General features: G+C 58.8%; 201 protein-coding genes, 1 tRNA gene and 5 pseudogenes (2 of these 207 running past the window's edge). 101 read left to right on the forward strand and 106 right to left on the reverse strand.

The genetic code is table 11. The annotated features are described in order from the left end of the window. On the reverse strand, positions 1-1,033 hold the 5' portion of the coding sequence (locus tag GSUB_RS12830) for a sigma-54-dependent transcriptional regulator (protein ID WP_040201129.1). The gene continues 359 nt to the left of window position 1, outside the view; 1,033 of the gene's 1,392 nt are visible here — the first part of the coding sequence; it begins with the start codon at positions 1,031-1,033; its stop codon lies beyond the left edge, outside the window. A 188-nt stretch (positions 1,034-1,221) separates the two neighbouring features. On the opposite strand from GSUB_RS12830, the gene yedF reads away from it, so the two are divergent. Further along, positions 1,222-1,809, forward strand: a complete 588-nt coding sequence (yedF, locus tag GSUB_RS12835; RefSeq protein WP_040201131.1) for a sulfurtransferase-like selenium metabolism protein YedF — start codon at positions 1,222-1,224, stop codon at positions 1,807-1,809. A gap of 46 nt (positions 1,810-1,855) precedes the next feature. Here yedF and GSUB_RS18135 read toward each other — a convergent pair whose 3' ends face one another. Next, a complete protein-coding gene (locus GSUB_RS18135) occupies positions 1,856-2,824 on the reverse strand; it encodes a peptidylprolyl isomerase (RefSeq protein ID WP_052464913.1) in 969 nt (322 codons plus the stop codon). A gap of 471 nt (positions 2,825-3,295) precedes the next feature. Then, positions 3,296-4,705, reverse strand: a complete 1,410-nt coding sequence (locus GSUB_RS12845; protein WP_040201132.1) for a sigma-54-dependent transcriptional regulator — start codon at positions 4,703-4,705, stop codon at positions 3,296-3,298. A 495-nt stretch (positions 4,706-5,200) separates the two neighbouring features. Between GSUB_RS12845 and GSUB_RS12850 the strand changes: the two genes are divergently transcribed. The 16 genes from GSUB_RS12850 (at position 5,201) to fdhD (ending at position 26,793) form a co-directional block, all read left to right on the forward strand. Beyond that, positions 5,201-5,446: a GSU3473 family protein gene (locus GSUB_RS12850; protein WP_040201133.1), complete on the forward strand. Its 246-nt coding sequence runs from the start codon at positions 5,201-5,203 to the stop codon at positions 5,444-5,446. Positions 5,447-5,563: 117 nt separating this feature from the next. After that, a tRNA-Sec gene (locus GSUB_RS12855) sits at positions 5,564-5,659 on the forward strand. A 211-nt stretch (positions 5,660-5,870) separates the two neighbouring features. After that, the gene (locus GSUB_RS12860) at positions 5,871-6,323 is read left to right on the forward strand and encodes a response regulator (protein WP_084212036.1); all 453 of its coding nucleotides are present in this window, start codon (positions 5,871-5,873) and stop codon (positions 6,321-6,323) included. Continuing rightward, positions 6,272-6,748, forward strand: coding sequence for an Hpt domain-containing protein (locus GSUB_RS12865; protein ID WP_084212215.1), 477 nt, complete (start codon positions 6,272-6,274; stop codon positions 6,746-6,748). The genes GSUB_RS12860 and GSUB_RS12865 overlap by 52 nt, the downstream gene beginning before the upstream one ends. A gap of 28 nt (positions 6,749-6,776) precedes the next feature. Next, positions 6,777-7,136, forward strand: coding sequence for a PilZ domain-containing protein (locus GSUB_RS12870; RefSeq protein WP_040201136.1), 360 nt, complete (start codon positions 6,777-6,779; stop codon positions 7,134-7,136). Between the two features lie 124 nt (positions 7,137-7,260). After that, entirely contained in the window at positions 7,261-7,437 is a 177-nt protein-coding gene (locus GSUB_RS19400) for a hypothetical protein (protein ID WP_158414083.1), read from the forward strand. A gap of 220 nt (positions 7,438-7,657) precedes the next feature. Next, positions 7,658-8,428: a PAS domain-containing protein gene (locus GSUB_RS12875; protein ID WP_158414084.1), complete on the forward strand. Its 771-nt coding sequence runs from the start codon at positions 7,658-7,660 to the stop codon at positions 8,426-8,428. Positions 8,429-8,570: 142 nt separating this feature from the next. Next, complete coding sequence (locus GSUB_RS12880) at positions 8,571-13,136, forward strand: CheR family methyltransferase (protein WP_040201138.1); 4,566 nt, start codon at positions 8,571-8,573, stop codon at positions 13,134-13,136. 113 nt (positions 13,137-13,249) lie between these two features. Next, the gene (selA, locus tag GSUB_RS12885; protein ID WP_040201140.1) at positions 13,250-14,674 is read left to right on the forward strand and encodes an L-seryl-tRNA(Sec) selenium transferase; all 1,425 of its coding nucleotides are present in this window, start codon (positions 13,250-13,252) and stop codon (positions 14,672-14,674) included. Beyond that, entirely contained in the window at positions 14,661-16,577 is a 1,917-nt protein-coding gene (gene selB, locus GSUB_RS12890; RefSeq protein ID WP_040201142.1) for a selenocysteine-specific translation elongation factor, read from the forward strand. Before selA ends, selB begins: the two co-directional genes overlap by 14 nt. A 136-nt stretch (positions 16,578-16,713) precedes the next feature. Then, positions 16,714-17,754 carry a selenide, water dikinase SelD gene (gene selD, locus GSUB_RS12895; protein WP_084212040.1) on the forward strand — a complete coding sequence of 347 codons (1,041 nt, stop codon included), beginning with the start codon at positions 16,714-16,716 and terminating at the stop codon, positions 17,752-17,754. Between the two features lie 299 nt (positions 17,755-18,053). After that, positions 18,054-21,062, forward strand: coding sequence for a formate dehydrogenase-N subunit alpha (fdnG, locus tag GSUB_RS12905; RefSeq protein ID WP_084212042.1), 3,009 nt, complete (start codon positions 18,054-18,056; stop codon positions 21,060-21,062). Then, positions 21,059-21,958, forward strand: coding sequence for a 4Fe-4S dicluster domain-containing protein (locus GSUB_RS12910; RefSeq protein ID WP_052464915.1), 900 nt, complete (start codon positions 21,059-21,061; stop codon positions 21,956-21,958). The genes fdnG and GSUB_RS12910 overlap by 4 nt, the downstream gene beginning before the upstream one ends. Then, a complete protein-coding gene (gene nrfD / locus GSUB_RS12915) occupies positions 21,955-23,175 on the forward strand; it encodes an NrfD/PsrC family molybdoenzyme membrane anchor subunit (protein ID WP_040201146.1) in 1,221 nt (406 codons plus the stop codon). Before GSUB_RS12910 ends, nrfD begins: the two co-directional genes overlap by 4 nt. 286 nt (positions 23,176-23,461) lie before the next feature. Continuing rightward, positions 23,462-25,153, forward strand: a complete 1,692-nt coding sequence (locus GSUB_RS12920) for a cation:proton antiporter domain-containing protein (RefSeq protein WP_158414085.1) — start codon at positions 23,462-23,464, stop codon at positions 25,151-25,153. A 188-nt stretch (positions 25,154-25,341) separates the two neighbouring features. Further along, a complete protein-coding gene (fdhD, locus tag GSUB_RS12925) occupies positions 25,342-26,793 on the forward strand; it encodes a formate dehydrogenase accessory sulfurtransferase FdhD (RefSeq protein WP_052464916.1) in 1,452 nt (483 codons plus the stop codon). Here fdhD and GSUB_RS12930 read toward each other — a convergent pair whose 3' ends face one another. The 4 genes from GSUB_RS12930 to GSUB_RS12945 form a co-directional block, all read right to left on the reverse strand. After that, positions 26,794-27,984, reverse strand: coding sequence for a DUF255 domain-containing protein (locus tag GSUB_RS12930; RefSeq protein ID WP_052464917.1), 1,191 nt, complete (start codon positions 27,982-27,984; stop codon positions 26,794-26,796). It abuts the gene before it with no gap. A 67-nt stretch (positions 27,985-28,051) separates the two neighbouring features. Next, a complete protein-coding gene (locus GSUB_RS12935; RefSeq protein WP_040201148.1) occupies positions 28,052-28,456 on the reverse strand; it encodes a hypothetical protein in 405 nt (134 codons plus the stop codon). 38 nt (positions 28,457-28,494) lie between these two features. After that, entirely contained in the window at positions 28,495-29,703 is a 1,209-nt protein-coding gene (locus GSUB_RS12940) for a vWA domain-containing protein (RefSeq protein ID WP_318025922.1), read from the reverse strand. Further along, positions 29,700-30,761, reverse strand: coding sequence for a hypothetical protein (locus GSUB_RS12945; protein WP_040201150.1), 1,062 nt, complete (start codon positions 30,759-30,761; stop codon positions 29,700-29,702). Before GSUB_RS12945 ends, GSUB_RS12940 begins: the two co-directional genes overlap by 4 nt. Positions 30,762-30,913: 152 nt before the next feature. On the opposite strand from GSUB_RS12945, the gene GSUB_RS12950 reads away from it, so the two are divergent. Continuing rightward, positions 30,914-31,108, forward strand: coding sequence for a Sec-independent protein translocase subunit TatA/TatB (locus tag GSUB_RS12950; protein WP_040201151.1), 195 nt, complete (start codon positions 30,914-30,916; stop codon positions 31,106-31,108). 75 nt (positions 31,109-31,183) lie between these two features. Here the strand turns inward: GSUB_RS12950 and tpx are convergent, their stop codons facing one another. The 18 genes from tpx to GSUB_RS13040 all read right to left on the reverse strand — a co-directional run bounded on the left by tpx (position 31,184) and on the right by GSUB_RS13040 (position 52,575). Next, positions 31,184-31,702: a thiol peroxidase gene (tpx, locus tag GSUB_RS12955; protein ID WP_040201152.1), complete on the reverse strand. Its 519-nt coding sequence runs from the start codon at positions 31,700-31,702 to the stop codon at positions 31,184-31,186. 95 nt (positions 31,703-31,797) lie between these two features. Continuing rightward, positions 31,798-33,549 (reverse strand): radical SAM protein, encoded by a 1,752-nt coding sequence (locus GSUB_RS12960; protein ID WP_040201154.1) that lies wholly within the window; start codon positions 33,547-33,549, stop codon positions 31,798-31,800. A gap of 244 nt (positions 33,550-33,793) precedes the next feature. Then, on the reverse strand, positions 33,794-34,954 hold the full coding sequence (ftsZ, locus tag GSUB_RS12965; protein ID WP_040201155.1) for a cell division protein FtsZ: 1,161 nt from the start codon (positions 34,952-34,954) through the stop codon (positions 33,794-33,796). Positions 34,955-35,014: 60 nt separating this feature from the next. Continuing rightward, entirely contained in the window at positions 35,015-36,244 is a 1,230-nt protein-coding gene (ftsA, locus tag GSUB_RS12970) for a cell division protein FtsA (protein WP_040202520.1), read from the reverse strand. Positions 36,245-36,365: 121 nt separating this feature from the next. Then, a complete protein-coding gene (locus tag GSUB_RS12975; RefSeq protein ID WP_040201156.1) occupies positions 36,366-37,223 on the reverse strand; it encodes a cell division protein FtsQ/DivIB in 858 nt (285 codons plus the stop codon). Between the two features lie 32 nt (positions 37,224-37,255). Continuing rightward, the gene (locus tag GSUB_RS12980; RefSeq protein ID WP_040201157.1) at positions 37,256-38,182 is read right to left on the reverse strand and encodes a D-alanine--D-alanine ligase; all 927 of its coding nucleotides are present in this window, start codon (positions 38,180-38,182) and stop codon (positions 37,256-37,258) included. 84 nt (positions 38,183-38,266) lie between these two features. Beyond that, entirely contained in the window at positions 38,267-39,646 is a 1,380-nt protein-coding gene (gene murC, locus GSUB_RS12985; protein ID WP_040201158.1) for a UDP-N-acetylmuramate--L-alanine ligase, read from the reverse strand. A gap of 90 nt (positions 39,647-39,736) precedes the next feature. After that, the gene (gene murG, locus GSUB_RS12990; protein ID WP_040201159.1) at positions 39,737-40,813 is read right to left on the reverse strand and encodes an undecaprenyldiphospho-muramoylpentapeptide beta-N-acetylglucosaminyltransferase; all 1,077 of its coding nucleotides are present in this window, start codon (positions 40,811-40,813) and stop codon (positions 39,737-39,739) included. Then, the gene (gene ftsW, locus GSUB_RS12995) at positions 40,810-41,916 is read right to left on the reverse strand and encodes a putative lipid II flippase FtsW (RefSeq protein WP_040201160.1); all 1,107 of its coding nucleotides are present in this window, start codon (positions 41,914-41,916) and stop codon (positions 40,810-40,812) included. The genes murG and ftsW overlap by 4 nt, the downstream gene beginning before the upstream one ends. After that, on the reverse strand, positions 41,916-43,283 hold the full coding sequence (murD, locus tag GSUB_RS13000) for a UDP-N-acetylmuramoyl-L-alanine--D-glutamate ligase (RefSeq protein WP_040201162.1): 1,368 nt from the start codon (positions 43,281-43,283) through the stop codon (positions 41,916-41,918). Before murD ends, ftsW begins: the two co-directional genes overlap by 1 nt. Positions 43,284-43,287: 4 nt before the next feature. Continuing rightward, positions 43,288-44,364 (reverse strand): phospho-N-acetylmuramoyl-pentapeptide-transferase, encoded by a 1,077-nt coding sequence (mraY, locus tag GSUB_RS13005; protein ID WP_040201164.1) that lies wholly within the window; start codon positions 44,362-44,364, stop codon positions 43,288-43,290. Positions 44,365-44,373: 9 nt separating this feature from the next. Beyond that, on the reverse strand, positions 44,374-45,771 hold the full coding sequence (locus GSUB_RS13010; protein ID WP_040201165.1) for a UDP-N-acetylmuramoyl-tripeptide--D-alanyl-D-alanine ligase: 1,398 nt from the start codon (positions 45,769-45,771) through the stop codon (positions 44,374-44,376). Next, entirely contained in the window at positions 45,768-47,285 is a 1,518-nt protein-coding gene (locus tag GSUB_RS13015) for a UDP-N-acetylmuramoyl-L-alanyl-D-glutamate--2,6-diaminopimelate ligase (protein ID WP_040202522.1), read from the reverse strand. The genes GSUB_RS13010 and GSUB_RS13015 overlap by 4 nt, the downstream gene beginning before the upstream one ends. 22 nt (positions 47,286-47,307) lie before the next feature. Next, positions 47,308-49,323 carry a penicillin-binding protein gene (locus GSUB_RS13020; RefSeq protein WP_235269837.1) on the reverse strand — a complete coding sequence of 672 codons (2,016 nt, stop codon included), beginning with the start codon at positions 49,321-49,323 and terminating at the stop codon, positions 47,308-47,310. Between the two features lie 33 nt (positions 49,324-49,356). Beyond that, positions 49,357-49,674 carry a cell division protein FtsL gene (gene ftsL / locus GSUB_RS13025; RefSeq protein WP_040201166.1) on the reverse strand — a complete coding sequence of 106 codons (318 nt, stop codon included), beginning with the start codon at positions 49,672-49,674 and terminating at the stop codon, positions 49,357-49,359. 30 nt (positions 49,675-49,704) lie between these two features. Next, on the reverse strand, positions 49,705-50,664 hold the full coding sequence (gene rsmH / locus GSUB_RS13030) for a 16S rRNA (cytosine(1402)-N(4))-methyltransferase RsmH (RefSeq protein WP_040201168.1): 960 nt from the start codon (positions 50,662-50,664) through the stop codon (positions 49,705-49,707). 3 nt (positions 50,665-50,667) lie between these two features. Next, positions 50,668-51,117, reverse strand: coding sequence for a division/cell wall cluster transcriptional repressor MraZ (gene mraZ / locus GSUB_RS13035; RefSeq protein WP_040201169.1), 450 nt, complete (start codon positions 51,115-51,117; stop codon positions 50,668-50,670). 204 nt (positions 51,118-51,321) lie between these two features. After that, positions 51,322-52,575 carry an HlyC/CorC family transporter gene (locus GSUB_RS13040; RefSeq protein ID WP_040201170.1) on the reverse strand — a complete coding sequence of 418 codons (1,254 nt, stop codon included), beginning with the start codon at positions 52,573-52,575 and terminating at the stop codon, positions 51,322-51,324. A gap of 255 nt (positions 52,576-52,830) precedes the next feature. Between GSUB_RS13040 and ligA the strand changes: the two genes are divergently transcribed. Both ligA and GSUB_RS13050 read left to right on the forward strand, forming a co-directional pair. Then, complete coding sequence (gene ligA / locus GSUB_RS13045) at positions 52,831-54,846, forward strand: NAD-dependent DNA ligase LigA (RefSeq protein ID WP_040201172.1); 2,016 nt, start codon at positions 52,831-52,833, stop codon at positions 54,844-54,846. After that, positions 54,843-55,127, forward strand: a complete 285-nt coding sequence (locus GSUB_RS13050; protein WP_040201174.1) for an acylphosphatase — start codon at positions 54,843-54,845, stop codon at positions 55,125-55,127. The genes ligA and GSUB_RS13050 overlap by 4 nt, the downstream gene beginning before the upstream one ends. A 13-nt stretch (positions 55,128-55,140) precedes the next feature. Here the strand turns inward: GSUB_RS13050 and GSUB_RS13055 are convergent, their stop codons facing one another. From GSUB_RS13055 to rnhB, 5 genes are all read right to left on the reverse strand, one after another. After that, complete coding sequence (locus GSUB_RS13055; protein WP_040201175.1) at positions 55,141-55,518, reverse strand: response regulator; 378 nt, start codon at positions 55,516-55,518, stop codon at positions 55,141-55,143. Then, the gene (rsmI, locus tag GSUB_RS13060; protein WP_040201176.1) at positions 55,515-56,360 is read right to left on the reverse strand and encodes a 16S rRNA (cytidine(1402)-2'-O)-methyltransferase; all 846 of its coding nucleotides are present in this window, start codon (positions 56,358-56,360) and stop codon (positions 55,515-55,517) included. Before rsmI ends, GSUB_RS13055 begins: the two co-directional genes overlap by 4 nt. A gap of 9 nt (positions 56,361-56,369) precedes the next feature. Next, positions 56,370-58,340: an NAD(+) synthase gene (locus GSUB_RS13065; RefSeq protein ID WP_040201177.1), complete on the reverse strand. Its 1,971-nt coding sequence runs from the start codon at positions 58,338-58,340 to the stop codon at positions 56,370-56,372. 69 nt (positions 58,341-58,409) lie between these two features. Next, entirely contained in the window at positions 58,410-58,772 is a 363-nt protein-coding gene (locus GSUB_RS13070) for a YraN family protein (RefSeq protein ID WP_040201178.1), read from the reverse strand. Then, on the reverse strand, positions 58,769-59,413 hold the full coding sequence (gene rnhB / locus GSUB_RS13075; RefSeq protein WP_040201179.1) for a ribonuclease HII: 645 nt from the start codon (positions 59,411-59,413) through the stop codon (positions 58,769-58,771). Before rnhB ends, GSUB_RS13070 begins: the two co-directional genes overlap by 4 nt. Before the next feature lie 171 nt (positions 59,414-59,584). On the opposite strand from rnhB, the gene GSUB_RS13080 reads away from it, so the two are divergent. Beyond that, a complete protein-coding gene (locus GSUB_RS13080; protein ID WP_040201180.1) occupies positions 59,585-59,776 on the forward strand; it encodes a hypothetical protein in 192 nt (63 codons plus the stop codon). 58 nt (positions 59,777-59,834) lie between these two features. Here the strand turns inward: GSUB_RS13080 and rplS are convergent, their stop codons facing one another. From rplS to GSUB_RS13120, 8 genes are all read right to left on the reverse strand, one after another. Then, complete coding sequence (rplS, locus tag GSUB_RS13085; protein WP_040201181.1) at positions 59,835-60,182, reverse strand: 50S ribosomal protein L19; 348 nt, start codon at positions 60,180-60,182, stop codon at positions 59,835-59,837. Positions 60,183-60,325: 143 nt separating this feature from the next. Beyond that, positions 60,326-60,889, reverse strand: coding sequence for an RNA methyltransferase (locus tag GSUB_RS13090; RefSeq protein ID WP_040201182.1), 564 nt, complete (start codon positions 60,887-60,889; stop codon positions 60,326-60,328). Next, a complete protein-coding gene (trmD, locus tag GSUB_RS13095) occupies positions 60,886-61,629 on the reverse strand; it encodes a tRNA (guanosine(37)-N1)-methyltransferase TrmD (protein ID WP_040201184.1) in 744 nt (247 codons plus the stop codon). The genes GSUB_RS13090 and trmD overlap by 4 nt, the downstream gene beginning before the upstream one ends. Beyond that, positions 61,626-62,174 (reverse strand): ribosome maturation factor RimM, encoded by a 549-nt coding sequence (rimM, locus tag GSUB_RS13100; protein ID WP_040201185.1) that lies wholly within the window; start codon positions 62,172-62,174, stop codon positions 61,626-61,628. Before rimM ends, trmD begins: the two co-directional genes overlap by 4 nt. Continuing rightward, positions 62,174-62,407 carry a KH domain-containing protein gene (locus GSUB_RS13105; RefSeq protein ID WP_040201188.1) on the reverse strand — a complete coding sequence of 78 codons (234 nt, stop codon included), beginning with the start codon at positions 62,405-62,407 and terminating at the stop codon, positions 62,174-62,176. The genes rimM and GSUB_RS13105 overlap by 1 nt, the downstream gene beginning before the upstream one ends. 68 nt (positions 62,408-62,475) lie before the next feature. After that, the gene (gene rpsP / locus GSUB_RS13110; RefSeq protein ID WP_040201189.1) at positions 62,476-62,739 is read right to left on the reverse strand and encodes a 30S ribosomal protein S16; all 264 of its coding nucleotides are present in this window, start codon (positions 62,737-62,739) and stop codon (positions 62,476-62,478) included. A gap of 96 nt (positions 62,740-62,835) precedes the next feature. After that, complete coding sequence (ffh, locus tag GSUB_RS13115) at positions 62,836-64,197, reverse strand: signal recognition particle protein (protein WP_040201191.1); 1,362 nt, start codon at positions 64,195-64,197, stop codon at positions 62,836-62,838. A gap of 113 nt (positions 64,198-64,310) precedes the next feature. After that, entirely contained in the window at positions 64,311-64,562 is a 252-nt protein-coding gene (locus GSUB_RS13120) for a putative Se/S carrier protein (RefSeq protein ID WP_040201192.1), read from the reverse strand. Between the two features lie 206 nt (positions 64,563-64,768). On the opposite strand from GSUB_RS13120, the gene GSUB_RS13125 reads away from it, so the two are divergent. Further along, on the forward strand, positions 64,769-65,029 hold the full coding sequence (locus GSUB_RS13125) for a hypothetical protein (protein ID WP_040201193.1): 261 nt from the start codon (positions 64,769-64,771) through the stop codon (positions 65,027-65,029). Beyond that, on the forward strand, positions 65,026-65,550 hold the full coding sequence (locus GSUB_RS18140) for a DciA family protein (RefSeq protein WP_052464918.1): 525 nt from the start codon (positions 65,026-65,028) through the stop codon (positions 65,548-65,550). Before GSUB_RS13125 ends, GSUB_RS18140 begins: the two co-directional genes overlap by 4 nt. On the opposite strand, the gene GSUB_RS19785 is transcribed toward GSUB_RS18140, so the two are convergent. The 20 genes and pseudogenes from GSUB_RS19785 to alr all read right to left on the reverse strand — a co-directional run bounded on the left by GSUB_RS19785 (position 65,523) and on the right by alr (position 88,078). Next, on the reverse strand, positions 65,523-66,344 hold the full coding sequence (locus GSUB_RS19785; RefSeq protein ID WP_158414086.1) for a tRNA1(Val) (adenine(37)-N6)-methyltransferase: 822 nt from the start codon (positions 66,342-66,344) through the stop codon (positions 65,523-65,525). The genes GSUB_RS18140 and GSUB_RS19785 overlap by 28 nt on opposite strands. A 43-nt stretch (positions 66,345-66,387) precedes the next feature. Next, positions 66,388-66,705: pseudogene (locus GSUB_RS20120) on the reverse strand (endonuclease domain-containing protein); the annotation flags it as partial. Between the two features lie 171 nt (positions 66,706-66,876). Then, positions 66,877-69,120, reverse strand: a complete 2,244-nt coding sequence (locus GSUB_RS13145) for a hypothetical protein (protein ID WP_040201196.1) — start codon at positions 69,118-69,120, stop codon at positions 66,877-66,879. Between the two features lie 110 nt (positions 69,121-69,230). Continuing rightward, positions 69,231-69,668 (reverse strand): IS200/IS605 family transposase, encoded by a 438-nt coding sequence (gene tnpA / locus GSUB_RS13150; RefSeq protein WP_040198735.1) that lies wholly within the window; start codon positions 69,666-69,668, stop codon positions 69,231-69,233. Positions 69,669-70,035: 367 nt separating this feature from the next. After that, positions 70,036-70,713 carry a cytochrome c3 family protein gene (locus tag GSUB_RS19125; RefSeq protein ID WP_144402016.1) on the reverse strand — a complete coding sequence of 226 codons (678 nt, stop codon included), beginning with the start codon at positions 70,711-70,713 and terminating at the stop codon, positions 70,036-70,038. Between the two features lie 217 nt (positions 70,714-70,930). Beyond that, positions 70,931-71,881, reverse strand: a complete 951-nt coding sequence (locus GSUB_RS13155; RefSeq protein WP_040201197.1) for a 6-bladed beta-propeller — start codon at positions 71,879-71,881, stop codon at positions 70,931-70,933. A gap of 145 nt (positions 71,882-72,026) precedes the next feature. After that, entirely contained in the window at positions 72,027-72,557 is a 531-nt protein-coding gene (locus GSUB_RS13160; protein ID WP_052464919.1) for a cytochrome c3 family protein, read from the reverse strand. A gap of 99 nt (positions 72,558-72,656) precedes the next feature. Continuing rightward, positions 72,657-72,902, reverse strand: coding sequence for a hypothetical protein (locus GSUB_RS13165; protein WP_040199854.1), 246 nt, complete (start codon positions 72,900-72,902; stop codon positions 72,657-72,659). 11 nt (positions 72,903-72,913) lie between these two features. After that, positions 72,914-73,699 (reverse strand): IS21-like element helper ATPase IstB, encoded by a 786-nt coding sequence (gene istB, locus GSUB_RS13170; RefSeq protein WP_040199855.1) that lies wholly within the window; start codon positions 73,697-73,699, stop codon positions 72,914-72,916. Beyond that, complete coding sequence (istA, locus tag GSUB_RS13175) at positions 73,689-75,140, reverse strand: IS21 family transposase (protein WP_084211813.1); 1,452 nt, start codon at positions 75,138-75,140, stop codon at positions 73,689-73,691. Before istA ends, istB begins: the two co-directional genes overlap by 11 nt. A gap of 122 nt (positions 75,141-75,262) precedes the next feature. Next, positions 75,263-75,772 carry a hypothetical protein gene (locus tag GSUB_RS13180; RefSeq protein WP_052464920.1) on the reverse strand — a complete coding sequence of 170 codons (510 nt, stop codon included), beginning with the start codon at positions 75,770-75,772 and terminating at the stop codon, positions 75,263-75,265. Positions 75,773-75,901: 129 nt separating this feature from the next. Then, positions 75,902-78,190, reverse strand: a complete 2,289-nt coding sequence (locus GSUB_RS18145; RefSeq protein WP_158414087.1) for an IS4 family transposase — start codon at positions 78,188-78,190, stop codon at positions 75,902-75,904. Between the two features lie 150 nt (positions 78,191-78,340). Further along, on the reverse strand, positions 78,341-79,453 hold the full coding sequence (locus tag GSUB_RS18150; RefSeq protein WP_084212048.1) for an SMP-30/gluconolactonase/LRE family protein: 1,113 nt from the start codon (positions 79,451-79,453) through the stop codon (positions 78,341-78,343). A gap of 5 nt (positions 79,454-79,458) precedes the next feature. After that, on the reverse strand, positions 79,459-80,991 hold the full coding sequence (locus tag GSUB_RS18155; protein ID WP_052464922.1) for a cytochrome c3 family protein: 1,533 nt from the start codon (positions 80,989-80,991) through the stop codon (positions 79,459-79,461). Positions 80,992-81,220: 229 nt separating this feature from the next. Beyond that, positions 81,221-81,583: a cytochrome c3 family protein gene (locus tag GSUB_RS19130; RefSeq protein ID WP_144402019.1), complete on the reverse strand. Its 363-nt coding sequence runs from the start codon at positions 81,581-81,583 to the stop codon at positions 81,221-81,223. A 121-nt stretch (positions 81,584-81,704) separates the two neighbouring features. Beyond that, positions 81,705-82,229, reverse strand: a complete 525-nt coding sequence (gene purE / locus GSUB_RS13210) for a 5-(carboxyamino)imidazole ribonucleotide mutase (protein WP_040201201.1) — start codon at positions 82,227-82,229, stop codon at positions 81,705-81,707. A gap of 138 nt (positions 82,230-82,367) precedes the next feature. After that, positions 82,368-83,639, reverse strand: a complete 1,272-nt coding sequence (purD, locus tag GSUB_RS13215; protein WP_040201202.1) for a phosphoribosylamine--glycine ligase — start codon at positions 83,637-83,639, stop codon at positions 82,368-82,370. Positions 83,640-83,893: 254 nt separating this feature from the next. Continuing rightward, positions 83,894-85,459: a bifunctional phosphoribosylaminoimidazolecarboxamide formyltransferase/IMP cyclohydrolase gene (purH, locus tag GSUB_RS13220; RefSeq protein WP_040201203.1), complete on the reverse strand. Its 1,566-nt coding sequence runs from the start codon at positions 85,457-85,459 to the stop codon at positions 83,894-83,896. A gap of 80 nt (positions 85,460-85,539) precedes the next feature. Continuing rightward, positions 85,540-86,775: an ASKHA domain-containing protein gene (locus GSUB_RS13225; RefSeq protein ID WP_040201204.1), complete on the reverse strand. Its 1,236-nt coding sequence runs from the start codon at positions 86,773-86,775 to the stop codon at positions 85,540-85,542. A 181-nt stretch (positions 86,776-86,956) separates the two neighbouring features. Beyond that, the gene (gene alr / locus GSUB_RS13230) at positions 86,957-88,078 is read right to left on the reverse strand and encodes an alanine racemase (protein ID WP_040201206.1); all 1,122 of its coding nucleotides are present in this window, start codon (positions 88,076-88,078) and stop codon (positions 86,957-86,959) included. 271 nt (positions 88,079-88,349) lie between these two features. Between alr and GSUB_RS13235 the strand changes: the two genes are divergently transcribed. The 5 genes from GSUB_RS13235 (at position 88,350) to GSUB_RS13255 (ending at position 93,792) form a co-directional block, all read left to right on the forward strand. Further along, entirely contained in the window at positions 88,350-88,538 is a 189-nt protein-coding gene (locus GSUB_RS13235; protein WP_040201207.1) for a CooT family nickel-binding protein, read from the forward strand. Between the two features lie 143 nt (positions 88,539-88,681). Next, positions 88,682-90,103: a bifunctional hydroxymethylpyrimidine kinase/phosphomethylpyrimidine kinase gene (gene thiD / locus GSUB_RS13240; protein ID WP_040201208.1), complete on the forward strand. Its 1,422-nt coding sequence runs from the start codon at positions 88,682-88,684 to the stop codon at positions 90,101-90,103. 164 nt (positions 90,104-90,267) lie between these two features. Next, complete coding sequence (thiC, locus tag GSUB_RS13245; RefSeq protein WP_040201209.1) at positions 90,268-91,572, forward strand: phosphomethylpyrimidine synthase ThiC; 1,305 nt, start codon at positions 90,268-90,270, stop codon at positions 91,570-91,572. A gap of 176 nt (positions 91,573-91,748) precedes the next feature. Then, on the forward strand, positions 91,749-92,546 hold the full coding sequence (speD, locus tag GSUB_RS13250; RefSeq protein ID WP_040201211.1) for an adenosylmethionine decarboxylase: 798 nt from the start codon (positions 91,749-91,751) through the stop codon (positions 92,544-92,546). Positions 92,547-92,574: 28 nt separating this feature from the next. Then, positions 92,575-93,792, forward strand: coding sequence for a ChaN family lipoprotein (locus tag GSUB_RS13255; protein WP_040201212.1), 1,218 nt, complete (start codon positions 92,575-92,577; stop codon positions 93,790-93,792). Positions 93,793-93,947: 155 nt separating this feature from the next. Here the strand turns inward: GSUB_RS13255 and GSUB_RS13260 are convergent, their stop codons facing one another. Next, positions 93,948-94,928, reverse strand: coding sequence for a class II fructose-bisphosphate aldolase (locus GSUB_RS13260; RefSeq protein ID WP_040201214.1), 981 nt, complete (start codon positions 94,926-94,928; stop codon positions 93,948-93,950). 421 nt (positions 94,929-95,349) lie between these two features. On the opposite strand from GSUB_RS13260, the gene GSUB_RS13265 reads away from it, so the two are divergent. Next, a complete protein-coding gene (locus GSUB_RS13265; protein WP_040201215.1) occupies positions 95,350-96,795 on the forward strand; it encodes a glyceraldehyde-3-phosphate dehydrogenase in 1,446 nt (481 codons plus the stop codon). Positions 96,796-96,900: 105 nt separating this feature from the next. Here the strand turns inward: GSUB_RS13265 and rpsU are convergent. Then, positions 96,901-97,101 (reverse strand): annotated as a pseudogene (gene rpsU, locus GSUB_RS13270) (30S ribosomal protein S21); the annotation flags it as partial. A 497-nt stretch (positions 97,102-97,598) separates the two neighbouring features. Between rpsU and GSUB_RS13275 the strand changes: the two are divergent. From GSUB_RS13275 to rdgC, 4 genes are all read left to right on the forward strand, one after another. Further along, the gene (locus tag GSUB_RS13275) at positions 97,599-98,516 is read left to right on the forward strand and encodes an ATP-binding protein (RefSeq protein WP_084212051.1); all 918 of its coding nucleotides are present in this window, start codon (positions 97,599-97,601) and stop codon (positions 98,514-98,516) included. Positions 98,517-98,660: 144 nt separating this feature from the next. After that, positions 98,661-99,206 carry a cytochrome c3 family protein gene (locus GSUB_RS13280; RefSeq protein WP_052464924.1) on the forward strand — a complete coding sequence of 182 codons (546 nt, stop codon included), beginning with the start codon at positions 98,661-98,663 and terminating at the stop codon, positions 99,204-99,206. Between the two features lie 204 nt (positions 99,207-99,410). Continuing rightward, complete coding sequence (locus GSUB_RS13285; RefSeq protein WP_040201216.1) at positions 99,411-100,181, forward strand: J domain-containing protein; 771 nt, start codon at positions 99,411-99,413, stop codon at positions 100,179-100,181. Between the two features lie 107 nt (positions 100,182-100,288). Further along, a complete protein-coding gene (rdgC, locus tag GSUB_RS13290) occupies positions 100,289-101,464 on the forward strand; it encodes a recombination-associated protein RdgC (protein WP_040201217.1) in 1,176 nt (391 codons plus the stop codon). Here rdgC and aat read toward each other — a convergent pair. The 3 genes from aat to clpS form a co-directional block, all read right to left on the reverse strand. After that, complete coding sequence (aat, locus tag GSUB_RS13295; protein ID WP_353740403.1) at positions 101,456-102,100, reverse strand: leucyl/phenylalanyl-tRNA--protein transferase; 645 nt, start codon at positions 102,098-102,100, stop codon at positions 101,456-101,458. The genes rdgC and aat overlap by 9 nt on opposite strands. A gap of 122 nt (positions 102,101-102,222) precedes the next feature. Then, complete coding sequence (gene clpA / locus GSUB_RS13300) at positions 102,223-104,466, reverse strand: ATP-dependent Clp protease ATP-binding subunit ClpA (protein WP_040201220.1); 2,244 nt, start codon at positions 104,464-104,466, stop codon at positions 102,223-102,225. A gap of 25 nt (positions 104,467-104,491) precedes the next feature. Continuing rightward, complete coding sequence (gene clpS / locus GSUB_RS13305; RefSeq protein ID WP_052464925.1) at positions 104,492-104,824, reverse strand: ATP-dependent Clp protease adapter ClpS; 333 nt, start codon at positions 104,822-104,824, stop codon at positions 104,492-104,494. Positions 104,825-104,909: 85 nt separating this feature from the next. Between clpS and GSUB_RS13310 the strand changes: the two genes are divergently transcribed. Continuing rightward, the gene (locus GSUB_RS13310; protein WP_040201221.1) at positions 104,910-105,170 is read left to right on the forward strand and encodes a PAS domain-containing protein; all 261 of its coding nucleotides are present in this window, start codon (positions 104,910-104,912) and stop codon (positions 105,168-105,170) included. 147 nt (positions 105,171-105,317) lie between these two features. Then, the gene (locus GSUB_RS13315) at positions 105,318-106,811 is read left to right on the forward strand and encodes an OmpA family protein (protein WP_040201222.1); all 1,494 of its coding nucleotides are present in this window, start codon (positions 105,318-105,320) and stop codon (positions 106,809-106,811) included. Positions 106,812-106,940: 129 nt separating this feature from the next. Here the strand turns inward: GSUB_RS13315 and GSUB_RS13320 are convergent, their stop codons facing one another. The 4 genes from GSUB_RS13320 to serB all read right to left on the reverse strand — a co-directional run bounded on the left by GSUB_RS13320 (position 106,941) and on the right by serB (position 110,880). Next, positions 106,941-107,612, reverse strand: a complete 672-nt coding sequence (locus GSUB_RS13320) for a YkgJ family cysteine cluster protein (protein WP_052464926.1) — start codon at positions 107,610-107,612, stop codon at positions 106,941-106,943. A 96-nt stretch (positions 107,613-107,708) separates the two neighbouring features. Then, positions 107,709-108,965 (reverse strand): tRNA(Met) cytidine acetate ligase, encoded by a 1,257-nt coding sequence (locus GSUB_RS13325; RefSeq protein ID WP_040201223.1) that lies wholly within the window; start codon positions 108,963-108,965, stop codon positions 107,709-107,711. Positions 108,966-108,991: 26 nt separating this feature from the next. Continuing rightward, complete coding sequence (gene sfsA / locus GSUB_RS13330) at positions 108,992-109,684, reverse strand: DNA/RNA nuclease SfsA (protein ID WP_040201225.1); 693 nt, start codon at positions 109,682-109,684, stop codon at positions 108,992-108,994. After that, positions 109,681-110,880 carry a phosphoserine phosphatase SerB gene (serB, locus tag GSUB_RS13335; protein ID WP_040201226.1) on the reverse strand — a complete coding sequence of 400 codons (1,200 nt, stop codon included), beginning with the start codon at positions 110,878-110,880 and terminating at the stop codon, positions 109,681-109,683. The genes sfsA and serB overlap by 4 nt, the downstream gene beginning before the upstream one ends. A gap of 162 nt (positions 110,881-111,042) precedes the next feature. On the opposite strand from serB, the gene GSUB_RS13340 reads away from it, so the two are divergent. The 6 genes from GSUB_RS13340 (at position 111,043) to GSUB_RS18720 (ending at position 118,406) form a co-directional block, all read left to right on the forward strand. Then, complete coding sequence (locus GSUB_RS13340) at positions 111,043-111,933, forward strand: branched-chain amino acid ABC transporter permease (protein ID WP_052464927.1); 891 nt, start codon at positions 111,043-111,045, stop codon at positions 111,931-111,933. A 247-nt stretch (positions 111,934-112,180) separates the two neighbouring features. Then, positions 112,181-114,010 (forward strand): thiamine pyrophosphate-dependent enzyme, encoded by a 1,830-nt coding sequence (locus GSUB_RS13345; protein ID WP_040201229.1) that lies wholly within the window; start codon positions 112,181-112,183, stop codon positions 114,008-114,010. Further along, positions 114,007-114,507 (forward strand): 2-oxoacid:acceptor oxidoreductase family protein, encoded by a 501-nt coding sequence (locus tag GSUB_RS13350; protein ID WP_040201230.1) that lies wholly within the window; start codon positions 114,007-114,009, stop codon positions 114,505-114,507. Before GSUB_RS13345 ends, GSUB_RS13350 begins: the two co-directional genes overlap by 4 nt. Before the next feature lie 12 nt (positions 114,508-114,519). Next, positions 114,520-115,530 (forward strand): branched-chain amino acid ABC transporter permease, encoded by a 1,011-nt coding sequence (locus tag GSUB_RS13355; RefSeq protein WP_040201231.1) that lies wholly within the window; start codon positions 114,520-114,522, stop codon positions 115,528-115,530. Continuing rightward, positions 115,505-116,269 carry an ABC transporter ATP-binding protein gene (locus GSUB_RS13360; RefSeq protein WP_040201232.1) on the forward strand — a complete coding sequence of 255 codons (765 nt, stop codon included), beginning with the start codon at positions 115,505-115,507 and terminating at the stop codon, positions 116,267-116,269. The genes GSUB_RS13355 and GSUB_RS13360 overlap by 26 nt, the downstream gene beginning before the upstream one ends. A 46-nt stretch (positions 116,270-116,315) precedes the next feature. Next, positions 116,316-118,406: an ATP-binding cassette domain-containing protein gene (locus tag GSUB_RS18720; RefSeq protein WP_084212055.1), complete on the forward strand. Its 2,091-nt coding sequence runs from the start codon at positions 116,316-116,318 to the stop codon at positions 118,404-118,406. 70 nt (positions 118,407-118,476) lie between these two features. Here the strand turns inward: GSUB_RS18720 and GSUB_RS19405 are convergent, their stop codons facing one another. After that, positions 118,477-118,623 carry a hypothetical protein gene (locus tag GSUB_RS19405; RefSeq protein ID WP_158414088.1) on the reverse strand — a complete coding sequence of 49 codons (147 nt, stop codon included), beginning with the start codon at positions 118,621-118,623 and terminating at the stop codon, positions 118,477-118,479. Between GSUB_RS19405 and GSUB_RS13370 the strand changes: the two genes are divergently transcribed. The 22 genes from GSUB_RS13370 to trhA all read left to right on the forward strand — a co-directional run bounded on the left by GSUB_RS13370 (position 118,622) and on the right by trhA (position 150,168). Then, the gene (locus GSUB_RS13370) at positions 118,622-120,061 is read left to right on the forward strand and encodes an NHL repeat-containing protein (protein ID WP_040201234.1); all 1,440 of its coding nucleotides are present in this window, start codon (positions 118,622-118,624) and stop codon (positions 120,059-120,061) included. The genes GSUB_RS19405 and GSUB_RS13370 overlap by 2 nt on opposite strands. A gap of 26 nt (positions 120,062-120,087) precedes the next feature. Next, positions 120,088-120,897, forward strand: a complete 810-nt coding sequence (locus GSUB_RS18160; protein ID WP_052464928.1) for a cytochrome c3 family protein — start codon at positions 120,088-120,090, stop codon at positions 120,895-120,897. A 77-nt stretch (positions 120,898-120,974) separates the two neighbouring features. After that, positions 120,975-123,077, forward strand: a complete 2,103-nt coding sequence (locus GSUB_RS13380; protein WP_040201235.1) for a TonB-dependent receptor — start codon at positions 120,975-120,977, stop codon at positions 123,075-123,077. 84 nt (positions 123,078-123,161) lie between these two features. After that, the gene (locus GSUB_RS13385) at positions 123,162-123,731 is read left to right on the forward strand and encodes an LpoB-related protein (protein WP_158414089.1); all 570 of its coding nucleotides are present in this window, start codon (positions 123,162-123,164) and stop codon (positions 123,729-123,731) included. Positions 123,732-123,744: 13 nt separating this feature from the next. Continuing rightward, positions 123,745-125,235 carry a hypothetical protein gene (locus tag GSUB_RS13390; RefSeq protein WP_040201239.1) on the forward strand — a complete coding sequence of 497 codons (1,491 nt, stop codon included), beginning with the start codon at positions 123,745-123,747 and terminating at the stop codon, positions 125,233-125,235. Between the two features lie 5 nt (positions 125,236-125,240). Next, positions 125,241-125,834: a hypothetical protein gene (locus tag GSUB_RS13395; protein WP_144402021.1), complete on the forward strand. Its 594-nt coding sequence runs from the start codon at positions 125,241-125,243 to the stop codon at positions 125,832-125,834. After that, positions 125,831-127,459, forward strand: coding sequence for a peptidylprolyl isomerase (locus GSUB_RS13400; RefSeq protein WP_040201241.1), 1,629 nt, complete (start codon positions 125,831-125,833; stop codon positions 127,457-127,459). Before GSUB_RS13395 ends, GSUB_RS13400 begins: the two co-directional genes overlap by 4 nt. Before the next feature lies 1 nt (position 127,460). Next, positions 127,461-129,428, forward strand: a complete 1,968-nt coding sequence (locus GSUB_RS13405; protein WP_040201242.1) for a cytochrome c3 family protein — start codon at positions 127,461-127,463, stop codon at positions 129,426-129,428. A gap of 3 nt (positions 129,429-129,431) precedes the next feature. Beyond that, complete coding sequence (locus tag GSUB_RS13410; RefSeq protein WP_040201243.1) at positions 129,432-130,613, forward strand: cytochrome c3 family protein; 1,182 nt, start codon at positions 129,432-129,434, stop codon at positions 130,611-130,613. Between the two features lie 29 nt (positions 130,614-130,642). Then, positions 130,643-131,530 carry an NHL repeat-containing protein gene (locus tag GSUB_RS13415; RefSeq protein WP_144402022.1) on the forward strand — a complete coding sequence of 296 codons (888 nt, stop codon included), beginning with the start codon at positions 130,643-130,645 and terminating at the stop codon, positions 131,528-131,530. A gap of 223 nt (positions 131,531-131,753) precedes the next feature. Then, on the forward strand, positions 131,754-132,677 hold the full coding sequence (locus GSUB_RS13420; RefSeq protein WP_158414090.1) for a cytochrome c3 family protein: 924 nt from the start codon (positions 131,754-131,756) through the stop codon (positions 132,675-132,677). A 34-nt stretch (positions 132,678-132,711) separates the two neighbouring features. Continuing rightward, positions 132,712-134,100 (forward strand): cytochrome c3 family protein, encoded by a 1,389-nt coding sequence (locus GSUB_RS13425; protein WP_040201247.1) that lies wholly within the window; start codon positions 132,712-132,714, stop codon positions 134,098-134,100. A gap of 9 nt (positions 134,101-134,109) precedes the next feature. Then, on the forward strand, positions 134,110-135,504 hold the full coding sequence (locus tag GSUB_RS13430) for a YncE family protein (RefSeq protein ID WP_144402023.1): 1,395 nt from the start codon (positions 134,110-134,112) through the stop codon (positions 135,502-135,504). Between the two features lie 407 nt (positions 135,505-135,911). Beyond that, positions 135,912-137,078: a cytochrome c3 family protein gene (locus GSUB_RS13435; RefSeq protein ID WP_040201249.1), complete on the forward strand. Its 1,167-nt coding sequence runs from the start codon at positions 135,912-135,914 to the stop codon at positions 137,076-137,078. A 517-nt stretch (positions 137,079-137,595) separates the two neighbouring features. Continuing rightward, positions 137,596-138,711, forward strand: coding sequence for a cytochrome c3 family protein (locus GSUB_RS13440; RefSeq protein WP_040201250.1), 1,116 nt, complete (start codon positions 137,596-137,598; stop codon positions 138,709-138,711). Positions 138,712-138,808: 97 nt separating this feature from the next. After that, complete coding sequence (locus GSUB_RS13445; protein WP_040201252.1) at positions 138,809-139,888, forward strand: cytochrome c3 family protein; 1,080 nt, start codon at positions 138,809-138,811, stop codon at positions 139,886-139,888. Positions 139,889-140,059: 171 nt separating this feature from the next. Beyond that, entirely contained in the window at positions 140,060-141,268 is a 1,209-nt protein-coding gene (locus GSUB_RS13450) for a cytochrome c3 family protein (RefSeq protein WP_158414091.1), read from the forward strand. 90 nt (positions 141,269-141,358) lie between these two features. Continuing rightward, the gene (locus tag GSUB_RS13455) at positions 141,359-141,922 is read left to right on the forward strand and encodes a methyl-accepting chemotaxis protein (protein WP_040201255.1); all 564 of its coding nucleotides are present in this window, start codon (positions 141,359-141,361) and stop codon (positions 141,920-141,922) included. A gap of 161 nt (positions 141,923-142,083) precedes the next feature. After that, positions 142,084-143,235, forward strand: a complete 1,152-nt coding sequence (locus GSUB_RS13460) for an ABC transporter substrate-binding protein (RefSeq protein WP_200890144.1) — start codon at positions 142,084-142,086, stop codon at positions 143,233-143,235. A gap of 176 nt (positions 143,236-143,411) precedes the next feature. Continuing rightward, positions 143,412-147,833 (forward strand): glutamate synthase large subunit, encoded by a 4,422-nt coding sequence (gltB, locus tag GSUB_RS13465; RefSeq protein WP_040201257.1) that lies wholly within the window; start codon positions 143,412-143,414, stop codon positions 147,831-147,833. Positions 147,834-148,054: 221 nt separating this feature from the next. After that, positions 148,055-149,449 (forward strand): glutamate synthase subunit beta, encoded by a 1,395-nt coding sequence (locus GSUB_RS13470; protein ID WP_040201258.1) that lies wholly within the window; start codon positions 148,055-148,057, stop codon positions 149,447-149,449. A 77-nt stretch (positions 149,450-149,526) separates the two neighbouring features. Further along, complete coding sequence (gene trhA, locus GSUB_RS13475) at positions 149,527-150,168, forward strand: PAQR family membrane homeostasis protein TrhA (RefSeq protein WP_144402024.1); 642 nt, start codon at positions 149,527-149,529, stop codon at positions 150,166-150,168. Here trhA and pgaD read toward each other — a convergent pair. From pgaD to pgaA, 4 genes are read right to left on the reverse strand one after another with little or no spacing between them, the layout of a single operon-like run. Further along, positions 150,165-150,620, reverse strand: coding sequence for a poly-beta-1,6-N-acetyl-D-glucosamine biosynthesis protein PgaD (gene pgaD / locus GSUB_RS13480; RefSeq protein ID WP_040201259.1), 456 nt, complete (start codon positions 150,618-150,620; stop codon positions 150,165-150,167). The genes trhA and pgaD overlap by 4 nt on opposite strands. Further along, the gene (gene pgaC / locus GSUB_RS13485; protein ID WP_040201261.1) at positions 150,617-151,900 is read right to left on the reverse strand and encodes a poly-beta-1,6-N-acetyl-D-glucosamine synthase; all 1,284 of its coding nucleotides are present in this window, start codon (positions 151,898-151,900) and stop codon (positions 150,617-150,619) included. The genes pgaD and pgaC overlap by 4 nt, the downstream gene beginning before the upstream one ends. Positions 151,901-151,902: 2 nt before the next feature. Beyond that, entirely contained in the window at positions 151,903-153,837 is a 1,935-nt protein-coding gene (gene pgaB, locus GSUB_RS13490; protein ID WP_040201262.1) for a poly-beta-1,6-N-acetyl-D-glucosamine N-deacetylase PgaB, read from the reverse strand. Between the two features lie 2 nt (positions 153,838-153,839). Continuing rightward, positions 153,840-156,623, reverse strand: coding sequence for a poly-beta-1,6 N-acetyl-D-glucosamine export porin PgaA (gene pgaA / locus GSUB_RS13495; protein ID WP_144402025.1), 2,784 nt, complete (start codon positions 156,621-156,623; stop codon positions 153,840-153,842). A 153-nt stretch (positions 156,624-156,776) separates the two neighbouring features. On the opposite strand from pgaA, the gene murB reads away from it, so the two are divergent. Beyond that, entirely contained in the window at positions 156,777-157,772 is a 996-nt protein-coding gene (murB, locus tag GSUB_RS13500) for a UDP-N-acetylmuramate dehydrogenase (RefSeq protein ID WP_040201265.1), read from the forward strand. 24 nt (positions 157,773-157,796) lie between these two features. On the opposite strand, the gene hflC is transcribed toward murB, so the two are convergent. Both hflC and hflK read right to left on the reverse strand, forming a co-directional pair. Further along, the gene (gene hflC, locus GSUB_RS13505) at positions 157,797-158,735 is read right to left on the reverse strand and encodes a protease modulator HflC (protein WP_040201266.1); all 939 of its coding nucleotides are present in this window, start codon (positions 158,733-158,735) and stop codon (positions 157,797-157,799) included. Further along, positions 158,732-159,760 carry an FtsH protease activity modulator HflK gene (gene hflK / locus GSUB_RS13510; RefSeq protein WP_052464929.1) on the reverse strand — a complete coding sequence of 343 codons (1,029 nt, stop codon included), beginning with the start codon at positions 159,758-159,760 and terminating at the stop codon, positions 158,732-158,734. The genes hflC and hflK overlap by 4 nt, the downstream gene beginning before the upstream one ends. A 458-nt stretch (positions 159,761-160,218) precedes the next feature. Between hflK and GSUB_RS13515 the strand changes: the two genes are divergently transcribed. The 6 genes from GSUB_RS13515 (at position 160,219) to GSUB_RS13540 (ending at position 163,184) form a co-directional block, all read left to right on the forward strand. After that, a complete protein-coding gene (locus GSUB_RS13515; RefSeq protein ID WP_040201267.1) occupies positions 160,219-160,440 on the forward strand; it encodes a hypothetical protein in 222 nt (73 codons plus the stop codon). A 97-nt stretch (positions 160,441-160,537) separates the two neighbouring features. Further along, the gene (locus GSUB_RS13520) at positions 160,538-160,768 is read left to right on the forward strand and encodes a hypothetical protein (protein WP_040201268.1); all 231 of its coding nucleotides are present in this window, start codon (positions 160,538-160,540) and stop codon (positions 160,766-160,768) included. A gap of 156 nt (positions 160,769-160,924) precedes the next feature. Next, positions 160,925-161,254 (forward strand): SMR family transporter, encoded by a 330-nt coding sequence (locus GSUB_RS13525; protein WP_040201270.1) that lies wholly within the window; start codon positions 160,925-160,927, stop codon positions 161,252-161,254. Between the two features lie 14 nt (positions 161,255-161,268). Next, positions 161,269-162,054 carry a glucosaminidase domain-containing protein gene (locus GSUB_RS13530; RefSeq protein ID WP_052464930.1) on the forward strand — a complete coding sequence of 262 codons (786 nt, stop codon included), beginning with the start codon at positions 161,269-161,271 and terminating at the stop codon, positions 162,052-162,054. Positions 162,055-162,165: 111 nt separating this feature from the next. Continuing rightward, positions 162,166-162,759, forward strand: a complete 594-nt coding sequence (locus GSUB_RS13535) for a hypothetical protein (RefSeq protein WP_040201271.1) — start codon at positions 162,166-162,168, stop codon at positions 162,757-162,759. A 29-nt stretch (positions 162,760-162,788) separates the two neighbouring features. Next, positions 162,789-163,184, forward strand: coding sequence for a response regulator (locus tag GSUB_RS13540; protein ID WP_040201273.1), 396 nt, complete (start codon positions 162,789-162,791; stop codon positions 163,182-163,184). 113 nt (positions 163,185-163,297) lie between these two features. Here GSUB_RS13540 and GSUB_RS13545 read toward each other — a convergent pair whose 3' ends face one another. Continuing rightward, positions 163,298-163,564, reverse strand: a complete 267-nt coding sequence (locus tag GSUB_RS13545; protein ID WP_200890145.1) for a membrane dipeptidase — start codon at positions 163,562-163,564, stop codon at positions 163,298-163,300. A gap of 168 nt (positions 163,565-163,732) precedes the next feature. On the opposite strand from GSUB_RS13545, the gene GSUB_RS13550 reads away from it, so the two are divergent. Further along, on the forward strand, positions 163,733-164,476 hold the full coding sequence (locus GSUB_RS13550; RefSeq protein WP_040201275.1) for a DUF1847 domain-containing protein: 744 nt from the start codon (positions 163,733-163,735) through the stop codon (positions 164,474-164,476). Between the two features lie 37 nt (positions 164,477-164,513). Here GSUB_RS13550 and GSUB_RS13555 read toward each other — a convergent pair whose 3' ends face one another. After that, a complete protein-coding gene (locus GSUB_RS13555) occupies positions 164,514-165,035 on the reverse strand; it encodes a flavin reductase family protein (RefSeq protein ID WP_040201276.1) in 522 nt (173 codons plus the stop codon). 141 nt (positions 165,036-165,176) lie between these two features. On the opposite strand from GSUB_RS13555, the gene GSUB_RS13560 reads away from it, so the two are divergent. From GSUB_RS13560 to GSUB_RS13580, 5 genes are all read left to right on the forward strand, one after another. Further along, the gene (locus GSUB_RS13560) at positions 165,177-165,644 is read left to right on the forward strand and encodes an RrF2 family transcriptional regulator (protein WP_040201277.1); all 468 of its coding nucleotides are present in this window, start codon (positions 165,177-165,179) and stop codon (positions 165,642-165,644) included. A gap of 68 nt (positions 165,645-165,712) precedes the next feature. Then, positions 165,713-166,633: a cysteine synthase A gene (gene cysK / locus GSUB_RS13565; RefSeq protein ID WP_040201278.1), complete on the forward strand. Its 921-nt coding sequence runs from the start codon at positions 165,713-165,715 to the stop codon at positions 166,631-166,633. 24 nt (positions 166,634-166,657) lie between these two features. After that, positions 166,658-167,467 (forward strand): ATP-dependent sacrificial sulfur transferase LarE, encoded by an 810-nt coding sequence (larE, locus tag GSUB_RS13570; RefSeq protein ID WP_040201280.1) that lies wholly within the window; start codon positions 166,658-166,660, stop codon positions 167,465-167,467. 82 nt (positions 167,468-167,549) lie between these two features. Further along, positions 167,550-167,921, forward strand: a complete 372-nt coding sequence (locus GSUB_RS13575) for a hypothetical protein (protein ID WP_144402027.1) — start codon at positions 167,550-167,552, stop codon at positions 167,919-167,921. Position 167,922: 1 nt separating this feature from the next. Continuing rightward, positions 167,923-168,489, forward strand: coding sequence for a thermonuclease family protein (locus tag GSUB_RS13580; protein ID WP_040201283.1), 567 nt, complete (start codon positions 167,923-167,925; stop codon positions 168,487-168,489). On the opposite strand, the gene GSUB_RS13585 is transcribed toward GSUB_RS13580, so the two are convergent. After that, positions 168,458-168,874 (reverse strand): Hsp20/alpha crystallin family protein, encoded by a 417-nt coding sequence (locus tag GSUB_RS13585; protein ID WP_040201285.1) that lies wholly within the window; start codon positions 168,872-168,874, stop codon positions 168,458-168,460. The genes GSUB_RS13580 and GSUB_RS13585 overlap by 32 nt on opposite strands. A gap of 237 nt (positions 168,875-169,111) precedes the next feature. On the opposite strand from GSUB_RS13585, the gene GSUB_RS13590 reads away from it, so the two are divergent. After that, on the forward strand, positions 169,112-170,296 hold the full coding sequence (locus GSUB_RS13590) for a diguanylate cyclase (protein ID WP_040201286.1): 1,185 nt from the start codon (positions 169,112-169,114) through the stop codon (positions 170,294-170,296). A 128-nt stretch (positions 170,297-170,424) separates the two neighbouring features. Further along, complete coding sequence (gene asd / locus GSUB_RS13595; RefSeq protein WP_040201287.1) at positions 170,425-171,525, forward strand: aspartate-semialdehyde dehydrogenase; 1,101 nt, start codon at positions 170,425-170,427, stop codon at positions 171,523-171,525. 76 nt (positions 171,526-171,601) lie between these two features. On the opposite strand, the gene GSUB_RS13600 is transcribed toward asd, so the two are convergent. Then, positions 171,602-171,985, reverse strand: coding sequence for a desulfoferrodoxin (locus GSUB_RS13600; RefSeq protein ID WP_040201288.1), 384 nt, complete (start codon positions 171,983-171,985; stop codon positions 171,602-171,604). A gap of 267 nt (positions 171,986-172,252) precedes the next feature. On the opposite strand from GSUB_RS13600, the gene GSUB_RS13605 reads away from it, so the two are divergent. The 5 genes from GSUB_RS13605 (at position 172,253) to GSUB_RS13620 (ending at position 175,100) form a co-directional block, all read left to right on the forward strand. Next, entirely contained in the window at positions 172,253-172,441 is a 189-nt protein-coding gene (locus tag GSUB_RS13605; protein ID WP_040201289.1) for a hypothetical protein, read from the forward strand. A gap of 287 nt (positions 172,442-172,728) precedes the next feature. Beyond that, complete coding sequence (locus tag GSUB_RS13610) at positions 172,729-173,391, forward strand: YceH family protein (protein WP_040201290.1); 663 nt, start codon at positions 172,729-172,731, stop codon at positions 173,389-173,391. Between the two features lie 88 nt (positions 173,392-173,479). Further along, a complete protein-coding gene (locus GSUB_RS13615) occupies positions 173,480-173,908 on the forward strand; it encodes an FKBP-type peptidyl-prolyl cis-trans isomerase (protein WP_040201291.1) in 429 nt (142 codons plus the stop codon). An 86-nt stretch (positions 173,909-173,994) separates the two neighbouring features. Continuing rightward, positions 173,995-174,165, forward strand: coding sequence for a hypothetical protein (locus GSUB_RS19410; RefSeq protein ID WP_158414092.1), 171 nt, complete (start codon positions 173,995-173,997; stop codon positions 174,163-174,165). 137 nt (positions 174,166-174,302) lie between these two features. Further along, positions 174,303-175,100, forward strand: a complete 798-nt coding sequence (locus tag GSUB_RS13620) for a methyl-accepting chemotaxis protein (protein WP_052464931.1) — start codon at positions 174,303-174,305, stop codon at positions 175,098-175,100. Between the two features lie 56 nt (positions 175,101-175,156). On the opposite strand, the gene GSUB_RS13625 is transcribed toward GSUB_RS13620, so the two are convergent. Together GSUB_RS13625 and GSUB_RS13630 are read right to left on the reverse strand one after the other, a co-directional pair. Next, positions 175,157-176,446: a uracil-xanthine permease family protein gene (locus GSUB_RS13625; RefSeq protein ID WP_040201292.1), complete on the reverse strand. Its 1,290-nt coding sequence runs from the start codon at positions 176,444-176,446 to the stop codon at positions 175,157-175,159. A 270-nt stretch (positions 176,447-176,716) separates the two neighbouring features. After that, positions 176,717-178,765 carry an ATP-dependent helicase gene (locus tag GSUB_RS13630; RefSeq protein ID WP_040201293.1) on the reverse strand — a complete coding sequence of 683 codons (2,049 nt, stop codon included), beginning with the start codon at positions 178,763-178,765 and terminating at the stop codon, positions 176,717-176,719. Positions 178,766-178,949: 184 nt separating this feature from the next. Here GSUB_RS13630 and GSUB_RS19415 point away from each other — a divergent pair, with 184 nt between their 5' ends. After that, complete coding sequence (locus tag GSUB_RS19415; protein ID WP_158414093.1) at positions 178,950-179,090, forward strand: hypothetical protein; 141 nt, start codon at positions 178,950-178,952, stop codon at positions 179,088-179,090. An 18-nt stretch (positions 179,091-179,108) separates the two neighbouring features. Here the strand turns inward: GSUB_RS19415 and mnmL are convergent, their stop codons facing one another. Next, complete coding sequence (gene mnmL / locus GSUB_RS13635; protein WP_040201294.1) at positions 179,109-180,029, reverse strand: tRNA modification radical SAM protein MnmL/YtqA; 921 nt, start codon at positions 180,027-180,029, stop codon at positions 179,109-179,111. Between the two features lie 183 nt (positions 180,030-180,212). Here mnmL and GSUB_RS13640 point away from each other — a divergent pair, with 183 nt between their 5' ends. The 4 genes from GSUB_RS13640 to GSUB_RS13655 all read left to right on the forward strand — a co-directional run bounded on the left by GSUB_RS13640 (position 180,213) and on the right by GSUB_RS13655 (position 188,311). Next, on the forward strand, positions 180,213-180,587 hold the full coding sequence (locus GSUB_RS13640; RefSeq protein WP_040201295.1) for a response regulator: 375 nt from the start codon (positions 180,213-180,215) through the stop codon (positions 180,585-180,587). Continuing rightward, positions 180,584-183,103 carry a mannose-1-phosphate guanyltransferase gene (locus GSUB_RS13645; RefSeq protein ID WP_040201296.1) on the forward strand — a complete coding sequence of 840 codons (2,520 nt, stop codon included), beginning with the start codon at positions 180,584-180,586 and terminating at the stop codon, positions 183,101-183,103. The genes GSUB_RS13640 and GSUB_RS13645 overlap by 4 nt, the downstream gene beginning before the upstream one ends. Before the next feature lie 155 nt (positions 183,104-183,258). Then, positions 183,259-186,807, forward strand: coding sequence for an alpha-amylase family glycosyl hydrolase (locus GSUB_RS13650; protein ID WP_052464932.1), 3,549 nt, complete (start codon positions 183,259-183,261; stop codon positions 186,805-186,807). Between the two features lie 52 nt (positions 186,808-186,859). Continuing rightward, positions 186,860-188,311, forward strand: coding sequence for a glycogen synthase (locus tag GSUB_RS13655; protein WP_040201297.1), 1,452 nt, complete (start codon positions 186,860-186,862; stop codon positions 188,309-188,311). A gap of 29 nt (positions 188,312-188,340) precedes the next feature. On the opposite strand, the gene GSUB_RS13660 is transcribed toward GSUB_RS13655, so the two are convergent. Beyond that, complete coding sequence (locus GSUB_RS13660) at positions 188,341-188,628, reverse strand: HNH endonuclease (protein WP_435051173.1); 288 nt, start codon at positions 188,626-188,628, stop codon at positions 188,341-188,343. Positions 188,629-188,809: 181 nt separating this feature from the next. Between GSUB_RS13660 and trkA the strand changes: the two genes are divergently transcribed. From trkA to GSUB_RS19135, 4 genes are all read left to right on the forward strand, one after another. Continuing rightward, positions 188,810-190,162, forward strand: a complete 1,353-nt coding sequence (trkA, locus tag GSUB_RS13665; protein ID WP_040201301.1) for a Trk system potassium transporter TrkA — start codon at positions 188,810-188,812, stop codon at positions 190,160-190,162. 9 nt (positions 190,163-190,171) lie between these two features. After that, positions 190,172-191,614: a TrkH family potassium uptake protein gene (locus GSUB_RS13670; protein WP_040201302.1), complete on the forward strand. Its 1,443-nt coding sequence runs from the start codon at positions 190,172-190,174 to the stop codon at positions 191,612-191,614. A 3-nt stretch (positions 191,615-191,617) separates the two neighbouring features. Continuing rightward, complete coding sequence (locus tag GSUB_RS13675) at positions 191,618-192,451, forward strand: alpha/beta hydrolase (protein WP_040201303.1); 834 nt, start codon at positions 191,618-191,620, stop codon at positions 192,449-192,451. 123 nt (positions 192,452-192,574) lie between these two features. Then, positions 192,575-193,201, forward strand: coding sequence for a cytochrome c3 family protein (locus GSUB_RS19135; protein WP_144402028.1), 627 nt, complete (start codon positions 192,575-192,577; stop codon positions 193,199-193,201). Between the two features lie 70 nt (positions 193,202-193,271). On the opposite strand, the gene GSUB_RS13685 is transcribed toward GSUB_RS19135, so the two are convergent. The 5 genes from GSUB_RS13685 to GSUB_RS19140 all read right to left on the reverse strand — a co-directional run bounded on the left by GSUB_RS13685 (position 193,272) and on the right by GSUB_RS19140 (position 196,295). Next, positions 193,272-194,135, reverse strand: a complete 864-nt coding sequence (locus GSUB_RS13685) for an NAD-dependent epimerase/dehydratase family protein (protein WP_040201304.1) — start codon at positions 194,133-194,135, stop codon at positions 193,272-193,274. Positions 194,136-194,166: 31 nt separating this feature from the next. After that, entirely contained in the window at positions 194,167-194,934 is a 768-nt protein-coding gene (locus tag GSUB_RS13690) for an RNA methyltransferase (protein WP_040201305.1), read from the reverse strand. Positions 194,935-194,938: 4 nt separating this feature from the next. Next, entirely contained in the window at positions 194,939-195,463 is a 525-nt protein-coding gene (locus GSUB_RS13695; protein WP_040201307.1) for a ferritin, read from the reverse strand. Between the two features lie 159 nt (positions 195,464-195,622). Beyond that, the gene (locus GSUB_RS13700) at positions 195,623-196,075 is read right to left on the reverse strand and encodes a hypothetical protein (RefSeq protein ID WP_040201309.1); all 453 of its coding nucleotides are present in this window, start codon (positions 196,073-196,075) and stop codon (positions 195,623-195,625) included. 1 nt (position 196,076) lies between these two features. Continuing rightward, on the reverse strand, positions 196,077-196,295 hold the full coding sequence (locus GSUB_RS19140) for a hypothetical protein (protein WP_144402029.1): 219 nt from the start codon (positions 196,293-196,295) through the stop codon (positions 196,077-196,079). Between the two features lie 303 nt (positions 196,296-196,598). Between GSUB_RS19140 and yihA the strand changes: the two genes are divergently transcribed. From yihA to cbiB, 3 genes are all read left to right on the forward strand, one after another. Then, on the forward strand, positions 196,599-197,198 hold the full coding sequence (yihA, locus tag GSUB_RS13705) for a ribosome biogenesis GTP-binding protein YihA/YsxC (protein ID WP_040201311.1): 600 nt from the start codon (positions 196,599-196,601) through the stop codon (positions 197,196-197,198). 178 nt (positions 197,199-197,376) lie between these two features. Further along, positions 197,377-198,591, forward strand: coding sequence for a bifunctional cobalt-precorrin-7 (C(5))-methyltransferase/cobalt-precorrin-6B (C(15))-methyltransferase (locus GSUB_RS13710; protein WP_040201312.1), 1,215 nt, complete (start codon positions 197,377-197,379; stop codon positions 198,589-198,591). A 165-nt stretch (positions 198,592-198,756) separates the two neighbouring features. Next, positions 198,757-199,698, forward strand: a complete 942-nt coding sequence (cbiB, locus tag GSUB_RS13715) for an adenosylcobinamide-phosphate synthase CbiB (protein ID WP_040201313.1) — start codon at positions 198,757-198,759, stop codon at positions 199,696-199,698. Between the two features lie 13 nt (positions 199,699-199,711). Here the strand turns inward: cbiB and GSUB_RS13720 are convergent, their stop codons facing one another. The 4 genes and pseudogenes from GSUB_RS13720 to GSUB_RS13735 all read right to left on the reverse strand — a co-directional run bounded on the left by GSUB_RS13720 (position 199,712) and on the right by GSUB_RS13735 (position 204,310). After that, positions 199,712-200,173, reverse strand: coding sequence for a hypothetical protein (locus tag GSUB_RS13720; RefSeq protein WP_144402030.1), 462 nt, complete (start codon positions 200,171-200,173; stop codon positions 199,712-199,714). A gap of 137 nt (positions 200,174-200,310) precedes the next feature. Next, a pseudogene (locus GSUB_RS13725) lies at positions 200,311-200,844 on the reverse strand (TIGR03915 family putative DNA repair protein); the annotation flags it as partial. 245 nt (positions 200,845-201,089) lie between these two features. After that, entirely contained in the window at positions 201,090-203,624 is a 2,535-nt protein-coding gene (locus GSUB_RS13730; RefSeq protein WP_040201315.1) for an ABC transporter permease, read from the reverse strand. After that, positions 203,621-204,310 carry an ABC transporter ATP-binding protein gene (locus GSUB_RS13735; protein ID WP_040201316.1) on the reverse strand — a complete coding sequence of 230 codons (690 nt, stop codon included), beginning with the start codon at positions 204,308-204,310 and terminating at the stop codon, positions 203,621-203,623. Before GSUB_RS13735 ends, GSUB_RS13730 begins: the two co-directional genes overlap by 4 nt. Between GSUB_RS13735 and GSUB_RS13740 the strand changes: the two genes are divergently transcribed. Next, on the forward strand, positions 204,309-204,986 hold the full coding sequence (locus GSUB_RS13740; RefSeq protein ID WP_235269838.1) for an arylesterase: 678 nt from the start codon (positions 204,309-204,311) through the stop codon (positions 204,984-204,986). The two genes, GSUB_RS13735 and GSUB_RS13740, sit on opposite strands and share 2 nt — an antisense overlap. Positions 204,987-205,049: 63 nt before the next feature. Here the strand turns inward: GSUB_RS13740 and GSUB_RS13745 are convergent, their stop codons facing one another. After that, positions 205,050-206,243 carry a PP2C family protein-serine/threonine phosphatase gene (locus tag GSUB_RS13745; RefSeq protein ID WP_052464935.1) on the reverse strand — a complete coding sequence of 398 codons (1,194 nt, stop codon included), beginning with the start codon at positions 206,241-206,243 and terminating at the stop codon, positions 205,050-205,052. 266 nt (positions 206,244-206,509) lie between these two features. Here GSUB_RS13745 and GSUB_RS20125 point away from each other — a divergent pair. From GSUB_RS20125 to GSUB_RS13760, 3 genes and pseudogenes are all read left to right on the forward strand, one after another. Continuing rightward, a pseudogene (locus GSUB_RS20125) lies at positions 206,510-207,019 on the forward strand (ABC transporter ATP-binding protein); the annotation flags it as partial. Between the two features lie 130 nt (positions 207,020-207,149). Beyond that, positions 207,150-207,371 (forward strand): annotated as a pseudogene (locus GSUB_RS20130) (hypothetical protein); the annotation flags it as partial. A gap of 3 nt (positions 207,372-207,374) precedes the next feature. Beyond that, on the forward strand, positions 207,375-208,529 hold the full coding sequence (locus tag GSUB_RS13760; RefSeq protein ID WP_040201321.1) for a lipocalin-like domain-containing protein: 1,155 nt from the start codon (positions 207,375-207,377) through the stop codon (positions 208,527-208,529). Between the two features lie 28 nt (positions 208,530-208,557). On the opposite strand, the gene GSUB_RS13765 is transcribed toward GSUB_RS13760, so the two are convergent. From GSUB_RS13765 to GSUB_RS13800, 8 genes are all read right to left on the reverse strand, one after another. Continuing rightward, positions 208,558-210,159 (reverse strand): aspartate:alanine exchanger family transporter, encoded by a 1,602-nt coding sequence (locus GSUB_RS13765; protein WP_040201322.1) that lies wholly within the window; start codon positions 210,157-210,159, stop codon positions 208,558-208,560. 19 nt (positions 210,160-210,178) lie between these two features. Then, on the reverse strand, positions 210,179-211,624 hold the full coding sequence (locus tag GSUB_RS13770; RefSeq protein WP_040201323.1) for a DUF4139 domain-containing protein: 1,446 nt from the start codon (positions 211,622-211,624) through the stop codon (positions 210,179-210,181). Between the two features lie 74 nt (positions 211,625-211,698). After that, on the reverse strand, positions 211,699-212,712 hold the full coding sequence (locus tag GSUB_RS13775) for an aldo/keto reductase (protein WP_200890146.1): 1,014 nt from the start codon (positions 212,710-212,712) through the stop codon (positions 211,699-211,701). 113 nt (positions 212,713-212,825) lie between these two features. Continuing rightward, positions 212,826-215,900 (reverse strand): response regulator, encoded by a 3,075-nt coding sequence (locus tag GSUB_RS18165; protein WP_052464936.1) that lies wholly within the window; start codon positions 215,898-215,900, stop codon positions 212,826-212,828. A 45-nt stretch (positions 215,901-215,945) separates the two neighbouring features. Beyond that, complete coding sequence (locus tag GSUB_RS13785) at positions 215,946-216,794, reverse strand: PhnD/SsuA/transferrin family substrate-binding protein (protein ID WP_158414094.1); 849 nt, start codon at positions 216,792-216,794, stop codon at positions 215,946-215,948. Between the two features lie 162 nt (positions 216,795-216,956). Further along, positions 216,957-219,194: an ATP-dependent helicase gene (locus tag GSUB_RS13790; RefSeq protein ID WP_040201325.1), complete on the reverse strand. Its 2,238-nt coding sequence runs from the start codon at positions 219,192-219,194 to the stop codon at positions 216,957-216,959. A 192-nt stretch (positions 219,195-219,386) separates the two neighbouring features. Beyond that, positions 219,387-221,192 (reverse strand): chloride channel protein, encoded by a 1,806-nt coding sequence (locus tag GSUB_RS13795; protein ID WP_052465085.1) that lies wholly within the window; start codon positions 221,190-221,192, stop codon positions 219,387-219,389. Between the two features lie 192 nt (positions 221,193-221,384). After that, the gene (locus tag GSUB_RS13800) at positions 221,385-223,301 is read right to left on the reverse strand and encodes a putative bifunctional diguanylate cyclase/phosphodiesterase (RefSeq protein ID WP_052464938.1); all 1,917 of its coding nucleotides are present in this window, start codon (positions 223,299-223,301) and stop codon (positions 221,385-221,387) included. A gap of 378 nt (positions 223,302-223,679) precedes the next feature. Here GSUB_RS13800 and GSUB_RS13805 point away from each other — a divergent pair, with 378 nt between their 5' ends. Then, positions 223,680-225,524 carry a YgiQ family radical SAM protein gene (locus tag GSUB_RS13805; RefSeq protein WP_040201327.1) on the forward strand — a complete coding sequence of 615 codons (1,845 nt, stop codon included), beginning with the start codon at positions 223,680-223,682 and terminating at the stop codon, positions 225,522-225,524. 7 nt (positions 225,525-225,531) lie between these two features. On the opposite strand, the gene GSUB_RS13810 is transcribed toward GSUB_RS13805, so the two are convergent. Beyond that, positions 225,532-226,311, reverse strand: a complete 780-nt coding sequence (locus GSUB_RS13810; protein ID WP_040201328.1) for a lysophospholipid acyltransferase family protein — start codon at positions 226,309-226,311, stop codon at positions 225,532-225,534. Positions 226,312-226,499: 188 nt separating this feature from the next. Between GSUB_RS13810 and GSUB_RS13815 the strand changes: the two genes are divergently transcribed. Beyond that, complete coding sequence (locus GSUB_RS13815; RefSeq protein WP_040201329.1) at positions 226,500-227,333, forward strand: formate/nitrite transporter family protein; 834 nt, start codon at positions 226,500-226,502, stop codon at positions 227,331-227,333. A gap of 30 nt (positions 227,334-227,363) precedes the next feature. Here the strand turns inward: GSUB_RS13815 and GSUB_RS13820 are convergent, their stop codons facing one another. From GSUB_RS13820 to GSUB_RS13840, 5 genes are all read right to left on the reverse strand, one after another. Next, entirely contained in the window at positions 227,364-227,702 is a 339-nt protein-coding gene (locus GSUB_RS13820) for a c-type cytochrome (RefSeq protein ID WP_158414095.1), read from the reverse strand. Positions 227,703-228,163: 461 nt separating this feature from the next. Next, positions 228,164-229,390, reverse strand: a complete 1,227-nt coding sequence (gene nqrF, locus GSUB_RS13825) for an NADH:ubiquinone reductase (Na(+)-transporting) subunit F (protein WP_040201331.1) — start codon at positions 229,388-229,390, stop codon at positions 228,164-228,166. A gap of 15 nt (positions 229,391-229,405) precedes the next feature. Beyond that, on the reverse strand, positions 229,406-230,017 hold the full coding sequence (nqrE, locus tag GSUB_RS13830; protein WP_235269839.1) for an NADH:ubiquinone reductase (Na(+)-transporting) subunit E: 612 nt from the start codon (positions 230,015-230,017) through the stop codon (positions 229,406-229,408). Beyond that, positions 230,014-230,646: an NADH:ubiquinone reductase (Na(+)-transporting) subunit D gene (locus GSUB_RS13835; protein WP_040201332.1), complete on the reverse strand. Its 633-nt coding sequence runs from the start codon at positions 230,644-230,646 to the stop codon at positions 230,014-230,016. The genes nqrE and GSUB_RS13835 overlap by 4 nt, the downstream gene beginning before the upstream one ends. Beyond that, on the reverse strand, positions 230,639-230,686 hold the 3' portion of the coding sequence (locus GSUB_RS13840; RefSeq protein ID WP_040201334.1) for a Na(+)-translocating NADH-quinone reductase subunit C. 732 nt of this gene lie beyond the right edge of the window; 48 of the gene's 780 nt are visible here — the last part of the coding sequence; the start codon falls outside the window, past its right edge; it ends in the stop codon at positions 230,639-230,641. Before GSUB_RS13840 ends, GSUB_RS13835 begins: the two co-directional genes overlap by 8 nt.

The raw sequence follows: 230,686 nt of genomic DNA on the forward strand, positions 1-230,686 counted from the left end.
GCACCGGTGAATTATTACGCGCGGTGACCTTTTTGAGAAAATGCCGCGCCAGAGAATCGATATCCTCAACGCGCTCGCGCAGCGGCGGCAGATGCAGACCGATCACATTGAGCCGGTAAAAAAGATCCTCGCGGAAACGCCCTTCGGCGACTTCTTTTTCCAGATCCTTGTTGGTGGCTGCGATGAAGCGGACATCGACATGGCGCGGCTTTGTGCCGCCTACCGGCAGAAATTCCCCTTCCTGTAGTACCCGCAGCAGCTTTGCCTGCAGCGAGGGGCTTACATCGCCGATCTCATCCAGAAAAAGGGTGCTGTCATTTGCTTCTTCCAGCAACCCTTTTTGAGCCTGGGAAGCACCCGTAAAAGCCCCCTTGACATGGCCGAACAACTGGCTTTCCAGCAGCGTTTCGGCCAACGCCGCACAGTTGATGGCCAGAAACCTGCGGTCCGCGCGGGCGCTGTTTCGATGAATATAGCGGGCCACAACCTCCTTGCCGGTGCCGCTTTCGCCCAGGATAAGCACGGAAGAGTCACTGTTTGCAACCCGTCGTGCCAGGTCGAGAACCTCGCGAAAGGCATCCCCTTCGGCAATGATCGGTCCGGGATCGTCCTGATTCCTGATTTCCCGGCGTAAAGTTCGGTTCTCCTCTAGCAGTTCCGAGCGCTCCAGGCAATGACGCACCACCGCAAAAAGTTTTTCCTGCGGGAAAGGTTTGGTGAGATAGTCGAAAGCCCCCAGTTTCATTGCCTCGACAGCGGAGTCGATCGTGCCATGCCCTGTCATCATGACGACGCACAGAGAGGGCTGCAAGGCGCGGACGCGGCGCAGAGTCTCGATCCCATCCATTTCAGTCATTTTCATATCCAGCAGCAGCAGGTCGGGAGTGTCCTCGGCCGATTCCTCAAGATTTCGCAGCAAAAGAAGGGGGCTTGAAAAAACTTCAACGGAAAAACCCTGCCCAGTGAGCATTTTACGTAGATAACGCAGCATTCCGTCTTCGTCGTCGCAGATATAAATCAGATGATCCAGCATCGAGTTGCAGCAATCCCTTGTCAAATTGTGGTATCGGCATTAAACTCTGTCGACACCACAGCGTTTCTCAATAGGTGGTATCGAAAATGTCGATATTGAAAGCACCCTGTTCAGTCTGTTCGCACTTTGAACTTCAAAAGGCGGCAGCGGAGCAGGTATAAGTCGGTTCCAAGAAAGAGAGAAACATCATGCAGATTCTCGATTGTCGCGGAAAAAAATGCCCCGCGCCCGTCATCGAAACCCGAAAGATTCTCCTGGCACAACAGGAGGAGACGGTTGAAGTTCTCGTCAGCGACGATGTCGCACGCGAAAATATCCGCCGCCTGGCCGAAAGCCTGGGCTACGGCATCGACATCAGCAATGTGCCCGACGGCCACCGGCTTCGCCTGACACCCGGCATCGAATCCATATCCTGCGACATCGATCCCCCGCCTGCCGAAGGCAAGACCGTAGTTTACATCGGTGCAGACATTATGGGAAGCGGCGACGAGGAACTGGGCAGGGTCCTGCTCAGCAATTTCCTTGTGACCCTGCTCGAACTTGACCGCCTACCTGACGCAATCTTTCTTGTCAATACGGGGGTCAAGCTGGCGTGCACGGGCCACAGTACGGTGGAAGCGCTGCAAAAGCTGTCGGAAAAAGGTGTCGATATCGCCGCCTGCGGCCTTTGCCTGGAATACTTCCATCTCAAAGAGAATATTGCCGTGGGGCGCATCTCCAACATGCACGACATTGCCACCCACCTCAATGAGGCTGGACGTATCATTCGGCCGTAAGAGAAACGCAGCCTGTTACCCCCCCCCCCGCAATCGGGAAGATCCATTAACGGGCTGCTTCTACAGACTCCTTCTTGAGCGGATATTTTTCCCTGAGTTCATTCGCCCAGGTTTCCAGCAGCGCATCGCGCTGCTTCTGTTCAAGGTCGGTCCGGATTTTATCTTCCATCTCGTCAAAGCGCATCTGGCGGGCTTCCTCGACAGCTGTAAGCATGATAATGTGGTAACCAAATCGGGTGCGAACGGGGTCGGAAATCTCTCCCGGCTGCATCTTAATCACCGCGTCTTCGAAGGCCTTGACCGTCTGCCCCTCATGAAAGGTCCCCAGATCTCCACCGACGAACCGCCGCTTGTCATCTGAGTTGAAATAGGCCAGATCGTAAAAATCCTCGCCCGCCCGGGCCCGCGCGGCCAATTCCTGCGCACGGGCATGCAGCTGTTCACGCTCCTGCTCATTGGCGGCAGGGTCAACCTTGATCAGGATATGGCTGGCCTGAAACTGACGCGGCCGGAAGAATCTCTCTTTGTTCTCTTCGTAGTAAGCTTCTACCTGCCTGTCACTGACATCGATCCTGCCTTGCAGGTAGGCCTGTTCAGCCTGCTGAGCCAGCAGACCGCGGTAAACCCAGGCTCGAAGACTAGCGTACACATCATCCCCCACAGCCGACTTCATCTCATCGACCGACGAATAACCACGCATGAACGGTTTCATGGCTTCCTCGATGCGGGCAGTCTCAACGGCAATCTCATGATCCCGGGCCCAGTTGACCCTGTAGGCCCGCTCAATCAGTTCATCCAGGTTTTTCTGCCTGATCTCCGCCATCCTGTCAGATGAAACTTTTCCATGGAAGCCCACCTGCATCGGCATGCTGCGCTGCATCTGCAGGCTGAGTTCAAAATCGGAGATTTCCACTTCACCGACCTGCGCAATGACCGGAGACTGTGCCGCTACGGCATAAGAAATCAGCAAAAAAAAGAAAAGAATGGAAAAAAGAATTTTCAGATGGAATGACATGCAGAAACTTTCCTTCGCAGTGAGTGTGAAAAACCGTGTCAGCCGTTGAAGAACTGCAGGCTATTTCTCGATCCATGGGACCAGAAACAGAGACCAACGGTTAATACTCTCACAGAAAATGGCGCGAAGAAAAGGCAAAAAAAGTCCCGGTCCCCTTGGGGGAGGGACCGGGCGATTGCAGACCTAGGGAGTTGGGGGGTGGTACGTTGCCACCCGATCGACGAAACAATTTCGCCTGGTCGGGTTGAGCGCTGAAGTCATCGCAAGTTGTTTGCAACGGGTATGCCTTCCAGTCGGCAAACCCTGAAAAAAGTCTAAAAGCTATTTGCAGAAGGGAGTTACAGCGCATCTGAGTCAAAAAGGGAGATGCGCCGAGGGCTCATGTCCGCCTGCACTGCGGGGCAAATAACCTATATTTCGGCCCACCATCGGGGCATATGCCCCACCCGTGAAATCATTTCGCGGCAAAAACTAATTGGAGGTTTCGTGCAGGCCGAATTTCTTCAACCGATAGCGCAGGGTATCGCGACTCATTTTGAGCAGGCGTGCTGCCCGGGTCTGGTTCCCCCCGGCACGCGCCATCGCCTGCTGCAACGCATGCTTTTCCATCTCTTCCAACGACATATCTTCCAGAAGCAGGTCAAAAGAGACTCCGCCCGGCCCGGCATCCTGTCCCGGGCGATCCGCTTTTTCCGCACTCTGCTCTGCACGTACGGCCGCAGGAAGGCTGGCAACAGACAGAACCCGCCCCTGCTCAAGCATCATGGCCCGCTCAATAGCGTTGCGCAGTTCACGCACATTACCGGGCCAGTCATAGCGCATGAGCAGTTGCAGCGCGTCGGGCGCAATCCCTTCCAGTCGCCGACCATACTCGTCGTTCAGACGGTCAATAAAATAGTCAACCAGCTTGGGGATATCGTCCCGACGGGAACGCAGCGCCGGCAGATGAATTGTCATAACATTGAGACGATAAAAAAGATCTGCTCGAAACTTTTCCTTCTCGACCAGCCTGGGAAGATCCTGATGGGTTGCTGCAATGATGCGAACATCGACATCAATATCCTCTTTACCGCCCAGACGGCGAAAGCGCTTGGATTCGATGACCTTGAGGATCTTAGCCTGCATGGGCAAGGGCATGTCGCCGATCTCATCTAGAAAAACAGTCCCGCCGTCGGCAAGCTCGAAGGTCCCCTTCTCCTCGCGATGGGCATCGGTGAAAGCCCCACGCTCATGACCGAACAGTTCATTTTCCAGCAGGTTCTCAGGGATGGCCGCACAGTTGACTTCAATGAAAGGCTCCTGCTTGCGGGCACTGTGATGGTGAATCGCCTGCGCCACCAGTTCCTTACCCGTGCCGCTCTCTCCCAGGATCAGAACGCTTTTGACATCGCTCTCGGCGCAGATGTTGATCATCCTGAACACTTCAATCATCTGCGACGAATTGCCCACCAGCTGATCGCGACCGAATTGCCGCCGCGCGCCGCGTGAGGAAGAATCAACCTGTGCCTCCAGGCGCTTTTTGTCAAAAGCCTGGCGGACCATCTGGTGGACGTCCTCCATGCGGAAAGGCTTCCCGATATAATCCAGCGCGCCGAGCTTGAAAGCGCTCACGGCAAAATCCGCCTGCGCGTTGGCGGTAATCATCAGCACCATCACTTCAGGGTCAGCCGCCTTGAAACGCTTTAGAAGCTCGATGCCGTCCATATCCGGCAGAAAGATATCAAGTAGAGCCAGGTGAGGGCGGAAGCTCTCAAACTTATCCAGCGCCTCGTTGCCGGACGCAGCCACTTCGACCTCGTAACCGGCGCCGGTAAGCATCTGCGCTAGAGACCACCCGATCAACTTTTCATCGTCCACGACCAGAACACGTTCGTGATTCATAAGTTGCAACCTCCACCTCCACGCTTGAACGAACCCATAGGCATCCTCCAATCTCGCAACGAAAATGCCCGTACATAAAAAACAAAAAAAATCTGCTCGTTATGAGATGAAGGATTGTGCAAGGGGCAGACCACGGATGAGCCATAAAGCGAAAGATGGAAGAAAATAAATTTTGTCAAAAGCAAAACTAATAGCTCAAGCACAAGATCATAAGAACACCCCCCCATTCTCTACCACCCCAATCAAGATAAAGCTTATTCAACCGGGAATTTTCCCCAAAGAGCCTTTGCAGACGTTAAAGGCGACTTAATATCATTTAAATCTCGACCAAAGTGCCTGCTTGGGTCCTCAGCGTTTTAGCGCAACCCCATACGCCAAATAACGAAACAACTTTGCAGAAAAAGGGTGAACCCTAAAAATTTCCTCGCAATCTTAATAACATATGGTAGCTTTTAGTATCGTTGGCAATACTCTTCTATCGCAAAGGAATCCGCCATGCTCATCAATGTTATGTACACTGACCATCGTTTCGACATGATCAAGGCCGATCGCCTGGAGGGATTTATCCGCAGAGGTGAGATCCTTAAATTCAAGCGCTCAACCGGCTGGGTCACCATCGGCATCGATCCCATACGTGAGAGCAGTCCTGCAAATCGTTCCCCTGTCCGAAAGGAACGCCGCCAGATTGTCCAGACGGTCTACCCTGCGCAAACTGCTGCACAGCCATCTCAACATCTGTAGCAGTGCGGAGCGTCAAAACCCCTTTGCCAGGGGCGCAAAGGCGATCCCGCAAGACAGCTATCATTTTTCCCTTGTCGCACAAAGCCCCTTCCGCTAGGATGTTGGCGTTTTCACTTCGGGAGTAGTTCGTAGTCTGGTGACGCGCCCGGTCTTCAAAACCGGTGGGGGGCGTATCCCGTCCCCGGTGGGTTCGATTCCCATCTGCTCCCGCCATAATTTCCACATGCACTTTTTCCTCTTTGCTCCTCTCAATCCTGTATCCGAAGCACCCCCCTTTACGCATTAAAGACGATTGCTTCCCCATATAACCGGCTCCAATCTTCCACTTAAACTGTGCTCCACGGATTTCCACTTGACCCATGCCAGGGCTACAGTTAAATTAATATAATTAACCTAAACATGCGTTAAGGACAGACCAATTCCGATGGAAGTCTTTGCTGACAATGACCAATGCACGCCTCGCCGGCCACCTGTCCTGATTGTAGAGGATAGCGGAAGCGTGTCCGAGGACATTGCCCAACGGCTGCGTCGTTCTGGCTATGCCGTGGAGTCGGTGGGGTGTGGCGGCGACGCTCTGCGTTGGAACGCGGCGCATCCGGAAGGCCTCCTGCTGCTGGATTTCTGGCTGCCGGACATGGACGCGCGGCAAATCATCGCGGAGATCAGGCGCCAGGGGCGCACTCCCGCCTTCATCATCATGACCGGCGCCGGCGATGAGAAAACTGCTGTTGACATGATGAAACTGGGGGCCCTTGACTACCTGGTCAAAGACGGCCGCTTTCTGGATCTGCTGCCGATGGTGGTCGCTCACGCCTCGCCACCGGGATGGATGACTACATCGCCAAACCGATTCACCCAGACCAACTTGCAGGACTGATCGCACAACACCTGCCGGCACAGGAAGAGCAGCGGAAAAAGGGGGCGCCCTCTGAGGCAAGGCAGGTTTTCGACCTAGCGCATTTGCACAACCGTCTGGATGAAGATCTTTCGTTCTACCAGGAGATGATCACTCTTTTCGAGCGCGATTTTCCCGCCAAGTTCGCTGGCATACAGGAGGCCCTCAGCGGTGAGGATCTCAGCAATGTTGGACATATCGCCCACGCCCTCAAAGGAGCGGCCGCCAACCTGGAAGCCGGCCGCATCCAGCGCACGACCCAAAGAATTGAACGGGCCGTAGCGGAAAGGGACGATAAAAGAATAAAGAATCTGCTGGATGAACTTTCTTTGGAATTTGAAAGATTTATCGCCGAGGCCCGGCGAAGTATGGAAGAGTCCGCGCCCCTTGATACCCCGTCAACATGACATCGAACCTATAAAGGAGTATTGCACTATGGAAGAAAAAAGGCGTTTCGGCCGCATTCCCTTTGGCCATGCCGTGACATTGAAGACCGAAGGCAAAAATCGGGTCGGCCGCCTGATCGATCTCTCACTCAAAGGAGCCAAAGTCCAAACCGATGCCCTACCGCCCCTGCAACTCGGCGCGCAATGTTGCTTGGTGCTGCCTCTTGGCGAAGAGGTTACATTGGAATTTCGTTGTGAAGCAGTCCACATCGCAGACGATCACCTGGGACTGAAGTTCATCGAAGCGGACCCCGAGAGCTTTTCCCACCTTCTTCGCCTGATGGAACTCAACACCGGCGATGCGGAAAAAATCGCCGAAGAGGTGCAACGCCTCGGAAAGGACACATGACCGTTGAATAAACAAAAGGAATCTCTAAACCTGGTTCGTTTTTTGCATCTGAATTCTCCAGCGACTGCCGCATCCACAAAGTCAGTGCAATTTCGTACAGTGTGGCACACAAGGAGCATTGCATATGCGTTTAAATCTCAACCTGGACCAGGTTCTCGGACGCAACCCTCGCGAAGTCAGCCAACTGTTCCGCAGCAAGGGAATTGACCCGAATCGCCCTTATCGGGCGCAGGTGACCTTGCAGCAGATCATAATCGAGCAGGATTCGGGCCAAGAGGAGCGTCCAGCCTCCCGAATCTGATTTTTCTCCACCGCGCCCTATCTGCTGCTACAAGCCCCCGTCCTTTCGGACGTTCATCCAACTCTCCATCCACAGGTAACGCTGCCCAGGGGTGGACGGACATCGTCTGTCCGCGCGGCGCCTCATTGCAACCTCCACCATTTCTGCTAACTTTTGAGGAGAAACAGAAGTTTGCACAGGCATTCCATGTCGGGTCCGAAAAAAGGTGAAGGCAATGATCATGAGAAACGAACGGACAGACATAAGAAATCAGGATATCAAGGGAATTTTCGGACTCAACCTGGCACTGGAACGCATCGAGGGAGGGGTTGTCGACCTGCGTGACCGCACCTCTCCCAAAAAGGTTCATGACGAACGTGAGCGCCTGTTGGCTGAACTCGATGCAACCATCAATGCCATTAACGACGCAGTCATTCTTTACAAACCCAGCGGAGACATCGTGCGGATGAATCCGGTGGCGCGCCGTCTTCTGAACTATGATGAGACCACAGAGCGCAAACCCCTGCAGGAAAGGCTTGAGAATCTAAGAGTGGAAAGGCCTGATGGCTCGCCACTTCCTTTGGCGCCGTATCTCACAAGGGTTTTAAAGGGCGAATCCTTTCACGGGATACTGGGCGTCCTGAAACGAGCTTGCGGGGAAGATACCTGGCTGCAACTGAGCGCGGCACCAGTCTTTTCAGCACAGGGGGAGATTATCGCTGCAATCGGAACCGCAACGGATATCACCGCACTGCACCGGGCGGACGAAGAGCGCATTCGCGGCTTGCTGATGCTGACCCATGATCTCCGCAACCCCCTGACGGTCATTCAAGGGCATACCCAGCTGTTTCGCTGCTTCGGGCGCCTGCCCAACAAAGTGCGCGATGACAGTCTCGGCATCGGACTTTACGTCGCCCGCCGCCTTGTGGAAGCTCAAGGGGGACGGATCTGGGTGGAAAGCGGCAAGGGACAGGGCGCCGCCTTCCATTTCACTCTCCCCATGCAGAAATGAAGCATCACCACAAAAAAACAGCACGACAGCATTGCCCCATTCACTCTGAGTTGCTATAAAGGGGTGAAATTCCTGCGATTCATCCCGCGGCTTCATTGGCAAAACGTTCGCTGAAAGCGACCCCGGACAAAAACGAGAAAACATGTCGCCACCCAAGCGCCCGCCACAGAGTTCACCGCCCAAGGCCCTGCCCCCCTGCCCCATCATCACCATCGGTGCTTCACTGCAGGGGCACCGGGACCTGGAACAGATCCTGTCCGCTCTGCCCCCCGACAATGAGATGACATTCGTCTTGATGCTGCAGCAAGACGAAAACGACAACAGGAGGCTGGCGGACAGGCTTGAACAAAAGACCTCTATGCCGGTCCACCTGGCCCAGGACGGCACGTCTCTGGCTGCCGGCAGCATCTTCATCCCCCCAGCCGGTCGTGAAATCCGCCTGCACGGAGATACGATCAGGCTGTGCGAATCTCGGCAGGCAGCACGCCCCAGTGCCCCTCTTGATACATTCCTGCGCTCGGTTGCCGAACAATGCGGAGAGCACGCGGTTGCGGTGATTCTGCCCCAGTTGGATCGCGACGGAGTTCTCGGCGTCCGTGCCATCAAAAACGCCGCAGGCACGGTTCTGGTCAAAAGCGATGAAGGCGATCCGGCAGGGGAGGTTATCGACACCGTGCGCAGTCTCGGTCTTGCAGACTGGAGCCTGCCGACATCAGAGTTGGTCGAACGCCTGTCTGACATGGGGCAGCGACTGAGTAAATCGCTGAGCTGTGCGGAACCAACGCAGGATGATAAAGGATACGATGAACTGCTGCAGATCATAAACCGCCACAGTGGGCATGATTTTCTCTGCTATAAGCCGAACACGCTGATCCGGCGGATCCAACGCCGCATGATGATACGCGGCCAGGACCAGTATACGGATTACCTCCAACTGGTCCACGAGGATCCCCGGGAGGTCCAGTCTCTCACCCAGGACCTGCTCATTGGCGTGACCCGCTTTTTCCGTGACGAAGAGGCTCTCGACGCACTGGTCTCCAAGGCCCTGCCGCAGCTTCCGACCCAGGCCGACGAGCCTCTACGCATCTGGGTCGCCGGCTGCTCCACCGGCGAGGAAGCCTATACCCTGGCCATCCTGCTGACTGAATTTCTCGAATCACAGTCCCGAATGGTCGACTTTCAGATATTCGCCAGCGACCTTGACGCAGAGGCCATCTCCTTTGCCCGTCGCGGCATCTATCCCGCCGGCATTGCGCGAGACCTGACGCCCGTGCGCCTGCAGCGTTTTTTCACGGAGAAAGACCATCACTACCAGGTCTGCAAATCCCTGCGGGAAAAGATTCTGTTTGCGCAGCACAATCTGCTCAAAGACCCGCCCTTTTCCCGGCTGAACCTGGTCTCCTGCCGCAACCTGCTCATCTATCTTCAACCTCAGGCTCAGCAGAAATTGCTGCTTTACTTTCATCAGGCCCTGATTCCAGGGGGGTATCTCTTCCTGGGCGCATCTGAACACCTGGGGGAAGCGGCAGAGCACTTTACAGCCGTGGACAAAAAATGGCGACTCTTTCAACGCGGCAATTCAAGTCTCCCTACGGCGCAGAGATTTTCCCACCTCGGGCGATTCTCCTCACCGGGAATCCTGCTCCCGGCCGCACCCCGCTCTGCCGCCTGCGCCCTCTCACTGGGTACGCTGGCCGAAAAAAAACTGCTCAAAGAACATGCACCGGCTGCAGCCGTCGTCAACCGCGAATACGAGGTCCTGCATTTCCCTAGTCATACCGGCAGATTCCTGACTCCCCCATTCGGCGAGGCGTCTCTCAACCTTCTGAAGATGGCGCGCAAGGAACTTCGCCCGGCATTGCGTTCGGCAATTCACCAGGCCTTTGAGCAGAAAAAACGAATCTGCTTTGAAGAAATTGCTCTCGACAACGACCCCTCTCAACCGCTGAAGATCACCGCGGACCCTTTCCTGGACACCTTCTCAAACACGGATCAGGAACTTCTGGTGATGGTCGTCATCGAGGAGTCCGCATCCTGCTCCGGTCGTGCGCTGGAATCTGCCCAGTCCCTCACGCCGATCGAAAGCGGCGACAAGGATCTCATGATCCGCTACCTCGAAGAGGAATTGCGGGAGAAAAGCGACCAGCTCGCGCAGGTCCTGCGCGAATACGAGTCCTCCAACGAGGAACTCATGTCCATCAACGAGGAGATGCACTCGGCCAACGAGGAGCTGGAAACGTCGCGGGAAGAACTGCAGGCCCTCAATGAAGAGCTGGTGACGGTCAATACGGAACTGCAGAGCAAGAATGATGAGCTGGCCCGCACCACCAGCGACATGACCAACCTGATCAAGAGCGCGGGCATTTCCACTATTTTTCTCGACCGGGAACTCAGGTTGCGCCGTTTTACCCCTGCGGTAACGCAACTGTTCCACCTCATTGAGAGCGACCTCGGCCGCCCCTTCCATCATATCTCCGGACATCTCGCCACCGAAACAATCCTTGACGCGGCCCGGCAGGTGCTTACAAACCTCCACGGGCAGGAGCAGGAGATGACGGCTGATGACGGGCGCTGCTTTGTCCTGCAGATCTCCCCTTATCGAACCCCCGCGGATGTCATCGAGGGAGTGGTCATTTCATTCTTAGACATCACGGCGCGCAAAGAAGCCGAGATCGAGCGTGAATATCAGCGACAGCGGGCTGAAAGCCGCGCCCGGGAGGCCGAGGAATCCCGACGCATCCTGCAGGCCATCACCGACCATATCCCCCTCGGTCTGGGTGTCGCCGACCGGGACGGCAAGCTGCTCACGATCAGCCGCTACGGCTTGGAGCTGGGCGGGTTGCGCCCCGAGCAGGTTCATCAGACGGCCGTCAGCGATTACCCGAAACTCTGGGACATGCGCCGCCCGCAGGACAATCAGCCACCGCAGATGCAAGAACTTCCCCTGATTCGCGCCCTGCAGCATGGCGAAATCACCATCGGCGAAAAATGGCTGCTGACCAGCCCCCAGGGACGCAAGATCGTGGCATCCATCCACGCCGCGCCGATCCGGACGCGGGAGGGAGAAATCACCGGCGCGGTCGTGGCCTGGAGTGACGTCACCACGGAGCGCCGCCAGAAAATTGAATTGCAGCAGAGCGAACAGCGCCTCAAGGTGGTCATCGCCAACATGCCGGCCATGGTGTTCGCTGCCGATGCCGAAGGGCGGCTGGTGTTCTGGAACAAGGAATGCGAAAGGGTCACCGGCTACCAGGCTGAAGAGGTGGTGGGCAACTCCCTCATTGCCGACCGTCTGTTTATCGATGCAGAGCAGCGGCGAGCCTGGATGGAGGTCTGCCACGGTGTGTCCGATGCCTATCAGGATCTGGAACTCGAAATCCGCTGCCGCGACGGCAGCCGCAAAACCATCCTGTGGGGCAACGGCTCCTGCTACTGCACCATTCCCGATTGGGACATCTGGGGCACCGCCATCGACATCACCGAGCGCAAGGAGACGGAAAAAGCCCTGCAGAAGGCGCGCGAGGCTTCCGATAACGCCAACCGGGCCAAGAGCGATTTTCTGGCCAACGTCAGCCACGAAATCCGCACGCCGCTCACGATCATCAAGAGCGCACATGAACTTCTGTCCGAATCGCCGCTGTCCTCCTATCAGCATCAGTTCCTGAATATGGCGCAGAGCTCAGCCGACACGCTGATGCGCCTGATCGAGGATCTTCTCGATTTCAGTCGCATCGAAGCGCGTCGTCTGACGCTGGAAAGCACCCCGTTTGACCTGATCGACATGGTGGAAACCACCCTGGCCGGTTTTGCCATGGAGTCCGCCAAGAAAAAACTCCCCATTCATTTCCACTGTGACGAATCCGTGCCGCGGCAAATTATAGGCGACTCTCTGCGCCTGCGTCAGGTCCTGACCAACCTGCTCTCCAACGCGGTCAAGTTTACCGATCGCGGGAGCATCGATCTGCGCATCACCCTGCGCCGCGACGAAAAGATCGACAAGGATTCCGCCATGCTGTTTTTCTCCGTCGAGGACACCGGCATCGGCATCCCGCCCGACAAGCTGTCACTGCTGTTTCAAAGCTTCAGCCAGGTCGACACCTCGGCCACGCGCCGTTATGGCGGCACCGGGCTAGGGCTGGCGATCACCCAGCGAATCATTACTTTGATGGGGGGAGAAATCTGGGTGGAAAGCACCGAGGGGGAAGGAAGCCGCTTTTTCTTCACCATTCCGGCGCTTGCGGCGGAAATTATTCAACCTGCCGCCGATACCGGAAAACAGTCACCGCCACCAACCGACGAACAATCCGAAACCGTCAACGATGAGGTGCGCATCCTGGTCGCCGAAGATGAGTCCATGATTCGCCACCTGGTCGGCACCGTGCTTGAGCGCAAAGGGTGGACAGTCATCGGCGCCCGCGACGGCAAGGAGGCGATGAGTCACCTGGAGAATGAAATCTTCGACCTCGTGTTGATGGATATTCAGATGCCGCATCTTGACGGGATCGAGGTGACCCGCATACTACGTCAGAAGGAAGCGGAGATCGGGCGGCGCACGCCGGTCATTGCCCTCACTGCCCATGCCGGTGAAGACGACCGCCGCCGCTTTTTGCGGGCCGGTATGGACGGCCGCATCACCAAGCCGATCAAAATCGGCGACTTTCTCCAGACGATCGAAAAAATTCTTGGCGACCGCATTCGCCAGGGATAAGGGATCGCCCTGTTTCAGCACTCCTCCCCTTGCAGTGCGTCTTGTTCGGGCAATCGTTTCTATGGTAGTTTGCGTCCTTATCCCGCTCGACGCGAATTCAAAGGCATCATCCCATGAATCCAACACAACAGCTTTTGCGGAAACTGCCGGGCATAGACAAACTGCTGGACTGCCAGGCGCTGACCGAACTCGGCGAGAGCGTCCCGCATGATGTGCTGACTAAAGCCGCGCGCGAAACGGTGGAGCAACTGCGTACCGAGATCCTGGAATCCGCAGAGGATTTTGACGCGACCCGACTGGGCCTGGAACAAGTGGCCGCAGAGGTGGCACAGCTTGTCCAAAACCGCATGAGGCCGAACCTGCGCCCGGTGATCAACGCCACCGGCACCCTGCTGCACACCAACCTGGGGCGCGCCCCTCTCGCGGAAACAGCCCTGCAGGCCATCACCGAAACGGCACGCATGTACTCCAATCTCGAACTCGACCTGGAGAGCGGCAAGCGCGGGCTGCGCCATGACCTGGTCGCCGAACTGCTGTGCCAGCTCACCGGCGCCGAGGCGGCGATAGCGGTCAACAACAACGCCGGCGCCGTCTATCTGGCGCTGGCCGCCCTGGCCCAGGGTAGAGAAGGGATCGTCTCGCGCGGCGAGCTGGTGGAGATCGGCGGCGCCTTCCGCATCCCCGATGTCATGGCCGCAAGCGGCGTACGGCTGGTGGAAGTCGGCACCACCAACAAAACTCATCCCCGCGATTACCTCAACGCCATCACCGAAGAAACGGGGCTGTTTCTCAAGGTCCACACCAGCAATTTCCGTGTCGTCGGGTTTACCTCGCAGGTCAGCGGTGCCGAACTGGTGGAAATCGCCAGACCACACGGCATCGCCGTGATGGAGGATCTGGGCAGCGGCATGCTGTTCGATCTCAGCGAATATGGCCTGCCCCGCGAGCCGACGGTGGCCGAGGCGGTGGCAGCAGGGATCGACGTCGTCACCTTCAGCGGCGACAAGCTGCTGGGCGGACCCCAGGCGGGCATCATCGTCGGGCGACGGGAGCTGATCGAAAAAATCCGCTCCCACCCCATGGCCCGCGCCCTGCGCATGGACAAGCTGACCCTCGCCTCGCTGGAAGCCACGCTGCGCCTCTACCTCGACCGCGAACGCGCCCTGCGCGAGATTCCAGTCCTGCGCATGCTGGCCACCCCCGCTGAAGAACTGGAACAGCGCTGCATCAAGCTGGCGCGCCGGGCGACGGAAGAAATCGACAGCCGCGCACAAATCGAGGTGGTTGCCGCGCCTTCCACCGTGGGCGGCGGAGCGCTGCCCACCACGGAACTGCCCGGCTTCGCCATGGCCGTCACCCCCAGAGAACAGTCCGTCGACGCGCTTGCGCGCCGCCTGCGCCATGGACAGCCTGCCGTAGTCGCCCGCGTGCAGGATGATCGCCTGCTGTTCAATGTGCGCACCCTGGCGAGCGACCAGGAAAACGATCTTCTCACCGCATTGCAAACCGCTTTGGATAGAAACCATGAGCAAGACTGAACACCACGTCATCATCGGCACCGCCGGCCACGTCGACCACGGCAAAACCGCCCTGATCGGCGCATTGACCGGTGTCGAAACGGACCGTTTAACGGAAGAGAAAAAACGCGGCATCTCCATCGATCTGGGTTTTGCCCCCTTTCGCCTGCCCGGCGGCATGATCGCCGGCGTGGTCGACGTGCCGGGTCACGAGAAGTTCATCAGCAACATGCTGACCGGCATCGGCGGCATCGACCTGGTGCTGCTGGTCGTCGACGTCAACGAAGGGGTCATGCCGCAGACCCGCGAGCATCTGCAGATTCTCGACCTGCTGCAGATCCCCCAGGGGATCATCGTGTTGACCAAGTGCGATCTGGCGGAAGAGGACTGGATCGACATCGTCGAGGAAGAGGTCCGCGAAGAAGTGTCCGGCACCTTCCTGGAAAAGGCACCGGTGGCGCGCGTCTCTGCCATCACCGGAGACGGGCTCGATGGTCTTGCCTCCTTGATCGAGACCAAGGCGCGAACCCTGCCGATCAAGGATGCCGACGGCCCCATGCGCCTGCCTATTGACCGCCACTTTACCCTGTCCGGATTCGGCACCGTCATTACCGGCACCCTTCTGTCGGGACGGGTCCGCGCCGGGGACATGGTGGAGGTACTGCCCCCTGGAGACACGGTGCGTGTGCGCGAAGTGCAGGTGCACGGCAAGCAGGTGGAAGAAGCCAGCGCCGGGCAGCGCGTCGCCCTCAACCTCGCGGGGCTTGATCGCGAACGCATCCGCCGCGGCGCAGTGGTCGGCACCCCGAAGGTATTTGAACAAACCACCTGCATCGACGCCCGCCTGACCCTGCTGGCCGACGCGCCGCGCCCCCTCAAATTCCGCGACCCGGTTCATCTCTATCTGGGCACTGCGCGGGTGGTGGGGCTGGTGGCGTTGCTCGATCGCGACCTGATGGAACCGGGAGAAAGTGCCATTGTCCAGATTCACCTTGACCGTCCCCTGGTCGCCCACCGCGAGGACCGTTTCATCGTGCGCTCCTACAGCCCCATGACTACCATCGGCGGCGGTCGGGTGCTCGATCCGCGTCCGGTCAAGCATCGTCGTTTCCGCACGGAGATCATGGAGGCGCTCAAGGATCTGGAAAGCGGTGAAAAATCCTTCCTGCTGCAGAAGCTCAGCGATCAGCAGTCCACCACGGTGAAAAATCTCGAACTGCTCTCCGGGCTCGGCCGTGAGCGAGTCGAGAAAAACCTGCGTCAACTGGAGGAAGAAGGCCTCGCCTGGCAGCTTGTCGACCAGTGGGCCGCCAGTGACGCCCTGGCGTCCTGGCGCCACCGTCTGCGCGACGCCACCACCCGTTTTCACAGCGAAAATCCCTTGCAGCCAGGCATCCCCCATGCCACCCTGAAGGGCGCGCTGCCGGACAAGGTTTCATCAAAGGCATTTCAGAAGCTGCTCACCATGATTATCGACGACGGCCAGCTGGTGCGAAAAGGGGAATGGATTGCCCTGTCGGACTGGACACCCCAGCCGACCCGGCAGCAGGCGGAAGATCTGGAGAAGATCGAAGCGGCCTATCAGCGCGGGGGAGCTCTGGTCAAAAACCGCAACGAGATGATCGAGCGCCTGAATCTCACTCCTGAACAGGCCGACACCTACTTCACCTTCCTGTTCGCTGAAGGGCGCCTGGTCAAGCTCACTGAAGAGACCTATCTGCACGCCGAGACCTATCAAAATGCGGTGCAGCTCCTCAGGGATCACTTCGCACAGAACGAGACCCTGACCCTGGCCCAGTTCCGCGACCTGTTCGGCAGCGCCCGCAAACAGGTGCAGGCCCTGCTGGAACATTTCGACAGCCTCAAATACACCCGCCGCGTCGGAGATGAGCGGGTTGCGTGGAAACTGCCGGAGAAAGACTGAAAAATCGATTTCAACGCAGAGACGGAGAGCAGGGAGAGAAAAGATCTGAAAAGTCTTTTTCTTTTGTTTCTCTGCGCCTTTGCCTCTCTGCGTCTTTGCGTTAAAATTTAGCTTTTGATTTTTAAAAGGATAAGCAATGACCGAAAAGATCCGCCTGACGAGTCTGTCGCGCACCTCCGGGTGAGCGGCCAAGATCGGGCCTGAGACCCTGGCGCAGGTTCTGCGTCAACTTCCCATATCCGCCGACCCCAACCTGCTGTCGGCCGCGATTCCCTTCGCCGATGCGGGCATCTACCGTATCTCGGACGACCTCGCACTGGTGCAGTCGATCGACTTCTTCACTCCAGTGGTGGATGATCCCTACCTGTTCGGCCAGATTGCCGCGGCCAACGCCCTCTCCGACGTGTTCGCCATGGGGGCGCGCCCCATCACGGCACTCAACCTGATCGGGTTCCCCCTGTGCACGCTGGGCGTCGACGATCTGACCGCCATTCTGATCGGCGGTGCCGACAAGGTGGCGGAGGCGGGCGCCGTGATTGCGGGAGGGCATTCGGTCGAGGACGATGAGCCCAAATACGGCCTTGCTGTCACCGGGCTGGTGGATCCCGCCGCGATGATCACTACCGTCGGCGCACGCCCCGGTGACCGCCTGATTCTGACCAAACCGCTGGGGACCGGCCTGCTGGCAACCGCCCTCAAGGGGGAAGTGCTCACCGAATCCGACCTGTCCGAGGCTATAAGCGGCATGGCGACCCTCAACAAGCGCGCCGCTGAAGTCATGCTGGAAACAGGCGTCCACGCCTGCACCGACATCACCGGTTTCGGCCTGCTCGGCCACGCTCTCGAGCTGGCTGCGGCCAGCAATGTCCGCATCGTTCTCGACGGCAAAAGCCTGCCCGCCTACCCCCAGGCCCTCGAAATGGCGTCCATGGGGCTGGTACCCGAAGGCAGTTATCGCAACCGCTCCCACTATCTGCCCCGCGTCCAGGACCCGGAGCGCATCCCCGCAGCCACCCTCGACCTGCTGGCCGACCCACAGACTTCCGGCGGCCTGCTGATGGTCGTCGCACCCGACAAGTGCGACCGGCTCCGGGAAAAACTTTCCGCTGCGGGCTGCGGCGCCTGGCTGATCGGCCACATCGAAGAAGGCCCGGCAGGACAAATGCGGGTCTATTAAAACCCGAACCGCCCCAGCTTCCCCCACCCCGCAAATGTTTTTGCTCCTCCCCCCAGCGGGGGGAAGCCGGGAGGGGGGGCACTTCCGGGTCAGCAGTACCCACTGGGTCATAACGACCCGATCTCCCCTGCCAGACTCTTCTCTCCGCCACGCAACACCGTTTACGCTAACCTGTCGTAAATTCTTAAATTATCCCATTCTCTCAACCCTTGCGCCAAAATGGCACAACTGTTGCGCATAGGCTCGGAAGCCTCGGCAGCTGCCCGGGTTATTTCATAGAATTCTGAAAGGAGAGAGAAATGGGAATTTCTCGTCGAAACTTCCTCAAGGGCACCGGCCTCGCCGCCGGCACGGTCGCACTGACCGGCGCCCAGGCGCAGGCAGGCGCGGACGCGCCCGAAATGCGCACCAAGGGACTTAAAACCACCACCACCGTCTGCCCCTACTGTGCCGTGGGCTGCGGGATGATTGTCCACACCAAGGATGGACGCATCGTCAACATCGAGGGCGATCCTGAACATCCCATCAATCGCGGCTCGCTCTGCTCCAAGGGCAGCGCCATGTTCCAGGTCGCCAACAACGAACGGCGCCTGACCACCGTCAAGTACCGCGCCCCCGGCAGCGACCGCTGGGAGGAAAAATCCTGGGAGTGGGCGATGGATCGCATTGCGCGGCTGATGAAAGACAGCCGCGACCGGCAGTTCATCAAGACAGAAAAGGTCAACGGCAAAAGCTACCAGGTCAACCGCAACGACGGCATGACCTTCCTCGGCGGCGCGGCCCTCGACAATGAAGAATGTTACCTGTGGGGGAAATTCTCGCGCGCCATGGGGGTCGGCTACCTCGAACACCAGGCGCGAATATGACACAGCGCCACTGTCGCCGGTCTGGCGGCATCATTCGGTCGTGGAGCCATGACCAACCATTGGAACGACATTCAGCATGCCGATGTGATTCTCGCGATCGGCTCCAACCCCGCTGAAAACCATCCGATCTCCTTCAAATACGTGGAACGGGCGATGGACCGCGGCGCCAAGCTGATCTCTGTCGACCCGCGCTACACCCGCACCTCGTCGAAAGCCGATATCTACGCCCAGCTGCGGCCGGGCACCGACATCGCCTTCATCGGCGGATTGATCAACCATACCCTTGAGAACGGCCTCTACCATAAAGACTACGTGGTGAACTACACCAACGCCGCCTTTGTCGTCGATGATAGTTTCGACTTCGAGGAAGGAATATTCTCCGGCTACAACAGCGACAGCTTCAGCTACGACAAAACCAGCTGGAGTTACAAAACCGGGGCAGACGGCAAACCGCTGCGCGACGACACGCTTGAGAACCCGCGCTGCGTTTTTCAGTTGATGAAGAAACATTACAGCCGCTACTCTCCGCAGGCTGTGTGTGAGATCACCGGCACCAGTATTCAGGATTACATGGCGGTCGCCCGTGCTTTCTGCGGGACCGGCACCACCGACAAGGTGGCGACCATCATGTACGCCATGGGAACCACCCAGCATACCTACGGCACGCAGAACGTGCGCTCCTACGCCATGCTGCAGCTGCTGCTCGGCAACGTCGGCCGCGCCGGCGGCGGCATCAACGCGCTGCGCGGCGAGTGCAACGTGCAGGGTTCCACCGACTACGCCCTGCTCTATCACATCCTGCCGGGCTACCTCAAGGCACCTGAATATCATGACACCGACCTGAAAAACTACCTCGAGAAAGCCACGCCGCGCACCACCGACGAACAGAGCGCCAACTGGTGGAGCAACTATCCCAAGTACATGGTCAGCCTGCTCAAGGCCTATTACGGCGACCATGCGGTGAAAGACAATGATTTCTGCTTCAACTACCTGCCCAAGCGCAGCGGCAACTACTCCTACATCCAGGTGATGGAGCGGCTGCAGGCAGGCGGCTTCGACGGCATGTTCTGCCTGGGCACCAACCCGATAGTGGGCGGGCCCGACGCCAACGGCATCTCCCGCGGCATGGACAAGCTCAAGTGGCTGGTTGCTGCCGACCTGTGGGAAACCGAATCGTCCATCTTCTGGAAACGTCCCGGCGTCGACCCGAAGGAGATCAAGACCGAGGTCTTTCTGCTGCCGGCCGCATCGAGCGTGGAGAAGCAGGGCAGCGTCTCCAACTCCGGACGCTGGGCTCAATGGCGCTACAAAGCCGCCAACCCTCCGGGGCAGGCGGAAAGCGACGCGTTCATCATCGACCAGATGTTCCGACGCATCCAGGCCCTTTACAAAAAAGAGGGCGGGGCTTTCCCCGACCCCATCGTCAATCTGTCCTGGGAGTACGGCGACGGCCACGAACCGGATATCGACCTGGTGGCCCGCGAGTGCAACGGCCGCTTTACCCGCGACGTGCAGATCGGCGGCAAAACCTACCGCAAGGGGCAGCAGGTTCCGAGTTTCGCACTGTTGCAGGATGACGGTTCCACCACCAGCGGCAACTGGCTTTACTGCGCCTCCTACACCGAGGAGGGCAACATGATGCAGCGCCGCGGTCAGGAAGATCCCACCGGTATGGAGATGTACCACAACTGGGCCTGGTGCTGGCCGGTCAACCGCCGCGTGCTTTACAACCGTGCCTCCGTCGACCCCGACGGTCGTCCCTGGGATTCCAAACGCCCGGTGATCAAATGGGATGCCGTCAGCGGCAAATGGCAGGGCGATGTCCCCGACGGCGGTTGGCCGCCCATGAATCAACCCGGCGGACGCAAACCCTTCATCATGGTTGCGGAAGGATTGGGACGTCTTTATGCCGCCGGGCTGGCCGACGGTCCGTTCCCGGAACATTACGAGCCGATGGAAAGTCCGGTCGCCAACCTGATGAGTCGTCAGCAGTGCAATCCTGCGGTGGCAACCCCCGGCAACATCAGCAACTCCGGCAAATTCCCCTATATCGGAACCAGCTACCGGGTCTCCGAACACTGGCAGGCAGGCGCGATGACCCGCAACCTGCCCTGGCTGGTGGAGTTGGTGCCCGATATGTTCATCGAAATGAGCGAACAGCTGGCGGCTTGGAAGGGAATCGAAAACGGCGACTGGGTCAGGGTCTCCTCCGAACGGGGCAGCATCCGGGCACGCGCCCTGGTCACTTCCCGCATCAAACCCCTACGTATCGGGGGCAAGCTGGTGGAACAGGTGGGGCTGCCCTGGCATTTCGGCTTTGCCGGTCTGGCCAAAGGCGATACCGCCAATGCCCTGACCACGGCGGTCGGCTGCGCCAACACCACCATACCCGAATACAAAGCGTTTTTGTGCAACATCGAAAAAGGGGGTAAAAGCGCATGAGTGCCGGCAAGGATTTCAGCAATAACAAGGCGTTTTTGATCGACATGACCAAATGCACCGGCTGCCGTGGCTGCCAGGTGGCCTGCAAGCAGTGGAACCAGCTGCAGGCGGAAGAGACGGATTTCTTCAGTGGTGAGGGGTACCAGAATCCGCCGGCCATGTCGGAACATACATTCACCCGCATCAAGTTCCGCGACTATCAGCGCAACGGGCACAACGAGTTCGCTTTTTACAAAGAGATGTGCATGCACTGCAACGAACCGGCCTGTGCCTCGGTCTGCCCGGTCGGGGCCTTCCAGAAAACCGATGAAGGCCCGGTGGTCTACAAGGCCGAACGCTGCATCGGCTGTCGCTTCTGCATGATCGCCTGCCCCTTCGGCGTGCCTAAGTACGAGTGGAGCAAGGTTTTCCCGCTGGTCCGCAAATGCACCGGCTGCTACAGCCGCGTGCGCGAGGGCTTGGAGCCGGCCTGCGTCACCGCCTGCCCCACGGCCATCAGCTACGGCCCGCGCAAGGAGATGATCAAGGAAGCCGAGCGACGCCTGACCCAGCATCCCGACCGCTACATCCACAAGGTGTACGGCAAGGATGAGGCAGGCGGCACCAATGTCATCTACCTGACCAACCTGCCTTTCAACGAACTCGGATTCAAGCCGGTGACCCTGCGCCCGCTGCCCGAATACACCTGGCAGGCGCTGCGACTCGTGCCTGGCATCTTCGTCGGTGTCGGTGCCGCGCTGTCGGGCATTACCTGGTTCCAGCACCGCAAGGAGCGGCTCAGAAAAGAGCGTTCCGCAGAACATGACCAGAAGGGTGCAGCATGCTGCGCCCCGGCCGAAGAGTCGACCCATCAGGTGGAATCCGATCAGAAGGGCAAGGAGGATCAGCACTCATGACCGCAGCCAAAACTATTCTCACTGAAATTCAGGGCTACCATCGCTTTATCAAGTTCCTGATATTCCTCGTCGCCCTGGCGGCTTTGGGTTCGGCGGTGCGCTTCATCTTCGGACTGGGCGCCACCACCAATCTCAACGATACCTATCCCTGGGGATTGTGGATCTCTTTCGATGTCGTCACCGCCGTACCGCTGGCGGCAGGTGCCTTCACCCTCGGCGTGGTGGCGCATGTTTTCCGCATCGAAAAGCTCGAGCCCCTGGTGCGCCCGGCCATCGTGACCGGTTTTCTCGGCTATTCTCTGGTGTGCGTCGGGCTGATGCTCGACCTCGGCCAGCCTCATCGCGGCGTCTACGTACTCTTTCCCTGGAACTGGAACGTACACTCGCCCATGTTCGAGGTCTCCATGTGCGTCATGGCCTACACCACGGTGCTTTTCCTGGAATTTCTGCACCCGGTGTCGGAGCGCTTCGGCTGGCACATTCCGCTGCGGCTGCTGCGCAACCTGCAGATCCCCTTCGCGATCCTGGCGGCGATGATCTCCACGTTGCACCAGTCGACCCTGGGAACCTTCTTCCTCATCGCGGTCGATAAATTGCACGCCCTGTGGTACACGCCGCTGCTGCCCCTGCAGTTCTGGCTGTCGGCCATCTTTACCGGCCTGTGCATCGTCATGCTGGAGGCCAGTTTGGTGCATCGCTACATGGGGCAGCCGGACGAATCCAGCCTGCTGTCAACCCTGACCCGCATCGTTCCCTGGGTCATGGGCGCCTACATGCTGGTGAAATTCGTTCCGCTGCTGGTCGCCCCCCAGGGGCCGCTGTTCGACCGGCCGATTCTGACCGCGCTGTTCTTGGTTGAAATCACCATCGGCCTGCTGCTGCCGTTCTGGATGTTTCTGCAAAGCCGCATCCGCACTGACAAGAATATGCAGCTGCGCGCCGCCAGCCTGGCCATTTTCGGGCTGGTTCTCAATCGCTTCAACGTCTCCATGTTCGGCATGATCCAGCCGGGTCAGGAAATCTATGTACCCAATCTGCTGGAATCGATGGTGACGGTCGGTATCATTGCGGCGCATATCCTGTTCTTTGTTCTGATCGCCAAGTACTTCCCCATCTTCGAACACCACCCGGAAACGGTCGACTACTCGATTCCCGACCGTTTTCATAAGGTTGAAGGAGACGGAGAAAAAACCGCCGTGGCTGCATCAAAGAACTAATCGAAAATCAGCATCAACCACGACATCCTCTTGTCCATAAAGGCTGATCCGACCTGACAAATCGGTCTTTTTCAGACGTTGTTAAAATCTAAGGGGCGGCGGGTCAAACCGCCGCCCCTTTTTTGTCTGTCACGATGCCAATGCAACACTCGGTACGACATGTTTAATTCAGAGCCTCCCACCACCTTTTTACTTGCCACTGCTCCAAGGCTTGCTTAAACTTTTTCTCCTCCATTTAAACTGTTCTGCAGGATGCCTCGAATCTGAGCCGGAGAAATGAGAGTGCATGGACGCTTTAACTCCCCATGAAATAACGGCGCTGTTTCTGGCCCTCGGCCTGCTGCTCGCCACAGCCCGCGGGCTTGGCGAGTTGGCGCAGCGCTATAATCTGCCGTCGGTCCTGGGAGAAATCTCGGCGGGCATCCTGTGGGGACCGACTATTTTCGGCGCGTTGGCCCCAGACTGGCACACCTTTCTTTTTCCACGCACGGGAGGCGGGGCTCTTGCTTTCGACGGGCTGACCACCCTGGCTATCGTGCTTTTTCTGCTGGTGGCAGGGATGGAGGTCGATCTCTCCACGGTCTGGCGTCAGGGGAAAACTGCGCTTTGGGTGGCCCTTGCCGGCATGCTGCTGCCTTTTTCACTCGGTTTTGCCGCCGCCTGGTGGACCCCCGGACTGGTCGGTTACCAGGCGCCCGCCCCCCCGCTGCCGTTTGCCCTCTTCATGGCGACGGCGCTTTCAATCTCTGCGCTGCCGATCATCGCCAAGATCCTGATGGATCTCAACATCTATCGCAGCGATCTGGGCGTCACAATTATAGCTGCCGCGGTATTCAACGACCTGCTGGGCTGGCTGGTGTTCGCCGTCATTCTCGGCATGATCGGCGCCGGCCACGGCATGCCGCTGGAACATACCCTGTGGATCACGCTGGCCTTTACCGCCGCCATGCTCACTATTATCCCCTGGTGCCTGCACCGGGTGCTCCCCTGGATTCAGGCCCATACCACCTGGCCCGGCGGCGTGCTGGGCTTTGCCCTGTCCGTCTGCCTGGTTTCGGCGGCCTTTACCGAGTGGATCGGCATTCATGCCATTTTCGGCTCCTTTCTCGCGGGAGTCGCCCTGGGGCATTCCAGTCACCTGCGGGAGCGGACCCGGGCCACAATCGATCAGTTTGTCTCCTTCATATTTGCGCCGCTGTTTTTCGCCAGCATCGGACTCAAGGTCAATTTCGTTGAGAATTTCAATGTTCTGCTGACCCTGACGATCCTGATCCTCGCCCTGAGCGGCAAGGTGATCGGCAGCGCACTGGGCGGAAGAGCAGGCGGGTTGACGCGGCGAGACTCCATCGGGGTCGGCTTCGGTATGAGCGCGCAGGGCACCATGGGGATCATCCTCGGTGTGCTGGCCCTTCAATTAGAATTGATCAGCAACGAAGTGTTTGTGTCTCTGGTGGTTATGGCACTGATCACCTCCCTGGTCAGCGGGCCTGCGCTGCAGCGCATCCTTCACCTGAAGAAACCGCGCCGTTTTATCGACTTCCTGCAACCGCAGGGGTTCATCACCTGTCTCGAAGCGACCGATCGCTGGGAAGCGATTCGAGAGCTGTCCCGCAACATTGCGCCCTACGCCGGACTTGATGTCGGGGTCGTCAGCGCTGCGGTGTTGAGCCGCGAACGCCTGATGGCCACCGGCATCGGCGAAGGCGTGGCGGTCCCCCATGCTCGCCTGCCGGGATTGATGACTCCGATCGTCGCCATCGGACTTTCACCGACAGGCATCGAATTCGATGCGCCCGACGGCTCCCCCAGCCACATCGTCTGCCTGATCCTGACCCCTCACAACGATAACGGCGCCCAGCTTGAAATCCTTGCCGACATCGCCACAACCTTCAAAAAACCCCAGTTGCGCGATAAAACACTGACGGTCAATGGATTCACCGAATTTCTCGCGCTGGTACGCAGCGGCGAGCCCACCTGATAACTTCTTGTCTACAATCTCTGGATCAAAATGACCCACATGGGTCGTCCCGACTCATCCACATACTGTCAACACATTGTTTTTAAAGAACTTTTCTGCGGCACGCTTCCTGCTATGTTCTTCGCCGAACAGCGACAGGCTTTTTCTGAACCGGCAAGGAACAACCTGATGGAAGCGAGGTTCGACAGATGACAGGGACGCTTTCCCCCCGCACCACCGTGCGTTATGAAAAACAGGCATTTCAGCAGCGTGAACGCCACATCGTGCAGGAGTTCCCCCTGCGCCTGATGGTCAATGAACGTGAGCTTGCGACCTTGGTTGCCAGCCCTCATCAACTGAATTTTCTCGCTGTCGGTTTTCTGCGACTGCAGGGCTTTATCTCCACTCCCGACGACATTCTAAGCCTGGGAGTCTGCAGTGAATTCGGGCTTGCCAGCATTCGCCTCAAAAAAGACATTCCGGAGCGCCTTACCCCGACCCTGACCTCCGGCTGCGGCACGGGGATCGTCTTCAACCTCCCCCAGCACCTCAGGCCGTCTGAAAACGAGGGCACAGCTTCACCCTCCAGCGTTGATCCGCAGACCGTGCTCGGCCTGATGGCCAACCTGGCACGGTTGGCGGACAATTACTCCCGGCACGGGGGAATTCACTCTGCGGCCGTTTCGTCGACTGAAGATCCGGAGCTGTTCGCTGAAGACCTCGGGCGCCACAACACCCTCGATCGCATTGCGGGGGAGGCGTTGTTCAGGGGAATCAACCTGAAGGGAAAGCTGCTGGTCACATCGGGAAGAGTATCAACGGAGATGGTGGCCAAAGCGACCCGGCTGGGCATCGCCCTGATCGCCTCGCGCACCTCGCCCACTGACGCTGCCGTGGAACTTGCTCAACAGGCGGGGATCACCCTCATCGGCTATGTGCGCGGCGGCAGCTTCGAGGTGTACGCCCATCACGAACGCCTCCGTCAGGTGGCAGCGGATGGACGGATTTCCGGCATCACCGGCGTCATACTGGCAGGCGGCGAGAGCCGGCGCATGGGGTGCGACAAATCACTGCTGCCGGTCGCTGGAGCGCGTTTCATTGATCATATCTACCGGAAGATGACGGAACTGTTCGATGAGGTGATCATCGTTACCAACTCGCCCGGACTCTACCAGGACATTCCCTGCCGCAAAGTGCCCGACATCTACTATGGTCGCGGCGCCCTGGCGGGCATACATTCTGGTCTGTGCCATGCGCAGAACCAGCGTATTTTCGTGGCCGCCTGCGACATGCCCTACCTGAACACGGATCTGATCCGCACCCTCTGCCACCACTCTGAGCAGAGCGATGTGGTGATTCCGCAGAGCCCCAACGGCCTCGAGCCGCTGCACGCCCTCTACCACAAGAACTGCCTTGGCGCCATCGAAAACACCCTCGATCGCGGACGGCGACGCATTGTGCACTTCTTCCCGCAGGTCCGCGTAAGCGAGGTGGCGATCACCGCGGTCAACGCCGTCGATCCGCAGGGAAAGAGCTTCCGCAATATCAACACGCCGGAGGAATACTTTCACTGCCGCCTGACGGCCGACGGGACCAGCGCACCGCTTAAAACAAGCGAAGAAGAGCAATTGAGCATCCAGGGGCGCTCCTCTTCAGGCTAATCATCCATCCAGAATCTGCCTCAGCGCCTCGACCGAGGTGACCGGTTCCCGACAGCTTTGGTCCCGACAGACCCAGGCTGTCGGTTTTCCATCAACGACATGTTTGTCGCGTAAAGGGTCGAGGGGCGAGCGGCTCTCTGCATCATCCGGTCGCTGCAGAAATACCAGCGTCCCAGGGTGCAGCCCCTGGCGAAAAACAGCAAGCATCTCCTGCGGACGCGCATCGTGTTCCGGTACGCAAATGACCACTTCCTGCCGCGGCCCGAGCGCATAATCGAGGGCGATAAGAAGTTGCCCGAAAGCCTGCGGATTCTGTTCGGCCATCGGCAGCAGCCTCCCCAGGAGCCGCTCGCCCCGCTCCTCCAGTTCCACATCCCCCGAAAGACGAGCCATCCGCATCCGCTTCAGGGTGTGCAGCGCCATATCTCGGGCCTTCGTATCATCAAAACGACGACCGATGCGCAGCAGCAGGGAAAGGTTGTGTGCGGTGGGAAATTTGGGCGCCCGGCCGAAGCCTCCGTGCTGTGTGTCATAAACACGCGCGAAGTGACTGCGTGCCGCCTCCAGATAGCGGGGTTCGAGAGCGGCCTCGCTCCCCTCTCCCTGATTGAGATGCAACAGGGATTGATGGATCTGCTCACCGGCCTCGGTAATCCGCTTGCGGTCACTGTGCCACAGATCCGCCACCCGCTGCGCCAGTTCGATGAGCCCCATCGCCCCGCCACGGGATCGCTTCGGAAGGTAGGTCGCGGCGAAAAAAGGCTTGCCGTCGGGAGAAAGCAGAAGCGTCAGCGGCCAGCCGCCGCTGCCGGTGAGCATCTGGCAGACGGTCATGTAGGTGTCGTCAATATCCGGGCGCTCTTCGCGGTCGACCTTGATGCAGATGAAATGACGATTGAGGACCTCGGCGACTTCAGGATCTTCAAAGGACTCATGGGCCATGACATGGCACCAGTGACAGGTGGAAGAGCCGATGGACAGAAACACCGGCTTATCTTCCCGCCGCGCCCGCGCGAAGGCCTCTTCCCCCCATGGATACCAGTCGAGGAGATTCTCCGCATGCTGCAGCAGGTACGGGCTTTTTTCGAAGATCAGACGGTTGAAGGCATCGCCGCCATCAGGGGGTAGTTGGGACAGATCGATTTGGCTGAGGCGCGAGATCGGATCGTGATTGTTGGGATCTGTATCCATGATGAGCTCCTTGCCGAGATATTAATTACCTATCCTATCTTATTTTCGACGGAGTTCACCTTGTGTGCTACAGATCCCCGGTCAATTCCTGCAGTTTGAAAATCTTGGGGTTGAGGTCGCGTACTGCGGCGATGATCTCCCGCAGGGACGGTTCATCGATGCCCTCTTCTTCGTCCCGTGCCTGAAACCAGTTGTAACCGCGCGGCAGCGGTGAGGGGGCGCCATCGCGCAGCAAAGTCACGTCGACCAGGTCGTTGACGCGGCCGCCGGCTTCCCAGGGGTCTCGGTAGTTATACTGGCGGGCGAGGATCTGCAGTACAAGGCCGTTGGGGAACTGGGCGCGCACTTCAAAGGAGAATTCGCGCGGGGCACCGTAGTTCTCGGTGCGGCCGCCGCGAGAGGCGACGCGGGCGCCGGCTTCTTCGAGCAGGGCGCGCACGGAGTCTTCTGTCATGGGAGGCAGCTCGTTCATGTCCGTTGTCCGTTCTTCGTTGATGGCGATCTTCCAGGTCAGGCGTCGAGGCGAAGTTCGACTCCCCAGTCAGCGGGTTTTTGGCCTTCCCGTGTCAGCACCCAGAGGGTGGGAAATTCCATCTTCTCGGGCGCCTCGCCGTAGCCGTCGGTCAGGTAGATGACGGCGGCCGGGCGTGGGTGCATGCTGCGGGCGTAGTCAAAGGCGGGGCGCAGGTCGGTGAAACCGCCGCCATGATAGACCTCAGCGACTACGTCAGTGCCGCGGAAATGCGTGATCTTCTGGATGCGGCTGCCGGCGTAGAGGACCGTAATCAGACTGTCGCGCCCACGGGCGATGCGCACCAGCTCGGCGGCAAAGGTTTCACGCAGCGCCTGAATATTGGTGGAGTCGCTGACATCGACCGCCACCAGCAGATTGAGGCGGTGGCGCTTGCGCTGGCCGGGGGTCTGGTGGCCGAAGCGCCTGTTTTCACGCATCCAGGTGGCTCTTCGCCCGACACGCCCGGCGGTTGCGACGAACTGGCGCAGAACCTGGCGCCAGGGGACCGGCGAGGGGGCCAGCATCGACAGCACCAGCGGTGAGACATCGCCAGGCACCTCGCCAGAGGATTTGCGCCAGGCCTGCCGGACCAGATCGCGCACTGTCTGTTCTGCGAGTTTGACGGGAGTCGCATCGGCTTCGCGCCAGATCTCGTGATCGTCTACCGGAGTGGCCTGGGGCGTATCTTTCGAATCGGCGTCGCTGCCCGCCAGTGTGCCGGCCTCTTCGCGACTGGCGCTGCCCAGTCCCTCCCCTTCCAGGTTGCCCATGTCCAGAGGGGATGACAACTGGCGGGCATATTCCTCTGCGGCCAAGCCGGGTTCAAGCCCGAACTTCTCCGGCCGTGGCGCGGCGGCAGGCATGTGCTCGATGCCCGGGTTAATGGCCAGATCGGTGGCGACATCCCACAGCAGCCGGTGGCAGTCTCTGCGGCGGACCATGTGCATATGCAGCAGATGCTTGATCAGGTGTTCGAGCAGGGCTTCCTGCTCCTCCCCGCGATACGCCCGCAACCGTTCGGCGTTGACACTCAGAGTCGGCACGCCGCCGGACAGTGTGATGCCGACAGGCGCGGGCGCATTGCTGGGGCGGCGGTGCAGGCCGAGCAGCATATGGCCGTAGAAGGGACGCCGCTTGAGCAGACGGATAATGGCGTTTTCTATTCCGCGCTGCTGTGGGTCGTTCATGGTGATCGGCTTTTTCAACTGGCTTCGCGGCTGATCTGCTCGATGACATCGAACACCACCGCATCATGCTCGTCGCGGCTGAGAATCGTCGCAACCGCCGGGATCTGCAGCAGGGTCTTGACCAGCCCGAAACGCAAGTCCCGCGGCAGCACATCGATGTATTGCACCAGGTTTTTCTCCTGGGACGAATTCAGATCGGCATCGTCGCGCAGGCGGTTCACCACCGCGTTGAGGGTTGCCGCCTGCAGGTCGTCGCGTTGGTGGGCCACCCGGTCAGCCACCTTGGGCCACTGGTCGAGAACCTGATGCGCCTCCACTGGGCGTTCACGGTTTTCATGGCACCAGCGCAGGAACATGGCGGCGGCCTCGTTGCCGACCAGCCCGGCGTAAACCTCCATCTCCAGATCGGGATCGAAACGACAGTTTTTGCGCAGAATACTGACCATCTCCCAGGCCCGCTCCGTCGGCTCGATCTGCATGTCCATCGCTTCACCGGGCGCGGCCAGCATCTGCGTGTTCACCGAAAGGAAGCGGCGCACCTCGGCATCAAAGCCCTTGCGCTCGGCATAGCGGGCCCAACAGGCGTAGTCCGACTCCACGTAGATCATCACCATACGGTCGAGAAGCGCCCGGTCGAGCGTCGCCACCTGGTAAGTGCCGTCCGGAGGGTTGATGGTCACCACCACCTTGTGGCGAGGATCGAGCTGATGGGTGTGAAGAGCACGCTGCTGCCCTTCAGCGGGGGGCTCGACGAACTGAAAAATCGCCTGCAGGGTATCTTCCTGCTGCGCCCGGTTGAGTTCGTCGCAATGGACAACGGTCGGCGGGTCATGGTCGGCGGGCCACCAGGAAGGCCGCGACCAGCGCATGACATCGCCCTCGCGGTAAGGCATGCCCACGAGATCGCCGACCTCCATCTGCCCAAGCCGCAGCGGGATATAATTGAGATCCGCTTCACGGCACACCTGAACCAGACCGGCGGTTTTCCCGACCCCGCGGTGTCCCACGATGCAGGGCGTCAGATCGGTGCGGGTCAGGATCTCGCGCACCACCTTTTTCATCTGTTCAACATTCATCGCGCAATCTCTGTTCTATGACAGTCGAAAAATTTAAGGATCAGCAGCTTTTACGATAAAACATCCCTCCGCTCCCATGCAAGTTACGCTAAGCCTTGAACCTGAAGAGAGATTCGGGCTAAGATCCGGAGCAGGATGAAAAGGAGACGAATATGTTCGGATTCGGGATGTGGGAAATCGCTATTTTCATCGGCCTGCTGGTGGTGCTGTTCGGTGCGCGCCGCGCCGGGCGCATCGTTCGCCGCGGCGTGGACCTGCACGGTCGAGCCCAGGATCTGCGCCAGCAGTCGCGGCGGCTGTTCAGCCTCGAAAGCCTGCTGGGAAACCGCGGCAATCGCGACCGCTAACCCATCCCTTTGAAATGATAAAAGCCCCCGCCGTCAGACAGGGGCCTTCATCAGCAGATTGTCTGAAAATCTCTCTCAGACCAGCTTCTTCACCGCCGCCAACGCCGCATCGTAATCGGGCTCGTCCGTGACCTCGGGGACGATTTCGCGGTAGGCGATCTTGCCCGCCGCGTCGATCACGAAAACCGCGCGCGCCAGCAGTTTCAGTTCCTTGATCAAAATCCCGTAGTTCTCGCCGAAAGAACGCTCCTGGTAATCGGACAGGGTTTTGACCTTGTCGATGTCGGCGTTGCCGCACCAGCGCTTCTGGGCAAAGGGCAGATCCATGCTGATGGTGTAGACTTCTACATTGTCGGGCAACTGCGCGGCCTGCTCGTTGAACTTGCGGGTCATGGTATCGCAAACCGGCGTATCGATAGAGGGGACCACCGTAATCAGCCGCACCTTGCCGGCGGAATCGCCCAGGCTTACCGGCTGCAGCCCCGTATCAACCACTTTGAAATCCGGCGCGCTCTGCCCCACGCCCACATCAGGACCGATCAGCGTCATGGGATTGCCTTTAAAGGTGATCACACCGGTTCTTTCCTGTGCCATAAAAAACCTCCTTGCGCAACTGCGCGTTAAATGATTATCGAATCGGTCATCATTTTACCCGCTCCCCTGCATCTGTCAAGTCGTGCGCCTTCGATTCATGAATGTGTGGCGGTTGCGGTCGGCTGCCCGCAGACGCCGCAACGAACACAGCCGGGGGCACGGCGAGGGGTCGGATCGCATTGCAGGGCACGACGGTATTCCTGCAGAAGATACTCCCGGCGGACCCGGTTGTCGATGATTTCCCATGGGAACACCTCGTGCGGGTCACGCTCGCGGATCACCACCGCGTCCGGGTCCAGCCCCTGCTCCCGGCAGGCAGCCTTGAGGTTTTTGCCCTGCGCCAGCAGCCTGATCACCTCGGCGGCTCGGCGGTCGGCGCGGGCAAGAAAGGCCTGCAGTACAGCGGATTTAAGTGATTCGAAAATCACCTCCGTATTGGGCATGTGCGCCACCGCGCTACGCAGTGTTTTGACCGCCTTGCGCAAGGCTTTCTCAGATCCCATGCCGGCCCACTGAAAAGGGGTAAAGGGTTTGGGGATAAAGGGATTGACCGACAGAGTCAGCGTCCCGAGCCGGCCACGGCGGCGGCCCGCTTCGCGCCAGATAAGCCGGATTTCATCGCTTAAAGCGATAATCGCCTCGATATCCTCGTCCGCCTCACCGGGCAGCCCGATGAGGAAATAGAGCTTGAGGTTAATCATCCCCGCCTCTGCCAGACGGTGCACGGCTTCCAGGATCTGCTCTCTGTCGATCCCTTTGTTGATCAGGTCGCGCATCCGCTGGCTACCGGCCTCGGGAGCGATGGCCACGGTCTTGTGTCCGGACGCCACCAGGTCCTCAATTTCTTCCTGTCGCAAAGCGTCAAGACGCAGACTGGAGACGGACACTTCGCCGCCGTGTTCCAGAATATGGCGCTGCAGAGCCGGTGCGTCGGGATGGTCGGAAACCGCCGCCCCCACCAGGCCGACGCGCGCCCGGTGGCAGAGACCTGCATCGATCTGTTCGCGCAGCGTCTCAAAACTGCGCTCACGCGGGGGAAGATAGATGTACCCTGCGGCACAGAAGCGGCAGCCGCGGGAACACCCGCGCGAAATTTCGCTCAGAAACATTTCGCCGAATTCGGTATTTGGTGTAAGCACAAAAGACAGGCTCGGCGACTGGTTCAAGTCGGCAAGGTACTGGCGCTCGACCTTGGCGGGGATATCAGCAAGGGGATGATGTCCGGCAAACTGCCCATGTTCGTCATAAGTCGCCTCGTAAAGCGAAGGAACGTACAGGCCGGGCTGCCGCGCCAACCGGACAAGCAATTCCGCACGATCGCCCGTATTTGCCTGCAACGTTTCGAGCAAAGACGGCAGGATCGGCTCCGCTTCACCGACCGCGAACAGGTCCACGACATCCGCCAGGGGTTCCGGGTTGAGAAAAGCGCAAACGCCCCCCGCCAGCAGCAGTGGAGAGCGTTCGTCGCGCGCATCGGATCTCCAGGGGAGCCGCCCCAGTTCAAAGATCGTCGGCAGATGAAGGTAGTCGTTTTCAAAACTGAGAGAAAAGGCGATGAGGTCGAACTCGTCGAGAAACCTTCCCGATTCAAGGGAGAAAAGGGGGTAGCCGGTATTGCGGTGCTCCTTCAGATCTTCAGGGTCCGGCAGGAAGAAACGCTCGCACAATACATCGTCGCGCTGATTGAGCAGGTGGTAGACGGTCAGAAAGCCAAGGTTGCTCATGGCATGGTGGTAGGTGTTGGGATACACCAGCGCCACGGCGAGCCGTCCCCCCCAGGGGTTGGCCCGATCCCCGCTCTCCGCCGCCAGACGACGGCGTGCCTTGTCAAGTAGACGTCTACTCACTCCTCACTCCTCACAAGAATCATCCTAACACGATATCACGAAAAAAAGGCCGCGGTTAAGCGGCCTTGATAAGGGAGACAGAATAAAAATAAAAAACGCGCACCTCCCCTGCTTCGCCGGGCGGAGAACCGACTCGGGAAGGAACGGACTGATGACAGGTGACATTTTCTGTTTTACAGCCTCGGACGCAGTTCACCCGCAGACCGAGGCCGGATACAATCCAGGTCTCTGAAAAAAGTTTTTATCAGTCTACGCGCTTGCGCAGGAACGTGGGGATATCGTACTCATCCTCACTTCCGGAAGCACCGCCGAGAGTCGAGCGCATGTTGCGGATCGACTCGCGCTGGCGCTCGCGAATGAAAGCCGGAATATCGCGATCGACCTTGGAGCCCATCGCCATGGCCGCCTGCGCCTTGAGTTCGTCGCTGGCCAGCTTGCTGCGCTCGAAGGATTCCCCAAAACCGGTGGCGATCGCGGTGATCTTGAGGTTCTCGCCCATCTCCTCGTTAACCACCAGTCCGATAATGATATTGGCGTCCTCGTGAACTTTCTCGTGAATGATGCGGGAAGCCTCGTCGAACTCCTCCATCGTCATACTGGAAGAACCGCAGATGTTGACCAGTACCCCTTTGGCACCGGAGATGTCGATATCTTCCAGCAGCGGGCTGCTGATGGCCTTCTGGGCCGCCTCGGCCGCACGTTTTTCTCCCGATGCCGCACCGATTCCCATCATGGCCATGCCGCGCTCGCTCATGATCGCCTTGACGTCGGCAAAGTCGACGTTGATCAGGCCGCTGGTGGTGATCAGGTCGGAAATGCCCTGAACGGCCTGACGCAATACATCGTCCGAAGGCTTGAACGCATCGAGAATACTCATGTTCTTTCCGGCCAGACCCAACAGTCGGTCATTGGGAATCACGATCAGCGAGTCGACCACCTTCTTCAGGCACTCAACGCCCTGCTCCGCCTTCTTCATGCGCTGCTTGCCTTCGCGGGTAAACGGCTTGGTCACGACCCCTACGGTCAAAGCGCCGAGTTCCCTGGCAACCTCAGCAATAATAGGCGCTGAACCCGTGCCGGTGCCTCCGCCGAGACCTGCGGCGATAAACACCATGTCGGCCCCGTCAAGGAATTCGGCAATGCGCGCCCGGTCTTCCAAAGCGGCTTCGCGGCCGATTTCCGGGTTGGCACCGGCCCCCAGGCCCTTGGTCAGCTTGCTGCCGAGCTGGACTTTCATCGGCGCGTGGCTGTTTTTGAGCGCCTGGGCATCGGTGTTGGCCGTGAGAAACTCGACCCCGTCCACCATGTTGTCGATCATGGTGTTGACCGCGTTTCCGCCGCCTCCCCCGACTCCGATCACTTTGATTTTCGCGGTTTGATCCAAACTGTCGTCAAATTCAAACATGTCTCCCTCCTCGCCTTTTGTATCCGAAATTCTCCGCAACTCCGGATGTGTTTTGATGTTCTAAAAAAATTCGCCGAACCATTCCTTCATCCGTCTCACCACCTTGTCGAAGATATTTTCCTGACCGATGGTGAAATTTCTGCTCTCCATGTTGCGGCAGCCGTACTTGACCAACCCGACTCCGGTGGCATAAACAGGTGAATTGACCACATCGGTCAGGCCACCAATGTCCCTGGGCACACCGCGCCGAACCGGCATGCCGAAGATCTGCTCGGCCAGTTCGGGCATACCCGGAAGAATCGAAGTTCCACCGGTGATGACCACTCCCGAGGCAATCAGATCCTCGTACCCGCTTTTGATAATCTCCCGGTTGACCAGGGTGAAAATCTCTTCGACACGCGGCTCGAGAATTTCAGCGAGCAACTGACGCGACAGCACGCGCGGTTCCCGCCCGCCCACGGAGGGCACTTCGATGCTTTCATCCTTGCCGACCTCGCTGGTCAGGCAGCAGCCGTAGGCATGCTTGATCTTTTCCGCTTCGCCCATGGGGGTGCGCAGGCCGACAGCAATGTCGTTGGTGAGGTGATTTCCGCCCAGCGACAAAACCGCAGTATGCTTGATGGCTCCGTCGATATAGATGGCGATGTCGGTGGTGCCGCCGCCGATATCGACCATCGCGACACCGAGTTCCTTCTCGTCGCTGGAAAGGACCGCTTCGGCAGAAGCCAACTGCTCCAGAACGATATCGGCAACATCGACCTGCGCCCGGTTGCAGCTCTTGATGATATTCTGCGCACTGGCAACGGCGCCGGTGACGATGTGCACCTTCGCCTCGAGCCGCACGCCGCTCATTCCCAGCGGCTCCTTGATCCCATCCTGGTCGTCGATGATGAATTCCTGCGGCAGGATGTGAATCACCTCGCGGTCCATGGGGATGGCGACGGCCTTGGCGGCATCGATAACACGCCGCACATCCTCGCTGGTCACTTCACGATTTTTGATGGCGATCACCCCCTGGGAGTTGAATCCCTTGATATGACCGCCCGCGATCCCGGCGAATACCGTTTTGATTTCGCAACCCGCCATCAGCTCCGCCTCCTGCAGCGCTTTGCGCACAGCAGATACGGTGCTCTCGATATTGATCACCACTCCTTTGCGCAGCCCCTTTGAAGGGCTGGTGCCGATGCCGACAATGTCAAGACCTTCATCGGTCAGATTGCCGACAATGGCGCAAATCTTTGTGGTTCCGATATCGAGTCCGACGACCAGGTTGTCTTTTCTGCTACTCATGGTTCCCCCTTGTTTGCCGATATTCGCCTGTGCGAAAAACTCTTGTCCCGCCTCTGTCAACGGAGACGCGCCTTTATGCCTCTTGAACACCACGCGACTCCGTGTTTTTTTCTTTCAAAAGTCAGCCGCCGACGTTTGCCGTGCCTGCATCCCTGCGAACAATAACCCGGTCGGGCACCTGCAGGTCGATATATTCAAGCACCGCCAGACGCGGTTCCAATTCCTTGTAGATACGTTCGAGCCGGTCCAGCTTTGCAGCGTAATCCCCTTCGCCCAGATGAACCGGGACGGCGCTGCGATAGGTGTAAAGCGCGATTCCCCGGCGGGCATCCAGATGGATTTCCGACACCGCTTCGATATTGAAATGCCGCCTTTGTTCCAACTCCCCCAGCAGCGATATCGCCCGACGCAGCCGATCCTGCGCCTGCCGGGGGTTGTCGACCAGCTCATCACGCTCCATGCCGGTAATGACGGGATAGTCGAGGCAGTCGCGCCCGTCCAGCATTTTAAAGACCTCGCCCCCCTCGTCCACATAATAGAGGTAACCCAGGTTGACGATTGCCCGCGGCTCGCGCTCGGCAACGCGGATGCGCACATCCTGGGGAAAGATCCGGTCGACCCGCGCCTGCCGCACCCAGGGGTTTTCCTCGATGCGTGCAGCGATCATCTCCAGATCCAGCTCAAAGATCCTGTCGCCAATCTTGATATCCGAAAGGGCGGCTATCTCCTCCTCACTGGTCCGTTGCGTGTTTTCAACCTGGACACGGGCGACCCGCATGAAATCAGAAGCGGCCAGCATGCGGGCGGCAACCACCGCGCCGCCGACAATAAAAGTGACACTAACAGCCGCGACCGCAACCCGTAAAGCCCGCTGCAGCAATCTGCGCCAGTCTCGGGGCTGCCGCTTGCGCTTGACCTTGTTGGGCTTGGTCTTGTTACGCTTAAGGCGCGGGTTGTCAGTGGCTTTGAAATCACGCATCCGGTTGTCTTTTCTTTCATTGCGCCCGGGTTTTATTTATCGAGCGCCGCTCCTTCAAGAATACGCTGTACCAACTCATCGAATGCAATCCCTGCCTCGGCCGCGGCCTTAGGAAGCAGGCTGGTCTCCGTCATTCCGGGGATCGCGTTGACTTCAAGGCAATAAAAATCGTTTTCCCTGACCCGAAAATCGGCCCGCACCGCGCCGCGACACTCCAGTGCGTCGCATGCAGTGACTGCCGCATGTGCAATACGCCGGTAGAGGGCCGGTTCCAGCGGCGCAGGCAGCAGATACTCTGTGGAGCCGGCGACGTATTTGGCATTGAAATCGTAAAAACCGCCGCGAGGGACAACCTCGATGATCGGCAGAGCTTCTCCGTCAAGAACGCTGACCGTCACTTCCCGCCCAGGAATGTATTCTTCCACCAGTACCCGCGTATCAAATTTAAGCGCATCCTGCAGCCCCTTGTGCAGGGATTCCCGGTCATGGGCGATGGTCACTCCCAGCGTCGATCCCTCCCTGCAGGGCTTCACCACCAGGGGAAAATCAGTGCATTGGGTCATCAACGGCTCCAGATCATCGCCCCTGCGGACAACTTTGAAATCCGGCGTCGGCACATCATGATAGACGAGGATTTTCTTGGTGGCGATTTTGTCCATGGTCAGGCTGCTGGACAAGACACCGCAACCGGTATAGGGAACCCCCATCATCTCCAGCAGCCCCTGAACGGTCCCGTCCTCACCGAATCGACCGTGTAGAGCGACAAAGGCCACGTCCGCCCCTGCGTCGTGAAGCTGTTGGGGGAGATCACGCCCGACATCGATGCCGCAGGCCTGATAACCGCTGCCCTGCAAAGCCTTGAGCACGGCCTTTCCCGTGCGCAGGGAGACTTCCCGCTCACCGGACCAGCCGCCCATAAGGACGGCGATCTGTTTGGATTTCAATTCCGCTCGCATCATAATTTAATTCCATACCGGACCGGCGTGCGACATTTTCTGTCAATACCTGCCTGTATCTCTGTTGCATATCAGAACAAACGAAATTCAGGCCCTTCGTTCCCGCCACAGGCGGATCAGATCCTCACCGGCCTGCCAGACATTGCCGGCCCCCAGGGTGATCACCATATCACCGTCACTCAATCGCGGCAGCAGGCAGGAGGCAATGGCATGGCGATCGGCTACATACGAGGCTTTTTTATGTCCATGCGTCCTCAAACTCTCAACCAGTGCCGCACTGTTGACCCCTTCAATCGGCTCCTCTCCGGCGGCGTAGATGTCTGTGACGATCACTTCATCCGCCTGGTAGAATGCCGTGACGAATTCATCGAACAGGGCTTCGGTACGCGAATAGCGATGGGGCTGAAAAACCGCCACAATCCGCCTGTTCCAACCGGAGCGGGCGGCCGCCAGGGTGGCCTTGATCTCCACCGGATGATGCCCGTAATCGTCGACGACCATCAGCTGATCGTCCGTGTACTTGATCTGGAAGCGGCGCTGGACCCCGCCGAAATCCCTGAACCCCTCAACGAGCACCTCGAACGGCACGCCGAGTTCCACGGCAACCGCCAGAGCGGCAAGCGCGTTGAGCACATTGTGACGACCGGGCATACGGAACGAGATCTCGCCCAACGTTTCACCCTGATAACAGACCGTGAAATAGGTCCGATCACCCTCGTGCCGGATCTTGTCGGCGCTCAGATCCGCCTGTCCCGCCAGGCCATAGGTGATGAAACGCTTCTTGACCCTGGGAATGATCGCCTGTACCTCCGGGTCGTCCAGACAGAGAACCGCCAGTCCGTAAAAGGGCACCTTGTTGATAAAATCAACGAAAGTATCCTTGATTTCCTCGATATCGCTGTAAAAATCGAGATGGTCTTCATCGATGTTGGTGACCACCGCGATCGTGGGCGAGAGCAGCATGAAGGATCCGTCCGACTCGTCCGCCTCCGCCACCAGGAACTTGCCCTGCCCAAGCTTGGCATTGGAACCGAGGGAATCGAGGCGTCCGCCGATGACCGAGGTCGGATCGATGCCGCCATGGTACAAAAGGGTCGCCACCATGCTGGTTGTGGTTGTTTTACCATGGGTTCCAGCCACCGCGATGCCGTATTTCATGCGCATCAATTCAGCCAGCATTTCGGCGCGCGGGATCACGGGGATCAAGCGCTTGTGCGCCTCGGACACCTCGGGGTTGGATTCCTTGACCGCAGTGGAGGTCACCACCACGTCGACGCCGATTACATTCTCCGGCCGATGGCCGATGGCAATCTCTCCACCCAGATTGGCCAGACGCAGCGTCGTCTCGCTCTCCTGCAGATCGGAGCCGGACACCTGGTAGCCGAGGTTGAGCAGGACCTCGGCAATGCCGCTCATGCCGATGCCGCCGATGCCGACAAAATGAATTTTACGGATTTTCCCGTACATGGTCTCTCCACCGATCGCCTGCGGCGATCCTTCCTCGCGTTCCAGGGAACAGGCTGTTGCCTCTTAAGTCGAGTTGTCTATCCACCGCGTTCATTTTTTTCGCGCGACCTGGCGGCACTGCTGCAAAAGAACCTCCGCCGCATCGCGCCGCCCCAGGGCATGGGCCGACCGGGCCATCGATGTCAGCAGCTCCCGGTCGGGAAGAAGCTCACGCAGCAACTGCCCGAGCCGCTGCGGTGTCAGCTCGCTCTGCGGCAACAGAAGCGCCGCACCCCGTTCGGCCAACGCCCGCGCGTTATCGGTCTGATGATCCCCGGCGGCGTAGGGATAGGGCACCAGGATGGCCGCACGTCCGCAGGCGGTCAGCTCGGCCAGGGTCGTCGCCCCGGCGCGGCACAGGATAAGGTGAGCTTCGCGATAGGCTGCAGCCATGTCTTCGATAAAAGAAACGACGCCTCCATCGTCCCACCCGACCGCGCGATAACCGGCGCGCACCCTCTCAAGATCCTCATCTCCGGTCTGATGCAGAAGGCGGATCCTGCCGCGCATGCTTTCCAGTTCCGGCAAAGTGTCAAGTACGGCGTCGTTAATGGCGCGAGCGCCCCGCGATCCCCCAAAGATCAGCAGTGTCGGCATCCCGTCGCCGAGGGCATGGGAATGAACAAGAGCCGTGCGCACCGGGTTCCCTGTCACGACCGTCGGCACTCGCTTGAAGGCCTCGGCCGTATCCTCAAAGGACAGGCAGACGCGGTCGACCCAGGGCGCCAGGATGCGGTTGGTCAGCCCGGGACGCGCGTTCTGTTCGTGAATCAAGGCAGGGTACCGCAGCAGACGGGCGGCAGCAAGCACCGGGCCGGCGGCATAGCCACCCACTCCCACCACCACATCCGGATTAAATTCCCGCACTACGGCGCGGGATTGAGCAAGACTTCGGATCAGTCTTGGCAGCAGGGCAAGCTTTGCCCCCAGACCCTTGCCGACAAAGCCGGAGATATCAATGGTGCGCAGTGGAAAACCTAACCTTGGCAGAATTCTGCTCTCGATTCCCTGGCGCGTGCCGACAAAAAGCACTTCTGCTTCGGGCTGTTCGCGCAGAAGCTGCTCCGCCAAAGCAACCGCCGGGAAGAGATGACCGCCTGTTCCGCCACCGGCTAAAAGCATTTTCATGGGCTCCCCTCCCGATTCCGGCTGGTGATGTTGAGCAGAATTCCGACGGCAAACAGGGTTGTCAACAGGCTGGTCCCTCCATAGGAGAGGAAAGGCAGCGCCAGCCCCTTGGTGGGCAGCAGTCCCATGACCACTCCCATATTGACAAAGGCTTCCATGCCGATCAGAAACGTCAGTCCGAAGGCCAGATGTCGGCCGTAATCATCCTGATGCTGCACCGCGGCCCGCAATCCACGCAGGCAGAAAACCAGGAACATGGCGGCGATAATTATGATGCCGGCAAACCCAAGCTCCTCGCCGATGACCGACAGGATAAAATCGGTATGTGCTTCAGGCAGATAGAAGAGTTTCTGCCGCCCTTCGCCCAGACCCTGTCCAAAAGTACCGCCCATGCCGAAAGCCGTCCAGCTCTGGATAATCTGAAATCCCGTATTGTAGGGATCTTCCCATGGATCGAGAAACGCCATAATCCGGCGGCGCCGGTAGTCGACCTGCATGATAGCGACATAGAGCACCGGAAGGGCCAGAAGCCCGACCGAGATCAGGTAGCTCAAACGGGCGCCGGCCACCATCAGCATCGCCATCGCCACACCGGCAATGACCATGGCGCTGCCCAGATCCGGCTGTCCGAGCAGCAGCCCAAGCACCACACCCAATACCACCATATAGGGCAGAAAGCCGAGCTTGAAACTTTTGACCTTATCCTTCTTGCGCGTCAACGAATGCGCCAGGTAAAGCACCATGGCGATTTTCGCGACCTCAGCCGGCTGCAGTGAAAAACCGGGCAGCCGCAACCAGCGTGAAGCGCCACCGACCTGAGTGCCGACGCCCGGGATCAAAACCAAAGCCAGCAGCACCGCGGCCGACAGCATCGCCGGTACCGTCAGGCGACGCCAGAAGTGATAGTCGATGCGCATGCAGGCGGCCATCACCAGGAAACCGGCAACCGCAAAAATCCCCTGGCGCTTCAGAAAGTAAAATCCGTCGCTGAAACGCTGCGAGGCCATGATAGCCGAGGCGGAATAGACCATGACGACGCCCAGGCAAGTCAGAACCACTGCCAGCAGCAGAATCGTCGTATCATATTCACGCCGCACCATCATCAACCGATATCCCTTCGTTGAGGTTCCGGCAACTGCCGCACCAGAGAAGCGAATTGATCGCCCCGGTCCTCAAAATCACGAAACATATCAAAGCTTGAACAAGCGGGCGACAGCAACACAGTCGTCCCTGCGGTAGCAAGGCGATGGGCTGTTTGCACGGCCTCGGCCAGATCGGCGGCGCGCTCAATGCGCGTCGTTCCCGCAAGGTCCTGCTCCATGCGCGCAGCAGCTTCACCGATCAGAATCAGGCAGGCAACTTTCCCAGCCACCAGGTCCCGCAAGGGTCCATAGTCGCCCCCTTTATCCTTGCCGCCGGCAATGAGTATGATCGGAGCCGCCGGCCCCTCCAGGCTTTTGACGACACTGCCGACATTGGTCGCCTTTGAGTCGTCATACCAGCTTACGCCGTCGAGAGTGCGCACGTGGGTCATGCGGTGCGGCAGGCCTGTAAACCTGCAGACGGCCTCCCACGCAGTTTCAGCGGGGCAGCCTTCAAGCAGTGGCGGGATCAGGGCGGCCATGACATTTTCAATGTTGTGGATTCCAGCCAGCTTCAACTCTGCTGCGGGAAAGCGTTTCTCGCTCCCGTCATGGCGCCAGACGATGTCGCGTCCGTCAAATCCCATGCCTTCCTCAAGCACCTGCCGGGAAGAAAACTGGATCCGGCGCGCACGCCCCTGGTGGGCAATCTTCTGGACCAGAGAGTCTTCAGAGTTGAGGATCGCCCAGTCGTTTTCCGTCTGCGCCGCGAATATCCGGGCCTTGGCCGCCATGTAATCTTCCATGGCGTCATAGCGATCCAGATGATCCTCGCTGATATTGAGCAGCAGAGCATGACGGGGACGAAAAGTCTGTACGGCTTCGAGCTGAAAACTTGAAATTTCAGCGATGATCCAGTCCCAGTCGTGTTCACGTTCAGCTTCGATCAGGGGCTGGCCCAGATTCCCGCCGACAAATGTCTTGGAGCCGCACTTTTCGAAAATCCTGCCGATCAGGGTGGTGACCGTCGACTTGCCGTTGGTTCCCGTGATTGCCACCAGGGGCGCATTAAGAACACGGGCTGCAACCTCTATTTCTCCCCATACCGGCACTCCCGCCTCAATCGCGGCGGATATAGCGGGCTGGGTCAGCGACACGCCGGGGCTGACCACGATCAGGTCGGCATTTTTGAATTTGGCCGGGTCATGTCCCCCAAGATCGAGGGTCACTCCGGCCCGCCGCATGATCTCCACCTGGGGGATGCGGGTCTCGTCCCTGCGGTCGGAGAGGGTCACACGGGCTCCCTGGCGCAGGAAAAACCCCAGCAGCGCCAGCCCCGTTTTGCCCCCCCCCACGATCAGGACATTTTTTCCCCCGAATTGCTTCACGTACCTACCTCAACTTCAGTGTCGAAAGCCCGACCAGGGCAAGGATAATGGCGATAATCCAGAACCTGACGATGATCTTGGGCTCAGGCCATCCCTTAAGTTCAAAATGATGGTGCAGGGGCGCCATCTTGAAAATCCGCTTGCCGTACAACCGGAAGGAAGTCACCTGGAAAATGACCGACAGGGCTTCCATCACGAAGATGCCGCCAACGATGACCAGTACGATCTCCTGCTTGGTCACCACGGCGATCGTCCCCAGGGCCCCGCCAAGAGCCAGGCTACCCACATCGCCCATGAATACCTGGGCCGGGTAACTGTTGAACCAGAGGAATCCAAGCCCGGCGCCCACCATTGCGCCGCAGAGGATGGCGAGTTCCCCGGCCCCCGGCACGCTGTTGATCTGCAGATATGCCGAAAGACGCGCGTTGCCGGCCAGGTAGGCGAACAGCAGATAAGTGGCGGAGGCGATGATGACAGGGCCGATTGCCAAGCCATCCAGCCCATCCGTCAGGTTGACCGCGTTTCCGGACCCGACCACCACCAGCAGCACAAAAGGGATATAGAACCACCCCAGGTCCGGCCGTACATTTTTAAAGAACGGCACCCCCAGGGTCGTTTGAAAATCCGGGTGAAAATAGAGCATGGTTCCTGCCGCCAGCGAAATAAGCAGGAGCCAGAACATTTTCTGCCGGGCCGACAGACCGTCGCTGCTGCGGCGCTTGACCTTGAGCAGATCGTCGGTAAAGCCGACGACGCCGAAACCGACCGTCACCAGCAGGGTGACCCAGACATAAAAATTGGTCAGATCGGCCCACAGCAGGGTCGGCAGCACGATGGCGCACAGAATCAGGGTTCCCCCCATGGTGGGGGTGCCCTCCTTTTTAAAATGGGACTCGGGTCCGACTTTGCGGATCGATTGGCCGATCTGCAGAGCGGAGAGCTTGTTGATCAGCCAGGGACCGATAATAAAGGAGATCACCAATGCCGTGATAGTGGCATAGATGGTGCGGAACGTGATGAAGCGAAACACGTAGAACGCACTGTATTCCGTATGAAGCGGATAAAGAAGATGATAAAGCATCGGCGTCCCTTAGATGACCACTGCCAGCCGGAAATCCTGACGTTCCCGCAGCAAAGCACAAATTTTTTCCATTTTCATGCCACGCGAACCCTTGACCAGCAGTCGGTCACCTCGGGCCAGCACATTACGCAGGCGCTCGGCCGCCTCCCGGTGGTCGTTGGCAGTCCAGATCCGGTTGGCGGGCATGCCTGCGGCACGCGCCCCGGCGGCAGTTTCCTCCCCCAGGGTTCCCATCACCAGCAGCACATCACAGCAGCGCGCCGCTTCAGCGCCGATTTCGCGGTGCAGGCGCGCGGCATCAGAACCAAGCTCAAGCATATCGCCGAGCACCGCGATGCGACGGCCGGCGCCTGGCATCTCGGACAGGGTCGTCAGCGCGGCTTTGACCGACAGGGGATTGGCATTATAGCTGTCGTCAATAAGCAGTGCCCCCCCCGGCAAGGAACTCAAATTGAAGCGGCCGGAGACCGGACGGTAGCGTGCAAGCCCGCGCGCGATCGTTCCGGGATCGACCCCAAGCGCTGCGGCTGAAGCAGCGGCCGCCAGCGCATTGAATACATTGTGACGTCCCGGCACATGCAGGCGCACCAGCACCTCGGTGCTGCCCATGCACAGCCGGAAGGCCGAATCACGTTCCCGCAGCCTCAGCTCCCGCCCGCGCACCTGGGCATCAGGGCTCATCCCGAACAGCACACGCTTTACGCCATTGGCCACCGGCAGCGACCGCACTCGGAAATCATCGGCATTGACGATGGCCGTGCCTCCCGGCGGAAGTGCAGCAAAAAGCTCCCCTTTGGCCCGGGCCACCCCTTCGATCCCTCCCAGGGTTTCAAGGTGGGCGTGACCGATATTGGTGATTACGCCAACCTGGGGGCGGGCAATCTGCACCAGCCTTGCAATCTCTCCCCGGGCGCTCATGCCCATTTCCACCACCGCCCATTCATGGCTCTGGGGGTCAAGCCGAAACAGGGTCAGGGGCACCCCGATCAGGTTGTTGAAATTGCCTTCGGTTTTTAGCCCGTCTCCCGTTTCCTTTAAAATGGAGGCGAGCATCTCCTTGGTCGTTGTCTTCCCCGATGAGCCGGTGACCGCCACCATAGGGCCACGCAGGCGCTCACGCCAGGCCGAAGCCAGATCGCCGAGAGCTTTCAAGGCATCGCTCACCTGAACCACGGGTGCCGGAAACCCCGCAACGACCTCTTCTGACACACAGGCCGCCGCCCCGCGCCTTGCCGCCTGGAGCAGAAAGTCGTGGCCGTCGAAATTCTCGCCCCGCAGGGGAACAAACAATTGCCCCTCGGCAATGGAGCGGCTGTCCGTCGAAACCCCTTCGATCATCCCCTGGGCATCGGCTGGGATCAATGTTCCACCAGTGACGCGGGCCACTTCGGTCAAATCGATTTTCATCCTGAGACCTCCTGCTCTGCCAGACTTCGGCGAACCTGTTCCCGATCATCAAAATGCAGACGCTCAGAGCCGATGATCTGATAATCCTCGTGCCCCTTGCCGGCCACCAGCAGCAGGTCGCCGGGCTGCAGCAGCGAAACGGCCAGGTCGATTGCCCGACGCCGATCGTGCTCGATAAAATATCCCTTGTCCAGTCCGCTCAATTCCTCGCGCGACAAAGAGCGGCCGCCCGCTTCGCGACACCCCGTCTCGATCTCGCTGATGATCGTCGCCGGGTCTTCGCTGCGCGGGTTATCCGTCGTGATAATGGCAAGATCGGCATGGCGTATCGCAACCGCCGCCATGGCAGGACGCTTGCTTTTGTCCCGATCCCCACCGCAGCCGAACACCACCAGCAACCGCCGGGGGTTGAGCCGACAGACTGTGGATAAAACCTTTTCGAGCGCGTCGCCGGTGTGGGCATAGTCCACAAGGATGACAGCCCCTTTGCTGTTTTCAATCCGCTCCAGACGTCCCGGCACTCCGGGCGCCTGCCGTATCCCTTTTTCGATAATTTCGATGGGCAGATCCAGCGCAATACCCGCGGCCACCGCACACAGAAGATTTTCCAGGTTAAACTCACCCAGCAGTCCGGATTGCAGTTCAAAGGTCCCGGCGGGTGTGCGGATCCGGCCATTGATTCCATCGAGAGTCAATGTCACCGATTCGGGAGTCACCGCAGCGCCCTCCCTGCGTCCGCAGGTCAGGGTACCCTCGATCTCCTCCGCCAGCTGCCGCCCGTAAGGATCGTCAATATTGACGACCGCATGCCCTTCGGCCTCCGGCAGCAGATGAAACAGGCGCTTCTTGCTGGCAAAATAAGATGCCATATCACCATGATAATCGAGGTGCTCGGAGGTCAGATTAGTGAACACTCCGACCGTAAAATGAACACCATCGGCGCGGTGCTGCGCCAGGGCGTGGGAAGAAACCTCCATGACCAGGCTGTCTGCGCCCTCCTGGCGAAACTGGGCCAGCGTTTTTATGAGGTCGGTCGATTCCGGTGTCGTATGGGGGGCCGGAAGGCAGGTGTCCCCCAGGCGGTAGTTGATGGTTCCCAGCACGGCAGGTCTGAAGCCCGCAGCCTTGAGGATCGATTCAAGAAGATAGGTCACGGTGGTCTTGCCGTTGGTTCCGGTCACACCAACAACCGGCAGCCCCGCCGTCGGGTCATCGTAAAAAAGAGCGGCAGCATGCGCCATGGCCTCACGCCCGTTCGACACCACGAACCCTGCAATCCCCTCGGGCAGATCGACCGGGTGCTCTGCGACCACGGCCTGGGCGCCACGCTGCAGAGCATCGGCAATGAAGCGGCGACCGTCGGATTGAACGCCGGGCAGCGCAAAAAACGCATGTCCCGCTTCGACCCGGCGCGAATCACAGCACAGCCCGGTGACCTCGGGATCGGGAGTGCCCCCCGTCATCGCTTTTGCCGTGTTCGGCAGTATGCTGGATATTTTCTTACGAACAGTCATCATTTTTTTTCTGCCTGGCGATTCACGATCGCCGTACTGGAGGCTCAAATCTGACCCGGACCTCGGAGCCGTAACGAATGGCTGCACCTGCGGCAGGTTTCTGATCGACCACCCGCCCGGAGCCCTGCAGTTTGATATTGAGACCGGTACGCTCCATCACCTGGAGTACCTGCCGATAGCTCATTCCGTTCAAATCCGGCATGCGTCCCGGCCCGTTATCTCCACTCTCCCCGCCCTCAGTCATGGCCATAGAGGTGACGGCCACGTCTTTTTCATGGGTCAACGGCGTCACAGGAGGTGCGGTCTGCGCCGTCTGCTGCGGCGCAACCCCGACATATCTCAGCGCCTGCGTCGCAACCCGGGAAAACACCGGCGCTGCGACCAGCCCGCCATAGGTTTTATCCTTGGGCTCGTCCAGCACCACCAGAATAGTCAACCGGGGATCCTGTGCCGGAACAAACCCGACAAAGGACGACACCCGCTTGTCTGCGGAATAACCGCCGGTCACCGGATCGATTTTCTGTGCCGTCCCTGTCTTGCCGGCCACGTCAAACCCGTGAACCTGGGCCAGAGTTCCGGTCCCGCCCTCCCGGGTGGCCAGCACCATCATGTCGCGCACCTGGGACGCGGTTTTCTCCGACACGACGCGGCGCACACGGGTCGGCCGCGTTTCTCGGACGAGATTACCGTGGCTGTCGAGAATCCTGCTGACGATATAGGGCTGCATCAATACTCCGCCATTGGCGATGGCAGAGGTGGCGGAAGCCAGCTGAAGGGCGGTTACGCCGATTCCCTGTCCGAACGAAATGGTTGCCAGGTCAATTTCAAACCATTTGGAGGGGGCACGCAACAGGCCCGAGACTTCGCCGGGCAGTTCTATTCCGGTCTTCTCTCCGAACCCGAAATCGCGAATGTATGAATGAAATTTCTGGCGCTCCAGATACTTGCCGATTTTGGCTGTTCCGATATTGGAGCTGACCTGAATTATTTCCTCGACACTGAGCTTCTGATATTTCCGATGGTCGTGAATAGTGCGGCCGCCGACAGAAAAGCGCCCGTTTTCACAATCGATGCGTGTTTCAGGCTGGACCAGTTTCTCATCCAGCGCCGCGGCAACGACAAACGGCTTGAAGGTCGAACCCGGTTCGAAGGTGTCGCAGACTGCACGGTTACGCCACTGCCAGGGCTTGTAGCGCTGCAGGGCATTGGGATTGAAGTCGGGCTGAACGGCCATGGCCAGCACTTCTCCGCTGCGCGGATCGAGTACCAACACTGTTCCGGCTCGGGCGCCGGTCTCCCTGATCTGGGCGGCCAGTTCCTTCTCGGCCATGTACTGAATATTGTGATCGATCGTGAGGTACAGATGGTGGCCCAGCTCTCCCTCACGCACGATATTTCCATCCAGGGCCATGGCCCGCCCCAGGGCATCACGCTCCCGCACCAGGTATCCAGGGGCGCCAAGCAGCTCGCGGTCAAAGCTCAACTCGATCCCTTCGAGCCCCTGCGGGTCAAGCCCGGTAAAACCCACCACATGCGCTGCGCTTTCCGAATTGGGGTAGTAGCGCTTGTGTTCCTTGGTAAAACCGATGCCGCGCAGGCCCAACTCACGCACCGCAAGGCTTTCATCGGGATTGATTCGCCTCTTGAGCCACACAAAACCTTTGTCGGAGGAGAGTTTTTTCTCAAGCTCCTGGCGTGAAAGGTCAAGAGCCTTGCTTAAAAGGCGCGCCGCTTCGGAAGGATCTTTCACCCGTGGCGGTTCGGCATATACAGAATCATTCTCCAGGCTGACAGCCAACTCCCGGCCGTTGCGATCATAAATAGTTCCTCGCTGCGGAGCCAGGGGGATGACCCGTTGGAGCTGTTTTTGCGCCCGTTCCTGCCAGACTTCCGCGTTGGCGACCTGGAGATAATAGGCCCTGCCTGCCACCAGCATAAATGCCAGCAGAAAAACAAAGCCGACCAGGTTCAAACGCACACGGAACCAGCGTTCGCCTCCCTCGTCTCTTTTCACTTTTTCAGAGGGTCGGGCTGTCAATATTCCTAGACTCCTCCTGCTTCAAACGATCGATCAACGAACGTTTATGATTTGATCCGGTGCGGGGGCGCGCAAACCAAGTTTGGTAACGGCAATCCGCTCAATTCGAGAGGGCTTGCTTAAACTGGCGACCTCCAGACGCAGCCTGCGACTGTCCTGCTCGGCTTCACGCACCTGAGTTTCCAGGGCGGAAATTTCATACTGCAACTGAAACACTTGGATTCGCGACCAGACAAAAAACAGGCAGATGAGCACCATTACTGCAATAAACACGAACATGACGGCAAGCCGGGGGCGCTTTACGCCGACCTTCTCGCCACCTTCAACGGCTCTGCTGATCGATTGTGCCATTTTCAAACTCCCGGGAGCAGCCTCCCTGAATCACAACTCCTGAGGAGGCAGTTTCTCAACCGCCCTTAAAATCGCACTGCGTGAACGTGAATTAAATGCGATCTCCGACTCGCCGGCACGGACCCCCCTGCGGGTGAGCAGGCGCACACTTGGCTGCTTGCCGCACACACACATGGGAATCCGGGGCGGGCAGGTACAACCAGTTGCAAGCTCGCGGAAGAAGTGCTTCACGCGGCGATCCTCCAACGAGTGAAAACTGATTACGACCAGCCTGCCACCCGGCCTGAGCAGCGAAACCGCCTGCTCCAGCCCCTGCTCGACGAAGCGCAACTCATCGTTGACATAAATTCGCAGGGCCTGAAAAACACGGGTCGCCGGATGAATCCGTGCCGGGACGTGACCGCCGGGGACCGCATCACGAACCAGCTCGGCAAGCTGTCCGGTAGAAACGAGCGGTTCCTGCTCCCGCTGCGCAACAATGCGCCGGGCGATGCGTCGCGCGTAACGCTCTTCTCCGAATTCACGGAAAATACGCGCCAGCTCCTTTTCATCTTCCCCCGCCAGAACCTCCGCTGCCGTCAGGCCTGTAGAATCGTCCATGCGCATGTCAAGGGGCGCATCGGCACGAAAAGAGAAGCCGCGTTCGGCTTCATCCAACTGGTAGGAAGAAACGCCCAGGTCGAGGAGGATTCCGTCGAATCCATCGATCCCAAGTTCACGCGCGACCTGCTCCATCTGTGCAAAATTGCAGTGCCGCAAATCAATGCGGTCGGCAAAGGGTGCCAGAACATCCTGCGCCCGCGTGATGGCTGCCGGGTCTCGATCCAGGCCGACAAGACGCCCGTCGGGAGACGATGCTTCCAGAAGAAGGCGGGCATGCCCGGCACCGCCCAGGGTTCCGTCGAGGTAGAGCCCTGCGCTTCGGGGAGCGAGGTATGCGATCACCTCGTCCGGCATGACCGGGACATGTCCACCAGCGGTGCTGCTCATCAATCAAAGTCCCAGGTCTGCAACGAACTGGGGATCGGAGCGCAGAAGCTCCTGAGATTCGCGATTGACCTCGTCGTATTTGCTGCGGCTGAAAATATCGATCTTGTCGTAGCCGCCGACTACGACGATTTCTCTGTCCAATCCGGCAAAATTCCGCAATGCATTACTGAGCTGAATGCGCCCCTGCTTGTCAAAAGTGCAGGATTCCGCCGGATTGAGGATAAGACGATTCAAGGAAGTGCGCTGGGGACCGGCTGGAAGGGAGAGGATATTCTTGCGGATCTCCTCCCAGCGCGAGGGGGGATAGGCGGAGAGGCCACCGTCCATATTCTTGGTCAGTTCCAGGCTCTCATCACCGAAATCGCGTGCCAGAACCTCGCGGAAACGCGCCGGAATACTGGCACGCCCCTTGGCATCGATGTTATTGTGAAATTCTCCGGTGAAACCCACCATCGTCCCTCACTTGGCCTTAATTGACACAATTCCCCACAATTTGGGGAAACTATAGCTTTGGCATAGCGGGCTGTCAAGGAGATTTTTTTAATTTTTTTTTAGATTTTTTGAGAAGTTGTCTCACCTATCGGCGCAAAAAAAGGCCCCTGAAAAGAGGCCTTTCACATCGACAAATTCGACAAATAATGAATAAATTCTTATACTTTATTCCTCAAGGGGAAGACGCATTTCGATTTTCTCAATGCGTCGTTCCACCACTTTTTTGACGACAAACTGGATTCCGTCTACATCGAGGGAGGCTCCCTCATCAGGAATCACACCAAGCCGGTGCATCAGGAACCCCGCCAGCGTGTTGGCATGCTCTTCGGAGAGTTCCAGGTGAAAACGACGGTTGAGCGCACGCAGCGACATGCTGCCTTCGACCAGGTAGCTGCCGGGGGAGATTTCCTTGAACTCGGCCTCTTCAATATCGTATTCGTCCTGGATTTCACCGACGATCTCTTCGACAATGTCCTCCAGAGTTACGATGCCCTCAACGCCGCCATACTCATCGACCACGATCGCCAGATGCACCCGGCGCTTGCGGAAAGCCTGCAGCAGAGTCCCCACCCGCTTGGACTCGGGCACAAAATAAGGAGGCCGGCACTGCTCACGCAGGCAGAACTCCTGCGGGCGACCGACAAATTTGAGAATATCCTTGGAATGAATAATCCCCACCACGTTGTCGAGTCCGCCGTCGATCACCGGAAAACGCGAATGCGGAGCCTGCTGCACCAGGTATAGAGCCTCCTCGAAGGTGGTCTCAGCCTCAATGGCCACCACCTCCGGACGGGGAATCATGATATCGCGCACCCGGATTTCGGAGAGGTCGAAAATGCCGTAGAGCATGCGGCGATTCTCCTTCGGCAGCACACCGGCCTCTTCCCCCACCGCGATGATGGTGCGGATTTCGTCTTCAGAAATCACCGGCACTGCAACCTGCTTGCTCTGCATCAACATCGTCATGAGGCGCGAAATGCGGGTCACCACCCACACCACCGGATGCAGAAACCACATGACCGCGCGAATGGGTCGCAGCACCAGAAAAGAGACCGTTTCGGGATTGCGCGCGGCATAGGTTTTGGGGCAGATTTCGGAGAAAATCAGCAGGAGCGGGGTAAGAATCAAAATGGTCAGCCACTCTCCCTGATCGCCGTAGAGACTGACCAGCAATCCCGTTGCGAACACCGAGGCGGCGATATTGACCAGATTGTTGCCGACGAGGATGGCGCCAAGTAGGCTCTCCGGCTTCTCAAGCATATCTTCCAGTTGGTCCGCATGCGGTCTTTTCTTTCGCACCAGGTATTTGACCCGCATCCGATCGAGCGCCATCAGCGCGGTTTCTGATCCCGAAAAAAAACCCGACAACAGAAACAAAACAGCCAGGACGCCTAAACGCCACCATTCTTCCTGTTCCATTCACCTCTCCGAAAAAGGAGAGACAGAAGCGCACATGGGTGCTCTCCGCCCCTCGTCACATTTCATAAACATCGATGCCGACCCCGCAAAGGTCGTACTGCACGAATACTACCCTAAGCCGCGGGACATGACAATTACCGTAATTGATCAGGCGCGGACCGCTATGCTATAAAGATCGCCCTGAGGGGCAGGTGCAAATCTGCGCCGAACCGGAAACTTAAAACACCAGCGCCGTCTTGCGGCGAAAGGCTGAATATGGACCACAAACAGGCACACGAGCGGCACCAGGACCTCTGCCGCCGGATTTCCCACCACAATTATCTCTATCATGTGCTGGATGAGCCAGAAATCAGCGATGCGGAATATGATCGCCTTTTCCGGGAGCTGCTGGATATAGAACGTGAGTTCCCTGACCTTGTCACGCCGGACTCCCCGTCACAGCGAGTCGGCGCCCCGCCGCTCGGAAAATTCGAAACCATCGACCATTCCCTGCCCATGCTCTCCCTTGAAAACGCGCTGAACGAAGGGGAATGGCGTGATTTTGACAATCGCGTGAAGCGCGGCCTTGAGACCGAAGACGAGGTGGAATACGTCTGCGAGACCAAACTTGACGGGGTGGCGGTCGAACTGGTGTATCGCGATCGGCTGCTGAGCCTGGGGAGCACGCGCGGTGACGGCATGACCGGCGAACTGATCACCGAAAATCTCAAAACTCTGCCCTCCATCCCCTTGCGGCTGCGCGAAGGCGCCCCCTCCACCCTCGAAGTGCGGGGGGAAGTCTATATGGACCTCGACGCCTTTCAAACCTTGAACCGCGAACGAGAGGAACAGGGAGAGCCGCCTTTTGCCAATCCCCGCAATGCCACCGCGGGCAGCCTGCGCCAACTTGATTCGAAAATTACTGCAAAGCGCCCGCTCAAGATATTCTGTTACGGCATCGGGGTAATGGAGGGCCCTGCCCCCGCCACCCATGCCGACCTGCTGCAACACCTTCAGCAGTGGGGGTTGAGAGTCAACCTTGAGCAGACCCGCGTTGTCACCGGCGCCGATGGCGTCTGGCAGGAATTTGAACGACTCCTCGCACAGCGCGATGAACTGCCCTATGAAATCGACGGCATGGTGGTCAAGGTCAACCGGCGGGAATGGCAGGATGAGCTGGGTGACACCTCGCGCGCGCCGCGCTGGGCCATCGCCATCAAATTCCCGCCGCGCCAGGCTGAAACCCGCATCGAGGAGATCATTCTGCAGGTCGGACGCACCGGCGCCATCACTCCGGTGGCCCGCCTGGAGCCGGTCGAAGTAAGCGGCGTGACCGTTTCCCGGGCCAGCCTGCACAATTGGGACGAGATGGAGCGCCTGGATGTCCGGGTTGGCGACCATGTCATCGTCGAGCGCGCCGGGGATGTGATCCCCTACGTGGTGCGGGTTCTGACCGAAAAACGCAACGGCAGCGAAAGCGTCCTGCCCGCACCGCGAAACTGCCCTGTCTGCGGGTCGCCGGCCGCCCGCATCGAAGGCGAGGTGGTTTACAGATGTCAGAACCTGAGCTGCCCGGCAAAACTCAAGGAAACAATCAAGCACTTCGCCTCACGCGGCGCCATGGATATCGAAGGGTTGGGAGACCGCACCATCGAACAGATGGTTGAGCGAAAGGTGATCACAAACTTCAGCGATCTTTACCGCATCGGCAAAGAGGACCTGTTCCGGCTCGACCGCATGGGGGAAAAACTGGCGGAGAATCTGCTCAAAGCCATAGAGGACAGCAAAAAGCCCGAACTTGCACGCTTTATTTATGCCCTGGGATTGCGTCACGTCGGCGAGCATACCGCCCGGATTCTGGCGCGCAACTTCGGCACCCTCGAGGCCCTGACACAGGCCGATCATGAGCAATTGACGCAGATCCATGAGATCGGACCGCAGGTTGCCGACAGCGTGGTCAGCTTCTTTCGCGATCCTCACAATCGCCAGACCCTGACCGCTCTGCAGCAGGCCGGCGTCGAACCGACTCGCGAAGAGCGGCAGGCGGATCAATCGCTGGCAGGAAAAACCTTTGTCTTTACCGGCGCCCTGACCCGCTTCACCCGCCAGGAAGCCCAGCAGAAGGTGGAGCAGCTCGGTGGACGCGCGGCCGGATCGGTCAGCAAAAAAACCACAGCGGTCATCGCCGGCGAGAATGCCGGCGGCAAACTGGACAAAGCCCGCAGCCTGGGCGTGCCGATCTGGAGCGAGGAGCAGTTTCTGGAGATGCTGAAAGAGGAGAACTCGAAATGAAAAAAATTCGTGCCGCAGTGCGCGTCAAGGGGAGAGTACAGGGCGTCAACTTCCGCTACGAAACGCAGCGCACCGCCCGCCGCAACCAGGTCAGCGGCTGGGTGAAGAACCTGCCCGACGGCGATGTCGCCGCAGTGTTCGAAGGTGAGGAACAGGCCGTGCGGGACACCGTCGAATGGTGTCGGAGAGGTCCCGCAACGGCCCGCGTGGATCACATCGACATCGAAGAGCGGCCCTGGCGGGGAGAATTTTCATCCTTCGAAATCGTCACCGCGCCCTGACAACCGCCCACGCTCAGTCGGCTTTAGTCACAAACCGTTCAAAAACCTCGACGATCTCGCGCGAAACAAACGGCTTGCCGATGAAAAAATCGCCGCCGGCCTCGCGCCCCCGGGTGACGTCCTTGTCCTGCCCGGCGGACAGAAACACGACCGGGATGTCGCGCGTCGCTGGGTCTTCTTTCAGGTACCGACAGACCGCGTACCCGTCGAGCCCGGGCATCATGATGTCAAGAAAAATCAGATCGGGACGCTGCTGTTTGACACGCTGCAGGCCCTTGGTGCCGTCCGGCGCATAATCCAGGGTTGCGTTGCAGCACTTCAGCAGGGCCCCAAGCACCTCGGCCACGCTTTTCTGATCATCGATCAGCAATATACGAGCTGGCTCTTTCATTTCAACTCCCCTTGATCCTTCAGTCGCAAATAGAAACGATACACTTCACTGCGTCCGATCCCGGTCAGGCGTGCCGCCTGGCGGACCAGTTCGGACGGTGGCAGATTGCCCTCCTGCGCCAGGCGCTGCAGGGCGGTTTTCACATCCGGAGCTTCTTCGCGTTCCTGCTTGTCGGCTGCAACCAGAAGGACGATTTCCCCACGAACCCGTTCCTTCTGAAAATGTGCCGCAGCCTCTCCGGCACTGCCGCGAAAAAACTCCTCGTGAATCTTGGTCAATTCTCGCGCCACGGCCACCTCCCGCTGTTCCCCAAGCAGACGGGCCACGGCCTCCAGCGTTGCCGCCAGTCGATGCGGCGCCTCGTAAAAAACCAGGGTGCGCTGCTCATGCGAAAGATCGCTCAGCAGCTGGTCCCGCGCTTTTTTGCGCGGGGGCAGAAACCCTTCAAAAGCAAAACGCTCACTCTGCTGCCCCGCCACAGACAGAGCCGCCGTCACCGCCGATGGACCGGGAACCGTCCGCACCGAGATTTCCTCCTCATGGCAGCGGGCAACCAGAAACCGTCCGGGATCGGAAATCCCCGGGGTTCCGGCATCACTGATCAAGGCGATGGACTCACCGTTGCGCAGACGCTCGATCAGTTGGTCGCTGCGTTGCCGCTCGTTGTGTTCATGGCAGGAAACCAGCGGTGTGGAGATACCGAAATGAGTCAGCAGCTTGCGGCTGTGCCGAGTGTCCTCGGCGGCAATCAGAGAGACCTCCTTAAGAACCCGCAGGGCTCTTAGAGTAATGTCCTCAAGATTGCCGATCGGTGTCGCCACCACAAAAAGCGTTCCGCTCATCTTAACAGATCACCATCCCAGGAATCCAGCATCTCGTTCGAGGTCCTCGAGCTGTTTGAGCCACAGTGCAACGCCGGCATCACTAGGCATACGCCAGTCTCCGCGGGGAGATAAGGCCACGCTGCCGATCTTGGGGCCGTCCGGGAGGCAGGAACGCTTGAACTGCTGTGAGAAAAAACGTCGATAAAAATTTTTCATCCAGCGCAGAAGGGTCTTGCGGTCAAATTGATCGCCAAACGCCTGCTGAGCCAGGAACAGTATCCGGTCCGGCGGAAAATTCAGGCGCACGGCCTGAAAGAGAAAAAAATCATGCAGCAGATAAGGGCCGATGGTCTCCTCTGTTTTCTGGCGGATATCGCCCTGATCGTCGGGCGGCAGAAGTTCGGGGGAAACCGGCGTATCGCAGATATCGTGCAGTACCGCGGATTCCTCCCCGGCGAACTCGCTGTCGGCGCACCAGGCCACGAGATAGCGCACCAGCGTTTTGGGCACCCCGGCGTTGACGGCGTACATGGACATATGATCGGCATTATAGGTGCACCACCCCAGCGCCAGCTCGCTCAAATCCCCGGTCCCCACCACCAGTCCCCCGACCTGGTTGGCGACATCCATCAGGATCTGGGTGCGTTCGCGGGCCTGAGAGTTTTCATAGGTCACGTCATGCTGTCCCTCATCGTGACCGATATCTCGGAAATGAAGCCGCACCGCCTCATCAATCGGGATCACCCGCAGCGTCACGCCGAGCATCTCGGCCAGCTTTTCCGCATTGCCCCGGGTGCGCCCGGTGGTTCCAAATCCCGGCATGGTCAGGGCGACGATATCGCGTCGCTCGCGCTGCAGCAGATCGAAGGCACGCACCGTCACCAGCAGGGCCAGCGTCGAATCGAGCCCGCCGGAAATACCGATGACCGCCTTGGCGGCACCGGTGTGCCGCAACCGCCGCGCCAGCGCCGTGGTCTGCAAAGAGAAAATCTCCCGGCAGCGCTCGCTGCGCTCATGCTCCTCCCCCGGCACGAACGGTTGGGGGTTGACCTGCCGGAGCAACACATTCATTTCGGGGTCGCGCCAGCTGAAATCCTGTCGCCGCCACTGACCCTGCGCCCTTGCCCGCGAAAAATTGTTGTTGCGCAGACGTTCATTGGCCAAACGCATCAGGTCGATGTCCGTGATCGCGACCGTGCTGTCAAAACGGAAACGGGGAGTCTCGGTCAGCAACTGGCCGTTTTCGGCAACCAGGCTGTGGCCGGCATACACCAGGTCTGTGGAAGATTCGCCGGGGCCGGCAGCGGCATAGGCATAGGCGGCGAGACAGCGGGCCGACTGGGACACGACCAGATCGCGCCGGTAGGCATGCTTGCCGAGGGTCTCCGGGCTGGCTGACGGGTTGACCAGTACCGTGGCCCCGGCCTGGGCCTGGGCCTGGCTTGGAGGAGAAACGGACCACAGATCCTCACAGATTTCGATGCCGATGACACAGCGCGCATCGTTGCGGGACTGAAACAGCAGATCGGTGCCGAAGGGTACCTGGTCTCCGGCCATCCACAGGGTGTCCCGTGAACATTCGAGGGCGGAGGCGAACCAGCGCTCTTCATAGAATTCATTGGTGTTGGGCAGGAACGTTTTGGGGACCAGCCCCAACACACGACCCTCTGCAAGAAAGGCCGCGCAGTTGTACAGGGCGCCGTCCACCCGCAGCGGCAGGCCGACGACGGCCGCCATGCCGAGCTGCCCCGTCTCGCGCGCCAGCACCATCAACGCCTGTTGTGCCTTTTCAAGCAGCAGGGTCTGGTAGAAAAGATCACCGCAGGTGTAACCCGTGATGCAAAGTTCAGGGAAAACCGCGAGCTGGACATGATCGTCGTGCAGCCTCTTCAATGTACGCATGATTTCGATACGATTGAAATCGACATCCGCGACCTGCACCGCCGGAGAGGCTACGCCAAGACGCAGGTAACCAAGGGAAGAAAAAGCAGGATTCATCAACACCTCCTGACGCTGCCGGCGCCGGTCTACACAGGCCTTCCGGCAGCCAAAAACCGCCGCGCGGAACTACGCGCCAAATGCATCAACAATATGTTCGAAGCGGGGGATTTCCCCGTCCGCAGTAATCGCCACCACGTCGAAGCGGGGCTGAAAGCCGGTCTTTCCCCGCTGCAGCAGGTACCACTGGGCCGCACGCAGGATCTGACGCTGCTTGCGCAAACCAACTGCCTCCTGGGGCACTCCAAAGGCATCGCTGCGGCGTGTTTTCACTTCAACAAAAACCAGATCGCGGCCTGCCTGGGCAACGAGATCAATTTCCCCCACCGGAGTCCGCATATTGCGCTCGAGGATCCGCCAGCCCTTGTCCCGCAGGTAAGTTTCGGCCTGTCTCTCCCCCCACTCTCCCAGACTCCGGCGCTCGCGGCTCATGAACCCTCCAGGTGTTCGCGTACCCCGCGAAAGGTTGTGCGATGCTGGGGACAGGGCTTGAGACGGGCGATAGCTTCGCGATGGGCACGGCTGCCATACCCCTTGTGACCGGCAAAACCGTACCCGGGATAAGCGCGGTCAAAGGACTCCATAATCCGATCGCGGATTACTTTGGCGACAACCGAGGCGGCCGCGATGGACAGAGAGCGGGCGTCGCCCTGCTTCAAAGTAAGCTGTTCGGTTGAAACAGGCAGGGGGGTAATGCCGTCGATGAGCAGATAATCGGGGGATGGCGCCAACCGGGCCACGGCACGCTGCATGGCGATCAAGGTCGCCTGCAGGATATTGACGCGGTCGATCAGTTGCGCGGAGGCGACGCCCACCCCCACGCTCAGTGCCTTCCGGCGGATTTCGGGATAGAGGGCACGGCAGCGGGCCGGACCAATCTGCTTTGAATCGGTCAGGCCGTCAAGTTCGAAATCTTCAGGCAGGATGACCGCCGCCGCCACCACCGGCCCGGCAAGGGGCCCACGGCCCGCCTCGTCGATCCCGGCTACTGCACGGAATCCGCGACTGCGAGCCCGCTGCTCGAAGTGCAGTACAGAGCATTGATTTTCAGCGAAGAGAGAGGCTTGATTCACAACAGTACCGTTTCGACATCTGCGCACCTTCAGCCTGACGGCGAGGGCAGCCTATTTCATCTGGATTTCGACAAACGACTGATGTAGTATACGGATGTTTCAGTGTGATTTAAAGTGCTGGGCGTCCCTTTGCGGTGACGCCAATTCAACCCGGCAAAGGAGGAAAGAAAAATGGGCCTGTTTATCTTAGCGCTGGCGGTTGTCGCCTATCTGGTTCTGCTGGTCGACTGGAACGAATTTCTCGGGGCTTTCGGCAAGGGCGGATGGCTGTCGGTTGCTCTGTATGCATTTCTGACGGTCATGATCATCATGATCCTGACCAACCCCGACATTCCGCACATCGCTCCGGTCGGCCATCACTGATTGCCACCGTTGTGTGCCTGCGCAAAAAAAGCCCCGGCCGAGCCGGGGCTTTTTTTGTTTAGAAGCTGCGCTTCTCGCGAATGCGGGCGGCCTTGCCACGCAATTTGCGCAGATAGTAGAGCTTGGCGCGACGCACGCGGCCGACGCTGACCACTTCGATCTTCTCGATAGTCGGGGAGTGCACAGAGAAGACCCTCTCTACCCCGTAACCATCGGAGATTTTGCGGACAGTGAAAGTGGAACCCACACCGCTGTTGGAACGGGCGATGCAAACACCCTGGTAAACCTGGATTCGCTGCTTGTCGCCTTCGGAGATCTTCACATGGACTCGCAGGGTATCGCCCCCTTTGAATCGGGGGATGTCCTTGCGGATGTGCTCCATGGCGAGCTGGTCGATGACGTTCATGATGTCCTCCTGTATTGATCCCTGTCAGATCCTGTTGAGCGTGATGTCCTCAAGCCGCCCCGGGCGGCGCTCATGGCTTTCCCGGCACCTTTGTCTTACAGCTTTGGTGCCTGAATATGGTTTGTGAGACGGGACTTACTTATTCAAAAATCCCGGTCACCCAGTAAACGGTCAAGAATAATGGCAGCAGCAGCCCGCACCGGCAGATGATTGCTCGATCCCGGGCCGTGTATCGCTTCAAGAGTCGCCCAGCCGCGTTCAAAAAACTCGGGCGCCAGGCCCCATCCGGTGCCAAAAATCACAAAAAGCGACTCATCCCGAAGCAGCTGTCGTGCTGCGGCGATGCTCATGCCGTCTCGACAGCCGGCGGCCGTCAGAACTGGCTGAACCGGGCCGGGCACGGAACTGCGAAAATTTTCCAGGGCCTGCTCCACTGTCTCGGCAACGCTCAGACACTTCAGCGCCTGACTGCGATCCGGGTTGTAAGTGGCGCCGAACCCTTCACTCCAATGCCCGATGATGCGCCCCGCGAGCCGCTGCTGTTCAGCCACCGGAGTCACCACGTAAACCCGCTCGACCCCATAGGTCAGCGCCGTGCGTGCCAGGTCGTGAAGATCGAGGTTGGTCACCGCTGTCGTGATGACATCGCCTCGCCGGTCCAGAACAGGATGGTGCACAAGCGCAAGCGCCACACTGGGACGATTCACGCCGTTTCCTCACGGCGTTCACGCTTCAACTCGGTCAGCAACTCCCGGTCGGCATCACTCAGCGGGGCTGAATCAAGCAGATCAGGGCGCCGTTCCAGGGTGCGCGCCAGCTGCATCCGACGGCGCCATCGCGCGATGTCGCCGTGATGACCGGACAATAACACCTCAGGTACGGACTGTCCTTCAAATTCCGCCGGCCGGGTGTATTGAGGGTACTCCAGCAGACCGTCGGAGAAAGAATCTCCAGCGGCGCTCCCCTCGCTGCCGAGAACGCCCGGCACATGCCGAGCAACGGCATCGATCATAACCATGGCGGGCAACTCGCCGCCGGTCAGAACAAAATCGCCCAGGCTGTATTCGAAATCAACCAGCGTGCGGATGCGTTCGTCAAAACCTTCGTAACGCCCGCACAGAAAAATCAGCCCGGGGTATTCAGCCAGGCGACGTGCATCGTCCTGCCGAAAGGGGCGCCCCTGCGGGGTCGTGAGAATCACCGGCGCACCCGGCACCCGTTCGCGCAGGTCACGCAAGGCGCGTGCGGCCGGTTCAACCTTCATGATCATGCCGTCGCCGCCGCCATAGGGAGCGTCGTCGGTCACCTGGTGGCGACCCTGCGCCCAATCGCGCAAATTGTGCGCACGCACCGAGATCAGTTCGCGCGCGACGGCTTTGCCCAGAATGCTTTCCTCAAAAGGGGAAGCGAACATCCCGGGAAACAGGGTCAGAATATCGAAGGTCATGCCGGATCCCGCCGCTCCTCCAGGTTCACCAACCCTTGAGGAAGGTCGACCCGAAGCAGAGCTTGGTCGAAATCCACCGCCTTGATGAATTCTTCCACGGCGGGGACAAGAACTTCTCCGAACGGGCCACGCACAACATAAATGTCGTGTGCCGGTGTGGTGAACATCTCTTCCAGCACACCGATTTCACCGAGGGTGGCATCGATCACCCGAAGCCCCTCCAGTTCGAACCAGTAACTTTCGTCCTCGTCAAGCTCAGGCAGGTCGGCCCGATCCATCCAGACTTCGGCACCGATCCATTCCTGCACGACGTTGATGTCTTCGCGCCCCTGCAGGCGCAGCAACATCACGTTCTTGTGGGGCGTCGCACGCGCAGGTGTGAAACGCTGTGTGCTGCCTCCTTCAGCGGGCCGAAGCTCGACAAAGCGGGCATGACACAGCGAATCCGACCCTGAGGTCAGGGTCCTGACTTTCAGATCCCCACGCAATCCGTGGGTGCCGGTGACAACGCCAACCTTGAACAGTGAACTGCCGGAACGGTTCATTACTCCTCGATCCGCAGGGTGGCGCGCCGGTTTTCGCGGGTCGCCTTGGCATTGAGCAGGGTCCGCATAGCCTTGGCTGTGTGCCCCTGCTTGCCGATGATGCGGCCCATGTCTTCCGGGGCTGCAACAAGGGTCACAACCGTGGTGCCGTCTTCCCCCGGTTCCTCATTGACAATGACGGATTCGGGATTTTCGACCAACGATCTGGCGATAAATTCGATCAGCTCTTTCATCGGTTTTATCCTCGGGAGAAAAAGACTGTTCGCCGCCCCGGCCGCAAGGCACCTAAAACCGGAAAGCTTCAGGCAGACTGCTTGTGCTTGCTCCAGAGCCCGCGTGCGCTGAGAATCTGACGGACCGTATCCGTGGGCTGAGCGCCTTTTTTCAGCCATTCGAGAACGCGCTCTTCGTCGAGACGGACCATGGGCGGATCCTGGCGGGGATCATACTGCCCGAGCCGATCGATACAACGGCCATCGCGCGGGAAACGATCATCCGCCACTACAACCTGATAAAAAGCTTTCTTCTTGGCACCGCCGCGGGCCAGTCTGATTTTAACCGACATGATTGCTTCCTCCTGAAATTTTCCTTGAAAACGTTTTCGAGTCCGTCGTTATATTTTATCTGAACTCAACCCAGAATGCGTCATCGACATGTGCTGTCACATAAATGGAGGCATTCCGCCGCCACCGCCACGCATCATCTTCTTCATTCCCTTGGGGCCGAGCTTCTGCATCTTCTTCATCATCTTCTGCGCCTCGGTGAAGCGCTTGATCAGCACATTGACGTCATGCACCGTCGTCCCGCTGCCCTTGGCAATGCGCATGCGGCGCGAACCGTTGAGGATACGGTGATCCCGCCGCTCCCGGGCCGTCATCGAACGGATGATCGCCTCGATTTTCTTCAACTCCTTATCGGGGAGCTGCATATCCTTGAGCTGCTTCATCTGCTTGCCGGCGCCGGGAATCATCTTGAGAATCGACTCCATCGAGCCCATTTTCTTGATCGACTGCATCTGCTCAAGAAAGCTGTCCAGGGTGAAACCCTCCTTGCGGAGGCGCTTCTCCATGTCGGCGGCGGTATCCTTGTCGATGGCCGCCTCGGCCTTCTCGATCAGCGAAAGCACATCGCCCATGCCAAGGATGCGCTGAGCCATGCGATCGGGGTGAAACACCTCGAGGGCATCGAGCTTCTCGCCCATGCCGACGAATTTGATCGGTTTGCCGGTTACGGCCCGTACCGAAAGAGCGGCGCCGCCGCGGGCATCGCCATCGAGCTTGGTCAGCACCACGCCGGTTACGCCCAGGCGCTCGTCAAAGGACTGCGCGACGTTGACCGCGTCCTGGCCGGTCATGGCGTCGGCCACAAACAGAATTTCACGGGGAGCGAGGGAAGTCTTGATTCGCTCAAGCTCCGCCATGAGTTTATCATCAATATGCAGACGCCCGGCCGTATCGAGAATCAACGTATCGAAGCCGTTGAGTTCACCATAGCGACGGGCCGCCTCGCAGATCTCTACCGGGTCCTGCCCGACCTGGGAATCGAACACCTCGATCCCAAGCTGACGACCGAGGGTCTTGAGCTGATCGATCGCCGCAGGGCGATAAACGTCGGCCGGCACCAGCAGAGGGTTGCGCTTTTCGCGGCGCAGCTGCAGGGCGAGTTTGCCGCAGGTTGTGGTCTTACCCGAACCCTGAAGGCCGCACAGCATAATCGGGACCGGCGGGCGGGCGGCCAGGTCGAGGGCGTTGTCGCTCCCCTCGCCCATCAGCATGGCCAGTTCGTCGCGCACGATCTTGATGACCTGCTGGGCAGGCGTCAGGCTCTTGAGGACTTCCTGACCCACCGCGCGCTCGCGCACCGCAGCCACGAAATCCTTGACGACCTTGAAATTGACGTCCGCCTCAAGCAGCACCAGACGGACCTCGCGCAAGGCCTCCTTGACGTTGTCTTCGGTCAGGTGTCCTTTGCCGCGAAGCTTCTGAAAAACACCGTCGAGTTTTTCGCTCAGGCTGTCAAACATGCTTTATAATCAACTCTTACCCTTCAAAAGCAGCGCAAAGCTGCAACTATAGACACCACCCCCTGGGTTGTCAAGAAAAAACCCGGCGGCGGCGCTACTTGCTTTATGAGTGTTTATACGGCCAGATACTCCTTGCCCTGTTTGCGGTAAAGCTCAACAATCGGGACATCGGCCTCCCGCAGCAGCGTCTCGATCTGCTCACGGTCGCGGTCCTCGAAACGCAGCGCCAATCCACAGTCGGAACTGAGCTGCCGGGGAGTCGGGATCAGAAGCACCGGGGCACCGGCCTGCTTGAGCACCTTTTCAGCCTTCATGACCTTGTGAACTGAATGAAAAACCGCAACCAGATCGTTTTCGCGCACCATGCTTCCACTCTCCGCAGTCAATTCGTGGCGCATAATGACACGTTTAAAATGCCGGCGCAAGGCTTCTGCACCCATAAGCGCAGGCACGCCCCAAAGCCGAGCCGCGGGCCCAAGTTCAACATTGACAAGCAGCGACCTGAAAGAGTATTTTGGTCACAATTAGCCATTTCCTGAACACTTAGAATACTCGGCATTCGGCGGTCTCTGTGCACCCATCCCTGCTGCTCCCTTTTCTCATTCTGATGATTTTCGCACTCGGCATCAACGTCCCGCTGGGCTACATGCGCGAGGCCTCTCCGAAGTATTCCCTCTCCTGGTTTATCTACATTCACCTCTCCATCCCCTTCATTGTCGCCCTGCGCACCAGCGCCGGTTTCGGCTGGGAAGTCGTGCCCTTTTCCCTGGGCTGCGCCGTGGCAGGCCAGTTATTGGGGGGATTTCTGCGCCGCGCGAGCAGAAGATCATGAAAAAAAGCGACCGCCCACGCGCTCCGCGCGCCCTGCCTCTGGCTGAGATCCTTGAGGATCTGCTGCACGAACGCGGCATGGAAACCAAACTCCACAAGTACCGTGCGTTCAGTTGCTGGCCGAAAGCCGTCGGCCCCCAGATCGCCGCACAGACTCAACCGGCGCGTATCCGCGACGGCGTTCTTGAAGTGAAGGTCGCCCATCCGGTCTGGATGCAGCAGCTGCAGTTGCTCAAGCCGCGCATTCTGGCACGGCTGGCTGAAGAACTCGGCCCCGACGTAATCCGTGAAATCTATCTGCGCCAGGGGCGCATCGAACGCGGCGGACACAGTGAACCGGCAGCCCCGCCGGCATGGCGCGACGTGGCGCTTTCCCCCGAGGAAGAGGATGAAATCCACCAGGTTGCCGAACGCCTGGCCGACCCTGACCTGCGCGATGAATTCGAACGGCTGATGCGGCGCCAGAAGAAACTCGACAAATGCCGCGAGAAAGCTCAGTCCTCCGAGAAATCCTCGTCGTAAATCCTCAGCACCTCGCTTGTATAGCGCTCACCTTCCCAGACCACCAGCGGCGGCTCGATGCTCACCCCAAAGCCGCCGTTCTTGCGCCCCTCCACCAGCACCATGCGCGCCGGCTCGTCGGTGCGCCCATGCACGCAGCGCAGCCGCTTCGGCGCCAGATGAAATTTGCGCATGCCGGCCAGCAGCTCATCGACGCGATCCGCCAGATAGACGATAAAAAAACGCCCGCCATCGGGCAGCAGCCAGCTTGCCGCGGCAACGAAATCTGCCAGCGAGCCCGCCAGCTCATGCCGCGCCGCCGCGCGCTCGGAATCAGGCGCAACACGCCCCCCTCCCGGCGCACGAAAAGGCGGATTGCACACCACAACGTCGACGGATTGAGGCTCAAGCACCCGGCTGATCGCCCGCACATCCCCCTCAATGATCTCGATGCGCTCCTGCAGTCCGTTCAACAACACACTGCGCCGCGCACGCTCCACCATTTCAGCCTGGCGCTCGACGCCGACAATGCGTGCCGCTCCGCTGCGCCGCGCCAGCACCAGAGGGATCACCCCATTGCCGGTACCCAGATCCACCACCCGGTCGCCCTCGCTGATGCGAGCAAAAGCGCATAGCAGGATCGGGTCGAGGGAGAAGCGGTAGCCGTTTCTGTGCTGGATTATTTTAAGGTTGCCGAGGCGCAGGTCGTCGAGGGTTTCGCCATCCGCCGGCCCAACTAATTCCCCTCCCCCCAGCGGGGAGGCCGGGAGGGGGGAGCCTGGAAGAAGCACCCCCGTCGAGAGAGGCCGCGACACTCTCCAACACGCCAGTGATATTCGACAGAACCTCATGATTCCAGAACCGCAGCACCCGAATTCCCTGTTCATTGAGAAAACGGCTACGTTCCGCATCGGCGGCCCGCGCCTTTTCATCATCATGCTGCCCACCATCAACCTCCACCGCCAACCGCGCCTCGGCGCAATAAAAATCGAGCACATAACGATCCACCGGATGCTGCCGCCTGAACTTGCAGCCACCCAGTTGCCGCCCCCGCAGATGCCGCCACAGCAACCGCTCCGCATCAGTCAAATTGCGGCGCAGATCACGCGCCGCGTCCAGCAGGGGATCGGGGACAGGGGATGGCGACCAGGAATCTGGATGACTTTTATCGGACACAAAAAAACCTCTCAATCAATGGATGAGAGGATAATTTACCGTGCCGGCACCGCACGGGGCAAGCGTTGAAAAACCACCCCCCTCCCAACCTCCCCCCGCTGGGAGGAGGAGCAAGAACAACCTCCCTCTCCCAGCGGGAGAGGGCTGGGGTGAGGGAGGCGAGGGAGCGCCTTAAAAAACCTTCCGCGCCTTCACCTCCCAGCGATGCTCAACCCGCTCAGGGTCGGTCTCCCCTTCATCGCGCGTTCCGTACGCATAATCCACCGAGATCTGAAGTTTCTCCCAGTTGATCCCCGCCGTCAGATAGCCGGTGTAGGTGGTGGTGTCTTCCGGCTCGAGGTAGCGGTAGCGCAGGCGCACGCCGAGCAGGGTGCGGACGGTGGGGTAGATCTCACCGATCAAAGTCAGAGTGCGGGCGGAGCGGGTTTCGGATTGGGGGGATTCCACACGCTCATAGAGAAACTCCTGTCCCAGCAGAGCCAGATTGCGGCCGATTCCACCGCGGCGCAAATAATAGCGCAGGCGCTGCTCTATCAGGTACTGGTGGGAGTCGCCATTGTTGAAGCTGCGCCAGTCATGATCAACGCGCAGACTGGCCTCCATGGCCCGCACCGGATAGGCCATCAGGTAAAAGCGGTTTTCCATGGTATAATCGGCTTCGCCGGAAGTACTTCCTCCTTCAACCGAACTTGCCCCGAGACCGCCTGAAGAGACCCGATGGTTCCCAATAATCAAACGGTTTTGCAAAGTGGCATAGAAACGGCGGCTATCATAACGCAATCGATGACTGGCGATAAAGACATCTTCTTCACCTTCTTCATCGTTGAGATAATCATAGGTGAACTCCAACCGGCTCGCGAGCCGGGAACTTCCGCGATATTCTCCAAACCAGGTGGTGGTCGAACGCAGCACGCTACCGTCGCGCTGCTCAACTTCACCTCCGGAGAACATCAACCCCAGGTCACTCTTAGGGTTAATATAGTTCCCGACACGCCGATCAAGAGTACCGCTGCCATAAAGAAATTCCTGTGTAAAACCAGTGCGATAGTTGGGGCTTAGATCAGTTTCAATACGCCCGACAAGGGTCTGCTCCCAAAATCCGACAGTTTCGTCCCTATCATCATTCTCCTCAGCACCCTCGCCACTGAAATAAGATAGGGAATAGGCGCCAAAAAGGTCATATTGGGGTCGAAAAAGTCGGTTGGTCGCAGTCTCAACCAGGGCGCGGGCAGAAAGTCCTTCGCCATCACCTCCACTTTTATGCTCAACATCGAACTGGCCAGCCAATGTCCAGGGTTGGCGCTGGCGCAATTCAAGGCGGTTACTGAGAAACACAACCTCTTGATTGGCCTTCCGGTCCTCGGCAAACACGAGAGAATCTTCGAATTCGGCAATAAATCGCGTTCGCAAGCTGGTTTCAGGATCAAACTGCTTGCTGATGTAGACCGGAAATTCCAGCGCCCTTTCCCGTCTTGTCCCGTCAAACTCCCGGCGATAGTTGGAGAAGTTTGCCGCCTGCCATCCGCGTCGTTGTGCGACTGTAAACAGATTGATGTCATAGCGCCGTTCTATATTGTCACCGCGGGAGAGTTCGTTCGTGGTGGTATAACTGGCATCCGCACTCACTTCAATCCAGTTGGTCAACCGCACCCAGCGCCGCTGCAGCGTATGATCGATGGTGCCCAGGATATAAGCCTTTTCAACATAATCCTCTTCAGGGTTGATGTAGTCCTTGTGGTCATAAACCCGGTAATGAAACCAGTTGTCCTTCTTGTTCAAAGACACAAAGGCCAGATTACGGTCGCGATAATGCTGGGGAGTCGTTGACTTGAGATCCCGAACATCATGCTGGCGGTAATCTATCAGCAATCGCGGCGCATGCGCCAGGACATCCCGGTAGACACCCTCGTAATCTCCGCTGGCCGCCCCAACCATAAGAGTAAAGCCCGAAACACTCTGACGCCCATTCTGTAAACCAATCACGGTCTCCGGCGCAGGCATACTGTCCCCGGGAAGGCGCTCAAAAAGGCCTGTCGCCGACACCGAGGAGAAAGTCGAGGAATTCAGATCACGCGAGTACAGCCGCAGGTTTAACGGCAATCCGCCTGGCGCAATGACCACATCGCCCTGATAGAGCACCTTCCCGGTGCTCACATCGGTACTCTGCCCATCGATAGCGCCATCAAGAGCCAACCATTCGTACCCCAAGCTTAAATCATAGCTCCCGACGCGCCCACCAACGATCCCGCCGCCGGTATGATAAACCAGAGAATATTTCTGCGTGAACCAGTTCGCGTCATGGACCTCTTCGCTGGATTCGTCAACAGTATGTTCGCCGTAGCGCCACTCGAACGCACCATCTATGGTGCCACGCGCACAATGGGCCACGGCTGGCAACTGACCGCAACAAACCATAGTCAGTAAAGAATCCACGCCCACAGGACGTGGCTTTGTAGTTCGCCCCCCATAGGGGGGCTGGCCCTGCCCCCAAGGGGGCGGGCTGGAGTTGTGCCGCGGTCCTGTCCTCAATCTCCCAACTGAAGTTGCTCCATTTGCCGCTCTTGCTTGTCCTGATAGCGGACATACTTGCGTATCATGTCCGCATCCATGCCGACGGTATCAACGCAATAGCCCTTGGCCCAAAAGTGGTTGCCCCAATAGGGTTTCTTCCGCAAATGCCGAAACTGCTGAAACAGTTTCATCGACGTCTGCCCTTTTAACCGCCCCAGAAAGTTCGAGATCGACACCTTGGGCGGGATCATCACAACCAGATGGACATGATCGGGCTGAACATTCAACTCCACGACTTCACAACCGGAATAGCCACATATCGCATGAATACCTGATTCAACGGCCTCTTTCACTTTTCCCTGCAAAATCCGAAACCGGTACTTTGGGACCCAAACGATGTGATACTGGCAGTGCCATATCGAGTGTGATAACTTACGAAATCGGCTGCTCACTGTTTTCTCCTTTCTTTTCGATGTTGCGGCACAACTCGAAAGAAAGAATAACAGTGAGCGGCTTTCAGCCATACCCATTCGGGACCGGCGTAGCCAGTCCACATCACCACACCCACAGGGTGTGGGTTTCTACTTCAAACTAAAATGGCAAACCACCTTAGACGCATCCCAGCTCAACACTCCGAGTATTTGGCCAATGAAAAATTATCAACTAAATAACTGCAATAGCCATTCCAGATTTATTTAATTTGCTATGGCAAATATCGCTCAGTCTCAGCTAGCTATAGATAGCGACACGCCATCTATAGAAAAAGGCGGAGACACCTCTCCGCCTTTTCAGGGCAAACATATCAAAGCAGGATGTGATTCATTTTATATGGCAGGTTAGACAGAGGGCCGACCTAGTATTGGCAACGCGCAGGAAAGGAGCCGTACCAGCAGCAGCATCCCCCGGATCATGCACATTATGGCAGGACGCGCACCAGACTTCATTGGTGCCCCGCAAAAGCGCTTGAACACCTGCATCAGCTGTAGCGACAAGCCCATTCTGGGCATCCGCAGTGCTGTCGTATGTAAAACCAACGGGATGATCGTTGGTAAAATCAGTACCCAGCAGCGAAGGAGATGCTCCCGGAATAGTCAATGATCTAGTATTGGCAGCATCTGCGGTTAAAACGCCGGATGGCGCGGCATTCAGATTAACCAAGGAATCGGTCATGTCACCATCATGACAAGACATGCACAGGGGAACATCACCCGATGTATAATCAGGGGTAAAATCAAAGGTACTGGAAGTGTATTTAGTCGCGGCACTTAAAACATCACTATTTCGGTTCCAAAGTGGTGCGGTAGTTAATGCATAGTGAGGCGTGTGACAAAAGACACACAATCGATCCGTGTCGGTGGAACCATATTGGGTCCCACCTGTTGCTGACGCGAAAGTACTGCTCCCCGATAAATCATGGGCCGAATTAACAATTGAAGCGGCATAGACCCCGCTCACCGAGAGCCCTAAAATTACGAGCAAAAAAATTAACTTCTTCATACCTTGCCTCCATTTCTAATGTTATCGTTCCACTTCTGAAACTATCTGAGCCCTGCACCCTCGCTCCCCTAATGGGCCATCCTTAATCTTGTTACAATCCGAACGCAATAAATGCACCAACAAACAGCCTCCTTTCTCTGGGACTCAACATCTGCATTGGCGGTCAAGTTCCGCTAAAAAACGATCTCTGCTCCGTGATTTACCTGAACGGCGCCGTTCAGAAACCCTCCGGATTGCGATAAGCCTCTAAATCTTCATCTGTTATCGGGTTCCTGCTTAAATACTCCTCGTTAAGATACTGCCAGACGGAAAACCTCTTATTCAATAAATCAGCGATAAAGATTCTATCCCTCTTGTCAATAAAGATTGAGGTCGGCAGACCAAAACCCAAGGCATCGTGAGTTGGTTCACCAAACCCCGTGTACAGCAAAAGAACACCGTCTGTGGAATAAGTCAAAATGCCGGCTTTTCGCGAATCGATAATATGCAAATGTCCTTCGCTGTCTATTGCGATATCTTTTGGCATTTCAAAGCCACCGATATTGTCCATTCGCTCGCCGAAAGATCTTAAAAATCCGCCATTGCTATCGAATACAGAGATTCTCGCATTGAGATTTTCTGCAACGTAAATATTCCCGTCATCATCTACTGCTAAACCTGTTGGCTTCCACAGTTGCCCGTCACCAACGCCGGGAGAACCAAAAGAACTCAAATGATTCCCCCTCAGATCAAAAACTTCGACAGTACATTTCTTTATATCTGTGACATATATTTTCCCGCGATTTTCATCCAGGGCGATCTTGCTTGGCTTTTCGAATACTTTGCTGCCAAAGTTAAAAAGAGGCTTATGATCCGGTGAGTAAACAAGAACATTTTTAGTCTCAGCAACAATCACATAAATATTCCCACCGCTATCAACTGTTATTCCCATCGGCGCACCAGCAGTTGAAACTCCCAGTCTGAAGATCCGCCCTTTGCCAAAATCGACGACATGGACTTGTTTTTTCCCAGAGTCAGAGACATACACCTTATCCTGGGAATCAGAGGCAATTCCAAAGGGGAAATCAAAAGCCAGCCCCTGCTCGCCACCGACCATTGAAGCAATCAGCTTATCTCGGTCAGTTTTATGCAAGTCCCTTTCGGAATAATAAGTACCGATGTACTCCATTTTCGGCGTCTGTGGCGGAGGAGGCCAAAGTACGCGTAAATCTCGATTCTTGGCTGAACAGCCCGTAAAAATTATGGCACACAAGCACAACAAGCCTATCCGGACAAAACAATTGTGATTTGACATGGATCATCCTCTCGCAAAATCACTTTGGGTGACATTCTCGGCACAATGCAAAACTACTCTTAACCTCCCGCACAAACAAATACTGCGCCTCCCCCCCATGAGGATCATGACAGCTCACGCAGGAAAATGTCTTACGCTCATCCAGCGGGTTGCGGGGCCCCTCAAGCGGATGGGCCTTGCCGCCGACTCCGCGCACCACATGGGTGCCCTGATCCAAACCCTCATGGCAGGCCAGGCACACCGCATTGGGCTTGCCGTGCAGAAAACTGGGATGGCCTGAGGCGTGGGGATCGTGGCAAACCGTACACAACCCCGCTCCCACCGGTCCGTGGGCGAAGTAGCGCGACTTGAAATCTTCCATTTTGTTCACGTGGCAGCCATTGCACAGCTCGGCCTCTTCGGATTTAAGACGGTACTTGTTGGGCACACTGTCCGGGTCGTGACAGGTGCTGCAGGCCCAGACAGCGGCCGGGCCATGCACTGAGTCCTTATCCAGCATGCGCTTATGGCAGGTGCCGCAGGCATTTTCCTCCTGCGTGATCAACGTCAACTATTTTTCCGGGTCAGCGACAATTAAAATTCCCGTTTCGTGAGAGCTGTTGACGACGGTGGCTGTTGGGACTTTTTGCCGCCGCCGCTTGCGGCTCTGCTAGATGTTTTGCTGCTGAAGCTCTCTGGCCTTTTTCTGGCTGTACCCGATGTCCGCTCTGGATACGTCATACAGGTAGACCGGGTGGTCGAAGCCCGACTTGATGAGCAACCCACCGTTACAGTCGGTGATCGCAGTGACGCAACCACTGCCGCAACGCAGAAACCGTGTCGTGTTCTCAGGTGTGAACTCCACCTCAAGCGTCTCCAGGCGGCCTTTCTGGGGGTTGTAGGCTAAGCATTTCATGGGGTTTGCTCCTAAAGGGTCTCTTGGTGTGGCTCAGTCAGGGCCTGCGCCTTTTGTGATTGCTCCAAACGGTAGCTGGGCATATTGAGCTCCAGAATCACGCTGTGGTGAACGAGTCGGTCAATGGCCGCCGCTGTGGTCATGGGATCCTTGAAGATCTGCTCCCATTTTGAGAAGGGCAGATTGCTGGTGAGCATGATGCTGCTACGCTCATAGCGATCCGCCAGCAGGGTGAAGAGGACCTCCATCTCCTCGCGGCTTTGCTGCACGTACCCGATGTCGTCGATGATCAGCGCCTCGTATTTTGCGTAGCGCTTGAGCACGCGGGCCAGCGTCAGATCCCTCTTGGCGATCAGAAGCTCCTGCACCAGCAGGTTACAGGGCATAAAGCGTATCTGCCGGCCCTGATAAATGAGCTCCTGGGCCACCGCGCACAGCAGATGGGTCTTGCCGCTGCCGGGATTGCCGAAGGCCAGGACGTTTTCCTTATGATCGAGAAACGTCGCCTTGAGCAGCTGGGTCAGCTGTGTATCGACCTTACGAGGCAATCGCTTGCGGTCAAACGCCTTGAGGTTTTTCTCCAGCGGCAGTTTCGAGTCCTTGAGCAGGCGCGCGGTCCTGGCGTTACGGCGCTCTTCGCGCTCGCGCTCGGCCAGCTCCAGCAGGTAGCTCTCGTACTCCCAGTTGTCCCGGCGCGCTGCGATTGCGCTCTCCTGATAGCAGCGCCGGATGGTGGGCAGGTGCAGTTCGGTCAGGTGGCGGTGCAGGCGGGCTGCTTTCTCCTTCTCAGATTGCATGGGCCAGCTCCTGCTGCCCGGACAATAGGCGATCGTAGCTGAGAAGGTCGACTGCGGCGACTCCGATCTCGGTCACAGGCGAGGCAATCTGCTGTGCGTGCACCAACTCCTCCACGGCCTGTGCCGTGACGGGTTGATGCCCGCACAGCTCGTCCAGGGCCGCAGCAACCGCCACTTCGCTCTCTTTGGCCGCCAGCGCCAGTATCTTGAGGTACTCGCGAGCGGCCACTTGCTGGGTGTGGCGCTCTTTGAGCTCGTCATAGGCGAGCCGGAAACAGCTGCCGGGAAACATCTCCTCGCGGTAGCGGTAATTCTCGAAGGCTCCAGGCTTTCGCTGCAGCTGATCGATGACGTGGCGGTAGTTGATAAGATGCCGGCACCTGCCGCGCAGGCGAGGCATCGAGTCCACGCGCTTCTGAGCGTAGAAAAGATCGAGATGGTCGGCAAAAAGCTCAACTTGTAGGCTCTCGCCGATCAGGCGGCTTTCGACGGAATAGGTGTTGTTGCTGACCCGGATGGTGCTTGCGCGACTGACCGTGACCTCAAGGCGCGTACAGCTCTCCAGCCGCCTTTGTGGCAGGTGGCGCAGTATGCGTTGCTCCTCCAGAAAACGCTCGCGGCGACCGCGGTTGAGCTTGGTGAAGAGCTCGCGCAAAAAGCGCCGGTACTCCTCGATGCTCTCGAAGTCGAAGCTGCCGCGCAGAAGGAGGGCCTGGCGAACCGCCCTCTTCAAACGGTAGTTGCTCTGCTCCACGTCGCCGTTCTCGTTGGGGCTGGCGGCCTGCGTCTTGCGACCACTCAGGTTGTAATGCCTGAGCAGAGCCTGGTAGCGTTGGGTGAATTCTTCCTGGTGCAGGGCGTTGTGCACGGCCGCCGTCAGCCGGTCCGTCTGATGAGCCTGTGGCACGCCGCCGAGTTCCCACAACGCCGCCTGCAGCCCCTCGCTGAGGCTTTCGAAGCTCTCCGAGTAGCAGATGCTGCCGGTTTCCCAGTTGGAGTAGGTGAGCACGAAGTGATAGATGAGGTGGTCGAAGGGCTGTTTGGCGATGGTGATGCCGAGCTTGCCCATGTGCGTGTAATCGGACTGGGCCAGCTCGCCGGGGCGGTGCAGCTGAGGGAAGAACGTTTCCTTGGAGGGGCCTTCCAGGGCCCGCCACCGCTTCACGCGACGCTGCAGGGTGCGCAGCTGGCCGTCTGAGAAGACGCCGGGAAAGCGGCGCTGGAGATCCTCGAAGAGGGTCTTGGCCTCCAGCCCCGGATTATCGGCAAGCTTCTCACGAATGTCCTCCCAATGGGCCTCAAAGGGGTCCGTTCTGGTTCGCCAGGTGTGCTCGACCTTGAGCTCGCTGGGTAGGTTGCCCGCCTTCACGTACTTGCGGGCGGTCTTTTCATCCATGCCGGCCTTGGCAGCGGCAACGCAGCCTGTGGTTTGCGTTTTCATCAGCTTGAATAACCTCCTTACTTGTTGATCGGTGACCATCCGCCATCCTTTCTTTAAAGATGGGCGGAAGCTTACAATCCCCTAAAAATTTCGGGAATTATAATTGTCGCCGGACGGGAGATTTAATTGTCGCTGATCACCTGCGTATCCGCGGAAAGCCGCGTCGCAGCGGGGTTCATGTCGTGGCAGGGGGCGCACAAGGCTTCGCGCTCCGCGTTGTGCATGACGTAGGGTTCGTAGCCTTGCGGCGGATAGGAGGAGAGATCGGCCAGATAATAGATATTGGCAATCTCACGGGCGGCGCGGCGCGAACCACCCTCTCCCTTGAACCCGGCCACCACCACCTGGTTGCGCCCTGGGTCCCATTGGGGCAACAGGATGACAATATCGTCAAAGGTTTCGCGGTAAACCTCCGCGCTGATATCGATGAAATCGCTCTCCACGTTGTTGACCGAAACAGTAATGCCGGTGATCTCTGGGTCGCCGGTCTTGACGATGAGATAGTTGGAGCGCGTCACATAGGTTTTGTCCGCTGGGTAGACGATTTCCAGCGCTGCCGCCGGGGTTGCGGCAAGCAGCAGGGTCAAAATGACCCATCTGAAGACAATATGAGCGCTTGATAATGTTTTCATGCTTATTCCGTGCCTGTTTTTTGTGAGGGGTTCGTAAACGCTCCCCCACCCCTGCCCTCCCCCGCTGGGGGAGGGAGTTTTTTTGCTGCTGTGGTTTTCAGGTTCGCCCCTCCCCCCAGCAGCTCATCTTTACCCATAAGCAGGGTTAGATGAGACCGCAGGGGGAGGCGGTTGTGGACGTAAGACAAAGGCGATATACGCCTTGGTGATATCGTCAAGGCGCTGTAGGCCGCGCCATATGGTTTCGGTTCCGGGTTCGCCGTCCGATTTGCGGTTGAGAAAGCCGCCCAGAGTCGCGACCATGACGATTGCCTCTCGGAGTGTAGGTGGTGTGCCCGGGACCGCTGGCGTCTGATGAATGAAACCGACAAGGGCTTTCCATTCTGCATCCTCAAAGAAGACTGTGCAGGGCAGATCAGGGGTTTCCCGACCAAGCCAGGTGAGATGATGAATTCGCCACGCCACTACCATATCGATCGCCAGGCAGTTTTCCAGACGCCTGGCAGCGCCGAGTTGCCGATCCTTGATGCGGCAACCGCTCTTGAGGACGCGGTGGTAGATTTCAATGCCCCAGCGCTTGGCGTATCGGGCGAGGGCGGTCTGTGCCTCCTCGAAGGTGGTCACAGGCAATGTAGAGAGCAGCATCCAATCGAGCGGCTCGTCAACGCCGGCCGGCGCGTCAATCTCCTTGGCCTGGACGGCATGGATCGGGACATCGGGCAGGCGATATTTGCGGCGAGGCGCCTTGAGGGTGGCCGGGGCAAAGCGAATTTCGAGTCTGGCGAGCCGCGAGGGCCGGTCTTTTCGCGGCGGCACCACCAGCTCGACGATGCCGGCCGGCTTGATGGCCTCCATGCAGGGCCACAGGCGCTGGATCTGCTCCTGATCGTCGGCGACGTTGCGGTTACGCGACTTCTCGGCGCGGATGAGCAGCTCAGCGCTTTTGCGGGTTTGGACATATTCGACAAACAGCTCGTGGATATCGGCCTCGCGGTCGGCCATCACGATGAGCTGGGTGCGAGGGCAGCGTGCCTGGACGGCGCAGACGTTGCGATAGCTCTTGAGCCATTTGAAACTCTCTTTTTCTTCGATGGCCTTGCTGTGGCGCTTGTGGCGTTTGCCCGTTTCGGTTTCGTCTCTGGCCCAGACCTGGACGTCGAGCAGGCCAAGCGGGGTGCCCTCCGGCGTAAACGCCATGGTGTCGTGCAGCAGAAGCCCGATGTTTTTATCCTCGGCCGTGTTGATGGGACCGAGGCCCGAGGTTGCGGGATGATGGGTGTAATTGAGGGTGCTGGTATCCTGCGCCACCAGAACGACCTCGTGGTTGTGCAGGCGCTGCTCGGTCGTCTCGAAATGGGGCATCAGAATGGCATCCATACTGACCTGGTCGTTGTCGAAGAAACGGTAGGCCGCCTTCGTGGCGGCCTTGGTGGCGCAGGCCTGGGGGATGTTGGCCGTGGGCATGGCGAAAAACGCTTCGCCCAGTTGCATCAGCCGCTCCACCAGGCGCTTATCACCCAACGCCGCGCCGCCGAACTCTTCCTCCATCCAGTCCGCCGGTTCGCGCGCTGGTGGCCTCTGACGAGTCGAAAGGGTCCCGTCCGGCAGCGAGCACAGGATGGGCTTCCAGTCGTCGCAGAGGGGATAGAGATAGACGTCCTTGGTCGTGGTGCCGGCTCCCTGACGGCCCCGCCCGGTAGTGGCACCCACGTGCTGCCAGTTGGCGGCACGATAGCAGGTTCCGGAAAAGCGGCCTCGCTCGACAAAGGTTTCAAGCAAGACCGGGCGGTACGAATAGCGCTGCTGCCAGTCGTCGGCGAGCCGCTTGCAGCACTGGGCCAGAATGTGGGACGCCAGCCCCGGCACCTTGACCATCGGCGGTATCAGAAATCGGCTGTTGTTGACCACGAGTTGCAGGGTATGTTTGCGGGCCTCTTCGCTCCAGCCGATGAACTCGTCCCGGCAGCGCACCCGCCAGGCCGAGGCGCTGAAGCTCAGGCCCCCCAACCAGCCGAAGCGCTCACTCCAGACCAGATAACGGAGTTGGGCGCCGCAAAGCGGGCCGCTGCCCAGATAATGGTAGGAGTCGAACAGTGCACGCCAGATCCGGGAGTTTTTGCTGGAAGCGCTACGGATGGGTATCAGTTCCACCGGGCCAAGCTCCGCCAGGGAGCAATCCACAGGAAAAAGCGCAGGAAGCTCCGGAGGGTGGGCCCGGCGAGTATGGAATGCATACTCGCCGCAGTCCGGCAATGCAATCAGCTTGCGGCGGTGAAGCTCCACCAGCGCCTTGCGGCAAGTCACCTCCCTGAGCTTGCCGTTAGGGCTGCGCCAGTTCATCCATTCACAGATGCGCTGGGAGAGCCGGCGCCTGGAGATGCCGGGTTCCGCCTTAATGGTCTCGGTGATTTTCGCCACGAGCTCTTCCGTAAATTCCAAATGGTGTATGGTAATCATGCCGCCCATGTTAAAGGCGGATGGGCCTTGTGTCCAGTAAAAAATGTGGGCATCCCCCAGCCCCAGCAGGGGGGGGGAGGTTGGGAGGGGAGAGCGAGAAGCACCGGACGCTCAATCCCCAGGCACCACCGCCTGTCCCTTTTCAATGGGGTTTTCTTCAAGATACGCGTCATTCAGATATTGAAACTGATGCACCATGCGGTTAAGGCCATCGACGATGAAGATCCGGTCCCACCTGTCGGCATCAATCCCCCCGGGCAGCAAAAACCCGCCCGGGCGCACCCCACCGGCCGCAGACTGCTTGCCGCCGATGGTCAGCAGGTAGCGCCCTTCCAGATCGAAGATGACGAAACGGTGCGCGCGGGCGTCGGTGACGTAAACATGACCCGAGGCATCAACCCCTACCGCCTTGGGCACCTGGAACGAACCCAGGGCGGTGCCCCGCTCACCGAAAGCACGCACGAAAGTACCATCGGGCTCGAGCACCTGAATGCGGGCGTTGAGCGAATCCACCACGTAAAGACGGCCATCCGGACCCAGGTCCACATCCAGCGGATAATTGAACTGCCCCGGGCCATTGCCCCGCCGCCCCCACCGCTCGATCAGCCGCCCGCGGCTGTCGAAAACCGCGATATCATGACGCTGGGTCTCCACCACGTAGATCCGGTCCCCATCAGGTGTCACGGCGATTCCGGTGGGCGTTTCCAGCTCTCCCGCGCCGATCACGGTCATCAGCTGGTGATTGGCATCAAACACGAAGATCTGCCGCTCGACCAGATCCCCGACATAGACGCGCCCCCAGTCATCGACCGCCACACCGTGCGGCATCTTGAATTCAAAAGAGTTGCCCTTTTCATCGCGCAGCAGATCGGTCTCGCCGGCTTCAAGATCAATCACATGCACACCGGGGAGCCCGGCATCGGTGACGTAGAACCGTCCGTCGGCGGCACTTGCCACATCCACCGGTTTGTTGAACAGCGGGCGCGGCTTGTCTTTGCCCAGGATGGCATCGCGCACCCGGGTATCTTCGCCCCGCCGGGCATCGGCGGCTTTCTCGTAGAAAGCGATATATTCGATCTTGGCCTGCCGCGCACCGGGCGGCCAGAAGAAGCGCTCCGTCTCCTGAACCGGTTTGGCACAGCCGCTCAACAAACCGGCTGTCAAAATAATGGCCGCCAGGCTACCAGGAGAAACAAAAATTCGACACTTCTCTAATAGAGTCATCACGATTACTCATACCGGACCGGTTTGAGCCGGTCATAGGTTTTGGGCTTGTGACAGCCGACCACGCAGGTAGCGCCTGTGTCGTGCTGCGTGAAGCGGATCGGAATCTTCCAGGCGCCGAAGCCTGGGATGCGGCTCTGGATCAGCTTCGGCTGATCGGCCCCATGCACCCCGTGACAGCTTTTGCAGACGCGGCTTTTATCCGGGCGGTTGACGTGAAGGTAATGCAGATTGGCGTCGCCGTTGCGAAAGCCGGTCAATTCGGCGGTCCGGTCGTAGATAAAGGCCTCTGTGGTGTGACAGGCAAAACACAGGTCGTAGTTGCCTAACTCGAAACCGGTGTAGAACTCTTCCGGATAATAGCTGTTGAGCAGCGGGCGGTAGGGCGAGGCGTGGGGATCATGGCAGACCCAGCACTCACCTGCCTCCACCGGCCCATGGCCATAGGCGACGTTGCGGCCGATCTGGTCGTGGCAACTGACGCAGAAACGCTTCTCCGAGAGATGCAGCATCTTGTAGTTGCCCGTACCATGGGGATCGTGACAGGCCGCGCAGCCGCCGTCGGTGATGGCGGCATGAGTGGTCGCGGGATCGGCCACCTCGGCGCCCACAGCGGTATGGCATTTTACGCACAGGGCACTGCCCTCTTCAGGCAGCATGGCAACACTGCGCCCGCCGTGCGGGTCGTGGCACTCGGTGCAGCCCTGTGTGACCACGGGGTGGACGTATTTCATCTCTTCCAGGGGCTGCTTATCCGCGTGACAGTAATAGCACAACTGGTTGCCTGTCGCCGGCAACTGGTATTGCGCCGGGCCGCCGTGCACATCGTGGCAGGCGCCGCAATCTTCAGCGACCGGCGTGTGGACATGGGCGGCTTCCTGCTTGCTGCTGTGGCACAGGTCGCATAGCCTGCTGCCACTCTCCGGCAGCAGATTGTCCTGAGGCGCGGCATGAGGCGCATGGCAGGCGGTGCAGTCATTATTCGCCACAGGCGTATGCAGAAAAGCACGGCCTTCGGTTTTTCCCCGATGACAGCGATTGCACAGCTCACCTCCCGGAGCGATCAGCAGCGCATCACCGTAGCCGCTGTGAGACCGATGGCAGAGGGCGCAGTTGCCGGACGCCACCGGCGGATGGACCACCTCGCCGGCCTCCAGTGGGTCGGCATGACAGAGACGGCAGAGGCTGCGCGCATCGGTGGGCAGCAGGTCGGGATAGTCGCTGGCATGGGGGTCATGGCACGACGTGCAGCCAGCTTCGACCACCGGATGCACCGTATCTCCGCCCTGCAGCCGCGAGCGATGGCATTGAAGGCAGAGGGTATTTTCCTGCGCAGTCAACTCTCCATGGCTTTCTGAATCGTAAGCCTCATGACAGAACCGGCAGTTGCCGCCCGCTGCCGGCGGATGCACCACCGACCGACCCTCCACAGGGTCAGCATGGCACCCTGCGGAAAGGCAGCCCTGGTTCGCCATAACACCGGAGGCGAAGCCGAAAAGCAGCATCGAGATCAGACAGAAAAAAAACACCGGCTTCATGCGCTATCAGGCCTTTTTTGTTCGAATGCACAAACCAAAAAGAATAACTCGCAACAATGAACCTTTTCTCACTTCAAGATATTAAATATTTTATACGAGAAAAATCAATACAAGATATGTGCCGGGGGTGGGGGTAAAACAATTTTCCACGGGGTGTGAGGCGAGAAGGAAACAGAAACGCCCGGTGCGGGACCGGGCGTTCGGGGATCAGACTCTGAAATTACAGGGTTTACTGCTTGATATGGCAGGTGTGGCAGCTGGTGTCGAGACCTTCCTGCTTATGGCAGCCTTTGCACTGCATGTGCAGGGCGTTGTTTTTGCGGGGGATACCCGGCTCACTACCGTCATGGCAATCTTCACAACGCTGGTAATCGCCGATATGGTGGCAAAGCTCACAACTCTCCACCCATTCGATGTGCTGCCGATGGTCAAAATGAACATTGCCCAACCGTCCGTCAAAGATGAACTCTTCAGGTACCGCCAGGGCTTCTTCTACATTACTTTGAGAGACTTCAACGGCAGAGCCCGGAGTCGCGACACCCATCATGGCCATGACGACAACCGCAAGCAGCCCTGAAATTAATTTTATCATCCGGCACCTCCAGGCATTTTATTAGCAATACCTTAACTTTCATATCACCCGATTGTCAAGCGCTAAGTTCCGATGCCATAACCTACCTGAATGATCAACAAGAATCAAGGGCATGCCACACTCATTCTGCGAACCCATCTTTCTTCAACTTCTCCTGCAGCGCGTCGGATTTGGCCTCAACACCTGCGGCCATTTTAAAGCGCTGCTCCTGCAGGGCTTTTGCCACGCCGGCATTTTCCACAGACAGAATCTGCGCGGCAAAAATACCGGCGTTGCGTGCCCCCGCCTTGCCGATCGCCATGGTGGCGACGGGAATGCCGGCCGGCATCTGCACCATGGCCAGCAGTGCATCGAGGCCCCGCAGGGAGGTCGCGTCGATCGGCACCGCAATAACCGGCAGAGTGGTTTCCGCTGCGACCACGCCGGCGAGATGCGCGGCCGCGCCGGCACCGGCAATCAGAACTTTGATGCCGTTCCCGCGGGCGGCCCGCACATAGGCGGCGGTGCGCTCGGGGGTACGGTGGGCGCTGGACACCTTCATCTCGAAGGCAATCCCCAGCTCCTTGAGGGCCTTGCCCGTTTCCGCCATGACTTCATAGTCGTTGTCGCTGCCCATCAGAATACCGACCAACGGCTGCTTGCTCATGTTTTTTCTCCTGGAAGTGAAAAATTATCAAAACCTAAAAAGCCTTTTCACCACAGAGGTCACAGAGAACACGGAGAAAATCAAAAGACTAAACTCTGTGGGCTCTGTGATCTCGGTGGTTCAAAATCTTGAATCAGCTTACCTGTTAAGAGCTTTCTGACCGATATCCCGGCGGTACTGCACACCCTGCCAGGAAATCTTTTCGACGCCCGCATAAGCTTTGTCAATCGCTTCTGCCACGGTACGGCCGAGACCGGTGACGCCGAGGACGCGTCCGCCGCTGTTGACGATCCGCCCGTCCTTGAGGGCGGTGCCGGCGTGGAAGACCATCAGGTCCTCGATGGCGGCCGCTTCCTCCAGGCCGCTGATGGGAAAGTCTTTTTCATAGTCGGCGGGGTAGCCCCCCGAGGCCATGACCACGCACACCGCAGCCTTGTCGAGCCATTCGAGCCTGTCCTGCGTCAGCTGCCCGCGGGCGCAGGCCTGCATCACCGGCACGATGTCCGACTTGAGGCGCATCAACAGCGGCTGGGCTTCAGGGTCGCCGAAGCGGGCGTTGTATTCCACCACGCGCGCCTTGCCGTCCGCGATCATCAGACCGACATACAGGATGCCGGCGTAGGGGCAGCCGTCCTTGGCCATGCCGTCGATTGTGGGGCGCACAATAGTCTCTACGATCTGCTCATGGAGTTCGCCGGTCACCACCGGAGCCGGGGAATAGGCGCCCATCCCCCCCGTGTTGGGTCCCTGGTCGCCATCAAAGATGCGCTTGTGGTCCTGGCTGGAAGCCAGCGGCAGAATATTCCTGCCATCGGTAAAGGCGAAAAAGGAGGCTTCCTCGCCCTCCATGAACTCTTCGATGACGACCTTGCTGCCCGCCTCGCCGAAAGCGCCAGCCACCATGATGTTGTCGACTGCGGCGACCGCCTCGTCCTCGCTCATGGCCACCACCACCCCCTTGCCGGCGGCAAGACCGTCGGCCTTGACCACGATCGGCGCGCCCTGCTCACGGATGTAGGCCACCGCCTGGTCGCGATCGCTGAAGGTGCGATAAGCGGCAGTGGGGATGTCGTAGCGCGCCATCAGCGCCTTGGAAAAATCCTTGCTACCTTCGAGCTGCGCGGCAGCCTGGTTGGGCCCGAAGATATCAAGCCCCGCCTCCTGAAAGCGATCCACGATCCCCAGAGTGAGAGGAGCTTCGGGACCGACCACGGTCAAATCAATGGCCTCGGCGCGAGCGAAATCGAGCAGCACGTCGATCTCATCGGCCTTGATGTCTACGCATTCAGCCAACTGCGCAATGCCGGGGTTGCCGGGAGCGCAGTAAATTTCTGTCACCAACGGCGACTGAGCGATCTTCCACGCCAGCACGTGCTCACGACCACCACCGCCAACTACCAGAACTTTCATCCAGACACTCCTTTAAAGCAAAAAACCTGAACCGGGAAGGATGCCACCAAGTCTCGAAGAAAACCTTTTTTAATGGGTCCCCTCCCCCAGCGGGGGAGGGTTAGGGTGGGGGAAGGTCAGAGCAGCTGCTCAAGCTCCCCCCTCCCAGCCTCCCCCCGCTGGGGGGAGGAGCAAATTCTCCGTAAGAAGGGTTTTAGGTCTTCTTTGCGTCTTAGCGTCTTAGCGGCTCCCCTCCCCGTCTCTCCGTTAAAAAATCAATGCCGGAAATGACGCATGGAGGTGAACACCATCGCCATGCCGTGTTCGTCGGCGGCGGCGATGACTTCTTCGTCGCGGATGGAACCGCCCGGCTGGATCACGGCGGAGATTCCGACTTCGGCAGCGTTGTCGATGCCGTCGCGGAAGGGGAAGAAGGCATCGGAAGCCATCACCGACCCCTTGACATCCAGCCCGGCATGCTCGGCCTTGATGGCGGCGATGCGGGCCGAGTTGACCCGGCTCATCTGGCCGGCGCCGACGCCGATAGTCATGCCGTCCTTGCCGTAGACGATGGCGTTGGACTTGACAAATTTAGAGACTCGCCAAGTGAAGAGCAGATCCTTCATCTCCTTGTCGGTGGGCTGGCGCTTGGTCACCACCTTCATCTCATCGATCAGGGCCAGGTCGGCGTCCTGAACCAGCAGGCCGCCATTGACCCGCTTGAAATCGAGACGCGCCACGGGCTCTTCCTGCCACTGGCCGCAGGCCAGCAAGCGGACGTTCTTCTTGGCGGCGACCACTTCAGCGGCATCGTCGGCCACGTCGGGGGCGATGATCACCTCGACGAATTGCCGGTCGACAATGGCGCGGGCGGTTGCGGCGTCAAGGGTGCGGTTGAAAGCGATGATGCCGCCGAAGGCCGATTCGGGGTCGGTCTTGAAAGCGCGTTCGTAGGCATCGAGCAGGTTGTCACCCAACGCCACGCCGCAAGGGTTGGCGTGCTTGACGATGACACAGGCCGGGCCCTCGCCGAACTGCTTGATGCATTCAAGCGCCGCGTCCGTGTCGGCAATGTTGTTGTAGGACAGAGCCTTGCCCTGCAGCTGCCGCGCGGTGGCGATGGACGCCTCTTTGACGTCCTTCTCCACATAGAATGCGGCTTTTTGATGGGGGTTCTCTCCGTAACGCATCCCCTGCGCCTTGTGAAACTGAAAGCTGAGCGTGGGCGGGAAATCAGCCGACTCCTCATCGAGCTTGCGTCCGAGCCAGTTGGAGATGGCGCCGTCATAGGCCGCGGTGTGCTGGTAGACCTTGACTGCCAGCCGGAAATTGGTCTCACGCGACACGGCCCCGTTGGCTGACTTCATTTCATCGAGCACTGCGGCAAAATCGCTGTTGTCGACAATCACCGTCACGTCGCGGTTGTTCTTGGCGGCGCTGCGCAGCATGGTGGGTCCGCCGATATCGATGTTCTCGATGGCGTCCTCAAGGCTGCAGCCGGGCTTGGCAACGGTGGCTTCGAAAGGATAGAGATTGACCACCACCATATCGATCGGCTCGATGCCGTGCTCCTTCATTTTAGCGACGTGCTCGGGGTTGTCGCGCATGCCGAGCAGTCCGCCGTGCACCTTGGGATGCAGGGTCTTGACCCGACCGTCGAGCATCTCGGGGAAGCCGGTGAAGTCGGAGACGTCCTTGACGGTCAAGCCGTTGTCGCGCAGCAGCTTTGCGGTGCCGCCGGTGGAGAGGATCTCGACACCGAATGCGGTGAGTTCACGGGCGAATTCCACGATGCCGGTCTTGTCGGACAGGCTGATGAGGGCACGTTTGATGGTGACCATAGAGCGATCCTTTCTCGTGCTGGAATATTGTTTACGTGATAGCTGAAAATAAAAAAAACCGACCCGAACGGCACGGTTTTTCAGAAATTGAGCGCGGCGATGAAGGCCTTTTCGAAGGCGGGCGTCCCCGAGAGAGGATAGGGATGAAGGCTCGCAGCCAGCTTGCCGACCGCCTGTTCACCCTCCTCCATGATCAGAAAACGACGGACCCCGCGCAGGACGCCGTCGGCTTCGAAACGGACTTTTTCTACCATGTTTTCCGGCAACATGGCAACCTTTTTCAAGGTTTTGCGCTGCAGGGAAGTCCCGAAAGAACCGGTGAGAATGACGTCCCCGACATCCTCCTTGGCGACTCCCGCTTTCTGCAGCAGACAGGCGATGCCTGCCTTGACCGCCCCCTTGGCGAGTTGAAAGGCGCGGATGTCATCCTGAGTCAGGACCAGCTCGGTGTGCGCATCGCGGTAGAGCCGCAGGGCGCGCCCCGTGTCGTTTTCTGCAAGGTAGCGTGCGAGATTGGTTTCGATGGAGCCGGAAGCGGCCAGAGTCCCATCGGCGGCAATCAAGCCGGATTCGAGTCCGGCCGCCACTGCCGCCAGCAGACCGCTGCCGCACAGACCGCGCGGCAGCCCGCCTTCAACAACATGGAGCTGCAGCCGGTCGCCCACAACCTGCACATCATCGACCGCGCCCGCCTTCCAGGGCATGCCGCAGGCGATTTCGCCCCCCTCGAAAGCCGGGCCGGCCGCCACGGAAGTTACCCGCCACCGCCGCCCGTCAAATAGGGCGATCTCGGCATTGGTGCCGATATCGACAAACAGGGTGCCGGGCCGTACGGACTCAGCACCAAAAAGAAAAGCCGCCAGGTCGCCGCCGACGTAGCCGGAGACCAGCGGGAAAACAAAAATGTCGCATGCAAGATTTATCGCCAACTGTGCAGCGGCAACGGTCTCTCCGCCGCGAAAGACGGGGCGATGAGGCGGAAAGATCAGTGAATCAACGGGCTGGCCGACAAGCAGATGAGTGATGCCGGGATTGGCGGCAAGCGCCGCGCGCCCGATCTGTGCCCGCTGCACACCCGCATCCCGCAGCAGGGCGGCAATCAGCGACTCGACTCCGTCGGCCAGAGCTTGCTGCAACTCAGCGCCGCGACCCGCGCTTGCCAGTTCCAGGCGCGAAACAATATCCGCCGCCAGCTCGGCCTGGGGATTGGCGGTACGCTGCCGGGCGAGAATGCACCCCCGGTCGTCACACAGCCACCCCGCAAGAGTGGTGGTGCCGAGATCAAGAGCGAGAGAATATGTAAGAGATTTATTCACAGTCGGCCTCATGTCCCTTTAACTTCATACTCCCTCCCCCAGCGGGGGAGGGCTGGGGTGGGGGCAGGTTTTGAGCTGCGGCCCGAACTCCCCCCTCCCACCCTCCCCCCGCTGGGGGGAGGGGTAAAAGAACCTCCCTCTCCCAGCGGGAGAGGGCCGGGGTGAGGGTGGAGGGGAGGGGCTATTCTTTATACACCCGCGGCACGCGCTTACTGACCTGACAGAAAACTTCGTAGTTGATGGTGCCGATGCGCTCCGCCCACTCTTCGGCACGGATACAGTCGTCACCGTCGCAGCCCAGCAAAGTCACGAGAGCGCCGACGCCAACCTCGGGCAGATCGGTCACATCAACCATGGTCCAGTCCATGCAGACGGTGCCGACCACGGGAGCGCGGCGGCCGCCGATCAAGACTTCTCCACAGCCGGTCAGGCGACGGTTGTAGCCGTCGGCATAGCCCACCGGCAGGGTCGCGATGCGGGTGGGCCGCTCCGTCACGAAGCGGTGACCATAGGAGACACCGCGCCCGGCGGGCAGCGTCTTGATGGCCGCGACCACGGTGCGCCAGTGCATCACGGGCTGCAGATCAAGGTGGGCAAAATGCCCGGAAGGGTAGCCGCCGTAGAGAGTCACGCCGGGACGAACAAGGGTGCATTCGGGCATCAAGTCTGAATAGAGTGCAGCGCTGTTGTCGATGTGCACATGCCTGGGATGCAGGTCGTACTCATGCAGCGTGTCAAGAACCGCATGAAACCGCGCCATCTGCTCTTCGTTATGGGAAGAGGACGGATCGTCGGCCAGAGCGAGGTGAGACAGAACACCTTTGAAATGCAGATGTTCCAGTTCGCGCAGCTGTTTCAGGACTTCGGGCAGATCCTCCGGCAGAAACCCGACCCGCCCCATCCCGGTGTCGATTTTGAGGTGACAGGAAATGGACCGTCCAGAGGCGCCGCCAGCAGCATTCAGACGCCGCGCGGCCTCCAGGTCGAAAATGCAGGGCGTCAGGTTCAGCGCAGCAAAGCTCTCCTCCTGACCGGGAAATACGCCGCCCAGCACAAGAATCGGGTCGTTCAAGCCGGCCTCACGCAACTCGCGCGCTTCCTCCAGCAAGGCCGTTCCAAACCAATGCACTCCCTGCCTGCGCAACGCGCGCGCAACCTGAGTTGCCCCGTGGCCATAGGCATCGGCCTTCACTACGGCCAGAATGCGCCCGGCGCCTCCAGCCCGCTCCGCCGCCAGCGCAAAGTTATGCCGCAGCGCATTCAGATCAATTTCTACATAAGTTGGACGTTCCACACAAATCATACAGCCTCACGCCTCACGCCTCACGCATCACACATCACGCATCACGCATCACGCATCACGCATCACGCATCACGCATCACGCATCACGCATCACGCATCACGCATCACGCCTCACACATCACGCCTCACACATCACCGAATCTGTTTAGCACGCCCCCGCCGACGTGTAAAGCGCCGGCCTCGCTCCCGAACACAATCGGTTCTTGACACTTCACCGGGAAATCTCTTAGCCTTGATAGTACTTTACGAATCATTATGGGGAGGATTTGCCATGTGCCTGGACTCCGGCGCCTTTTTTCTCGTTCAGGGTGAAGAACAACGAACCCTGGAACATGTTGCCTCGATACTGCCCGGCCATCAAGGGCTCAAGCTGATCGATGCTTCCGGCAATATCGAAAACGTGACAGGCCTTATTGAAGAGATCGACCTGCTCAACCGCCGCATCGTCATGGCCGCCTGAGATCTCCGGCGCGATCGCCACGACGCCGCTCCCTTTTCTCCCGCCGCCCGGCAACGACACGTCTTTTCCGCCTGACATGCCCGCCGCACACCAGCATCGGACATCGGCCCTGCCCGACGGCTCCGTTTTCCGAGGATAATTCCATGATCGAAGGACTCTACCTGATTCTGGACACCGACGTGCCTGATCTTGAGCAGCGGCTCAAGGCTGCTTTGCGCGGCGGGACTCGCATTGTGCAGTACCGCGACAAAAATCGCCCCCCTGAACAGCAGCGGCAACTCGCCATACAGCTGCGACAGCTGTGTCATGAAGCGGGTGCGCTGTTTATTATCAATGACCATCCGCAACTGGCGCTTGACTGTGAAGCCGATGGAGTTCATCTCGGACAGGGCGATCTGTCCGTGAACAAAGCAAGGCAGCTTCTCGGCCCCGAACGCTTGATCGGCATTTCGACCCGCACGGTAGAAGAAGCCCTGAAAGCAGAGGCCCAGGGAGCGGACTACATAGGCCTGGGCAGCATGTACCCCACATCCAGCAAAGATGACGCGGTACTGGTGGGCGTTGAACGACTCCATCTGGTACGAAAGGCGGTGCGCATCCCTCTTGTCGCCATTGGCGGCATCACCCGTGACCGCGCCGGTGAATTGATCGATGCTGGAGCAGACTCCCTGGCCGTCATCTCCGCCGTGTTCCGTGCCGACGACCCTGCACTGGCAGCCCGGGAGTTTTCATTGCAGTTCAACCGTCGCAAGCCCTTCCCGCGCGGACGGGTGCTGAGCATCGCCGGCTCCGACTCCGGGGGCGGCGCCGGCATCCAGGCCGACCTCAAGACGACGACTCTGCTCGGCGGCTACGGCGCCTGCGCCATCACGGCGCTGACCGCCCAGAACACCCTGGGGGTGCGCGGCATTCACCCGGCGCCGGCGGACTTTGTCGTCGAACAGATCTCCGCGGTTCTTGAAGACATCGGAGCGGACACCCTTAAAACCGGCATGCTTTTTTCCCCTGAAATCGTTTCGGCAGTGGCCGACGCCATTCGTCAATACACTCTTCCCGCCGTGGTCGACCCGGTTATGGTCGCCAAGGGAGGCGCCACCCTGCTTGAACAGGCGGCAGTGGAAGCGGTGCGTGAGCGGCTTCTGCCTGAAACCTATCTGCTCACTCCCAATCTGCCCGAGGCCGAAACCCTGTGCGGACTGGCGGTGCGCAACGTGGACGAGATGGAACGCGCTGCGCAAAGACTGCACGAGATGGGGGCGCGGCACGTCCTGGTCAAAGGCGGCCACCTCGAAGGTGAAGCCCTCGACGTTCTGCTGGCAGACGGCGAAATTCATCATCTGCGTGCGCCACGCATCGACACCCGCAACACTCACGGCACAGGCTGCACCTATGCGGCTGCGATCGCGACTTTCCTTGCCCAGGGGCTTCCCCTGGGCGAAGCGGTAGGAGCGGGGAAAAAATTCATAACCCGCGCCATCGAGACCGCCATCCCCCTCGGCAGCGGCCACGGCCCCGTTAATCACTGGCAGGCCGCGTGGGATCGCCATCTGGAACACCGCCCTTGATTTTTCCGCTTTCATGGATAATCCGGGTTAAGGTCATTTTTCCCGTGCTGTTTCGTTTACGGCGATCTATAATGTGGAGTTATCCTCGAATAGGGATAAGGCAGAACCACAGGAAATCTAGAAAACATTGAACGTCCGGCTTTTCAACTGAAGAGGCTTTTTAAATGACTCAGCTCGAATCGGCCCGTAAGGGCATTGTAACCGACCTCATGCGCCAGGCTGCGGCAGCCGAAGGCATCGACCCCGAAATCCTGCGCCAGCGCATGGCCGAAGGCACCGCCATCATCTGCCACAACGTCAAACGCGAAAAAGGGCTGCCGCTGGCGGTGGGCAAAGGGATGCGCACCAAGGTCAACGCCAACATCGGCACCAGCAAAGACGACACCAGTATTGACAAGGAGCTTGAGAAAGCCCGCGTCGCCATGCGCGCCGGCGCCGACGCCATCATGGACCTCTCCACCGGCGGACCGGTGGATGAAATCCGTGCGGCGATCATTGCCGAAACCGACGTCTGCATCGGCAGCGTGCCTCTCTACCAGGCGGCGGTCGACACGGTGCTGAAAAAGAAAAAAGCGCTTGTCGACATGACGGTGGATGATATCTTCGACGGCATCGCCAAGCATCTCGACGACGGTGTCGACTTCATCACGGTGCATTGCGGGGTCACCCGCAGCACGGTGGAACGTATGCGCAACGAAGGGCGGGTGATGGACGTCGTCTCGCGCGGCGGCTCCTTTACCGTGGAATGGATGGCGCACAACAATGCGGAAAATCCGCTGTTCGAACATTTTGACCGCCTGCTCGAGATCGTCAAACCCTACGACGCCACTCTGTCGCTTGGTGACGGATTTCGCCCCGGCTGCCTGGCCGATGCCACCGACCGCGCCCAGATCCACGAACTGATCCTGCTGGGCGAACTGACGCAGCGCGCCTGGGACGCAGGCGTACAGGTGATGATTGAAGGGCCGGGCCATGTGCCCCTCAACCAGATCGAAGCGAATATACAGCTGCAGAAAAGGCTCTGTCACGGCGCTCCCTTTTATGTACTCGGCCCGCTGGTGACCGACATTGCGCCGGGCTACGACCATATCACCTGCGCCATCGGCGGCACCCTGGCCGCCGCCGCCGGAGCCGACTTCCTCTGCTACGTCACTCCGAGCGAGCACCTGCGCCTGCCGACGGTGGCGGACGTGCATGAAGGCGTCATGGCCAGCCGCATCGCCGCCCATGCCGCCGACGTGGTCAAGGGGGTCGGCGGCGCCATGGACAAGGATATCGCCATGGCCAAGGCGCGCAAGAATCTCGACTGGGAGGGGCAGTTCACCCTGGCGCTCGATCCCGAAAAAGCGCGTCGCCTGCGTGCCGAGTCCGGCGTGGATGAAGAGCACGGCGCCTGCACCATGTGCGGCGAATTCTGTGCTTACAAGGTGATGAGCGACGGCAGCCGCAAACAGAACGTCGGCGGCTGATCATTCAACTGGGAGCAACAGAACTTTTTTCCATGCGCTGCCGACAGGCCCCGGCGGCAGCGCATCTTCATTTCCCGGCGCGGACTTTTCCTTGTCCGCTGTCTGCTTTTATGTTCTAATACGCGCCGCTTGTTAACTAGCTGCCCATCCTCTTGATTCCAGGGAGGTTTCATCGCATGGCCAAAAAAATACGCCGTCCGAGCCGGCGCCCCAAGCTGAAGCTGCGCGGCTTCAACAACCTGACCAAGACCCTGTCCTTCAACATCTACGATGTCTGCTACGCCCGCTCACCGCAGGCCCGCAAGGAATATCTCGAATATATCGACGAGGAGTACAACTCCAAGCGACTGGTCAAGATTCTGGGCGAGGTGTCCGACATCATCGGCGCCAATGTCCTCAACATTTCCAGCCAGGATTACGATCCCATGGGCGCGAGCGTCACCGTGCTGATCGCCGAAGAGCCTGTAGACGCTCGCCCCGACCAGGTACTGGCGCACCTCGACAAAAGCCATCTGTGCATCCACACCTACCCCGAGACCGATTCAAAAACGGGGATCTCGACCTTTCGCGTCGATGTGGACGTCTCCACCTGCGGTAAAATCAGCCCGCTCAAAGCTCTCAACCATCTGATCCGCTCCTTCGAGTCGGATATCGTGCTGATGGATTACAAGGTGCGCGGCTTCACCCGCGACGTACGTGGCAAAAAGCACTACATCGACCATCGCATCCACTCCATTCAGCAGTATATCGACAAGAAGATTCTGGATATCTACAGCTGCGTTGATATCAATATTCACCAGGAGAACCTGTTTCACACAAAGATGCTGCTGCGCGACTTCAACCTGGAGAACTACCTTTTCGCTTCGGCCTATGCCGATTTCTCCGAGGATGAACGCGACCGCATCAAGGAAAGCCTGAAACGTGAGATGACAGAAATTTTCTATTCCAAGAACATTTACGGGGGCCCCCGGTGATTCCAATGCGCCCCATGGAGAAAAGTTCATGGCTGTTTTTTCTCGTCTTGCCCTGCTGCTGACACTCTTGATGAGCGCCTGCGCACCCGCATCAGAGCCACTGATCGGCGATCCTCAACGTCCCTACGCGCCGGCCCGCGAACCGCAGGTGGGCGACATCCTGCATCTGCCTACCGGCCATTTCGTCGAGGAACAGGAGATGCTCGACGTGCTGGCGGACGCCCGCATCGTCTATGTCGGCGAGAGCCATGACAACATGGCCTCGCACAGGCTGCAGCAGCGCATCATCGAACACCTGAGCAACCAACGCCCTGGACAGGTCGCCATCGGCATGGAGATGTTCACCCCCGAGCAGCAGGAAGCCCTCGACCAGTGGGTGGCCGGAGAGCTTTCGGAAAAGGAATTTCTCAAGCAGTCCGACTGGTACGGCACCTGGCGCATGGATTTCGACTTCTACAGTGACATCATGCAGCTGGCCCGCCAGCGCCGTATTCCTGTCATCGGACTCAACGCCCCGCGCGACCTTGTCCGCATGGTCGGGGGCACCGAGATCGCAGATCTGGACGAGGAAACCCGCGCCCGCATTCCCGAGATGGATTTCGACGACCCCTACCAGAAAGCCCTGACCGAAGCGGTGCATGGCGGCCACGAACCCAACGGCAATGCCTTTGGGGGGTTTCTGCGGGTCCAGACGCTGTGGGACGAAAGCATGGCGGACAATATCGCCCGCTACCTGCAAAGCCCCCCCGGGAAGAACAAGCAGATGGTGGTGCTGGCGGGCGGCAACCACATCCGCTACGGCTTCGGCATTCCGCGCCGCGTCTTCCGCCGCCTGCCGACCAGCTACGCACTGGTCGGCAACCACGAACTGGAGATCCCGGAGGACAAGAAGGATCGCCTGATGGACGTGCGCATGCCGCGCTTTCCCATGCCGGCCTGGGACTTCGAGGTTTATACCCGGTATGAAGGTCTGAACAGCGAGAAGGTCATGCTCGGCGTGCGCCTTGATGACGAGGAGGGCGCGGTGCGTATCGCAGGAGTCATGCCCGACTCGGTGGCCGGGCGCGCTGGGCTGAAGGAAGGCGACCTGATTCTGCAGATCGATGGCCAACCGGTTGAAGAAAACTTCGACCTGGTCTATGCCGTCAAACAGAAAAAACCAGGCGACACCGCGCAACTGGTTATCGAACGCGCCGGTGAACAACTCGAAATCGAGGCAATCTTCGAAACCCCTGCCTCTGAATAAAAGTATCTGTTCGGCAGGGGGTGGGCACAGCTTCCCCCTTCCACCAAGCCGCTACGAACAAATCAAAGCGGCGGTTCCCACACCAGGGAAACAGCCGCTTTGATTTTTCTCTCCGCCTCTATCTTTCTCCGCGCCTCTCCGTTAAAGAGACGATATCAAGCCCGTCCGGCACTCCCCAGCACCGTCTCATTCTTGTGCTTGATCAGCTTGATCAGCTCCTTGCGCGCCACCCCGAGATATTTGCGGGGGTCGAACTCCTCGGGGTGCTGGCTGAGATATTCACGTACCTTGGCGGTCACAGCCAGGCGACCATCGGAGTCGATGTTGATCTTGCACACGGCACTGGCCGCCGCACGGCGCAGCTGCTCTTCCGGAACGCCGACCGCACCTTCCATCTTGCCGCCGTAATTGTTGATCAGCTGGACATACTCCTGCAGCACGCTCGAAGCGCCGTGCAGGACAATGGGAAAGCCGGGAATGCGGCGCTCGATCTCCTCGAGGATATCGAAGCGCAGGGGCGGAACTTCTTCACCTTCCTTCAGCTTGAACTTGTACGCGCCGTGACTGGTTCCGATGGAAATCGCCAGGGAATCGACGCCGGTCTTGGAGACAAAATCCTCGACCTCTTCGGGCTTGGTGTAAGTCGAAGTCTCCGCCTGAACCTCGTCCTCGATGCCGGCCAGCACACCCAGCTCCCCTTCGACGGTCACGTCGTGCTGATGGGCATATTCAACGACCTGGCGGGTCAGCTTGACGTTTTCCTCGTAAGGCAGATGCGAACCATCGATCATGACCGAAGAAAAACCGGAGTCCACACAGGACTTGCATAATTCGAACGAATCGCCATGATCGAGATGCAGAGCGATGGGAATGTTGCTGCCCATTTCGCGCGCCATGCGCACCGCGCCCAGGGCCATGTAGCGCAGCATGGTCTCATTGGCGTAGTCCCGGGCCCCCTTGCTGACCTGCACAATCACCGGCGAAGATGTTTCAGCACATGCCGTAATGATCGCCTGCAGCTGCTCGAGGTTGTTAAAATTATATGCTGGAATTGCATAGCCTCCCCCCACGGCCTTTTTGAACATCTCGCGGGTGTTGGCCAGTCCGAGCTCTGTGTAGCTGACGGTGTCACTCATGAATGCGAACCTCCTTGTAGCAGTGAAAATAATAATGGCGCATGCCCCGGGGACAGGAACCTCTTAGAGGAAAAACGACGGTGAACTATTCGTCTCGCAGGATCGCATCTCCCATGTCAAGGGTGTTTGGCGCCAGGGAGGGCGCCAATCAAACGGCCAGGGATGGCGAAAAGTGTCCCTTGTCATGGGAGATGCGATTCCACGCTGAACAGTTACAAACGGCGCAACCTCACGACACCATTTTAAATAACAGTACGGTGCGGTCAAGTCCAGCCGAAAAGCATCGCCAACACAAGGGGTTGAAAAAGCAGCCCTCATCGTCTACGATACGGAGCGATTTTTGCCCCGCCCCGCGTTGCATGAAGCCCCGGGCGCCGCACCATCATTTCATTCCCAACGAAAGAGAGCAGAGAAATCCGACATGAGCAGCTCAAAGGAAGAACAGTATTTCAAGGACTGGAAGAGCCGCGAAGCCGTGGCCGAATCCATGCTGCCGGTGATCGGCCGGCTTTATCGCGATCACGGCGTGGTCACGACCGTTTATGGGCGCTCGCTGGTCAATTGCTCGGTCATCGACATCCTCAAGGCCCATCGCTTCGCGCGCCAGATTCTGGAAAATGAAATTTCCGTTCGCGAAACCGCTCCTGTTCTCGAAGCCATGTCCAAGCTGGAACTGGCTTCCGCCCGGGTCGACATCGGCAAGCTCACGGTGCGCTACCAGACCCAGGGGATCGATACGGATATCGACACCTTCGTGCGTCAGGAACTCTCCCAGATCAATACCGGCAAAGCCGCCCTGTTGAGCGAACCGCGCGATATCGTGCTGTACGGCTTCGGCCGCATCGGTCGCCTGCTGGCCCGCATCTTCATCGAGCAGACCGGCGGCGGCGACAAGCTGCGGCTGCGTGCCGCCGTGGTGCGCCGCGGCAGCAAAGACGATCTGATCAAGCGCGCCAGCCTGCTGCGGCGTGATTCGGTCCACGGCTTCTTCAAAGGCACCATCATGGTGGATGAAGAAGAGAACGCCATCATTGCCAACGGCAACATGATCAAGCTGATTTATACCGACAACCCAGAAGATGTCGACTATACGCAATACGGCATCAAGGATGCCATCCTGATCGACAATACCGGCAAGTGGCGCGACCGCGAAGGGCTCTCCCGTCATCTGAAAGCCAAAGGGATTTCCCGTGTCGTGCTGACCGCGCCGGGCAAAGGCGATCTGCCCAACGTGGTCTACGGCGTCAACAACGAGCTGCTTCGTGACGAAGAGGAAATCATTACAGCGGCCAGTTGCACCACCAATGCCATCGTACCGGTTCTCAAAGCGGTGAGCGATCAGTTCGGCATCGCCCACGGACATGTGGAAACCTGCCACAGCTACACCAACGACCAGAACCTGATCGACAATTACCACAATAAAAACCGTCGCGGCCGCGGCGCTCCCCTCAATATGGTCATCACGGAAACAGGGGCTGCAAAGGCAGTGGCCAAGGCGCTGCCCGAACTCACCGGCAAGCTGACCGGCAACGCCATTCGCGTGCCGACGCCCAACGTTTCGATGGCAATTCTCAACCTGACCCTGGAGAGGGAGACCACCGTAGAGGAGTTGAACCGCTACCTGCGCGACGTGTCTCTTGATTCGCCTTTGCAGAACCAGATCGACTACACCAACTCGCCCGAGGTGGTCTCCAGCGACTTCGTCGGCTCTACCTATGCCGGCGTGGTGGACAGCCTCGCCACCATCGTCAACGGTGAGCGCTGCGTTCTCTACGTCTGGTACGACAATGAATACGGCTACAGCTGCCAGGTAGTACGGATGGTGGAACAGATGGCTGGACTCGAATTTTCCACCTATCCCAGGTAAAACGATTCCTCACCCCTCACCAAAAAAAGAGGCGGTCCACCCGAAGGTGAACCGCCTCTTTTTTGATCAGCTGACAAGCAGGGATCAGTCGTTGCGACGCATCACGCGCATCTTCTTGCGCAGGCGACGCTGTGCTTCCTTCTCCTTGCGCTTGCGCTTCACGCTCGGCTTTTCGTAAAATTTACGCTGCTTCATTTCACGAAAAAGGCCTTCCTGCTGCAGCTTGCGCTTGAGCACCTTGATCGCCTTGTCGACGTTGTTGTCGAGAACCGTGATCTCCACCGAATCACCCCGCTTTCCTTGCATTCTGGTGTCGGACGGCAGCGTTATTCACTTCACCATCCTTCGTAAAGTTTGAGGATACCCAGCATACCAACAGAATGCAACAAAAAATCCACAACCTTTCAACGCAGAGGCGGAGAGCAGGACAAAGAAAGATGGCGTCGCAAAAACTCACCAACTGCTGCGTTGCTGCAATTGCTCTCGCTGCTTCGACGTACGTAAGTACGCCTCATTGCTCGACAATCGCGCGCCTTGCATTTGGCGCTTTTTGCTTAGCCATCGACATTGATGCTTTTTTACGAAAGCATCAAAGAAAGGCGCAGAAAAATCTATAGAGTCAAGGGTAAGGTAAGCATGGGGACACCCAGGATGCCTGGCAGCAGGGATGGCGAAAAGCGTCCCCTGTCATGGGAGTTGCGCCCCCACTCGGCACATCTACAAAAAGGATGAACTTTACCATGACGCCCATATCCTGTAGATTGAGTGGAGCATCCGAGTTGGACCAAGGAGAAATATCACGCATGATGAATCTGCATTCAATCAATCTCGACTGGGATTTTCTGATCGAACGCATCGATCGGCTGATGGACCTGACGGAAGAATTCCTCACCCGCAAACTCTCTGACGACATCGAAGCCGATCCGCAGATGTTCCGAACAGCCGTCGCCTTCCGCTGGAACCATGATGGACAGCTCGAAGCCCTTGAGCATCCGGACGTGGTGCAGCGCGAGCAGTTGCTCGGCCTCGACGACCACCTCGAACGCCTGCACCGCAATACCCACCAGTTCGTGGCGGGACTGCCCGCCAACAACATCCTGCTGTGGGGCGAGCGCGGCACCGGCAAGTCCTCCGCGGTCAAAAGCCTGCTGCCGGTTTTTGCCGAACAGGGGCTGCGCATGATCGAAGTCCACAAGGAAGAACTCTACCATCTGCCAGCCATCACGCGCCTGCTGCGAAGCCAGCCCTACCGCTTCATCCTGTTCTGCGACGACCTCTCCTTCGATGAGAACGAGCCCGGCTATCGTGAACTTAAAACCCTGCTGCAGGGAGGATTGGAGGCGCCGCCGCCCAATATGCTGATCTACGCCACCGCCAACCGCCGCCACCTGATGCCGGAACGCCTGGATAACAACGCCGATTCAGTCGAGATTCATCCGGAGGAGGCCGTGGCGGAAAAGCTCTCCCTCTCCGACCGCTTCGGCATAACGCTTGGTTTCTATCCCGTCGATCAGCCGCACTATCTCGACATCGTTCGTCACCTGGCCCGCGAGAGAGAGTTGAACATCAGCGATGAAGACCTCTCACAGGAAGCTCTCCGCTGGGCGCTGTCCCGCGGGTCACGCTCAGGGCGAGTCGCGCATCAGTTCGTCGACGACCTGACCGGCCGCCTCGGATTGGCGGCCTTGAGCCGGGCCCGAAAAGCAGACAACGATCAGTGATTGCATGACCACCCCCTTTTCCGGTAAATTATCCGCCGATTTAGCCGTGAACCGTAATGGAACCCCCTGTGCCTGCAGCAGCGGACTCTTTTCGACCTGTACACATTCACCCTTCGGTTCCGGCATGCATCAGGAGGACCTGACATGAAAAAATGGTATTCGGTCGCGCTCTGCGCGGTCATTCTGTTATCACCCTTCGACACCTCGGCAAAACGCATCGCCGATGAGGTGCTTATACCAGTAGCCGAAACCGGCTCCGTCCGCTTCAGCCATTATCGCCACATCGAAGTGCTGGGCAATAACTGCGTCATCTGTCACAACGACATCTTTCACATTCAGCCCGAAAAAAATCCCACCTTTACCATGGCGGATATGGCGGAGGGCAAAAGTTGCGGCGCCTGCCACAATGGCCGTGAAGCGTTCGGAGTGAGCGGCAATTGCAGCCCCTGCCACCCCACCCGGGATGTTTCCTTTGAAATCCCGGATTTTGAAGATGTCACATTCAGCCATGACGAACACACCTTCCTATACGGATGCGTTGAATGCCACCCCGATCTGTTCCTGCCCCAACCCGACAATCCTGCGGTCAGCATGGAAAGCATGAAAAAAGGGGAATCCTGTGGGGCCTGCCATGATGATTCGACCGCATTCTCGGTAGCCGGCAACTGCGAGCAGTGCCATCATCAGTAAACCGGCGGAGCACCCGTTTCGTCGAACAGGCGCGCCGGGACCAGCTACAGGAGAACCCCCTTAGAGCTGCACATTGCCGCCCTCCTGATCCTGAATTCGCAGCACCTCCGTCTCTCAGTATCGCCGCTTGTCCTTTCACTGTGGTTGGTGTATAAACGGGCGAATCCATGGAATCCATCACAGGAACACGCTACCGGAGGAACGATGACCGCCAGCCTTCATGAAAATGAGGTTCTCAAGGCCTGCCGCACCCTGTTCGGGCCCGATGTCTGGCTGGATCGTCATTTTCTGGGGTATCTTCAGCCCGACGGTGTCAGGGCGGCCTATCGCCAGCGCGCAAAGGAGACCCACCCTGACCGTTTTCCAGGCGAACAGCGGATCCAGAAGCTGCAGGCCGAGCACTTTCATGCCGTGCATCACGCCTACGATCTGGTTCGCTCCTTTCTGGCCCAACGTGACCAGGCGGGCTTGAAATTCAGCACCAGCAGAACGTCGCACCAGAGGGAACAACCGCCTCCCCATGCTCACCCGCACCGCGAGAAGCCTGCGCACAGCGGCAGTGGGCCGATTCCGTCGCGCGCCTATGAAATCGGCTCTTATCTCTACGCGGCCGGGGCCATCGGCTATCACGCGCTGATAGAAGCGCTGGTGTGGCAGCGCCGCCAACGCCCGCCCGTGGGAGAGACCGCCCGCCGATGGGGCTGGCTCGACGAGCAGACCATCCGGCGCATCATGCTGCACCGCAGCAGGCACTGCCGCCGCTTCGGCGAAAAGGCTGTGGAGATGGGGCTACTCACCCCCTTTCAAGTGCGCACCCTGCTGTTTCACCAGCGCAGCCGCCATCAGAAACTGGGGCAGTATTTCGTGCAGCAGGGCTATTTGAGCGCTGAAGAACTCGATGCCCTGGTGCAGCAGATGCACGGCCACAACGCTCGGGTTCACCTGCACGCCGGCCCGCGACGCAGCGCGTCCTGACCTGACCCTGTTCTGGCGGGCCCCTTATTTACATCCACTCTCGGCCCATCCGCACTTATAACCACCCTGACATCTTTTATCCACCTGACTTCCGGAGGTTCTTCTTCATGGGAATTACTGCCAACAGCGTCAATCTCGTGCAATACCAGGTACTGGAAATTCCTGAAACGGGCGACTCCGCCGAATGGGCGCGCCCGCTGCTTGAAGCAAATGCTTTTGCCTCCATCGACAACTCGACGGAGGAATCCGCCATTGGCTGGGCCACCATCGACGACCCGATGAATGCCGACTTCACCGACCCGCGCGATTTTTTCCGCTCGCCCTACCTGTGCTTCACCCTGCGCCAGGACCGGCGCCGCGTGCCGTCCGCCCTGCTGAGGCGTCGCCTGAAGGAGGCCGAGGCGGAGTTTCTCTCCTCGCACCCCACCCTGCTGCGAGTTCCCAAGCAGAAGCGCGAGGAACTGCGCGAGTCGGTGCACAACTCCCTGCTGGCCAGGACTCTGCCGACACCTTCCACCTTCGATATCGCCTGGAACGTTGAACGGGGACTGCTGTTTTTCACCGGCACCTCCAGCCGCGCCATCGAAGCATTCGAGGGACTCTTCCGCCAGACGTTTCCCGAACTGCGGCTTGTGGCCCGCCACCCGTTCGCCCACGCCCGTTCGGTGGTCAATCCTGATCTACAGGACACCCTCGAAGACCTTAACCAGGCCGCCACAGATGCGGTTGTCGAAATGACCGAAGCCAACGCCTGGCTGGGCCAGGATTTTCTGTACTGGCTGCTGTACGCCACTGTCGAAGGCCGCGACCGGTTCAAGGTCAACCAGGACGGCCCCGCGGTGCGCGATGAGCTTTTCACCGCCTTTCTCGACAACCGGCTGGTCCTGACGGGGCTTGGCGACCACGGCCCCCAGAAGATCACTGTAGCCGGCCCTCAGGAAAATTTTTCCGAAGTGCGCGCCGCCCTGGCTCGCGGCAAGGCCATCAGCGAAGCCACCATCCATTTCGAAAAAATGGAAAACGAATGGAAAACCAACCTGAAAAGCGAGCCGTTTTACTTCGGCTCCTTCAAGGGGCCTGCCGTGAAACTGGAAAAGGACGAAATCACCGACGAGAAAAGTGAGCACGAAGCCGTTTTTCTCGAGAAGATGCATGTACTGGAAGAAGGGATGCAGCTCTTCGACAGCCTGCTGGCCGCTTTTCTGCGGGAACGTCTGGCGGAGGACTGGTCTGCGCGTTCTGAAGAGATGAAAGCGCAGCTTCTATCGGAAACTTCAGTCTAACCGAAAGGGGCCGGGATCGGGGTGGGTGGATGGCATGACGCCGCCGCGGCGCAGACGCTGAAGGAATTCGTCCCTTGGAATGCCCTGTGCCCCCAGAGAGCGCAGATGATCGTTGGGCATCTGGCAGTCAAGCAGCTCGAATTCAAGGTGTCGCAGCCGCCGGACCAGTTCCGCCAGAGCCACTTTGGAGGCATTGGAGGCGCGGTGGAACATGGATTCGCCGAAAAAGCAACGGCCCAGAGAGACGCCGTAAAGGCCGCCCACCAGGTCATCCGCCCGCCAGACCTCCACCGAGTGGGCAAAACCCATGTCATGCAGCTGCACATAGCTGTCACGCAGCTGGGGCGTGATCCATGTCCCCTCGCCGCTCTGCAGGCGCAGATCCGCGCAGGCGTCGATCACCCCGGCAAAGTTCCGGTCGAAGGTCACCTCAAAGGAGCCACGGCGCAGCACTCTGGCAAGACTGCGCGAGACGTGAAGGCGGTCGAGTTCGAGAATAAAACGCGGATCGGGAGACCACCACAGGATCGGGTCCCCCTCATTGAACCAGGGGAAAATGCCCATCGAGTAGGCCAGCAGAAGCCGCTGCGGCGAGAGATCGCCGCCCACGGCCAGCAGGCCGTTGTCATCGGCCATCTGTGGCGGCGGAAAAACCGGCTCGGGAATCAGCTGATAGATCGGCACGGAGAAACCGGGGAAAGAGGTCAGGCAGACCCGGAAGTGTTTCGCTGCGATCGCGAGACACTTCCGGGCACGACTCAGGAACGATAGTTGAAGGTCAGGCGCCCCGCCTTGAAACCGATGGAGACCCGCCCCCCTTTGCTGAGACGTCCGAAAAGGATTTCATCGGCAATCACATCACTGACTTCCGCCTGGATCAGCCGCCCGAGCGGCCGCGCCCCGAAAATAGGGTCATATCCCTTTTCAGCCAGATGAGCACGCGCCTTGGCAGAGATCGTCAGCTTGACCTTGCGGTCGGCAATGCGCGCCCGCAACTCGCCAATGAACTTGTCCACCACTTTTTCGATGATGGGCAGATCAAGACTGGAAAATGAAATAATATTGTCGAGGCGGTTGCGAAATTCAGGGGAGAACTGTTTTTCAACTTCCTGACGGGGGGCGCCCGCGGCCCGTTCACCGAAGCCGATGGGGGTTGCGCTCATCTCCCTCGCCCCGACATTGCTGGTCATCACCAGGATGACATTGCGAAAATCCGCCTTCTTGCCGTTATTGTCGGTCAGCGATCCATGGTCCATGACCTGCAGCAGAATATTGAAAAGATCCGGATGCGCTTTTTCGATTTCATCAAGCAGCAGCACCGCGTAAGGATTTTTCACCACCGCGTCGGTCAGCAGCCCTCCCTGATCGAAACCGACATACCCTGGAGGCGCGCCGATGAGGCGCGACACCGAGTGCTTCTCCATGTACTCGCTCATGTCGAAACGCAGAAACTCGACGCCAAGCTGTTCGGCAAGCTGCTTGGCCACCTCGGTCTTGCCGACCCCGGTCGGACCGGTGAACAGGAACGAGCCCACCGGTTTGTCAGGATGTCCGAGCCCTGCCCGGGCGCGGCGGATGGCGCGACACAGGTTTTCGATGGCGGGCTCCTGACCGAACACCACCCGCTTGAGGTCGCGCTCCAGCGTCTTGAGGCGGCGCCGGTCGGATGCGGAGACGTTGCGCTGCGGAATACGGGCAATTTTCGCCACCACGGCTTCCATGTCAGAGACCGTCACCGACTGCTTGAGCTGCGGCTGAAGCTTGAGAGAAGCACCCACTTCATCAATCACATCAATCGCCTTGTCGGGCAGGTGCCGGTAGTTGATGTATTTGGCCGACAGGCGGGCGGCAGCTTCCAGGGCTTCGTCGGTATAGGTTACGCCGTGGAAATCTTCGTAATAGCGCTTGAGCCCGGCCAGAATCTCGATGGTCTCCTCCACCGTCGGCTCCAGAATGTCGATCTTCTGGAAGCGACGGGACAGGGCACGATCCTTATCGAACAGATTCTTGTATTCCTCGAAGGTGGTGGAACCGATGCAGCGCAGATCTCCCGACGCCAGCGCCGGTTTGAGAATGTTGGAGGCATCCATGGAGCTGCCGCTGGTCGCGCCGGCGCCGACGATGGTGTGGATCTCGTCGATAAACAGGGCCGCCTTGTCCAGTTTGGTGACAGCGTTGATCACAGCCTTGAGACGCTCCTCGAAATCGCCGCGGAACTTGGTGCCCGCCAGCAGTGCGCCCATATCCAGCGCATAAACTTTGAACCCTTTCAGAGCCTCGGGCACCTGCTCTTCGTAAATACGGCGGGCCAGCCCTTCGGCGATGGCGGTTTTGCCCACCCCGGAATCCCCGACATAAATCGGGTTGTTCTTGCGCCGCCGGCACAGCACCTGGATAGTGCGCTCAAGCTCATTGGCACGCCCCACCAGGGGATCGATTTTGCCCGCTTTGGCACGGGCCACCAGATCGACGGTAAAAGAGGTCAGCGGGTCGCGGGCCGGGCTGGCGCGCCCCGGCGCATCTTCCTTCTGCTCCGGCGCGGGTCGCTCCTTTTCCTGCTGCGCGTCCGGAAAGCGGGACACTCCGTGAGACACGTAGTTGAGCAGGTCGAGCCGGCTGATCCCCTGCGCTTCCAGATAAGTCGAGGCATGGGAATTCTGTTCTTCGAGAATGGCGGCGAGTATATCGCCGAGACCGATCTCCTTCTTGCCGGCTGAGTGCATGTGCACCACGGTACGCTGAAGCATCCGCTGCAGGCCGACGGTCTGCTCGGGAATGAACTCATCCTCTCCCGGCAGGGTCTCAAGCTGGTGAGTGAAGAAATCCTCCAGCATCGATTTGAGTTCATCCACGTCACCGCCGCAGCCGCGCACAATCTTCTGCCCCTCTTCCTCGAAGAGGATGGCGAACAGGATGTGTTCCGTGGTCAAGTATTCGTGATGGCGGCGCTGCGCTTCGCGCACGGCCAGGCTGAAAGCGATCTGTACGTCCTGATTAAACATGGCTCCACCCATAGATTAGCGAGGCTCAGGCCTCCTCCATGCTGCATTTGAGGGGGTGCCCCTCTTCCTTGGCCAACGCATGAACCTTCATGACCTTGGTCTCGGCGATCTCGTGCGGGAACACGCCACAGACCCCTGCCCCCTTGTAATGAATATTGAGCATGATGCGATGGGCTTCCGCGGGGCTCTTGCGAAAAACCGTCTCCAGTGTGCGCACCACGAACTCCATGGTCGTGTAATCATCGTTGTGCATGATCACCTTGTATAACGATGGATGTTTGACCTTGCTGCGGCTTTCGGATGCTACCCCCGCCTGATCTCCAGGAGACTTTCTTGGCACGACGCGACCGACCTCCATCTTTATGACTCAACGGCAATGAACATATATAATTTAGCATAGGTACGAGCAATTATCCAAGGGTGTTGAGGCCGGAAAACTGCAGGTGAGCGAGCAGCGCTATCGCGACCTCTACATCAACACACCGGGCATACTGCACAGCATCGACAAGGATCTGCGGTTGGTTGAGGTCAGCAACCACTGGCTTGAAAGGATGGGCTACCAACGCAAAGAGGTTCTCGGCCGCCCTTTCACCGACTTTATGACGGCCAACTCCCGCCGCACCGCTCTTGAAGAGATTATCCCGCGATTTCTCGCCACCGGTTCCGTACGCGACGTGCCTTATCTCTGCCTGTATGAACCCTGACAGTTTTGCAGACCGCCATTTCTTCCCCCGGTTGACAGAGTGACGCGCCTGACATATACCTGAATCGGCAACAGATTTTCTGCTATGTGTCGGCACCCATATCCGACGGCTGGTGTCATCATCATTCTTTAATCCGGGAGGATCAACATGTCCATAAAAACCCGCTTAGCATATTTTGTCGGCCTGAGCCTGCTGACCCTTCTCCTTAATGGCTGCGGCGGAGCCTCCGGCCTCCAGGTTGAACCTATCTCCCTGAGCGAAAACCCCAGCGAGCAGATTGAAAGCCTTGAAACCGAGGTGACCACCGCCCGCGTCAAAGAACTCCACATCCTGGCTCCCGAATCGATGGCAGCGGCGAAGGAGGCTCTTGACGCGGCACAGGAGGGTCTTCGCGAAGACAAGGGCGTTGAGACCATCCTGCAGAAGGTCGCCCTGGGGCGCGCCCATCTCGAGAAGGCCCGCGAGCAGGCGGTACTTGCCCAGACTGTCCTGGCCAAACCCCTCGAAGCCCGGCGCAAAGCGCTGGAAGCGGGGGCGGTACAGATCGGCAGCGATTATCTTGCCGCCGAAAACCGTCTCGTCGAATTGGCACGGGCGCTGGAAAATGAACGACTGGACTGGGCCGCTAAACATGCGCCGGGGGCCGCCCGACAATTCAGTGATCTGGAACTGCGCGCCATTAAAAATACAGCCCTGGGCGAAGCTCGGCGCATTCTGGCACAGGCAGAGAAAAAAGGCGCCGGAAACATGGTTCCGGCCAGTTTCGCACGTGCTCGCGGGATCCTGCAGGAAACCGACGACTATATCACCAACAATCGCTACCAGAACGACATCATTGAGGACAAGGCCCGGAACACCCTGTTTGAAGCCCGGCGCACAGCCATTCTGCTGGAGTACAGCCGTCGCTTCAAAGAGATGACGCCTGAACAGATCGCGCTCTTTGTAGAAGAGCTGCTGCGGACGCCGACCCTTCGCCTGGCCGGTGAACCTGAACTGCGCGACCGCCCCTTCGAGGCACAGGCCGAAACACTGGCCCGGACCATCACTGAGCTGCAGGCAGGACAGCAGGCGCAGAAAAGCCAGATCGAGGCGGCCAGGCAGCAGATTGCATCTCTGGAGGGAATCACCGAACAGGAGAAAGCCGCCAAGGAACTCTATATCTGGGAGCAGAAAGCGACCAAGGAAAAGCTGGAACGCGAGCGGAGGTTCCAGCAGATTTTCGATGAAATTCAGGAGATGTTTGCGCCGGAGGAGGCGGAGGTTTACAAGCAGGGCAATCACCTGGTGATTCGCCTGCGTGGAATCCGTTTCCCGGTGGGGAAAGCCGTTATCGCACCCAACAACTACCCACTGCTGGGCAAGGTCCGCCGCGCCATCCGCACCTTCAACGAGCCGGCGGTCACCATTGAAGGACATACCGACAGCACAGGAAGCGATGCGGCCAATGCCTCTCTGTCCCAGGCACGGGCAGATGCCGTCCGCCAATATTTCATTGCGAATGAAATCCTGCCCCCCGATCGAATCATTGCAGTCGGTTACGGCTCACGCCGTCCGCTTGCCCCCAACACCACCACTGAGGGGCGAGCCATCAACCGCCGCATCGATGTAATTATTACCCCGCAGTCGCAGAGTTCTTTATGAAAGATTGGACAATAGAAACGCACAAAAAAATGCGCGCCGGCCAGGAGGGATATCCGACGCGCGAAGGGAACGAGAGGTGAGTAAGAGTCTCTGCCATCTCGCAGTTAAATATTACCATGGTGGTAATATTTAAGCAAGACCAGGGGATATTTTCTCGATTCCGCTCGACTCGCACAACAGAGCGGATGCCGCGCATGAAAGTCTGGAGCTGCGCGCATCATGTCCCAGGGCCTGCAGGGCGTCGCCCAATCCCTGAAAAGCCGCTTCATAAATCTTTCTCTGCACCAGGTTCATGACGACCGGTTTTTCTTCTCCGAAAACGGGGGCCGCCAGGGCTTCGCGGCAGGCATACGCATCGGTCGAAGTAATCGCCCGGCACATCAGCGGGCGCTGCGGCCAGATGGAACAGTTTTCCCGTTCATCGAGAAAACCACATGAACGGCGCACAAAAAGCCGCTCCTCTTCATCGAGCCAGCGCACTTCGCGGGCAAGCTGCAGCAATCTCCCCTCCAGTTCGCGGCGCGCCTGCCCCGAAAAATTCTGCCGGACATAATGAGCTATACCAACCACCTCGGGTTCGAGCACTGCCACATTGACCATGCAGCAGGTTCCGCACCCCGGCCCGCATGCAATCGACAGACTTTCTTTTCCCTCCTGCCACTGCCGCAGAGTTTTCTCGCAATGTTCATAAACGGCACCCAGCAGGGCAACGACCGCGGGACTCTCCTCTGAACCGGCCCCTGTCATTCCGGCATGGGCCAGGTCACGGCATTGCTGTCGGAAAGTGTCAAAATCAAACATCGCTCCTCCTCTCCCCCGCTCAACCGCATTTCAGTTTTAAAACAATGTTTACTTGAAAACACGGGAAGTGCAACAGAAAGGGAGGGGCAAGAGCCTTCAGGGAAGCATGCAGGGTGACTGAAAATAGTCGCGTCCGCGCGGGCCGCCGGGCCATTTTTCCTGCAGAAGCGTATAATAACGGGTGGCCCGCACCTGCAGATCGAGCTGCTGCAGAGCTGTTCTGGACAGAAAAGATTCCCGACCGTAGCGCCGTTTGAGCTGGGCATGCACGCGGGAGAAATTCTGAATCAAGGGCAGTTGCAGGTCTTTGCGGCAGTGGGCGAGATACTTCCTACCGCGTGCACTCGCCCCGAGCAGTGTGATGAAAAGGGGGCCTGTTGCCAGGGACTCCTCCATCCACTTGCGCTCAACCCCGAGGAGGACGTGGCTGAGCATCCGCGTAACGCGGGTGCGGGTGAAATGCCGTGATTTGACCGCTGCAACCAACTCGTCGTAGTCGCTGCTCGCCTCCACAGCTGCGGCAAGACGGTGTTCGATACCGTCTTCCACCAGGTAAAACGGCTTCACGGCCTGCGCCCCCTGCAGAATCCGCCCGAGAAGCAGGGTCAGAAGGCGCTCCCGGTCGGGAGTCGCGCCCCTGGCAAGAGCATCGAACAGGGGAGCATGTGCCGCTTGCGGAAGAAAGGCCGCAACATCCTGCCCTTGCCGCAGTCGATGGCGGATCGCCGTCGCGCTGGCGATATCATGCGCGCCCGGTTCAAGATCATGGAATCCGCCACCGATACGGGGAACGGTATAAGCCTGAACGGCGCTACCGGATTCCTTGAGGGCGCGGAGATATTCGATCCCTAGGATATTGTTGGGATGTGACAGAACCTCAGCAACATTTTCTTGAAAACCCGCCTGCCGCACCGAAGCCGCACGGGCCCGGGGGTAATTTTCCCCCAGACCCAGGCGGCGGCGAATATCTTTCTCCAGCCCCTGCCTGTCCCGCTCCAGCGCGGCTTCGGCCTGCATCAGCAGCGCCAGATCCCCGGCCTCACTGCCGAAGCATAGAGCCTGCATGGAGTTGCCGAAGCTGTTCAGCACAGAAACCGCCCCGCGGGCGAAATGAGGCGCGCTGTTGCAGGCCCAGGGAAAGGGCAATTCCACCACCAGGTCGACTCCGGCGCGCAACGCCGTCTCGGCCCGCACCCATTTATCCACCAGCGCCGGCTCGCCGCGCTGTAGGAAATGGCCGCTCATCACCGCCACCGAAACCTGGGCGCCGGTCAGGCGCAGGCTCTCGCGCAGGTGATGTTCATGCCCGCGGTGAAAGGGGTTGTATTCGGTGATCAGGCCGACGGCACGCATGAAAAGATCGGGCGCTCCTTCTGGCGTTACATCAGAACAGGCAGAGAATAATCGACACAGACTTCTTCGGGGGTGGTCCGGGTTTTCCATGCCATGATTTCAATCCCGGCGTCCGCCGCCTCGCGCAGCAGACGGCCGTATTCAGGGTCGATATCGTCGGCGGGGGTAAAGGCTTCGGCCGCGGCGCGCTGTACGACGAAAAAGATGATCCCCCGCAATCCCTCGGTAACGGCAGACATCAGCTCTCGCAGGTGCTTCTGGCCGCGCACCGTGACCGCATCGGGGAAGCAGGCGGTGCGCTGGTCATGCATCAGGGTGACGTTTTTGACTTCCAGCAGAATCCGCGTCTCAGCGCGCTCCAGGAAAAAATCGATACGGCTGGCGCCGTAACGGTACTCCGGACGAATCCGGCAGCCCTCAAGCCCGGGAATGAGACCGGCACCCAGCGCTTCCCCCACCACCTGGTTGGCGCGGTGTGTATGGGTATCGACCCAGGAACCGTCCACCTCGACCAGTTCCAGCGTATAGCGCAGCTTGCGGCGCGGGTTGTCATTGCGGGAGAGCAGGACGTGGTGTCCCGGCACGGCGCATTGCCGCATGCTGCCCGTGTTGGGGGTGTGCGCAGTGACCAGGGATCCGTCATCAAGCTCAACCTCGGCGAAAAAACGCTGATAGCGCCGTTTCAGGACGCCTGCCACCAGAGGCTGCGGCAACTTCACTGGTCAAGCTCCGCCATCTCCCACTCGGAGAGCCCCAGCAGATAGAGGATTGAATCGAGACTCTGTTGATTGATATGGGTGTCGGCCTGCTCCCGCACCCGTGCCTTCGCATTGAACGCGATTCCGAGTCCCGCACGCCCCAGCATGGGCAGGTCGTTGGCACCGTCGCCGATGGCGATCACCTGGTCGAGGGCGATCCCTTCGCGGCGGGCAATCTCTTCCAGCAGCTCGGCCTTACGCGCGCCGTCGACCACCGGACCGTCGAGGCGACCCGTCACCTGGCCGTCGGCGATCTGCAGTCCGTTGGCAAAAGCATAATCAAGGCCGAGGTCTTCTTTGAGGCGGTTGGTGAAAAAGTTGAACCCGCCGGAGATAACCGCGGTCTTGAAGCCGAGACGCTTGAGGATGCGCACCAGTGTTCTGGCCCCGGGAGTAAAAGGAATATTCTGGTAGACCTGCTCGAGCGCTTCGGCGGAAAGTCCCGCCAGCAGGGCAACCCGCTGGCGCAGCGCTTCGTTGAAATCGATCTCGCCGTTCATGGCCTGGTCGGTAATGCGGGCGACCTCGTCGCCGACCCCGGCAATGCGGGCCAGCTCGTCGATCACCTCGATCTGGATCAGGGTCGAATCCATATCCATCACCACCAGCCGCTTGGCGCGCCGGTGCAGGCTCTCCTTCTGCACCGCGACGTCAACCCCCAACGTCGCCCCGGCATGCAGGAGCTGGCGGTTGATCGCCTTGACGTCGAAGGCCTCGGGGACGGTCACCAGAAATTCCACACAGCGCAGCTGCCCCTGGGTGAGCTTGGAGATGCGCTCGATGTTGACCTGGTGCTCCGCCAGAATCGCGGAAACCCGGGCCAGGGCGGCGGCATTAACTTCGCCCCCCATGATGGTGAGCACATAAGCGTTGCGGTTGCTGCGGCGGCGGTAATCCTGCTCGTCGATGACCTGAAAGTCCAGATCGAGTCCCCACTCTTTGGCCAGGAACAGAAGATCCTTGATGAGGGGCTTCTGGTCGCTGTCGCCGGTGGTGAAGTCGATGATGACCGACAGCGAAAGCAGGGTATGGGTGACGGTCTGCTCGATGTCGCGGATCCGCGCGCCGGCGGCGGCAATATGGCCGGTCATGGCGGCGATAATGCCCGGCCGGTCGGGGCCGGTCATGGTGACGAGAATCATGGGTTGGGTGCTCATACTGATCCATCCTTGGCTGAAATGCGGCGATTTTAACCCCGCCGGAATATCCTGACAAGCATCTCAGGGCAGAAAGGACAAATAATTCCCGGCTGCGTCTCGGACTTGACCTGAGCGTCGAGCTGCAATAATCTGGCACCTTCGCCCGCTGCAGGGCACCCAATGACCCGAATTCGAGGCTCTGATCCCTTGTCGTCGTCTGATTTACTGCAATTTCTGTTTGCCGGCCTCACCAGCGGCACGATTTACGCGCTGGTCGCCCTGGGATTCTGCGTGGTGCACAATACCATGGGGATCGTCAATTTCGTGCAGGTCGATTTCGTCTCGCTGGGCGGACTGCTCATGTTCAGCGCCCTGTTCACCTTCAACCTGCCCATGGGGGCTGCGCTGGTGGTAGCGGTGGCAGCAACGGCGCTGGTGGCCGTTATCGTGGAGCGCATCGGGCTTCGCCCGGCCCGGTCAAACGATCCACTGATCCTGATTTTCCTGACCATCGGCCTCTCCATCATCCTGCGCGGCATCATGGCGCTGATCTGGGGCAAAAACCGTATGGCGCTGCCGGGACTGGGCGCTGATGAGCCGCTGCAGATCGGGGGCGCGGCGCTCATGCCGCAGACGCTATGGATTCTGGGGCTGACGCTGGTGGCGATCCTCATCCTGGCCTGGTTTTTCCGCTGCACCGGGTTGGGGCTGGCCATGCGGGCCGTCTCGTCCAACCCCACCGCCGCCGCAGTGGTCGGTCTGCATATCGGGCGGGTGCGGGCAGCCAGTTTCGCCCTGGCCGGGGCTCTTGGAGGGTTGGCGGGCATTCTGGTCACCCCCATCACCACACTGAGCTATGATGTGGGCATCCTGCTGGGGCTCAAAGGTTTTGCCGCCGCCATCTTAGGCGGCTTCGGCTCGTTCCCGGGCGCCATCATCGGCGGCCTGTTGCTGGGGCTGCTGGAATCGCTCACCGCCGGCTACTTCTCCAGCGCCTACAAAGACGTGGTCGCGTTCGTCGTCCTGCTGCTGGTGCTGTTCGTACGGCCGCAGGGGTTGCTGGCGAAGTGAGGTTTTTTATTGCCACTAAGGCGCTAAGACTCTAAGAAAGTCAAAATCTTTAACGCAGAGACGCTGAGGAGGAGAGAACGCAGAGTGCCTAAATCTGAAAAATTCTTGTTTTATATCAAATCAAAAGAATCAGAATTTTTTTGGCTTTTCTCTGCGTACTCACTGTTCTCTGCGCCTTTGCGTTAAAAAAATTTTCTTTGTGTCTTCGAGTCTTGGTGGCTTAATCCCTGAGACATCAGAGGTCTGAATGAAAGATCACGCTGAAATCGAGCTTCTTATGGGCAACGAGGCGATCGGCCGTGCCCTGATCGAGGCCGGCTGCCAAATTGCGGCGGCCTACCCCGGCACTCCCTCCACCGAAATTTTGCAGGCGGTGGCCGACCGGCGGGAGGAGGCGCTGGAGCCTCTGCATATCGAATGGTCGGTCAACGAGAAGATCGCCTTTGAAATAGCCCTTGCCGCCGCCTATACCGGCAAGAGATCCGCCGTGGTCATGAAACAGGTGGGGCTCAACGTCGCCGCCGACCCGTTCATGCGCACCGCCTACCTCGGCGTCAAAGGGGGGATGGTCACCATCGTTGCCGATGATCCAGGACCTCACAGTTCGCAGAACGAGCAGGACACCCGGCTGTTCTGCCTGCAGGGGCGGGTGCCGGTGCTCGATCCGGCCTCTCCCGCAGAGGCCGCGCAGATGGTGGAGACGGCCTACGCGCTGTCGGAGAAGTTCGAGATCAACGTGGTGCTTCGCCCCACCACCCGCATCTGCCATTCCCGCCAGAATGTTGCGCTCCATCCGCCGAAACGATTGGAGAGACAGGCCCGTTTTGAAAAAGATCCGAGCCGCTGGGCGGCTACACCCGCCTTTCTTCCGGCTCTGCACCGCAAGCTGAACCACACCCTTGAACAGGTCGCCGCAGAACCCGATCTGCAACCGCAACTCACCCCTGGCGACGGCAGCCATCCCCGCACCGCGCTGGTGGCGTCCGGGATTGTCTACGGCCACCTGGTCGATTTGCTGGATGACCTGGGCCTTGGCGGGAGCATCGATCTCTACCAGGTGCTGATGCCCTACCCCCTTTCCAGCCAATTCCGCGAGCAGTTGCGCCGCGACTACGATCGTATCCTGGTGCTGGAGGAGACCTATCCCGTCATTGAATTACAGCTCGCCCATCCCGGAGCACGGGGCAAACAGGACGGCACCCTGCCCCGCGAAGGGGAGTTGACGCCGGATGTCGTCGAGCAGGCGCTGTGCGCTTTTCTCGATCGGCCCTTTTCACCGGAAACACCGCCCGAACGACGCGGCCAACGCCCCTCGCTCTGCCCTGGCTGCCCGCACCGCGCCTCCTTCGCCGCGATCAAGCGCGCCTTCCCGCGCGGCCTGTTTCCGTCGGACATCGGCTGCTACACCCTGGGGATGAACCTCGGCGCGGTGGACACGGTGCACTGCATGGGGGCCTGCATCAGCCAGGGAGCCGGCTTCTACCAGTCTTATGCCCAGGACGGCGATTTCCCAACCGTGGTGGTCACCATCGGCGATTCGACCTTCTTCCACTCGGGAATCCCCGCGCTGATCAACGCCGTTATCCAGAAAGCGCGCATCATCGTGATGATCCTCGACAACGCGACCACCGCCATGACCGGCGGCCAGCCGGTGCCGCACCTGGGCCTCACCGCCTCGGGCGATGCAACCCGCGCCATCGGCATCGAGCCGCTGGTGCGCGCCGCCGGGGTCGACTTTCTTGAAGTCTGCGACCCCTATGACCAGCAGCGCCTGGAACGGCTGCTCAAGGAGGCCGACCGTCATATTCGCGGTCCTGAACCGGGAGTGGCGGTGATCATCTCCCGCCACGGCTGCATGATGGATTCAGCGGTACTCTCGGGACAGGAGAAGTATCAGGTCACCGTCACCGAGGACTGCACCGGCTGCAAACGCTGCATCCAGGCGTTTGAATGCCCGGCCATCGAAATGGATGAAAGCGGCGCGCGGGCACGGATCAACACCGACCGCTGCGTCGGCTGCGGCACCTGCATCCCGTCCTGCCCTTTCAATGCCATCGTCAAGGAGAAGCTCTCATGAAACAGCAGATCATCGTCAGCGGCATCGGCGGGCAGGGCGTGCTGTTTCTCACCCGGGTCATCGCCCAGGCGGCGGTGGATCAGGGCCTGCCCGTGCTCACTGCTGAAACGCACGGCATGGCCCAGCGCGGCGGCACCGTGCTGTCCACCATCAAGGTCGGCTCTTACCACAGTCCGCTGATCCGCACCGGCCAGGCCGATGTGGGGCTGCTGCTGTGGGAGGACAACCTGGCGGTGCACCGCTCGCTGCTCAAGCCCGAAGGGCACCTGCTGATCAATGCAGACGAAGAGGGAGAGGGAGCGCGCATCGATGCCAGCGGACTGGCTCGAGAGATGGGCAACCCCGTATTGTCGAACCTGATCCTGCTGGGGCTTGCGGTTCGCAGGCAGGCTCTTTTCTGCGATGCCGTCCAGTGCGAGAAGGCGGTTCGCACCCTGGCGCCCGAGCGTTTCCTCGACCAGAACCTGGCCGCTTTCCGACGCGGACTCGAAGATTGACGTTGAGACACGATGAGCACGAAGGATAAAATCCTCTACTTTCTGATTCTGCACCGCACCGGCCTGGCAGTCACCGCCTTTGCCGCCTTCGTGCTGCTGTTCCCCCTATACCAGGACAACCCCTACACCCTGGGGCTGACCAACCTGATCGCGCTCAACACCATCGTCGTGCTCGGCCTCAACCTGTTTATCGGCTACGCCGGCCAGATCTCACTGGGGCATGCCGCCTTTTTCGGTCTGGGGGCCTACGGTTCGGCCCTGCTGACGGTGGAGGGGGGAATCTCCCCCTGGGGCGCTCTGCTGTTGACGGCCCTGGCGGTGGCAGCCATCGCATGGCTGGTCGGCCGCCCTATCCTGCGCCTGCATGGCCACTATCTGGCCATGGCCACCCTGGGTTTGAACCTGGTGGTTTATACGATTCTGGTGCAGGCCGACAAGCTGACCGGCGGACCCAGCGGCTTTGCCGGCATCCCCCCACTGGCGCTGGGCGGCTGGGCCTTTGACGACGAAATCCGCTTTCACTACCTGGTGTGGGGAACGGCCCTTGCGTGCCTGCTGATCAGCCTGAACCTGGTGCGCAGCGGCGTCGGCCGTGGGCTGGCGGCGCTGGCGGCGGACGAGCAGGCCGCCCAGTCGCTGGGGATCGACACTGCCCGCGCCAAGGTCAGGATCTTTGTACTGTCGGCTGTACTGGCCTCGCTGGGCGGCAGTCTTTTTGCCCACTGCTACCGCTTTGTCAGCCCCGACTCTTTCGGCATCTTCGTCTCGGTCGATTTCGTCATCATGGTGGTGATCGGTGGCCTGGGCTCAGTGTGGGGGACGCTGCTGGGGGCGTCCGTTGTCACCATGCTGCCGGAATGGATCGAAGTCTTCGACACCTATAAGGACATCATCTACGGCCTGATCCTTGTGGTGATTCTTATGTTTCTGCCGCGAGGGCTGGTCAGCGGGCTGATCGATCTGGCCCGCAACCGCTTTGTACTCTGGGTTCGGAAAAATGCTGCGTCTCGAACGGATCAGTAAAAATTTCGGCGGACTGCCCGCCCTGCAGGAGGTCAGCTGCGAGATCGCCGGAGGCAGCGTCACGGCGCTGATCGGCCCCAACGGCGCCGGCAAAAGCACCCTGATCAACTGCATCAGCGGCATCCTGGCACCGGATCAGGGGGCGATCCGTTTTTCCGGCCAGGACATCGCCGGACGCCCGGCCCATGAGATCGCCCGCCTCGGCATCGGGCGCACCTTTCAGAACCTGAAGGTCTTTCCGCGCATGACGGTTCTGGAGAACGTCCTGTGCGGACTGACGCTGGAGGCAGGAAAGTCCTGGATCAGCGCCATGCTGCGCCTGCCGAGCCTGCGTCATCGCGAAAGGCATCTGCGCCTGCAGGCTCTGGAGGCACTGGACCGCTTCGGGCTGGCGGACAAGGCGGGCTGGCCAGCCCAGGCCCTGGCCTACGGCGACCGAAAGCGGCTGGAGCTGGCCCGCGCTTTCGTCGGCGACCCCCTGCTGGTCCTGCTCGACGAGCCGGTGGCCGGCCTCAACGCCGAGGAGACCGCACAGATCGGGCTGGAGATTCAGAAGCTGCGCAGCGAGGGGGATACCCTGCTGCTGGTCGAGCACGACATGGATCTGGTGATGAGCGTCGCAGACCAGGTGGTGGTGCTCGACGGCGGGCGCTGCATCGCGCAGGGGACTCCGCAGGAGGTGCAACGCAACCCGCTGGTGCTGGAAGCCTATCTCGGCAGCATGGAACCGACCGCCTGAAGGAGTCCGCCAGAGTGAAGCAGAGAACTGCAGCGAGGATGATCCCATGCTGACCATTGAAAATCTCAGCGCTCATTACGGAACCGCCCAGGCGCTGTTCGACCTGTCTCTGACCGTTGAACAGGGATCGACCGCCGCGCTGGTGGGGGCTAACGGAGCGGGCAAAAGCACGCTCCTGAAATGCGTGATGGGACTGCTCAAACCCAGCGCCGGGCGCATCCTGTTCGATGGCAGGGATATCACCGGGCTCTCCCCGGCACAGCGGGTCCGGCAGGGGCTGGTGCTGTCGCCGGAAGGACGCGAAGTATTCCCGCACCTGCCGGTGCATGAGAATCTGACTCTCGGCGCGATGCCGCTGAAACTGTCGAAAAAAGAGACCGCTGCGCGCATGCAGGAGGTCTTTGCCCGCTTTCCCCGCCTGGAACAGCGCCGGGGACAGCTGGCGGGCACCCTCTCCGGCGGCGAGCAGCAGATGCTGGCCATGGGACGCGCCCTGATGGCAGGGCCGCGCCTGCTGCTGCTCGACGAACCGAGCCTGGGGCTTGCGCCGCGCATCACCGATGAGATTTTCGCCATCATCCACCAGTTGGCGCGCGCCGGCACCACCATTCTTTTGGTGGAGCAGAACGCCGCGCGGGCGCTCTCCGCGTCCGATTCAGCCTACCTTCTCGCCAACGGCCGCATCGTGGAACGGGGGGAGAGCCGCCGACTGCTCAACGATCCGAAGCTGCGCACCGCCTTTCTGGGCGCCGCATCCGACAACAAGCCGGGGCACAGCCGCCTGGGGGCGGCCGGCCTGACCAATATCCGTCTGGAGAAACCCGACATGAGTCATCCTGATTTTATGCCTGCCTTTTCCACCGTCGACGAACTTGAGGCCCATCGTCTTAAAGGCCTGCAGTGGACCCTGCGCCACGCCTATGAAGGGTCGAGCTTCTACCGGGAAAGGTTCGAGCAGGCCGGCATCACTCCCGATGAGATTAAAACTTTTGCCGACCTGCCGCGCCTGCCTTTTACCAGTGCCGACGACCTGCGCGACGGCTATCCCTTCCCCCTGCGGGCGGTGCCCTTCGAGCAGATCGTTCGCATCCACGCCAGCTCCGGCACCACCGGCAAACGCAAGGTGCTGTGCTACACGCAGAAAGACGTTGAAGACTGGGCCCATTTCTTCGCCCGCTGCTACCAGATGGCCGGCGTCACTCCCCTCGACCGGGTGCAGATCGCCGTCGGCTACGGCGTGTGGACCGCCGGCGTCGGATTCCAAGCGGGGTGCGAGAAGATCGGCGCCATGGCGGTGCCGGTGGGCCCTGGCAACATCGACCTGCAGATTCAGTTCCTGCTCGATTTCCAGTCGACCGTGTTCTGTTCCACTGCGTCCATGGCACTGCTGATGGCCGAGGAGATTCACCGGCGCGGCATCGCGGACAAGATCGCCGTGCGCCGCATCATCTACGGTTCCGAGCGCTCCAGCCGCTCCATGCGCAAAAAGATCTCGGAGCTGTTCGGTGGCGCGGAGCTGTTCGACATCACCGGCCTCACCGAACTCTACGGACCGGGAACCGGCATCGAGTGCTCCGACCACGACTGCATCCACTACTGGTCCGATTACTATCACCTCGAGATCATCGACCCGCAAACCCTGCAGCCGCTGCCCGACGGCGAATGGGGCGAGATGGTGGTCACTTCCCTGTGCAAGGAAGGCGCACCGCTGATCCGCTACCGCACCCGCGACATCACCCGCATTATCCCCGGCACCTGCACCTGCGGCTCCCCACTGCCGCGTCACTCGCGCATCCGTGGCCGCTCCGACGACACCATCAAGTTCCGCGGCGTCAACATCTACCCGTCCAGCATCGACACCATCCTCTCCAGTGTGCCGGGGCTCGGATCCGAGTACCAGATTCACCTGACCCGCGAGCCCGATTCGGGGCGCGACCACATGCGGCTGGTCATCGAACGCGCTCAGGGAGTACCCGCTGCACGGGATGCGGAGCTGCTCCACGAGGTCGGCCACCAGATCAAAAAGCAGCTGCTGGTCACCGCTGAGCTGGAACTGACCGATTACGGCGCCCTGCCGCGCTCGGAGCGCAAAAGCCAGCGGGTTTTCGATACGCGCCTCAAGGATGAGATCGTGTAAAATACCGAGTAACTTCGGGCATTGCGGCGCGCCAGAAAAGATAGACTCTCAACCAGGGATGTGATATTAATTAGACGTTTTCCTCGGTGAACACCATGGTTTGCCGGGAATTTTCCAGGGAGTCAGGCCGTTTCAGGCATTTTTCCGGGGGACGATCCGCGACACAGTGGCGGGCCGTCGTGTCTTTCCGTGCCATGATGTCAAGAAGTGTTTTCATGTATTTTCGGCGGGCCCTCCATGTGCCGGCTCTTTTTGTGTGCGCTCTGCTCGGGGGTGTTCTCTGCCCCCCTTTGGCCGGAGAAGCATCCGCCGCTGTTCAGGCACCCAAAACCCGCGCCGTCAAAATTATCGACCGCGACGAATTGAACCAGCCCCTGCGGTTTCCTTCCGGACTGACCTACGACAGCGCCAGTGATGAGATCCTGATCACCAGCCCCCAGAAAAACAAATTGACCATTACCACCAGCGATTATTTCCCCTACATCGCCCTTGGTTCGGGCCGCGGACTGCGCTCCGTCGGCAAAAGCTTCACCCGCAACGGCCTGATTTATGTCTGCATCGGGCACGGCGGGCCGGATCAGCGTGCCCACATTGCCGTCTTCGACGGCGCCCTGTTGCCGGTTGAACAATTCTACTTCCCCGATTTCCCCGATTTTTCTCCCATGGATGTGGCGGTCAGCGAAAACGGTCGCCTGTACGTGGTCGGCACCGGCGTTTCGGGAGTGCTCGTTCTGGATTCGAAGGGTCGCTACCTGCATACCCTCTCGCCGCGCGAGGAAGTCCAGGGCAAAACCGATGAGGTCTTCATCCATGCCGTCGATATCGGCAGCGACGGGCGGCTTTATTTTGTCAGCGAAGGGAAAGGGCGCGTCTACGTTTATGACGCTGAGGAAGAATTTCTGTTCAAATTCGGCGAAAAGGGGGGGGAGCCGGGCAAACTGTCGCGCCCTCGCGCCCTCGCTGTAGACGATGCCCGCCGCCGGATCTTTCTGGTCGATTACCAGCGCCATACAGTGCCGGTTTTTTCCATTGACGGGCAGTACCTTTACGAACTGGGCGGACTGGGAACAAGCCGCGGATGGTTCCACTACCCCATGGATGTGGAAATGGACGGCCAGGAACGGTTGCTCGTCGCCGATGCCTTCAATCACCGGGTGCAGGTCATTGAATTTATCGACCAACCGCGGCAGGACTCGATAGGGGCTGGAAAAAGTGTCGACGCGGAATTCCCGCTCGAGCAGGCTCCCGCACCCAGGACCCTGACCATCGACCGTATCGAAACCTCACTGCCGGAAGGTGCGGTCGGCGATTACCTGGTGCTGGCCCTGCTTTCGCCCGACAGGGAGACTGCTGAAGTCGTTGCCGAGAATCTGCGCAGAATAGAACTTCCGGCTTTCGTCCGCAGTGTGGAGCGTGCGCGGCGCGGCACCTGGCACCAGGTTTTTACAGGGCCCTACGAGACTCCCCTGCAGGCCTACAACACAGCAGAAAACCTCAGGACCAAAGAGGGCCTGCCGGCGATCGTCAAAACCCTGGGGAGACGTACCGAATTCATGCTCCCCTCTCAAGCGGTGACAACTTCGCCCGGCGACACAAAGGAAACAGGGAAGTCCGAAACGCCGGAGTCGCAACCCCAAGAGAATATGCAACCCTGAGCCGCCGGTTGCCGAGGATAAGACTCATGCCGATTTCAGTCATGACAAGATTGGGGCGGATCGCCTTTTTCAGCCTCCTGCTTGCCTTTTCAATGGGCTTTCCGGCCGGTATGGCTGGAGGTCAGGACACGCCCCGTCTTCAGCCTCAGGATTGCAGCAAGTGCCACCAGGAACAGAGCCTCGCCATCAAAACAGAGGGCAAACGTCATCGCAGCAGCATCTCCTGCATTGACTGCCACAAGGAGCATCTACCGGACGGAACGGACACCATCGCCACCTGCGACCGTTGCCACCCCCCTACCCGGATGAAACATTTTACCGTGGTCGGCTGCCGGGAATGCCACCCGCCGCACACCCCACAGCAGATCGACTACAGCGATCTGCCCCGGGCGACGCCGGCCTGCGTCTCCTGTCATTATCAGGCAGCGGCCACCATGCGCGACTTTCCCAGCGACCATGCGGTTCTCGACTGCAAGTCCTGTCATGCCCGGCATGGCGAGCACGACGAATGCCTGACCTGTCATGACCCGCACCAGGAGGGGGAGACCAATGCATACTGCCGGCGCTGCCATACTCCCCACAAGCCGCTGCAGATTACCTACGGCTCCGACATGTCTTCGGGCACGTGCATTTCATGCCATGAGGAGCAGGGGGAGCAGCTGGACAATACGCCGACCAAGCATCAATTGCTGTCCTGTACCTACTGTCATCGTAATCAGCACGGTTTTATACCACCCTGCACCTCGTGCCACGCGCAGCCTCATGACGAAAGCATTCACAGCCGGTTCGAGGGCTGCAATGACTGCCACGGCGGTGCGCACAACCTGATGAAATAATTAAAGCAAATTTTACTCTCAAGTTTTTACCGACTGATTTCCATCCTTAACATTGAAGCAAAGCGGATCCGCTCACCATGAAAAATCAGCACCGGATCACCTCCGACAAAATGCTTGCATCATCAGCTCGGGCGCTGATCGTCCTGATGCTGATCGTGTACGCAACGCCCGTTGCGGCCGGGGATCCGCTGAGCTTTATCGGCAACTGGAATTATCGTAAAAGCGGAGGAGATACAGGCGACAGTTCTCTTTTCAACCATACATATACGCTGATCTATTCCAAAGAACTCTCCGATGCCATGGCCTTCTCCGCTTCAGTTCGCTACAATGAAAACATTCCCTCCGGGGATCTGGAGAAGACCGATTCCATCAACCCCACTCTGTCCCTCGATACCCGCAATGATTTCTTCTCTCTCAATCTCAATGCCTCCCGAACCGAACTGAATCGCGAAGACAACCCTTCGCGAACGGATCAATCATGGAGCGCCAACTTTCAGACCCAGGTCGAGCAATGGCCAAGCCTGAGACTCTACTACAATCAGAACAGCAGCTACGATGACGGCTCGCCCCGACGCCAGGATGTCGATTCCGATGTTTTCGGAGCAACGATCGAATACACCATCGCCCATTTCGACCTGCTCTACGATTTTCGTCGCTCCGAAAGCCAGGATCATGTCAACCGCAGCGATACAGAAACCACCGACCACACAGCCCAGGTCGGCTATTCCAACGCGTTTTTCGGCAACCGGGTCAGCGTGGCCGCGTCCCAACAATATCAGAGCTTCAAAACCAGCACTGAAACCCGGGTCGGCGTGGGGGGCCGCTTTTTTGTGCCGGCTTTTCTTTTCGGCGGCTTCTCCAGCGAGGACGACACCCCGGCAACGGGCACACCTGCAAACAACCCGGCCCTGATCGACGGAGACACAGACGCCTCCGCCGGCATCGACATCACCGGCACGACGATCAAACAGAACATGGCTGTGCAGATAAATCTGCAGCCAATCGACCGGGTGCGCATATACCTTGACCGCATGATCGACACTGCGACCCAGAACCGGTTGCAGTGGAGCATCTATCAAAGCTCGGACCTGACCAACTGGACACAAATCACCAACATCCTGCCCGTCTTTTATGACGAGGAAAACGGTCGCACCCTGGTAGTTCTCGACCTTGTCGATGCCGCCGAATCCCGTTACATCAAAGTCGTGAGCGATACAACGCTGCCGTCCACGATCTCGGTTTTTGTCACTGAAATGGAAGCCGGCACAGTACGTATCGCAACTTCCGACCGCTTCAGCATCAATCAGCGCACCATCAATCTGCAGTCCCAGTTCAGCACGACGGTGCGCATTACGGATTCCTGGCAGGTCAGCTACAACCTGCGCCGCAACGAAAACCGTCCCGACAACGGCCTTGACACGGTACAGTTCAATCACACCCTGAGCACGCGCTACAACCCGAGCGAGCTTCTGACCCTGAGCCTGGGCATCTCCGAGAATATCGACTGGACCGACAGCGACGAAGACCGCCGCAGCCGCTCCTACTTCATCTCGGTCGGCTCCCAGCCTCTGCCGACACTGAACTATACACTGGGCTACACGCGCACGGAAACCCGCAGCGATGAGCATGGCGATATCGACGGCGACTCCTTCAGCGCCCTGGTCAATGCCACTATCTTCCCGGATTTGACCAGCAGTCTCTCGGCCAACTGGAGTCAAAGGGAAGACATTACCGACGGCAGAACGAACACGGTCTATGGATTCAACCTCGATGCCACGGCCCGGTTGAGCCCACGGCTCGATCTCAATATCGACCTGGGGTATACCAAATCCACCTCTGAAGGCGAACTCATCGATGACGAAACCACAACCGGCACCCGTTACGGCTTTAACCTCGGCTACCGCCCATCGGATATTCTGCTGTTCAATGGTGGATTCCATCGTCAGGTCGAGGAGAACACCTCGGTGGTCAATGCCTCTTTTACCGGCCTCTGGACACGCAAACTGCAGACCATTTTCGGGCTGACCTACTCCATGGGAGATGAAGACAGCCGACAGTACACTGGAACAATCAGCTGGCTGGTCAGCCGCAGAATTTCGACGCAGATCAATGGGAGTTATCTGGATGCAGATTCCGGCGACAGCTGGAGCATCCTTTCGAGCCTGCATCTAACGCTTTGACAGGCGGGGCCTTTGTCCCGATAATGATATCCGGCATTCGGACGGGCGCCCCTGCCCGTCCCAGATTGAAGGAAGGTGATCAACGTGCAAAGATATGTTTTCGTCAGCATTCTGGCGCTGCTGTTTTTTGCCGCAGGGTGTTCCTCACCTCGGCATTTCGCTGCGGAAAGCCTTGAACTTGACTATGTGAAGAGAATCGTGGTTCTTCCTTTTGAAAACAACACCGAGACCAAATTCGCCGGTCAGCGCTTTCGCGACATTGTCACGACCGAAATTCTCAGTGCCGGCCTCTTCGATGTGGTGGAGCGTGGCGAATCGCAACGCTTTCTGCGGGAAGAGGTTGTCAGCAAAGAGCAGGAAATAATCGATCAGGCGACCGCTTTGCGCCTCGGGCAGGAGCTTAATGTTGAAGCCTACCTGGCGGGAGCAGTCAACGACTTCTCCGAGCGGCAGAACGGCAGCTACAATTACCCGGTCGTCGCCGCGACTTTGCGCCTGGTCGACGTCAAGACCGGGCAGATTATCTGGCAGGCCGGCGACAGCGAGAGCGGTTACCGCACCTTTGACCGGCTGTTCGGATTTGCCGCCCCGGACATCAACCAGGTCGGGTATCGTCTTGCAAGGCGCCTGCTCTCGACAATCAAGGGGCGTTAAGGAGTTGGCACGAATGAACCGCCTGTGTCGGGCGACATTGCTTTTGGCCCTGGCAATACTGTTGCAGATTGCGGGGCCCGGATCGGCCCTGGCCCAGAAAACCGTTCTGCTCCCGGTCGCGGATCTCAGCCGTGGCGAAAACGGCCTGCACCTCGGGTTGACCAGAACGGTCATGAGCGCCCTGGAGCGTATCGGCCTTGAAGTCGCGCCTATGGGAGACGTCCTGCGGTTTATGTCGGACAACAAAGTCCGCAGTTATCACTACCTCGACTCCTTTCTGATACAGAAGATCGGGCGTGATCTCAACGCTCAGCTGGTCCTGATGGGGACCGTCACCGAAACCGCCGGCCGCACGCCTGCCATCGGGCTGAGCTTCACCGCATACGAGACGGCACGCGGCGCCCCCATCTGGGGTGAAACCGCTGCCACCAGCATACGTGAGCAGGCCGGTGTGCTCGGCCTGGGGGAACCCGCCGGCGTTGAAGACCTGGCAAATCCCCTTATCGATCAGATCCTCGGTGAATTCCATAAAAACGTCTACGGGGGATTCATTCCGGAAGTTCGCGAATACCAGCTGGTCGGCATGCAGGTCACCCCGGCTTATGTGCAGGGGGGCAGCCGCATCGAAGCCCGCTTGAAAATACGATTTCTCGGTTCACACCCGAAGCTTATCGGGGCGCGCAGCGCCGCCGGGCAGACCTACCTGCTGCATGACAAAAAGACCAATACCTGGCAGGGCAGTTGGGCAGCTCCCAAGGAAGAAGGCAGCTATCCCATCGACATCACTCTCGAATGGGAGCCAGACACGGACGTAGAAACCCTGCAGGAAGTCGCGCGCTACGTGGTGATCAACGAACCACCGGGGCTGACCCTGGAAATCAAGAAAGGGCAGCGCATCGGAACGGACCTCGCCTTCAACAACCATCTCCTCATCCTGCCGCGCCTTGGCAAGGTCAGCCCACTGGCGCGCTGGGGACTTGAAATCCTGACCGAAGACGGCATACGCGTGGTCCAGGAGGAGCATGAGGGCGACATCCCGGAAAGACTGATCTGGGAGGGCAAGGGAAGCGACGGGTTCAAGCTGGCCAACGGCGCGTACGATATCGTTTTCCATGTTTATGACCTGGCCGGCAATCACAGCGAAGCCTCACGGCGGGTCGTGTTTCAGTCCGCCCCTCCCAAAATCAGGGCGGAAGTCCAGGTCATTGAGAGTGAAGGGCGGCTTGAGCTCCGCACTGATGGCGCATTCACCTATCCACTGGTCAACTGGTCTGCGGAAATAAAATCGATGACCGGGACAACGCTGCTGCAGGAAAGTGGCGATGACCTGCCGGCGACCCTCAAATTTAAACCTGTCGAGGGGGAGGAAAATGCCTTTCTGACTCTGACCGGCGAGGATCAACTTGGAAACCGTCTGCGCATCGCCCGACAAAAATTGCCCCTGGTCGAAGGCGAAGCCGAGATTGAGGAGCAGGAAGCCAAGTCCTGGGTTCAGGATTTCTGATGAATATGTCATGGTTATTTAAATTCACCGCCCTGCTGATCCTGTCATCGCTCTGCGGGTGCGCCGGACAACGCATGCCACAGACCCGCATGTCGGCAATGGCGGAAACCGATATCTGCCGCATCGCCATCATGCCTTTCGAAAACCGCACGCGAGACGACCGGGCAGCGACCATGGCATACCGGGTATTAATGGCTGAACTGATCGGGAGCGGGCAACTCGAGGTTGAACCGGAAGGCGATGTCGGCCTGTTTCGACTGCGCCACCGCCTATTTCCCGGTGAGAGGCTTCTTCCCGACCAGTATGCAGACCTTGCGCGGCAGATGAAGGTCGATGCCATTGTGCGGGGGCGCATCACCGATATCGGTTACGACAGCAGCAGAGGGGAGCGGGACATCCCCTATATTGCACTTCAGCTTGATCTTTTTGATGTCCGACGGGGACACCCCGTTCTGAATACCATCCATCGGCGCTACGGCGATGAGTACCGCAAGATGATGCATTTCGGCGTCATTACGACAACAACGGGCCTGATGGCCCGCATGTCGCAGGAAATTATCGCTGACTGGTCAGAAAAAGGAGTAGGCAATTGCCCATGAGAACACATCACGCATTTTTCCGAATCATCATCACAACCCTCCTCGTCCTGGGCCTGAGCTCCCCCCTGCATGCGTTCTGGGGAAACAGCGATGTCCTCGTCACGGTCAATGACACTGAATATTCTCCGGCGGACTTCCGGAACTGGTGGCGCGAATGGCGCGAACCCGGCATGAATATCCCCGAAACCCCCGATCCTTACATCGACTGGCTTCTGCTTTCTTCCGAGGCCAAAGCCATGCAGCTCGACGAAAACGCGAGCTATCTCAAAAAACTCGATGTTTTCCTCAAGGTTCGCTCTCTGATGCAGCTTAAAGCCGAGGAGATCGACGCCAACAAGGAAATTCCACCGCGCGACGTTCTCTGGGAGAGCTACCGGGAAGAATATACGCCTATTTTCGATCTGGCCATGATTGCAGTGCCCGAACAGGAGCAGGCGCAGGTAGTCCGCCGGTTTCTTGATGAAGGCGTTGCCTTCCTTGATGCGGCTGAAGCTGCAGGCCTGGAAAATGTTGCGGAGGAACTTGAACATACCGGCCCCATGCGCTTCACCCGCATCCCCGATCCGCTGCGTGAAGCGATCATGCCCCTTGGGGAGGGCGATATCGCAGGACCGGTATTTTTCGGCCATTCCTATTACTTTATCGAGGTACTGGAGCGCAACGAGGGTTCCGATGCCGATTTCGAAACCTTGAAACAGGCTCTGATCCGCCAGGAGCAGAAAAAGCAGGAGGCTCGGCTGACCCAGGCGTTGCTTGAACGCCTGATGGACAAATATCAGGTTCAAGTCGATGAAGAAGCCATCGCCGCCATCGATCCTGAAGGAGTTTCCGGCGAAGACGCGGAACATACCGTCATCAGGATTGCTGACATCAAAATCCCGGCATCGGTGGTCTATGAGGCGGTGCAGAAAGCACAGAAAACACGCGGCCAAGCGCGCCATGATCCCGAAAGTTTTGCCGAGTCCAAAAAAAGGGTCGTCCAGGACATTCTCAGTCAGACGCTGACCAATATGGAAGCACTGGACCGGCATTACGAAGAGGTGCCGCCGTTAAAGCAGACCTTCGAATTTTACCAGGGGCACCGTCTTATCAAGGAGCTTGAGGCGGAGATCATCAAACCGCGCGCCGAAGTAACAGACGAGAACGTCAAAGCTTACTACGACGAAAACCCGGGGCTTTTTTCCCGTGAGGGATTTGTGGAAATGGCGATGGTGCGCACCAATGAAGCCCAACTGGCGGAGCGCATCACCCGGGAGCTTAAAACAGGAGCAGATTTCTTCTCTGTCATGGAGCCTGTCTCCCCGGCCGGAGTGCGAATCGAAAAACGCCCCGCCGCTCACCTGCCTGATGCCATCAAGGCCGAACTGGAAAAGCTCTCTCCTGGCCAGGTTGGCATCGTTGAAGATGGCGACGAAACCGTCTTTATCAAGCTGGTGCGGCGCGAAGATCAGGACCGGATTCCTTTTGATGCAGTACGTGACCGCATCCGCACGCAGCTCGAGGAAGAACGCTTTGAGTCGGTCCGCAACGAGATGATTCAGCAACTGCGGGCGCTCAGCGATATTGAGATCAATCAAAGCGCATGGAAGAAACTGAGAAAAACCCTTGTTGAAGAAGAGGTTTGACATGAGTCCAGAGCGCAAGCCCATGTGGCGATGGCTTATGATCCCGGCAGCATTGGCAGGCATGTTCATGATGTTCGCCTGCACCTCGCCTGGAACCGGTTCCCGTGAGGGCAAAACCTGTTTGGACTGCCACGAGCAATACCGCGACCAGTACAACCAGGGAGTGGTTCATCAACCGGTGGCGCGAGGCGACTGCGCCGGCTGTCACCGTCGACATGGATTGATCGGCGGTGCATTTCTTCATGTCGAAGGAGCCAAGATGTGTTTCCGCTGCCATCAGGAGTTCGCCCAGGACCTGGGGCGTGCCAGATCTCTGCACCCTCCTGTTGAGCAGGGCAATTGTCAGCAGTGTCACGAGCACCATAACGGTCCCCATGCCGACCTGCTGAAAACACCCGAGAAGGATCTGTGCTTTACCTGCCATGACGCAGCGCTCTTCACCCGTGCTTTCGTCCACAAGCCGATGGAAGACAGCTGCCGCACCTGCCACAGCACGCACGGCGCCCCCGCCGCCGCTCTACTTCAGGAAGAAGAGCAGACCCTCTGCGCAAGATGCCACAGCGTCAGCGATCGCGGTTTCAAACAGACCCATGCCGATTATCCGGTTGTCGATACCTGCTCCGACTGTCATGCGGTCCATTCCGCGGACAACGCCGCGCTTCTCAAAAGCCACACCCATCAACCCATGGCGGGGCGAAACTGCGAAAGCTGCCACAATTCGCCCAACGCATCCTCTGCGTTTGCCTTGGAGAAGCGCGACAGCGCCCTGTGCTACCAATGCCATCAGGACCGCCGTTCGGCTTTTTCCTCTGCGGAAGCACATGCGCCGGTGGCCGAAGGGAAATGTGAGAGCTGTCACACGCCCCACGCCTCCGAACAAGTTGGCCTGATTCGCACGTCGCCTGACCAGCTCTGTTTTGAGTGCCACCAGTTCACCCGCTTTGGGCCACAGCCCCCGGACCAGGAGATTCCGGCCGGAGGAAGCACCCATGCCCCGGCGCGCGATGGTGACTGCCTGAGCTGCCATGTGCCGCACATTGCCGAAGCAGGACGCAGCGCCCTGCTGAACAGCGCCCCGGATTCACTCTGTTTTGAGTGCCACCGGGAGCAGACCGCAAACAAGCGGGTTGCCCACCAGCCGGCGCGCGACGGCGACTGTCACTACTGTCATACTCCCCACGAAAGCAATGGCCCGGGCCTGCTGGCAAAGCCGCAACGCCATCTGTGCGCCGAATGCCATGCATCCGTCGAAGAAACACTTGGGCTTCCAAGCCTTCACCGACCCTTTGTTTCAGGCGACTGTTCGTCCTGTCACGACCCTCACGGGGCAAACCTCAAGAACCTTCTCCGTGGGCGCGGGGCGGACTCCTGCGCCGAATGTCACGGAACCATCGAGACCGAGCGCAGGCTTGCCAACCGGCATCAGCCGTTCACCGAAGGACGCTGCGATTTGTGCCATCTGCCCCACGGCAGCAACGAGGCCTTTCTGCTTGCCGGCAGCGCCAGTGAGCTGTGCATCGACTGCCACAGGGACTATCGCGTTAAGCCCGACACCCCCGAGGCCCATGCAAACTGCACGGTCTGTCATCATGCCCACGGCAATGGGGAACCCAGCTTCCAGCTTCGCGAGCAACCCGATCTCTGCCTCACCTGCCACGAAGTGAACCGCTACTGGAGCGACGGCGTCGGACACGCACCCGCGGTCAATGGTGAATGCAACCGGTGTCACGACCCTCATGCCCCACAGAATAGCCCGGCCGGTAAGCGCAATATCTCACTGTGCGCCCAATGCCACGACACTTCGGAGAGTGCCCTGTCGGGATCGCACCGGGGGATCAAACCCGGCCCCGGGAGCTGCCTGAACTGCCATGACCCGCACGGAGGCCCCGATGCCTCCCTGACGCTTCCAGTCAAGCATGCGCCGTTTTCAGAAGGCAACTGCACACCCTGCCACCCGGGAGGGCTTTAAACGATGAAAAACATCAGGTTTTCCATTCATACCGGATTGTTCGTCCTGCTGCTGGTGGTTGTCTCCACTCCGGCTGTTGCACAAAACTGTTTTAACTGCCACGACAGAAGCGCCTTCACAGACAAATTCGTCCACTCCCCGGTACGCGAGGGAGATTGCAGCCTGTGCCACAACCCCCATGTCGCGCGCCACGAAGGCCTTCTGCACCAGGCCGAAGCGCAGCTGTGTCAGCAGTGCCACCAGGATCAGCAACGGCAGATGGCTGAGAACGCCTACCTGCATCCGCCCGTACGGCAAGGACGCTGCAGCCAGTGCCATGATCCCCATGCCGCTCCCAACGCAGCGCTGCTGCCGCAGCAAGGCAGCGCGCTGTGCTTCAGCTGCCATGATGAGATGCAGCGGGATTTCAAGTTCAGCCATCAACCCTTCCGGCAGGGGCAGTGCTCGACCTGCCATGCATCCCACGGTGCCGAGGACACGCGCCTGTTGAAAAAGGACGGAACTCAACTATGCCTCGACTGCCATCGCACCGGTTCCGCCTGGAGTCGGAAACACCTCGGCCGCAAGGCAGCAGAGATGGACTGCCTGTCCTGCCATCACCCGCATGGCAGCGATTCACGCCTGATGCAGCGGGCGGTTCAACACGAACCCTTCTCGCAAAAGCAGTGCTCAAACTGCCATGACCGCGACACGCAAAGCAGCGACGTCTGCCTCGGCTGTCACCAGGACACTCTGCCGTCATTCAATCACATTCACAGCCATCTCGGCATCGCCGGTGCTGGAAACGCCTGCACGACCTGTCATAACCCTCACACCGGCGACCGTCAGGGGCTTCTCCCGGCCAATGTCGGCAACGTCTGTCGGGATTGCCACAGCGCAACCTTTGACACGCGCGACCGAATGCTGCACAAGCATCCAGGCTGGAACAACTGCACCGACTGCCACGACCTCCACGGCGCCGACAATCCCGGCATGCTCAAAAACGAAGGCAACGCATGCGCCGACTGCCACAAGCGCCACGCGGCCTTCTCGCATCCGATGGGTGACAAGGCACCCGACCCGCGTGACGGCCGCCCTATGACCTGCGAAACCTGCCATGACGCCAACACGGGGACCATGTACCAGCACTTCCTGCGGGGCAGCGGCGAACGCGGCCTGTGCATCCAGTGCCACCAGGATTATTAAAAATGTACCCGGTTGAGGGAGAAGAATCGATGAAACACCTCAAGCACTTCTTGTTTATGATCACCGCTGGCCTGCTGAGCCTCGCACTCGCGGGACCTGCCATCGCAGAAGGTCCCTGGAAGTTCTCGCAACAGCTTCCGGCCCGCGACGCAGGCATTGTTCTTGAGCGCCCCATGGCCGTCACAATCGATGAGCAGACTCGTCGCTACTATGTGGTCGATGCAGGGCGCTCGCAACTGGTCTCCTTCAATCAGGACGGAACCCTTCATGCCGCCTTCAATGCAGGCGGCCGCCTCGATCGGCCCATCGCCATGGCGCGCAGCCGCAACGGCACACTCTGGGTCGTCAACCGCGGCACCAACGAACTGCTTCACATCAACGTCGCCCGACAGGAAGTCAACGGTTATTCCATCAACTATCCGGATGGAACCCCGGCTTTTCCTGCCGGTGTTGCCGTTGATGAAAAAGACCGCCTCTTCATTCTTGACGGCAAGAGAGGCGCCGTCCTCCTGATGGACGACAACCTCAAGATTTCACGGCAATTTGCCGGAGAAAACAATTTCCAGGGATTTAACGATTTTGTTCTGAAGCCTGACGGTCTTTGGGCGCTGGAGGCAAGTGCCCGCAAGGTTTACCATTTTTCCATGGATGGCACCCTTGTTAAGGTGATACAATTATCGGGATTGGAGTTTCCGGTGGCACTGGAGTTGGACGCCGGAGGGCAGATATACGTTCTGGACCGCCGCACAGGAGTCATCACCGCATTCGGTCGCGACGGTGCGAAAAGGTTTGACTTTCTCGGGAAAGGCAAACGCCACGGACAGGTCTGGAACGGCACGGATCTGCTGTTTGACTGGTCGGGGCGTCTTTGCGTCGCAGATGAAGGCAGCGGTCAGATTGAAATACTGACCCGTTGACAGATCTTCGAATGGTACCGCGATGGACAGGACCACCGAAATGAAACCTGAATTGATAGGATCCAGTCGGGACCTCCCTTTTTCGAGAGGTCCCAAGACCTGCAATTTTCTCCTGCTTCTTTTTCTGCTTTCCCTTGTTTCGGCACCCGGGATGGTCTGGTCTGCCGTTCGCGGACATTGCTCTTCCTGCCATACGATGCATCACAGCCAGGACGGAAGGGCCTTGAGTCAATGGGGAGAGGAGGGGCCGTACCAGGCCCTGCTGACCACCGATTGCGCGGGCTGCCACATGGGCGTCAACAGCGGCGGGGAGACTCCGTTCGTCATCTCTGCGACCGAACCCTCTTACCAAATGACAGGAACCGAAGCGGGCACCAACACCCTGGCAGGCGGAAATTTCTTCTGGGTAGCCAGCACCGGCATGGATTCACGCGGCCACAATGTCGAGGGGTTGACCGCCCCGGACAGTTCCCTCCCTTCGCCCCCGGGATTCGACGGATCCCAGGCAGCCGCCGATGGAAGCATACCGGCCGGCGGAAGCTGGCCCAACGGCCGCCAGGTAGGCTGTGCGGGGACATACGGCTGCCACGGCACCCACAGCGAAACTCATCCGGTTGCCGCTGTCAAGGGAGGGCACCATCAGGGGCGTGGAGGAGCAATCACCTCCCCCGGGTCTGAACCTGCCGGGGGGTATCGCATGCTGGTGGGCATCGCCGGCTACGAAGACCCGCTGTGGGAATATAGTGTCGATGCCGGCAGCCACAACCAGTACAAGGGTGCAGATGGAACCCGGGACGATTCTACCATAAGCTCCCTCTGCATTCGCTGCCACGGCAAGTTTCATGACCAGGGAAGTATCGGCAGATGGATCCGCCATCCGGTTGACTATGACATGGCCAACTCGGCCGCCGACTCCGAAGTCCGGGGCTACGGCGGCGACACCAACCAGTATCAACCCGCGGTCCCCGTGGCCAGCTTCGATGTTTCCCGCCCCTTGAGCCAGGTCAGCATGCAAGGCGGGGAAGCCATCGTAACCTGCCTGAGCTGCCATCGGGCCCATGGTTCTCCCTACGACAAGATGATGCGCTTTAATTATGCAGGCTCCCTCGGAGACGGTTGCATCGTGTGTCACACCTCAAAGGACTGAGCGGCCGGTTCCTGAACTGCAACGAGGAATGTCCATGATCGTTTTTAAAATAGACCGACATTTTTTACGGCGGGTTGCGGCACAAGCCCTCGCCCTTCTGTTCCTGGCCTCCGCTGGATATGCCGGACCCTATCGGGAGTCAGCCCACGGCGACGGGGATGAAGGCGTTCACCGCCTGGTCCCCGGGGTCTCCTCTCCCGGACCCTATATAACCGGCAACTGCGCCCATTGCCATGAACAGCACGCGAGCATGGGAGGTCAGGAGCCTGTTCCCCAAAACGGCGGGCCCTCCCCGTTCGCACTTTTCGCACCGCCATTCGATTCCGCGCGGCGCTTTGCACCTTACCAGATGGAAGATGTTTTCTGCTTTTACTGCCACAGCGGCGCGTCATCGCTGCAACGCTCTGCCTCCCTGATGGAAAACTACGATTACAGCCGCAACTTCGGAGGGCTGACCGGCGGCCCCAACAACGTCCTTGAGGCATTCAATCAGCCTCTTGCCGGCCTGTCCGCCTCCTACCACAATCTGTACGATATCTGGAATCATTCCCAGAGATTCAACTTCTTCAAGTCCAACTCCACGCCCTGCAGCGCCTGTCACAATGCACACCGCGCCCGGCAGAATCGCGAACACCCTCAAAATCCTGATTTTACCGCCATTTCTCTCCCCACCGACCACGAAAGCCTGTGGGGAGATGATGCGGGCGAAACCATGGCAGCCTATAACGGTGAATACGAACATCCGCTTTATGCCGGACCCTCAGGCGGCCGTGAACCCGCTGGTGTCGGCGCCGCTCTTGCCAACGGCTCGCAGGTGCCGGACTATAATCGTTTCTGCCTCGACTGCCACGCCGAACAGGTCTACAGCTCGACGTTATCCCGCCAGATCCCCCGCATCGACTGGACCACCACCGGCGGGGATACATATTCAGCCGGCGACAAGCATGGTCGCAACTCTTACACCAACGAAATTCTGGTTCAGGCCCCTTTTGATTCGGCTATGGGGCAGAATCGCGGTTTCGTTCTTTCCTGCCTCGACTGTCATGAACCCCACGGCGCCCCCAATGCCTATCTGATCCGCCGCGGTGTCAACGGTTCTGCACTGATGGGCCAGGTAACGGGAAGAGCGGCAGACAACAGTATGGGATATCTCTGCCGGCAATGCCACAAGGATGATGACGCACAATATGGCGGAGCTGTAAACAGTTGGCGTTTTGTACACCACGACTCACAGGAAGCACCCTATACGGCCTGGCAATGCGCGACCTGTCATCCGATGGGGGGCGGGACGGGAACGCAACCGCCGATCGGCTGCGGATACTGCCATGGCCACGGCATGACCATCGACAAGTCCACGCCGGGCACACTACCCAGTGGACAAACCATCCCCGCCCCCAACGGGGGAGCACGCAAGACTTTCTAGGACCGGCGTATGTATCTACCTCGTATACTTTTTGTACTTTGGGCCATTTTTACTCTCACCGGCTGTCTTGCGTCTTCTCCCGGGCGCAGTGCTGCGCCCTCGCCCGACCAGGCACTGACAACGACATACCTCTCTCATTCCGGGCCCTCAACGGTCGACACATCCTTCGTTCTCGACGACTTTGCGCTTCAATCGGAAGGAGAGTGGGTCCAACTGGGCATTGAATCAGTGACCGTCGATTCCAAACATCACCGCGCCCCTCAGCGCGCCCTTGGGCTTGCATCGCTGCCGCCAGCAGATTACGCAAAGATCCGTTTTCGTCTATCCCGCCTTAAGGTCGGCAGGTCTGTCATCCCCCCCTCGGAGGATTACAGAATCGTTGAACTGACATTGTCCGAGCCGCTTAGACTGGAAGCCACCGACAGTAAGTGCCTTTTTCTCGACTGGTATCTTGCCGTAGATGAAAACGGCGGCGCCATGACGCCTGTTTTCAAGGCCTGGGGACAGGGGCAAACTCTGGGTGGGGATCTTCTTTTTGCAGCCTGTGACCAGATCAACACCATTTACGTCATACGCTCCGATATCAACGAGGTGGTTGCATCTTTCGGCATTCCTGGACCACTGGGAGAAATCGCCGTGGCTTCCGACAAGCGGCGCCTGCATGTCCTCAGCACCGGGGAGAGAAGCATTTTTACCTTCGATGCCCTCAATCTCCACTTGATCGATCGCATTCCTTTATCCCGCACGATGGAGCCTCGGCATCTGGTTCTTTCCGAAGACGCACGCTACGCATTCGTATCCGACGCCGCGACAGGCCAGGTTCTCAAGATTGATCTTGCCAGCGGCCATGTCGCACAACAGATTCGGATCGGTCACCGCCCGGAACGGATCGCCTACGGATCCGGTTCTCCCGCACGCATTGCCGTGGTTGCACCCCGATCCCAGCAGGTTTTCATTCTTGACGCCAACTCCCTTCGCACCCGTATCATCGTTTCGGTCGGCATGAATCCAACCAGCGCCCTTTTCTTTGCCGGCGATCTTTATGTCGCAGAACAGGCTTCCCAGACCGTTTCCATCTACGAAGAAGCCAGCGGACGGCAACAGTCCTCCATCAATGTCGGCTTTCAGCCGGACTACCTGCTGGCCCTCTCGGACCGCAAGGTCCTGGTCAGCAATGCCGGCGAGCAGAGTCTCTCCGTGCTTGTCCCCGATCAGGCCACATCTTTTCGAACCATCCGCGCCGGGAGCAACCCGACCACTCTCGCAAAATCAGAGACCCGCCAACTGCTTTATGTCGCCAACCGCAGTAAAAACCGTATCACCGTCATTGATCTGGCCTCAGAAAAAATTGAACAAGAGATTGAACTGGGGGGCATGCCTTTTTCCCTCGCTGTTCTGGATTGATTCTGGCCACAGCCCTTTCCGCCAAAACACTGCCTGCCAGAGGTCAAATAACGAATTCTGTCTTTCCCGCTCAACTTGCCCTTAATTGGCCCACTATAACACCTGTAAAATCAGGACTCTCCAGCCGCCAATCATTAATTTCTCTGATAACCACATCAGTCATCTTGTGCGGCACAGCTGATGCATGTTAATTAGAGGTAGAAACAATACCTTCTTTATTCTGTCTCCATTCCTGGCGAGAAAATTTGCTTTTCTCTACAAAAAACAGTAAAATTCAGCACTTTCACTACAAAATTGATTGCACCGCGCTACCTTGTCGAAGAAATTAGAATCGCATCAATCGATCAATCAGTGCTAAATTCAACAAAAAGGCGACCATCGATTTGTCCACCTGGAGAAGTGTAGGGATGGCCAACGCCTTTATCGGCCAGGGAGTCCACGGAGGGCACAACGAAATGAAGAATCGGGACAGAAAGACCTCAATCATTCTTGCCGCGGCTGCCACGCTTGCGGCAATCCTTCTGGCCGGTTCCGCATGGAGCGCAGTCTCCGGCGACTGTGTCAACTGCCACACCATGCATAACAGCCAGGACGGCACTGCCATCGAATTCAACGGTGAGATCAACGAAGACGCTAATGCCAGCCTGCTCAAGTCAGATTGTATCGGCTGCCACTCCAACCCCGCCGGCAGTGAAACGATTCTTACGCTAGGTGATTCACGGGTCCCCATCGTCTACAATCCGGGCGGCGGCGTGGTCTATCCGAGCGACGGCAGCTCGAGCGGCACCCTGGCCGGCGGCAACTTCTACTGGGTGGCGACCCAGGGCGATGCCTACGGCCATAATGTGCGCGGCATCTCCGACGCCGACCAGAACCTCCCCTTCGCCCCGGGCGGCTTCGACGGCGGAGACGGCTGTAATAACTGCCACGGCTCCATGACCTATGCCAATGGCGGTTGCGTCAGCTGCCACCTGCCCGCCCACCACAGAGACGCCGCAGGGGACATCGTCGGTCAGGATCACGGCTGGTACCGCTTCCTTGGCAGCACCATGTACGCCGACCTCACAGCGCCAGGTGTTATGGGCGTGGAGAGCGGCGACTGGGAGCAAACCGTCAGTTCCACCAACCATAATGTGTACAAGGGCACTGAACGCCTTTATGGTACCAGTTTTTCAATGCAGGACAACAGCATCGGCTCCTTCTGTGCCGGCTGCCATGGAAACTTTCACCACGCAGGATATGCAGCACCAGGCGGCGGCATGACCAATTCACTCGGGGCCTGGATCCGGCACCCCTCGGACGTCATCATTCCCAACGAGCGCGAATATGCCGACTACACAACCTACGACCCATTGGCTCCAGTCGCAAAGACGTCTCTCGATGGGAGCGTGACCGATGCCGTGGTCCCGGGTGAGGACGTGGTGACCTGTATCTCCTGCCACCGCGCGCACGGCTCTCCCTACCCTGACATGCTGCGCTGGGATTACGCCAATGACTGCAACACCGGCAATGCCGATACGGAAACCGAACCTTGCGGATGTTACAGCTGCCACACCACCAAGGACGGGGCCTGATCAGAAAAAAATTGAGCAGGAGATCGAGCCGGGAGGAATGCCTCTTCTCTCGCCGTTCTTGACTGATTCAAGCCGCATCCTTTCCCGTCAAATCACCGTCTGCCAGCCGTCAAATGACGCATCCCTTTTTACCGGCCCGAACTCCTCCTAATTGGCCCTCTATAATGGCCATAAAAGGCGGACGTCCCAGCCGATAATCATTAATTTTTTTGATAACAAATTCGGTCATCTTGAACGGCACAGCTGATGCAACCTCATTAAGCGTAGAAACAACGCGTCATTTTACCGCCATCCCCGGCGGGACGATTTGTTTTTTCTCAACAAAAACAGCTATATTTGGCGCTTTTAACACAAAATTAATTGCACCGCGCAGCCTTGTCAATTAAATTAGAAGCGTACCAAACGGTCAATCAGTACCAGATCCGATAAAAGACCTGCCACAGTTTATTCACCCGGGGGAGGGTGGAGTTTACCAGCGCCTTTATCGCCAAGGGAGTTCAGGGAGGCTATAACACAAATGAAAAATCGGAACAGAAAGACTTCGCTCTTGCTTGCCGTCACTGCCATATTGGCGGCAATCTTGCTGGCCGGTCCCGCATGGAGCGCAGTCTCCGGCGACTGCGTCAACTGCCACACCATGCATAACAGTCAGGACGGCACCGCCATCGAATTCAACGGTGAAATCAACGAAGACCCTAATGCCAGCCTGCTCAAGTCAGACTGTGTCGGCTGCCACTCCAATCCCACCGGCAGCGAGACGATCCTCATGCTCGGTGACTCACGGGTCCCCATCGTCTACAACCCGGGCGGCGGCATCGTCTACCCGACGGACGGCAGCTCGAGCGGCACTCTGGCCGGCGGCAACTTCTACTGGGTTGCAACTCAAGGCGACGCCTACGGCCATAACGTCCGCGGCATCTCCGACGCCGACCAGAACCTCCCCTTCGCCCCGGGCGGCATTGGGCAAAGCGGCACCCATTGTAATTACTGCCATGACTCCATGACCTACGAAAACGGCGGTTGCGTCAGCTGCCACCTGCCTGCCCACCACAAAGACGCCGCAGGGGACATCGTCGGCCAGGATCACGGCTGGTACCGGTTTCTCGGCAATGCCATGATCGGCGACCTCTCGGCTGCCGGAGTCATCGGCGTGGAGAGCGATGACTGGGAACAGACGGTCAGCTCTACAAATCATAATGTCTACAAGGGGACCGAACGCCTTTACACATCAACCTTTACAACGCAGGATAACAGCATCGGCTCCTTTTGCGCCGGCTGCCACGGCAACTTCCATCATGAGTATTCCGAAGGCGGCGGCATGACCAATACCATGGGCGCCTGGATCCGTCACCCGTCTGACGTCATCATCCCCAACGAGCGCGAATACGCCAACTACACAACCTACGATCCTCTGGCACCGGTCGCCAAGACGTCTCTCGATGGAACCGTGACCGATGTCGTGGTACCGGGTGAGGACGTGGTGACCTGCATCTCCTGCCACCGCCCGCATGGCTCCCCGTACCCGGACATGCTGCGCTGGGATTACGCCAATGACTGCAATACCGGCAATGCCGACACGGAGGCCAATCCTTGCGGATGTTACAGCTGCCACACCACCAAGGACGGCGCCTGATTTAAACTTCAAGAATTAACTGTTCAAAAGTTCGACAGTTTCCTAAAGCCGTCCTGAATAGAACAGAACACATTCACCGAACACTGGGAGGTAAGACATGAAGACTCAAAAGACGATCAAACAGGTTCTGACGGTGGTGGGGGCCACCTTTCTGATCCTCGCCGCAGGCAACGCCTTGGCGGCCATCAGCGGCACGTCCTGCGTGGAATGCCACACCATGCATAACAGCCAGGACAACGCCAGCATGCAGTTCGATAGCGGCGCTGCGCCGGCAGCCAGCCTGCTGCGAGCAGCCACCTGCTCCGGCTGCCATGCCATTCCCGGCCGCGCCAACAGCCCGACCGAACCGATTCCCCAGGTCGACGGCCAGAATTACGGCACCGACACCCTGGCGGGCGGCAGCTTTTTCTTTGTCAACAGCGCAGATGCCAATGCGCACAACGTCATCGACTTCGGTGCGGCTGAAGATACCGCGCTGGGGCTCACCCCTCCCGGCTGGGACAACACCCTCGATGGCGCCGTCAACACCGAGGCAAGCTGGACCCAGCAGCTGACTTGCTCGGGGACCTACGGCTGCCACGGCACCCATGATACCGTCGACACCTTCGGCGCGATCAGTGGTGCTCACCACCAACCCGGAGATATCGACGGCACCACCGTCGGCAACAGCTACCGGTTCCTGGACGGTATCATGGGTCTTGAATCCCCGGATTGGGAGCTTGTCCCCTCCACCACAAATCATAATGTTTACAAGGGCGTGGCACGCACCCAGGCCAACAATGCCAGCGACAAAAGCACCATCAGCTTCCTGTGCGCTCAATGCCACGGCAAGTTCCATACGGCTGCCGATATCGACAACACTGCAGGCCCCAACCAGATGTCGAGCCCCTGGCTGCGTCATCCCACTGACATTGACCTGCGCGCTGTCGGTGGAGAATATGCCGCCTACACCTTCAATGTCGAGGCGCCTGCCGCTCTGAGCACCATGCCTGCGGACATCGCTTCCGCCGACTACAGCAGCGAAGCCATCGTCACCTGCATCTCCTGCCACCGCGCCCATGGGTCCCCCTACGCGGACCTGTTGCGCTGGGACTATGACGGCATGAGCGCCGGCACCACCGGCGACGCAGCCGGCACTGGCTGCTTCCGCTGCCATACGACAAAAGACGGCATCTAATCGATTACGTCACTGCATACGTGAAAAAAGGCCGGCCTGGCAAGGCCGGCCTTTTTTTTGATATCTCATCGTGCGCGCCATTCAAGCCTCTTGTTCCAGGAGTTGAGATCTGCTAAATTGTTAACATCCTCTCATCCCGTTGGATCTTTTTCCTTTGGGAGAACAATGGACATGCGCCCAATGATGAAGGGGTCGAAAATTTTGAAAGCCGCCGTACAAATCCTTGCAATCGCCTTTTTTGCACTGGCCGCGCCCATGGCGGCGTCGGCCGCGCCCTCTAATCCAGGGGAGTCATGCGTCAGCTGCCATCAAGCCCTGGTCGACAAGGGCCGCGGACAGCGTTATGTGCATGCGCCTTTTCTTGAGAACAACTGCACCGCCTGTCACATTGAAGGCGCAGCAGTAAGTTCCGCGAACGCAGAAGCCGTTGACAACACTGACGCTGGCAGTGAAGATAATGTCAGATGGCTGGAGCTACCATTTCACCAGGCCCAGGAGCACTGGATTCAATTGGATGAAGAACTCTCCGGGTCGACTCTCTGGGTCAAAACAAAAGGGTCCGGTTACCGCCCGCCCATCGAAAAAATTTCTCTTCCGCCCCTGTCTTCTCTTCCACGGTTGAATAACGATCTACCCCCCCCACAGCTTTCTGAAATCGAGGTTGCCGATATACGCAAAGCGATGACGGTTTCTGTAACTCTCAGCTGGAAAACGGATGAATTTTCCGATTCGGAAGTCCACTTTGGCCGCGAAGAATTGAATTCAAGCAAAAGGGCTCCCACGTTGACCCGAAAACATGAAGTCACCCTGGTGGGGCTGGACCCGGGAAAGACATATCAATACCAGGTCGTCTCACGGGATGTTCATGGCAATATCGCGCGCTCCGCGATCCTGGAGTTTGATACCCGGCGCAACCTTATTGCTTCCGGGTCCGGCAACGCCGACCTGCCGCAGACCCCCCAAACAGAGCCGGGCTGGCATCTCTATCGGATTGGCGAAAGTTCCAGTTATCTTCTCGCTTATACCGCACAGCAACCTGTAACCCTGGATATTGGGACAACGGCACCGTCTCCCTCGCTTCTTGCAGAAGAGACTGCAAGTTCTTCCGGCAGCACAAACGGTCACCCAACTCTGAAAACCAGCCATGACACGAACATTTCCATTTGCAGAGATTGCCACCAGGAGATTCGGGAGACCTACTCCCACCCGGTCAATGTCCTGCCGCCTGCCGATATGGAAATCCCGCAGGAATATGAACTGATGCCGGATGGACGCATCAGCTGCATGTCCTGCCACTCAGCCCACGGATCAGCCTTTCGTTATCGCCTGGTCAAATCGGGCAAAGCGGATCTCTGCCGAGGTTGCCATCGTAATTATTGACCGGACCGGGGCCGTTTTCTTTGAAAATGTGATAATCTCACTTCAGCATGATATCTGGCCTATCCACGCACAGGTTTTACAGGAGAGTTCATGGGCACCAATCAAAAATTCAAGGGTCGTAAAAAACTCAACCTCAAAGTCAAGCGCGAATTTCAATCATGGATGCTGCGCCGGGTTTTTGTAGTCGTCGGCATCAGCGCCTTGATTGCTGCGTGCATCCTCTATTTTTACGCACGGGCGGAAGTGGTTGGATCCTTTTTCGAGGCCCACGTCAAAATCAGGCGCGTCAGCGAACTGCTGCTGCCCGTTATCGCGGCCGGATCAGCCGTCAGCCTGGTGGCTGGGGGGTTGCTGGCCCTTTTTCTGCCGCAGAAAATCGCCGGCCCCATTTATCGAATAGAGCGGGAGCTGATAAAAGTCGCTTCAGGTGATCTGACAACCCGCTTTACCCTGCGCAACGGTGACACCCTGCAGGATTTTGCCGCCGACATGTCGCAAACCATCGAGTCCTTGCGCCACACCGTCGATCAGGCCAAACAGAGCCTCGATTCGCTGGAGACCGCATTGAACGATAACCGGGTGGAAGACGCCAGGAGTTTTGCGGCAGAGGCACGAACGGCCCTCGCCCGCTTAAAGACCCATAAAGACGCCTGACAGTCACCTCTCTGCCTCTGACCTCGTCCGGGCGCAGAAAGGTCCTTTCCCTTATTGAGTTCCACCGCTATACTTCCTCCACCGTATTGCGGCGCCATGTCGCTCTGTAATTTGTCCACTCTTCAAGGATTCGGGGAAGTTCTATCTTTCTGCAGGAGGCCATGATGAAAAAAGTCCTGTTTTCTCTCGCTCTATTTTGTTTTGCGCTACCGTCGTCAGCGGCCGAGCCGATTAAAATCGGTGCCTTTTTCGATCTGTCCGGTCCCGCAGCCTTCATCGGCACTCCGACCAAACTGGTCGCTGAAATGGTGGTCGAAAAGATCAACCAGGAGGGTGGCATCGATGGACGCTCCCTCGAACTGATCATCAACGACACTGAAGGCGACCCAGCCAAAGCGGCCAACATCGCCAAGAAATTTCTGTACAAAGATCAGGTCGCGGCCATTATCGGCCCCACCCGTACCGGTACCGGCATGAGCGTCAAGCCGATCGTCGAAAAGGCGGGCATCCCGACCTTCATGACTGTCGGCGGTGATCCGGTCATCATGGGCGGCAAATTCGGGCCGTTCACCTCCGTCTTCAAATCTCCTCAGCGCTCTTCCATCGCCGTCAAAAGGCTTTTCATCCACCTTCAGGATAAAGGCCTGACCCGCATCGGCCTGCTGTCCGCCTCCGACAGCTTCGGCAAGGACGGGGCCCGCTGGATGGAAGAGTTGGCCCCTCAATACGGGATTGAGATTGTCGCGCATGAGTCTTTCGGCCCCAAAGACACCGACATGACTGCGCAGCTGACCAATCTCAAAAGGGCCCAGCCACAGGCCCTGGTGTGCTGGACCATCGGGCCTGCCGGCGCTATCGTCGCGAAGAACCGGGTTCAACTCGGCATTGATCTGCCGCTGTTCCAGTGTCATGGTCTGCCTGACCCCAAATACATCGAGCTGGCTGGTACTGCCGCAGAAGGCAACCGCATGCCGTCCACCAAACTGATGGTCGCAAACGAGCTGCCCGATAGCGACCCTCAGAAAAAGGTAATTGAGGAATTTCTGCGCCTGTACCAGGAGAAGGGTTTCGATCGGCAGTTTCCGATCAACACCCACTCCGGATACGCCTGGGATGCCATCATGATCGTGGCTGAAGCCATGAAAAAAGCCGGTACCAAACCGCAAGCCCTTCGCGCAGCCATCGAAAATACGCGCAATCACGTCGGCGTCAGTGGTATCTACAATCTGTCGCCTGATGACCATAATGGCCTTGATGTCGACTCCATGGTGATTGTCGAAGTCAAAAAGGCCGAATTCACTCTGGCCGACTGACGCTTCCTCTTCCTCTGCATTTTCCGGCAGGCGCTTCAGCTTTCCTGGAAGCGCCTGCCTCCCATGATTTTCCTTCAGAATCTGTTATAAGTAAAAAGCCGGGTTTCAAACCCGGTCGAGTCTCTTTGAACAATCTTCTCTTTTCTTCTTGTTTTATACTCGCCAAGGATCGGTGCATGAACCTCGCTGAACGTTTCAAGGATTCCTGTGGTTTCGGCCTGCTTGCCAGCATAGACAACAACCCCAGCCATTCGATGGTGCAGGATGCCATCAAGGCACTCTCCCGCATGATGCACCGTGGCGCCATTGCGGCCGACCGCAAGACCGGCGACGGCTGCGGTCTGCTGTGTGCCATGCCGGAAAGATTCATGCGCAGGATTGCCGAAGAAAACGGACAGGGACTGCCCGAAAAATTTGCCGTGGCCATGCTCTTTCTCACCGACCCGCAAAAACAGCTGGCGGAGTTCGAGGAAAGCTGTACAAAGAACGATCTGCGGGTACTGTTTGTGCGCGAGGTTCCTATTGACACCTCGGCCCTCGGCGAGTATGCCCTCAAGCGCCTGCCGGTCATTCAGCAGGCGTTCGTGATCCCGGCGGAGTTGATCGCAACCCGGCGTTTCGACGCCCTGCTCTACCTGACGCGCAAGGAAATCGAGCATCGCCTGGACGAAGATCCCGGCTTCTATATTGCCTCCTTTTCCAGCAGCACCATCAGCTACAAGGGGCTGGTGATGCCGAGTCACATTCGCACCCTCTACCCCGATCTGCAGTGCGAGGATTTCCAGTCGTCCTTCGTGATATTTCATCAGCGCTTCAGCACCAATACCCTGCCCCAGTGGCGACTGGCCCAACCGCTGCGCACCCTGGCGCACAATGGCGAAATCAATTCTCTGCAAGCCAACCGCTTCAACGCCCTGTATAAATTCAACGAAGCGCAGAGTCCGGTTTTTCGAGACGACGAGCTGCAGCGGCTTTTCCCGATCCTGGAAGAAAACGGCAGCGACAGTGCCGGCCTCGACAATATGCTCGAATTTCTGCTGGCCAACGGGATGGATTTTTTCAAGGCCATCCGCAGCCTGATTCCACCGCCTCGCCATAACGTGGCCCATATGCCCGCGCGCCTGCGCTCCTTTTACGAATACATTTCTTCGGCCTATGAGCCCTGGGACGGTCCTGCGGCGGTGAGCCTGACCGGCGGCCGCCATGTCGGCTGCGTTCTTGACCGCAACGGCCTGCGCCCGGCACGCTACACCCTGACCACGGACAACAGGCTGCTGGTCGCCAGCGAATACGGAGTGCTCGACATTCCGCCGGAGCAGGTGCGCGAACGGGGGCGTCTGCAGAGTGGAGAAATGCTGGCCGTCGATCTTGAAGCCGGACAGTTCTTCACCTCCCGTGACATCGATCGTTACCTGATGGACTCCCAGCCCTACAGCGAGTGGTTGACCGACCGCACCTACTATCTGCAGGAGTTTATCGAGCTGCAGTTCAACGATTTCAGCGATTACCAACCGGAGGATCTCGCGCTGAAGCAGCGCTGTTTCCATCTCACCCATGAAACCCTCGAAGGGATGGTCCGCCCCATGCTCGAAGCGGGCAAAGAGCCGACCGGGTCCATGGGGGACGATACCCCGATGGCGGTTTTTTCCTCCGAGGCGCGCCCCTTCAGTGATTTTTTCCGCCAACGCTTTGCCCAGGTCACCAATCCGCCCATCGATCCGTACCGCGAAAGATCGGTGATGTCGGCCACGATCGGTCTTGGCGGGCTCGGAAACCCGCTGGTGGAGACGCCGGAACGGGCCCGCCGCCTGAAAAGCATCTCCCCCATTCTTTCACGGGATATCTTCGATGCACTGCTGTCCTTTGGCGATCCGAACAAACCGCGCTTCGAACCCTGCTATCGACACGCCTTCTTCTCGACAACCTTCAGAAAGGACCTAGAAAAAAGCCTGGGGCAACTCGGTGACCAGGTCACGCGCACCATACGCGAGGAGGATGTGCGCCTTGTCATTCTCGATGACCGGGGTCTCGATGCCGACCACAAAATTATCCCCATGGCCATGGCAGTCGGATACCTCAACCAGCTTCTGCTGAGCGAAAAGCTGCGCCACCGGGTCAACTTCGTCGTCGTCAGCGGTGAAGTTCTTGACCCCCACAGCGCCTGCGTCCTGATGGGGTACGGCGCAACAGCCATCTACCCCTGGCTGCTCTACGGCACCGGCTATGCGCTGTGCAGACGGCGCGAGCTGTCTCAGCGCGAGACTCGGCGGGCGCTGAAAAACATCTATGAAGCCATGACCAAGGGGATTCTCAAGGTGATGTCGAAAATGGGGATCAGTACCGTCTCGAGCTACCGCAACGCGGCCCTTTTCGACATCATCGGCCTCGACCGCACTGTTGTTGCGCAGTGCTTCCCCGGCACGGCACTGCATCTGCCCGGACTCGGCTATGAACAGATCGAGAAACGCCTGGATCATCACCACCAGAGCATTTTCAAACGCAGTCATATGGAGCCGGTCTACCCCATTGAGCTCGGCAGTCGGTTTCAGAACAACCCCCTGGGCGAACACCACGACTTCAATGCCCAGTCCATAGTCCTGATGCATCGCTTCGCCGCGGATCTCAAGCGGGAGAACTATCTTGATTTCCGTCGCTGGGTCGAAGGTCGCGGCCTGCGTTTCGTGCGTGACTTTCTGACTTGGGACAACTCCCGCTCTGCCGTTCCCCTGGAGGAAGTGGAGTCGGTGGAAGAGATCACCAGGCGTTTTGATTCGGCGGCCATGTCGCTGGGATCCATCTCGCCGGAATGCCATGAAGTCCTGGCAGAGGCCATGAACATTCTGGGTGGCCACTCCAACAGCGGCGAAGGCGGCGAAGATCCGGCCCGTTACCCTACAGTGCGCAACAGCCGTATCAAGCAGGTCGCCTCGGGGCGCTTTGGTGTTACACCGGCATACCTGCGCAGCGCCGAACAGATTCAGATCAAGATCGCCCAGGGCGCCAAGCCCGGTGAAGGGGGGCAGCTTCCCGGCAACAAGGTCACGCCCCTCATTGCCACCCTGCGCTATACCATGCCCGGCGTCACGCTCATTTCACCGCCGCCTCATCACGATATCTATTCCATCGAAGACCTGGCCCAGTTGATCTTCGATCTCAAGCAGATCAATCCCGGGGCGGAGATCTGTGTCAAGCTGGTTTCAAGCGACGGCGTCGGCACCATCGCCGCTGGGGTCGCCAAAGCCTATGCCGACCGCATCATCGTTTCGGGCAGTGAAGGCGGTACCGGTGCGGCACCGCTGACCTCCATCAAGCATGCGGGCAACCCCTGGGAACTGGGACTGATCGAGGCCCACAACAGCCTCAAGGCCAACGATCTGCGCGAACGGGTGGTCCTGCAGGCCGACGGCGGCCTCAAAACCGGTACGGACATCGTCAAGGCCGCATTGCTCGGTGCCGAGACCTTCGGCTTCGGCACCGCCCTTCTGGTGATGCTCGGCTGCAAAATGCTCAGAGTCTGTCACCTCAATCGCTGCTCTGTCGGTGTCGCCACTCAGGACGATATTCTACGCGAGCATTTTGTCGGCACCGTCGACAAGGTCGTAGCCTACCTGCGCAACGTTGCGCAAGACGTGCGTGAGATCATGGCCTCTCTCGGCTTCCGCTCCCTGGACGAATTGATCGGGCGCAACGATCTGCTGCGTGTCGTCGATGCGCCCCTGGCTGCCAGCCTTGATTTCTCCAATCTGCTGCAGCATGTTGAAGGAGGCAGCCTGCGCACCAGGCGCAATGATCCCTTCGACGACAACGCGTTTGAAAAAGAGGTTCTGCAGGAAGTCCTGCCGGTCATTCGCGACCCACGTATCGAGGTGGTGATCGAGCGGCGCATCCGCAACACGAACCGCGCGTTCGGCACCCTCACCAGTGGCGAAATCGCCCAGTATTACGGCAATACCGGCCTGCCGCGGGAGGCCGTGACCTTTCGTCTGCACGGTGCCGCCGGGCAGTCGCTGGGCGCCTTTCTGATCGAAGGCGTCAATATCGAACTCAAGGGGGTCGCCAACGACTACGTCGGCAAAGGAATGAACGGCGGCAGGATTGTCATCAATCCCGCCATCTACCGCGAAGGGTCGTCAGCAGTCGGCAATACCTGCCTTTACGGCGCGACCGGCGGCAAGCTGTTTGTGGTCGGCACCGCCGGTGAGCGTTTCGCGGTCCGCAATTCCGGCGCACTGGCAGTGGTTGAGGGGACCGGCGACCACGCCTGCGAATACATGACAGGCGGCACGGTGGTGATCCTCGGCGACACGGGCATCAACTTCGGCGCAGGCATGACCGGCGGCGCCGCATTCGTCTACGACCGGGCCAAAAAATTCATCGACAAGCTCAACCGTGAACTGGTCGAGGCGCGCCGCATCGATGTGGACGACGACAGCGAAGGCAAGATCTATCTGAAAAAAATCCTGCTCAGCTATCACAACCGGACCCGCAGCCCCAAGGCCAAGCGCATCCTCGACAATTTCCGCGAGGAACTGGCCTATTTCTGGATGGTGACGCCCAAGGATATGAAAGCGCCGCTGAACCCGAAAGAAGGGGATTAAGAATGAGCGCCACTAAGGCGCCAAGACGCGAAGAAAAACCCTTCAACGGAGAGACGCAGAGGGTGGAGAGAAAAGAAAATTATTTCAGCCCCTGCTTGGAGATAAGTGAATCAATTCAACAGTTTGTTTTCTCTCCTCATCTTCGCGTCTCTCCGTTAAAAAGGTCTTCTTCGCGCACTTGGCGTCTTTGTGGCTAACCCCAATATAAACAGGAACTGCCCATGCAGAATTTTATCGATACCAACCGGCACGAGCCGCAGAAAAAATCGGTTGCGACGCGGGTGCGTGGTTTTGAGGAGATTTATCGTTTCTACAACAGGGCTCAGGCCGCTTCTCAGGCCGAGCGCTGCATCCAGTGCGGCGACCCATTCTGTGCGACGCTTGGCTGCCCGCTGGGCAACGCCATCCCCCAGTGGCTTGGGGCGATCGCAGACGAGGACCTGGAGACCGCCTTTCTGCTCTCCAACGAGACTTCCCCTTTTCCCGAGATCCTGGGGCGCATCTGCCCGCAGAGCCGGTTGTGCGAGGGAGCCTGCACCTTGGAGGACGGCTACGGCGCCATCACCATCGGCGCCATTGAAGCCTCCATCACCGATCTCGCCTTTGCCCATGGTCTTGAGATCCCTTTCCCCGGCATTCGCCATAAACAGCGGGTGGCGGTGATCGGATCGGGTCCGGCAGGTTTCTCATGCGCACACTTTCTTCTGCGCGCAGGGATCGGCGTCGATATGTTCGAGCGCAGCAGCATCCCCGGCGGATTGATGGCTATCGGCATTCCCAACTTCAAACTTGATAAGGAAATCGTCCAGAGGCGCTTTAAAATCCTGGCCCGTGCCGGGCTCACCCTGCACCTCAACCGGGAGGTCGGACGCGAGATTGCCTTCGAACAGCTGCTGGAGGATTATGATGCGGTCTTTCTAGGGGTGGGTGCCTGCGGAGGGCAGCTGCCGAAACTGGCGCACGAACGTCATGGCAGCGTGTTTCTGGCGATGGAATTTCTGTCTGAGGTCCAGACCCGTCTTTCCGGCGGCAAGATGCACCGCCGCTTCGATGTCCGTGGTCGCCGGGTGGTGGTCATCGGCGGCGGCGACACCGCCATGGACTGTGTACGCACCGCTCTTCGCGAAGGTGCTGAAACGGTGACCTGTGTCTACCGGCGCGACGAGGAGAACATGCCCGGCAGCCGCAAGGAATATCACAATGCGGTGGAGGAGGGAGCTGAATTTTTCTTCCTTCGCTCGCCGACCCGCATCGTGGTCAACGAGGATGCGCGACTGACCGGCATCGAGGTGATCCGCACTCGTTTGAGTCATGCGGACGAAAGCGGCCGCAGACGGGTGGAGACTGTTGAGAAGTCAGAGCACTGCATTCTGGGAGACATCCTGATCCTGGCTCTGGGATTCGATGTGGAGGAGTTCGATTTTCTCAGCAAAGCCGGCATCAGTACCGAGAAACGGTGCCTGCAGATCGATGCCGAAACCGGACGCACTTCTCACCCCAAAGTTTATGCAGGCGGTGATTGCAGCCGGGGCGCACATTTGGCAGTCACCGCAGCAGCGGACGGGCGCCGGGCCGCCTTCGATATCATGGAGCGGCTTTTGGGCGAAGCGCCCTGACTCCTCAGTGAGCGCTCTTCGGCAGAAACTCGTCATGTCAATACAGACCGCTACCTTCACGCGGAGAAAGCCGCACTATGGATCCGCGTTATTACCGCATCACGCAGTATGCCAACATCCTGGCACCGGGGATCGGCTTTATCCTGAGTATCCCCGCCCTGATCCTTCTGGTTGCTGAATCTGCTCGCCACGGCAACTCCTGGCACATCGTCTCCTGTGCCATTTTTGGTGCGACTCTGGTGATTTCCTATGCCTCCTTTACCCTGTATCACATCTTCAAGTTTCATGCGCGATTCGGACGGCTGTTCAAAATCATCGACCACTGCGCGATCTACCTGCTGATCGCCGGAACCTACACCCCTTTTACCCTGGTACATCTGAGGGGACACTGGGGATGGACGCTGTTAGGGCTGGTATGGGGGATGACGCTGGTCGGCTTCGTGTTCAAATTCTTTTTCGTGCACCGCTTCAAAATTCTCGCGCCGCTGATCTATCTGGCCATGGGTTGGCTGCTCATATTCGCAGTGGGACCTGCAACGACCTATATTCCGCACCCCGCGCTGAAACTGCTGTTGGCCGGCGGACTCTTCTACAGTTTCGGGTTGATCTTCTACGCCTGGAAAAAACTGCCCTTTCACCATGCCATCTGGCATCTCTTTGTCCTGGCGGGAACAGTCCTCCACTACCTGGCGGTTCTGCGGCACCTCATCCCGAATTAACGGGAATCTCTTTCTGCACGGTTTGAAACGGGAAGGCCCTTCTCGTCATGAGCCATAACGATACGCCGAGCACGCTGCCATCGATGGACCAGACCCGCAGAAACACAATAAAAACCGGCAATTTGTTCGGGAGTCACGGGATCGGGCTGGCGCGTTCGGCGTTCATTGTTCCGAAAACGCAGCAGATTGTAGCTCGCCCACCCGGTCAGGCCGGCCCCGATCAACAGAACGACGACCACATACATGGCGGGCACTCGCGCCAGACTGACAAGCCCCTCATTGGTCCAGACCGCCTCATGCAGAAAATGTCCCCCCATCAGCCAGGCGGCAAAAGTCACCAATGGCCGCAGCAACATGCCGAAGCCGAACCAGAAAGCGGCAGTCAGCGCTCCCTGCCCGTAACGCTGAATGGGGTCTGCGCCGCGTCGATTTTCGATAATGGGCGGTTTCATGATCCTTCTCCCGCATTCTCTCCGGCGATCCCCCGATCCGGGCTGACCCAGGTCGCCCGCCGCCCTCTACGCTTAAAAATGGCCCTCGGCAGCCCGACGATAGAGGAGAACAGGCTGATCAGCCAGAAGGCGAGCGGATACCAGATCATCCAGTAGTAATAGCGTCCCAGTCCGCCTTCATAACGCGCATCGATGGTCAAACTCACGGCGAATTGCAGCAGACAGGTCAGTCCCAGAACAACGCCCGGCCAGTCCGGGATCATGGAAGGAAGAGCGAGGTATTCGGGCAGCGGAAGAAAACAGCCCAGCAGCCACAACACCGCAACAGCCAGCATGCTGTAGCTCCATGCCATGGCCACCAGAAACTCCAGCACCACGGGCCACATGCGGCGCACCTTCCACCGGAACATGCGCGGCAGATTGTGCAGCAGCACCTCATAGCCGCCCTGCGCCCAGCGCACGCGCTGCTTCCACAGACCTCGCAGGGTCTCGGGCATGAGAATCCAGCACAGGGCATTGGGTTCAAAGCGGATATCCCAGTGGTTGATCTGCAGTTTCCAACTGATATCGATATCTTCCGTCACCTTGTCAAGCCCCCAGTAGCCCACCTGGTGCAAGGCCGACTTGCGGAACCCGGAAACCACACCCGACACGGTAAAAACGCGTCCATAAATCCTCTGGGCCCGCTTGATCATTCCGATAATGGCGGAGAATTCTCCGACCTGGACTCTTCCCAGCAGCGTCGACCGCGTCCGTATGCGCGGGTTGCCGGTCACCGCCCCTACTCGCGGGCCGTTGATAAAGTGGCTCATGATCCAGGTGGTGGCATGGGGGTCGAGCAGAGCGTCTCCATCAATGCAGACCAGAAACTCATGCGGCGAAACCATGGCCGCCATACGCAATCCCATGGCCTTACCCTGGTTGCCGGTAAAGTGAACCACCCGCAGGCACTCATACTCAGCGGCAAGTGCGTCAAGGGTCGTACCGGTTTCGTCGCTGCTGCCGTCATTGACGGCGATGATCTCGAAATTCGGGTAGGTTTGCCGAGCCAGCGCCTCAATCGTCTCCACCAGATGAGCCCCTTCATTGAAACAGGGCACCACCAGTGAGACACCGGGATAATGAGGGAGCTTCGGCTCATTCCGGTAAGAGGGGCGCCCCCGCTCGCGCCGCCAGTAGTAGTAAACCGCCCCGATCATCCACAAATAGGCCATGAACAGGGGATAGAAAAACAGAAACGCAATAAAAAAATCTCGGACAGTGTCGAGAACTTCCAGCATAATCAAGGCCTATAGGGGATAGTACGACTTGAGATCTGCGGCCGGACCAGCCGCGCCTCTGGACGGTTGTTGAGAAAATCATCGGGATAATATCCGTAGTGCTTGACACCCGCAGATTGTAGAAGTTCCATCTGCCGCGCCAAGGTTGATCCGTCAACCGGCTGTCCGGTACGCCAGTCGCGACTCTGCAGTTCAAACACCACCTGGTCCAGGGCCCCTGGAACGGCAGCCACCGCTTCCACCAGCTTCTTCAACCACTGGTCGGGATTTTCAGCCTCCTCCATGTAGGGCATTGCCATAATGGCGGGATAATCGTATTGCGCCATGAACCCGTCCAGGCTCTGAGCAAACCAGTGGCGGGCGGCCGGTTCAAGGACCGGGCGGGCAAAGATGTTGCGGGCTGTCTTTATTTCCGGGCGATAGACCCGAACATCCTCAATCAGTGCAGCAATGAAGCCGTTGAGTCTTTGAGACTTTACTTCGGTCCAACGCTCGAGAAGTCCGACCTCCTCACGGATTGAAGCGAATGACTCCGGCAGCCCTGCTTGGCGGTAAGCCTCCAGGGCTGCAGGATTTGCATCCTCGTAATCGGACAGAAAAGCGTCATCATGAAAGATCAGACCGGCAAAGGCGGCGTGCTTGGCAAGATCCCGGTAGATCTCCCCGACGACCCGCGCAGCGGCCCCTGAAAAGGGGGACAGGCGACGATAGGCTTCGGGTGCGGGCATGTCTGGGCCATCACCGCTACGGGCAAGAACCAGATGCCCGGGCATATCCAGGGCAAACCCAAGAACCGGCATCCACGCATAAACCGTCACCCCTGTACGGGTGCGCAGCTGCCAGGCCACCCGGTTGAACAGATCGGCACGCATGGGCAGATGGCGATTGGGGAAATACAAGGCATCCGCAACACCGTCACCGTCCGGGTCGGCAAAAGCCTGCAGGTAGACCGTGTTGACGCCAAGATCAAGCACACGCTCGAGCAGAAGGCCAAGATTATCTTCCTGCTGAACGGGATCTTCGTCGAAGACATAATCGAGATCCACATGCAGCACCCGGCGCGGAAAATTCCGGTGCAGGCTGCGGTTGCGCAGAGACCAGACGAAATCCGCCGCCTTTGGATTGCCAAGCACCAGATCCCGCCCCACCACGCGCGGATCCTTCCCCCCTGCCCCCTCTGAGGCGAGGGAAAAGGTCAGAGACATTCCCACCTCTTCAGCAAGATCCACAGCGATGCGATTGTATTGCCCGTAAGGCCAGACCATGACCCGCGGCTTCAGCCCGAGTTTATCCTCGAGCAGCGCACGATTGCGCTTGAAATCCTCGCGCAGCCTTTCCCGATAGGCCCCGTCGCTTTCGTAGGAGTTCTCAGCAGGGTCGAACGCCCGTGCGGTCATAGCGGGCAGCTCATTGCCCTGGGGATTGGCGATTATCCCCCGATGCAGGTCATAGCTGTGTGAGGCAATCTCCACCAGCCCCGATTCGGCCACTTCCCGCAGCTGCGGCCAACTCATAAAGAGTTCGCGCGGGACACGGCTTTCACCATAACGCACCATTTCACCGGTGGGCGTTTCAAGCCAACTGCCGACCAGGGCCAGCACTGCGGGGTAATTGAAAGCCTTGAGCAGAGGGAAAACCCGCTGGTAAAAACTGCGGTAGCCATCATCGAAGGTCAACAGCACCGCCTTTTCCGGCAGAGGCTGGCCCCCGCTGCGGGCCGCAAAGATATCATCGATGGATACGGGGCGATAACCGTGTTCCCTCAGCCAGGCGAAGTGGGCAATCAGGTTGTCGCGTGACACGCTCATATCGTCGTCGGGCACGACGTTATCGGTTACATCGTGATAACAGAGCGCGATCAGATCCGCACAAGCGGGCTGCGGGATCCAAATCAGGCCGCAGCAAAGTGCCACGATCAGTACCATCAACCGCCACATACTTAAAATCTCCAACGAACTGAAAGGTCGCCGTCCACCCCGTTTTCCGGATCGCCATCATAGATACGACGGTGCCATCCGATACCATAAACCAGGTCGAACCGACCATCGGCCTGCCACAGGTGTTCGTAGCGGGCGCCGAGCAGAGGTCCGGTTCCGTAACCCTGCTGCTGATAGGCCCCAACCGTCAGGGCGAGCCGGTGCCGGAAGGCGCGCTGGTAGCGCCGCCACAGCAGCCAGGTGTTGTCCAGTGTTACAGAGGCGGAAGCATCCTGCTGCGGGCTGTAATAGGGTACATCGCTCTTTTTGTTGAAAGAAGCATAGAGATCAACCACCCCGTCGAGATGATAATGGGGGCGCGTGACGACACGCTGCCGCAGGTCCGCCCGCAGGTGCGTGCGCAGATTGCCGTCGCTGAAATCCATCAGTCCCGTCCCCAGCGACCAGCGGCGCCGCTCATGGGCACGATGGACAAAACCAAAGCGGATCGCATCGGCATCGATTCCGTTGCGCAGGGCGCGGGTCGGTGTAGCGCTGCTGCGAATTTCAACGGCAAAAGGCCAGGAGCGCTGATCATCCTGATGCAGGAGACCCGCTACGCCCACACCGACACCGCCTGCTCCCGCCGCGGTGTAATTGATTTCGGCGTTCCCCTCCAGGCGGCGACTGCGATACTCCAGGCCGCTGCGATAACGGCGAACAATGCCGCGCCCCTCGGCGAAATCACCACGCGACCATAGAATCCCGGCAAAAAGCCTGTAATGTTCTTTCAGCGGAGAGGAATAGAGGGTCGACCCCAGGCGCAGTTCGTTACCGCCATAATCGGTCTCGCTGCTGTCGCTGTAGCCCGCCTCAACCTGCAATTCACGCAGGTCATGAAGATAGCTGCGGCGCGCAAGGCGCTGCACATGTTTATCCTCCGGGAATCGCCCATAGAGATCTTCAGCAGCCGCTTGTGCGGTACCGTACTGCCGCAGATCAAAACGGTTGTGAGCTCTGGCGATCTGCAGACCACGATGGTCCGGATTGTTCAGCAGGCCGTTTTCCAAAATCGATTCCGCTTTGCGCGGCCACCCACGCGCCGCATAAACTCCCCCCAGTTCCTGCTTGAGATCAGGATTGAGCGGTGCATGGTCATGCAACGTTTCGATCCGGCTCTGGGCCTCCGGCAGATCTCCTGCAAAGACTCGGGCCAAACCAGTCGTCAACTCTGCGGTCAAACGCTGACGATCGGCATTTTTTTCTGCTTGCACCTCCGCGAAAAGACGGTCGATGCGAGTGATGGCACGGTCGAATTCTTCCAATTCCACATCGGCATAAAACAGCGCCAGCCGTGTTTCAAAATCATCGGGCTCGAGGTGTAGAGCCTGCTGATAGATATCGTAGGCCGCCTCGGGCTGCTCCAGGTAGAGGTAGGCATCCGCAGCGGCTTTGAGAGCATAAGCAGGCAGGAACTCATCTTCGCGCTGCAAAGATTGATATAGGGTCACAACCTCCGGCATGCGCACGCGGTTGCGCAGGGCAACCATACGGTCGATGCGTCCTTGCCGCACCAGGGTCGGAGGCGCATTATCAGCCGCATGAAGGCGTCGCAGATTCGCTGAAATCCGCTCCAACGCCTGATCTGTTTCCAGAAACCGGGTTTTCTCGGCCTCAGGGGAGTAGCTTCCCCAGCGCACCTGATGTGCTGCAGCATCATTATGCAGACGCTGCAGATCAGCTTTTTGCAGCAGTCCGGGAAATTTCTCGGCATAGTGCAGGGCCAGGTGGCTCGCTCCCAGAAACCTCAGAGCGCGAATCCGTCCCAGTAAAGCGTCGGGATCGGCGGGGTTGAGCACCAGCAGGCGTTGATGCAGATCCAAAGCGGTGAGATGATCTCCGGCGCGCTCTGCAGCATACACACAGGCCGAAAGGACATCTCTTCGCTCCGGATGGCGATTCTGCAACTGACGAACCAGGCGGCGGCTCGCCTCCACCTCTCCGGCATCGGCCAGCGCCATAAGCCGCCCCAACGCAAACGGAAGATGATCAGGCCAGCGCTGCATGGCCTCCGCGTACAAAGCTGCCGAAGCTTCAAACCATTTATGGTTGCGCAGCGCCTTGGCCACAACGTCCACCACGTGCAGCGGAGCCTTGTCCAATTCCATGGAATCCGCGAGGATGACCACTTCGGCATCACGCTCAGCCCATCCCAGCACCGTCAGGTAGTCGTAGGCCACTTTGCTATTGGCGGGATTGCGATTGTAGAGTTGTTTCAGGATCTCGAGAGAATCTTCCAGATGACCATCCCGTGCCTGTTTGACGGCTTCCTGCCGCAGGGCGTCCTCACGGTCCGAAAAAGCTGCGGGTTCAGAAGAGACATGCCGCTTTTCTTCTGACAGCACCTCACGAATCGCAGCGGCAATGTGTTCGCGCCGTGCGGGGGCGATCCCCTGGCGCAGGACAAAAACCTCATCGGTATCGGTCGTCAGCAGGGAAAACAGCCGGCCGGAGGGCTGATTCTGCAGAGTTTTTCGAGGGATCAGGCTCAGGTCAATGGCGCGAAAACGGTTTAGCCATTCCGGCAGGCTGTGGACATCGTCGAACAGCCGAACGCTGACCGAAGCGTCAAGCGCATCGGCCAAAGCCGAACCAAATCGTTCTGCTGCGGCAGCATCAGGAAAAAGCGAAGCAGCGCTGGGCGCAAATCCGGTATTGATCCGGTTTTCCGCTGCCGCACAGATGGCAGGCGAAAAAACGAGCAGAAGAAAAAAGAGAAGCTGAAAGCAAAGATGAAAATATTTCATAACAAAAAACAATTAAAAGCAATAAATCTGCCAAAAATTTCAAATCAGTCCCATGCTGGCAAAAAAAAAATCCTCATGCTATCTTCTTGAGGTCTTTTCAACGTCCGGTGTTTTATACGGGAAAGATTTCCATCAAGGTAAAAAACAACGACTATGGACTGTCAGCACTCCGACAACGTAAAAGATTCGAACCTGGCGCACCTCGACGTCGGGGTGATCAGGACAGATGAACCCCTGTCGCGGCATTGCAGCTGGCGCATTGGTGGCCCGGCGGATCTGTTTGTCGAGCCCGCCGATGCCGACCAGATTGCACGGCTGATGGAGTTCGCGCACAACAGACATATCCCCCTGCTGGTCATCGGCGAAGGTTCAAACCTGCTGTTCGATGATGCGGGGGTGCGTGGCATCGTACTCAAAATCGGCCGCCGCCTCGGGCGCATCTCCATCCACGGCCAGACCATTGTCGCCGAAGGGGGAGCGTGGGTTCCGCAGCTCGCCCGCCGCGCGGGACGTGCCGGGCTGACAGGCCTGGAACATATCATCGGTATCCCCGGCACCATCGGCGGCCTGGTCATGATGAACGGCGGCAGTCATCGCCAGGCCGTCGGCGATCATGTGCGTCGGGTGTGGATCATTGACCGCACGGGCAACGAGCGGGTCCTGACCCGCGAAGAGTGCCGTTTCGACTATCGCCGCAGTGCCCTGCAAGGCACCGGCGCTGCAGTCACGCGGGTTGAACTGACCTGTCCCGTCGGCGACCCGCAGGAGATACGCCGCCGCATGGTGGAAGACCTGCGGGAACGTCGGCATAAATTTCCACGCAAGCAACCCAACTGCGGCTCGGTCTTCTTGAGTTCCCCCGCTATGCATACCCAGGTCGGCCCGCCAGGCAAGGTCATCCAAGATGCAGGCCTCAAGGGGATGCGCATCGGCGGCGCCGAAGTTTCACCCCTTCATGCCAATTTCATCGTCAATCGCGGCGGGGCCAGTTGCCGTGACGTGCTGGAACTGATCAACCATATCCGCGCCGTGGTGCGGCAGAGGATCGACTTCGACCTCATGTGCGAAGTGCGCTACGTCAGCCCGCAGGCAGTTTTAATGCCCGCCGACCAGGCCCTGCAACTGGTCGCGGTCCACGCCCCCGGTTAAGGGACGCGGACCGCCGCTGATGCGTCAGTTGATCTCTTTCAAGTAACGGTAGTAGTCGGAATCGGTCCCGATGACCAGGCGGCCGTTTTCGCCGATGACTTTTTTATAGGATTCCAGGGTCCGCAGGAAGGAATAGAAATCCTTGTCTTCATTGTAGGTCCCGGCGTAGATGGAGGCGGCTTCAGCGTCGGCCTTGCCGCGAATCTCCAGGGCGGTGCGGTAAGCACCGGAGCGGATCTCCTTCAGCTCACGTTCCATCTTGCCGAGGATCTCGGCTTTTTCCCCTTCACCCTCGGAGCGATACTCGGCGGCAACCTGGTTGCGTTCATTGACCATGCGCTCATACACCCGCTCAAGCACCTGCTCGACATAATTGATCCGCTTGATCTGCACATCGAGCAGCTCAATACCATATTCCGGCACGCTGGCACGGGCTTTTTCGAGCAGGTCGTCGAGAATTTCCTCGCGTCCGATCAACTCGCTTTCTTCTACCACCTCGCCTTCAAACTCGAAGACCTCTTCCTCATCTTCCAGCCCCCGGGGTTTCTCATAATCACTGCCGCGCACCAGTTCCGCCAGCAGGCGACCCGATACGGCGTCGCGCACCACGGAGTCAATAATGTCGTCGAGACGTCCCTGGGCACCGCGCTCGGTGGCGACACTGCGGTAGAACAGCAACGGATCGACGATGCGCCAACGCGCGGTGGTATCCACCCAGATGAAACGCTTATCCTTGGTAGGGATCTGGTTGGGAGCACTGTCCCATTTCATGATGCGCCGCTCGAAACGGCGCACATCCTGAATGACCGGAATCTTAAAATGCAGACCGGCATATTTGACATCCCCCACCGGTTTGCCGAACTGCGTGATAATGGCCTGCTCGGCCTCGTTGACCACATAGGCACTGCTGCCGACACCAATTAGAATCAGCAGCACCAATCCAACAATCACAGGCGCTTTCATTGGCCACCTCCCCGGCGCTCACTGCGCATGGGCAGCAATGGCAGCAGGTTGCTGCCGCCCTCGTCCATGACATAAATTTCTTCGAGACGCGGCAGAACTTCTTCCATGGTCTCAAGGAAGATACGCTGCTTGGTCACTTCGGGAGCCTTACGGAATTCGCTGAGCAGAGCCCGGAAACGGTTCGTTTCCCCCATCGCCATATTGATGCGCTCAATGGCATAACCTTCGGCCTCTTCAATGGTTTTTTTCGCCTCGCCGCGGGCACGCGGCACCTCGCGATTGAACTGTTCACGGGCTTTGAAAATCATACTCTCCTTCTGCTGCTCCGCCTCATTGACCTCGTTGAATGCCTTTTTTACCGGGTCAGGCGGCGTCACATCCTGAAATTTGACCGTCACCACGCGAACGCCGATATCATATTCATTGAGGATATCCTGCACGTCCTCCTGGATACGCGCGGCAAGCAGAGCTCGGTCGGTGGTCAGGACATCGGTCACGTTGCTGTTGCCGACCACTTTGCGCACCATCGCTTCACTGATGTCACGAATAGTTTCCACCGGATTCTTCAGCCGGAAAACATATTTATACGGATCGACCACCTGGAACTGCACGATCCACTCCACGTCGCTGACATTGAGGTCGCCAGTCAGGGTCAACGACTCCTCCTCCAGCCCTCTTTTGGTATAGGAGGAACGCTCACCCGGCATGACCGTGCGGAAACCGAACTCCTCCTTGAAGACGCGACCGGTTTTAACCAGGTAGACCTTGTCGACTCCAAAGGGAATCTTGAAATGCAGCCCGGGATCGGAATAACCGACATGCTTGCCGAACCGCAGGATGACGCCGGTCTCTTCGGTGTCAACCTTGTAAAAGCTGCTGTAGATGCCGAAAGCCACCACCAACCCCGCCAGTATGACGAACAGCATCTTGTTGGGTCGGAACTCTTTCTTAAGCTTGCGGCCGATATCGATAATCTTCTTTTCCAGATCATCAGCCGAGGGCCCACCGTCGCCCCAATTTTGCATACAACCTCCATGTGTTGAATTTCACAGCACTTTTCTCCGCCGCGATCATTCATCAGGTTAAAATGAAATTCAAAAGTAACACAGCCGATCATTTCAAACCAGCAAATCCGGACGATCGAGAAGGGAAAGGCTGCCTGAAGTTTTATATGTACATTCGCTTAATCATGCACCGTATGTTTTAACCATACACCCGCTCAGAAACTGTTTTTTTTAGAGGATCCAGCATGTTACGCAAAAGCTCGCTTTTCGGCACCCCCTTACTGCAGACCTTGAATGTATATAAAATTTATTCACCGCGCCACCAACCTGCCGGTTTCGCCAAAATCTTAAAATTCAATTTTTTATAACGTTTTCAATATCTTAAAAAACATTACGCATCTTTTCTCAAACTTGGCACGCTCGATGCTCTTATAGAAAGTCAAATACAACACAACTTCATCATAGCCAAGGAGGACATTATGAAAACTCTGCATCTGACCATCGCCGCGCTGCTCGCCCCTTCCGCACAAGCTTTTGCCGCTTCCGGCGCCACCGAGGGTTCGGGACTTCTGACCTGGCTGTTCCTCGGGTTCTTCGCCCTGATTATCGTGGCACAGTTTGTCCCCGGTCTGCTGGTTATCGGCTCGGTCATCAAAGGCCTGGCTACTTCCAGCCCCGCAGCGAAACACGTGTCGCACTGACAACCTAAAGAATCAAGCAAAGAACAGGGCGCGTGAGGATTGAGCCCTCTCACTCCTCACGCCTCACCCCTTACGGACCATACAGAAGGAGGACACTATGAAAGCCAGAGTATTTGCCGCCATCGCCATGTTGAGCAGCTTCGCCTCACCCGCATTCGCCGCCGGACGCGAAGACCACAGCGGCCTGGTCGTATGGGTTTTCCTCGGCTTCTGCGGCCTGATCATTGTCGCACAACTTGTTCCTGCCGTTCTGATAATGCTCGGATTGGTCAAAGGCGTTGCCCAGGGCAGCAAGCAACCTGTGGAGCAGAAGGTTCGCAACAACTGACCCTGGCAGATCATCACGAAGACACTCTCAAAACTTATTTCTTCCGGGCCGGGTTGCAAAACCCGGCCTTTTCTGTCCATAATCGCGGCGTTTGATAATGTGAACCCCGTATCGGCAGCCCCTCAGGCCACCGTTTTTTCATTGTGGAGATTTCTCTTGGCCGCTTTCTACCTCAGCATCGCCATCATTGCCGAAGTCATTGCCACCAGTGCCCTGAAGTCCTCTGAGGCATTCACCCGGCTCGGTCCCAGCCTGATCGTCATCACCGGCTACAGCGCAGCCTTTTACTTTCTGGCGATCGCCCTGCGAACCATCCCCATCGGTATCGCCTATGCCATCTGGGCCGGTGCCGGTATCACCATCATTACAGTGGTGGGCGCACTGGCTTTCAAGCAGATCCCGGATTTGGCAGCCATTATCGGCATCACCCTGATTGTCGCGGGAGTCATCGTCATCAACGTCTTTTCCAGGACAACGCCCCATTAAATGGAGAACTTCGCGTGAACCGACCCAGGCTCAATCTTCTAACGACACTGATCATGGCCGGGATTCTGACCGCCGGCGTGGTCGTTGCCCTGCTGCCCAGCCTGCTCACCCGGCAGGCACCTTCACAGGTGCCCCATGTCACCATCGAAGACCTGGATTTAAGCGGCATAGATTCTGTCCAGGAGAAAAAGCAGCGATTCTTTTCCTTTCTCGGACCGATCGTTGTGGCTGAGAACGACCGCATCCGCGCCCAGCGCGCGCATCTGACCGAAGCACTGGAAACCGGCGACGGAAATGTGCTGAAGCAGCTGCGCGATGAGTACGACCTGCCTGCGGAAGCATCCGCTGAACAGTTACTGAAGCGAATCGACGTTGTGCCGCTGGAACTGGTCCTGGCCCAGGCGGCCAACGAATCGATGTGGGGTGCTTCACGTTTCGCAAGGGAGGGCAACAACCTGTTCGGACAATGGTGCTTTACGCCGGGCTGCGGCATGGTTCCACAGCAACGGGAATCAGGCCTCAGCCATGAGGTTGCCGTTTTCGACAGTATCAACGCTGCTGTTGCCGCCTATCTCAAAAACATCAATACTCACCGGGCCTATCGCAAACTGCGCACGCTGCGTGCTCAGGCCCGTCATCGGAACGAAAACCCGGACCCTCTCGTCCTGGCACAGGGACTTGGCGCCTACTCGGAGCGTGGAGAAGAGTATATCGCCGAGGTGCAGAGCATGATTCTCAGCAACCGCGAACTGGTTACACCCGAGCGCTATCGAAAAACCATGACATCAAACGATTTCTGACTTTCTGCAAGGGCAGTCAAGATTTTCGACTAATCGAACAGCCGTTTTCCCCAAGAAGTATACAAACGGCGTGAACAAACACGGTTGCCTCATTTTTGAGGCCGGGCGATAATGGCGCAGGAATTTGCCGAATTAAGCTGCAGCGACATTAAAATTTCCACGACCGGAGGGGACGCCATCGTGAACACCTATTTCCAGACAGCACTGGTCACGGCCTGCTTCTGCCTGACTTTGATGTTCGTGCCGGGCAAGGCCCAGTGCACGGATTACGAATTCGTCACCGAAATGACAACCAGCTATCTTCAGACACAGAATTTCAGCGGCATTTCTTCCCTTTACCTGCTGCCTGAGCATTTTTCGGCCCAGCAGAAACGGGAAGAAAAAAACGTCATCAGCAACGCCCTGCAGTTTCTAATGGGCGAATTCGGTCCGGTAAAATCCATGGAGCTCAATCAGGACGACATTCTCTGGTTTGAGTTCATGGTTACAGTAGGCGACATGACTTTCCTGGAAAGCCGCAACGATTATTTTCAGCGGGTTTACAGCGCGGATTTTGAAATGGTGGGGGATGGCTTTATCATCCTGCAGATATTCAAGGATGCAGAGCAGCCGCGCTTGCGCGGTGTGGGCCTTGCCCTGCCGGCAACGCCCGACAACGCCATCGTCGTGCAGCAGATCGCTGAGAAACTCTCTCAACCGAATTAGTGCCCGGGGCACGCCCTCAAGGATTCTCCATGAGCGACATTCTCATCATCGATGACGATCCGGGATTCGTCAAATTCCTCAAGAACCATGTCCACCAGAGTTTTCCTGGGCTGAGCATCGCCACCTGTCTCGATCCCGTCTGCGGCCTGTCGCAGATCAATCCCGACCTGAAGCTGCTGCTGCTCGACCTGGAGATGCCCACTATCGATGGAGAAAAAGTCCTGACCTATGCGGTCGCCAAGGGCGTGAGCAAGAGTCGGATCATTATCCTGTCCGGGCGCGATGCCGATTATCTGCACCGCCGCTTTCCCATGGGAAGCTGCCTGGCGGTGCTGAACAAACATGAAGTACGGCAGAAAGCCGTTCTCAACATGGTGCTCGGTGCTCTGCAGGAAAAATACGGCAATCGCGAGCAGGTCTTTTAGCAGAAAGCAATCTTCGTCAGATCCGGGGCACAGGCACAGCCCCCATCCTGCGCCACTCAAATGCACTGCTATCCGCTCACTTCAACGAGGTGGCAGCTCCTCTCCCGATCGTTTTACAAGCGCAGACCCTCATAGATGCGCAGCCAGTTGCCACCCAGAATATCCCCTGTCGCTTCAGCAGGATATCCAAGCGCCGCCATGGAGTTCGCCAGCTTCGGCCAGCAGCTGTGATCCTCCAACCCATGACAGGCCCCTTCAAACCCACCATAATCAGACCCCAGCGCAACCGCCTTCGGACCAAAACGCTGCACCAGCCAATCGATCTGCATGACCATATCCTCAAGGAAAACCGCACCACCGGTCAGCATTTCAATCGACAAGATCACACAAATAAACAAGCGGTCACGCAGATTTTAACCCGAGCCAAACAAAATTATTTCGACTTTTGATACCCCGGCAACTCGTGGTAAGATTGAGCCTTCATCATTCTTGATATTTTAGCCGCGTGGAGGTGTTCTCGTTTGCGCGCCAAGACAAGGAGTTGCTTCATGTCATCCAGTCAGAAAGAAAAAAAGGCTCCTTTGAGCTGCAACCGCTGTGGTGCCGTATGGAAGAAAAGCGGGACCACCTACTGCTGGAGCAATCCGGAAGCGGGCATGAGCGCCCCGGGCTATTGCCCGTCGGAAGAGGAAGCGCAACTGATTGAAGAATCTTTCCGCGCCTACACCGGGAACGACGAAGATGCGCGCCTGGCTCGGGTCGCGGCGGAAGTGGAGGGGCTTTGCTACCAGCCGGTCCCCGGGAGTGACGCGGTCAACGCCCGCTGGACCCGGGTAGAGGACACCATCGCCCTGATCAAGCTGATGGGATGGAAAAAAATCGGCATCGCCACCTGTATCGGCCTGCTGGACGAAACGGACCGGCTCAGCGAGATCCTCAATGCCCAGGGTCTGGAACCTCTTTCGGTGTGCTGCAAGGCAGGACGCATCGACAAGCTCGAACTGGGCCTGGAGGAGGATGACAAGGTTCGCCCCGGCACCTTTGAGCCCGCCTGCAACCCCATCGCACAGGCCAAGCTGCTCAACCGGAGCGGAACCGACATGAACCTGATCATCGGGCTGTGTGTCGGCCACGATATGCTGTTCAGCAAATATTCGCAAGCACCAGTGTCGACCCTGGTGGTCAAGGATCGCGTCACAGGACATAATCCCGTTGCGGTCCTTTACGGACAGAATTTCTACTACAAAAGATTGCAGAAACAGCCGGTGTTAAAGGGCGGGGACGAGGAATGATTTAAAAAAAATTTAGCCGTGCCCAACCGGAGGGAGGCTATTCCACGGCGCTTGCCGAAGGCTCATGCTGCCCCAGGCAGGAAGTCATACGGCCGATCGCCGAAAAAGCATCATCGCGGTACAACGCACCATCGATCTGAACCGCAAAGACATCCCCGGTGATCCGCACCCGCTCAAACTCCTTCTGAATCCGGTGGACGCGGCATTCAAAAATAACCGGGCAATCGTCCAGGCAGGGACTTGACACAATGGCCCCCGGCACAAAAGACAGGGGCAGATCAGAGGCACCAACATGCCCGGACTGCATGACCCCCTGGCGCCGCAGAAATGCCGCCAGAGCTCTTCGCGGCACATTGACGGCAAAATCCCGCCGGAAGCGCATTTCGTCAAAATCCTGCTCGTCGCCACGCAATGCGAAACTCAGCCGCGTCGGACTCCCACTCACGAGTCCGATCCAGCCGGTGACCCGCCAGGCGACACGGCCTCCGCCCCCTTTCCAGGAGACCAGGGCCAGCGGGCAGGCGGCAAGATGAGGATAACGGGAAAAAAGTAACTGCATCTTTTTTAGCTCTCCGGTGCATAGTCTCATCTATATTTTACCATGGCGTCGGCAAGTCTCCAGCGAAGAGGGGGATTAATTCTTGACGCTGAACATAAACTTTATTAGAATTCTAATCTGCAAAAAACGGAGGATAATATCATGAAACTTTCTACCAAAAGCCGCTACGGCGTACGGGCACTGTTTGATATGGCTTATCATGCAGGAACCCTGCCGGTGCAGATCAAGGACATCTCCCGGCGCCAGAAAATTTCACCCCGCTACCTGGAACAGATTTTCCAGGATCTGAAAAAAGCGGGACTGCTTAAAAGCCGCCGCGGACCCCAGGGCGGGTATTTTCTGGCCCGCAAGCCCGAGGAGATCACCGCCAAGGAGATCATTCTTGCCGCAGAGGGTGACATGAATCTCGTTCCCTGCACGAAACAGAATGGCGACTGCACCACCTGCTGCGATTTCGAAAATGTCTGCGTCACACAGCGGCTGTGGGAGGAAGCTACCCGCAAACTGCATGAATATTTCGAAGCCATTACCTTGAAAGACCTGTGCGACAAGGGCAAAGAGATGGGCCTGGAGAAAGAGTTGGACCACCGCTTTATGTATTTTATCTAACAATCCAGCTCTCGTAAAGCCCGCAACTTTTTCTTCCCGCACGGACCGGTTGACCTCAAGGAGATCTTATGCCGACCACAACCAGTGAAACCCCCCTGGGGCAGATTGGAAACACGCCCCTCGTTCGTCTGAACAAACTCACCGGAACACGCAGCGCCGCCGTATGGGGCAAACTCGAATCAGCGAACCCGGGCGGCAGCGTCAAAGACCGCATTGCCCTGGCCATGATCGAGAAGGCGGAAAAAGACGGTCACCTCAAACCCGGCGCCACCATCGTCGAGCCGACCAGCGGCAACACCGGCATCGGTTTATCTCTGGTCTGCGCCGTCAAGGGATACAAGCTCGTTCTGACCATGCCGGATACCATGAGCCAGGAACGCCGCCGACTGCTCGGCGCCTATGGGGCCGAACTGGTTCTGACCCCGGGCTCACAGGGAATGCGCGGCGCCATCGAGATGGCGGAAACCCTGGTTGCGGAGCGCAAGGGATTTATGCCGCAGCAGTTTCGCAACCCCGCCAACCCCGCAGTTCACGAAGAAACCACCGGTCCAGAAATTATCAGGGCGCTTGAAGGACGCATCGATGCTTTCGTCGCAGGCGTCGGTACCGGCGGAACGATTACCGGCGTAGGCCATGCACTGCGCGCCAAAAATCCCAAAGTCCTGATCATGGCGGTCGAGCCCGCCGATTCACCGGTTCTGAGCGGCGGAGATCCCGGGCCGCATCGCATCCAGGGGATCGGTGCAGGGTTTATCCCGGATGTTCTCGATACCGCCGTGTACAATGACGTCATGACCGTCGACAACGACGATGCCATCGAGACCGCGGTGCGACTTGCACGGGAAGAGGGAATATTTGTCGGCATCAGCTCCGGCGCCAACGTTTTCGCCGCACTGCGGGTGGCGAAACAGCTCGGCCCCGGCCATAATGTCGTCACCATGCTGTGCGACACCGGCGAGCGCTATCTCTCTACCGGAATTTTCGATTAAGTACCGTAACGGGCAGATCACCACATGACGCTTGATGATAAATACATGCGCCTGCAGGAGATTCTTCGCAACTGCGGCTCCATTTTGGTGTCCTTTTCCGGCGGCGTTGACTCAACCTTTCTGCTCAGGGTCGCCCGGGAGGTACTGGGGACGGATCAAGTCGCGGCATTCACCGCGACTTCGCCGACCTATCCTCTCCATGAATTTGAACAAAGCCGCGAACTGGCCCGGCAAATGGGAGTACGACAGATCGTCGTCGACAGCAACGAGCTTAAAATACCCGGATTTTCCGAAAACACGCCGCTGCGCTGCTATCATTGCAAAAAAGAACTCTTTACCCTGTGCCGCCGGCATGCAGATGCCCTGGGACTCGAAACCATTGCAGACGGCTCCAATCTGGACGATCTGCAGGACCACCGTCCGGGACGGCGGGCCGCTCAGGAATTGCAGGTTCGCTCCCCTCTGCTGGAAGCCGGTTTGACCAAAGACGATATCCGGGCACTCAGCCGCCGCCTTAACCTGCCCACCTGGGACAAACAGGCCCTGGCCTGTCTTTCTTCACGCTTTCCGTATGGGACTGAAATCACGGCCGACCGCCTCGAGCAGGTGGCCCGTTGCGAAAACTTCCTCAAGGACAAGGGTTTTGACACTTACCGGGTACGCTACCATGGAGACCTGGCGCGCATCGAACTCTCCAGTGCAGGACTTACCGCAGTGCTTGAAAATCCCGACCTGCGGCAGGAACTGGTGCAAGTCTGCAAACAGGCAGGATTCACTTACGTGACCCTCGACCTGCAGGGTTACCGCACCGGAAGTATGAACGAGGTTCTGTAGCACCCTGCCGATACAGACCTATGGAGAAAAAAGGATGGATCGCAAAGGCGCATTGCTGGCTTGCTGTTTTTGCGCGGGCCTGATGGGGGCACTTCTCGCGAGTCTCGGCCTGTGGATCGCCGGCCAGTGGGGCATAACCGCAGCAGCCGGTGTCCGTCTTGCCCCGGAGTGGAGCTTTCACTGGCTCTATCCACGCCTGCTGCACGGCGGCCTCTGGGGGCTGCTCTACTACCCGACCGTCGCGTCTCCCCGCCGTCGCCGTCACTGGATCCGCAAGGGACTGTGGATCGCGCCGCTGCCCTGCGCCTACACCCTGCTGCACGCCTACCCGAAAGACGGCCTCGGCCTGCTGGGCCTGTCCCTGGGGAACCTCACCCCCTTCTTCATTCTTCTTGTCTGGCTGCTATGGGGAATGGGAACCGGTTTTTTCACCCGCCTGTTCTGGGGGCGATGAGATGACCGCCGTTTCTTTTTTACGGGTGATCATTGGTCTGATCATCATTTTGCTTCCCATGGCCGGCGGCTGCACTGAGCAGGACGAACTGCAGGGACAGGTCACCTGGATTCACGATGGAGACACACTGGAGGTCAGAGGGCTGGGCAAGGTGAGACTGCTGGGAATAGATTGCCCGGAGATGGAAAGTTCAGCCCGCGATCGCTTTTATCGGGACAATTTCAATATCCCGTCCTCCGCGCTGCGCCGCACAGCGCGTGCGGCTCTCGATTTCAATATCCAGCAGGTCAAAGGGCGACAGGTCACACTGCAATTTGACGGATCGCGCCGTGACCGCTACGGCCGGCTGCTGGCCTATGTCATGCTGCCCGACGGCCGCTGCCTGAACCATCTGCTGCTGGAAAAAGGCATGGCAACGGTCTACCGCAAATTTGACTTCAGCCGCAAAGATGATTTTTTCGCCGCCGAAGAGCGAGCGCGCCGATCCGGCCTCGGCATGTGGCGCACACAGTCATCATCCTCACCCTTTCAGGGGCTTACATTTCTTCGACCAGCTTGGGCAGCGTAATAAACAGCACCCCCCTTTCACACGCCGCTTCGATCCTGTCGCGGTCGACCATGGCCGGCAAGGCAAAAACCCGCTGGAAGGTTCCGCAGGAGCGTTCAACACGATGAAACGTCCGCTCTGCCCCCCCCTGTGCCGGCACGCGTTCTCCCCTTACCCGCAGACACGATCCGTCGAGTTCAATCTCAAGCGCATCCTCCGCCAGACCGGGAACGTCCATCAGGACGACCAGCCGTTCGGGTTCTTCAAAAATATCGACCGGCGGTTTCCAGCCGCTTTCATCCGCAGGTGAATCAATCGCCTGATCGCGAGTACGCTCAAGCAGCCGATCCATCTGTTCCTGCATCATCTTGAGTTCCTCCATGGGGTCACCCTTGACCGTCGCCATGTGGTCATTCCTTTCGTAGAGAGTTGAATTCAAAGGATAATCACCATAAAATCGGTGTCAAGTCTGTCCCGGGGTGAACGCAGCACTTGCTGTACCCTCGTGAAAAAACAGCCTTGATTCCCGCACCTTTAATGAATATAAATATCTGGCCTTTTACCTCTTATGAATGCTATTTTGCCGGAAATCATTCCAGAAAAGATGATGAAAAGGTCGTTGGAGTCCAAGGGAGTTTTTGTTATGCACAACGAGATTGCCTCGCTTTTTCGTGATACCGGTCATGATGACCGCGCGCTTGTTACAGGGATTGAGCAACTTGCCGATCGTCGGGGACCAGACATATACAGTCAGGCACTGCGCATTCTGGCAGGGCTCGACCTGCCGCCTGCGGACGCCGAAAAACACTGGGAAGCCATGCTGAACCACTGCCGGAAATTCTTCCCCTCCAAAAACGAATGCCACCTTCGAGCCGCTCTGGTTGATTATTTCCACCGCGAGGCACGGATTCTAAGGGATCCACGTATTCTGGAAGCGCATGATCTCGAGGAGGTACGGCGCGCCTCCATCACCGACGGGCTGACAGGCCTCTATCACCAGGGATACTTCAAAGCGCGTCTTGAACACCAGTTCAACTGGAAAAAACGCGGTCCGCGCGACCGTTTCGCTATCGTATTGCTTGATCTCGACCATTTCAAGCAGTACAACGACCACTGCGGACATCTGGCCGGCGACGATGCCCTGCGCCGCGTTGCCGAAATCATTCGTCTCAACATCCGCGATTACGATGTTGCGGCGCGCTACGGCGGCGAAGAATTCGCCCTGCTGCTGTTCAGGGTCGCCCCCCGCCAGGCTCTGCTCATTGCCGAGCGAATTCGGGAGATGATGGAGAAAACCGTCTTTATCGGTCAGGAATTGATGGAGAGCGGCAACCTGACCATCAGTGCAGGTGTCGCGACCTACCCGGAAGATGCCCAGTCTCCGCGGGAACTTCTGACGCAGGCGGATCAACGCCTTTATCAGGCCAAACAGCGCCGCAACCGGGTGGTGCCTTCCGAATCGGACCGCCGCCGCGTCGACCGACGCAGGGTTCGCTCCATTGTTGAAGTTGTCCCTTGCGACGGCGGCAATGACCAATCCTCTCCCGGAGTGACCACCGATCTCAGCCGTCAGGGCCTGTCTGTCGACTGCGGCGTCTCTTTTCAACCCGGCAGCACTGTTCAGGTGCGGTTTCGCAAACCTTTCTGGAACCGGGAAGCGGCAACCGAAGCGACGGTGCGTCGCATCAGACGGGATGAGGAAAGCGGCATCGTCCACCTCGGCCTGGAATTCCGGGAACTCGGCGACACCATCGATGCGCTGACCGGGTCCCGCGCCCAGGATCGCCGTGACGAAGGGATGAAAACCACCGGCCCTTCTCCTGCTTGAATGTGCCCCATCTCCCGTCCGGTTGAAAAAATTCTTACCGGGACGGTTTTTTTTCGCCGCAAAATCGGTTAGCATTAGTGTTTGGTTGTTTCATTGACAAAACCACACAACTCAACAGGAGCACTTAGATGAAAGTCGGACTGATTGGATGGCGCGGCATGGTCGGCTCGGTCCTGCTCGACCGCATGCGTGAAGAAAACGACCTTGAAGGCGTGGAGCCCGTCTTTTTTTCAACCTCGCAAGCCGGTCGCAAAGCACCGATGGACGCCGGCGTGCTTGAGGACGCCTCGGATATCGAAAAGCTGAAAAAACTCGACGTCATCATTACCTGCCAGGGGGGTGACTACACCAAGGAAATTCACCCCGCCCTGCGTCAGGCAGGCTGGCAGGGGTACTGGATCGACGCCGCCTCCGCCCTGCGCATGGAGGACGATGCCGTCATCATCCTTGATCCCGTCAACCGCAATGTAATCGATGAAGCCCTTGAGCGCGGCGTCAAGGATTTCATCGGCGGCAACTGCACCGTCAGCCTGATGCTGATGGGGCTGGGCGGGCTTTTCCGCGCCGGCCTTGTGGAATGGGCGACCTCGATGACCTACCAGGCCGCTTCCGGCGCAGGCGCACCGAACATGAGAGAGCTGCTGGCACAGATGGGCGTGCTTCACGGCGCTGCAAGCGATTTGCTGGCGGACCCCGCCTCCGCGGTTCTTGAAATCGACCGCCGCGTCACCGAAGCTCTGCGCAGCGGCAATATGCCGGTCAACGAGTTCGGCTATCCCCTGGCTGGCAGCCTGCTGCCCTGGATCGACCGCGAAGTCGAAGACGGGCAGAGCCGCGAAGAATGGAAAGGCTGCGCCGAGACCAACAAAATTCTCCGCAACAGCAACCCGATCCCCATCGACGGCATCTGCGTCCGGGTCGGCGCCATGCGCTGCCACAGCCAGGCACTGACCATCAAGCTCAATAAGGATGTCCCCATTGCCGACATTGAGAACCTGCTGGCCAATGACAACGAATGGGTCGAGCTGGTTCCCAACACCAAGGCCGACACCCTGTCGCGCCTGACCCCCGCATACGCGACCGGCACCCTCAGGGTTCCGGTCGGCCGGGTGCGCAAAATGAAGATGGGCGGACAATATCTCAGCGCCTTTACCTGCGGCGACCAATTGCTGTGGGGAGCCGCAGAACCGCTGCGCCGCATGCTGCGGATACTCCAGCAGCGAAGCTGACCTCCCATCAAAAAAGCCGGGCCATACAGGCCCGGCTTTTTTGTCATTTTTGCATCGTTTTCGGTCGCAGAAAAAATCAGCCTTTCTCCTGCCAGTGACCATGCACGTTACAATATTCGCGTGCAGTGACCTGGGAGGCATCAACGGCAAACACAGCCTCGGGTTTCTCGCCGGGCTTGAGGAACTGCCGGTACACCTTGCCGTCGGCAATAAGTTCGATCCATTCGATGTAGTGCTTCTCCTCCATGGGATGCGGCACGCTGCCCACCTTCACCGTAATGCGGCCTTCAGCGCGCTCGATGACGGGGACATGCTTCTCCTTGCCTTCCTCGGCCGCACCCTTCTCTTTCATCAGAACCATTTCCTTGCCGCAGCAAACCAACTCGGCACCGCCGCCATGCAGCACTTCAACGATATTGCCGCACATTTCGCACTTATAGACTTCGAGTTTTTGAGGCATTGAACTTCTCCTTTTCATTTTATGAGGGTATGACTGTTTGACAACAGACTTCTTGCAGGAAGAAGCCCCATACGCTTATTGAGACTACCAGATTCCATCCGTCCCGCAAGGGTCGAGGCCGAGTTGTTTTTACGTCGAGGAATCAAAAAAGAAAAAATTTGAAAAATTTTACTCTTAGATGTTCGATTTTTCTTTTCTTCAGGTAAAATTTCCTTAAAATGTATACGACACGTTTTCCCAGCCAACACCAATCAAGGAGAGGAGAGCATGTGGGGAGAAGCACGCGTCAACATCTGCCAGGCTGTCACGCACGGCAGCAACCGCTATCTGAAGAACACCCGAAAAAGCGAGGAGGGAAAAATCCTGCGTTGTGACGATCACGGTTTTGAGGTAGAAGTCGGAGAGCGCCGCGAACACTGGACCTTCGACGAAGTAGAGGAACAAAACTCCAACTGAAGCATCCTGAGATCTCTCCGACGGCAGGCCCTCTAAGCCTGCCGTCTTTATTCATTCCGGCAGCCGGCCCGCGAGGGCGCTGCATTATGCCTGAATTTCAACGGCTGCGGTCGGGACGATTCATGATTGTCCACTGATCGCGCCGTTTTTGTTTTTCACAGCAGAGCGCAATGGTCAGCCTTTCATTCGAGTCTGTCTTTCAACCCCGATTGAATACCGCTCCCCAAATGGCTTGAGAGCTCACCCAAATGGGAGTTCACCATTTTTTTCAGGCGAGGTGTTTTTATATGCAGCTGCAGATCAACGAAATAGAAGCTCGTGTCCTGGGTTCATTGATCGAAAAGGAGATGGCCACACCGGAATACTACCCTCTCTCCCTCAATGCCCTGACCCAGGCATGCAATCAGAAATCAAATCGCAACCCCGTAATGGCACTCAGCGACGAAGATGTGGTGCGCGCCCTCGATCATCTTCGCACTTCAGGGCTGGCCATGCAGTCTGCTGAAAGCGCGCGGGTTCCCAAATACCGGCACACCCTCGCAGAAAAGCTGCACCTCGAACCACGGGAACTTGCGCTTCTGAGCGTTCTTCTGCTGCGGGGGCCACAGACTCTGGGCGAACTGCGCTCCCGCAGCGAGCGCCTTTATTCCTTCTCCGATCTGGAGAGTGTCGAAGAAACGCTTGGCGAGATGATGAGCCGTACAACCCCGCTGGTTGTGCATCTGCAACGCAGAAGCGGGCACAAGGAACGCCGCTACGCACACCTGCTGGCTGGAGAGCCGCCCGCCGAAGATCCAGGACAGTCGACAGCGCCTCCGGAGGAAGCGCGCCTCAAGATCATTGCTGAAGACCAGCGCATCTCGAACCTTGAAACTGAGGTGAGCGCGCTTCGCACAGAGGTTGAGGAACTGCGCAGCATTGTGGACCAGCTCAAAACGCTGCTTGACTGAACTGAAACAAGAAAAGTCAAGGTTTATTTGCCATGAACCGACCTTCTCTGTTAATGTTAAGATTAAACGCAATAACAAAGGAGAAAACATGGCACAAGTTAAAAGCGGTGAAAAGGCAAAGGTTCATTACACGGGAACTCTCGAAGACGGTACGGTTTTCGATTCATCCCGCGAGCGCGAACCTCTTGAATTTGAAGTCGGCGCCGGTCAGTTGATCGAAGGGTTCGATCAGGCCGTTGACGGCATGACCGTCGGCGAAACCAAAAATGTCCAAATTCCCGCTGAAAAAGCTTACGGTCCGCACCGCCCCGATCTGGTTATCGAGGTGGACAAAACCCAGTTCCCCGAAGGGCTCAATCCCGAGGTGGGACAGCAACTCCAGACCCAGGACAACCAGGGACAGCCGCTGATTGTCAGTGTGGCGGCCATCGATGGCGACAAGGTGACCCTTGATGCCAATCATCCCCTGGCCGGCAAGGATCTCAATTTCGAAATCGAATTGGTCGAGGTGGCCTGATCGCCATCGACAGACCGGCATTTGCATGGGGGGACGTTCCTTGAGGGACGTCCCCCCTTTTTCATCAGGACATCAGGGACCGCCCAATGCTGAGCATCGGTATTTTATTTTCCGAAACCGCCCTTGCACCAGGTTCATCTATGCTGGAGCGAATCTGGCCTTTCTTCATCGGCCTGGTTATACTCGGCATCATCGCAGCACTTCTTTTTATGCTGCGGGGCGAAAAAAAGGGTGACAACAACCGCCCAAAAGACTGATCAGGATTTCCCCAGCAAGCAATATACACCCCTGGACAAACCTTGACCGCCGGGGAGTTGAAGTCATCCCTGTCCCGCGGCGTGAAGGGCGTATCGACTCCCGGGATTTCGCCCGCGCGCTGACGTCAGGGGTTCGCATGGTTGCGCTCAGCAGCGTTTACTATGCCAACGGGGCAGCAGCCGTTTTGGAAGAGATCGCCGCCTCCATGAACGAGATGGCCTCGCAGATCAGCATGAGTGCCGACAACGCCCAGAGCGCCAACGATCCAGCCGGCGGCATGAAACAGGCCGCAACGGAAGGAAGCGAGCGCATGCGGCGCATGATAGCCGCCATGGACGAAGTCAAAGAAGCAGGTCAGAGCATCTCGAAGATCATCAAAGTCATCGACGAGATCGCATTTCAAACCAACCTGCTGGCTCTCAACGCCGCAGTCGAAGCTGCGCGTGCCGGTCAGCACGGCAAAGGCTTCGCGGTGGTGGCGGAAGAGGCCCGCAACCTTGCGGCACGCAGCGCCAAGGCGGCGACTGAAACGTCTCAGCTGATCGAAGGATCGGTTTCCAAGTCTGCCAACGCCGGCGAAATCGCAGCGGAGACGGGAACCAGTCTTGAGCAGATGGTCGCAGAAGTGACCAAGGTTTCCGACCTGGTAGGCGAGATCGCGGCGGCTGCCCGCGAACAGGCCGAAGGGATCGGGCAGGTCAACGAGGGGTTGGGACAGATCGACCAGGTCACCCAGCAGAACACCGCCAATGCAGAGGAAAGTGCTGCGGCCGCAGAGGAGCTCTCAAGCCAGGCCGAAAGCCTGCGGCAGATGCTGGCACGCTTTACCCTGCGGCGGCAGCAGCAGGCGGCACGGGTTCAATCGGGGCAACCGGCTTCCCGACACCAGTCCGACAATCATCAGATCGCACTCGGCTGGGGGGAGAACAGCTGAGCAATCTGCACATAAACGATCAGAAAGGCCGCGCCGGTTTCAACGGTGCGGCCTTTCTATTGGGCAGCCTTTCTACGAAAGACCACATGCTCCAGCCACAGCGCCAGCAGCACTCCAGCGACAAAACCATTACCCGCGATGGGGCGCGTAAGTCCAGGCAGAGTCTCAGTGACCGAAGAAGGCATGAAACTGATAATGGTGCCGGCTAAAACCGGCAACCCCACCACCAGGCCATGCTCGAATTCGACCGTCTCCTTTTGGGAATACAGGGACATCAGCCCTGCGGCCACCTGGGCGCTGAGGATAAACAGAAGTATCGCGCCAACGACCGTAGGCGGCACCGCCCGCACCACGGAAAGAGTTCCAGGCAGAAAAGCGAGCCCGATCATAACGACGGCAGCCGGCCACAACGCGCGCCGGGCCGCACAACCAGAAGCGGCAATCACGCCGGGGCTCAATGAAAAATTCACCGGGCCCAGCACTCCCAGAAGCCCGGCCGCGCATCCGGAAAGCCCGGTGATTGTCATCCCCTTTCTCAAACGCCCCGCCATATCCCCCGGCCGCAACATCCCGTCGAGGGATTGAATCGATCCGAGGTCGTTAACCGCCAGCGCCAGGTAACAGACGAGGAAAGCCAGTATCAGCCCCGGTTCGAAACTCGGCGGCCAGGTCAAATTCTGCCAGAAGCCGGCGGCAAACGGAAGTGACGGCTGTTCGGACAGGCCAGCATGCTGGAAAAAAAGCGGATAAATCAGGCTACCCACAACCAACCCGCCCACGACCAGCGTCGAACGCCACAGGGGTGTCAGCTTCTGCTGAAGCCCGAACAGCACCAGCACCAGCACCAGGGCAAACACCAGGCGTCCGAAAGGTGACCCGGGGCGGGTCGTATCGAGGATCAGGTCTCGAATAGCGGGCGCCAGGGTAAATGCGATCAGCAGCAGCACCACCGCCACCACACGCGCGGTAAACAACTGCTGCAGCGCGCGGAACATCCCCAGGGCACTGACCAGCGCCAGCGCCGCACCGCCAACCATGACGGAGGTGTAAATGGCGGACAGCGAGGACCCAGAACTTGCCAGCACCCCCACAAGAAGAACCGCCGCCGGCCCCATGACCAGCGGCAGACGATGTCCCCAGACAATCTGCACCAGCATCGTCACCCCCACCACAAAGGAGAGCTTGCGCAGATAGAGGATCTGTTCCGAAAACTCGGCGAAATGAACCGTCGCCACCACCTGGCCGATGATTATCAGGGAAGGAAGGGCGACGGCCAGCCACTGCAGGCCGAACAGGGCCAGCGGCAGGGGGGAAAGTTTTTCATCAAGGGAATAACGCAAGGTCAAAAATAAAACTCCTGAAGAAAGATCACAAAAGACCGCGCTGTTTCGGCATCGTCGCACCCGCGGCAACCCTGCCGGTCTCGACACACTGGCAGATGTGCTCGAAGACTCTGCCCAGTTGCGCAGCGTCTCGCGCAGCACCCCAACAGCTTCGGAAAAACAAAACAGGAGAGCAGAGCCCTTTACATCAGAAATAAGCGCAGGACATGACAAGCTCGATGATGAAATTGAAAGGCGCTTATGGAGGCGAAGGTGAAAGTTTGAGACAGCCTTTCAATCGCCCAGGATGTTCATGATATTGGAAAAAGCCTTGGAGGCCAGTTGGTCGCGCTCCTCCTCGGTGGCCTGCGGGGCTTCGCGATCCCCTTCGGCATTGACAAGGTCGGCTGGAATTTCGGCGAGAAAGCGGCTCGGCACCCGCGCCTGCATCTCACCGTATTTTTTGCGGCGGCGGGCGTTGCTGAGGGTCAGGCAGCGCTGGGCGCGGGTGATGCCCACATAGCACAGCCGCCGTTCCTCGTCGATATCGATCCCCTCGCTGAGACTTTTCTGGTGCGGGAGAAAACCCTCCTCCATCCCCACCAGGAAAACATGGGGAAATTCCAGCCCCTTGCTTGAGTGGATGCTCATCAGCACCACCGCATCGCGTGCCAGCTTTTTTTCTTTGCTGTCGCGTCCCGGTCGGTCGTCATCGAGCAGCGAAACTTTTTCAAGAAAACCGGCCAGGCTGGGATTCTCCTCCCGCTCCAGGTAGCTCGCCATGGCGCTGGCCACCTCCTCGACATTTTCCACCCGCCGCCGCGCCTTGGCGGGGTCATCGACCGTGCGATAGATTTCCTCCTCAAGGCCGAATTCGGCAATCATCTCCCGCAGGGTCTCCACCATCAGTCCGTGCCGGTTGAAGCGCATCCGGTAGCGCTCCATCTGCTCCACAAAACGGGCGATGGCCTCCAGCACCTTTTCGCCCAGGTCTTCGATATCCGAAGGATCTTTGAGCACCTGCCACAACGGCACATTCCGCTCCGCCGAATGGCGGATCAGGCGATCGGCGCTGGTTTCGCCGATGCCGCGCCGCGGGTAATTGAGGATGCGCAGCAGGTTGACCTCGTCGCGATGGTTGACCAGCACCTTGAGGTAGGCAACCGTGTCCTTGACCTCCTTGCGGTCGAAAAACTGTTGCCCGCCGATCAGCACATACGGGATATTTTCGTAGCGCAGCTGCTCCTCAAAAGCCCGTGACTGCACGTTGGTGCGGTAGAGGATGGCAAAATCACTGTAGGCCAGATCATGCCGGAAGCGCGCCCCGTGAATGCGCTCCATCACCGCGCGCGCCTCGTCCTCCTCGTCGGCGCACTGCAGGTAGTCGATGTGCGTCCCGGCGCCGTCGGCCGTCCACAAGGCCTTTTCACGCCGCTTGGCATTGTGGCGGATGACCGCATTGGCCGCCGCCAGGATATTGCCGGTGGAGCGATAATTCTGCTCCAGCTTGACCACGCGCGTACCGGGAAAATCGCGCTCGAATTCGAGGATATTGCCGAGATCGGCGCCGCGCCAGCCGTAAATGGACTGATCGTCGTCACCCACCACACACAGGTTGCGGTGACCGCCGGCCAGCAGGTTGAGCAACAGGTACTGGGCGGCGTTGGTGTCCTGATACTCGTCCACCAGAATGTAGCGGAAGCGCTGGCGGTACTTCTCAAGCACATCGGGGTGCTCCTGCAGCAGCCGCGCGGTGAGCATGATCAGGTCGTCGAAATCCACTGCGTTGAAGGCTTTGAGGGCTGTCTGATAGCGAGGGTAAACCGCCGCCGCCATATACTCGTAATCGTCGTGATAGCGCACCTTGAATTGCTCGGGCGGGATCAGCCGGTTTTTAGCATCGGAGATCGCCCACAGTACCCGGTCGGCGTCGAATTTACGCCCTTCGATATCGACCTGCTGCATGAGGTCTTTGATCAGGCGGGTCTGGTCGGCGGCCCCGTAGATGGAGAAATTCTTCTTATAGCCCAGCGCCTCGATATCCTCGCGCAGAATGCGCACGCACAAAGAGTGAAAAGTGGCCACAACCATCGGTTTGCAGCGCTTTTTGCCGACCATCTCCTCCACCCGTTCGCGCATCTCGCGTGCGGCTTTATTGGTAAAGGTTACGGCCAGAATACTCTCGGCACCCACGCCGCACTCACTCATAAGCCAGGCAATGCGGCAGGTGATGACACGGGTCTTGCCCGAGCCGGCACCGGCCAGAATCAGCAGGGGGCCGTCGCGGTGCCGCACGGCCTCAAGCTGGCGCGGATTGAGGGTGGAAAAATCGAATGCAGACATGAAGAAAACAGGGTTCCGGCAAAAGGATGGGTAGAAAAATTTCGAAAACGTGGTACCTTAGCACGCCCGCCCGACAGGCTTCAAGAGACTTGCTTTTCCGGCCGCCATTGTGTATTTTCCTGAAAAAATTTCAGCGGGATAAAAAACACCTCGCTGGAGGACAAGGAACGGGGAATTCAACCACATGGCAAAAATCATCGTTTTTTCCGTCGGCCTGCTCTGGGCCTGCCTGCTGCTGATCTCCTGGGGGCAGGCCGATCTGCACACTCCCCCGGACTCTGCCGCAAAGACCGCCCATCACGTCACTTTGGCACCGAAACGCTAGCCCCCCGGAAGCCCTGACCTAGCTCAGCCTGCAATCCGATCCCTGCCGCATATTGCGCTGCTTGAGCGCATCATCGATGGCATTAATGACCTCCCACTTCTTCAGCGACCACCGCGGAGCCAACAGCCGATCCCGCGGACCGTCGCCGGTCAATCTCTGCACCAGAGTCCGGGGGTGCAGTCGCGCGATAAAATCGGTCACCAGCTGCACATAATCGTCCTGAGATAATACCGCAATTTCACCGCGGCGATACAGCTCGCCGAGCGGTGTTCCATCGAGGACATGCAGCAGGTGGATTTTGATGCCGTCGACCTGCAGACGAGCCATTTCATCGGCAGTGGCCAGCATATCCTCCCTGCTCTCTCCCGGCAGTCCCAGAATCACATGCACGCAGACATTCAGCCCCTGTTCCCTCGCACGGGCGAAAGCCTCTCTGAAACAGGCGTAATCATGGCCGCGACGCAGAAATTCCAGGGTTCGGTCATGAATCGACTGCAGCCCCAGCTCCAACCAGAAATAGGTGCGGCGGTGATACTCGGCCAGCAGTTCGAAAACCTCAGGGGGGCAGCAGTCGGGTCGGGTTCCCACGGCAAGGCCCACCACATCCTCAACCCCCAGAGCTTCGTCATACAACCGCCGAAGATCGTCCACCGGTGCTGCGGTATTGGAGAAAGGCTGGAAATAGGCAATAAAACGCTGGGCCTTGTACTTGCGGCGCATCACTTCCTTGCCCTGCTCGATCTGCTCCGCAACCTGCGCGCCGCGGGCGATTCCCACGGCGCCCGATCCGCCTGGATCGCAGAACAGGCAGCCCGGCCGTAAGCGGGTAGCGCCGCGATTGGGGCAGGACAATCCTGCATCCACCGAAATCTTATGCACCCGCCCGCCGAAAAGGGCCTTGAGATGAGACGAGAAAAGATTGTAGCGCTTATCGTTCATGGGGGCATGATGCCGCAAATCATACTACCGGGCAATAATGTTGTTGAAACCCGATTTGTTTACGCTGAAAACCGGCGGGATTGTTTTGCAAACAGGCTGTGCGTTGTTATACTGCAGAGGTCAGGGGATGAAGATCCCGCTCCATGATCCTATTCTCAATTTTTTCGGCCCGAGGAGGAAGATGTGCCGCGTATTCTAGTGGTGGATGACGAGGACGATCTGCGTCTGCTTTACACGGATGAACTCGAAGATGAAGGCTACGAGGTCGCAGGTGCCGGCACTGTGGCCGAAGCGCGCGAACTGCTTGCGCGTGAGCCTTTCGACCTGGTTGTTCTCGACATCCAGATGAAGGGGGAAAGCGGGCTTGACCTGCTCAAAGAGATCGCTCGGGACAAGAAGGATCTGCCGGTTGTTCTCAGTACGGCCTTCAGCATATACAAGGATGACTACTCCTCCTGGCTGGCCGATGCCTATGTCGTCAAAAGCTCCGATCTGAGCGAACTCAAGGACCAGGTGCGCACCCTCCTGGCAAAAAAGCGTGAAGGAGACAAGTCATGAAAGCCGTCATCATGGCGGGAGGATTCGGCACCCGCATCCATCCCCTGACCATCAACATGCCCAAACCAATGATCCCGTTGTTCAACCGCCCCATGATGCTGCACATCGTGGATCTGCTCAAAAAACACGGCATCACCGAGCTGGTGCTGCTGCTCTATCATCAACCCGAAGTCATCAAGAACTATTTCGGCGATGGGAGCGAATTCGGCGTCAAAATCAGCTATGTGACTCCGCTGGAGGACTACGGCACCGCAGGGGCGGTCAAGCAGGCCGCCAAATACCTTGACGAGCGCTTTCTGATTATCAGCGGCGACCTGCTCACCGATATCGACCTCTCCCAGGCCCTCGACTTTCATGAAAAACAGAAAGCCGAGGCCACCATCGTCCTGACCTCGGTCAAGGATCCGCTGCAGTTCGGCGTCGTCATCACCGACAAAAAAGGACGCATCACTAAATTCCTTGAAAAACCCGGCTGGGGCGAGGTGTTCTCCGACACCATCAATACCGGCATCTACGTGCTCGAGCCCGAAGTTCTACAGCGTCTGCCGGAAAACGAAAACCGCGACTGGTCCAAGGACGTCTTTCCTGCCATGCTGGAAGAGGATGCGGCGCTTTTCGGGTGCACCCTCGAGGGCTATTGGCAGGACGTCGGCAATACCGACGCTTACCTGGAGGCCTGCCGCGATGTATTCGCCGACAAGGTCCGGATCAACATCCGCGGCGCCCTGAACGGCCTTGACGATAAGCGCGTTTATCTCGGCAACGACGTGCAGGTGGAGAAAAAAGATCTCTCCCTGCTCGAAGGCATGGTCGTCCTCGGTGACAACACCCAGGTCCAGGGCAGCGCCAGGCTCAAAAACTGCGTTGTAGGGCGCAACTGCATCATCGAGGATGGTGTCGAACTTGAAGATGTCATCCTGTGGCGCAACGTCTACGTGCGCAAGGGCTCGCGCATTAAAGGGGCCACCCTGTGCAACAACGTCCAGATCGGACAGGGGGTCGTAGCCGAGGAAGGCACCGTCATCGCCGACCACACCACGGTCGGCGACGAAGTCTTCATCAAAAAGGATGTCAAGATCTGGCCCAACAAGGTCATCGAGGGTGGCTCCATCGTCACCACCAATCTGATCTGGGGGGAGAAATGGCGCAAATCCCTGTTCGATGGCGCACAGGTCCATGGCCTGACCAACGTCGAACTGACCCCGGAATTTTCCGCCAAGCTCGGCTCCGCCTATGGTTCGACTCTGCCGAAGGATGCTTTCATCCTGGCCGGACGCGACGCCATCCGCGCCTCGCGCATGCTCAAGCGCTCCTTTGTCGGGGGTCTGCTCTCCACCGGCGTCAATGTCATCGACATCAAGATGATCTCCCTGCCGGTACTGCGCTACAAGCTCACCACTTTCGGTGAGGTGGGCGGCGTCCACTTCAGGCAGTCGGCCGATGATCCGGCTTCCACCGAAATGATCTTCTATGATGCCGACGGGGTGGAAATTTCCTCTTCAGCGGCCAAGGGAATCGAGCGGGTTTATTTCAAGGAGAATTTCCGCCGCGTCCATTACAGCGAGCCGGGGGCCATCTCCGAATTGCCCCGCATACACGATTACTATCGCGACGGCTACCTGCGCGCCCTCGATGTGGAGGCCATTCGCGCCTCAAAACCGAAAATCGTGGTGGATGTCAACCACTCCCCCGCAGGGGACCTGCTGCCGAGCCTGCTCAATGAGCTGGGATGCGAGGTCATCGAGCTCAACAGCCATGTGCTTGAAGGCACTACCGGCGCCAACGCCGAGCAGATCGGCCGCGCCAAGGAGCAGCTCTCGCGCATTGTCGTCACCCTGGAAGCCAACGCCGGGTTCTGGCTCGGGCCTTCCGGGGAGCGCTGCGTCCTTATCGACGAGCAGGGCGAAGTACTCTCCGACATGGAAGCGCTCACCACCCTGGCTGCGCTGGTGTGCCGCGCCGAGCAGAAAGGTGAACTGGTGGTGCCCGTTCCCGCGCCCCAATCGGTGGAGGATCTGGCCCGGGCATCAGGGCTGACCGTCACCCGCACCAAGAGTGACGGCCGGTCACTGGTCGCCGCGGCCAAAAGCAAGCACGTCCAGCTGGCCGCTTCGACGCAGGGGCATTTCATCTTTCCGTCGTTCCATGCAAATTTCGATGGCCTTTTCACGGTAGCCAAAACACTTGAACTGCTGGCGCGCACCGGCCAGAGCCTGGGAGCAACACGGCGCTCCATCCCAAGGCGCGCCTATCACCAGGTTCAGATTCCCTGCTCCCTCGAACTCAAGGGGGGCATTATGCGCAAGATGAGCGAAGACAGCGTCGACCATGAAGCCAGTTTTATCGATGGCGTCAAAGTACACTTCGACGACGGCTGGGTGCTGATGCTTCCGGACCAGCACCAACCTGTGGCTCATGTGATCGCCGAATCCAGCAATCCCAATGAAGCACAGCGTCTGGTCGAGGAATACCGGCGCAAAGTGGAGACCTGGAAAAAAGAGCTCACCAACGCCTGATCGCTACCCAATGCCGCCTTGCCGGACAAGGGGTCGCCAAGCATGGAAGGCAGCATAGCGCCATGCCTTACCGGCGGCCCCTTGCCGTTGGCGGTCCGGACTGAATCATTTTTCTCCACGCACTGATCGATGCGTGGGATGGGGAGGAAACGGCTATGCCGGATAGAGCAGAACGTCACAATCCTTATTTCGACCTTTCTCTGCAGATGTCGCTTGCGGCCTGGCAGCGCTACGGGCTCTCCGAGAGCCTGCTGCCTTTCCAGCATGCCCCCCTGGTGCTGCGCCTGCGCGCGGTGGCCGACACCATCAACCGCACACGGGGGATGGCGGCAACCTCGGCCGGCGAGCTTAATCTCGCGGCCCTGCTGACCCGGGTCTTTCGCCATCTCACCGAACGTTATCTGCAGGACCACAACTGCCGGGTGGAACAGAATGCCATCACCCTGGGGGAGAAACGGCTGGAGGCGCCGCGGCTTGACAAAATCCTTCAGGAATTCACCGCCCTGTTCCCGCCTGTCGCAGTGCGTGACGGCAAACTGTCCACTGAACGCTTTCTCGCCGATGACGACAACCGCAGAGCGGTGCTTGTGGAGATGTTCATTCTTTCCGTGCAGAATGCCAACCCGGCGTTGGGGCGTATCAAGGAGCTGTTCGACGACGAAGAATTGACGCGGCGCAGCGCCTACCGCAGCCTGCTGGCTCAAATCGACCGCGGCCTGGAAGATCAGAGCGTGACCGGCCTGCTGGGACGGTCGCTGCTGGCGCTGCTGGAAGAACCGGTCCGCCGGGCGCCTGACTCCCTGCACGAGCAACTGCGCTTTGTGCGGACCCTGTGGCGCGATCATCTGCCGCCGGACATCCAGGAAGAGATCCTGACCGCTTTCGATATCGTCGAGGAAGAGACCCGCATGCGCGGCTTCGGACCGGGGCGCACCGAGATTCCCAACTTTCGTCCCGCCCCCGCACCGGACGAGTACTATCCCGAACCCGAAGCCTTTACTGCCGATGCCGACTGGATGAGCAATGTCGTCCTGATCGCCAAATCGACCTATGTCTGGCTCGATCAGCTTTCACAGCGCTACCAGCGCCCCATCACGCGCGTCGATCAGATACCCGATGAAGAACTGGATCAGCTTGCGCGCTGGGGATTCAACTGCCTGTGGCTGATCGGCATCTGGGAGCGCTCCACCGTTTCCCAGTGGATCAAACACATACGCGGCAACCCTGAAGCATTGGCTTCCGCCTACTCCCTCTATGATTATGTCATTGCAAACGACCTCGGCGGCGAGGAGGCCATGGCGAAACTCGAAGAACGCTGCCGGCAGCGCGGCATCCGCCTGGCTTCGGACATCGTCCCCAATCACACCGGCATCTATTCACGCTGGCTTAAGGAACACCCCGACTGGTACGTGCAGCTGGACTACCCGCCCTACCCAAGCTATCGCTTTACCGGCCGCGACCTCTCCCCCGACCCCGAACTGAGCATCCACATCGAGGACGGCTATTATGATCACTCGGATGCAGCGGTAGTGTTCAAGCTCACCGATCATCGCGACGGTCGGGTGCGTTATGTCTACCATGGCAACGACGGCACCCACATGCCGTGGAACGACACCGCCCAGCTCAACTACCTGCTGCCGGAAGTGCGCGAGGCCATGGTGCAGACCATCCTGCACATCGCGCGGCGCTTCAAGGTCATTCGTTTCGATGCCGCCATGACCCTGGCCAAAAAGCACTTCCAGCGTCTGTGGTTTCCGCAGCCCGGAGGCGGCGCCGGCGTTCCTTCCCGTGCCGAACACGCCATGACGCGCGCCGAATTCGAAAAAGCCTTCCCCAAGGAATTCTGGCGCGAGGTGGTCGACCGTGTCGCTGCGGAGGTTCCCGACACGCTGCTGATCGCCGAAGCCTTCTGGCTGATGGAAGGCTACTTCGTGCGCACCCTGGGCATGCACCGGGTCTACAACAGCGCCTTCATGAACATGCTCAAGAACGAGGAGAATGCCAAGTACCGCCTGACCATCAAAAATATCCTCGAATTCAATCACGAGATTCTCAAGCGCTTTACCAATTTCATGAACAACCCCGATGAAGCCACGGCAGTGGAGCAGTTCGGCAAGGGGGAAAAATACTACGGCGTGGCCACCATGCTGGCGACCATGCCGGGTCTGCCCATGTTCGGCCACGGCCAGGTCGAGGGGCTGTCTGAAAAATACGGCATGGAATACAGCAAGGCCTACTGGGATGAACCGATCGATTCCGGCATGGTTGCGGAGCATGAACGCCGCATTTTCCCGCTGCTGCGCAGGCGCTACATCTTCAGCGGATCACGCGATTTCCGCCTTTACGATTTCTGGACTGACCAGGGTGTCGATGAAAACGTATTCGCCTATTCCAATCGCTGCGGCGATCAGCGCGCGCTGGTGGTCTTTCACAACCGTTACGCGGAAATATCCGGATGGGTCCGAACCACCGCCGCCTGGGCTGTCGACCCCTCCGGCAACCCCGGCTGGCTTGAGCAGAGCACCCTCGGGCACAGCCTCGATTTGAAATCCGACTCCCACATCTATTACCGCTTCAGAGAACATGTCAGCGGTCAGCAATTTCTGCGCACCGGTCAAGAATTGGTGGAACAGGGTCTTTTTGTCAGACTCGAAGGTTATCAGTGCCAGGTGTTTATCGACTTTGAAGAGATCCGTGACCATGACGGCACCTGGAGCCGCATTTACCAGGAGCTTTCCGGAGCCCCCTGCGCCGACCTCGATCGCTTATGGCGCCGCAGGCATTACGCCGAGTTGATCGCAAATCTGGATCGTGCCCTGACAGGTGAATCGCTGTCTGATCTTGAAAAATCATTAATCCCGACTAAAGAAAAAATTAAAAGTGGCAAACATCTTATTGACATCGAACGTAGATTCGGTTATTTTTGGAAAATTATTGTTGATGAATTTTCATTATATACTGATTCAGGTCAACTGACGGCCGGTCTCAGGAAGGATATTTCAGCACTGCAGCGCCTGAGCAGCCTGCGCAGCCGGCAGCGCGCTCATCGCGAAACATTGAACTGGCTGCAGCAGCACCTGCCAGGGGCGGACTCGCAGGAGAAGCCGGCCGACAAAAAAACAAAGAAATCATCCGGGCACGACAAACGCAATGAAACCCTGCGTCTGTTGCTGCCCTGGCTGCTTTGGCACCGTCTTGATACCTCTGAAAACAGCAGCAGGCAAGAGGTGAACGCCGAAGATCTGGCATGGCGGTGCCTGTTTGACGAGGTCTGGGCCAAAAACCTGACCAGCGGATCGGCGCCATATTTCAACCTTGGTGAGGAACGGGCGCGGAGTGAAGCAGAGCGTGTCGTGCGGCTCCTTGCACAGCGGCCGCTGCCGACCACGGCTGCGCAACTGACACAGGTCATTGCCGACCTGCTCAATGATCGCGATGCCCGCCCACTGCTTGGGTATAACATTTACCAGAATATTGAATGGTTCGATCAAGAACGATTTGACGACCTTGTTGATTGCATTTGTCTGCTGGGAGCTCTGGCTCTGTCCTTGGGGGAGGAAAAGAAACAGACATTGATGGAGGGGGTTGCCGCCCTGCACAACCAGGCCTGCTGTATCAGCAGCGCGGCAGCGGCAGCCGGTTTTCAGGTTCAACCCATGGTCCAGCGATTGCGGGAACTGACTCCAAAGCCCCGCACGGACTAAACAGCCCCCACCGGCATTTTGCGGCAGGAACGGGGGAATAAGGGAATTGTTTATGCAAATTCTGATTGTCTCCCCCGAAGTTTCCCCCTACGCGAAACATGGCGAACTGGCCGAGGTTGCGGGGGCGCTGGGTAAATCCTTGCGCAAGCTCGGCCATGACGCCCGCATCATCCTGCCCTGCTACAAAGAGGTCGACGACAACGGCTTCACCCTGCGCAAGGGACGCAAAAGCGTCGAGGTGATGATCGAAGGGCAGACGCACAAAGGATTGCTGCGTCAGACCATGCTGGAAGGAGTGCCGGTCTATTTCATTGAAAATCGTGAATTCTTCCATCGTGAGGGCCTTTACGACGACGGAGAGAACGCGTATGAGGACAATGTCCAGCGCTTTGGCTTTTTCGGACATGCTGTGCTTCAACTGCTGCGGCGCATGGATTTCCGCCCCGACGTCCTGCACCTGCACGGTTGGCAGACCGGCCTGATCCCTGTGCTGCTGCGCACCACCCTGAAAAACGACTCGTTCTATGCGCCCATCCACACCGTCTTCACCTTCCGCGACTTAAACGAAGGGGAATTCCCCTCTTCCCTCATTGAAAGTCTGCATCTCGGCGATTCCGCCGATCAGAACTACGGGTTAAATCACCAGGGACGACTGTCCTTTCTGGCGGGCGCATTGACCCACGCCGACATCATCACCACCGTTTCACAAACTTATCGCAACGAGCTGCGCCTGACCGATCTGGGCGCGGACTTCGCCCCACTGCTGCGGCAGCGCGGCAATGCATTTCACGGCATCCTTGAGGGCCTCGACACCAAAACCTGGGATCCCTCCCTGGACATGAACCTCAACCTGCCCTACAACATTGACAACCTCAACGGCAAAAAAGGTGACAAGCGGGCCCTGCAAAAGGAGATGAAACTGGAGCCCGAAGCTCTGATTCCCCTGGTGGGTGCAGCTTTTCCACTCACCTTCCCCAAGGGGGCGGATCTGATCAAGGACGCCTGGGAGCAGTTAATGCAGCGGGAATTGCAGCTGGTTATCGCGGGGGAGGCTGCGCCCGAACTTCATGATTTCTTTGCAGCGCAGCAGGACCGGCATGGCCACAAAGCTCGTGTGCTGTTGACGCAGGATACGGGTATTGCGCGGCGTATTTTTGCCGGCAGCGACATCTTCCTCATGCCCAGCCGTCACGAGGCCTTCGGCCCGGAGCAGATCATTGCGCTGCGCTACGGCAGTGTGCCTGTTGCCCATCGCAGCGGGGGAATCAACGACACGGTGATCGATGCCGACGAGCAGCCCCGGCAGGGCAACGGCTTTCTTTTTGACAAAGCCACGCCCGAGGCTATGCTGGAGGCCCTTGACCGGGCCCTGGAGCTCTACCAGAACCGCCGCCAATGGCTCAAGATCGTCAAACGCGGCATGACCGCAGATTTTACCTGGCAGAATTGCGCACAGAAATATGTCGATATCTATCGCAAGGCGATGGCGTACCGCCCTGTTTAAACGCTGAAACTTACTGTCGTGACGACTCTCTACGAGTCGTCACGGCGCAGATTTTCCAGGTATTCTTCCCACTCCATCGGCAGAAGATTTTTCTTTTTGTTGTTGCACTCCTTGCAGGCCGGCACACAGTTCCCCTTGGAGGACCGCCCTCCCCGCGCCACCGGCACGATATGATCCAGAGTCAGTTCTGAGGGCTTAAATGTTCCCCCACAATAGTGACAGAACCCCTGCGCGATCCTGTTTTTCCACCAGGCGCTTTTGCGCAGTTCTCTGGCGCGGTTTCGCTCGCGCCGGATATCTTCTTCCGCTATTTCCATAAAAAACGACAAACCGAATTCTCCTTTCTGATTCCAGATCTTACCTTATTTTCCGTCGCGGTCTCAACCTTCTGCAGCGACCGGCCGGCTTCTTTGCCGGGCCGGAACCTCACAGCCTTGCACATTCTCGTGAAATGTGCGATTTTCTAGCCCTGAATACATTCCTGCGGTTGGAGCAGATATGAACATCCTTATCGTTGGCAGCGGTCAGGTCGGATATTTTCTGTGCGAGAAGCTATCTGAAGAAGGCCACCAGGTGACGCTGATCGACAGCAACCAACAGCGCCTCAACTGGGCCCAGGACAGGCTCAATGTTCTTGGTATCGCCGGCAATGGTGCCAGCGCAGAAGTGCTGGAGCAGGGCGGCATCAAGCAGATGGATATCTTCATCGCCGTCACCGACATGGACGAGGTCAACATCCTTGCCTGCCTGCTGGCGCGCGAATACGGGGTCAAGACCCGCATCGCCCGGGTGCGCAGCATCGAATATTCCAGCCAGGGCGCAGTCTTGTCGAAGGAAAAACTTGGCATCGACCTGCTGATTAATCCCAAGGACGCCGTCGCCGAGGAAATGATCAAAATCGCCTCACGCCAGGGCGCTTTTGACGTGGCGGAGTTTGTCGAAGGACAGATCCAGTTCCTCGGCTACCGCATCAACGAAAAAAGCCCCCTGTGCGACCTGACCCTGAAAGAACTCGGTGAAATCCGCGGCATGTACCGCTTTGTCGTCACCGCCATCACCCGCGGCGAACGCACCATCATCCCGCGGGGCGACGACATCATCATGGCGGGCGACAGTATCTTCATTTTCGCCCACCAGAACGATCTTCCCGCCATTCAGTACATTCTTCAACCGGAGCAGGAAAAAGCACTCCGCTCGCGCAAGGCGTTTATCCTGGGGGGCAGCGCCATAGGGATGAAGATCGCGCAGGAGCTTGAAGAACTGCGCTTCGATGTCCACCTGATCGACCACGACATAACGCGCTGCGAGGAGCTGGCTTCAAAGCTTAATCGCACCATGGTCATCCATACCGAGGGCACCGACATCCGGACTCTGGTCAGCGAAGGGATCGAGGGCGCCGATGTCTTCATGGCCGTGACGGGGGACGATGAGACCAACATTCTGTGCTCGCTGCTGGCCAAAAAGCACGGTGCGCGCCGCGCCCTCGCCCTGGTCAACAAGCCTGAATATCTCAACCTCGCCCCGTCGCTGGGGGTCGACGCCTGTGTATCGCCTCGCCTGGCGGCGGGGGCGGTGATCCTCAAGCATGTTCGGCGCGGTGGGGTACTGTCTCTCGCCACGGTGGAAGGCAGCAACGCCGAGGTACTTGAAATCGAGGTGCCGGCAGAGTGTTCCGTCGTCAACACGCCACTGAAAGACCTGACGTTCCCCCAGGGCGCCATCATCGGCGCCATCATGCGCCAGGGGAACTATATCATCCCCACCGGCGAGACGCAGCTTCAGCCCCTGGACCGCGTGGTCATCTTCACCCTGCCGGAAGCCCTGCCGAAGGTTGAAGGATATTTTGGTTGAGGATTCACCATGAATTGCTTCCTGGTTCTGCGCATACTCGGCGCCCTGTCGCTCTTTTTGTCCGCTACCCTGCTGACACCCATTCCGTTCTCGCTGTTTTACCAGGATGGAGCGGCCTGGGCCTTTATTGAAGCTTCGGCTATCTGCTTCGGCTTCGGCCTGCTGCTGTTCCGCTCTTTTTCCTCACGCCAGGAAATCTCGGTGCGCGACGGCTTTGCGGTGGTCACCCTGGGATGGTCCCTGTTCGCCCTGCTTGGCGCCCTGCCCTTTCTTCTCTCCGGCGCCATCCCCAGCTACCTCGACGCCTGCTTCGAAACCATGAGCGGCTTCACCACCACCGGCGCGACCATCCTGACCCACATCGAGGCGCTGCCCGAGAGTATCCTGCTGTGGCGGGCCATGACCCACTGGCTTGGCGGCATGGGTATTATCGTGCTGTCTCTGGCCATTCTTCCCATGCTCGGCGTGGGCGGCATGCAGCTGTTCAAGGCTGAGGTGCCGGGCCCAACGGCAGATCGCCTCAAGCCGCGCATCCAGGACACCGCCAAACTGCTGTGGGAGGTCTACCTGCTGCTGACGGTTGCCGAAGTTGCCCTGCTGATGGTGGGCGGCCTGTCTTTTCTGGACAGCCTGTGCCATGCCTTCGCCACCCTGGCCACCGGTGGTTTCTCAACCCGCGATGCTTCTGTTGCAGCGTATAACAGCGCCTACATCGACTGTGTCATCACCCTGTTCATGTTCCTGGCGGGCGTCAACTTCGCGCTGCACTATTACGCCCTGCGCGGCAAAGTTTCCGGCTTCTGGAAAAGCGAAGAATTCCGCATCTACCTGTTTCTGGTTCTGGGCGCCACCGGCGTTCTGGTATTTTTCAACCAGGGGACTGTGTATGCCTCCTTTTTCGACAATATTCGCTACAGCGTTTTCCAGGTGACCTCCATTATCACCACGACCGGTTTCGGCACCGCCGATTATGAGCAATGGCCGCTGATCACCCAGTACGTGCTTGTGTCCCTGATGTTCGTCGGCGGCTGCGCCGGGTCAACAGCCGGCGGCATCAAGGTGGCGCGCATCCTGCTGTTGTTCAAACACGCCCACGTTCAGCTCTATCGCCTGATACACCCTCGAGCGGTTCGTCTGGTCAAACTGGGGGACCGCCCGGTGGACCGGGACGTGATGCAGGCGATCCTCGGCTTCTTCGCTCTCTTCATCGGCACCTTCGTGGCCGCATCTCTGCTGCTGTCCCTGGCAGGAATGGATCTGGTCTCAGCCGGAGCGGCAGCCATCGCGACTTTGGGAAACATCGGTCCCGGGCTTGGCTCGGTCGGGCCGACCGACAACTACGCCCATGTCTCCACGTTCGGCAAAATGATCCTGACCGGCTGCATGCTGCTCGGAAGGCTGGAGCTGTTCACCGTCATGGTTCTCTTCTTCCCCTCCTTCTGGCGGCGGTAAACCATGAGGATCCTCGGCAAACCTCTCTACACCATTGGGCTGCTTGCCGTTTTCGGCCTGGGCGGTTGCCGGCTGGAGGACAGGTTTCTCTATTTCCCCGACTCTGAACTGGTCTCCACCCCCGAACAAATGGGCCTCGCTTATGAGGATGTAGAGCTGGTCTGCGAAGACGGCATCTCGCTTCATGGTTGGTTCATCCCCGGCCAAGATCATCGGCCGGTCATCCTCTTTTTTCACGGCAATGCCGGCAACATCTCGCACCGGCTCGAAAACCTCTACCAGCTGCACCACCAGCTCGGCACCCCGGTACTGATTATCAACTACCGAGGATACGGCCCCAGTGAGGGGAGTCCGGATGAGCAGGGACTTTATCTTGATGCAAAGGCTGCAAGCGCCTGGCTGACCGAGAGAGGGTATGAACCGCGGTGGCGCATCTATTTCGGCCGCTCTCTAGGAGCGGCCGTTGCCTTACAGCTCGCACTCGAGGACAAACCCGGCATGCTGGTGATGGAGAGCCCCTTTACCAGTATCAGGGCCATGGGGCGTCATCACTATCCTCTGCTTCATACCACCCTGGGCTGGCTGCTGGACGCCCGCTTCGACAATCTCACGAAGATCTCCTTGATCGACACCCCGCTGAATATCATTCATGGGCGGCGTGACCGCATAGTTCCACCGTCCATGGCGCAGGAGCTGTTCGACCAGGCTCAGGACCCCAAGCAAATTTTCTGGCTTGAGCAGGCCGGCCACAACAATACCCTGTATGCGGAGCCGAACCGGTACTGGGCGTTCTGGCAGCAAATCATGGCCGACGCCCATTCTATGCCCTCCCCCTGATTCTCGCGTCAGCATAAATTTCTCGCTTGCCAGCATTGCGTTTGTTTTCTGTTAAACTCAATGGTATTTGGTTTTCATTGGAGATGAGAGACTGGCTTTTCCAAAACCTAAGGAGGAAAAATCATGAAAAATTCTTTGTTCAGAAACGCTGTGTTGCTTGTCTGCATGACTGCGCTTGTCGCCTGCAGCAGCGAAGACCAGCAGAAGGCTTCGGCCCCTGAATCGGAGCAGATTCAGAATGCTGCGGATCAGGCGACACCGACCACCGCGGCGGATGAGGCTGTTGCTGAAGCGAAAAAGGCGGGAGAGCACATCGGCGCTGCCGCCGAAAAGAGCGTTGAAGCAACCAAAGATGCCGCCGCAACCGCTGGCGAGAAGGTGAAGGAAATGACCGAGCAGGTCAAGCAATCCACCGGCGCAATGGTCGATCAGGCGCAACAGAAAACGGCTGAGGCCGTGGACGAGGGGCGTGCCGCTCTGGATAGCGCTGTGCAGGAAGGGGCCAAAAAGACAGGTGCCATCGCAACGGAAGTGGCCGCCCCTGCAGTCCTCTCTTACGAGGCGATGAACGGCAATGTGACGTTCGACCACCCGATGCACGCGGAAGCACTCTCCTGTGCCAAGTGCCACGAAGAGATGCCGCCGCAGAAAATTGCGATCGACAAAACCATCGCCCATCAATTATGCAAAGGCTGCCATAGCGACATGGGCGCCGGCCCGACCGCCTGCAACGAGTGTCACATCAAATAATCCTTAAATTTTCCACGATCAATTCACATGACCACACTTCGCCGGAGCGCTTTAACGCTCCGGCGTTTTTTTAAATCGATGCAGGCAGACCTTCCCTCAAGGAGGGATACTGCCATTGGACGCCTAATTCGTTCACAATTTTATCGCTGTTCAAAATTCTTGATTCAGTAAAATAGTTGAGCAGAAGAGGCTTCATCACTTCCCGTGCACGCTCAAGATCAACTTCTTCCGGAACCGGGATTCCGGTTAAGCGTGCGACCTCCTTGAAAAACTTCGTCATGCTGCAGGGCTCAGCGTCACTGACGTTGAAGACCTGCCCCCCCCTGCCGGCCGCGGCCACGGCCCCCAGCGCTCGGGCCAGATCGTCGCTGTGAACGCGACTGGTGGCAGGGGCCTGATCCTCGCGCAGCAATGGATGTCCCGCCTTGAGGTGAGCAATGGGCAAACGCCCCGGACCGTAGATATTGGCGACCCGAACACGCATCACGTCCACGCCCCGTTCTTCCCCCCAGGCACAAAAGCACTGTTCGGCATCCAGTCTGCGCCTGGCACGGGCAGTCGCAGGGGAAACCGGATCTTCTTCAGTCACGGCCCTTTCACCGCAGTCGCCATAAACACCGCTCGTCCCTAGATAAATCAGACGACGAGGTGGTTTTTCAGAAAACACCGTGCAGAAATGACGGGTACGGGGATCCTGAAAACCGCCTCCCGGAGGCGGTGCCAGGTAAAAAACGGTGCTCTCTTCCACAGGGAGATCGGGAAGCATGGAAGGATCATTGAGATCTCCGACCCAGGCGTGAAATCCTTCATTCTCCAGCAATTCGGCCTTGTCGTCGGAACGCGCCAGGGCAACAACCTCCGCCCCCTGAGCGCACGCAAGGCGCCCGACCCGTCGTCCGATGTCACCACAACCGACAATAACCACCCTGTCCATAATAACCTCTGTTTAAACCAAAGACTTCATCCTACTGCGATGACCCACCCTTACGAGCGCCGCGCCAGTCGCGAACGCTCCATGCCAGCTGGCTCCACATGCCGCGTAGCAAACCGACTTCTTCCGAAGTCGGCCGTGCCCGACGAAAGAGGCTGCGCAACGGATGCAAAACCGCCTCCGGGCGGGCAGAATTGACAAAAGCAACCCGCGACAGCACAGACTCCATCTCCGCAAACATTCCGTTGACTTCCCCCTGCGAAGCCACCTCCGCCGAGCCGGTTTTTTCAAGTGCTACGCTGCGAAGCTTGAAGGCTTCATGAAGAAACACGACCACCGCCTGCGCCAGGTTGAGAGACCCCTGGGCGCCGGCAGAGGGGATGGTCACCGCGTGGGTGCACAAGTTCACCTCCGCAGTGGTCAGTCCTGCATCCTCGCGCCCGAAAACAAAGCCGGCGCGTCCCGACGGAGAAAGGCTGTCAAACAGTGCCCCCATCTCTCCCACCGGAGTCAACTCTCCCCTTAAGCGCCCTGCGCGACGGGTTGCTGCAAAGGTGATCGTCAGATCGGCAATCGCCTCTTCAAGGGAGGCCAATATCCGCGCCTGCCCGAGCAGGTCGGAGGCGAAGACGGCAAACTTGTGCGCCTCCGGATGGCAATGGGCACAGGGATTGACGAGGCGAAGCTCATGCGCGCCAAAGTTGGCCATGGCGCGACAGACCATGCCGATATTGCCCGGATGAGCAGGTTCGACCAGGATAACGACCGGTGCCGCGCCGGGATTTTCAGGGTTGGCGCTCAAAGGATCAGGCTCCCAGCAGAGTAAAGCCCGCCGGCGCAGTGAACGTACGGGTGCCGAATTCCTGGTCCAGCATCAGCAGACCTCGCCCGTCGCCATCCACCAGCTTGAGCTTTTTGCAGGCCAGGCTGAAAGTGGATTCTTCTTCTACCTGCTCGGTCACAAACCACTGCAGAAAGATCTGCGCAGCATGGTTGCTTTCATCACGGCTGAGATCCATCAGTTTATTGATCCGCTCCGTCACAAACCGCTCATGCTCGAGTGAATACTCAAAAACTTCAAGGGGAGAAGCGTATTCAACCCGGGGCGCTTCGATCTCCTGCATAATGGCCCGTCCGCCCGCTTCGCAGATGAAATTGAAGAATTTTTCGCCGTGCGTCAATTCTTCCAGCGATTGCGAGCGCATCCACACCGCAAAGCCGGGCAGATCCTCCGCCTCGAAATAAGCGGCCATCGCCTTGTAAAGATAGGCGGAAAAAAATTCATATTTCATCTGTTCGTTGAATGCATCCTGCAGAGTCTGGCTCAACATGGAACGTCCTCCCGTAAAAGGGTTTTAGAGTTGACCGGCTACAGCAACTTTGCTCCAGCGCACTGTCGGGCGAATACTCACGCGATTTATGTTTTCTACGAAAAAGGCGAACCCCCGAAGAAGTTCGCCTTTGAATCGTATCAGCAATGCTGCAGATAACTAGTCCTCGAAAACAATACGCCGCAACCCGTCCAATGCCGTATTGCCCTGGTTGATGTCATCGGTGAAGGGGTTACGGTAACTGTAGGTCATGAAGGTGCAGTCACAGTCCGACGGCAAAAAAGCATCCTGCAGGATAAAGGTTTTGCCGTCAAGCTTGCGCTTCAGCTCTACTTCTCCGGAGCTGATATCGTTGCCGAACATACTGTAACTGGAGTTGGGGCTGTCGAGAAAAACGACCTCGCTGACGGAATTCAGGGGCACTTCGATGGCGGTACCGTTGAGCCAGCCCTTGATGGTGTCTCGGTCGTCAATTCGGTAAAAGTGGATTTCCTGCCCTTCGATCGTTACGAACTTCCCCGGGCGTGTGGTTGCTCCGGAAACGACGCCCGCCAGCAGAGTGACGATGATCGCAGGCAGGGCGATAAAGCGCAGCCACGTGCAAATTTTCATTTCAAAAGTCTCCTTTATATTGTGTTGATGCAATCGCGGAAATCCAAAGAACAATGAAAATTTTTGTCCCGCGCTCGGCGCAAACACACGCTTCAGTCAAATAACGCACTTCAGCGCAAGCCGTTTTTTCAGGGGTTGAAGTATCGTGCAAATCCGGATCGCAGCCTTCTCGGACAGATGAAACCTGACGGCAGAAGAAGAGATGGATACGCCCAGCCATTAATCTTTTCTAAACGGCTCACCGCCAGCCCTATTCCTTAGCAGTTTTCAAAAAAAAATTCAATGATTTTTCCCTGTCCTGCACCCTTCAACCAGCGATCAGTTCCTCGGAATTTATCTTCAAACCCTACAGGATTTCTAGCGCACCCTGGGTGGGGTGTGCTAGCATGTGCCCATTCGGAACCCTGGGTGAAAACCGGCAGGCATGAATTGACATCAAGGTTTCTCACCCTGACCTAGAGCCAACCGCCCATTCAGCAGACAAAGTTTATTCTTCACCTGAGATAGGAACTCATTTCGACCGATGCAGATTTCTTCCGCCGTATTTCTGAAAAGTGCTCTCAAGCCGGTTCAGTACCCCGAAGCCGACCGACCCGAAATTGCTTTCGCCGGCCGCAGCAATGTGGGCAAAAGTTCCATGATCAACTGCCTGCTCAACCGTCGCGGGCTGGTACGGACATCTTCCACACCGGGACGCACCCAGATGCTCAACTTCTTCGACATCAATGAGCGCTTCCGTTTCGTCGATCTTCCTGGCTACGGCTTCGCCCGTGTCCCCATGGCGGTCAAAAAAAGCTGGGGGCCCATGATACGGGCTTACCTGGAAAGCCGTTCGACTCTGCGCGGGGTAGTTTTCATCCTGGATATCCGGCGGATTCCAAGTGAAGAAGATCTGCGCCTGCTCGACTGGCTGGAAGAATACGGCTGCCCTACCATCATGGCGGTCACCAAGGCGGACAAACTTGCGCGAAGCCGGCGTGACAGGCAAATTGAAACCATTGCCTCGACCTGCGGCCTGCCCGTCGATGCTTTTACCCTTTTTTCAGCCACCACCCGCCAGGGAAAAGACGAAATATGGGAGCGCATCGAAACGGCGCTTGAACTGCCGACTCCTTCGGCATAACAAGCTCTGCCCTGCGTTGCCATGAAGGCAGGGCATGTTATCCTGAAGCACAGGCGATGCAGATCACACTGCCCCGCCGGCTAGGCGAAATGTAGCAGGCAAAGCGAAACCTCCTCCCCCAAAACAATAAATCCGCTGAATTGCGACGACAAACCAAGATTTTAGAGGGAAACAGTTCATGAGCAGAAAAATCTATGTGGTAGGTGCAGGAGTTGAAGGACAGGAAGGCTTCAGTCGTCGAACCCTTCAACTGATCGAGAATGCCGCACTGCTGGTCGGATCACAGAGGCAACTGGATCTTTTCCCTGATTACAAGGGAGAAAAGAAAACAATCGGCGACAACCTGGCCGAGGTGATCGACCTGCTTCAGTCCTCGCGCGAAACCGTGGTGATTCTAACCTCGGGCGATCCGCTCTTTTTCAGCATTGGACGCGACCTGTTGCGGAACCTGCCCCATGATGAGATGGAATTCATCCCCAACGTCAGCTCCATCCAGTATGCCTTTGCCAAAATAAAAGAGCCATGGGACGACGCCGTGTTCGTTTCAGCGCAGGGGCGCGGCCTGCAGAAAGCCGTAGATCGCGTCGTAGCCAACGACAAGGCGGCCATTCTCACCGATCCGGTCAATACGCCGTTCGCCATTGCAACCGAAATGGTGGCGCGCGGACGCGACGGCTATGCCGCCTATCTGTGCGAAGAACTCGGCACCGCTGAGGAGCGCATTATCGACACGGACGTCAAAGGCCTGCTGGAAATTGAAGCGGCTCCCCTCAACGTCCTGATCCTCATCAAGGAATACGAAGGGGAAGGCGAGGAGCACATCCCCACCCTCGGCATTCCGGATGAGGAGTTTTCCGCCGTCAAAAAACTGATTACCCGCGAAGAAGTACGTGTCATCTCGCTGGCCAAGCTGCAGCTGCGTCACGACATGACCCTGTGGGACATCGGCGCCGGGTCAGGTTCCATCAGCGTCGAGGCCGACCACCTGCTCCCCAACGGACGGGTTTTCGCGGTAGAGCGCAACCCTCAATGCCTGCATTTTCTACGGGAAAATCTCTGCAAATTCAACACTCGCCACGTGGCGCTGGTGGAGGGAGAGGCCCCGGACTGCCTGGAAACCCTGCCCGATCCGGACCGCGTCTTCATCGGCGGGTCCGGCGGCAATCTATGGGAAATTCTTGAAACCGTCGACGGACGCCTGCCGGCCGAAGGGCGGGTGGTGGTCAACGCCGTGACCCTCGATACCCTGACCGCCGCCATCGAGTTTTTTGAGAACGCCGGCTACGAACTCGAAGTCACTACGGTCAACATCGCCCGCACCCATCCGCTGACCGACTATAAACTGTTCGAGGCTCATAATCCGGTTTTCGTGCTGAGCGCCGACAAGCTGTAGTTATATCTTTTCACTTCGCGGGTTCGCAGTTCCCAGGACAAGGGTGTTTGGCGCCAGGGATGGCGCCAATCAAACGGCCAGGGGTGGCGAAAAGTGGCCCTTGTCCTGGGAACTGCGAACCCATGCTGAAGAGTTGCCTGTAATCAGAAACCGCCGGGAGTTGCCATGTCAGGCTGGTTGATTCTAAGCGCCTTTGTCCTGAGTCTCGTACTCATCGAACCGCGCCGCATACCCCATCCAGTCATCGGCATCGGGCGCCTGGTTGAAAAGCTTGAAATAGCACTGGCAGTCCTGGAAAACAGGCGGCGGGCCGGCATTCTGCTCGTTGTTCTGACCCTTACCCTGACCGGGCTGGGCACCGCCCTGATTCTGTGGGCGGCATCCGCCATCCACCCCTTTCTGGCCGGAGTGATTGCCCTCTGGATCGCCTACACAGGGTTTGCACTGCGCTCAGTGCACAAGGAGACCGCCGAAGTGGTCGGTCTTGTGCAATCGGGGCGGGTCCAGGAGGCGCGGCGCGCCCTGTCCCTTATTGTCGGTCGCGAAACCCGCACTCTAAGTGAAGAGGAAATCATCAAAGCCTGCATTGAGTCATTGGCGGAAAATACCTCAAGCAGCCTGGTCGCGCCTCTCTTCTATCTAAGCCTAGGCGGTCCTGTGGCTCTAATGGTCTACCAAGCGGTAACAACCCTCGACAGCATGGTGGGGTACCTGACCGAGCGTTACCGCGAGCTGGGTTGGGCGGCCGCCAGATTGGACGACCTGGCCAACTGGATTCCGGCCCGCCTAACCGCGCTGCTGATGATCTCCGCAGCGTTTTCACTGGGACTTAACGGCTTTAACGCAGTGCGCATCATGCTGCGCGATGCGCGCAAGCACCGCAGCCCCAATGCCGGTTGGCCGGAGGCGGCAGCAGCGGGTGCCTTGGGAGTGCAACTGGGCGGCCCGGCGATCTATTTCGGTGAACAAACGGAAAAAGCCGTTCTCGGCGAACCGGATCGATCGGCGACCTCCGCCGAATACCACCGCATGGTCCGCCTGACCTACGTGACCGCAGCGCTGGCAGTGATCCTCGGCCTGTTACTCCATAGCTGGATCTGGGGATAATCCGCGAAACGTCTCATTCTTCCGGGGGGCCCAGGTATTGGCAGGGCACCTCGATTCGAATGATCTGGCCGCGACGCTCAATGAAAATCTGCTGCTCAAGCAGCATCGGCAGATAATCCTCCCCTTCGCAGCTCACCTCATAATGCCCACTCAAATCGAGGCCGGGGATAAAGGCAGGCACCTGGTATTCGATCTCATCTACGGTGCAGACGATCTCGCCGTGCAGGCTGCGCTCGCCGGGGTCGCGCCGATTGTTGCCGTTGTCATCACGAAAGGCCTGAATAATGAGTTTGCCGCGGTCAGTGGGCAGCTCCGGGGGGGAACCGAAAAACAGGTTAAGGAGATTGCCTCTTCCTCCGGGGCGCTCCTCGATCCTGAATTGCTCGGAAATCCCCTCCTCCTGGGCCTCAACAGCCGTTGCGGCCAGGCCAAGAATGCCGGCCAGAAAAAACCCCAAAAAAATCCGTATTGACAAAAAATGGCTCCCGGTCATTTTCCAAAAGTTGTGAATGGCTTTTGCTTCGGTCGTCATTATACCGGTTACTGCCTCGAATTGCACGACCCCTCTGGATAAATCAGCCAAAGCACCCGGCACCAGACGTCAACCAGACATCAACGCGGTTCATTTTCCATCTCCACCAGATATTTCCAGTATTTCATCGGCATGAAACTGCGCTGCCTGCGCGGGTTGAGTCGTTCGCCGATGGCAACCCGCCGAAAGAAGGTCTGCCATAAATGCTGCCAATGGCGCTCATCATCCGTGAAGACCGGGGATTCTTCCAGTTCCAGATCTGCCAGAATCCAGCCTCCACCATCATAGAGCACGCCCTTCTCCCGCCGCACATCATGAATCAACCAGCGCTCCTTCGCCAGTCGAACGGAAAAATGAGGCGCCACCAACGGCAGGATGAAATGGTCGGGCTCCATGGGAGCATAAAGAACGCCATCCTGCGTTTCTCTAAAACGCAGCAGCCAGTCCGCCTGGTACAGGCGATGCTCGCGCAGCAGCGGCGGCTCTCCAATTGCCGGCAGACGGGTGTCGAAACTGACGGGAATAAAAGCGGAGTAGTAGACCCGCTTGAGATCCATGCGCCGGTAAAGAGATTCAGACAGAGCGAGTATCTGGCGATCGTTTTCAGGGGTGGACGTTTTCGACCTTTCCCCCGGCTGCCGCTCGACGCACAGGAGGCATCGTATTTAGCGCTGTCGACAAGAATTTCGAGTTTTTTCTGCAGCGAATCGAGCATGAGTAGAACCTTTAGCTGCAATGAGGGTATCTATCCACCTCATGGGAGTTGCGACCCCATGCAGAACAGTGACACATTGAGCCTCATTATCCCAGCCGGTCATGACGGAATAAGTCACACCCCGGATTTTGTCACCCCAAGGGTTCAGTCTTCACGCAGATAAACCGCCGGCTTCTGCCCCAGTGCCTTCCAGGTCCCCAGCAACCCCAGCGCCAGGGTCAGCAGGATGCCAGTGGCCAGGGTTCCCAGCACCGAAAGGGGATGCAGGCTGAATCGCACATCCATCAGCCCTTCCAGAATCCCGTAGGCCGCCGCCCCGCCCACCAGCAGGCTGATCACCCCGGCGGCCGCGCCGAGCAGCACAAATTCACTGGCTAAAGCACCGAGAATGTCACGCCGGGTGGCGCCGCACACCTTGAAGATCACCGCATCCTGGATGCGCCGATGCTGGTCGGCCGACACCGCCCCCGCCAGCACCAGGAAGCCGCTGACCAGTGCCACCGCCGCCATGGCCCGGAACGCGGTGCCGAAACGCTCAAGGGTGCGTGACACGTTGGCCAGCACCTCCCGGACACCGATGGCGGACACATTGGGAAAACGGTCGATCACCTCGCGCAAAAGTTCCGTCTCCCGCTCCTGTGGCACATAGGCGGTCGCGATGGAGGTCTGGGGCGCCCCTTCAAGTACACCCGGGGAAAAAAGCAGGGCGAAATTGAGATTGAGAGTGGTCCAGTCCACCTCCCGCAGGCTGGCAATCTCAGCGGTAATATCGCGTCCGAGGATGTTGACCGTCAGTGTATCGCCGACACCGACCCCGAACCCTTCGGCCACATCGGCGGTCAGCGAAACCAGGGGCTCTCCCCGGTAGTCGGAAGGCCACCAGCGGCCGGCAGTCAGTTCAGTGCCGTGGGGAAGTCCCTCGGCATAACTCAGAAAACGGTCGCCGCGCACCGCCCACTGTACTTCGGGCGAGATGCGCGCCTCCTCCACCGGGGTGCCGTCGATCGCCACGATACGGCCGCGCAGTGTCGGAAATCGTTCGCTGCGCGCCAGACCGGGAAAGGCGTTCAGTGTCTCTTCAAAGGACGCCACCTGATCCGGCTGAATATCGAGAAAAAAGTAGGCGGGCGCGTCGTCGGGCACCGTATCGTCCACCAGCCGGGTGAGGCTTGCCTGCACCAGAACCACGATGACCAACGCGGTCAAACCGAGGCCAAGGGAGAAGACCGCGCTGCCCGCGGGGGAACCGGGGCGGTGAATGTTGGCCAGCGCCAGACGCAGACTCGGCGACTTCGGGCGGGGCGCATGCCGCGCGCCCAGAATGACGAGCGCTGCCAGTCCCCGGAAAATAACAAAGCAGGCCAGCGCACCGGCAATAAACCACAGGGCCAGGCGCCGGTCGGAACTGGTCGCCACCGCCAGCAGAGCCAACCCCGTGGCGAACACTCCGATAGCGACCCAGGTCCCTTTTCCCGGCGACATGCGCAGGGTGTCGACATAGCCCCGGAACAGGGCCGAAGGAGGCACGCGCCGTGCGACGCCCAACGCCTTCAGGGAAAACACCAGAGCGATCAGCAGCCCGAACAGGGCCGCGCTGAGCAGCGGACCGGGATAGAGCCCCGAACGCAACGGCAGCGGCAGGGCTTCTCCCGCCAGCTTCACGGCGATCCACGGGACGGCCGCGCCTGCCGCCAGTCCGGCAGCGGCGCCCAGAGCGCCGAGGACCAGCACCTGCAGCAGATAGGCGGTAAAAATCACCCTGCCGCCGGCGCCGACGCATTTCATGGCGGCGATATGGAACACCTTGCCGTCGAGATAACCCCTTACCGCGCCCGCTACGCCGACGCCGCCCACCAGCAGGGCGCACAACCCGACCAGGGTCAGGTTGAGGGTCATGCGCTCGATCATCATGCGCACTCGCGGCGCGGCTTCTTTCCAGGTCCGCAGACGCCAGCCAGCGTCGGGAAAGCGTTTCTGCAGCTCGCTTTTCAGCTTTTCGACATCGGCTTCGGGGGAAAGGCGCAGGCGGTAGGAATAAGTCACCAGGCTTCCAGGCTGCAGCAGACCGGTGGCATCAAGAGCCGCACGGCTCACCAGCAGCCGCGGGCCCAGAGTGAAAGCCTGTATGGAGCGATCCGGCTCATGGGTCAGCACGCCGCGGATGCGAAATCGGGCCTCGCCGAGAAGGATCTCGTCACCCACCTGCACATTAAGGCGTTCCAGCAACGCCCGTTCCACAAGGGCCCCGAACAGGCCGTCGCTGCTCTGCGCCAGCGCCGCCGACAACTCAAGCGGCGGCTCGCTGACGACCCGGCCATGCAGCGGATAAGCCTGGTCGACGGCTTTCACTTCCACCAGCAGCCGTTGGTCGACCGAGGGCGCACGCGCCATGGCCCGCAGGTCCGCCACCTGGGAAACATCGCCGGCAGCTGTAAAAAACTGCTGCTGCGCCTCGCTCATCTCGCGATGGTTGAGGCGCGCCTCAAGATCGCCGCCAAGCAGAGCCCGGGCATCGGTCAACAGTCCGGAACGGGCAGCAGCAGAAAAAGACCCCACCGCGCTGATGGCGAAAACGCCGAGAAACAGGCACGCGAGAAAGACGCCGAAACCGCGCAGCCCGCCGCGCAGTTCCCGCCGCGCGATACGCCAGGCCTGGGGCAGCAGAGGCGGAGAGTTCATGACGGACTCCTGGTGCTTTCAAGCAGGCGCCCGTCCACCATCTGCAGGCGGCGGGTGCAGCGCGCCGACAACCGCTCATCGTGGGTGACCAGAATGAGGGTGGTCCCCTGCTCAGCCTGCAGCCGGAACAGAAGATCCATCACCCTCTCGCCCGTTTCCAGGTCCAGGTTGCCGGTCGGTTCATCCGCCAGGATCAGGGACGGATTGGCAACAAAAGCCCGCGCCAGAGCCACACGCTGCTGTTCTCCCCCGGAAAGCTGGCCGGGGAAATGGTCGACGCGCTCCTGCAGCCCCACGGCAGTCAGAGCTTCAAGAGCACGCGGCTGCGCATCCTGTTCGCCGGCAAACTCCAGCGGCAAGGCCGCGTTCTCCAGTGCGGTCATGGTCGGCACCAGGTGAAAGGACTGAAAAACAATGCCGACATGCTCGCGCCGGAAGCGGGCCAGCTCATCCTCGTCAAGACCGGCAAGATCGACTCCGGCAACCCGGATACGGCCGGCCGTGGCACGCTCCAGCCCCGACACCGCCATCAGCAGGGTTGTCTTTCCCGCTCCCGAAGGTCCGACGATGCTCAGGGTCTCACCGCGCGCCACCTCCAGATCGACGCCGCGCAATATGTTGACCCGACCGCCGCCGCCGACTAAACTCAATTGCAGATCTTTCAACTCCACGATGGATTGCGACATGATGACCTTTCTTTTTCGATTTTTATTGCTGCTGTCACTGGTTGCGCCCTCTCCCACCATCAGCCATGCTGCTTCGCAGGGCGATTCCCCTCTGCATCTCCTGGTACTCGGCGACAGCCTCACTGCCGGCTACGGGCTTGCCTCTCAGCAGGCGTTTCCCGCCCGGCTCGAGCAGGCCCTGCAGGAACGAGGTTGGCCGGTCAGGGTCACCAACGCCGGCGTCTCGGGCAGCACCACATCAGGGGGACTGGCTCGCCTGGAGTGGAATCTGGCCGACAAGCCGGACCTGGTGCTGGTGGAACTTGGCGCCAACGATGCCCTGCGCGGCCTCGATCCGGCCCGCACCGAGGCGAACCTCGACGCCATCCTGACCCTGGTGAAAGACCGCGGCGCCTATCCGATTCTGGCAGGCATGAAGGCGCCGCGCAATCTCGGGCGCAATTATACCGAATCCTTCGACCGGATCTACCCGCGTCTGGCGGAAAAACATGCGGCCCCCCTCTATCCTTTTTTTCTTGAGGGAGTGGCGGGAAAGGCCGAACTCAACCTTGAGGACGGCATCCACCCCAATGAGCGCGGAGTGGATGTCATTGTGGCGGGAATCACACCCGTTGTAGAACGAGCCCTTGCCGAGGTCTGCCGTGCGCAGAACCGCGACGATTGCCGTAAAGACTGACTGCAGAAACCGGCGAGGATTCATCTCTGAGCACGGGGGGCGGAAAACGTTTGCGACAGCGGATTAAAGGGAACGCCCGCGGTATTCGATGCCGAGCAATGTGATGTCGTCTTTGATCGGTTGTGCTTTGCCGAACGTATGCAGTGCCTCGACCATCTTTTCACACACCGAATCCAGATCGCGTTTTTTCAACTCCTGCACCTTGCGAAAGAAGCGCTGTTCACCGAACAGCTCAAGGCGGCTGTTGCTGTGCTCGGTAATACCGTCGGAATAAAGATAGAGGCGATCGCCGGGCCGCATGGACACCTCCCCCTCATTGAAAGCCCCGAGGCCTTCTATTCCTATCAATCCTCCCCCCTCGTCGAGGGTTTCCAGCGAGCCGTCCGCTCTGAGCAATACCGGCGGGGGATGCCCGGCGTTGCAGTAGCGCACCCGCCCCGTTTCAATATCGATCAGCAGATAGGTGATGGTGAAGAATTTTTCGAAACGTTCGAAGGGGAATTCCTTCTCCAACGACGCCATGACCTCGGCCGGGGACGGAATGCGGTAGTAAGGATCGGTTTGGATGCGCTGCTTGACTATGCGCCCCGAATGGGGCGAGAGACTCTGGCTGACGGAAACGCTGACCATGGCCGCAGACACCCCATGCCCGCTGACATCGAACAGGTAGGCCATAAGCGTCTTTTCATCCAGGCGCATGACGTTGAAAAGGTCACCCCCGACCTGTTCGCAGGGTAGAAAACGGTAGGTAAAGCTCAGAGTGTCGACTTTCGGCAGCCGCTGAGGCAGCAGATTTTTCTGAATCTGGGCAGCGGCTCGCAGGCTTTCATTGTATTCTCGCTGTTTGCGCTGGAGCATGCCATGGGCGAGTCCCAGCTCATGCCCCAGTCGCCGGATACTGACCAGATCCCCAACGCGTGCGGCAAGCTCATCCACGTCGTTCGGATGGCGCACCACCCCCATTGCCCAGGGCAGCCGCTCGCGAATGGAGGAAGAAGGTTCTCCGGTATTGGAGATTACCAGGCAGGCCGTCTCGCGCTGACTGCAGAATTTCGCGACCTCGTCCCAATATTCACCCCGACCGTTTCCGAAGAGTGCGGCATCAAGCAGCAAAACCGCCGGCGAATCCTCCAAAGCGTCAAGCAGAGAAGCGGTATCGACACACTGCCGCACGAAGTACCCCTGTTCGCGCAGGGCCGAGCACATGGTGCGACGTTCATCGTCCCGGGTGTGGGCAAGCAGTATTTTTTCCGACATGCGGAGTCCTTGGAAATTGAATTATCCAAATACCATCATAAGCTCTTCGAACGTCCTGTCAATCCCCCGAAATCGGCGCCGAAAAAAAGCATCAGGAGCCTGTCGCCGCTCTCCGCCCCGATGGCAACACCATGGACATACTGTGTGATATAAGTATAGGTGTATTTTCCACCGTGTGGGGTCGGGACTTTGCCGTTACAAGCATAAAACACTGAGCGTCCGTTGTGCTGAATGACAACTCTCTTTCCAATGAAAGACGACCTGCGATGGTTCAACAACCGCTGCTGCAGCTGGATTCATTGACCAAGAGCTACCGGGAGGGCGACAGCCTGCGTACGGTGTTCAGCGGTCTCAGCGCCTCTTTCCTCTCGGGCGAATGCGTGGCGCTGCTCGGGCGCAGCGGTTCGGGCAAATCGACCCTGCTCAACCTGATCAGCGGAATCGATCGGCCCGACGCCGGGGATATCATTTTTGACAATGTTCAGCTCAACCGGCTCAGCGAACACGAGCGCACCCTGTTCCGGCGTCACCATATCGGCTTCGTCTTCCAGTTTTTCAACCTGATCGGCACCCTGACGGTGCGCGAAAACCTGCTGCTGCCGCTGGAGCTGACGGGGAAACTGACCGCTGATCGCAAACAGCGGGTCGACCATATGCTGGCGGAGGTCGGTTTGGCCGACCGGGGAGAGAGCTTCCCCGACCGCCTGTCCGGCGGCGAACAGCAGCGGGTGGCGATCGCCAGGGCGCTGATCCATCAGCCCCGCCTGGTTCTGGCCGACGAGCCGACCGGCAACCTCGATGCCGAAACAGGCAACCAGGTGCTGGCGCTGCTCGAGCGCACCACCCGCAAGGCTGGACACGCCATGATCCTGATCACCCACAGCGCCGAAATTGCCGCCCACGCCGATCGCAGGGCTGCTGGCCTTGCCGCTGGGGATCATCCAGGCTCTGGTACTGATTCTGGTCATCAACCGCCGCTCTTTCGGCTGGACCATGCAGACCTCCATCACGGGCGACATCCTGTGGCAGGCGATTCTTCTGGCCGTCGGCGCTGCCGTGCTGGCCGGCATTTATCCCACTTGGCGCATGGCCCGTTCAGCCCCTGCGCTGGCGTTGCGGGAGAAGTGAAGCATGTCTGGTAAATTCTCCGCTTTATTCATCCTGATGGTGCTCTTCCCCCTGTGCACTGCAGCGGGCTGTCGCTTCTCTGAAAAAAAAGAGTCTGCTTCTTCCCGGCTGGAAGTCGGGCGCACCCTGGGCGCAGAAGAAGACACCGGCTATGCCCGCGCCCTGGAACCCCGTGGATTCGCGTTCCCCCGCGATCATGGCCCGCACCCCGACTTCAAAACCGAATGGTGGTACTACACCGGCAACCTCGAGGATGAAGAAGGGCGGCGCTTCGGCTACCAGCTGACCTTCTTCCGCGTCGCCCTGGCTCCACAGCCGATTCGCCGTTCCTCGAACTGGGGGGCCCGCCAGGCCTACATGGCCCATTTCGCTCTCACCGACGTTGCCGGCGATCGCTTTTTCTACGATGAACGCTTTTCCCGCGGAGCCATGGGCCTCGCCGGAGCCGAGAGCGTTCCGTTTCACGTCTGGCTGGAAGACTGGCAGGCGAGGGGACCGGCGGAAACCTTCCCTACAGAACTGTCCGCAAGCACGGATACAGCAGCCATTGATCTGTCTCTGCGACAGGGCAAGCCGGTGGTTCTTCAGGGGGAAAAGGGCCTGAGTCAAAAAAGTGCCGAGGCGGGCAATGCCAGCTATTACTATTCGCTGACCCGCATGCCCACGCAAGGCCGAATCAGGATCGAGGGAAAGCAGTACGAGGTCCGCGGCAGCAGCTGGCTGGACCGGGAATGGAGCACCAGCGCCCTGGCTGCCGACCAGCAGGGGTGGGACTGGTTCGCCCTGCAGAGCGACGATGGGCACGAATTGATGTACTACCAGCTGCGCCGCCAGGACGGATCGGCAGACCCGGCCAGTCGCGGCGTGCTGGTTACCCCCGACGGCAGCACCCTCCCCCTGCTGGGCGAGCAGCTTCAACTGGTGGCAACTTCCCGTTGGCGAAGCCCCCGCGGCGGGAGCTATCCTTCAGCCTGGCGAATGAAAGTGCCGGATCAGGATCTTGAACTGCAGATCACTCCCCTGCTTTCCGACCAGGAGCTTGACGTAACGATACGCTACTGGGAAGGCGCGGTGCGTTTTTCTGGGCACTACGGAGAGCGCCCCCTTACCGGATACGGCTATGTGGAATTGACCGGTTATGCCAAGGACAACCGCTGATCCCCAAGAAAATGGCAAAGGGTGCGATTCAACTGAGCAGGAAAAAGAGAAGTACCTTGACGGCGAGGATCTTGCCGATCAGGGCCACGGGATAGACGGTGGCATACGCCGAGGAGGCATAAGTTGTACTGGAAAGGGAGTTGGCGGCCGCCAGCCCCGAGGCGGAGGTCATGGCGCCGACCAGCACACCGAGAAGCCGTGGGAAGCGGATGCGCAGCAGCCACAGCCCCAGGGCCACACCCGCCACTACCGGCACCAGCGTCACCAGGACGCCGGCCAGCAGAAGCGGTGCGCCTTGCTGAGTGAGAGTATCGACAAAGGTGGTGCCGGCAGCGGTACCCACCGCCGCCATGAACAACGCCAGCCCCAGATCGCGAATCAGGTTGTTGCCGGTGGAGGGGACCTCCCAGATCATCTTTCCCGTCTGATAGCGGGCCCCGAGCAATAGCCCCGCCAACAGGACGCCGCCGGTGGTCCCCAGGCTCAGGGGACCGATCAGGGGGAGGGGAATGGTGATCTTGCCCAGCAGCAGGCCAAACAGCAGACCCAGCAGAATGGGCAGCAGACTGATCTCGTAAGTCGCTTTGAGGTCGTTGCCCAACATGCGGCGGATGTTGCGCAGAGAGCGCTCATCCCCGACCACGTGCAGCACATCGCCCAGATGCAGCATGGTATTGGCATCGGCGGCCAGATCGACCCCGTTGCGGGTGATACGCGCCACCTGCACGTTGAAGACTTCGCGGAAGTTGAAATAACCCAGGGTGGTGCCCGAGAATTCGCGCTTTGAGATGATGATGGAAGCCTTGGTCAGAACCCGGTCAAAAGCGATCTCCCCTTCCACCGCCCGGCCGATGTAAAGCCGCACCTTTTCCAGGTCCTGCGCACTGCCGACCACCCGCAGGTGATCGCCCTCCTGCAGCACCGTATCGGCGCCCACCAGCACCGGTTCAGTGCTGCCCCGGCGCAATAGGCGGGTTATGGTGACCGGTGCGATGCTTTTGAGAAACAGATCGGCCACCCGTTTGCCGAACAGGTTGGGGTTGCTGACCTCGATGTGCTGGAAGGTAATCGGCGGATGGATCTGTTCCAACTCGCGCGCCAACCTCTGCTCTTCCTGCTCCATGTCGATGCGCAGCAGGCGCGGCATCACCTTGATCGCCAGGGCCATGCCCACCACCCCGAAGCCGTAGGTTACGCCGTAGGCGGCCGGGGCGCTTGCGTGGCCGACCTGCTCTACCGCCACCGCCAGCGACGGCGTGCTGGTCATCCCCCCCGACAACAGGCCCGCGCCGGTCCCGGCGTCGAAGCCGAACAGCAGGCAGCAGCCCCAACTCACCAGCATCCCCACCGCCGCCATGGCCAGCACCACCACCGACATAACCAGGCCGTGCTGTCTGAACGAGGAGACAAACCCGGGCCCCGCCTGCAGTCCAACCGCGTAGATGAACAGAGCCAGCCCGAGGGTCTGAACCTCCTGCGGCAGGGTCCAGCCGTAATGGCCGAAGGCCAGCGCCACGAAGATCGTCGCCGAGGGACCAAGGGTGATGCCTGAAACGCGCACGCGTCCAAGCAGTTCACCCAGCGCCATGATCAGCAGCAGAAGGGAGATGGGGTGTTCCAGCAGAGTCAAGGCTTATCGGTTCCCATGCTCAGTAACGGATGCGCGCCCGGTATTCAAGCGCCGCCTCTCCTTCAGCCGGCACCTCGATGTCCCACGCCGCCAGGGCAGAGGACAACTTGCGGTGGGGGAAATTTTCCTCCAGGATGGTCCAGTCTCCGGGCAGCGGTTCCTCCACCCGCACGGTCTCCGCCTGCGGCTTGGCGTTCTTGAGAGTGATACGCCAGGCCGTCTCGATCACAGGCGACTTGTCGCGCCCCTGGTCCAGCTTGTGGTAGTCGGTCTGGACCTTTTCGGCGGTCAGGTCGAAGGAGGAGCCGAGGCGCAGGCGCACCTCTTCATTTTTCGGCGTATGGTCGATGCGATCCTCGCCGACAAACTGCGCCGTGCCGCGCGAATCGTCCTTGTAGACGCGCATGATCCCCTTGGGCAGCGGAACGCCGAGCCCGTCCTGCTCCCGGTTGTCGAAAGCGATATGCACCGCCACCTTGAGCCCGCGCTGGGGCTCGCCGTAGCGCCCGGTGTAAAAATGGGGTGCGCCGCGCAGCACCAGCTCCTTGCGCACCGGCAGCTCGGCCGCCGACAGCAGGCTGACTTGCTTGGTCTGGTTGTCACGGATACTGGTGGGCCGCGCCAGCGTATAGAGGTGGTATTCGAACAGGCTCTCTTCCTGAGGTGCCGCATCCTGCATGGCCATCGCCATGCGCGGCTGCGCCTCTGCCGCCCTCATCCTGTCCCGGGCCTGCTGCACGTCGCCCGCCACCAGTTGCACCTGTGCATTCCGGAAGGCAATGCCGCTCCTGTTGGTGAGCGTCACCCAGCCGGAGAGGTCGAGCCGGTCGTCGCTTTCGTTGAGCCTGGCCACATAATCTGCACGCCAGGACAGCCCGCCGGACAGGTAGCTCAGCTCAAGTTCGCGCTGCCCGGTGCGCGGATTGTCCAGCAGCAGCACCAGCGTCGGACGAACGCGCAGGGTCTCGGGCACATCAGGATAGACCAGCCGCCCCGGCACCCCCGTTTCGATACGATCACCCACTTTCAGGACCGGAACGCCATCGTTATAGGCCAGGACAGTGGCGGGTTGCGTCTGTTCTGCGCCGCTGGTGGGGTGGGTTCGCACCAGCAGCACGTCCCTGCCGACATACTTTTCCAGCAGTTTATCCGGGGTCAGCAAGTCGAAATCAAAATTCTGCTCGATGACGCGCAGGGGTGAATTCCCGTCACGAGTCCGCAGCAGAGCTGTCTCCGGACGGATGCGGGCGCTGACTTCGCGCACGGCGAGACGAATCTCACCTTCCGGCAGCTGCACCTCGCGCCGGTCGCGGACCAGGGCCAGGTCTTCGTTATAGATGGTGACGGCCACCGCGGTCTGATCCTCGAGTGTGGTCGCCGTCTCGGCGGCGACCGGGCCCGAGCCGAGGCACAGACCCATTGCTGCGATCATTCCGCAAAAAATAAAGAGAAAGGTTTTATGCATAGCATCCTCCGAAGAACGGAAAAACCCCCCAGGCCTTGAGGACCAGGGGAGGACTCGCCCGGGAACGGACGATTTCAGGAGTTCTTCTGGAAACGGTTGCGGTCCGGCGGCGCCATGAATTCCGGTCCGACCGGATCGGTCACCGTTTCGGTGATGATGCGGTCGATCTCCTTCAGGTCGTCGGCTTTGAGCCGCCACCCCATGGCTTGCTCCACACTCTGCACCTGCTCCGGGCGCCTTGCCCCCCACAGGGCGATATCGGCACCGTGGTCAAGAATCCACCGCACCGCCAGATGAAGGACATCGGTGTCGAAACGCTCACGGGCAAGGCGATCGAGTTTTTCCACCGCCTGCAGATACTGCGGGTATCGCTCAGGCTTGAATTTCGGATCGTGGCGACGCAGGTCGTCCCCTTCGAAGCGGCTGTCCGCGTGCATTTTCCCGCTGAGCAGGCCGCGGCACAGCGCCCCGTAGGCGAGCGTGGTGATGCCGCGCTGCTGACAGTAAGGGAGCACATCCTCCTCGATGCCGCGTTCGAACAGATTGTAGGGGGGCTGACAGGTATGCAGGGTCGACTTTGAGCGGAAGGTCTCCATCTGTTCCGGTGAATAATTGCTGACGCCGATGGCGCGCACCTTGCCTGAGCGCAGCAGTCGATCCATCGCTTCGGCCGTTTCTTCGATCGGCGCAACGGGATCAGGCCAGTGAACCTGGTAGATATCGATATAGTCGGTGCGCAGGCGCTTCAGAGAGGCCTCGACTTCCTCCTGAATGCGGTCGGCGCTTGCGTTGCGAAAGACCTTCCCATCTTCAGTCCATTGGAGACCGGCCTTGGTAGCGATCAAGACCTGGCCACGCCCGCCGCGGCGGGACAGCGCTTCGCCGACCACTTTTTCCGAACGGCCGAAGCCATACACCGGCGCGGTATCGATCAGGGTGATCCCATGATCAAGGGCCGCATTGATGGTGCGGATCGACTCTTCATCGTCGGCGCCACCCCACAGCCAGCCGCCGATCGCCCAGGTGCCGAGGGCGATGCGCGACGCGACCAGATCAGTTCCTTTTATGCGTGTGGTTTCCATATCCATTCCTCCTTGCGGGAAATATACACAACTGTGCAGCATGTGGGTCGTGAAAAAGAAGGTGTCCGCGCAAAGTCTAGCAAGGATTACCGCAAGAACAAGCCGGATGCACACAACGGTCAGGAAGTTTGGATCCAGCGCTGGAGTTTGGCAGAGAGTTCCGCCATGCGGATCGGCTTGGCGAGGTAGTCGCTCATGCCGACACGCAGACAGCGTTCGCGGTCGCCGTGCATGGCATGGGCCGTAAGGGCAATGATGGGGATATCCATATGATCGTCGCCACCCTGGCCGGCGCGAATACGACGGGTGGCTTCCATGCCGTCCATCTCCGGCATCTGCACATCCATCAGAACCAGATCGAACCGGTCTTTGCAGAGGATTTCCAGCGCCTGGCGGCCGTTTTCAACCTCTTCGGCCTCGAAGCCGAGCCGACGCAGAAACGTCATGGCCAGCTTGCGGTTGACGGGATTATCCTCCGCCAGCAGGATTTTCCCTTTTTCGACGGGGACATCCTGCTCAGGGCGCTTTTGGTTCGCATCGGGCTTCGTTTCAAGCTGTCCGGAGCGCTGCAACAGAACCTGCTCCAGCATCTCCATGAGCTTTGCCGTTCGAATCGGCTTGTGCAGCACGCCGAAGAACGGCGGATCCTCATCATTATGCGCTGCCGACGGGCGACTGAGGCGGCTCAGGACGATGACGGCAGGAGGGTCCTCCTGCCCGGCGCGTCGCAGGGCATGCGCAAGGGGAGCAGTCATAGGGGGCGCAAGGTCGTGGTCCAGGAAAACCACCCGCAGCGGCGCGCCTTCGCGGCGTGCCTGTTCGGCGACCGCCAGCACCTGCTCGGGATTGTGCGCAACCCGGACCGAGGCATTGTGGTTTTCAAGCCGACGGATCAGAAAATCCCGCTGCATGGCCTTGGCGCAGGCAACCAGCATCGGGATGTCTGCACAGTCCAGAGTCGGCGGATCTGAATGACTTTCTTCCAGGAGCGCCGGTTTCAATGGAATGTTGCAGCGGAAAGTCGTTCCTTTTCCGGGAGCGCTGTCAAAATCGATTGTTCCTCCCATCAGATCCAGCAAGCGCCGGGTGATGGCCAGTCCCAACCCGGTTCCGCCGAATTGCCGCGTACTGGAGGGGTCACCCTGCTCGAAAGGCAGAAAGAGTTTCTCGCGCTGCTCAGCGGAGATGCCGACCCCCGTGTCGCGGACTTCGCAACAGATGGTGACCGCCTCATCGCTGCCCCCAGCAAGAGACACCAGAATCACCACCTCGCCACGGGGGGTGAATTTGACTGCGTTGCTGCCCAGGTTGAGCAATACCTGCCGCAGACGGCCGGGATCTCCCCGTAACCACAGCGGCACGTCAGGCGCAATATAGTTGGTCATCTCCACGGGTTTGTCTCCGATCTGCAAGGCAAGCAGATCAACGGATTCCTCCACCAGTTCCAGCAGGTTGAAATCTTCTTCCGCAAGGACGAGACGATCGGCTTCGATCTTGGAAAAATCAAGGATGTCATTGATGATGGACAGCAGAGACTCGCCGCAGGCGCGCATGGTGCGCACGTACTGTTCCTGCTCTTTGTCGAGCGCCGTTCCCAACATCAACTCCGCCATGCCGACGATCCCGTTCATAGGCGTGCGGATTTCATGACTCATGTTGGCAAGAAAGCGGCTTTTGGCCTCGTTGGCGTTGCGGGCCTGTTCCGCCATGCGATTGCTGTGGGCGATGGCCCTCTTGAGGCGCTCGTTGGCTTTTTCCAGCGACTCCTTGGCGCGCAGCAGCTCCGCCTCGGTTCGCTTGCGCTCGCTGATATCCTCAAAGACTGTGACCATGCCGCGCACGGCGCCCCCTTCAATCAACGGACGACTGGCCGCGCGCACCACGAATGGCTCGTGGTTGCTGCGCAAAAAGGTGAGTTCTCCATGAAAAGGCCCACGCGAGCGGCACATAGGGCAGTCGCTCCGGTCCCCATTGGAGCTGGCGGGATGGAAGCTGTCGTGGGGGGACTCCCCCAGAAGCTTGTCCCGGTCGCGACCGATAAGGGAGGCGCCGGCCGGGTTGATGTAAGTCAGCTGACCGGCGGAATCGGTCACGTAAAGCCCTTCCCCCATGCTCTCTGCGATCGCCTGAAACTGACGGCGCTCCTGAGCCAGACGGGAGCGGCTCAGCATCAGGCGATACAGAGCCCAGCCAGCCAGCATCACAAAGAAGGTGGTCAGGGCCAGGTTGGTGAAATAATTAACATCCTGCTCCGCCAGCGCCCGACCCTCCGCGTAAGACGCCAGATAGCCTGCCAGATCTCCCTGAACATCGGTAATCGGGGTAAAAACAGCGACATAAGCTTTCGCCCCCAGCGTGAGCTTGAAGGCGCCCCCCTCACCCGCCTCCAGAGCTTGGCGAATATCCGGCCTCTCCGCGATGCGGGCCTCCAGGCGGCGGCTGGTAAAAGACAGGGGCGGCGGAGCATCGGGCAGTTCGCGGCGAGGGTCTTCCTCCACCCAGGCTCTGGAATCTCCTGCCCAGGGGCCGTAAAGTCCAAGGCTTTCATCAAACAGGTGCCCCAGGGCATCTCTTCGCAGAATCAGGTTGAACTCGGAATCGGGCTTAAGCTCTGCTATAGCCTGGCGCAAAGTATCAAACGGCAGTCCAAGCTCGACACTTCCAAGCAGGCTGCCATCATCATCTTCCAGGGGATAAACCGAACGGAACCCCGATATGACCTTCCCGACTTCAAACCCTTCAAAAGTCTGCCTGCGCAACTGGGCCATTCGTATAGCGGGACGCACGGTGATCAGCGAGTCACCGCTGAGGTGAGGCGCATGAAAACGCAGCAGGCTGACCGCGCGCGGGAGATGAAACTGGAGCTGCCGCATGCCTCTGGCGCGAAGCTTCAGGTAAACGGGAAAAAACTTGCGGTAGAGCAGTGCGCGGGCCTGCACCCTTTGCGCTTCGTCCTGCGCCATAACCAGCAGATCAAGGATTTCCGGGCGGCGGACATACTCGTCCACATAGACGCCCAGCCCGTCCTCAAAAGAACGGACCGTTGCCCGCCAGGCGAGATCCTGCATCTCCAGACGCTGATTGAGATAGGCGTTTTTCTGTTCTGCATGCCTTTGCCGAAACATCCCCGCCACCGCCAACCAGGCCAACAGCAGGAAAAGAGCAAACGCAATGCGGTGCCTGATACGCATCATGCCAGGCCGCCTTTTCCAACGAACCTTTTCAAGTCTCCCCCACCCTCATTCCTCCCCATCCCGGGAGGAATCCATCAGATAATCGACCGCGCTGCGGCCGGACTCCTGCAACATCCGCCGCATGCTGCGGTAATCGTCCTCATTGGCACGCACAAACCCCCGCCGTGCCACCCCCCATTCGGTACGCTGATCCCGGGAAACGGCAAGAAGCGCCTCGGTGACGGCGTCAATAATCTCGGCGTCGACGGTTTTCCGGTTGACCACCAGGGCAAAGGCCGGCATGGGCGGAGTTTCATCCAGAACGCGCAGTCCCAGCGAGGCATACCGCCGAGCAATGTGGGTTTTGACTCCGCCGACAGGATACTCGCCGCGAACAACAGCCTGGGCCACTGCTGCGTGATTACCAAGTATCTCGAAAGAGGCCGATTGGGGGTCGATGCCGTGCTTTTTCAGCAGGTAGCTCGTAGAGAGAGGGCCGCAGGTGCTTAAATGCTGGGTAGATGCCAGAGGGATATGTGCCGCACCCTTCATTTCGGCGATCGACTCGGGACCGTCGAAAGCCGTGACCAGGGCGCAGGTGTAATGGGCGCTGCCATCCGCCTCGACGAAAAACAGAATCGCCTGCGCCTGTGGGTACTGCTCGCGCAAGGCCACATAAGGGAGGGGGCCGATTTCCGCCAGGTCGATGCGCCCTTGCTGAAAAGCACGGACCACATCGGCGTTGGCCATTTCGTAATGCAGCTCGATGTCAACGTCCAGTTGATCTTCAAGAAAATCGAGCATGGGCCGGCTTTCAGCCACCACCTTATCGGCACCAACCAGGGGCAGGGGTGTATAGACCAGTGTCTGCCCGGCAAACAGGAGAGAAGGACTCAGAAGAACGGCCAGAAACAAAAGTGTTCTCAGCCGCCTGAAATTTTCAGAAATGCATCTTCTGGCGGGGGGTCTCATGATGTCTCCTCCAGACCGGTGGGAAACCCATAAGAAACATTCAATCACACATCGAAATAAGTTTAAAGACTTTTTACACTTGTTTGTGTGGCAAAAACAGCGCCGTCAGGCCGGTTCCAGCCCGGCGAATTTAAGGAGGAGTTTTTTCGGCCCGACCCGGTTGAAATAAACGGTGACTTTCTGGTTGTCGCCCTGCCCTTCCAGCCGGCGAACGGTGCCGACCCCGAATTTGACATGGCGCACCCGCATGCCGATGCGCGGCCCCTGGTCAGGCTCCGGAACCAGCCGCACGTCCTTTTCAAATTCTTCAAACGACTCCTTTTCATCTTCGGCTGAGGACTGCTCCGCGCCAGGCATGCCGGCAAACACCGCCGCCAGGTTGTGAGCGGCGGCCTTTGGGGCTCTGTCGGCCTTTGGCGAGTTGGAACTTTTAACCCCGACCTGGTCATCAAGCAGGGAAAGAGGGATCTCCGCCAGAAACGGGCTGGGTGGATTGAACTGAAAATCGCCGTAGACACGCCGCCGCCGGGCATGGGTAAGGTAGAGTTTTTCCATGGCGCGGGTCATCCCCACATAGCAGAGCCGCCGCTCCTCCTCAAGCTCCTCGCCGCCGCGCCCGGCACGGCTGTGGGGGAAAAGCCCCTCTTCCATACCGGTCATGAAGACCACCGGGAATTCGAGCCCCTTGGCAGCGTGCAGCGTCATGAGGGTGACCCGGTCGAGGCGCCCGTCATAACTGTCGAGATCGGTCACCAATGCCACCTGCTCGAGGAAATCCTGCAAGGTGCTCTCACGGCCCCGGTGTTCCTCCATACCGGCCAGAAGCTGTTCGAGGTTGTGCATGCGCTCACGCGCCTCTTCGGTCTTTTCTTCACGCAGTTTCGGCCCGTAGCCGGTCGCCTCAATCAGCTCGGCGGTCAACTCCGGATAGGGGGCTGTCTCCAGCTTACCGGCGAATTCGTCCATCAGAGCGACGAACGCCGTCACTTTTTTATTCGCCGCAGCGCCCAGAATGCCACGTTCCAGGGCCAGGCGGCAGGCGGGGAGAAAACCGCCCGCGTCATCTTCGAGTTGGGCGATGCGCGCCACGGTGGTCGCCCCGATGCCACGCGCCGGCACATTGACGATACGTTTGGCCGAAACCGTATCGGCCGGATTCACCAGCACCCGCAGATAGGCAAGGATGTCCTTGACTTCCATGCGGGAGAAAAATTTGATGCCGCCGATCATGACGTAGGGCAGGCGCTCCTGTACCAGCGCTTCCTCCAGCGGACGCGACTGGGCATTGGTGCGGTAGAAAACGGCCATTTCGCCCAGGGGACGCCCGGCGCGATGCAGGCGGGCGATCTCGCGCGCAACGAAACGCGCCTCTTCCAGGTCATCGGGCAGCGCCTCAAGGGTAATTTTCTCCCCTTCCGGATTGTCGGTCCATAGGCTCTTGCCGGTACGCCCGATATTGCGCGCCACCACTTCCCCGGCAGCATCAAGGATGGTTCGGGTGGAACGATAATTCTGCTCGAGCCGAATCACGGTGGTATCGGGGTAGTCCCGCTCGAAACCGAGGATATTGCCCACCTCGGCGCCACGCCAACGGTAGATGGACTGATCGTCATCCCCCACCACGCACAGGTTGCGGCTGCCGTCGGCCAGCAGACGGGTCAGCTCGTACTGCACTGCGTTGGTATCCTGAAACTCATCCACCAGCACGTAGCGAAACCGCTCCTGCCAGCGCCGCAGGATATCCTCTTCGTTGCGCAGAAGATGCACGGTGAGCATGATCAGGTCGCCGAAGTCGAGCGCATTGGCGAGCCGCAGCCGCTTCTGATAGAGGTCGTAGATCCTCACCAGCTGCTCGCCGCGGAAATCGTCCCGGTCACATTCCTCGGGCAGCAGTCCGCGGTTTTTGAACCCATCGATCGCTGCAGCGGCGGCCCGCGGCTTGAAGGACTTCTCGGAAACACCCAGTTCTTTGAGCACATCCCGCAGCAGGCGCTCCTGGTCCTGGTCGTCGTAGATGGTAAAATCGGAGGTATAGCCGAGAGCCGATATTTCGCGCCGCAGAATGCGCACACAGAGGGAATGAAACGTCGACACCCAGGGCAGCTCGCCGCCGCCCAGCAGCTGTTCGATGCGCTCGCGCATCTCGCCGGCCGCCTTGTTGGTAAAGGTCACCGCCAGAATCTGCCAGGGCGCAACGCCGTGTTCACGGATCAGCCAGGCGACGCGATGGGTCAGGGTACGAGTCTTACCGGAACCGGCGCCGGCCAGCAGCAGAAGCGCTCCGTCGCCGTGCTGCACGGCCTGGCGCTGCATGGGGTTGAGCTGTGTCAGAAGATCGGTCATAAGATCACTTGTCGTTTCAGGGGAAAAACAGATTATTTACCGCGGAGAGCGCGGAGAAAAACCATTTATGAATTATGAATCAAATGAATCTTTGCTCGAGCCTTTGACTTTGACTTTGCGTCTCTGCCAAAGTCTCCGCGCCTCTGCGTTGAGATTTTTCTTAGCGTTCTTAGAGCCTTAGTGGCTCCCCTACTACAAAACATCCTCCGACAACGTCCGCGACATAAGCGCCCGGTTGTAGGCCGAAACCATATCGCGGCGCGAGATGATCCCCACCAGCTTGCGCTTGTCATCGCGATCCACCACCGGCAGCTGCTCGATATTGCGGTAGCCGATTCTGCGCATGGCGGCATCGAGGTTTTCGTCCTCGGTCACGGTGATCACATCGAGGGTTGCAAGCTCCTTGATCACCACCAGGTCCATCAACTCTTTCTCGAACACCGCGCCGAGAAAATCCTGCACTGAAATGATCCCCGTCAGCCTGCCCGCCTGATCTACCAGCGGGAAATTGGTATGACGGGTGGTGGCGATGAAATCAGCGAACTGGCCCAGAGTCATGTGTTCAGGGACGGATTCGGGGTCGCGCACCATGACCTCGCCGACCCGCAGCGATTTCATAATGTTGCGCTCCTTGCCCGCCTCCAGGTCGATGCCGGCCTTGGACAGCTCCACCGTATCGAGGCTGTCTTTTTTGAAATGACGGCTGATGGCGGTGCCGATCACGCAGGACAGCATGATGGGGATGATAACCTCGTAGCTTGCGGTCATCTCGAACAGCAGAAAAATGGCGGTCATCGGCGCATGGGTCGCCGCCGACAGAAAAGCCCCCATCCCCACCAGCGCATAGGCGCCGGGCGAAATACCAAAGGTGGGAAAGACCATCTGCAGCACCTTGCCGAACGCGCCGCCGGTCACCGCACCGATATAGAGCGCCGGGGCAAACAGGCCGCCCGGCAGGCCGGAGCCGAGAGTGACGGAAGTCGCCAGCGCCTTCATCAGAACCAGCGCCGCCAGGACATACCAGATCCCCTCGCCGTGCAGCACGCGCTCCATGAAATGGTAGCCGTTGCCGAACACCTGGGGAAAACCGATCCCCATGATCCCTACCAGCAGGCCACCGAATATCGGCTTGACCAGTCGGTGCATGCGCAGGCGGTCAAAGGCCTCCTTGATGCGATAATGGATATCGATAAAACCCGATGCCAGCACGCCCACCAGCATGCCCAGAACCAGGTAAAAAACCAGCTCCCAATGATTGCTCAGGGCATATGGGGGCACCGCAAAAGCGGGAATGTTACCGAGCAGCGCACGCGACACCACGGTACTCATGCCGCTGGCGACCACGATGGAGGTGAAACTGGAAAGTTCGAAGGAAGAGAGCAGCACGATTTCGGTGGCGAAGAAAACACCGGCGATAGGGGCGTTGAACGTCGCCGCCACGCCGCCGGAAACCCCGCAGGCCACCAGCACCTTGAGGCGATCGCCGCTGACGCGAAACGCCTGGCCGAACTGGCTGCCTACCGCGCCGCCGATCTGGGCGATGGGCCCCTCCTGCCCGGCAGAACCGCCGGTACCGATGGTGATCGCTGAAGCCGCGCCCCGAGTAAAAATGGTGCGCATGGGGATCTTGGCGCCGCGCAGATTGACGATTTCCAGAAAGCGTGGAAAACCGTATTTGAGGTCCCTCGGAAAGAAAACGCCGAAAAAAATCATCAGCAAACCGCCGATGACGGGGAAGATAAAAACCAGCAGCCGTCCCCAGGTCCAGTGGTCGAAGGACACGCCGAACAGATCAAGCCCCTGCTTGATGATCGCCCACTCGAAAAATTCGATGGTGACGCGAAAAACATAGTTGCATAGCCCCGACAGCAACCCGATCACCACCGCCATGGCAATCATGAAGGTGTTTTCGCTGATGCGGAAACGGGTCTGGAAGGCTGTGCTCAGGCCGCGCAGGCGGTTAAAGACGATTCTTTTGTAAAAAGGCTGTGATTTCACGTTGGCAGCCAGTTTGCCCCGTAAAAAACGGGACACTGTCAAGGGGAAGAGGAAAAACGCACCGAGCCGCACTGTGCGGCAAAAGAACGACTCTTTATGCTATTTTTTTTAAAGCCAGGAATCAACCCGCAATCGGGGAGACGGGAGAAAAAATTCTGTAGGGAAAGGAAGATACCCCCGGGAGAGGAAAAATCAGCTGCCTTGCCCCTGCGCGAAACAGGCCGGGCGGATGATGCTGGAGCCGGGCGAAGTTTTCTTGCGGGTCAGAAAAGCCTGTGCTTCCTCTGCCGGGACGGCCGGCGAGAAAAGAAAGCCCTGCCCCTGATGACAGCCCTTTTCTCGCAGCAGACGTGATTGCTCCTCTGTCTCCACACCCTCGGCAATGATCTCCATGTTCATGTTGCGCCCGAGCGCAATGATGGAACCGGCAATGGCGGCATCATTCTGATCGCGGTCGATATCGCGCACAAAGGACTGGTCGATTTTGAGCTTGGAGATGGGGAAGCGTTTGAGGTAGCCGAGCGAAGAATAGCCGGTGCCGAAATCATCAATCGCCAGATGCACTCCGCGGATTTTCAGATCGGTCAGAGTCATGATGGTGTCTTCGAAGTTGCGCATGGCGATGGTTTCGGTGATTTCGAGTTCCAGCCAATGGGGATCAAGTTCACTTTCTTCCAGCACCGCATCGACATGGTCAATGAAATCGGGCTGCCGGAATTCGCGCGCGGAGATATTGACTGCGAAGCGCACAGGGGCATAACCCTGTATCTGCCAGTCCCGCGCCTGCCGGCAAACCGTCTGCATCACCCAGTGGCCCAGCGGGACAATCAGGCCGGTTTCCTCCGCCAGCGGAATGAATTCGCCGGGAGACACCATGCCGTGCTCCGGGTGATTCCAGCGCAGCAGCGCTTCGAAACCGACCAGCTTCCCGCTGCGCAGATCGAACTGCGGCTGATAGAAGACCTGCAGCTGGCTCTCTTCCATTGCTCTGCGCAGATTGCCTTCCATAATGAGCAGATCGCGGGTCCGCAGGTTCATCTCCGGACGATAGAATTGATAGTTGTTGCGCCCTTCCTCTTTGGCCCGGTACATAGCCGCATCGGCAAATTTGAGCAGACTTTCTGCGTCCTGGGCGTCGTGAGGGTAGAGACTGATGCCGATGCTGGTGCTCAGGAACAGATCCTGGGGCCCGGCGCGAAAGCCGCGCCCCATGGCGCGCAGGATATTGCGGGCCACCACCGCCACGGTCTTCATATCCTCGACCTGCGGCAGAACCACGACAAATTCGTCGCCTCCCACACGCGCCACCAGGTCGCTGCCGCGCAGGCTTTCCAGCAGGCGGCCCGATACTTCGCGCAGCACCTGGTCACCCGTTTCATGGCCGAGAGAATCATTGATGTTCTTGAAGCGGTCGAGGTCGAGAAAAAGCAGGGCCAGCGGCATTTTCTCTTTTCGCGCGCTTTCCATCATCTCCCGCAGCCGCTGGTTGAACCTCAGACGGTTGGGAAGATTGGTCAATGGATCATGGTGGGCCAGATAATTGAGGCGATCCTGATTCTCCCGCAAGGTCGCCTCCACCGCCAGACGGTCGCTGATATCGCGCGCTGCCTGGATGATGCCGCGCAGAGAACCGTCCGGATTCCACAGCGGCGAAGCGCTGACCTCGAATGTGCGGGTGCGTCCGTCGCCCAATAGATGACGATGGACCACCCGCGCCGTCTTGCCGGTGCGACGCACCTCGCGCAGCGGGCAGATTTCCCCATCTTCGCTGCAGGGCCGCTCGCTGCCGTGCACCACACGGTAACAGCGAAGCTCGGCAGGCGCATCCTTGCCGGGCGGCAGATACATGCGCGAAGCCTGATTCATCATCAGGATGCGGTGTTCGGTATCGACGACCATAGTGGGATCAGCCACACCGTCGATCACCGTCTGCAGAAAGCCCCTCTCCTGCTGCAGTGCATCTTCGGCTTCCCGGCGACGCGCCGCCTCACGCCGGGCTCCGATCATCTCGTGCAGGCGAAAAATCTGGCAGGCGGCCAACACCATAGCGCTTGCACCCAGTGCCCACTGGGCGACAATCGAGGCTTGCTGAAGAGATAAAAAGGTCATGAAGATCCCATCACATCGGTTCAGACTGGCGACAAAGAACTGTCGGACAGTCTTTTAACTGCCGTCAGACAGCCATTTCGCGCAGCCATTTTACCGGCATCATTAAAAAAAGAAAGCGACAGCAAACAATCTTTAACAAACCGCAACCCTTAGAAACCAGTCATAACATGATTCTAAACATTTTTTGCGTCTACATCATCCTCTGGAAGTCCTCCACTGATGCACACCCGCCTCACAACAGATATTTATTAGGTGCAAAAACCATGTCGAAACAGCAGGAAAGGGCACAGGCGATTGACAAAGATCGGCTGATCCCTCTATCCTGCGTTCTGATTCCGTGCTTCAAACACCCCCCTTTCTTCTACCGAAAGATGCCTCATGTGCGGCGCTAATTCTCCCCAGCACCTTCCTGCCAGCAAAGCCGAAATGGATTCCCGCGGTTGGAACGAACTCGATATTCTGCTGATCAGCGGCGACGCCTATGTCGACCACCCTGCTTTCGGAGTGCCGCTGCTGGGTCGACTTCTGGAAGCTGAGGGATACCGGGTCGGCATCATCGCCCAGCCTGCGTGGAAAGACCCCGAGTCGTTCCGCGTCATGGGACGCCCGCGCCTGTTCGCCGCCGTATCGGCCGGTGCGATGGATTCCATGGTCAACCACTACACCGCCGCCAGGAAAGTGCGCAACAACGACGCCTACACCCCCGGCGGGCGCAGCGGAGCGCGCCCCGATCGCGCACTGATCGCCTACACTGCCGCCCTCAAGGGAGCGTTCAAGGGACTGCCGGTGGTGATCGGCGGCATTGAGGCGAGCCTGCGCCGCCTGGCCCACTACGATTACTGGCAGGATAGAGTCCGCCGCTCCGTGCTGGTGGACAGCAAAGCCGACCTGCTGGTGTTCGGCATGGGCGAAAGACCACTGCTGGAGATTGCCCGCCGCGCGGCCGAAGGCGAACCGTTGAAAGAGATGCTGGACATCCGCGGCACTGCCGCCATGGTCAAGGATGAACCCGACGACGCCGTGCGGCTGCCGCCTTTTGAGCAGGTGCGCGACGACCGGCAGGCGTACGGTGAGGCCTTCCGTTTAGCTGCCGAAGAGAACAACCCGTGGAGCGGACGCCCCCTGACACAGGCCTACGGCAATCGCTGGCTGCGCATCAACCCGCCGGCACTCCCCCTGACGGAAGAAGAGATGGACAGGCTCTATGCCCTGCCATTTACGCGTCTGCCGCATCCGAGCTACACGGAAACGATTCCCGCCTTCGAACAGATCAGATTTTCCATCACCTCGCATCGCGGCTGCGCAGGAGGCTGTGCCTTCTGCGCCATCACCCATCATCAGGGCAAGGCCATCCAGTCACGCTCGCTGGAGTCGGTGCGCAGCGAAGCCGAGCAACTGACCACTCATCCTGACTTTCGCGGCACCATCAGCGATATCGGCGGCCCCACCGCCAACATGTACGGCATGGCCTGCAGCGATCCCCAGGCCCGCAGCAAATGCCGTCGCGACAGCTGCCTTTATCCGCGCATCTGTCCCAAACTCACCGCCGATGGCCGGAAGGCCACTGAGTTGTTACGGGCCGTTCGTCATATTGAGGGCGTACGCCATGTGTTTGTCGCCTCCGGCATCCGCTACGACCTGCTCGACCATCAGCAGGAATACTTCGAGGCCCTGCTGGAACACCACGTCGGCGGCTTGCTCAAGATCGCCCCCGAGTCGGTGGTCGATGAGGTGACGGCCATCATGCGCAAACCCGGCGCGCAGCCGCTGGAAAAATTCCTGCGTTACTATTACGATGCCTGCCGGTGCAGCGGTAAGCGCCGCGGGGTGGTCCCCTACCTGATCGCGGGGCACCCCGGCTGCACCCTGTCGCACATGGTGGATACCGCTCTTTTCCTGAAAAAACACAACCTGAGGGTCGAGCAGGTGCAGGAGTTCACCCCCACACCGGGGACGGTTTCCACCTGCATCTGGCACACCGGACGCGATCCTTTTACGGGCCACCCGGTACATGTACCGACCGATCCCAGAGAACGCCGCTTGCAGAAGGCACTGCTGTTGTGGCATCTTCCGGAAAATCGCAGGGAAATTGAGGCCGCGCTGCGGGAATGCGGGCGGGAGAAGGACGGTCGTTTACTGCTTGGCGGGAACGGAAAAGACTCCGGACTGAAAGAAAAGAGCAAAATCCAGGGAAAGAGAAAACGGCATCAGCGAAAAGCCTGAACCCTGATCAATCCTGCCACTGATCGAGCTTCGATTGAATGAAGTCCACCACCGCGGCCTGTTGCTGCTGACCATTGCCGGTCACGGTCAGCGGCTCGCCGAACGCGAAATGGACGGTTTTCTGCGGACGTATGGGACCGAAATCCTTGATGAAGCGGCCGTTGCTCCAGGCATCGGTCTTCAGAGCCACCGGAATGACCGGAACTTCGGCGCGCTTGGCCAGTTTGACGCCGATGGTATTGAAATGCGCGGGATCGAACTGATCTTCGCGGGTGGTCTGCGGAAAGACAACGATGGAAACTCCGGCGGAGAGCCTCTTCGTCCCCTCTTCCATCACCACCTTAAAGTCCTCGCGCGGGTTGGTCCGATCCACCACCACCGGGTCGCGGGTCGCCATGACATGGCGGAATACGGGATATTCCATCAGGCTGCGCTTGATCACGAAGGTTAGAGGGGTGAAGGGAACCAGCAACCCCGGCAGAACAAAGGTCTCCAGGGTACTCATATGGTTGCCGACGAAAACACAGGGACTGGATAGCTCCTTGAGATGATCGCGCCCTTCAATGGAAAAGCGGACACCGACTTTTTCCAGCGCCTCGATGATATCGCGACTGCTCGCGGCCCAGGCTTCTTCGTCATAGACATTCGTTCTGGCCATGCGACTGGAGCGCAGCACGATGCGCAACATGCGGCTGTAATAGAACAGGGAAGGCAGGAGACTATAGGGCCATGCAGCGGCGCCCTCGGCAGTCTGATAACTATCGGTCAAAAAGTCATGTGATTTCACGGAACAAAAGACTCCGGTAAAGAATTGCCCTATGCTGAACAGCTATGAATTGCCTTCAATTTAGGCGACTCGTGCCGCTGCCGCAACATAAAACTGGCCAACCCGCATTGAAATCCGCTTGAGCCAAAACGTGCCTCCGCTGACACGCAATGCCGAATCTGAACCCACAATCCACAAGGGGAAAGGCCATGCCTCCGACGCCCACTCCCAGCCCGACAGGACAACGCTTTCTTACCCCGGCCCAGACGGCGGAGCAGATTGCAGCCAACGGCGAGCGCGTCCTGCGCCAATCAATGTCACGCACAATTGTTCTGAGCCTGCTGGCAGGTTTCTACATCGCCTTCGGTGCGCAGTTGGCCACCATGGTCACCCATGACACCATCCCCATCATCGGCGACGGGCTGACACGCTTTGTCGCCGGCAGCGTCTTTTCCCTCGGACTGATGCTGGTGGTGGTCTGCGGGGCGGAACTTTTTACCGGCAACAGCATGCTGACCAAGGCGGCACTGCATGGACGCATCCCCTGGCACAAAATTGCTCAGAACTGGGTGGTGGTCTTGCTTGGCAATCTGGTGGGGTCGTTTTTTTTCGCCTGGCTGATGTTTCACAGCCAGTTATGGGAGAGTGGACAGGTGGCACAGCGCGCCATCGCCATCGCTGAAGCCAAGACCGAGCTATCGTTCGGCGCGGCCCTCATCCGCGGCATCCTGTGCAACTGGCTGGTGTGCCTGGCCGTGTTCATGGCCACCGCGGCCCGCGACGTGACGGGGAAAATTCTCGCCTGCTATGTGCCGATCATGGCTTTTGTCGCCAGCGGCTTCGAACACTCCATCGCCAACATGTACTTTATCCCCACCGGACTTCTGCTCGCCCGCCTGCCGGGCTTCGAGAGTGCAGATCTAACTTGGGGCGGGTTTATGGCCAATATCGTGCCGGTCACTCTCGGCAACATTATCGGAGGGGTGGTGTTCGTTGCGCTCGCGTACTGGTTTATCTACCTGCGCGGCAGCCGTATTCACTGATATGTATTCGCTGGGCACCTGCCTATTTATTCAATTGCGTAAAGACATGACATAGTCAACCACCGCATCCAGTTTTTCCTCGTCCAGTCGGCTGCTGAAAGCCGGCATCTCCTCGCCGCGGCCGTCGTGGATGCTGGCGAGAATCGATTCGCGCTCGCCGCCGTAGATGAATTCGGGGCCATGCAGGGACGGCCCCTTGTAGCCCAACCCGCCGCTGCCGTCCGAACCGTGGCAGGGCGCGCACCAGGTATTGAAAAGCGATTGCCCTTCACCGCCGGCGGGGCCTGATGAGCCACTGCAGCCTGACAGGAAAAAGAGTCCTGCCGCCAGAAAAATTGCGGCCATCCCATTCGATCTCAAGTTAAGCATGTGAGTCTCCCTTTTTGTAACTGTTCGGCATGGGGTCGTCACTCCCATGACAAGGGCCACTTTTCGCCATCCCTGGCCGTTTGATTGGCGCCCTCCCTGGCGCCAAACACCCTTGACATGGGAGTGACGACCCCGCGGGGTGAATAGATACCCTTTCTTCCAATAATCCAAAAACGGAAAAATATGTTCAAGTTCTGCTTACGTTCACAAAACAAAAACATCTCAACATTTACAAACAAACTCGCAAATTATTGCAAATACGGATCGAATTCAATTGCAGTCGCAGTCCTCCGGGGCACGTTCGCCCTCGCACCGACAGGCCGCCCCGTCCCGACCGCAGGTACGCCTCAGCCCGGGACGGCGAAAGAACAGTTTCACCGCAAGCCCGGCAAAGGCCAGGAGAAAGAAAAGAAAAACCAGAAGGAAAACTTTCATGACAACCATGAATCGGGAGGAAGAGCTTAAAGACCGAAATCATCGTAGAGGATATTTTCAGGCTCGACGCCAAGATTTTCAAGCATTTCGCGAACGGCAACCAGCATCATGGGCGGGCCGCAAAGATAATACTCGCAATCCTCGGGAGCGGGATGGTCCTTGAGATAGTTTTCATACACCACCGTGTGAATAAAACCTGTCGGCCCGTCCCAGTTGTCTTCAGGCAAGGGTTCCGACAACGCAACATGCCAGCTGAAATTATCATGTTCGCTGGCCAGTTTTTCGAACTGGTCGTTGTAGAACAACTCCTTGAGACTGCGCGCACCATACCAGTAGGAGATTTTTCGTTGGCTCTTCAAACGCAGCAGAAGATCGAAGATGTGGGAACGCAGCGGCGCCATGCCGGCACCACCGCCGATATAGACCATTTCGGCATTGGTGTCCTTGTGGAAAAAATCGCCGAAGGGGCCGGAGATGGTGACCTCATCCCCCGGCTTGAGACTGAAGATATAGGATGACATCTTGCCCGGCGGCACTTCCGGGTGGCGGGGAGGCGGGGTCGCGATCCTGACATTGAGCATGATAATCCCTTTTTCGTCGGGATAATTGGCCATGGAATAGGCCCGCTCGATCTTCTCCTTGACGACGGAACGGTACTGCCACACGTTGAATTTGTCCCAGTCCTCGCGGAACTTCTCCTCGATATCAAAATCCTTGTACTCCACCTCATGCGGAGGCGCCTCGATCTGGATATAACCGCCGGCGCGAAAATCGACATCCTCCCCTTCCGGCAACTCCAGCACCAACTCTTTGATAAAGCTGGCCACATTGCGATTGGAACGCACCCGGCAGCGCCACTTGCGGATATCGAAAATTTCGGCGGGCAATTCGATCTTCATATTCTGCTTGACGCCGACCTGGCAGGAAAGGCGATAGCCTTCGCGGGCGTCTCGGCGCGAGATGTGGCCCGTCTCCGTCGGCAGGATGGCGCCGCCGCCTTCAACCACTTTGACCCGGCACTGCCCGCAGGTCCCGCCGCCACCGCAGGCGGAGGGGATAAAGATCCCGTTCTGCCCGAGCGTCTGCAAAAGCTTGCTGCCGGGGCTGACCTTGAGGGACTTGTCCGGGTCATCGTTGATGGTGATGCGCACCTTGCCGCGCGGCACGAGAAAATGACGCGCGGTGACGATGACCGCGACCAGCAGCAGAATAATGCCGGTAAAGAAAGAGACTCCGAGGATGACTTCAAGCATTAAAGTAACCCGTACTTATAGTTGGATTCCGGAAAAGGCCATAAAGGCCAGGGACATGAGCCCCGCAACGATGAAAGTCATGCCAAGCCCACGCAACCCTTCTGGAATATTGCTGTATTTGATCTTGGTCCGGATTCCGGCCAGGGCCACAATGGCCAGGGCCCAGCCGGTGCCGCTGCCCAGGCCGAACACAATGCTTTCACCGAAATTGTACTCGCGCTCCACCATGAAGAGAGAACCGCCGAGAATCATGCAGTTCACGGTAATCAGCGGCAGGAAAATACCCAGGGCGTTATAGAGTTTGGGTACGTATTTATCGAGGATCATTTCGAGAATCTGCACGATAGCGGCAATGACCGCGATGTAGCAGATCAGCCCGATAAAGGTCAGATCGACCTGATCGAGCCCCGCCCAGGACAGCCCCCCCTCACGCAGCAGGTAACGATAAATCAAGTTGTTGACCGGAACCGTGACAGTCTGCACCACGATCACGGCAAACCCGAGGCCCACGGCGGTATCAACCTTCTTCGACACGGCAAGAAAGGTACACATGCCGAGAAAGAAGGCCAGCGCCATGTTCTCGATGAACACCGCCTTGATGAAGATGTTGAGATATTCTTCAATCATTTGCCGACCTCATTCTCTTCGATCTGCTCAGGCTTCCAGGTACGCAGGGCCCAGATCAGAAACCCGATAATGAAAAATGCGCTGGGCGGAAGAAGCATCAAACCGTTGCTGACATACCAGCCTCCATCCTGGGTCAAGGGCAGGATCTTTATCCCGAGCAGGGTTCCCGATCCGAACAATTCCCGCAGAAAGGCGACCAGCAACAGGACAAGACTGTACCCGAGACCGTTGCCGATACCATCGAGGAAGCTCAACCCCATCGGATTTTTCATGGCAAAGGCTTCCGCACGCCCAAGCACGATGCAGTTGGTAATGATCAACCCGACAAAAACCGACAGCTGCTTGCTGATATCTGGCATGAAGGCCTGCAGAAACTGGTCGACGACGATGACCAGCGAAGCGATGATGGTCATCTGCACGATGATGCGGATGCTATCGGGGATTTCACGCCGGATCATGCTGATGGCGGCATTGGAACAGGCCACCACGAAAATGACCGCCGCCGACATCACCAGCGCGGTTTCCAGGCGCGTCGTAACCGCCAGCGCAGAACAGATGCCGAGGATCTGCAGGGCGATCGGATTGTTGTCGAAAACAGGACGAAACAGTGCGTCACGTGCTCTAGTCATGTAAACCCTCCTCGCGCATACGCTTGAGATACGGGCCAAA

The organism is Geoalkalibacter subterraneus (assembly GCF_000827125.1).
Taxonomy (GTDB): Bacteria; Desulfobacterota; Desulfuromonadia; order Desulfuromonadales; family Geoalkalibacteraceae; genus Geoalkalibacter_A; species Geoalkalibacter_A subterraneus.

What these genes read in the sequence shown, in the direction of transcription:
- yedF (WP_040201131.1), top strand. Translation starts at nt 1,222, where the DNA reads ATGCAGATTCTCGATTGTCGCGGAAAAAAATGCCCCGCGCCCGTCATC.
- GSUB_RS18135 (WP_052464913.1), bottom strand. Translation starts at nt 2,824, where the DNA reads ATGTCATTCCATCTGAAAATTCTTTTTTCCATTCTTTTCTTTTTTTTG.
- GSUB_RS12845 (WP_040201132.1), bottom strand. Translation starts at nt 4,705, where the DNA reads ATGAATCACGAACGTGTTCTGGTCGTGGACGATGAAAAGTTGATCGGG.
- GSUB_RS12850 (WP_040201133.1), top strand. Translation starts at nt 5,201, where the DNA reads ATGCTCATCAATGTTATGTACACTGACCATCGTTTCGACATGATCAAG.
- GSUB_RS12860 (WP_084212036.1), top strand. Translation starts at nt 5,871, where the DNA reads ATGGAAGTCTTTGCTGACAATGACCAATGCACGCCTCGCCGGCCACCT.
- GSUB_RS12865 (WP_084212215.1), top strand. Translation starts at nt 6,272, where the DNA reads ATGGATGACTACATCGCCAAACCGATTCACCCAGACCAACTTGCAGGA.
- GSUB_RS12870 (WP_040201136.1), top strand. Translation starts at nt 6,777, where the DNA reads ATGGAAGAAAAAAGGCGTTTCGGCCGCATTCCCTTTGGCCATGCCGTG.
- GSUB_RS19400 (WP_158414083.1), top strand. Translation starts at nt 7,261, where the DNA reads ATGCGTTTAAATCTCAACCTGGACCAGGTTCTCGGACGCAACCCTCGC.
- GSUB_RS12875 (WP_158414084.1), top strand. Translation starts at nt 7,658, where the DNA reads ATGAGAAACGAACGGACAGACATAAGAAATCAGGATATCAAGGGAATT.
- GSUB_RS12880 (WP_040201138.1), top strand. Translation starts at nt 8,571, where the DNA reads ATGTCGCCACCCAAGCGCCCGCCACAGAGTTCACCGCCCAAGGCCCTG.
- selA (WP_040201140.1), top strand. Translation starts at nt 13,250, where the DNA reads ATGAATCCAACACAACAGCTTTTGCGGAAACTGCCGGGCATAGACAAA.
- selB (WP_040201142.1), top strand. Translation starts at nt 14,661, where the DNA reads ATGAGCAAGACTGAACACCACGTCATCATCGGCACCGCCGGCCACGTC.
- GSUB_RS12910 (WP_052464915.1), top strand. Translation starts at nt 21,059, where the DNA reads ATGAGTGCCGGCAAGGATTTCAGCAATAACAAGGCGTTTTTGATCGAC.
- nrfD (WP_040201146.1), top strand. Translation starts at nt 21,955, where the DNA reads ATGACCGCAGCCAAAACTATTCTCACTGAAATTCAGGGCTACCATCGC.
- GSUB_RS12920 (WP_158414085.1), top strand. Translation starts at nt 23,462, where the DNA reads ATGGACGCTTTAACTCCCCATGAAATAACGGCGCTGTTTCTGGCCCTC.
- fdhD (WP_052464916.1), top strand. Translation starts at nt 25,342, where the DNA reads ATGACAGGGACGCTTTCCCCCCGCACCACCGTGCGTTATGAAAAACAG.
- GSUB_RS12930 (WP_052464917.1), bottom strand. Translation starts at nt 27,984, where the DNA reads ATGGATACAGATCCCAACAATCACGATCCGATCTCGCGCCTCAGCCAA.
- GSUB_RS12935 (WP_040201148.1), bottom strand. Translation starts at nt 28,456, where the DNA reads ATGAACGAGCTGCCTCCCATGACAGAAGACTCCGTGCGCGCCCTGCTC.
- GSUB_RS12945 (WP_040201150.1), bottom strand. Translation starts at nt 30,761, where the DNA reads ATGAATGTTGAACAGATGAAAAAGGTGGTGCGCGAGATCCTGACCCGC.
- GSUB_RS12950 (WP_040201151.1), top strand. Translation starts at nt 30,914, where the DNA reads ATGTTCGGATTCGGGATGTGGGAAATCGCTATTTTCATCGGCCTGCTG.
- tpx (WP_040201152.1), bottom strand. Translation starts at nt 31,702, where the DNA reads ATGGCACAGGAAAGAACCGGTGTGATCACCTTTAAAGGCAATCCCATG.
- ftsZ (WP_040201155.1), bottom strand. Translation starts at nt 34,954, where the DNA reads ATGTTTGAATTTGACGACAGTTTGGATCAAACCGCGAAAATCAAAGTG.
- ftsA (WP_040202520.1), bottom strand. Translation starts at nt 36,244, where the DNA reads ATGAGTAGCAGAAAAGACAACCTGGTCGTCGGACTCGATATCGGAACC.
- GSUB_RS12975 (WP_040201156.1), bottom strand. Translation starts at nt 37,223, where the DNA reads ATGCGTGATTTCAAAGCCACTGACAACCCGCGCCTTAAGCGTAACAAG.
- GSUB_RS12980 (WP_040201157.1), bottom strand. Translation starts at nt 38,182, where the DNA reads ATGATGCGAGCGGAATTGAAATCCAAACAGATCGCCGTCCTTATGGGC.
- murC (WP_040201158.1), bottom strand. Translation starts at nt 39,646, where the DNA reads ATGTACGGGAAAATCCGTAAAATTCATTTTGTCGGCATCGGCGGCATC.
- murG (WP_040201159.1), bottom strand. Translation starts at nt 40,813, where the DNA reads ATGAAAATGCTTTTAGCCGGTGGCGGAACAGGCGGTCATCTCTTCCCG.
- ftsW (WP_040201160.1), bottom strand. Translation starts at nt 41,916, where the DNA reads ATGATGGTGCGGCGTGAATATGATACGACGATTCTGCTGCTGGCAGTG.
- mraY (WP_040201164.1), bottom strand. Translation starts at nt 44,364, where the DNA reads ATGCTTTATCATCTTCTTTATCCGCTTCATACGGAATACAGTGCGTTC.
- GSUB_RS13010 (WP_040201165.1), bottom strand. Translation starts at nt 45,771, where the DNA reads ATGAAAATCGATTTGACCGAAGTGGCCCGCGTCACTGGTGGAACATTG.
- GSUB_RS13015 (WP_040202522.1), bottom strand. Translation starts at nt 47,285, where the DNA reads ATGACTGTTCGTAAGAAAATATCCAGCATACTGCCGAACACGGCAAAA.
- ftsL (WP_040201166.1), bottom strand. Translation starts at nt 49,674, where the DNA reads ATGGCACAATCGATCAGCAGAGCCGTTGAAGGTGGCGAGAAGGTCGGC.
- rsmH (WP_040201168.1), bottom strand. Translation starts at nt 50,664, where the DNA reads ATGAGCAGCACCGCTGGTGGACATGTCCCGGTCATGCCGGACGAGGTG.
- mraZ (WP_040201169.1), bottom strand. Translation starts at nt 51,117, where the DNA reads ATGGTGGGTTTCACCGGAGAATTTCACAATAACATCGATGCCAAGGGG.
- GSUB_RS13040 (WP_040201170.1), bottom strand. Translation starts at nt 52,575, where the DNA reads ATGGAACAGGAAGAATGGTGGCGTTTAGGCGTCCTGGCTGTTTTGTTT.
- ligA (WP_040201172.1), top strand. Translation starts at nt 52,831, where the DNA reads ATGGACCACAAACAGGCACACGAGCGGCACCAGGACCTCTGCCGCCGG.
- GSUB_RS13050 (WP_040201174.1), top strand. Translation starts at nt 54,843, where the DNA reads ATGAAAAAAATTCGTGCCGCAGTGCGCGTCAAGGGGAGAGTACAGGGC.
- GSUB_RS13055 (WP_040201175.1), bottom strand. Translation starts at nt 55,518, where the DNA reads ATGAAAGAGCCAGCTCGTATATTGCTGATCGATGATCAGAAAAGCGTG.
- rsmI (WP_040201176.1), bottom strand. Translation starts at nt 56,360, where the DNA reads ATGAGCGGAACGCTTTTTGTGGTGGCGACACCGATCGGCAATCTTGAG.
- GSUB_RS13065 (WP_040201177.1), bottom strand. Translation starts at nt 58,340, where the DNA reads ATGAATCCTGCTTTTTCTTCCCTTGGTTACCTGCGTCTTGGCGTAGCC.
- GSUB_RS13070 (WP_040201178.1), bottom strand. Translation starts at nt 58,772, where the DNA reads ATGAGCCGCGAGCGCCGGAGTCTGGGAGAGTGGGGGGAGAGACAGGCC.
- GSUB_RS13080 (WP_040201180.1), top strand. Translation starts at nt 59,585, where the DNA reads ATGGGCCTGTTTATCTTAGCGCTGGCGGTTGTCGCCTATCTGGTTCTG.
- rplS (WP_040201181.1), bottom strand. Translation starts at nt 60,182, where the DNA reads ATGAACGTCATCGACCAGCTCGCCATGGAGCACATCCGCAAGGACATC.
- trmD (WP_040201184.1), bottom strand. Translation starts at nt 61,629, where the DNA reads ATGACCTTCGATATTCTGACCCTGTTTCCCGGGATGTTCGCTTCCCCT.
- rimM (WP_040201185.1), bottom strand. Translation starts at nt 62,174, where the DNA reads ATGAACCGTTCCGGCAGTTCACTGTTCAAGGTTGGCGTTGTCACCGGC.
- GSUB_RS13105 (WP_040201188.1), bottom strand. Translation starts at nt 62,407, where the DNA reads ATGAAAGAGCTGATCGAATTTATCGCCAGATCGTTGGTCGAAAATCCC.
- rpsP (WP_040201189.1), bottom strand. Translation starts at nt 62,739, where the DNA reads ATGTCGGTTAAAATCAGACTGGCCCGCGGCGGTGCCAAGAAGAAAGCT.
- ffh (WP_040201191.1), bottom strand. Translation starts at nt 64,197, where the DNA reads ATGTTTGACAGCCTGAGCGAAAAACTCGACGGTGTTTTTCAGAAGCTT.
- GSUB_RS13120 (WP_040201192.1), bottom strand. Translation starts at nt 64,562, where the DNA reads ATGGTGCGCGAAAACGATCTGGTTGCGGTTTTTCATTCAGTTCACAAG.
- GSUB_RS18140 (WP_052464918.1), top strand. Translation starts at nt 65,026, where the DNA reads ATGAAAAAAAGCGACCGCCCACGCGCTCCGCGCGCCCTGCCTCTGGCT.
- GSUB_RS13145 (WP_040201196.1), bottom strand. Translation starts at nt 69,120, where the DNA reads ATGGTTTGTTGCGGTCAGTTGCCAGCCGTGGCCCATTGTGCGCGTGGC.
- GSUB_RS19125 (WP_144402016.1), bottom strand. Translation starts at nt 70,713, where the DNA reads ATGAAGAAGTTAATTTTTTTGCTCGTAATTTTAGGGCTCTCGGTGAGC.
- GSUB_RS13155 (WP_040201197.1), bottom strand. Translation starts at nt 71,881, where the DNA reads ATGGAGTACATCGGTACTTATTATTCCGAAAGGGACTTGCATAAAACT.
- GSUB_RS13165 (WP_040199854.1), bottom strand. Translation starts at nt 72,902, where the DNA reads ATGAAATGCTTAGCCTACAACCCCCAGAAAGGCCGCCTGGAGACGCTT.
- istB (WP_040199855.1), bottom strand. Translation starts at nt 73,699, where the DNA reads ATGCAATCTGAGAAGGAGAAAGCAGCCCGCCTGCACCGCCACCTGACC.
- istA (WP_084211813.1), bottom strand. Translation starts at nt 75,140, where the DNA reads ATGAAAACGCAAACCACAGGCTGCGTTGCCGCTGCCAAGGCCGGCATG.
- GSUB_RS13180 (WP_052464920.1), bottom strand. Translation starts at nt 75,772, where the DNA reads ATGAAAACATTATCAAGCGCTCATATTGTCTTCAGATGGGTCATTTTG.
- GSUB_RS18150 (WP_084212048.1), bottom strand. Translation starts at nt 79,453, where the DNA reads ATGACTCTATTAGAGAAGTGTCGAATTTTTGTTTCTCCTGGTAGCCTG.
- GSUB_RS18155 (WP_052464922.1), bottom strand. Translation starts at nt 80,991, where the DNA reads ATGAAGCCGGTGTTTTTTTTCTGTCTGATCTCGATGCTGCTTTTCGGC.
- GSUB_RS19130 (WP_144402019.1), bottom strand. Translation starts at nt 81,583, where the DNA reads ATGATAAAATTAATTTCAGGGCTGCTTGCGGTTGTCGTCATGGCCATG.
- purE (WP_040201201.1), bottom strand. Translation starts at nt 82,229, where the DNA reads ATGAGCAAGCAGCCGTTGGTCGGTATTCTGATGGGCAGCGACAACGAC.
- purD (WP_040201202.1), bottom strand. Translation starts at nt 83,639, where the DNA reads ATGAAAGTTCTGGTAGTTGGCGGTGGTGGTCGTGAGCACGTGCTGGCG.
- purH (WP_040201203.1), bottom strand. Translation starts at nt 85,459, where the DNA reads ATGGTCACCATCAAACGTGCCCTCATCAGCCTGTCCGACAAGACCGGC.
- alr (WP_040201206.1), bottom strand. Translation starts at nt 88,078, where the DNA reads ATGATTTGTGTGGAACGTCCAACTTATGTAGAAATTGATCTGAATGCG.
- GSUB_RS13235 (WP_040201207.1), top strand. Translation starts at nt 88,350, where the DNA reads ATGTGCCTGGACTCCGGCGCCTTTTTTCTCGTTCAGGGTGAAGAACAA.
- thiD (WP_040201208.1), top strand. Translation starts at nt 88,682, where the DNA reads ATGATCGAAGGACTCTACCTGATTCTGGACACCGACGTGCCTGATCTT.
- thiC (WP_040201209.1), top strand. Translation starts at nt 90,268, where the DNA reads ATGACTCAGCTCGAATCGGCCCGTAAGGGCATTGTAACCGACCTCATG.
- speD (WP_040201211.1), top strand. Translation starts at nt 91,749, where the DNA reads ATGGCCAAAAAAATACGCCGTCCGAGCCGGCGCCCCAAGCTGAAGCTG.
- GSUB_RS13255 (WP_040201212.1), top strand. Translation starts at nt 92,575, where the DNA reads ATGGCTGTTTTTTCTCGTCTTGCCCTGCTGCTGACACTCTTGATGAGC.
- GSUB_RS13260 (WP_040201214.1), bottom strand. Translation starts at nt 94,928, where the DNA reads ATGAGTGACACCGTCAGCTACACAGAGCTCGGACTGGCCAACACCCGC.
- GSUB_RS13265 (WP_040201215.1), top strand. Translation starts at nt 95,350, where the DNA reads ATGAGCAGCTCAAAGGAAGAACAGTATTTCAAGGACTGGAAGAGCCGC.
- GSUB_RS13275 (WP_084212051.1), top strand. Translation starts at nt 97,599, where the DNA reads ATGATGAATCTGCATTCAATCAATCTCGACTGGGATTTTCTGATCGAA.
- GSUB_RS13280 (WP_052464924.1), top strand. Translation starts at nt 98,661, where the DNA reads ATGAAAAAATGGTATTCGGTCGCGCTCTGCGCGGTCATTCTGTTATCA.
- GSUB_RS13285 (WP_040201216.1), top strand. Translation starts at nt 99,411, where the DNA reads ATGACCGCCAGCCTTCATGAAAATGAGGTTCTCAAGGCCTGCCGCACC.
- rdgC (WP_040201217.1), top strand. Translation starts at nt 100,289, where the DNA reads ATGGGAATTACTGCCAACAGCGTCAATCTCGTGCAATACCAGGTACTG.
- aat (WP_353740403.1), bottom strand. Translation starts at nt 102,100, where the DNA reads ATGGCCGATGACAACGGCCTGCTGGCCGTGGGCGGCGATCTCTCGCCG.
- clpA (WP_040201220.1), bottom strand. Translation starts at nt 104,466, where the DNA reads ATGTTTAATCAGGACGTACAGATCGCTTTCAGCCTGGCCGTGCGCGAA.
- clpS (WP_052464925.1), bottom strand. Translation starts at nt 104,824, where the DNA reads ATGGAGGTCGGTCGCGTCGTGCCAAGAAAGTCTCCTGGAGATCAGGCG.
- GSUB_RS13315 (WP_040201222.1), top strand. Translation starts at nt 105,318, where the DNA reads ATGTCCATAAAAACCCGCTTAGCATATTTTGTCGGCCTGAGCCTGCTG.
- GSUB_RS13320 (WP_052464926.1), bottom strand. Translation starts at nt 107,612, where the DNA reads ATGTTTGATTTTGACACTTTCCGACAGCAATGCCGTGACCTGGCCCAT.
- GSUB_RS13325 (WP_040201223.1), bottom strand. Translation starts at nt 108,965, where the DNA reads ATGCGTGCCGTCGGCCTGATCACCGAATACAACCCCTTTCACCGCGGG.
- serB (WP_040201226.1), bottom strand. Translation starts at nt 110,880, where the DNA reads ATGAGCACCCAACCCATGATTCTCGTCACCATGACCGGCCCCGACCGG.
- GSUB_RS13340 (WP_052464927.1), top strand. Translation starts at nt 111,043, where the DNA reads ATGACCCGAATTCGAGGCTCTGATCCCTTGTCGTCGTCTGATTTACTG.
- GSUB_RS13345 (WP_040201229.1), top strand. Translation starts at nt 112,181, where the DNA reads ATGAAAGATCACGCTGAAATCGAGCTTCTTATGGGCAACGAGGCGATC.
- GSUB_RS13350 (WP_040201230.1), top strand. Translation starts at nt 114,007, where the DNA reads ATGAAACAGCAGATCATCGTCAGCGGCATCGGCGGGCAGGGCGTGCTG.
- GSUB_RS13355 (WP_040201231.1), top strand. Translation starts at nt 114,520, where the DNA reads ATGAGCACGAAGGATAAAATCCTCTACTTTCTGATTCTGCACCGCACC.
- GSUB_RS13360 (WP_040201232.1), top strand. Translation starts at nt 115,505, where the DNA reads ATGCTGCGTCTCGAACGGATCAGTAAAAATTTCGGCGGACTGCCCGCC.
- GSUB_RS18720 (WP_084212055.1), top strand. Translation starts at nt 116,316, where the DNA reads ATGCTGACCATTGAAAATCTCAGCGCTCATTACGGAACCGCCCAGGCG.
- GSUB_RS13370 (WP_040201234.1), top strand. Translation starts at nt 118,622, where the DNA reads ATGTATTTTCGGCGGGCCCTCCATGTGCCGGCTCTTTTTGTGTGCGCT.
- GSUB_RS19405 (WP_158414088.1), bottom strand. Translation starts at nt 118,623, where the DNA reads ATGAAAACACTTCTTGACATCATGGCACGGAAAGACACGACGGCCCGC.
- GSUB_RS18160 (WP_052464928.1), top strand. Translation starts at nt 120,088, where the DNA reads ATGCCGATTTCAGTCATGACAAGATTGGGGCGGATCGCCTTTTTCAGC.
- GSUB_RS13380 (WP_040201235.1), top strand. Translation starts at nt 120,975, where the DNA reads ATGAAAAATCAGCACCGGATCACCTCCGACAAAATGCTTGCATCATCA.
- GSUB_RS13390 (WP_040201239.1), top strand. Translation starts at nt 123,745, where the DNA reads ATGAACCGCCTGTGTCGGGCGACATTGCTTTTGGCCCTGGCAATACTG.
- GSUB_RS13395 (WP_144402021.1), top strand. Translation starts at nt 125,241, where the DNA reads ATGTCATGGTTATTTAAATTCACCGCCCTGCTGATCCTGTCATCGCTC.
- GSUB_RS13400 (WP_040201241.1), top strand. Translation starts at nt 125,831, where the DNA reads ATGAGAACACATCACGCATTTTTCCGAATCATCATCACAACCCTCCTC.
- GSUB_RS13405 (WP_040201242.1), top strand. Translation starts at nt 127,461, where the DNA reads ATGAGTCCAGAGCGCAAGCCCATGTGGCGATGGCTTATGATCCCGGCA.
- GSUB_RS13410 (WP_040201243.1), top strand. Translation starts at nt 129,432, where the DNA reads ATGAAAAACATCAGGTTTTCCATTCATACCGGATTGTTCGTCCTGCTG.
- GSUB_RS13415 (WP_144402022.1), top strand. Translation starts at nt 130,643, where the DNA reads ATGAAACACCTCAAGCACTTCTTGTTTATGATCACCGCTGGCCTGCTG.
- GSUB_RS13425 (WP_040201247.1), top strand. Translation starts at nt 132,712, where the DNA reads ATGATCGTTTTTAAAATAGACCGACATTTTTTACGGCGGGTTGCGGCA.
- GSUB_RS13430 (WP_144402023.1), top strand. Translation starts at nt 134,110, where the DNA reads ATGTATCTACCTCGTATACTTTTTGTACTTTGGGCCATTTTTACTCTC.
- GSUB_RS13435 (WP_040201249.1), top strand. Translation starts at nt 135,912, where the DNA reads ATGGCCAACGCCTTTATCGGCCAGGGAGTCCACGGAGGGCACAACGAA.
- GSUB_RS13440 (WP_040201250.1), top strand. Translation starts at nt 137,596, where the DNA reads ATGAAAAATCGGAACAGAAAGACTTCGCTCTTGCTTGCCGTCACTGCC.
- GSUB_RS13445 (WP_040201252.1), top strand. Translation starts at nt 138,809, where the DNA reads ATGAAGACTCAAAAGACGATCAAACAGGTTCTGACGGTGGTGGGGGCC.
- GSUB_RS13450 (WP_158414091.1), top strand. Translation starts at nt 140,060, where the DNA reads ATGCGCCCAATGATGAAGGGGTCGAAAATTTTGAAAGCCGCCGTACAA.
- GSUB_RS13455 (WP_040201255.1), top strand. Translation starts at nt 141,359, where the DNA reads ATGGGCACCAATCAAAAATTCAAGGGTCGTAAAAAACTCAACCTCAAA.
- GSUB_RS13460 (WP_200890144.1), top strand. Translation starts at nt 142,084, where the DNA reads ATGATGAAAAAAGTCCTGTTTTCTCTCGCTCTATTTTGTTTTGCGCTA.
- gltB (WP_040201257.1), top strand. Translation starts at nt 143,412, where the DNA reads ATGAACCTCGCTGAACGTTTCAAGGATTCCTGTGGTTTCGGCCTGCTT.
- GSUB_RS13470 (WP_040201258.1), top strand. Translation starts at nt 148,055, where the DNA reads ATGCAGAATTTTATCGATACCAACCGGCACGAGCCGCAGAAAAAATCG.
- trhA (WP_144402024.1), top strand. Translation starts at nt 149,527, where the DNA reads ATGGATCCGCGTTATTACCGCATCACGCAGTATGCCAACATCCTGGCA.
- pgaD (WP_040201259.1), bottom strand. Translation starts at nt 150,620, where the DNA reads ATGAAACCGCCCATTATCGAAAATCGACGCGGCGCAGACCCCATTCAG.
- pgaC (WP_040201261.1), bottom strand. Translation starts at nt 151,900, where the DNA reads ATGCTGGAAGTTCTCGACACTGTCCGAGATTTTTTTATTGCGTTTCTG.
- pgaB (WP_040201262.1), bottom strand. Translation starts at nt 153,837, where the DNA reads ATGTGGCGGTTGATGGTACTGATCGTGGCACTTTGCTGCGGCCTGATT.
- pgaA (WP_144402025.1), bottom strand. Translation starts at nt 156,623, where the DNA reads ATGAAATATTTTCATCTTTGCTTTCAGCTTCTCTTTTTTCTTCTGCTC.
- murB (WP_040201265.1), top strand. Translation starts at nt 156,777, where the DNA reads ATGGACTGTCAGCACTCCGACAACGTAAAAGATTCGAACCTGGCGCAC.
- hflC (WP_040201266.1), bottom strand. Translation starts at nt 158,735, where the DNA reads ATGAAAGCGCCTGTGATTGTTGGATTGGTGCTGCTGATTCTAATTGGT.
- hflK (WP_052464929.1), bottom strand. Translation starts at nt 159,760, where the DNA reads ATGCAAAATTGGGGCGACGGTGGGCCCTCGGCTGATGATCTGGAAAAG.
- GSUB_RS13515 (WP_040201267.1), top strand. Translation starts at nt 160,219, where the DNA reads ATGAAAACTCTGCATCTGACCATCGCCGCGCTGCTCGCCCCTTCCGCA.
- GSUB_RS13520 (WP_040201268.1), top strand. Translation starts at nt 160,538, where the DNA reads ATGAAAGCCAGAGTATTTGCCGCCATCGCCATGTTGAGCAGCTTCGCC.
- GSUB_RS13535 (WP_040201271.1), top strand. Translation starts at nt 162,166, where the DNA reads ATGGCGCAGGAATTTGCCGAATTAAGCTGCAGCGACATTAAAATTTCC.
- GSUB_RS13540 (WP_040201273.1), top strand. Translation starts at nt 162,789, where the DNA reads ATGAGCGACATTCTCATCATCGATGACGATCCGGGATTCGTCAAATTC.
- GSUB_RS13550 (WP_040201275.1), top strand. Translation starts at nt 163,733, where the DNA reads ATGTCATCCAGTCAGAAAGAAAAAAAGGCTCCTTTGAGCTGCAACCGC.
- GSUB_RS13555 (WP_040201276.1), bottom strand. Translation starts at nt 165,035, where the DNA reads ATGCAGTTACTTTTTTCCCGTTATCCTCATCTTGCCGCCTGCCCGCTG.
- GSUB_RS13560 (WP_040201277.1), top strand. Translation starts at nt 165,177, where the DNA reads ATGAAACTTTCTACCAAAAGCCGCTACGGCGTACGGGCACTGTTTGAT.
- cysK (WP_040201278.1), top strand. Translation starts at nt 165,713, where the DNA reads ATGCCGACCACAACCAGTGAAACCCCCCTGGGGCAGATTGGAAACACG.
- larE (WP_040201280.1), top strand. Translation starts at nt 166,658, where the DNA reads ATGACGCTTGATGATAAATACATGCGCCTGCAGGAGATTCTTCGCAAC.
- GSUB_RS13575 (WP_144402027.1), top strand. Translation starts at nt 167,550, where the DNA reads ATGGGGGCACTTCTCGCGAGTCTCGGCCTGTGGATCGCCGGCCAGTGG.
- GSUB_RS13580 (WP_040201283.1), top strand. Translation starts at nt 167,923, where the DNA reads ATGACCGCCGTTTCTTTTTTACGGGTGATCATTGGTCTGATCATCATT.
- GSUB_RS13585 (WP_040201285.1), bottom strand. Translation starts at nt 168,874, where the DNA reads ATGGCGACGGTCAAGGGTGACCCCATGGAGGAACTCAAGATGATGCAG.
- GSUB_RS13590 (WP_040201286.1), top strand. Translation starts at nt 169,112, where the DNA reads ATGCACAACGAGATTGCCTCGCTTTTTCGTGATACCGGTCATGATGAC.
- asd (WP_040201287.1), top strand. Translation starts at nt 170,425, where the DNA reads ATGAAAGTCGGACTGATTGGATGGCGCGGCATGGTCGGCTCGGTCCTG.
- GSUB_RS13600 (WP_040201288.1), bottom strand. Translation starts at nt 171,985, where the DNA reads ATGCCTCAAAAACTCGAAGTCTATAAGTGCGAAATGTGCGGCAATATC.
- GSUB_RS13605 (WP_040201289.1), top strand. Translation starts at nt 172,253, where the DNA reads ATGTGGGGAGAAGCACGCGTCAACATCTGCCAGGCTGTCACGCACGGC.
- GSUB_RS13610 (WP_040201290.1), top strand. Translation starts at nt 172,729, where the DNA reads ATGCAGCTGCAGATCAACGAAATAGAAGCTCGTGTCCTGGGTTCATTG.
- GSUB_RS13615 (WP_040201291.1), top strand. Translation starts at nt 173,480, where the DNA reads ATGGCACAAGTTAAAAGCGGTGAAAAGGCAAAGGTTCATTACACGGGA.
- GSUB_RS19410 (WP_158414092.1), top strand. Translation starts at nt 173,995, where the DNA reads ATGCTGAGCATCGGTATTTTATTTTCCGAAACCGCCCTTGCACCAGGT.
- GSUB_RS13620 (WP_052464931.1), top strand. Translation starts at nt 174,303, where the DNA reads ATGGTTGCGCTCAGCAGCGTTTACTATGCCAACGGGGCAGCAGCCGTT.
- GSUB_RS13630 (WP_040201293.1), bottom strand. Translation starts at nt 178,765, where the DNA reads ATGTCTGCATTCGATTTTTCCACCCTCAATCCGCGCCAGCTTGAGGCC.
- GSUB_RS19415 (WP_158414093.1), top strand. Translation starts at nt 178,950, where the DNA reads ATGGCAAAAATCATCGTTTTTTCCGTCGGCCTGCTCTGGGCCTGCCTG.
- mnmL (WP_040201294.1), bottom strand. Translation starts at nt 180,029, where the DNA reads ATGAACGATAAGCGCTACAATCTTTTCTCGTCTCATCTCAAGGCCCTT.
- GSUB_RS13645 (WP_040201296.1), top strand. Translation starts at nt 180,584, where the DNA reads ATGAAAGCCGTCATCATGGCGGGAGGATTCGGCACCCGCATCCATCCC.
- GSUB_RS13650 (WP_052464932.1), top strand. Translation starts at nt 183,259, where the DNA reads ATGCCGGATAGAGCAGAACGTCACAATCCTTATTTCGACCTTTCTCTG.
- GSUB_RS13655 (WP_040201297.1), top strand. Translation starts at nt 186,860, where the DNA reads ATGCAAATTCTGATTGTCTCCCCCGAAGTTTCCCCCTACGCGAAACAT.
- GSUB_RS13660 (WP_435051173.1), bottom strand. Translation starts at nt 188,628, where the DNA reads ATGGAAATAGCGGAAGAAGATATCCGGCGCGAGCGAAACCGCGCCAGA.
- trkA (WP_040201301.1), top strand. Translation starts at nt 188,810, where the DNA reads ATGAACATCCTTATCGTTGGCAGCGGTCAGGTCGGATATTTTCTGTGC.
- GSUB_RS13670 (WP_040201302.1), top strand. Translation starts at nt 190,172, where the DNA reads ATGAATTGCTTCCTGGTTCTGCGCATACTCGGCGCCCTGTCGCTCTTT.
- GSUB_RS13675 (WP_040201303.1), top strand. Translation starts at nt 191,618, where the DNA reads ATGAGGATCCTCGGCAAACCTCTCTACACCATTGGGCTGCTTGCCGTT.
- GSUB_RS19135 (WP_144402028.1), top strand. Translation starts at nt 192,575, where the DNA reads ATGAAAAATTCTTTGTTCAGAAACGCTGTGTTGCTTGTCTGCATGACT.
- GSUB_RS13685 (WP_040201304.1), bottom strand. Translation starts at nt 194,135, where the DNA reads ATGGACAGGGTGGTTATTGTCGGTTGTGGTGACATCGGACGACGGGTC.
- GSUB_RS13695 (WP_040201307.1), bottom strand. Translation starts at nt 195,463, where the DNA reads ATGTTGAGCCAGACTCTGCAGGATGCATTCAACGAACAGATGAAATAT.
- GSUB_RS13700 (WP_040201309.1), bottom strand. Translation starts at nt 196,075, where the DNA reads ATGAAAATTTGCACGTGGCTGCGCTTTATCGCCCTGCCTGCGATCATC.
- GSUB_RS19140 (WP_144402029.1), bottom strand. Translation starts at nt 196,295, where the DNA reads ATGGCTGGGCGTATCCATCTCTTCTTCTGCCGTCAGGTTTCATCTGTC.
- yihA (WP_040201311.1), top strand. Translation starts at nt 196,599, where the DNA reads ATGCAGATTTCTTCCGCCGTATTTCTGAAAAGTGCTCTCAAGCCGGTT.
- GSUB_RS13710 (WP_040201312.1), top strand. Translation starts at nt 197,377, where the DNA reads ATGAGCAGAAAAATCTATGTGGTAGGTGCAGGAGTTGAAGGACAGGAA.
- cbiB (WP_040201313.1), top strand. Translation starts at nt 198,757, where the DNA reads ATGTCAGGCTGGTTGATTCTAAGCGCCTTTGTCCTGAGTCTCGTACTC.
- GSUB_RS13730 (WP_040201315.1), bottom strand. Translation starts at nt 203,624, where the DNA reads ATGAACTCTCCGCCTCTGCTGCCCCAGGCCTGGCGTATCGCGCGGCGG.
- GSUB_RS13740 (WP_235269838.1), top strand. Translation starts at nt 204,309, where the DNA reads ATGATGACCTTTCTTTTTCGATTTTTATTGCTGCTGTCACTGGTTGCG.
- GSUB_RS13735 (WP_040201316.1), bottom strand. Translation starts at nt 204,310, where the DNA reads ATGTCGCAATCCATCGTGGAGTTGAAAGATCTGCAATTGAGTTTAGTC.
- GSUB_RS13745 (WP_052464935.1), bottom strand. Translation starts at nt 206,243, where the DNA reads ATGTCGGAAAAAATACTGCTTGCCCACACCCGGGACGATGAACGTCGC.
- GSUB_RS13760 (WP_040201321.1), top strand. Translation starts at nt 207,375, where the DNA reads ATGTCTGGTAAATTCTCCGCTTTATTCATCCTGATGGTGCTCTTCCCC.
- GSUB_RS13770 (WP_040201323.1), bottom strand. Translation starts at nt 211,624, where the DNA reads ATGCATAAAACCTTTCTCTTTATTTTTTGCGGAATGATCGCAGCAATG.
- GSUB_RS13775 (WP_200890146.1), bottom strand. Translation starts at nt 212,712, where the DNA reads ATGGATATGGAAACCACACGCATAAAAGGAACTGATCTGGTCGCGTCG.
- GSUB_RS18165 (WP_052464936.1), bottom strand. Translation starts at nt 215,900, where the DNA reads ATGATGCGTATCAGGCACCGCATTGCGTTTGCTCTTTTCCTGCTGTTG.
- GSUB_RS13790 (WP_040201325.1), bottom strand. Translation starts at nt 219,194, where the DNA reads ATGACCGATCTTCTGACACAGCTCAACCCCATGCAGCGCCAGGCCGTG.
- GSUB_RS13800 (WP_052464938.1), bottom strand. Translation starts at nt 223,301, where the DNA reads ATGACCTTTTTATCTCTTCAGCAAGCCTCGATTGTCGCCCAGTGGGCA.
- GSUB_RS13805 (WP_040201327.1), top strand. Translation starts at nt 223,680, where the DNA reads ATGTGCGGCGCTAATTCTCCCCAGCACCTTCCTGCCAGCAAAGCCGAA.
- GSUB_RS13815 (WP_040201329.1), top strand. Translation starts at nt 226,500, where the DNA reads ATGCCTCCGACGCCCACTCCCAGCCCGACAGGACAACGCTTTCTTACC.
- GSUB_RS13820 (WP_158414095.1), bottom strand. Translation starts at nt 227,702, where the DNA reads ATGCTTAACTTGAGATCGAATGGGATGGCCGCAATTTTTCTGGCGGCA.
- nqrF (WP_040201331.1), bottom strand. Translation starts at nt 229,390, where the DNA reads ATGCTTGAAGTCATCCTCGGAGTCTCTTTCTTTACCGGCATTATTCTG.
- nqrE (WP_235269839.1), bottom strand. Translation starts at nt 230,017, where the DNA reads ATGATTGAAGAATATCTCAACATCTTCATCAAGGCGGTGTTCATCGAG.
- GSUB_RS13835 (WP_040201332.1), bottom strand. Translation starts at nt 230,646, where the DNA reads ATGACTAGAGCACGTGACGCACTGTTTCGTCCTGTTTTCGACAACAAT.